Origin of the sequence: Embleya sp. NPDC005971, assembly GCF_040629175.1 — a bacterium.
Lineage (GTDB): Bacteria > Actinomycetota > Actinomycetes > Streptomycetales > Streptomycetaceae > Embleya.
In genome coordinates this window covers 18,302-209,888 of sequence record NZ_JBEXUX010000008.1, presented here as the reverse complement: position 1 = coordinate 209,888, position 191,587 = coordinate 18,302, and the positions used below count along the sequence as shown (strand labels likewise).

The following is a 191,587-nucleotide window of genomic DNA, read 5'->3' as shown; positions in this document are numbered from 1 at the left end:
CGCTCGCTACGGGGCACGAAGTCTTTGTTCTGCGGCTCCGCCGCTCTCCGCGCTGCGCGCGTCGATCACCGGGGTGGGGCTGGGTCGGGGGCGCTGACGCGCCGGGGGGTGGGCAGGGCGGGGGAGCGGTAGTTCGAAGAGAGTCAGACCGCAGGGCGGAACCGGGTCCACCTTGTCGAGGTGCGGGCTCGTCGAGGAAGCAATGGTGCGTTTGGCGGGCTCCGTACGGGCGGGGCCTGGTGATGACGGTGAGGCCAAAGCCTGTTCCTGTCCGGCGGATCATGGACGGATGCTCGGGGGCGATGTCGGTGGTGGGGCCTACGATCCGGGGATGCGAGCTTCAGGAACGTTCAAGGTTGCCGAGTTCACCCCGACTTCGTTGCCGAGTCCCGCGATCGAGACGGCGCTGCCCGTCGGTGTCGCCACCATGGAGAAGCAGTACGAAGGCGAGATCGCCGGCCGTTCTGCGACCCTGTTCACCGCCGCGTTCGACCAGTCCAGCGGGGCGGGGACGTATGTCGCCATGGAGTCCTTCGAGGGGACGCTCCACGGGCAGGCGGGCACCTTCAATTTCGCGCACTCCGCGACCACTGCGGGTGAAGGGAGATCGGACGAATTCTTCATTGTCGTCCCCGGCAGTGGAACGGCTGCGTTGGCTGGGATCACCGGGACCGGGGGCATCGGAGTCGACGCGGACGGCACCCACCGGATCTGGTTCGACTACGGCCTCGGGGAACGTCGGTAAAGCCATTGGCGCTGAGAACGATCATGGTCCGGTCGGCGTGAGCGTGCTGACACGGTTCTCGTACTCGCGGCGGGCCTTGCGCTGTGCCGGGACCGCGGGAACGCCGTGGCCGCCGTCGAGCGGCCGGCAGCGGGCGAGGAACCGGCGGTGCACGGCTGGGGCGGCGCCGACGCGCAGGGTGTAGCCCTGGCCACGCTTTACGGTCACCCCCTGATCGAGCGGATCCCGCTCGGCGGGCTCCGGATCGGCCGCACGGAGGAAGTCGGCGACGTTGCCCGGCATGTCGAGGGCGACCGGCAGTTCCGGCGCCGGGACGTCCTCCTCGACGGCGGCGTGGTCGGGCATGAGGTCGGCGACGGCCGTACGGATCGCGCCGCGGCTGACGCCGTGGTCGCGGGCGAGGGCGGCGATCGAGCGGCCCTCCGGGTAGGCGGTACGGACGCTCGCAGTCTTCGCGGCCGCCACGGCGGGCGCCCGCCCTTGTTGCCCTTGGCCGGCGGCGCGCAGGCCGTCGTAGGTCGGCTCCCGCTGGAGGTCGCGCCGGAGTTCGCCGGCGGCGGCGAGGGTCTGCACCATGAACTTCACCGTGGACAGGAGCTCGCCGGCGCGCGGGTGGCGGGCGGTGAGGTCCATCGCGGAGAACGCGCCGTCGTGGATGCGGAGCGCGAGGCGCTCGCGGTGGAGGACGTCGAGCACGCCGAGGATGTGCCCCGTGCCGCGAACGAGGCGGAACATCTCGGACTTCGGATCAGGCCGGTCGATCGGAGGTGTAGCGGGCGAGCATGGTCTCTACGGCCTGCTCGACGGCGTGGCGGATGTCGGAGGCTGCGGGGTTCCAGTCGGTCAGCAGCATGCGGGGCCACAGGACGTAGTTGCCGATCATCCCGAGGAACTGGTTGGCGGCGCTCTCGGCGTCCGGGACGTCGGCGTTACCGGCCTCGTGCTCCGACTCCAGGTAGTGCTGGACCGAGGTGAAGTAGGGCAGCTTGCCGAGCTGGAACTGCATCCGTCCCAGTTCGGGGAAGCGGGGCAGCTCGGCGATGACGATGCGGAACAGGGCTGTCATGCCGGGCCGGCCGATCAGGTCGGCGTAGCGGTGGCCGATGGAGGTCAGGCCGGAACGCAGGTCTCCGGCCTGAGGCCGTGCGACGGTGCCTCCGGCGTCACGCTGCCAGGACTCGGTGACGATGGCCTCGAAGAGGGCTGCCTTGGTGGGGAACTGCTTGAACAGGGTGGACTTCGAGACTGCCGCCCCTTCGGCGATGCGGGCGAGGGAAGTGCCGTCGTAACCGCGGTTCAGGAAGAGGTCCGTGGCTGCGGAGATGATCGCCTCACGCTTTTGCTGGGCGAGGCGGCGGTGATGCGCGGAGAGCTCTGCTGCCATGCGTTCAGTATGCCCTAGCTCCGAGGCGAGTCACTTGACTCGCCTCTTTTCGCCTGACTACGGTGCGGTGGAAAGGCCAGTCAAGCGACTCGCATCTGATTGCGCGCCCGCCGTCTCTCGGGTGCCGTGCGATGAGGGAGCAGCTGTGCTGACAGTCGACAGGATCGCCTTGGTGACCGGTGCGAACCGTGGCCTGGGTCGGAGTACGGCTCTTGCCCTGGCGGCGCGTGGGGTGCGGGTCGTGGTCACCCATCGCGGTGACGCGGCCGGGGCCGAGGAGACGGCGCAGCAAGTGCAAGCTGCGGGCGGGACTGCCGGAGTCGTGCGTCTCGACATCAGCGACGTCCCCTCCTTCGGAGCCTTCGCTTCCGAGCTGAGCGGACTGCTTGAGCGCTGGGGGGCTTCGCGGCTCGATATCGTGGTCAACAACGCGGGGGTGGGTGTCTTCGGCCCGCTGGAAGCTGTCACGGCCGACGACTTCGACACGGTGTTCGGCACGAACGTGCGGGGCACGTTCTTCCTCATCCAGTCGCTTGTGCCGCTGCTGGCGCAGGACGCCCACGTCATCAACGTCTCGTCGTCGTTGACTCGCCACACCAGTCCCGCGACCTCGGTCTACTCCGCCTCGAAGGCCGCCGTCGAGGCCCTGAGCCGCACTCTGGCGGCAGAACTCGGCCCCCGCGGCATCCGGGTCAACTCCATTGCCCCGGGGCCGACCGCCACCGACTTCAACGGCGGTGCCATGCGGGATGACGCCGAGATGCGCCGGGGTCTCGCCGGGCAGACCGCGCTCGGCCGCGTCGGCGATCCCGAGGAGATCGGCGACGCCATCGCCACGCTGGCGTCCGAGGGCCTGCGCTGGATGACCGCCCAGCGCATCGAGGTCTCCGGCGGTGCCCTCCTTTGACCACCCGGGCGAGCCTGTGCCGGGCCGCAGGCAACGACGGGCCGGATTCATTCCGCGCCGGTCTCGTCTTCATCCGGTTCCGACCGCGTCCGGGTCGCGGAGCGGGTGCGGGGCGCCGGCGGATGGGACGCTCGGGGTGAGGCTGTAGCGGCGAGCAGGTTCAGATCGCGGTGCTTGAGCGGGAGAGCCTGGCGACGTCCTCCTCCCGGAGCTCGTGGCCCTCGGCCTGGAGCTGGACGACAGCACGGGGTCACCGTGACCCGTGACGGCCAATGGGTGTGGCTCGACGGGCCGAACGGGCGGGAATCGTGCATGCCCTCATACGACGACACGCCCGACGAGTAACGGAGCGACCATGGATGGGCGGCGTCCGGCACGGAGAATCGCCGACACCGTGACCCGTCCGGTATCCGGATGGCGCAGCGCGGTTGCCCATACACCCCGGCACACCTTCGTGCCGGGGTGGAGGGAACCGACCGATGGGGACGGGTGGGCGGTACAGCGGGGGTACGACGACCCCGAAGCATGGGCGCGGACGCGGTGTAATCGGATCGCACGCTGGTGACTCGAATCGGTCCGCATCACGCCGATGACGCGAGCAAGGGCGCCGAGGTGACCGAGCGGTTCGCGACGTTGTCGTCAACGCTGCCGACTCCGGCCGTCAACATGTACCGGCACGCTCGCCTGTGTGAAGGTGCCGATCTGTTGCACGTCGGCGCCGGATCGGGGTACGGCACGGCGCTTGCCGCTTGCCGACTCGGCCCCCGGGCCCGGCTTGCGACTCGGGTCGGCTGGTGCGCCGCGCTCGCGACCTGGCCCGGCCCACGAGCCCCGCCCACCGCCTCGCCGCGCCGTGCCGCGCCCTCCGAGTCGGATCACCGCGACCGCCCGCCGTCATTCCCGCGTTCGTGGCAAGGATCCCGAACGGCCCACGTCTGCGAGCCACTTGGCCGAGGGCTTCGGCGTTCGGGTGAATGTCCGTCGGTCCACCGCGATCAGGCCGAAGGTGGGTCGATAGGAGCCCCATTCGTAGTTGTCCAGCAGGGTCCAGTGCAGGTAGCCGCGTACGTCGATGCCGTCGGCCAAGGCTGCGGCAAGGCCGGCCAGGGCGCCGGTGGTGTAGGCGATGCGGCGGGTGTCGTCGTCGGTGGCGATGCCGTTTTCGGTGACGATCAGCGGGACCGGGCCGACCACCGCTGCCGTGTGGCGTAGTGCCTCGCCCAGTGCTCGGGGGTAGAACTCCCAGCCGGTGAGCGTGCGTTCGGCGTCCTCGGCGGTGGGAATCGGGCCGTCCGGGCCGATTCGGGTGCGGGTGTACGACTGCACGCCGACCCAGTCGTCGTCGCGCGCCGCTTCCAGGAAGACGTCCTCGCGGGATCGACGGTACGCGGCGGCCACCGCCTCCGCGCCCGGGAGCGGCTGGTAGACCTGGTTGGCGACGGACCAACCGACCCGGATATCGGGCGAGATGGCTTTGATCGCGGCGCGGGCCCGATGGTGGGCCGAGATCAGGGCGTCGGTGGTGTCCGCGTCCGGTTCCGGGAGGCCGACGCTCGGCATCGCGTCCATCCCGAGTTGCCGGATCGCGCCGAAGATCGCTACCATGTTGGGCTCGTTGATGGTGCACACATGCCGGACGTCGGTTGCGATGATTGGCGCGATCGCCTCGACATAGCGGACGAACAGGTCCACCGCGCCGGCCGCAGTCCACCCGCCGCGCTCGGCGAACCAGCGCGGCACGGTGAAGTGGTTCAGCGTGATCAACGGGCGCAGGCCGCGTTCGATCGCACCGTCGACCATCCGGCGGTAGTGCGCGATCTCGGCCCGGGAGAACTCGCCCGGCGCGGGTTCGATCCGAGCCCATTCGATGCCGAAGCGGTAGTCGGTGAAGCCGAGTTCGGCCAGCAGATCGAGGTCTTCGGGCCAGCGGTGATAGCTGTCGGCGGCGTCGCCGCTGGGCTCCCCGATGTGGCCGTGGCCGCCGTGTTCCAGGGCCCACCAGTCACTGTTGACGTTGTTGCCCTCGATCTGGTGGGCGGCGGTCGAGGCGCCCCACAGGAAGCCGTCGGGCAGGGGTACGGGGGTGGCGGCGTCGTCGGCGTCGGTGCTCATCCTGGCGGGGCCTCTCTCGGCTCTGGAGGGGGTGAGCGCCACGATAATCCTTAAAACCTTGAGTGTCGAGGTTTTAAAGAAGGCCGCAGGTCCGGCATAGAGTGGTCGTCGTGAGTACCCGAGGCCCGCGGGGTCCCTACCGGAAGAGCGCGGACAAGCGGCAGCAGATCCTGGACGCCGCGCTCACCGCCTACGCCGAGGCCGGCAGCCGCAAGGTCACCGTCCGCGACATCGCCGAGCGGGTAGGCATGACCGACGCCGGTGTCGTACACCACTTCGGCGGCCGGGAAGCGCTGCTCACCGCGGTGCTGGCCGCGCGCGACGCGGCCGATGCGGCGACCTACGGCGATCTGGGCACGGCCTCGCCCGCAGACCTGCTGACCAACAACGCCCGCACCCCCGGCCTGGTCAAACTCTTCGTCGACCTGGCCGCGGCCGCCGCCGAACCCGAGCACCCGGCCCACGACTTCTTCACCGAGCGCTACACCCACCTGCGCACCCGCATCGCCGATTCCCTGGAGTCCTACACCCCCACCAGCCCGGGCCCGGCCGCCGACACCGACCCCGCCTGGACCGCCCGCATCCTCCTCGCCGCCGTCGACGGCCTCCAACTCCAATGGCTCCTCAACCCCGAAATCGACATGGCCGGCGACATCGAAACCCTCTGCGAGGTCCTCCTGGCCGCCCTCCCCGACCGGCAACCGGCCCCGGAGCGCTGACAACAGAGCCACTGGCACGGCGCCACCGACACAGCGCCACCGACGCGGCCGCACCACCCCGACGCCGGCATCCGTCCAGCAGCAGGCGGGCGGCCACGTGCGGCGATCGTGCCGACCAGGACCCGCCGTCGAAGCCACCGGCCCGGACGCCGATCGTCATCATTTCGACCACCGAACCCACCCACGCACCCAACCCACCTGCCACCCCCGCCCGTTCGACCGGAAGCACTACCACCGGCCGGACCGGCGACTCGTCCGACGGCCCAACCGGAGGTGCCGAGGCCGCACTTCGACCGACGGCCTACCGAACGCGCCGAAGCCGCATCACGCGACGGCCGTCCCCTCCAACTCGACCATCAGCGTCGGGATCGCCAACCGTGTCACCTCAAGCATCGTGCTCGTCGGCGCCACCGCGGCGGCGCCCAACCGCGACGCCAGCACGCCGTAGTGCCGGAAGAGCAGATCGACGTCCGTGGTGTAGACGTTGAGCCGGACGAGGTTCGCCAGCGACATGCCGGCCTCGCCGAGAACGGCCTCCAGATTGTCCAGACTCAGCGCCAACTGCGCTGCCATGTCACCGTCATGTTGCGGCTTTCCGTCACCGCTCATCGCGGTCTGGCCGGAGCAGTACAGGGTCCGGCTCTCCCCGGAGACGATCTCACCTTGGTTGAAGCCCAGTTCCACCGACCACGTCACCGGGTTGACTGCCGTTCGCTCCATTGCCCCATCAGCTCCATTCGATTCGTCGGAAGTACGCACGTCCGTCGGTTCGGAAACCACCGCCGTCGACGTCTTGTGGACGAGCCTGCCAACAAATCACGACACCTCCTGTCGTGTATTCCGATAAATTTCTTGCCATGCGCGCCGATCGTCTGGTCTCGCTGGTGTTGCTGCTGCGCCGGCACGGTCGCCTGACCGCCGCCGCGCTGGCCGATGAGTTGGAGGTGTCCACGCGCACCGTGCTGCGCGACATCGAGGCACTGTCCGCAGCCGGCGTTCCGGTCTACGCCGAACGCGGTCGGCACGGCGGGTTCGCCTTGTCGCCCGGCTTCCGGACCGAGCTGACCGGCCTGAATCACGACGAGGCCCTCGCCCTGCTGACCGCCGGATCGGCGCGCGGCGAGCAGGTGTTCGGCCTCGGCTCGGCACTCGCCTCGGCCATGCGCAAGGTGGTCGACGCGCTGCCCGAGGGGCATCGGGCCACCGCGAGCGACGCGGCCCAGCGATTTCTCGTCGACCCGGAGACCGACCTGCTCTCCCGCCGGCTGGTCACCGAGGAGGTGCCCGACACGACCATGATCGAGGTCCGGCGCGCGGTGCTCGCCGGACACCGGCTCCGCATCCACTACGCGGCTGCGAACCAGCCGCCCCAATGGCGCACGGTGGACCCGATCGGCCTGGTCACCGTACGCGACCGGGCCTACCTGCTGGCCACGAGATCCGGCGCGGACCGCACCTACCGGCTGTCCCGGATGTCGGCCGCCGAGGAACTCCCCGAACCGGCGCAGCGACCGAACCGGGTCGATCTGGACCGGGTCTGGCGCGAACGCTGCGCGCAGTTTTTGTCCGGCGACGACCAGGTCACCGCACTGGTACGGGTGAACCCGGAGCGACGGGAGGACCTGCTGAACACCGCGCTGGCCGTCCGCGCCGAGGAACCCGACGCGGACGGTTGGCTGCGGCTGGAGGTGACCTATCAGGATTCACGACACGCCGAATGGGCGCTGTGGCAACTCGCCACGGACGCGGAAGCCCTGACCCCGCAGTCGTTGCGCACCTCCCTGCGCGACCGGGCCGCCGCGATCGCCACCCGCTACGAGGTCTCGCCCTGAGCCACGAAGCACGGAAGCACCAAGCACCAAGCACCAAGCACCAAGCACCAAGCACCGGAGCTCCGAAGCCCAAGCGCCCAAGGCGCGCCAGGCGTTGGTACGGCGCAGCCCGGAGCACAACAGCAGCCGAACCCCGACGACGCCATCGAGGCGCGGGTGCCGTGCGGGTCAGCGGTAATAGCCCGCGACGACCTCCCGCACCTCTTCGAGCAGCGCCGGCCCGATTTCGGGCACGGCGGGCTGGTCGGGGGCCGGCCTGATGTCCAGGAGCTGCTCGGCGGACAGGGCGAACACCACACGGCGCAGTCCGGCCCGCCGGATGACCGCCGCGCACATCTCGCAGGGCTGGCAACTCGTGTACATCGTGGTCTCCGCCGCCGTGGCCGCGTCCAACTCTCGTGCGGCCCATCTGGCGAGCTTCAATTCCGGGTGTGCGGTCACGTCCCGGTCGGTGAGTGTCGTGTTGTGCGCCTCCGCCAAAATCGTTCCGTCCGGCGCCGCCAGCAGCGAACCGAAGGGCGGGTTTCCGCCCGCGCGGGCCTCGGCCGCGAGTTCGATGGCCTGCCGGAGGAGGGCGTGGTCGTCGGGCGTGGTCATGATTGCTCCGATCACGTGCGGGGGGTCTGGAACCGGGCGGCCACCTCGGCGAGTGCCTGCCAGGCCGCCTGTGGGTGGCGGGTCTCCCGGGGATCGCCGCCGTACGGGTCGAGGACGACGGTTTCGGCGCCCAGCAGCCGCAGTTGTTCGAGGTCGTCGACGATCTGGTCGATCGTGCCCTCTCCGGCGAGTCGTTGCGATCCCTCGACCGGCGCCGTGGTGGTTCGGAGCACGATCCGCGGGGCGAATCCGGGCACCGGGAGTGCTTCCTCGTCCGCGAGGGCCGCCAGCCTGCCCACGGCTTCGCGCAGCCAGGGCATGGTGCAGCGCAGCGGATGCCACGCGTCCCCGAGCCGTACGGCCCGACGCAGCCCCGCGTCGCTGTGCCCACCGACCCAGATCGGGATCGACCGGTTTCCGTAGTCGGCCGTGTCCGCCCAGGCCGCCCGAACGGCCTGCAAATGCTCGTCGGTCAGTCGGCCGCGTCGTTCGAACGGGACCCCGAGCGCGGCGAACTCCTGGCGCGCCCAGCCCACCCCGACGCCCAGGACGAACCGGCCGTCGCTGAGCTCGTTCAGGTTGGCCGCCATTCGGGCGGTGAGCAGCGGATGCCGGTAGGGCGCGATGAGGACCGTGGTGCCGAGCCGGATCCGGGTGGTGATGCCGGCCAGCCAGGACAGGGTGGTGAACGGCTCGTAGAAGGGGGCCGGATATTGCCGGGCGACGTCGGGCGTGACGGCGATGTGGTCCGAGACCATCAGTAGGTCGAAACCCAGGTCTTCCACGGTCCGGGCCCAGTTGCGCAGGACTCCCGGATCGGTGCCGGGGCCGAAATTGAGGACGTTGACTCCGATCTTCACGACATCGAGCCTAGCCGGCCGGGACGGGTGGCCAGAAGGGAATCCGGCCTGTTCAGACGCGGTTCGGCCGTGGATCCACCGGTAATCTCGGCGAATGACCGAGAATCTTGACGCGACCGACTGGGCGATCCTGGACGAGGTTCAGCGGGACGGCCGGATCGCCTATACGGAGCTGGCCCGGCGGGTGAATCTGAGCGCGTCGGCGACGACCGAGCGGGTGCGGCGGCTGGAGGCGGCCGGCGTGATCACCGGCTTTCGGGCGGAGGTGGATCTGGAGCGGACCGGCTACGCGGTGCTGGCCGTGGTCCGACTGAAGTATCCGGGCACCCGGCACGAGCCGCTGCGCCGACTGCTCGCGGAGCGCTCGGAGATTCTGGAGTGCCTGCGCACCACCGGGGACGACTGCTACGTACTGAAGGTGGCGGCCACGTCGATGTCCCACCTGGAGGAACTCGTCGACGCGTTGGCCCGGTTCGGGAGCACGACCACCAACCTCGTGCTCAGCCGGACACAGCCCTTCCGCGGCCCACGCGAGCCTCGCCCGCACCCGGTGGGATAACCGTCGCCACGACGCGGGCCCTGACCCACGACGCAAGCCCTGACCCACGACCCGGGCGCCACGCGCGTGGCCCGAGCGTCGGCCGGGTCGCCTGTGCGGTGTGGCCGGACGGGTTCCGGATAGGTTTCGGCCATGACTGCCTCAGCCCCCCGTCCGACGCCGAATCGGGGCTCCGGCGGCCGACCGCCCGCGGCGGGCGGCCCGCTCGCCCGGCGGCTGGCCCCCGCGGGGATCGCGCTGCCCATCCTGATCCTGGCCGGCACGTTGTGTGCCGTGGCCGCCGACATCGACCTGGGCGGCGCCCGCGCGCTCTGGATCCCGGCCGCGGCCGTCTGCGCGGCGATGGCCGCCGTCGCGTGGGCCGACATCCTGCGGGTCGTCCACCGCCGCCGCCCGACACCACGACCCACCCCGACCGCGACCGCACCGCAGGACACGCCCTGACCGCCCGGGCGAACGGGGCCCGGCGCCTCCGCCGTATCGATCGGCCGGTTCCGGGTGGCCCGTACCCGATGCGCCGGAAGGGCCCTATTCGGCCCGGTTCGTCGTCGTCGATTTGTGGGCGCGGTGGGTGGCCACGCGTACTCGGGTCGCGCAGCGGGTGGTGCAGTAGCGCTGGGGCGCGCGGCGGCCGGTGTCGATGAAGTAGTCGGCGCAGTCGGGAGCGGCGCATTGGCCCCAGGCGCAGCCGCCCCGTTCGCTGAGCCACAGGCCGAGTGCCAGGGCGGCGGTGGAGAGCAGCCAGTGCGCCGGATCGGCGGTCCGGGGCGCGCGGGCGTGCAGGGACCAGGGGCGGCCGGGCAGGCGGACCAGGTGGGGCTGTGCCGGGTAGCGGTCCAGGAGGTCGTTGATCGCCTCGGCGGCCCGGTCCTCGTCCCGGGTGGCCAGGATGCGGATCAGGTGGGCGGTGGCCTCGCACAGTTGCCGGGCGTCCGCTGCGGAGAGGGTGAACGCCGGGCCGCCGTGGCGCGTCAGCAGGGCCTGGAGGTCGGCCGGCCCGGTGTGCGTGTCGGCTTGCACGGTGTTGGCCAACTCGGCGATGAAGTGCAGCCCTCGGGGGTTGGCCTTGGCCAGGTTCTCGGTCATGGTCACGTCTTCGACTCTCGGGGCGGCCGGGGTGTCGGCTCGGGATCCGCGGCTCGGGTCCGTGGGTTGGGATTGTGGGTTGGGATTGTGGAGAGTACGCCCCCTCCCTCGTCGTGTGTGTCGAGGTCGGGAGTTCGGCGAACCGATGCCATCCGATGGTAACGTCGAAACATCAAGATGAACGTTACTCGATGCATCGGCCGCGTCCACCGCGCCGAGCAGCACGTCTGGAGCGCCGTGAATCCGACGAAGGCCGTACCGACGAAGGCCGTACCGACGACGACCGTTCCGGTGGCGACCGGACCGACCACGACCCCCGTCCTGATCGTCGGAGGCGGCCCCGTCGGCCTGACCCTCTCCGCCCTGCTGTCCGATCAAGGCGTCGATCACCTCCTCGTCGAAGCCCACCCGACCACCGCGCACCACCCGAAGGCCCGGGGGATCGCCGCCCGTTCGATGGAGATCCTGCGCCGCCTCGGGCTCGAAGCCGAGGTACGCCGAGCCGGCCTGCCCGCCTCGCAGGTCTTCTTCTATCGCGGCCGGGACCTGGTCGACCCCGATTTCGTGCGAACCGGCGTGGTCCCCGCGGATTCGCCCGACGCGCCGCAGCCGGAACGCACCCCCGCGCCCGGCCTGATCTGTTCGCAGGACGTGCTCGAACCGATCCTGCTCGGCCGGGCGCGGGCCGCGGCGGGGGAGGACCGGATCCGGTTCGGTACCCGGCTGGTCTCCTGCACCGACGAGGGCGATCACGTACGCGCCGTCCTGGTGGAGCGTGCCGGCGGTCGGCGGTACACCGTGTGTGCCGACTGGCTCGTCGGTTGTGACGGTGCGGGCAGTTCGGTGCGGGCCGGTGCGGGGATCGGGATGCAGGGCCCGACCGGCCTCGGCCACTTCCTCAGCGTGCGATTCGATGCCCCGCTCGGCGCGGTGGTGGCCGACCGGGCGAGCGCCTCGTACTTCCTCACCCCACCCGGGCGCGGCGGTTTCATGGCGGTCGACAACGACCGCCGATGGATCCACCAGTACCCCTTCGACCCCGAACAGGCGCGGGACGACGAGGACTTCACCGATCCGCGCCGCCTCGAAGAGCTGATCCGGGTCGCCGCCGGCATCGCCGATCTGGACGTGCGGGTGCGCGACACGATGGTCTGGCGGATGGACGCCCGCCTGGCCGACGCCTACCGCAGCGGCCGGATCCTGCTCGCGGGCGACGCGGCGCACGTGATCCCGCCGACCGGTGGGCACGGGATGAACACCGGGATCGGCGACGCGGACAACCTGGCCTGGAAGCTCGCCGCCGTGGTCGCCGGCCGCGCCACACCCGCGCTCCTGGACAGCTACCAGGCCGAACGCCGCGCGCCGGCCCGCGAGGTGATCGAACTGTCCCGGGCCAACGCCGCGGCCCGGTCCGGCTACCGCATCGACGACGAACTCCTGCTCGACGTCGTCTACCGCTCCACCGCCGTCGTCCCCGACCCCGACGACCCACACCGACCCGAGTCCTTCCTCGCCCACGGCCGCGCGCCCGTCGGCCCCGGCCACCGCCTCCCGCACACGCGCCTGATCGGGCCGCCGGGGATCACCTCGACCCTGGACCTGCTCGCACCGGCGCCCGGCTTCACCCTGATCATCGGCGCGGACGAGCCGGCCTGGCGACGACAGGCGGAGGTCGCCGAGGCGAGCGGGTCGACGGTCGTGGTGCGCGTCCTCGACGGAGGCCCGGTCCGGGAACGGGAGCCCGGCACCTTCCAGCGCGTCTGCGGCGTCCCGGCGACCGGCGCGGTCCTGGTCCGGCCCGACGGCCACCTCGCCTGGCGCGCACCGCACCCGCCCGCCGGCCCCGAACTGCTCGCCGTGCTCCGGCGCGTGTTGTCGGCTCCGACCCGCCCGACCCCACCGGGTGCCCACCCGCCCGCGCCGGACGACGACTCACGATCCAGAACTCACACCAATCCCGACTCGTAGGCCACGATGACCAGTTGCACCCGGTCCCGGGCGTCGAGTTTGGCCAGCAGGCGGGCCACGTGGCTCTTCGCCGTGGCCACGCTGATGTAGAGGTCGGTGGCGATCTCGCCATTGGATCTGCCGCGTGCGATCAGGGTCAGCACCTCGCGTTCGCGCTCGGTGATGCCGTCGAGCTCGCGGCTTCGCCGGGTGGGCGCGGGGGCCCGGTCGACGAACCCGGCGATCAGCCGGCGGGTGACGGCCGGCGCGATCAGCGCGTCGCCGGCCGCGACCACCCGGACCGCCGCGATGATGTCCTCCAGCACCATGTCCTTGACCAGGAACCCGCCCGCGCCGGCCCGCAACGCGCCGTAGACGTTCTCGTCCTCGTCGAACGTGGTCAGCACGACCACGCGCGTCGACGCCGATTCCGCCGTGATGATCCGGGTCGCCTCGATCCCGTCCATCACCGGCATCCGGATGTCCATCACCACCACGTCCGGATCGAGGTCGCGGGCCAGCCGCACCGCCTCGGCTCCGGTACCGGCCTCGCCCACCACGTCGATGTCCGCGATGTCGGCGATCAGCATGCGCAGGCCGGCGCGCACCACCGGCTGGTCGTCGGCCAGCACGACCCGGATCGTCATATCGGCAACCTCGCGGCGACCCGGAAGCCGCCCTCCGGCCGTGGCCCGGAGCTGAACCGCCCGTGCAACAGGCCGACCCGCTCGCGCATGCCGGCGATGCCGTAACCGCTCCCGGGCTGCCGGGTCGCCCGGCCGCCGCCGTCGTCGACGATCTCGATGGCCAACTCGTGCGTCCCGTAGTCCACGGAGACCCGACAGAGTCGCGCGTCCGCGTGGCGCAGCACGTTGGTCACCGACTCCTGGACGATCCGGTACGCGGACAACTCGACCTCGGTGGCCAGCGGGCGTCGTTTCCCCGACCACCGCACGTCGACCCGCACCCCGGCATCGGCCGTACTCGCCACCAGCCGCTCCAGATCCGCCAGGCCCGGTGCCGGCGCGAGAGATCGCAAATCGGGCCTCAGGCGCGTCTGTTCGTGCCCGTCCGCCGCCGACCCCCCGCCCGGATCCGGCTCCCGCAGCGCGCCGAGCAGATGCCGGAGCCCGGTCAGCGTCTCCCGACTCGTCGTCTCGATCACCCCCAGCGCCTCGCGCGCACCGTCCGGTTGGGTCGCGATCACCCGCTTCGCCGCACCCGCCCGGATCGCGATCGCGCCGATGTGGTGCGCGACCAGATCGTGCAACTCGCGGGCGATCCGCAGCCGTTCGGCCTGCACCGCCGAAATGGCCGCCTGCGCCCGCAACGCGTCGGCGTGGTCCTGCCGCAGCCGGATCCAACTGCCCAGGATCCAGCCGGCCGCGGCGGCCACCGCGAGCGTGGAGGAGGGGCCGGTGAGCACGGTGAAAGCCTTGCCGACGGGTACGAAGGCGGTCGCCATCAGGGCCCATCCGGTCAACACGCCGACCAGCGCCCCGGCCGCGACCCGACGGGTGCAGCCGACCGCGATGTGGAAGACCAGTACGTCCGCCGCCAGGAACAACGGCCACGAGCGCATCCCGAACGTCCGGGCCACGAACGCCTCGACCAGCAGCAGCCCGAGCACCGGCAGCGGCCGCCGCCCGGCCCAGCCGATCGGCAGCGCCAGCACCACCGCCAGGCCCACCAGCAGCCACCGCCCCGGACGCAGGAAGTGATCCGGCGCCAGGAACACCGGATGCAAGGGCTGCGGCATCGTGCCGTACACCAGCAGCGCGAACGCGGGCACCGCACACCGACTCAGCGTGGTCAGCGCACCGGGCGACAACCGGGACGGCGGGGCGGCAGGCTTCAGGGTTCGTTGCACCTCGCCGATGCTAGCCGGCACCCCCGCCGCCGGAATCAGCCCACGGGCTGCATCCCATGGGCGCAACCCCACCCGGGCCGTGGGCCGATGTGCGCACGCCCCGGCCACCGGCAGGCTCGACGGCGTGATCGAATTCCACGAATTGACCAAGCGCTACGGCCGCGGTGCCCCGGCCGTGGACCGCCTGACCTGCTCGGTGCGGCCCGGCCGGGTGACCGGCTTCCTGGGCCCCAACGGCGCCGGCAAGACCACCACGCTGCGGATGTTGCTCGGCCTGAACACTCCGACCGGCGGCACCGCGACCATCGACGGTCGAGCGTTTCGCACGTTCGGCACCGGACTGCGGCACGTGGGCGCGTTGTTGGACGCGAACGACGTGCACAAGGGCCGGACGGCGAACGCGCACCTGGCGGCCCTGGCCCGCAGCAACGCCCTGCCTCGGGGCCGGGTCCGGGAGGTGCTGGCCACGGTCGGCCTGAGCGCGGCCGGCGCGCGGCGGATCGGCGGCTTCTCGCTCGGCATGCGGCAGCGGTTGGGCATCGCCACCGCCCTGCTCGGCGACCCGCCGGTGCTGCTGTTCGACGAGCCGACCAACGGCCTGGATCCGGAGGGCATCCGCTGGGCCCGCGGGCTCTTTCGCGAATTGGCGGCCGAGGGCCGGACCGTACTGGTCTCCAGTCACTTGATGAGCGAGATGGAACACACCGCGGACCACCTCGTGGTGATCGGCGCGGGTCGGCTGATCGCCGACGAGTCCCTCGCCGACTTCGCCGCGCGCGCCGACGCCGGCGTCACCGTGCGCACCCCCGACCCGGAGGCCCTGGCCCGCGTGCTCACCGACGCCGGCGCGTCGGTACGCCGGATCGGCCCCGACACGCTCGCGGTGGCCGGACCGACCGCCGCCCGGGTCAACGAACTCGCGTTCACCCACCGGGTGATGGTCCACGAGGTCATGGCCCGCGGCGGGTCGTTGGAGGAGGCGTTCATGCAACTCACCGCCGAGAGCGTGCAATTTCGCGCCGCGAGTTCCGAAGGAGGCGCACGACGATGACCACCACCACACCCGCCGCGACCCCGTCCGCCACGGCCCCGGCCCGCCGGCGCGACCTGATCGCCGCCGAATGGCTCAAACTCCGCTCGCTGCGCTCGACCCCGATCGTGCTCGCCCTGCTGGTGCCGCTGTACGTCTACTTCGCCTACGACGCGGCATCGATCACCCACGACGCCTGGCCGACCCTGTCCGCCCGGCAGAGGCAGGACGTCGACCCGGGCCATGACGCCCTACCCTTCCCCAGATTCCTGCTGCTGATGGCCACCGCCGGCACGATCGGCGCGATGACGATCGCCGGCGAGCACGCGAGCGGACTGATCCGGACCACCTTCATCGCGGTGCCGGCCCGAGGTCGGGTCCTGCTCGCCAAGATGGTCGTACTGAGCGGCGTGCTGGCCCTGCTCGGCCTGATCATCGGCATCGGTGCCTGGGGTGCGACCTTCGTCGCCTACTCGGACCGGATCACCGGCTTCTCCTTCGGCACCCCGGGCGTCGTGCGCAGCATCGCGGGCACCACGGTGATGGTCCCGATGTGCGCACTGATCGGCATGGCGGCGGCCATGATCGTCCGCCACACCGCCGGAGTCGTGTTCGCGGTTGTGGTCTTCTTCCTGCTCGGCCCGGTGGCGATCAGGGGGCGGCTCCCGCTGCTCGATGCCGCATCGAGCGCACATCTGGTCAACGCCATGCCGGCGTACGCCTGGGGACGCCTGACCATCATGACCCAGGGACACATCGTGGAACGTATCCCCTCGATCGCGGCGGCCTGGACCGCGCTCGCCGGTTGGGCACTCGCCGCGATCCTCGTGCCGATGTTGCTCCGCCACCGGGACGTGTGATGCGACCCGCCCATCCCGACGCCGGTCCCCGCTTCGGTGACCTGTTCGCCGCCGAATGGCTCAAACTCCGCGGCCAACGCACGATGTTCCTCCCGCTGCTCCTGGCACCCCCGTTCGCCGCGGGCCTCACCTGGCCGACCTGCTCGCGGGTGCAGGTGATCGGCGCGCGCGGACGCGCCGACCTCGATCGACTGGGCGCCTCGTTCAACCACGGGATCTGGGGCGTGCTGATGATCGGCGCCGGCACGGTCGGCGCGCTGTTCCTCGTCGGCGAGTTCACCAGCGGCCTGATCCGCACCACGTTCGTCGCCGTCCCGGACCGGCGCCGGGTGCTGCTCGCCAAGGCGGCCGTCCTGACCACGGTCACCTCCGCCGTCGGGGTGCTCGCGGCGGCGGCCTCGTTCGGCACCGCGCAGGTCGTGTTGTCCGGCGAGGGCCTGGGCATGTCGATCGGCTCGCCCGGCGCGGCGCGCGGATTCGCGGCCGCGGCGTTGCTGTTGCCGGCATCCGCGCTGGTCGGCCTGGCCGTCGGCGCCCTCCTGCGCGGCCCCGTCGCCGCGTTGGGCACGGTCTTCGCGGTGTCGGTGCTGCTGCCCGAGTTCGTGCCCGCCGACGGCAATCCCGTTCTCGCCGAACTGCGCGGTGTGCTGCCGCGGATCGCCTGGACGACGCTGGTCGACGCGGACGCCGGCTCGTCGGCCCGAGCCTGGTCGGCGTTCGCCCTGTGGCCGGTCGCCGCGCTGCTCGCCGCCGCCGTCGTGCTCGGCCGGCGCGACGTCTGATCCACCGCCGCGCCCGCTTCGGCGCACGGCAAATCCGGTCGTGGGGACGGGAATCGGGGAACTGCGGAGCGTAACCGGTTGGGGACGGCGAGGTAAACGGGCCCGGATCGGGTGGAAAACCTTGACACGCTCTATTGGTCTGGACCACTTTGGCCTAGACCAATATGCGCGCAGGGCGGGCTGTCGCGCATGCAGCGGTACCACGTCCACCCACATCGCTTCTCCACGCACGGAGGCAGTAGTGGCACGCGTTTCGCATGTTCCGCGAGCGAAGTCCCCTCGCCGCGGACGCCCCACCCTCGCCGCCCTCGCGGCGTTCACCCTGGCCGGCGCCGGTCTGACCGTCGCCGTGGCCGGCAGCGCACAGGCCGCCGACAACCTGGTGAGCAATCCCGGCTTCGAGGACGGCCTTTCCGGATGGACCTGTTCGGCCGGCTCCGGCGCCGCGGTGAGCACCCCGGCGCATACCGGCACCGGCGCGCTCAAGGCCACCCCGGCGGGCGCCGACAACGCCCGATGCGCGCAGACCGTCACGGTGTTGCCGAACTCGGCCTACACGCTGAGTGCCTGGGTCCAGGGCAGCTACGTCTACCTGGGCGCGACCGGCACCGGCACCACCGACCCGTCCACCTGGACACCGGGCGCCGGAACGTATCAGCAACTCACCACCACGTTCCGCACCGGCCCCTCGACCACCTCGGTCACCGTCTACACACACGGCTGGTACGGCCAACCCGCCTACTACGCCGACGACATCACCCTCGCCGGCCCCGGCGGCAACACCCAGATCCCGGCCGTCCCGACCGGCCTGGCCGCCGGTGCGCCGACCGCCACGAGTGTCCCCCTCTCGTGGAACTCCGTCCCCGGCGCGACCGGTTACAACGTGTACCAGAACGGCACCAAGGTGCAGTCGGTCACCGGGACCAACGCGACCGTCACCGGCCTGACCGCGAACACCGCGTACGACTTCCAGGTCAGCGCGAGCAACTCGGCCGGCGAGTCGGCCAAGTCGGCGTCGGTTACCGCGACCACCACCGGCGGCGGCACCCAGATCCCGGCCACCCCCACCGGCCTGGCCGCCGGCACCCCGACCTCGTCGAGCGTGCCGCTGTCCTGGAACTCCGTTCCCGGCGCCACCGGTTACCACGTGTACCAGGACGGCACGAAGGTGCAGTCCGTGTCCGGGACGAGTGCGACGGCCGTCAACCTGACCGCGTCCACCTCCTACAACTTCCAGGTCAGCGCGAGCAACTCGGCGGGTGAGTCGGCCAAGTCGGCCGCGGTCACCGCGACCACCGGCACCGGTGGTGGCGGCGGCCAACTGCCCAAGCACGTGCTCACCGGCTACTGGCAGAACTTCAACAACGGCGCCACTATCCAGACCATCGCCCAGGTGCCCGCCGAGTACGACATCATCGCCGTCTCGTTCGCGGACGCCACGAGCACCCCCGGCGGCGTCTCGTTCACCCTGGACCCGGCGCTGAACTACTCCGAGGCGGCGTTCAAGGCCGACATCGCGGCCAAGAAGGCGGCCGGCAAGAAGGTGATCATCTCGGTCGGCGGCGAGAAGGGCACCGTCTCGGTCAACAGCTCCTCGTCGGCGAACAACTTCGCGAACACGCTGTACACGCTGATCCAGACCTACGGCTTCGACGGCGTGGACATCGACCTGGAAAACGGCATCAACTCCACCTACATGTCCCAGGCGCTGCGCTCGTTGTCCGGCAAGGTCGGCGCCGGCCTGGTGATCACCATGGCCCCGCAGACCCTGGACATGCAGTCCACCGGCACCGAGTACTTCAAGACCGCGCTGGCGATCAAGGACATCCTGACCGTCGTCAACACCCAGTACTACAACAGCGGCGCGATGCTCGGCTGTGACGGCAAGGTGTACAGCCAGGGCACGGTCGACTTCATGACCGGCCTGGCCTGCATCCAACTCGAAGGCGGCCTGGCCCCCTCGCAGGTCGGCCTCGGCCTGCCCGCCTCCCCGCGCGGCGCCGGATCCGGCTACGTCTCGCCGGGCGTGGTCAACAACGCGCTCGACTGCCTCGCCAAGGGCACCGGGTGCGGCACGTTCAAGCCGAGCAAGACCTACCCCGGCCTGCGCGGCGCGATGACCTGGTCGACCAACTGGGACGCCCTGAACGGCAACCAGTTCTCCAACACGGTCGGCCCGCACCTCGACACGCTCCCGTAGCGCGTCGCGCCCGGGCCGGACCACGCGACCGGCCCGGGCGCGGCCCCACCTTGCTCCGTTCCGTCCCGACCACGCGAGGAATCCCATGTCCGGATCCACCAGCGTTCGTCCCCCCAAACGGCTGCGCTCCCTCGTCGCCGCCGCAAGCACCGCCCTGTTGACCGCCGCGATGCTCACCGCCGCCGGCGGCACCGCCGATGCCGATGTCGCGGCCGCGGCCGAACTCGTGCAGAACGGCGGCTTCGAATCCGGTCTGACCGGCTGGACGTGCAGCGCCGGCAGCGGAGCCACCGTCAGCACCCCCGTACACGGCGGGACTTCGGCCCTGAAGGCGACCCCGGCCGGCAGCGACAACGCGCGCTGCACGCAGACGGTCACCGTGCTGCCCAACTCCGACTACGTGATCTCCGGCTGGCTGCGCGGCAGTTACGTCTACCTCGGCGCGACCGGCACCGGCACCACCGACCCCGCCACCTGGACCGGCTCCGCACCGGACTGGACCCGGCTGAGCACCACGTTCCGCACCGGCGCGAACACCACGTCGGTCACCCTGTATACGCACGGCTGGTACGGCACGGGCGCCTACCACGCCGACGACCTGTCGCTGACCGGCCCCGGCGGCACCCAGATCCCGGCCGCGCCCACCGGCCTGGCCGCCGGCGCGCCCACCGCCTCCAGTGTGCCGCTGTCCTGGAACGCGGTGCCCGGGGCGACCGGCTACAAGGTCTACCGCGACGGCGCGTTGGCCCAGACGGTCACCGGCACCGGCGCGACCGTCACCGGCCTGGCCCAGGGGACCACGTACAGCTTCCAGGTCACCGCGACCAACACCGCCGGCGAGTCGCCCAGGTCGGCCGCCGTGAGCGCGACCACCACGGGCGTCGTCGAAGTCCCGGCCACCCCCACCGGCCTCGCCGCCGGCACCCCGACCGCGACCACCGTGCCGCTGTCCTGGAACGCGGTGCCCGGGGCGACCGGCTACAAGGTCTACCGCGAGGGCGCGCCGGACCTGACGGTCACCGGGACCGGCACGACGGTGACCGGCCTGACCGCGTCCACCGCGTACAGCTTCCGGGTCAGCGCGACCAACTCGGCCGGCGAGTCGGCCAAGTCGGCGGCCGTCACCGCCACCACCGGCACCGACGGCGGAGGCGGCCAACTGCCCCCGCACGCCCTGGTCGGCTACCTGCACGCGAGCTTCGCCAACGGCGCGGGCTACACCAAGATGGCGGATGTGCCCGTGAGTTGGGACGTGATCAACCTGTCCTTCGGCGAGCCGACGTCGGTCACCTCCGGTGACATCCGGTTCGTGCGCTGCCCGGTCACCGAGTGCCCGAGCGTGGAGAGCGACGCCGACTTCAAGGCCGCCATCCGGGCCAAGCAGGCGGCCGGCAAGAAGGTGCTCATCTCGATCGGCGGCCAGAACGGCCAGGTGCAACTGTCCACCACCGCCGCCCGGGACAAGTTCGTGCAATCGGTCGGCGGGATCATCGACGAGTACGGACTCGACGGCCTGGACATCGACTTCGAGGGCCACTCGTTGTCGCTGAACACCGGTGACACCGACTTCAAGAACCCGACCACGCCGGTGATCGTCAACCTGATCTCGGCGGTCAAGACGCTCAAGGCCAAGTACGGCAGCCGGTTCGTGCTCACCATGGCACCCGAGACGTTCTTCGTGCAGATGGGCTACCAGTACTACGGCTCCGGCCAGTGGGGCGGCCAGGACCCGCGCTGCGGCTCCTACCTGCCGGTCATCTACGCGTTGCGCGACGACCTGACCCTGCTGCACGTCCAGGACTACAACTCCGGCTCGATCATGGGCCTGGACAACCAGTACCACAGCATGGGCGGCGCGGACTTCCACATCGCGATGACGGACATGCTGCTCACCGGCTTCCCGGTCGCGGGCAACACGAACAACGTGTTCCCGGCGCTGCGACCCGACCAGGTCGCGATCGGCATGCCGGCCTCGGTCCAGGCGGGCAACGGATGGGTGTCCACCACCGAGGTGAACAAGGCACTCGACTGCCTGACCAAGGGCAGCAACTGCGGCGGCTACACGCCGCACGGCGTGCGACCCACCCTGCGCGGACTGATGACCTGGTCGATCAACTGGGACCGCTTCAACAACCTGGAATTCTCCAAGAACTTCGACAACTACTTCGGTAGCTGAGCCGCTCGGCTGCCGCCGTCCCCCGGCAGCCGAGCCCCCGACGACCCCCGCCGCCGGACCCATGAGAGACCGGCGGCGGGCCGGTCACCCCCGGCGGTGACGCCCAACGGCCGTCGTGGCGGCCCCACTCAGGTGACGCGATGGCCGAACTCGGCTGACAGCGCGTCGAGTTCGGGAGCGCCGAACTCGTCTGCCAGGGCCTGGAAGGCGACCACCTTGTCGTCCCCGAAGCGCCGAATCTTCGCGGCGAACGTGTCCGGGCGCAGGAAACGCGGCGGGTTGGACTTGCTGTGGAACTTGTCCGCGTACATCACCAGACGTTCCTCGACCGACTCGGCGAGATAGTCGTCCACCGGGATCGGCAACTGCCGGCTCAGCACGTCGTCCCGGGTCAGCCCGACGCCGGTGTGACACGAGCAGAACCGGTGCAGCGACTCGGGCAGGCCCTCCTTGCGCAGGATCTCCACGCCGAGCAGTCCGTGCCGTACGTAGTTGGCGCCGTCCAGTCGGCCGTCCTCGTCGTAGAGCCGGTAGACCCCGATGTCGTGCAGCAGGCACCCGGCCCGGACCAGGTCCCGGTCCACGCCGGCGCCGGCGGGTCCGTCGAGCAACTGCTCGGCGATCCGCCAGACGATCCCGCAATGGGTGTGCACCTTTTCGAAGGCCGCTCGGGTCGGCGCGTACGCCCGGTGCAGTGCGGTGATCTCGGCGACCGTCGGAACGTGTGACATCCGGGGAGCTTAGCCGAGGGACCGTCTGGTTTGTCCGGATGGGCGGCGGATCAGCGTGGCGGGCGGCTTCGGCGATCGCCGGGCGCGGGTGGGACCGACGCCGTTGTGGCGCGGTGGGAAAGGTCCGGGAATGCGTGCTGTGCGCGCGTGAACGGGCCTTCACGCAGCGCGAGTTCGATGTCGGAGCGCCCCGACGGGTACCCTCGTGGTTGCCTGATGTTCGCCCGGTCGATCCTGCGGGGGCATCACGGGATCAGGCACCGTGGAGGGGCGACGGCCGGCGACGTGCCGGTGCCGGGCCGGCAGTGTCTGCCGATGGGGCGGACGCCGGCGGGTGCGGCATCGAGGGTCGGACGGGTCCGTCCGCGACCGACGGCCATCCCAGCGAACCAGGACACGCGATGACCCCGACCACGCTCGCAGGGCCCGCTCCCGCCGGGCGCACCGACCACCACACGTTCATCGCGATCGAGGGGCCGCCCGGCGCGGGTGGCGCCGCGCTCGCCGACACCCTCGGCACCGCGCTCGGCTGCACGCCGATCGCCGGGCGTGCCGAATCGATCCGCCTCGACGTCCGCGCCGGATACGGCCTCGGTCTGGCCGGGCTGCTCCGGGCCGACGAGCTGGTCAAACGACAGCGCTCGGCCGGGCCGGTGATCGTGCACACGTGGGCGGCCGGCGTCGCCGCCGACGGCGCGGTGATCTACCGGGCCGACGGAAGCAGGCTCAGCGCCCAGGTCGCCGAATACCGGGCCGTGCTGGAGGAGCCGACCGTCACGGTGCACCTGACCGCGTCGGCCCGCACACTGCGCGACCGACTGTCCGCGCAGCAGGTGCTCTCCGCCGACGACCGGGGCTGGCTGACCCGCCGCGGCGCGCTGGAGCGCATCGCCGAGGCCCATGTCGCGCTCGCGCTCGAAGCCGACCCGCGGCACGCGATCGTGGTGGACATCGACGGATGCGGAGCGCGGTCGGTGGCGGACGTCGTGTTCGCCGGACTGCACGCGCGCGAGATCGGCGTCGTGGACGCGGCGTAGGGTGCCGCGCATGAGCGGTGAGATGGGATTGCGCGAGCGCAAGCGGCAGCGGATGGCGGCGACGATCTCCGATGTCGCGATCGCCCTGTTCCTGGCGAAGGGCTTCGACCGGGTGTCGGTCGCCGAGGTCGCGGACGCCGCGGAGGTCTCCAAGCCGACGCTGTTCCGGTACTTCCCGACCAAGGAGGACCTGGTGCTGCACCGGTTCGCCGACCACCAGGACGAGGCCGGTCGGGTGGTGGCCGGTCGGCCCGAGGGCGTCTCGGCGCTGGCGGCGCTGCGCCTGAACTTCCTGGCCGGACTGGATCGGCACGATCCGGTCACCGGGCTCAGCGACCAGCCACAGGTGCTGGCCTTTCATCGGCTGCTGTACGGGACCCCGAGCCTGGTGGCCCGGCTGTACGCGTACACCGAACGCTCGGAGGAGGCACTGGCCGACGCGCTGGCCGCCGCGGCGCCCGCCGCGAACGCCGACCCGGAGGCGGCCGACGGGCCGGGCGTGGACCGGGACGCGGGCGCGGACGAGGACACGATGCAGGCCCGGTTGGCGGCCGGGCAGATCATCGCGGTGCAGCGCATCCTGGCCCGGGAGAACTGGCGGCGGATCGCGGCGGGCGAGCGCGCGGCGGCGCTGCATCCGGCGGCCCGGGCGACGGCGGAACGGGCGTTCGATCGACTGGCCGGGGGGTTGACCCGCTACACGAGCGTTACTCGGTAACATTTTTAACCGAGTTGCATTATCCTGGTCGGCATGACGCCACTCGATGCCGAACTCGGCCGGGAGCGCGCCTACCACGAGGTCTGCCGCGAGGCGATGGCCGCGATGGTCGCGGGCGCCACCGAACACGTGCGCACCGGCGCCGACGTCTCCGCCTCCGGCGCGGATGCCGAGGCGCTCGGATACACCCTGCGCAGCCACGCCCGTGAGATGGACGAACTCCCGGACACCCCACTGTTCTTCGGCCGCCTGGACTTCGTCGAAACGGAGGCGGCCGGCGAGCACCGCGGCGGTCGCTACCACATCGGCCGACGCCGGATCGGCACCGATCCGGCGGTCCCGCCGCTCGTGGTCGACTGGCGCGCACCGATCTCCCGGGCCTTCTACCGGGCCAGTGCCCGCGACCCGCAGGGCGTCGCGATCCGCCGCCGGTTCGGCTGGGCGCCGTGGAGCGACGGCGCCGCCGAGGACCTGACCGGCCTGGAGGACGAGCACCTCGCCGCGAGCCCCGGGCCGGATCCGGCCGACACCGGCGGCCCCGGGGCGATCCTGGCCGGCGAACTGCGCCGCCCCCGGGTCGGCCCGATGCGCGACATCGTCGCCACCATCCAGCCCGAACAGGACGACCTGGTCCGCCGCGACCCGACCGCCTCGATCTGCGTACAGGGCGCCCCCGGCACCGGCAAGACCGCCGTCGGCCTGCACCGCGCGGCCTACCTCCTCTACACCTACCCGCAGCGCATCCAGCGCGCCGGCCTGCTGATCGTCGGCCCCAACCGGGCCTTCCTGCGCTACATCTCCGAGGTGCTGCCCGCGCTCGGCGAGACCGGAATCCGGCAGACCACCATCGACGAGGAGGTCGGCCGGCAGGCCATCCGGGCCCACGACGAACCCGCCGCCGAGGTGGTCAAACACGACCCCCGGATGGCGACCGTGCTGCGCCGTGCGCTCTACGCCCGGGTCGTCGCCCCGATCGAGCCGGTCGCGGTGCCCGACGGCTCCTACCGGCGCCGGATCACCCTGGACGAACTGACCCGGATCGTCGAGGGGGTGCGCGCCGAGGATCCCCCGTACCAGGTCGGCCGGGACCGGATCCGAGCCCGCGCGGTGGCCCTGCTGCAACGCCAGGCCGAACGCAACTCCGGCCCGCCGACCGGTGCCTGGCTGCGTCGGATGGGCGGCTCGAAGGGCGTCGCCGGCTTCGTCGACCACTGCTGGCCCAGGGCGCACCCCGAGCAGGTTCTCGCCGAGTTGCTCACCGACCCGCACGCGTCGGCCGCCGTCGACGGCATCCTCACCGCCGACGAACAGCGGGCCATCCGGTGGACCCGGCCGCCGCGCTCGTGGCGCAGCGCCCGCTGGTCGGCCGCCGACCTGGTCCTGCTGGACGAGCTGGCCGGCCTGATCGAACGGCCGCCGACCTACGGTCACGTGGTGGTCGACGAGGCGCAGGACCTGTCCCCGATGCAGTGTCGTGCGCTGGCCCGGCGGATCGGCTCCGGCTCGGTGACCGTGCTCGGCGACCTGGCCCAGGGCACCACGCCCTGGTCCGCCCGCACCTGGCCCGAGCTGCTCACCCACCTGGGCCGACCCGAGGCCGAGGTGGCACCGTTGACCGTCGGCTTCCGGGTGCCCGCGGTGATCGTGGCGCTGGCGAACCGGCTGCTCGCGGGCCTGGACGTGGACGTGCCCGCGGCCCGGTCGTTGCGCGAGGACGGCGAGCTGAGCATCCGCGAGGTGGCCGACCCGATCGCCGCGGCGGTCGTGGCGGTGCGCGCCGCGCTGGAGCGGCCGGGCTCGATCGGGGTGATCGCGGACGACGCGCGGATCCCGGCGTTGGGCGCCGCGCTGGCCGCCGCCGACATCGCCACCACGACGGCGGAGGCGCCGGATCCGACCGGCGCGGTGCGGGTGACCGTCCTGCCCGCGACGCTGGCCAAGGGGCTGGAGTACGACCACGTGGTGGTGGTCGAACCGGCCGCGATCGTGGCCGCCGAGGCGCGCGGGGCGGGCCGCCTGTACGTGGTGCTGACCAGGGCGGTGTCCCGGCTGGACATCCTGCACGGCCTGCCGCTTCCGGCGCCGCTGCGGGAGGCGCCGGCCTGAGCGCGCTCGCCCGGGTCGGCACCACCCGTTCGCGGTAGCCGAGCGGGCGGCGTGCGCGCGGCGAACCTAACGTGTGGACAGGACCGCTGCCCGGACACGGCCGGTGGATCGACCCGGGAGGCACCATGACGGGCGCGAGACACGAGGTCCCGGTGATGATCGCCGGCGACTCGATCGGTCACGTCGGCAGCGGCGACCGGACCTGGCGATATCGCCTGTGGCGACACCTGCGCGCCCACGACGTGCGGCTGGACCTGGTCGGGTCCGACGACCCGCTCGGCGACATCGAGGCCGAGGTGGCCGAGCACCGACCGGACTACCTGCTGATCCTGCTCGGGGTCGACGACCTGCGGCCGAACATCGATCCGGCCCGGTTCGAGGAGAACCTGCGCGCGTTCATCTCCGACGCCCGCCGGGCCAACCCGCGTCTGCGGATCGTGCTCGGCCACGTGTTGCCCACCCATCAGGCGGGCCCGGACCCGGACTTCGCCGCCCGGGCGGCGGCCTTCAACGCGCGGATCGACGCCCTCGCGGCCGACCTGAACAGCGACGAGTCGCCGATCGTGGTGGCCACCACCGACGCCGAGTTCATCGCGGCCGACCACACCGGGGACGGCCTGCACCCGAACCCGGCCGGCGAGTACCGGATCGCGGCGGCGTTCGCCGACGTCCTCGCCGACCGTTTCCACCTCGGTGTGCACTACCCGCGCCCGTTCCCCAGGGTCTCGGACGCCTCGACGGATACGCCACCCCCGACGAATTGACGGCGACCCCAGGGCGGTTCGGCGCTATACCGGTGGGACGAGGGTGAAGTACCGGTCGGCGGTGTCGCGGTCGCCGGTGACGGTGAGCCGGTCCACCGGGAGGCGGCCCCACAGGAAGAGCGCCAAGTCCGATGCCGTACCGGCCAGTTCGACATCACCGCGCCCCTCGGCCGGGCCGAACCGGACCTCGTCGCCGACCAGACGCAGCGCCCAGTCGCCCGGTCCGTCGGTCTGCCGGAACCGCAGGTGCTCGCCGGACCCGGGCGGCGCCTGCCCCCGCTCGCGCCGGGCCGGGACCATCACCTCGAAGTGCTGGGCGATCGCGTCCGCCGCGAGTTCGGCGTGCACCGGAGCGGCGGCGCCGACCGCCTGCTCGGCGTCCCAGCGGTGCACGGCGGCCTCGATGGTCTGCATGCGCAGCCAGAAACCGACGCTCTGCTCGGCGGACCAGGTCCAGACCGTGCGCGCGGCCGGCGTGTGGGCGAACGCGTCGGCCAACTCGCCCGCCCCGGCGGCGAACCAGTCGACCAGGCCGGGCGGCAACGGCCCCGGGGTGGGCGTGGGACCGCCCGGGGTCGGCCAGCCGGTGCGGTCCTCGGGCAGGGCGTAGATCCCGATGTCGGTGACCGGCGGCGGCTCGGCGAGTGCGGCCACGACGACCCGGGCCACGAAGCGGTGCACGCCGCCGAGGTGCACCACCAGATCGCTCATCGTCCACTCCGGACAGGACGGCACGACGGGCGCCTCGGGAGCGTTCAGACCCCGCCGCGCGGCGGCCTCGAACGCACGAACCTCACGGCGGAAATGACTGATGTGATCCATGGATCGCATTATCGGCGAGCCGACACCCCTTTCGCCGCACCGCTCTCGCGGGTCCTCCGAAGACCTCCGGGGGGACGCGGCGCCCATCGACAGGTTGGAACGCATGGGCGGAATGCCGGAGATCGACCCTTGGTGCGTCACCTGCCACGCGCGTTCATCCGGATGGAGGCGTGGGCGAGGGGGGCGTGTACGTCGCCACCCGCGTCGGCTCGGAACGTCGCGGTTGGTCCCCGGCCCGGGCGACAAAACCCGGTCCGGCACCAATAGGCTTGCCGGCAACGGGAATCGACCATTCCATCAATCCACGGTTGGAGCCTTCATGGCAGACGACTCGCAAACGGCGGACAACGCTCCGGTCGAGCCGAACGACGACTGGCGACCGGTCGGCATCGACATCTCCACGCCCAGCATCGCGCGAGTCTACGACGCGGTACTCGGCGGCAAGGACAACTACCCGGTGGACCGCGCGATAGCCGAGGCGTCGCTGGCGATCGTCCCGGAGATCGGCGATGTCGGCCGGTACAACCGGGCGATACTCGGGCGCGGTGTGCGGTACATGGCCGAGCAGGGCATCCGCCAGTTCCTCGACCTCGGCTCCGGCCTGCCCACCGTGCAGAACACCCACCAGGTGGCCCAGGAGCACTCGCCCGAGGCCCGGGTGGTCTACGTGGACAAGGACCCGATCGTGCTCGCGCACGGCCGGGCGCTGCTCGCCGAGAACGACCGGACCACGGTGGTCACCGCAGACCTGCGCGACCCGGCCGAGATCCTGAACCACCCGGACGTACGGGCCCTGATCGACTTCGACCAGCCGATCGGCCTGATGCTGGTCGGCGTCGTGCACCACCTCAACGACGACGAGGGCCCCGAGCAGATCGTCGAGGCGTACAAGAAGGCGCTGCCGCCCGGCAGTTTCCTCTTCCTCACCCACTTCTGCGCGTCCAGCCCGGACGCGGTCGCGCTGGAGAAGGCGCTGCTCACCGACCTGGGTTCGGGGCGCTTCCGTACGATCGAGGAGATATCCGCGTACTTCGAGGGCCTGGAACCGGTCGAGCCGGGCGTGGTGTTCCTGCCGCAGTGGCGGCCGGAGGAGCCGGTCGAGGAGCCGCTGACCGTCGGTCAGAAGCTGATGGCCGGTGGCATCGCCCGCAAGCCGACGGCCTGACCCACCACACGTGATCGTCGCGGCGCGCGGCTCAGCGTGCCGCGGCGAGTTGTCGTTCGACGCGGGCGACGACCTCCTGGAGGTACAGCCCGCGGCGGACATCGCACACGTGCTCGCCCCCGTCGCGCACCAGGCTCGCGAACTCCGCGCGCAGCACCGCGAACGCGGCCCCGTCGATCGCGGTGGACAGGTCGAGCGCGGCGACCCCGGTCGCCCCGTAGACCTCCACGTCGTAGCGGTGGCCCGCCGCCGCGGCGCAACACAGCACCAGTTGGGACACCGCGCCGCCGGCGTGCACCAGTTGTACCGCCGTCCACCCGTCGCCGGGGGCATCGGCCCGCACCTCCACGACGTCGCCCAGCGCGACGCTCATCAGATCGAACGCGTGCGGCCCCACGTCGAGAATCGCCCCGCGAGCCTGTCGCCACGGCGACGCCGCGAACGGACCATCGAGGAAGGCGCCGGTGACGCAGGCCAGTCGCCCGCCGCGCCACCGGGTGTCGGCGCTCTCCAGGTGGGCCAGGAAGTCCCGTACCCGCGGCGCGTATCGAGCGCTCAACGCGACCATCGAGCCGACCCCGGTCTCGCCGATCACGTCGGCCAATCGACGGGCGCCGTCCAGGTCGTCCGCGATCGGCTTCTCCAGCAGCACCGCCTTGCCCGCCCGGGCCGCCCGCTCGGCCAGCGCGGGCTGCGCCTCGGGGGCGATCGCGAAGACCACCGCCTCGCACCGGTCGAGCAGTTCGTCGAACCGCGCGCACGCCTGGGCCCCATGGGTCTCGGCCAGTTCCCGGGCCGCCTCCGGGCGGCGCGCCCACACCGCGGCGAGCCGGGTCTCCGGCCCGTCCGCGAACACCGGCGCGTGCACCAGACTCGCCCATGGACCCGCCCCGACCAGTCCCACCGCGACCCGCTCGGCCATCGTCATCGCCTCCACCGTGCACACCACCCGACCCCGCCGAGCGAGCGTACCGGCGCGCCGAGCCCGCCCGGCCCGCGCCCCGCCGGCCCGCGGGCCCGCCGCCGTCGCTTGGACCGGCGGGGCCGCGCGGCCCTGGAGAGCTTGCGAGGACGCTGCTAGCTTCCGGCCGCATGAAGTTCTCCATGTCGCTGCCCGTGCTTCGCGACGCCGGCCACGCGCAGCCGTACCACCGCACTTTCGCGCTGGCCCGGATCGCCGAGGAGGCGGGTTTCGACACCGCCACCGTCGGCCACCACCACTTCATGCCGGGCAACATGAGCGATCCGCTCACGCTGCTGGCCGCCGTCGCCGCGCGCACCGAGACGCTGCGGGTGGGGACCGGCATCTTCCAACTCCCGGTGCACCACCCCGTGCGGGTCGCCGAACAGGTCGCCACGATCGACGAGATCTCCGGCGGCCGGGTCACCCTGGGCGTCGGGCTGGGCTGGTGGCCGCTGGAATACACCGTGCACGGATCCGACTTCCGCACCCGGGGCGCGCGGATGGAGGAGGCGCTGGAGATCCTCCGGCTGCTCTGGACCCGGGAGAACGTCGGCTACCGGGGCCGCTTCCACAACTTTCCCGAACTGACCGTGCACCCGCGCCCGGTTCAGGAGCGCATCCCGTTGTGGGTGGCGGGCGTCGCCGACGCCGCCGTCGAGCGCGCCGCGCGGCTGGGCGACGCGTGGTTGTGCGGTCCGGTGCAGTCGTTGGCCAAGGCCCGATCCTGCCTGGCGGTCTACCGGGCGGCCTGTGCGACGCACGCCCGGCGTCCGGACTGGGTGCTGCGCCGCTATGCGTGGCTGGGCAAGGATCGCCGCACGGTGGCCGAGGAGGTGCTGCCCGGATACGTCGGCGGCCTGCTCGAACACTGGCGCGAGTCGGCCGAGGACGCCGACGAGCGGGAGTTGTTCCGCCGCCTGGACGCGGGTGAACGGGTACCCGCCGAGGAGATCGCCCGCGACCGCCTGTTGTGGGGCGACCCCGAGGACGTGATCGCCCAGATCACCCGCTACCGCGACCGCACCGGCAGCGAGCACGTGCACGCCGCCTTCGGCGCGGGGCTGCCGGCCGGGGCGAGCCCGGTGTCCACGCGCGGCTCCTTCGATGAACTGGCCGCGATGATCCGGCTGTTCGGTGCCGAGGTGATCCCGGCGTTCCGCTGACCCGGGCCGCCGGCCCGAGTGTCGGTCGGGCCGGTCGCGGACATGGCGCGGGCCCCACCGCCGGTGGCGATGGGGCCCGCGCCCGGCGGTCGGTGCCGGGTGATCAGCGGTGGGCGATCAGTGCACGAGCACCGGAATCGCCATCTCGTCCGCGTCCTCGTCGTGCGAGGCGACCACCGTGCTGTCGCCGTGCCCGACGGTGATGAACGTGAAGGCGATCGCCGAGGCCAGGGCCAGGATGCCGACCGCCCACCAGATCGCGGTGGCGTAGCCGTGCACCATGGCCTGCATGCGCAGTTGCTCGGCGCCGGCCGAGGTCACCGCGTGCGAGGCCACGTAGGCGGTGGTCGCGCTGGCCGCGATGGTGTTCAGCAGCGCGGTGCCGATCGCGCCGCCGACCTGCTGCGACGTGTTGATCATCGCCGACGCGACACCCGCGTCGCGCGGCTGCACACCGTAGGTGGCCAGGCTCATCGCCGGCATGAACGAGGTGCCCATGCCCAGGCCGAGCAGGATCTGCGCGGGCAGGATCAGCCCGACGTAGGAGCTGTCCACCTCGATCCGGGTGAGCAGCAACATGCCGACCCCGGCGGTCAGGAAGCCCGGGCCCATCAGCAGCCGGGCCGGGACCCTGGTCATCAGCCGGGCGCCGATCTGGGTCGAGCCGGTGATCATGCCCGCGATCATCGGCAGGAACGCCAGGCCGGTCATCACCGGCGAGAAGTCCTTGACGATCTGGAGGTAGTAGGTCAGGAACAGGAACATGCCGAACATCGCGATGATGGCCAGGCCCAGCGAGAGGTAGATGCCGGCCCGGTTGCGCTCGGCGATCACCCGCAGCGGGAGCAGCGGCGCCTTGACCCGGCTCTCCACGAAGACGAACGACGCGAGCAGGACGGCGGCGGCCACGAACAGGCCCAGCGTGCTGCCGGCGGTCCAACCGTGGCTCTCGGCGCGGGTGAACGCGTAGACCAGGGTGCCCAGGCCGACCGAGGACAGCACCACGCCGGGGATGTCCAGCGGCGAACGGTTGCGGGTGCCGGCGGGCTCGCGGATGACCAGGACGGCACCGGCCGCGGCGACCGCGGCGAAGGGGATGTTGACGAAGAAGGTCCAGCGCCAGTTCATGTACTCGGTGAGCACGCCGCCCAGGATCAGGCCGACCGCGCCACCACCACCGGCGATCGCGCCGAAGATGCCGAACGCCTTGGCGCGTTCCTTGCCGTCGGTGAACATCACCGCGAGCAGGGACAGCGCGGACGGGGCGAGCAGCGCGCCGAACACACCCTGGAGGGCGCGGGCGCCGAGCAGCATGCCGGTGCTCGCGGCTATGCCGCCGAGCGCGGAGGCGGCGGCGAAGCCGACCAGACCGACGATGAAGGTCCGGCGTCGACCCCACAGGTCGGCGATCCGGCCGCCGAACAGCAGCAGCCCGCCGAACGCGAGGGCGTAGGCGGTGATCACCCATTGTCGGTTGCCGTCCGAGATGCCCAGGTCGGTCTGGGCGGACGGCAGCGCGATGTTCACGATGGTGCCGTCGAGCACGACCATGAGCTGGGCGAGGGCGATGAAGACGAGCGCTTTCCAGCGCCTGGGATCGGGCATGGCGGTCTGGGGCGGAGCGGTTGCAGACATGGGTGTACTCACTTTGGGGGTGCGTTGCGACGGCGGGCGTCGCAGGGGCGGACGGTGCCCCTCGCCCACGCCGAAGTGGCGAGGCGACGGTGACGAGTTCGTAGTCGTTACGCGGTCACGCGGTATTGCGGTGAAATCGGAAGTCGGTAGGGCGCGTCAGCGCCCGGAAGGCTGCCCCTCGGGCTCGTCGGCCAGGTGTTCCAGGTCCCGCATCGCCACGGTGGAGCCGGACAGCGGGGTGGGGTCGGATGTGCACAGACCGTCGAGCAGCACGTCGAGGTGACGGTGCACGAACCGGTCGTTCACCACGCAGCCGCCCATCCCGGGCAGCGGTCGGGTGAGTTGGGTGATCGCCATCAGGAGATCGCCCGAGCCGACGTCGACGCGCAGCCGGCCCTCGGCACGAGAACGCTCCATCAGCGTCTCGACCAGGTCCTCCAGCCGCGTCCGGGCGGAGATCAGCTCGGGGTGTTCCTTGTCCACGGTCGCGGACACGAGTGGGCACAGCGCCCCGATCCGCTCCCTCATCGCGCCGTGGGCGAAGCGCCGCAGGGCCGCGAAGGCCACCGGCTCCTCGGCCAGGGCCAGCTCGCCCTGCTCGGTGATCCGCTCCAGGACGGAGAGGATCACCCGGTGTGCGAGCTCGCCGCGGTCGGCGAAGTGGCGGTACAGGGTCGCGTTGCCGACTCCGGCACGGCGGGCGACCTCGTCGAACGGCACCTCGGCGCCGTGCTCGACGAACATCTCGCGCGCCGCGGCGATGATCCGCTCGCGATTGCGCCGGGCATCCGCACGAAGGCGCGGACCGCGGTCCTCGACAACGTCGGTGGCGGTGACGGTGGCGGTACTGCCCATGATCCGGCTCCTTCCTGTCGGTCCCGACCGATAACCGGGGAGTGATTCCCCGATTGTGATTCGCTCGGTTAAACGGACAGGAAGTCCCCGGATATTTCAATCATTGATGTGACATGGGTCACAGTCTCCGATGGCGACGGCCCGGTGTGTGATCGCCGTCGCGGCCGAGGGTGTCGGGGCGGGGCTGGAACGGTTCCGTACCCGGGCGCGTCCGTAGTAGGCGGGAGTCGCACCCGGCCCCCCGACCGCGGCTCGGCCCGCCGACCCGGAACCCGTCCGCGGTCGCGCGCGGCGGCCCGTCGGTCGCGAGAAAGCGGTTCGCCGGCCGTGACCCTGGGGGGTCTGCCACGACGTGGGGCGGCCGGCCACGACACAGGGGGACGATCCGTATCGGTATCGCCGAGCCCGGGCGCACTGCCCGGGACAACAGCGCGCGAGGTGGGGGAGGGCACGCGGCCGGTGGGACGGGGGCTGCGGAGAAAGGTGCACGTGGGGTGGCCGCCGGTGGGGTCGGCGTCCGCGAGATCGGTGTCCGCGACGAGGTGGACCCCGACGGCGGGGGTGTCGAGGGTGGGGACGTCGAGGCGGCCGAGGGGGCGCCGCCCGATGTGCCCTCGTCGCCGCGTCGGGGTCGGCTGCGGCGGCGGTGGCGGTCGTGGAGTCGGTGGCGGCGGGTCACCGTGATCGTGTTGTTATTGGTGAGTCTGCCGCTGGTGCCGGTCGGTGCCGCCGCGCTCGCGTTGCGGTTGGAGTACGCGGGCGATCCCTCGGATCAGGCCCGCAGTCGCGGCCGGGATGCGATCTGGCTGGGCCACGCGTGGGTGGACGGGCGCAAGGGCCCGGCCGAACTGGCGGTGCTGGCAAAGCGGTTGCGCGATACCGGCATCCACGACCTGTATGTGCACGCCGGTCCGCTGGAACACGACGGCACGCTGCCGGCGTCGGCGCATCCCGGGGCGCGGCAACTGGTGGAGGCGGTGCACCGCGAGTTGCCCGGTGTACGGGTGCAGGCGTGGCTCGGCGACATCGTCTCGCACGGCGGGCCCGGCCTGAACCTGACCCGTCCACAGGTGCGCGCGGCGATCACCGCGTCGGCCGCGCAGGTCCTGGACGCCGGCTTCGAGGGTGTGCACTTCGACCTGGAGCCGGTGTGGTCCGGCGACGAGGACTTCCTGACCGTGCTCACCGCCACCCACGAGATGACCCGGGCGCGCGGCGTCCCGCTCTCGGTCGCCGCCGCCCAGATCGACCCGCTGCCGTCGCTGCACAACGTGTTCCTGGCGTTGCGCGACCACCCCAAGTGGTGGTCGCAGCGCTACTTCGGCCAGGTCGCGCGCCGGGTCGACCAGATCGCGCTGATGTCCTACGACACCGCGATGCCGCTGGAGTCGTTGTACGGCGGCTACGTCGCGCAGCAGACCGGGCTCGCGCTGGAGGCGACCCCGGCCCGGGTCGACCTGCTGATGGGCCTGCCCGCCTACTACGCGAACTCGTGGGGCCACCACGGCTCGGCCGAGACGGTCGCGGCGGCGGTGCGTGGCATCCGGCTCGGCCTGACCCGAACCGACCTGCACCGACCGGCCTTCGGCGTCGCGTTGTACGTCGACTTCACCGCGACCGACACGGACTGGGCGTCCTACCGCCGCGACTGGTGCCGCCTGGACGAGTGAGCCGGGTCCCGGCAGGCCCGAACGCGGTGTCCGAATGCCGCCGGCACCGCGTTCCGGCCCCGCCCACGCTGGTGCCATGACCACCATCGCAAGCCCACCCGCCTTCGTCGTCCGAGCGATCCCCGCCGAGTTCCTCGACACGGTCCGCGCCGCCGGTACGGACGTCTCCGGCCACCCGGTCGAGCCGCGCGCGGCCGGCGGCGGCGAGCCGCTGCGCTGCTGCCTGCGCGACGCGGAACCGGGCGAGTCGCTGATCCTGTTCGGCTACGAACCCCCGCTGCCGGCAAGCCCGTACCGCGAGATCGGCGCGGTCTTCACACACGCCGAAGCCTGCCCCGGCCCGACCGACGACGGCTACCCGCCGCACTGGCGCGACCGCCCCCAGGTCTTCCGCGCCTACGACGCGCTGGGCCGCATCCACCCCACCTCGCGCGTCCACGACACCGACGCCCCCGAAGGGGCCCTCGCCGAAATCCTCGCCGACCCGGAGGTGGCCCGAATCCACAGCCGCAACATCACCTACGGCTGCTACATGTTCGCCATCACCCGCCCCACCCCGGACCACGACTGATCGTCGCCGGCTCCCCGCCCACCTCCGACGGTTGTCCGTCGGTGGGTGGGGAGGCGGTGATGCCGTTCAGGACGTAGGTCAGGCCGGTGGTGAAGGTGGTGTCCCAGTCGTTCTGCAGCATGTAGTCGTTGGCGCTCAGCGTCGGGTAGCGGTCGTTCAGGTCGTGCAGCCGGCGCTGGGCGGCCTCGCGGTCCTCGGCGGAGAGGGTGAAGCCGGCTCGGGCCACGGTCGCGCCCATCAGGTGGTTGTAGAGCGCCCAGGTGGCGGAGTTCAGGCGCCGGCCGGTGAAGCCCGCCCGGACCAGGGTCGCCTGCAGGAACTCCATCCGGGCCAACAGGTTCGGGCCCAGGGTCGGTCGCTGGAGCAGCGCGGCCGACCACGGGTGCCGCAGCATGGTCGCCCGCCAGTCCATGAGCAGGGCGACGATGTCGGCCTGCCACGCGTCGGGGTCCGGGGCAGGCGCCGGTAGCGGTGTCTCGGCGAAGATCGCGTCGAGCGCGAGGTCGACCACGTCGATCTTGGTGTCCACGTGCCAGTAGAGCGTGGTGACGCCCGACCCCAGCCGCTCGGCCAGACGCCGCATGGTCAGCCCGTCGATGCCCTCCGCGTCGAGCAGGGCCACCGCCTCGCCGACGATGCGTGCCCGGGTCAACGGGGGTTCCTCGCGCGCCGCCCGGGATTCGCGCAGCCACACGCTCTGCGCGCCCCCCGCGGCCTGGCCCTTGGCGTTGCCCTGCTTGCCCTTGATGACCCAACCTCCTTGCTCTTTCCGTGACGGCGAGCCTAGTATCCTGGCCTTGTCGAACGTTGTACCGGTACTAGTACGTTGTTCTAGAGGGGCGGAAACCAGCCGTGCATCAGCGGGAGTACGAGCAGGAACACGAACGGGAACACGAGCGCGCGCCCGACCCGGAGCGGGCCGAGGCGGTGGTCGATCCGGCGGTCGATCGTCGCCACGAGCAGCGGTGGTGGGCGCTGGCCGTGATCACCCTCGCCCAGCTCATGATCGTGCTGGACGGCACCATCGTGAACATCGCGCTGCCCTCGATGCAGCAGGATCTGCACCTGTCGGACGCCGACCGGCAGTGGGCGATCATCGCCTATGTGCTGGCCTTTGGCGGGTTATTGCTGCTCGGCGGCCGGGTCAGTGGGCTGCTCGGGCATCGCCGGACGTTCCGGATCGGCCTGATCGGGTTCGCCGCCGCCTCCGCGCTGGGTGGCGCGGCCGACGGTGCGGGCACGCTGTTCGGGGCCCGCGCGCTCCAGGGGGTATTCGCCGCGGCGATGGCGCCCGCCGCCATGTCGCTGCTGACCCTGACCTTCACCGACCCACGGGACCGCGGCAAGGCGTTCGGGGTGTTCGGGGCGATGGGCGCCGCCGGTTCGGGGGTCGGCCTGCTCGCGGGCGGGCTGCTCACCGAATACCTGGACTGGCGGTGGTGCCTGTGGGTCAACGTGCCGATCGCCGGAATCGCCCTGCTGGGCCTGCCGTTCGTCTACCGCGACCGTCCCTCGGCCGGGCCCGGTCGGCTGGACCTGCCGGGAGCGTTGCTGAGCGTGGCCGGCCTCGTGGCCCTGGTCTACGGCTTCAATCGCACCGAGCCACGCGGCTGGGACGACCCGTTGGTGCTCGTCCTGCTGCCCGGCGGGGTGTTGTTGCTCGGCCTGTTCGTGCTGGTGGAGACCAGGGTGCGCCACCCGCTGTTGCCGATGCGGGTGGTGGCGGACCGCGTTCGTGGTGGCGTCTACCTCACCAGCGCGTTGATGTTGGCGGCGCTGTTCGGCTGCTTCCTGTTCCTGAGCTACTACGCGCAGACCGTGCTGGGCTATTCACCCGTGCGGGCCGGGCTGATCATCATGGTGCTGGTCGCGGGCTCGCTGGTGGGGTCGATCCTGATCGCGGGCCGGCTGCTGGCCCGGGTGACCGCCAGGGTGTTGATGGTTCCCGGGCTGCTCGCGATGGCCGCCGGGTTGTTGCTCCTGTCCCGGTTGACGGCGGACAGCGCGCATGTACTGGTGCTGTATCTGGTGCCCGCGCAGATCCTGATCGGCCTGGGCCTGGGCGTCGTGCTCACCACCGCGACCAGCCTGGCCACCGCGGGGGTGGGCGCGGCCGACGCCGGAACCGCCGCGGCGACCTTCAACGCCGGACAGCAGGTGGGCGGCGCGCTCGGCACCGCGCTGTTCAACACCGTCGCCACCAGCGTCACCGCGACCTGGCTGCGCAACCACGAGGGTGCCCCGGACGCGGTCACGGCGGGCACCGTGCACGGATTCGGCGTGGCCCTGCTGGTGGCCGCCGGCATCATGCTCGGCGCGACGGTGGTCGCGGCCGTGCTGATCACCCCGCGCCCGACCGGGGACGCGCCGCCGTCCTGGTCCTGAGCGCACCCGGCCGGCCTCAGCCGCCCGGCACGGAACCGGGCGTCCGGGGGCCGTGCCGGGTGAGGCTGCCGGTGCGTTTGAGGGTGCGGATGATCGGCGCGGTCTCCACCGCGTCGATGCCCGGCAGGGCGCCGATGCGCTCGGCCAGGTAGGTGTACAGCGACTCGTCGTCCGGACACAGGACCGTGGCCAGCACGTTGGTACGGCCGGTGCCGGCCGCCGCGTAGGCCACTTCGGGGTGGCCGGCCAGGGCGGCGCCGGTGCCGGCCAGATGGGCGGGGCGTACCGACATCCACATCGCGGTGGTCGCCGGGTTGCCCAGGAGCCGTTCGTCGAGGTCCAGGACGAAGAACAGCGCCCCGGCCGTGCGCAGGTGGGTGATCCGGCGGCGCGCCGTCGACTCGTGGCAGCGGGCCTCGGCGGCCAGTGCGGCGTGCGAGGCCCGGCCGTCGCGGCTCAGCACGCCGAGCAGGACGTGGTCGAGGTCGGTCAACTCCAGCGGCGCCGCCCGGGCGTCGGGTGTCGGGTAGGCGGGGGCGAGCGCCGCCTGCTGTGCCGCGTCGAGCGGTTCCCGGCCCAGCACCACCGCCGGACCGTCCCACGTGCTCGGGCCGCCCTTGAACATCCGCAGCAGGCGGTGCGCGGTCATCGAGACCACCCGACGGCCGGCCGGGATCCGCTCCAGGAGCAGCGCGTCCCGGTCGTCGTCGCCGGCACCGGCCACGACCAGGTGGCAGATGATCTCGGTGCCGCCCGAGGCGAGCCGAACCCAACGGGTGTCCGACCGCTCGGCCAGTGCCCGGGCCAGACCCGGGGCCGCGCTCGGTACGCACTGGAGTCGCAGTACCCACACGCTCTGCCCGACCGGCCGGGGATTGAGCCGGCCCACCACACGCAGCCCGGCGCTCTCGCGCAGCCGGGTGTACCGGCGGGCGACCATCTGATCGGAGACGCCCAGTACCGAGGCGATCCGGCGCAACGGAGCCCGTCCGTCGATCTTCAGTGCATGCAGAAGCTGCAGATCGAGGTATTCCACACATCCGGAGTCTAGCTCCGGCGATATCCGGCATCCGCGCCCACACTCGTTGCCGCCGCCCCGGGCCGATTCGGATGCTCGTGGCCATGAGCGCATTCAAGGATCTTCGGCACTACATCGACCACCTGACCGAGCAGCTCGGTGCCGACGAGGTGCGTCGGGTCGACGGCGCGGACCGGGACACCGACATCGGCGGGATCACCGAGCTGATGGCGGAGCGCGAGGGACCCGCCCTGATGTTCGACAACATCCCCGGATTCCCGGCCGGGTTCCGGGTGTTCACCAACTTCATGGGTACGCCGGCGCGTACCGCGGTGGCCCTCGGTCTGCCGCCGGACACCGCGGGACTGGACATCGTGCGGGCCTGGAAGGACCTGGGCAGGCGACTGGAGCCGATCCCGCCGGTCGTGGTGGACACCGGTTCGGTACTGGAGAACGTGCTGGTCGGTGCGGACGTGGACCTCGGGATCTTCCCCGCGCCGCAATGGCACGACGCGGACGGTGGTCGCTACATCGGCACCGCGTGCATGGTGATCACCCGCGACCCGGACACCGGCTGGGTCAACATCGGCACCTACCGCGCATGTGTCCAGGGCCGGGACCGGCTGTCGTTGTGGATGCTGGGCAACCGGCACGCCCGGGCGATCGCGGAGAAGTACTGGGCGCGGGGCCGAACCTGTCCGATCGCGGTGGTGGTCGGCCAGGACCCGATCCTGTCCACCGCCGCGGCGATCGCGGCGCCGGCCGGGATGTCGGAATACGACCTGGCCGGCGGGTTGCGCGGACAGGGGGTCGAGGTGCTGCTCCCGCCCGGGAGCGAGCTGCCGGTGCCGGCGCACGCGGAGATCGTGATCGAGGGCGAACTGCCGCCGGTGGAAGAGGAATCGGCCCTGGAGGGTCCGTTCGGGGAGTGGACCGGCTACTACACCCACTCGGGACAGGAGACGGTGGTCCGGGTCACCCGGATCCTGCACCGGGACGACCCGATCATCCTGGGCGCCCCGCCGATGTTGCCGACCGTGCCGGCCGGCGACCAGGCGGTGCCGCTGTACTCGGCGTCGGTGACCTGGGATCACCTGGAAGCCTCGGGTGTGCAGAACATCAAGGGCGTGTGGGCCTATGCGCGGCAGTTGATGATGGTCGTCTCGATCGAGCAGACCGGCGCCGGCGACGCGATGCACGCCCTGTTCGCGGCCCTCGGGCGCAAGCGCACCGGTGGCATGGAGCGCTACTTCGTGGTGGTCGACGAGGACATCGACATCACCGACATCAACCACGTGTTGTGGGCGATGTTCACCCGGGTCGACCCGTCCGAGTCGATCCAGGTGCTGCGCGCGCCGACCACCGCCATCGACCCGCGGTTGTCCCCGGACAAGCGGGCGGCGGGCGACCTGTCGATGGGGGTGGTGCTGATCGACGCGTGCAAGCCGTTCGCGTGGAAGGACCACTACCCGGCGGCCAACCGCTTCGACGACGCGTCCCGCGAGGCGCTGCGCCGGCGCTGGGCGGGCGTACTGCCGCTGTAGCGCGGGGCCTGTGGTGCCGTGCCTGTGGTGTCGTGCCGTGCTTCGGGACGGGCTTGCCGGCCCCTCCCGTCCGCTGCGCCCCCTCCCGTCCCCCTGTCCGCTTCCCCCACCGCCGATCCGTCGGATCAGGAGATCGTCGTGCCGAACGCATCCCCCACCCGTTTCGTCGTCGGGGTCACCGGCGCCACCGGCGCGCCGATCGCCGTCCGCCTCCTGGAGGTGCTGCGCCGACTGCCGCACGTGCAGACCCATCTCGTGCTGAGCACCTGGGCCCGCTCCACGATCGAGGTGGAAACCCCCTACTCGGCTCGTGAGTTCGCCGAACTCGCGGATGTGACCCACAAGTTCGGCGAGTTGGGGGCGACCATCTCGTCCGGCTCGTATCCGGTGACCGGCATGGTGGTGGTCCCGTGCAGCATGAAGACGCTCGCGGCGATCCGGCACGGCTTCGCGGACAATCTGATCACCCGCGCGGCCGACGTCACACTCAAGGAGCGGCGTCCGCTGGTCCTGGTGCCGCGCGAGACGCCGCTGAGCGAGATCCACCTGGAGAACATGCTCGCGCTGGCCCGGATGGGCGCCCGGATCGTGCCGCCGATGCCCGCCTTCTACGATCGCCCGGGCAGCATCGAGGATCTGGTCGACCACGTCGTGATGCGTGTTCTCGATCAGCTCGGCCTGCCTTCGGCCGACGCGGACCTCGCCGAGCGCTGGCCGGGCCTGACCGAGGTGCGGGGCCGGGAATGAGCGGGCGGCGAGGGGCATGCGCCTCCCGCCGCCCACCCTTGGCGAGGGGTCTTCGGGGGTCAGCGGAAGACGCCGGTGTGGCCGAGCGAGTACCGGCCCGGCTGCGGATACACGCACAACCCGTGCGGGCCCACGCCGACCGGGATCCGGGCGAGCAGGTGCCCGTCGGTGGTGTCGATCGCGTATACCTCCGCGTCGTAGCGTCCGCTGAGCCACAACACCTTGCCGTCGGCGGAGACACCGCCCATGTCCGGGCTGCCGCCGCCGGGCAGGTGCCACTTGGCGGTCAGCGCGCCGGTGGCGAAGTCGAGTACCGAGATCGAGCCCTCGCCGCGGTTGGAGATGTACAGGCTCTTGGAGTCGCGGCTCGGGTACAGGCCGTGCGCGCCCTTGCCGGTGCGCAGTTTGGTCGGCTTGCCGAAGGTGTCGCCGTCGAGCACCCAGACGCCGTCGGACATCATGTCGGCGATGTACCAGGTCTTGCCGTCCGGGGAGATCTTGACGTCCTGCGGCATCGAGCCGGACAGCGGGATCTTCTGCTTGGCCAGCACCTTCATCTCGGCGGTGTCCACCTTGAGCAGCTCACCGGAGAACTCGCAGGAGACGATGAAGTACTTGCCGTCGGGCGAGAAGTCCGCGTGGTTGACCCCCGCGCACTCGCTGGGCACGGCCTTGACCACGGCCATCGTGTGCGCGTCGCGGAAGACCAACTGGCGGTCCATCGAGGCCATCACGACCGCGTACTTGCCGTCCGGCGTGAAGTAGAGGTTGTACGGGTCGTCCACCGGGACCGGCGTGCCGACCTTGCCGGTGGCCGGGTCCAGCGGGGTCAGCGTGTCGCCCAGGTCGTTGTTGACCCACAGGGTCTTCAGGTCCCAGGACGGCACCACGTGTTGTGGTTGGTGGCCGACCTTGATCGTCTCGATCACCTTGTAGGTGCTCGGGTCGATCACGCTGACCGTGTTCGACTCGGTGTTGGGCACGTACACCCGGGACGGGAAGTCCTTGACCACGTCCGAGAACATGCCGGGGCGGTCGGCGGCGTACAGATCGTGCGGGTCCAGTGGGGGCGGCATGCCCGGCAGCAGGTTCGCGGTTTCCGGCGCCGGAAGTGCGGCCGGGACGGGCGCGGGTTGCACGGGGGCGATCGAGGACGTGCTGGGGGAGGGCTTCGCCGTGCCGTCCGAAGAGGACGCGCACGCGGCGGACGCCACCAGGCAGCAGGCCACCAGGAACAGGGCGACCGGGCCGGGACGGCGACGGGTGGGGGAGGGATGAGTGGTCATCAGGTGACGAGCTCCGACATCGTGACCGCCCGCAGTCCGCGGGTCCGTAGGCCGTCGAGGATTGCGGGCAGCGCGGCTACGGTGCCCGGGTGTCCGAAGTGCAGGCTGACCACCGAGCCCGGCCGAACCCCGGTCAGCACGGTACGGCTGACGGCGGCGGCGCCGGGATCGGTGAAATCCAGGGAGTCCAGGTCGTAGCCCAGGCAGTGCGCGTATCCGGCGCGGCGGACCTGGGCGACGACGGTGGGCGTGCAGTCCTTGGCCTGTGAGGGCCGAAACCAGCGTCCGATCGAGCCGGTGAGGCGCTTGAGCCGGTCGGCGCAGTCGGTGATCTCGGCGTAGGTGCGATCGGCGGACATCGAGGAGATGTCGCCGTGATGCATGGTGTGGTTGCCCAGTTCGTGACCGCCGTCCAGGACCCGGCGCGCCATCTGCGGCTGTTCGTCGAGCCAGCTGCCCACCGCCAGGACCGTGCCGCGCGCGCCGGCCGCCTCCATCAGGCCCAGCATCGAGCCGGCGATCTCCGCACTGCCCTGACCGTGGAAGGTCAGCGCCACCTGGGGGCGATCACGGGGTCCGGAGGTGACCTGGAACGGCAGATCGGCGGGCAGCGGAGGCGGTTCGGGAACGGCGCCGACGGCCGGTGCCGAATCGGCGCCGACCGGCTTCGCCGTGGGTGCGGGCATGGACGCGTGCGGGGAATCCTCGCCACACGCGCTCGCGACCGCACCGACCGCACCCAGCGCGGCGGCCCGGGCGAGCTGCCGCAGCGCGCTGCGGCGATCCAGAGGCGTCACGCTGGCGACCTTACGCGCTGTGATCGTCCGGATGCGAAATGTGCACGTCGGATGGGGTACGTGTCGCGGTGTGGGGATGTGTCCCGGGCTCGGCGTGTCCCAGGGGTCGGCGCCTCGACTCAACCGGCCGTCGGCGGCACCGCCTCCGTGTACGCCCGTAGGATGGTCAGCGCCTCGACGGTCAGGCCCGGACGCGCCTCCGCCCGGACGGTCGGCGACCACTCGGCCCAGCGCAGCGGCCAACCGCCGTCGTCCTCCTGGGCGTCCGCCAGTGCGCGCAGGCCCGCCCGCAGTTCGGCGTCGGAGAACCAGCCCCGGGCCAGGCTGTCCGGGCGCCGCGCGAAGTCGTGCGGCAGGTGATACTCGCCCTCGGCGTAGCCCGGGGCCAGCCGGGCCCGTTCCGGATGCGCCGGGTCGAGCAGCACGAGCCGCTGCTCCCGGACCAGTTCGCCCAGTCGTTCGGCCCGACGGCGGGCCCAGGGCCGATCGGGGAGAGCGTCGAGGAAGGTGACTGCCGCCTCCACCTCGTACGGGTGGGTGGTGTGCAACTCCTCGACGGCGGTACGGCAATACTCCGTCGCCCGGGTCAACCACGGATGCTCGACGCCGGCGTGCAGGAGCGGGCCGACGATCCAGCCGGTCGGGATCAGGCCCGCGACCGGCGGATCCGGGACCACCAGCCACGGCGGGTGCGGGTAGTCGCGCAGGCTCGCCAGCGCCGGCGGCACCCCGCCCGCCTCGGTCGTCACGCCCGCCAGCCAGTCGCACAGCCGAGCCGACTCGGGGCCGCGCAGCGCTTCGGTCTCCGCCAGGATCGGCATCGCGGTACGCAACGTCGCCGGTTGGGGCAGCGGCCCTCGCACGTCCGGCTCCAGGCCGTAGGCGTAGCCGCCGTCCGAGGTCCGGTACGCGTGCAGCGCGTCGAGCACACCGGCACGTTCGTCCGCGGTGGGCCCGGGCGCCCGAGCCGTCTCGACCGGTGTGCCGAACAGGTATGCGAAGCGCCGCTGTTCCAGGACCCGCCCCGACGTCCACAGGAACCGCTCGGCCCGCTCGACCATGTCCTTCGTGATCCACGTCATGCCCGGACGCTAACGGGCGGATCGTCGCGGATCTTGAACGAATCGGACATCGGGCGTGCCGGATCGGCGATTTCGTGGCCGTTGCGTGTCGGGACCTGGGCCCGCCGATGACGGTTGGTGGAATTTGCCCGCGTGGGGGTTGGCCCGCGCCCCGCCGGCCGGCCACGGTGGGCGGGTCAGGCTCGACGACGCTCTTCGGGGGATGCTCGTGTTCGCTCGTTCCGGTAGCCATGCTCTGCGCCGATCCGTAGTCGCCGGCTCCGCCGCACTCGCCGTCTCGGTCCTGTTGGCCGGCCCGATCCCGGCCGCGCACGCCGCCGAGTCGGAGCGATCGGCGGGCTCGCACGGCACGTTCGGGGTGCACCGGGACGGCCGCCCGGTGGTGGTCCCGTTCCGGACCGGGCGCGACGGCGAGGCTCTGGTGACGCTCACGGTCGCCGCGCCGGGCATCGACTGGGGCACCCCGGGCCGGGAGTCGGCGGTGTTGCAACTGAGCGTCGACGGCCGACCCGCGGGCGACGTGGTGGTCTTCGGGTCCACGCCCACCGAGCGCAGCTTCGCGCTCGGCGCGTTGCGCAAGGGACGGCACCGGCTGACCCTGGGCTACGCGGCCGACCGGTCCTCGGCGGCCGGCTCGGTGGTGCGGGTCTCGCGGCTGCGTACCGAGACCATCGGCACCGGGGAGCGCGAGCACGCCGTGGCCGCGAACGCGCCGGTCCTGTACGGGCGGAGCATCCCCGGCGTGCCCGGCGGCGCGACCGGCCCGTTCCAGAACGCGATCTCCGACACCCCGGTGCTGGCCTGGTACCAGGAGGCCCCGGCGGCGACCGCCGGCAACCGGGTGCTGACCTACACGATCGTGTGGAGCAACGAGGACGGCGGCACCTCGACGCCGGCGCTGATGGCCCGCTGGGGCCGCACCACCGACATAGAGTGGGCCTACCGCGTCGAGGTGGACGCACGAGGCAGGGCGGTGCCGGGCACGGCCTACTTCCAATCGCCCGACCACGGCACGAAGTTGTTCGCCGGGCGCTACGAGGACGGCCATCCGCTGCTCCAGACCTGCACGTTGAACAACAACCTGTGCGACGTCGTGGACAATCCGATGCGATTCGCGCCGGCGGCGGTCGAGCGGCTGGTCGACCCGAAGAAGACCGCGCGCGAGGAGATGGTGGACCGTCACCCGTGGGTGTACCCGGTGATGACCGCCGAGGTACGCCGCGAGGGCCGGGTCGTGGCCGATCCGCCGGCCGACACCACCACGCTGATCGCCGACCCGCAGGACTACCTGTACGCGGTGATCCGCAAGACCACCTCGGCGCCGCCGCCCGGCGCGGCGGGCTGGAACGGTGTCGCGCTCGGTGTGCGGATCAAGGGCGATCCGACGCTGTACCGCTCGGACCGCGCGCGGGTGGACTGGTCGTTGCAGCGTGACGACCCGGCGGCGACCACGGTCCGACTCCCGCACGGGACGCGGGCGTCGGACATCGTCGAGGTGGTCGCGATTCGTACCGTGGCCGGGGTCGACCCCGGTTCCACGATCACGGTGAACGGGGTCAACCGGGCGTTTCTGCTGGGCGCGGACGACCGACCGGGGCGGGCAGTGCCGGTCCGTCCGAAGTCGGTCACGCTGAGCGCGGCGGCGCCGGAGGCGGTGCTGTACCGCCGGTGAACCGGTTGGCATCGGGCACCGGCCGGGCTTGATGAGGTGTTCTCAAGCCGCGGTCGGGAGTCGGGCGCCGGGCGGGCCGAAGTCGGCTCGCCCGGCGCCCGGCCGTCGGTGTTCCGCCGGTTGTCCGGGCCTTGGCCGCGGTTGCCCAACGGCCTTACCGGCAAGGCGTCTTCCGGTACCGGATGGGGTTTTGCCCCGCCGCTTCTTCGTCTCTTCTTCGCCTGCCCGCCACGAGCCGACCCCCCGCGCATCACGTCGCGCGGGTCAGGGTGTGGGCGTCGACGCTCGACCGTCGTCGACCGGAGCGAGAAGGAGACGTCCATGTCCGGATGGAAGACCGTCACGGCCGCGGTGTTGGCCGGGGCCGCCATCGTCGCCGCCCCGGGAACGGCCGCGGCGGCGGACCGCCACGGCGGCAACCAGCGCGGGTCCTTCGACCTCCAGGCACACCGCGGCGGTCTCGGGCTGACCGTGGAGAGCACGCTCGCGTCCTTCGCCAAGGGCCTGGACGTAGGCGTGTCCACCCTCGAACTCGACGTGCAGATCACCGAGGACGGCCGCGCCGTGGTCACCCACGACCGCAAGGTCGACGGGCGCAAGTGCGCCGACACCGCACCGGTGCGGGCCGGCGACCCGGAGTTCCCCTACGTCGGCAAGTACGTCAACACGCTCAGCCTGGCCCAGGTCCGCACGTTGGACTGCGGGTCGCGGCAGTTCCCCGGTTTCCCCACGCAGACCACCTCGCCCGGCGCCCGAATGCCGCTGCTCACCGAGGTGTTCGACCTGGTCCGGCGTCGGCACGCGCACGGCGTGAAGCTCAACGTGGAGACCAAGGTCGAGGCCGGCGCGCCCCAGGAGACCGCGCCGCGCGAGCAGTTCGTGCAGACGGTGGCGCGCGAGGTGCGCCGGGCCGGGCTGTTGCGCCAGGTCACCATCCAAAGCTTCGACTGGGGTGCGCTCAAGCGCATGCGCCAGGTCGAACCGCGCCTGCCGCTGGTCGCGTTGACCAACTACGACTTCCTTCAGGTCGGCAAGCCCGGCGCCTCGCCCTGGCTGGGCGGCCTGGACATCGACGACTTCGGCGGCGACCCGCTGCGCGCGATCGCCTCGTTCGGGGCCGGCACCTTCTCGCCCGTGCACGGTTTCCCGCAGAACGGCAAGGTGACCGATCCCGACTACCGTCCGTACGTGACCCGGGAGATGGTCGCCCGGGCGCACGCGCGGGGCATCAAGGTCGTGCCGTGGACCATCGACGACTCGGCGACCATGGCCAAGTTGATGGACGACGGCGTGGACGGCCTGATCACCGACTACCCGGACCGGTTGCGGGAGTTGCTGGCCGCGCGCGGACTGCCGCTGCCCAAGCGGTATCCGGCTCGCGGCTGATCGATCCGGCCGCACCGCGGGCCGGGCGCGGAAAGGGTCCGGGCGCGGAAAAGGGCCGGGCCCGTCGACACGTGGTCGACGGGCCCGGCCCTGGCTGCGGCTACTGCACGGCGGATGTCGCCGTGCGGTTACTGCCTGTTGACGCTCGGATCAGAGGTTGACGCCGTGCGCGCGCAGGTAGGTGACCGGGTTGATGCCGCTGCCGTAGTTCGGGGTGGTGCGGATCTCGAAGTGCAGGTGCGGGCCGGTCACGTTGCCGGTCGCGCCGGAGAGGCCGATCTGCTGACCGGTGCTCACCGTGGCACCGACGCGAACGCTGATGCTGGACAGGTGCGCGTACTGCGAGTACTTGCCGTCCGCGTGCTTGATGACGACCTCGTTGCCGTAGGCGCCACCGTTGCCGGCGCTGACCACGGTGCCCGAGGTGATCGCCTTCACCGAGGTGCCGGTGCCGACCACGAAGTCCTGGCCGGTGTGGCTGCCGCTGGACCACAGCTTGCCGCCGGTGCCGAACGCGGTGCCCAGCGAGCCGCTCACGGGAGCGACGTAGCCGGAGGCGTTGACCGAGGAGCTGCCGGCCTTGACCGAGGCACCCTTGGTCGCGACCGGGGCCTTCTCCTTGACCGTGGTCTTCGGAGCGACCTTCACCGACGCGGAGGGCTTGGCCTGCGACGTGGTCGTGGTCGTGGTCGTGGTCTCGGTCTTGGGCGCGGTCTTCGGCGCGACCTCGGCCTTGGCGGTGGCGGTGGTGGTGGCGGCCTTGGCCTTGCCGGACAGCTTGAGCTTCTGACCGATCTGGATGACGTCCGGGTTGCCACCGATCACGGCGCGGTTGTCGGCGTACAGCTTGTGCCAACCACCGGTGACGGCCTTGTCCGCGGCGATCTTGGACAGGGTGTCACCCTTGACCACGGAGTACGAGGAGGTGGTCGACGCGGCGGCCGGGACGACCTCGATCTTCGGGGCCGGGGCGGTGGTCGGCGCGGACTCGGCCGGCTTCTCGGCGGCCTTGGGGGCCACCGTGACCGAGGTCTTGGCCGAGCCGGCGGCCTTGGTGCTCGGCGAGACGGCGGGCTTGGCGCCGCCCTTGGTCAGACCCGCCGGGCCGGAGGTGTTCGGCCACGCGCCGGGGCCCTGCACGGCGAGGACCTTCTCCGCGATGGCGATCTGCTGGTCCTTGGTGGCCAGGTCGGCACGCGGGGCGTACTGCTGACCGCCGAACTCGTTCCAGGTGCTCTGGGTGAACTGCAGGCCACCGTAGAAACCGTTGCCGGTGTTGATGTGCCAGTTGCCCGAGCTCTCGCCCATGGCGACCTTGTCCCAGGTGGAGACGGAGGCGGCGTTGGCGGTCGCGAGACCGGTGATCAGCGGGGCGGCGACGATCGCGCCGGCCATTCCGAGGGTGAGCGCGAGACGCGTCTTCTTGGGCATACGGGCAGGGGTGTTGAACGACTGCACGAAGATTTTCCTTCTCCCACGCCTACGAAGTGAGCTGTCGGATTCGGGCTGGAGAGTCTCGCCCGGCCGTGTTCGGCCCTCGTGAGAGGGACGGGCACGGCTTCACCCCAAGCCGTCCGAATGGGCGTCTGCGTCACAGACGCCCGGGACGGCATTCCACTTGGTTCCCCCGCTCCTGCCTTTCGGGTTTCGTACCGTGGCCTCGCTCCGGCGGCAGGATTCGGCGAACCGGGAGACCATTTCGCCGAGCACCGGACCGGTGTGGCGAAGCACCAAGCTACGCACACCCCGACCGGGAACCAAACATCACGATTCGCCGAAACCGAAAAATCAGGACGTAAGCGTGGAATATCGGGACCTAAAGTCCCGGACGCGGTACGCATTGTGCCCGAGTTGCTCACGCTGAGCCGATAGGGGAATCACCATGGGTGAAATTCCGGAAAACTCGGTTCACGCTGCGTACGAGTTCCTGACCATCGGTATGCGTGATGTGACGTGCGTCATGCGCTCGATAGCGGAGTGTCCGAATTACCCCCATATATACGTCCCAATTTGCCTGCCGGCCCGGTCTCCGCCGGGGTTGTGACCGCCGGGAAGTGGTGCGCGTCTCGGGGCTTCACTTGGATTCGATCCGCCTCATGGGGACGACGCTCTCCGGCAGAGCCTGCTGTTTCGCTGCCCGGCCGGCGTCGTCGATACCGAGTACGTGGCGCGGGTGGGTCGAGATGGCCCGTTGCATCAGGGCGGCGCGTTCGGGGTTGTCGGCGGTGGTCTCCCGGGACCTCGTAGCGGGTGCCCGGTCGAGCGCGACCGGGAGCCGTATCGGCTCGGCGGTCCCGGCGACGGGACGCTCGCGGCACCGGGCGCGGCCGGTCCCGTTCGGGCCCGGCCCCGGTCACCCCCCGTATTCAGGCCCGCCAACCTCGTCGATCGGGTGGCTTGGGACGGAGGGGGTGGGGGCATGGGGGCGGGCATGGAACGATTCGAGATTGCCATCTTCCCGTTCAACGACCAGGACATGGCCGCCGACGCCCGGGGCCCGGCGGTGCGCTCGGCGGTGGTCGAGGCCACCGGCGAGGTCGGCGCATCGGGCCATCCGCGCTACGCGGGTGAGGGTGTGGTGGCCGACATCGACCCGAGGTCGCGCACGGTGGAGGCGATCACCATCGACGGCGCCGAGATCGAGGACGGGTGGAGCGTGCGGATCGTCCCGGCACCGGGCTGAGCCGATACCGACGAGGGCGGCCGTCGACACCGCGGACCCGCGGGTCGAACAGCCGCCCTCGACATCGTTTCCGGCCGACCCGGCGGGTCGGCGATCGGGCTCAGACCGCGGCGGACAGCGCCTCGAACTGCTCGTCGGACAGTCGGATTCGGGCCGCCTCGGTGTTCTCCTCCAGGTGCGCGACGCTGGAGGTGCCCGGGATCGGCAGCAAGACCGGGGAGCGGTGCAGCAGCCAGGCCAGCGCCAACTGTGAGGGCGCGGCGCCCTGTTCCTTGGCGACCTGCTCCAACGGACCGCCCGGCCGCGCGAGTTGGCCGGTGGCGATCGGGAACCACGGGATGAACGCGATGTTCTCGGCCGTCGCGTAGTCGAGCACGCTCTCCGACTTGCGGTCGGCCAGGTTGTACAGGTTCTGCACGGAGACGATCTCGACGATCTCCCGGGCCTGGCGCAACTGCTCCACGGTGACCTCGGACAGGCCGATGTGCCGGATCTTGCCCTCCTGCTGCAACGCGCCGAGTTCACCGAGCTGGTCCGCGAGCGGGACCTGCGGGTCGATCCGGTGCAGCTGGTAGAGGTCGATCCGCTCCAGGCCGAGGTGACGCAGGCTCAGTTCGGTCTGCTGGCGCAGGTATTCGGGCCGGCCCAGGGCGCGCCATTCGCCCGGTCCGGTGCGGGCGAAGCCGCCCTTGGTGGCGATCACCACGTCCTCGGCGTACGGGTGCAGCGCCTCACGGATGAGTTGTTCGTTGACGAACGGGCCGTACGAGTCGGCCGTATCGATCAGATTCACCCCCAGTTCGACGGCGCGGCGCAATACCCGGATCGCCTCTTGGCGGTCCTTTGGTTCGCCCCAGACACCGGTTCCGGTGAGTTGCATGGCGCCGTACCCGAGCCGGTGCACCGGCAGGTCGCTGCCGAGCGGGAAGACACCGGAGGCGTGGGCGGGGCCGGACGCGGACGAGACGGTCATCGGTTCTCCGTAGGGGTCGGGCGGCCCGGGCGGGCCGGACGGCGCGGACGAGGTCGAGGCCATTGTGCCCCCGGCCTCGGGCGTGGTCACCGGGATACGTCCCGCACGCGTGGTGCAGGTCCCCGGTGACGTGTCCATCCGCAGGATGACCAAGTTCGGGCGCGTACTTGTACACAACGACGCATTCGCGGCAGGGCGCTGCTCCCTAGTGTGTGCCACTCGTCGAGGCACTCGATCCACGGATGGAGCTGTTCATGGTCTGGCTCATACAGGACTATCGCGAGGAGGACCTCGCGGCGGTGGTGCACCTGATCGACACCACGACCGAACTCGGCCAGGAGTCGGTCTTCTCGCTGTCGGAGTGCATCAACGCGCTGACTTCGCGACAGCCGGCGGTGGTTGCCCGGCGGGACGGCGCGGTGGTCGGTGCGGCGCTGGCCACGGTCTCCGAGGGGCGGGCCTGGGTGATGCGGATCGCCATCTCGCCCCCCGCGCGCGGCCTGGGGCTGACCAGTACGCTGCTGCTCGCGCTGGAACGCCGGTTGGTCGAGGACCGGGTGCGCCGGATCGCCTACGTGCTGCCCGAGGAGGACTCGCGCGAGTTGGGGCTGCGCAACGCGGGCTACGAACGGCGGCCGGCGGTGGCCTACTTCGAGAAGGTCGAGCCGGTCGACGACCATGCGGCGGAAACCCTGGACCGGCTCGGCGGGCGGATGTTGCCGGGCGACCTGTGGTCGAAGGTGGCCGGCATGGAGGTGGAGAAGAACCTGATCGAGCGGCGGGTGGTGTTGCCACTGGCGGATCCCGAGCGGGCCTTCCGACACGGCGTCGAACCGCCCAGCGCGATCGCGTTGTTCGGTCCGCCCGGGACCGGCAAGACCACCTTCGCCCGGGCGATCGCCTCCCGTCTGGGTTGGCCGTTCGTGGAACTGCTGCCCTCGCGGCTGGCCGACGGCGGCAACCTGGCCGCCGCGCTGCGCGAGGCGTTCGGGCGGCTGGCCCGGCTGGAGCGGATCGTGGTGTTCATCGACGAGGTCGAGGAGATCGCGCCGGTCCGGCACGCCCGGCCCAGTGCCGGCCACGCGGTGACCAACGAACTGCTCAAGCTGATCCCGGCGTTCCGCGAACACGGCGATCGGCTGCTGGTGTGCGCGACCAACTCGGTGCGCTCGCTGGACCCGGCGTTCCTGCGGCCGGGGCGGTTCGACTACATCATCCCGGTGGGCACACCGGACGCGGACGCGCGGCGGGCGATGTGGACCCGGTACGCGTCGGCGCGCCCGGACGTGGACCTGGACGCGCTGGTGGCGGCGAGCGAGCTGCTCACCCCCGCCGACATCGGGCACGCGGCCCGGATCGCCGCCCAGGCGTCGTTCGAGCGCGACCTGTTCGACGAGTCCGCGAGCGGCGAGGGACCCGGCGCCCACACCCGCGACTACCTGGACGCGCTCGCCCAGTCCCGCCCCACGGTGACCGCGAGCATGGTCGAGCTGTTCGAGGAGGACATCACCACCCACGCCCGGGTGTGAGCCGATCGGGCGCCGCGCCGGCCGGGCCGCCTGGACCCGGGCGGCCCGGCGGCCGCGCCGACGGCTGCCCTTGACGTGTCCGGCTACGGGGTCGTACGTTCGTTCGCGTCGATTGAAACGTTTCATTTTCTTCTCGGTGGTGTCAGGAGAGTGCTTCCATGACAGACGACGCGATGGTGCGGGCCGCCTTGCGTGCTCAGCGGATCGAGACCCCCTCGTGGGCCTACGGCAACTCCGGCACCCGGTTCAAGGTCTTCGCCCAGCAGGGTGTGCCGCGCGATCCGTTCGAGAAGATCGCGGACGCCGCACAGGTGCACGCCTTCACCGGCGTGGCGCCGATCGTCTCGCTGCACATCCCGTGGGACCGGGTCGAGGACTACACGAAGCTGGCCGAACACGCCCGGGAGCACGGGGTGCGGATCGGCGCGATCAACGCCAACGTCTTCCAGGACGACGACTACATGCTCGGCAGCGTGACCAACCCCGACGCCCGGGTGCGCCGCAAGGCGATCGATCACCTGCTCGCGTGTGTGGACGTGCTGGATGCGACCGGCTCGCGGGACGTGAAGTTGTGGTTCTCGGACGGGACGAACTACCCGGGCCAGGGCGACATCGCCACCCGACAGGGGCACCTGGCCGAGGCGCTGGCCGAGGTGTACGCCCGGCTCGGTGCGGATCAGCGCATCCTGCTGGAGTACAAGCTCTTCGAGCCCGCGTTCTATCTGACCGACGTGCCGGACTGGGGTACCGCCTACGCGCACTGCCTCAAGCTCGGCCCCAAGGCCGTGGTGTGCGTGGACACCGGACACCACGCGCCGGGCACCAACATCGAGTTCATCGTGGCGTTCCTGCTGCGCGAGGGCCGACTCGGCGCGTTCGACTTCAACTCGCGCTTCTACGCGGACGACGACCTGATGGTGGGCGCGGCGGACCCGTTCCAACTGTTCCGGATCATGCACGAGGTGGTGCGTGGCGGTGGGCTCGACCCGGCCGAGGGGGTGAACTTCATGCTCGACCAGTGCCACAACATCGAGCCGAAGATCCCCGGCCAGATCCGTTCGGTGACCAACGTCCAGGAGGCCACCGCCAAGGCGCTTCTGGTGGACGCCGGCGCGCTGACCGATGCGCAGCAGGCCGGCGACGTACTCGGCGCGAATGCCGTGCTGATGGATGCCTACAACACCGATGTCCGGCCGCTGCTGCGGGAGTTGCGCGAGGAACAGGGGCTGGCGCCGGATCCGGTGGCGGCCTATCACGCGTCGGGCTACGCGGAGCGGATCCGGGCCGAGCGGGTCGGGGGCACGCAGGCCGGCTGGGGCGCCTGAGCCTTCCGGGTGCGGGTGCGGGTGCGGGGCGTGGGCGTGCCGGTGTTGCCGCCGCGTTGTATCGATGGTTCCGATTCACAAGGAGATTCGCCGATGTCCGGCACCTCGTCCGAGGTCGATCGTCTGCTGGAGCGTTCCCGTGCGCTGGGGGCGGATCCGCGTAACACCAACTATGCCGGGGGCAACACCTCCGCCAAGGGCGAGGGGACCGATCCGGTCACCGGCTCGACGGTGGAACTGATGTGGGTCAAGGGCTCCGGCGGCGACCTGGGCACGTTGACCGAGGACGGGCTCGCGGTGTTGCGGGTGGATCGGCTGCGTGCGCTGGCGGACAGGTATCCGGGGGATGAGCGCGAGGACGAGATGGTCGCCGCGTTCGACTTCTGCGCGCACGGCAAGGGCGGCGCGGCGCCGTCGATCGACACCGCGATGCACGGTCTGCTCGACGCCGCGCACGTGGACCACCTGCATCCCGACTCGGGCATCGCCCTCGCCACGGCCGCGGACGGGGAGAAGCTCACCGCCGAGTGCTTCGGCGACACCGTGGCGTGGGTGCCCTGGCGTCGACCCGGCTTCCGGCTCGGCCTGGACATCGCGGCCATCCGGGCGGCCAACCCGAACACGATCGGCTGCGTACTGGGTGGGCACGGGATCACCGCGTGGGGCGACACCAGCGCCGAGTGCGAACGCAACTCGCTGCACATCATCCGGACTGCGGAGAAGTTCGTCGCGGCGCGGTTCGACCCGGCTCGGCATCCGTTCGGCGAACTGCTGGCCGAGCCGCTGGCCGAGGAGCAACGCCGGGCCCGGGCAGCCGAGTTGGCTCCGGTGGTGCGGGGTCTTGCCTCCACCGATCAGGTGCGGGTCGGGCATTTCACGGACAGCGCGGAGGTGTTGGAGTTCCTTTCGCGGGCCGAGCACCCCAGGCTGGCGGCACTGGGTACCTCGTGCCCGGACCACTTCCTGCGTACCAAGGTCCGGCCGCTCGTGGTGGACCTGGCGGCCGACGCGCCGATCGAGGACGTGATCGCCCGACTGCGCGAACTGCACACGAACTACCGGTCGGAGTACGCCGCGTACTACGCGCGGCAGGCCGAGCCGGACTCCCCGGCCATGCGGGGTGCCGACCCGGCGGTGGTGTTGGTGCCGGGTGTGGGCATGTTCTCGTTCGGCAAGGACAAGCAGACCGCGCGGGTGGCGGGCGAGTTCTATGTCAACGCGATCAATGTGATGCGGGGCGCCGAGACGATCTCGACGTACGCGCCGATCGACGAGCGGGAGAAGTTCCGGATCGAGTACTGGGCGCTGGAGGAGGCCAAGTTGGCTCGGCAACCGGCGCCGCGTGCGTTGGCCGGGCGGGTGGCGTTGGTCACCGGCGCGGGGTCGGGCATCGGGAAGGCGATCGCCGGGCGGCTCGTCGCCGAGGGCGCGTGTGTGGTGGTCGCGGACCTGAACGCGGCGAGCGCGGCCGAGGTCGCCGAAGCGCTCGGTGGGCCGGATCGGGCGGTCGCGGTCACGGTCGACGTGACCTCCGAGGAGGGCATCCTGGCCGCGTTCGATGCGGCGGCGTTGGCCTTCGGCGGGGTGGACCTGGTGGTCAACAACGCGGGTCTGTCCATCTCCAAGCCGCTGTTGGAGACCACGGCGCGCGACTGGGACCTCCAGCACGACGTGATGGCGCGGGGGTCGTTCCTGGTCTCGCGGGAGGCGGCTCGGGCGATGATCGCGCAGGGGCGGGGCGGTGACATCGTCTACATCGCCTCCAAGAACGGGGTCTTCGCCGGGCCGAACAACGTCGCGTACGGGGCGACCAAGGCCGATCAGGCGCACCAGGTACGGCTGTTGGCGGCCGAGTTGGGGGCGCATGGGATCCGGGTCAACGGGGTCAATCCGGATGGGGTGGTGCGGGGGTCGGGGATCTTTGCGGGGGGATGGGGGGCGGAGCGGGCTGCGGTGTACGGGGTCGAGGAGGAGCAGCTCGGGGCGTTCTATGCGGGGCGGACGTTGTTGGGGCGGGAGGTGCTTCCGGAGCATGTGGCCAATGCGGTGTTCGCGCTTACGGGGGGTGAGTTGTCGCATACGACGGGGTTGCATGTTCCGGTCGATGCGGGGGTCGCGGCGGCGTTCCTGCGGTAGGCCCGCTGGGGGGCCTCGTGTGGGGTTTGGGTTGGGTTCGCCTCAAGCGCCGGCGAGGCTGTGTGGCCTCAAGCGCCGGCCGGGCTGGTTGCCCTCATGCGCCGGGCGGGCTGGTTCGCCTCAAGCGCCGGCGGGGCTGTGTGGCCTCATGCGCCGGCCGGGCTGTTTCGCCTCAAGCGCCGGCGGGGCTGGGTGGCCTCAAGCGCCGGCCGGGCTGTTTCGCCTCAAGCGCCGGCGGGGCTGTGTGGCCTCATGCGCCGGCCGGGCTGGTTGCCCTCAAGCGCCGGCGGGGCTGTGTGGCCTCAAGCGCCGGCCGGGCTGGTTGCCCTCAAGCGCCGGGCGGGCTGGTTCGCCTCAAACGCCGGCGCGGCTGAGTGGCCTCAAGCGCCGGCCGGGCTGACTTGCCTCGTGCGTTGGGTGGGTTGGTTGCCCTCGTGCGTTGGGCGGGTTGGGTTCGCCTCAAACGCCGGCGGGGCTGAGTGGCCTCAAGCGCCGGCCGGGCTGAATTGCCTCATGCGTCGGCCGGGCTGGTTTGCCTCGAATGCCGGCGGGGCTGGGTGGGTCGGGGGCTTCAAGTGGTGGCCGGGTTGCTTGGCTCGTGGGTTGGTGGGGGTGGGTTTGCCTTGAGTGTCGGGGGGGCTGGGGCGGTTGGGGTTTGGTTGGGTTGGGGTTTTTGGTGAGGAGGGGTTGGGGTGCGGGGATTTGTGGCTGTTGATTTGGGGGCGTCCAGTGGGCGGGTGCTGGCTGGGCGGGTGGGGGGTGGGGTGTTGACGGTGAGTGAGGCTCATCGGTTTGCGAATCGGCCGGTGCGGGTCGGTGGGACTTTGCATTGGGACGTGCTCGGGTTGTATGCGGGCGTGTTGGACGGGTTGCGGGCTGCGGGGCGGGTGGGGGGCTCGCCGGTGAGTGTGGGGATTGATTCCTGGGCGGTTGATTTCGGATTGTTGGATGCGGATGGGGTGCTGCTCGGGAATCCGGTGCATTATCGGGACGCGCGCACCGATGGGGTGTCGGAGCAGGTGTACGGCCGGATGGATGCGGCGGATCTGTATGCGAACACCGGGATCCAGCATGCGAGTTTCAATACGGTGCATCAGCTCGTTGCGGCGTCCGGCACACCGCAATTCGCGGCCGCTCGGCAGGCGTTGCTGATTCCGGATCTGATGTCGTACTGGCTGACCGGAGTGGCGGGCACCGAGGCCACCAATGCCTCCACCACCCAGTTGCTGGATCCCCGTTCGGGACGCTGGTCGAGTGCGGTGATGGACGCGCTCGGGCTCGATCCGGGGTTGTTCCCGCCGCTGCGGCTGCCCGGCGAGGCGGCGGGCGCGCTCACCGCGGAGGTGCTCGCCGAGACGGGGCTGCGCGGGCCCGTACGGGTCACCGCCGTCGGATCGCACGACACCGCGTCGGCGGTGGTCGGGGTACCGGCGGACGGCAGCCGGTTCGCGTACATCTCCAGTGGCACGTGGTCGCTGGTCGGGGTCGAACTCGACGCCCCGGTGCTCACCGAGGAGAGCCGTCGGGCCAACTTCACCAATGAGCTGGGCGTCGACGGCACCGTGCGCTACCTGCGCAACGTGATGGGGTTGTGGCTGCTCCAGGAGTGCATGCGGTACTGGGACCGGCTGGGCCGACCGCAGTCGCTGGAGCGGCTGCTCGACGAAGCGGCACAGGTACCGGCGCTGCGGTCACTGGTGGACGCCGCCGATCCCGCCTTCCTGGCGCCCGGCGACATGCCGGACCGGATCGCGGCGGCCTGTCGGCGGGCGGGCGAACCGGTGCCCGAGACGCCCGGCGAGATGGTGCGCTGCATCGTGGACAGCCTGGCGCTCGCCTACCGGGGCGCGGTGCTGGACGCGCAGCGGCTGGCGGCACACGCGGTCGACGTCGTGCACATCGTCGGCGGCGGGGCGCTGAACACGCTGCTGTGCCAGGTGACCTCGGACGCGTGCGGACTGCCGGTGGTGGCCGGGCCGACCGAGGCGGCGGCGCTGGGCAATCTGCTGATCCAGGCCCGGGCGGCCGGGAGCGTGACCGGCTCGCTGGCGGACCTGCGCCGGTTGTTGCGCGAGACCCAGCCGCTGCGCCGGTACGAGCCGTGCGGCGACGCGGGCGACTGGGCGCGAGCGGCGGATCGCCTGCCGGTGTGACCGGGGCGCCCGCACCGGCGGCGAACGGGCGCGGACGCCGAGCAGGGGCCGGCGGTGTGGCAACCGTTAGGCTGCCGTGATGGTTGCCGCCGGACCGTACCGGCCTGGAGAAGCGGATCGATCCCCGATGACGACGTCGAGCATCAAAGAGGTGGCCCGTCGGGCCGGCGTGTCGGTGGGCACGGTGTCCAACGTGCTCAACCACCCGGAGCGGGTCGCCGAGTCGACCCGGACCCGGGTGCTCGAAGCGGTGGAGTTGCTCGGCTTCGTACGCAACGACTCGGCCCGATCGCTGCGTTCGGGCATCGCGAACACCGTCGGTCTGATCGTTTTGGACGTGGCCAACCCGTTCTTCACGGATGTGGCGCGCGGCGTGGAGGACGTGTGCAACGAGAGCGGCTCGGTGGTCATCCTGTGCAACTCGGACGACTCCGGAGCCAAGCAGGATCGGTATCTGCGGGTGCTTCAGGAGCAGCGGGTGCGCGGCGTGTTGGTCACCCCCGCCCGGGACGCCGAGTTGCCGGTGGCGGAGTTGCGGGCGCGCGGGCTGGCCGTGGTGCTGCTCGATCGCACCGGCGACCGGGCCGACCTGTGCTCGGTCGCGGTGGACGACGTGGCGGGCGGGCGGATGGCCGGCGAGCATCTGGTCGCCGAGGGGCATCGCGAATTCGTGTTCGTCAGCGGCCCGCTGACCATCCGTCAGTGTGCCGATCGGCGACGCGGCATGCGGGCCGCGCTGCGCGACGCGGGACTGCGGCTGGGCACGTGCACCCGGGATGTGGTGGTGCCGGCGATGAACGCCCGCTCGGGCACCGAGGCCGCCGTCCGGCTGCTTGCCGACGGTCGGCTGCCGTCGGCGGTGTTCTGCGCGAACGACCTGCTGGCGATGGGGTTGATGCGCGAGTTGTCGCGTGCGGGGGTGCGGGTTCCGCAGGACGTCGCGGTGGTGGGCTACGACGACATCGAGTTCGCGGCGGCGTCGGCGGTGCCGCTGACCTCGGTGTGTCAGCCCACGTATCGGCTCGGGCGTACGGCCGCCGAACTGCTCTTCGAGGAGAGCGAGCAGCCGGAGTCGCACACCCATCGGCAGGTGGTGTTCCGGCCCGAGTTGGTCGTGCGCGAATCGACGACGGGCGGCGACGAGACCCGGTAGGGTCCCGCCGCCGCCCGCTGTGGCTCACGCGACTCGTGGTGCGCGTTCCGTGCGATCGGTGGTGCGTGTTCGGATCAGTAGGCGGTGGTGACCGACGTCCCGGCGAAGGTTTCCGTCGCCTGGAGGCCGATGTAGTGGTAACCCTCGGACGGTGCCGTGATGGTCAGCGACTCGGCGTTTCCGGCCGCGGTGGACTTGGCGGTGTAGGCGGTGTTCGTGGCCCACACGGCACTGTTGTAGTAGAGGTCGGCGTTGCCGGTACCGCCGGCGGTGGTGATGGTCAGCTTGGCGGTACCCGCGGGGATGTAGATGTAGAAGTAGAGCTTGTCGTTGCCGTCCTTGGTCGCCGACAGGTTGCTGCGCCGGCAGTTCTTGCCCAGCGCGCGGGTGTCGGGGTCGGTGCACTCGGTGCCGCCACCGCCGCCGATGGTGACGGTGTGCGTGACGTTCGCGGTGGCGCCCGCGTTGTCGGTGACGGTCAGCCGCACGGTGTGGCTGCCGGCCGCGAAGGTCTTGGTCGGGTTCGCCTCGGTCGAGGTGGTGCCGTCGCCGAAGTCCCAGGCCCGGGAGGCGATGGTGCCGTCCGGGTCGGTGGAGGTGTCGGTGAAGGCGACCGAGGTGCCGTTGACGGCGCTGGTGAACTCGGCCACCGGCGGACGGTTGCCGGGAGTGGTGCCGCCGCCGCACCCACCTGCCGCGCAGGCCGCGAGCCAGGTGTACCAGTCGCTGTCGTAGCGGCTGCCGATGGTGCTCGTCAGGAACGTGCGGGCGCCGGTCCAGTCGCCGGTCCGGTAGTAGCCCAGCAGTCGGGTGATGTCCGCGGGGTGCTTCTCCAGCATGTACCGCACTCCGAGGTAGCCCCAGCGGTAGATGCGGGTCGTGTCGTTGGAGTAGGTGGTGTCGAACACCGTGCTCAGGGCGTAGGTGCGCTTGCCCGCCTCGGTGATCGCCGCGTCGTAGGGCAGCTTGCGGTAGGAGTAGGAGACGTACTCCGCGAAGCCCTCGATCCACCAGATGGTGGGGGTGGTGACACCGGCGTCGAAGTCGCCGGCCATGTCGAAGCGGCCGTCGAGGTAGTGCGTGTACTCGTGGTTGAGGTTCCAGATCTCGAACGCGGGACGCGTCCACTCGGCCTCGTAGGCGATGAAGCGCGGCTGGTTGCCGGCCGCGCTCGGGTCGCCCTCCAGGTACATGCCGCCGTTGTTGGTGTCGATGCCGAAGATCGCACCGGCGTAGGTCTGGTAGTCGGTGCTGGAGTCGAAGACCACGACTTCGATCTTGGTGTTGTGGTCGTTGGCGACCGGGCCGTTGTCCGCGGCCACACTGTGGAAGTAGGCGTCCTGGTTGCGCAGGCTGGTGCACGCTTGGGTGAGGTTGGCCGAAGTCATCTCCTGCGCGCGGATCTTGATGCTGTCGCTGCAGGTGTAGTCGACGGTCAGTACGGCCGCGGTCAGCCGAGTGGCGAGATCGCAAGTGTCGTAATAGGCACACTGCGCCTTGTCGTAGTAGTCCGCGCCCGAGGCCAGTGCGACCCACAACGAGGCGGTCGGGCCGGTGATCGAGGTGGCCTGGAGGTGGGTGCGCACCATCGGGCGCACCCTGGTCTGCAGGGTCGGGTACTGGACGAAGCGCACCAGTTCGCGACCCGCGTTGGTGGTCAGGAAGGCCCGGTCGGTGCCGAGCAGGTCACGGTGTGCGGTCGCGAACGCGTCGACCGCGTCGATGACGCTCGGGTCGGCCTTGACGGTGCTGACGAACTCCGGGACCTGGTGGCCGCGGAACAGCACGGTGAAGACGTTGTTGACCGCGGTCTTCATCCACCAGGACGCGTCGTACGAGCTGTTGTAGCCCGCCAACAGGCGCTTGACCACGGACAGGTAGCGGGCGTTCTCCTCGGCGCTGTCGATCAGGGTGACCGCCTCGGCCAGCGTCTCGCCGTTGGCGTCGGTGACGTCGGAGGAGTGCGCGTTGGCAAAGAAGGTGTCCAGACCGGACCGGATGGCGGTCTGCAACGTGGGCCCGTAGGTGCCCACGGTGGACTGGTTGTACCAGTGCACGTAGTAGCCGGCCCGCAGGAAGAGCACGATCTGCGGGGCACCGGTGCTGCCGTTGCCCGGGTAGGCACCGGCCAGGTCGCGCAGGGCGTAGGCGACCGAAGTCATCTGCGCCTCACGGAAGATCGAGGAGGCGTCCGTCCCGGTCACCGTGAACAGCGTGTTGACGCAGTCGGTGGTCGACGCCTTGATCTGCTGGACGAGCGCGCTGCCGGTGCGACTGGCGAAGTCGGCGACCGTACAGGTCGCCGCCGCGGCGGTGCGTTGCCCGGCGGCCATCGACGGGCGGTTCGGGAGCACGGCCGCCGCCGGGTCGTCGTAGTCGCGCTTGGCGGTGGCCGACGCGGACGCGGACAGCGGTGGTTGCACGGGTACCGGCAGCGGTTTGCCCTGGGTGTGCGGGGTCTGGTCGGCCGGTGCGCTGGGGGCGGTGCCGGCCGACGGTCCGGCGGTGGAGGAGGAGTTGGGGGACGAGCCGGCGGTTGCCCGGGACGTGGACGTCGCCGCGGCCGGATCGGAGGGGGCGGCCGATCCGGGCTGGGTGAACAATCCGAAGCCCATGGCGAGGGAGATGCCTACCACCGCGATGCGGCGAAGTCCCTGTCGTGCCGATGTGGTTCGCAAAGACCGTCTCCTTGCGGGACGGAGGTCACGCCGATGCGTGCCTCCGGTTGAGGGGTGGTGCCACGGCATGAGCGGTTCGTCGCCGGTCCCGCTCCGGGGACTTCCGGGATCGGCGCGAGCGTGGTCCTGGTCGCTGCCTCACCGAAATCCCAACGGTGGCAAGGCAGTTGGTGCCACGGCAGACCGGAAGGGGAGCGTCCGGCCGACCGCGTGACATGTACCATGTCACAAATCACATTTTGCGTGAAGGCCTGTGGAAGAACGAGTGCGGCCAACGAAATGGCAGCCGTCGGTGGGGAGATCCCGATTCGAGCTGATCCCTACTGGTCTAGACCTTGATTATTGGTCCAGACCTTCATTACGCTCGCCCTACTGTGTGAGCCGGACATCCCGGCTCATTGTGGGGCGCAGGTTCTCCATCGGATCCCAATCCAGGAGCACCCATGGCCATCGGAACCGTGAGGCGCACCAAACGCACCGAACCAGGCAAGAGATTCATTGCGATCTGTGCCGCCCTGTTACTCCCGCTCGCCGCGATGGTCGGCCTCTCGGCCGCGCCCGCGCAGGCTGCCGCGGGCGCGACCGCAACGTTCGCCAAGACCTCCGACTGGGGCAGCGGCTTCCAGGCGGAATGGACGATCAAGAACACCGGTACCACCGCGATCACGAGTTGGACCGTCGAATGGGACTTCCCCACCGGCACCAACCTGGGTTCGTACTGGGACGCGCTCATCACCAAGTCCGGAACGCACATCACCGCGAAGAACCGTGAGTACAACGGCTCGCTCGCACCCGGGGCCAGTGCCAAGTTCGGCCTCCTCGGTTCCGGACCCGGCAGTCCGAGCAACTGCAAGGTCAACGGCGGTCCCTGTGACGGCGCACCGCCGGTGGACAACCCGCCGAGCGCACCGGGAACACCCACCGCCACGGCGACCACCGTCGACTCGATCTCGCTGAGTTGGCCGGCCGCCACCGACGACAAGGGCGTTCAGAACTACGACGTCTACCGGGGCAGCACGGTGGTCGGCACGGCCACCGGCACCGCGTACACCGACACCGGCCTGACCGCCGACACCGCATACACGTACAAGATCGTCGCCCGCGACACGATCGGCCAGACCGGGCCCGCGAGTTCGACGGCCACCCTGCGCACCAGGCCGACGGGCGGCACCGACAACCCACCGACGGCGCCGGGCACACCCCAGGCGAGCGCGGTCACCGACACCTCGCTGACGCTCAACTGGGCGGCGGCGACCGACGATCAGGGCGTCAAGAACTACGACGTCTACCGAGGCGCGACCAAACTCGCGACCGTGACCGGCACCACCTACGGGGACACCGGCCTGACGGCGAACACCACGTACACCTACACGGTGGTCGCCCGGGACACCATCGACCAGACCGGCCCGGCCAGTGCGCCGCTGACGGTCAAGACCACCGGCGGAGGCACCCCCGGCAACGACTACGCGCGGGTGGGCTATTTCGTGCAGTGGGGCATCTACGGCCGCGCCTACACGATGAAGTCGCTGGACACCTCCGGGGCGGCGGCCAAGCTGACGCACCTCAACTACGCCTTCTCCAACATCGATCCCACCAACCTGACCTGCCTCAACGGCGTCACCAGGGCCACCACTCCGGGACCGCAGGACCCCAACCAGGGTGACGGCGCGGGCGATTCGTGGGCCGACTACGAACGCTCGGTCGGTGCGGGCGAGTCCGTCAACGGAACCGCCGACACCTGGAACCAGCCGTTGGCCGGAAGCTACAACCAGCTTCTGCAACTCAAGGCCAAGTACCCGAAGTTGAAGACGCTGATCTCGATCGGCGGCTGGACGTACAGCAGGTACTTCTCGGACGCGGCCAAGACCGACGCGTCGCGGCAGAAGTTCGTGAAGTCCTGCGTGGACATGTACATCAAGGGCAACCTGCCGGTGACCAACGGACGCGGCGGCACCGGTGTCGCGGCGGGTGTCTTCGACGGGTTCGACATCGACTGGGAATGGCCCGGCTCCGAGGGTCACGCCGGCAACCACATCTCGACCGACGACAAGAACAACCTGACCCTGCTGATGGCCGAGTTCCGCAAGCAGATGGAAGCGCTGACCACGACCACCGGCAAGCACTACCTGCTCACCGCGTTCACCCCGGCGGACCCGGGCAAGATCGATGCGGGCTGGGACATCAGCACGCGGGACGGCACGCCCAGCGTGTTCGACTACATGGACTTCGCCAACGTCCAGGGCTACGACTTCCACGGCTCCGGCAGTGACAACAGTTGGGAACCCAACCGCACCGGCGACCAGGGCAACCTGTACGTCGACGCGGGGGACCCGTACCCGACCAAGTTCAGCGTGGAATCGACCGTCCAGTACTACCTGGACCAAGGCGTCGACCCACGCAAACTGGTGCTCGGGCTCGCGTTCTACGGACGTGGCTGGCAACAGGTCACGGACGGCGGGGCGCACGGCGAATGGCAGGCCGCCAACGGCGCCGCACCGGGCCAGTTCCCGGAGGAGTCCGGTACCAGGGGCTACGCCAACCTGATCGCGTCGGTACCGAACCTGACCGTCTACCACGACGAACAGTCGGTCTCGACCTACGGCTACACCGGCAACAACGGCCAATGGTGGACCTTCGACGACGCGTGGTCCATCGGTAAGAAGACGGCCTGGCTCCGCACCAAGAACCTCCTGGGCGCGATGCTCTGGGAGATGAGCGGGGACACCGGAGTGCTGATGACCGCGGTCGACAACGGGCTCAAGTAGCCCACCGGATCGGAAGGTCGGGAGTGCGGTGAGTGGCCGCCTCCCGACCTTCCTCATGCCCGGCCGCATGCCCAACCGCATGCGCGGCCGTCGTCGGTGACGGGGAGTGGCGGTGCCGGGCGCGCCCACTCCGGTAAATAGTAGCCATGTACATAGTCGTCATGTACTGTATTCATCAGTCGAGCAGCACCGAGAATCCTGAGGAGCAGTCATGACCGGCACCGCAACCGCCCCCACCCCCGTCCCCGCCAACGCCCGGGTCATCGCCCTGACGCACTACGCCGGACGGGCCCTCCTGGAAAGAGTGTTGGCCCGCCACGGCGCCACGTTCCACCAGAGCGTGACGCTCCGGGTCGTCGCGGTCGCGGGTGGGAGCATCGGCCGTGACGAGCTGGTCGCCGACGTCGTCGGTTCGCTGAAAGCCGACGAATCGCTCGTGCACGACGTGATCGGGGAACTGACGGCCGCCGAACTGTTGGAGGCGGACCCGGCGCAGGCGTCCCGGCTGCGACTGACCGACGCCGGGCGGGAGTTGTACGAGAACAGCGCCGCCGAGACCGCCCCGATCTCGGCCCGACTGTACGCCGACATCCCGGCCGAGGACCTGGCGGTCACGGGCCGGGTGCTGGCCCTGATCACCGAGCGGGCGAACGCCGCGTTGGCCGGCGCCTGAGGCCCCGTCCGTTGCGTTTCACCCGTCAAACCCCGCCGCCGCCCTCGCCCGTCGCCTCGTCGCGCAGGGCCCGCTTCAGGATCTTGCCGGTGGGCCCCAGCGGCAGTGCGTCGAGCGTGCGGATCACCCTCGGATACTTGTGCCGACCGAGGTGTTCACGCGCCCAGTCGATCAACTCCTCCGGTGTCGGGGCCCGGGTACCGGCCGGGGCGGGGCGCAGGACGACCGCGGCATGCACCTCCTCGCCGAGCGCCTCGTGCGCCGCGCCGTACACCGCGACCTGGGCGATCGCCGGGTGCCGGGCCAGGACTTCCTCGACCTCGCGGGGGTAGACGTTGTAGCCGCCGCGGATGACCAGGTCCTTCTTCCGGTCGACGATGGCAAGGAAACCGTCCTCGTCGACGACGCCGAGGTCGCCGGTCCGGAACCAGCCGTCCACGATCGCGGCGGCGGTGGCGGCCGGGTCGTCCAGGTAGCCGGCGAAGACGTTGTGGCCGCGGACCACGACCTCGCCGACCGTCCCCGTCGGCAGCAGGTCTATGCGTTCGTCCACGTCGGCGGCGGCGACGGCCACCTCCACACCGCGGATCGCATGCCCGACCGTGCCGGGTCGGCGGCCGAGCAGTCGTTGGTTGAAGGTCGCGGCCGGGGACGTCTCGGTCAGCCCGTATCCCTCGAACACGTGCGTGCCGAACGCCGCCTCGAACCGCTCCAGCACGGCGACCGGCAGGGCGGCGCCGCCGGATACCGCCAACCGCAGGCTCGGCATGGTTCGTTCGCCGGCCGCCTCGGTGAGCGCGTGGAACATGGTCGGCACACCCATGAAGACACTCACCCCCTCGCGGACGATCACGTCGACGGCGCCGGCCGCGTCGAAGCGCGGCATCAGTACGAGCGTGGCCCCGGCGCGCAGCGCGGCGTTCATCGCGCAGGTCTGGCCGTAGCTGTGGAACAGCGGCAGACAGCCCAACACCACGTCCCCCGGGCCGAGTTCGTGCAGGTCCTGGGCGCAGACGGTGGCGTTGAGCACGAGGTTCAGGTGGGTCAACCGGGCGCCCTTGGGGCGACCCGTGGTGCCGCTCGTGTACAGGATGGCCGCGATGTCGTCGGCCGTGGTCGGGTGGGCGGTGGTCAGCGGCTCGCCGCGGTGCTCGTGGTCGGCGCCCAGCGCCGCGATGCCGGCCGCGTCGGCGGCGGCCAGCGCGGTCGGCCACAACGCGCCGCCGCTGATCACGAGCACGGATCCGCTGTGTCGCAGGATGAATTCGACCTCCTCCGCGACCAACAGCGCGTGGATCGGTACGACCGAGGCACCGGCCGCGATGACCGCGTAGTACACGCGCGGGAACAGCGCGATGTTCGGCAACATGATCGCGACCCGATCACCCGGCTCGACGCCACGCTCGCGCAATGCCGCGGCGTAGCGCAGGACATCGGCCCACAACTGCCGGTAGCCGACCCGGATTTCGCCTTCGACGACGGCGACGCGGTCCGGGTGGCGCAGTGCGGAATCGCTCAAGAGGGCGGCCACACCGAGTTGTTGCTGCACAGGGCACTCCAGGGGTATGCGGCGGCGCCGGGCGCCGGACGGGGTTGCCGACCCGAACCGCCCCCGGCCGCACGAGGGCGCGGGGCGCGGGTCGTGCGGCCGGGACGGCGGGAGGGACAAGGCGGGAAGGAGGCTGGAGGGAGAACGTGCGATGGTGGAAGGAGCCGGAGCCGGGGAGCCGGAACCACGACCGACGACCGCGATCCGAGACCACGACCGGATGCCCCGGGCTACTTGCGCCTGTACTCCTTGTCCATGTTTGCGAGCACCGAGTTCACCGACGCCCGCCCCGTGAGCAGTTCCTGCACGCCGGCGAAGTGCGCCTGCTGGACCTGGGTGTTCGGCCAGTGCTGATCCGGCCACGGGCTCGTGTTGCCCTGGGCCGGCGCCTGCACGACGACGGCCTGCACGGGCGAGGGGGTGTACTCCACACCGGTCAGCAGCGGCGGCACATCCGCCGTCCTGGCGTAGGCGCTCATCACCTCGGGGCGGGCGAGGAAGTCCAGGAACCTGATCGCCGCGGCCTTGTGGCCGCTCCTCGCATGGACCGCCAGGCCGCTGCTCGGCGCGACCGGCACCCGGTTCTCCGCGACCACATCGGACGCGGGCAGCGGGAACGAGGCGATCTTCGTACCCGGCGCGGCCTTGGCCACCGAGTTCGCCGCCGACGTGGTCATCACGAAGCCGACCGACTTGCCCGCCAGGAACTGTCCGCTCGCCGCGGTCAGGCTGGTGCCGCCGGGGTCCGCGTCGAAGCATCCCCGGTCCTGCATCTCCCGGTACTTGGTGAACGCGCTCGCCCAGCCCGAGCCGGCGAAGGTCGCCTGACCGGCCGCCATTCTCGCGTCGAAGTCGGGCTGCGGGGTCCCGGGTCGCACTGATGCCGTCCCAGTCGGTCAGCGACAGGCTCGCGCCGCGCAGTGCCGGTACGACCGGGACCGCGAGGTGGACCGCGGCGGCGGGTACGACGAACCACCACGGCACGCGGCCGTTGCGGGGTCGGCGCGGCGGGGGTGTGCGGGTCGGGGCCGGCCGCACGACCGGTCTCGACGTGGTGTGCGGGGTGACGGTGGTCATGGTCGACCTCGATTCGTGCCCTGGCCGCGGGGTGCGACCGGCGCGGCGTCGACGAGGGCGCCCCCGGCGAGGGCGTCCAGGGCGGTGTCGAACGTGCCCGCGGGGTGGTCGGCGACGCTGCCGTCCGGGGCCACGAGCGTGACCGGCACCGGGGATTCGACGTGGACACGATTGCCGTCGACGTGCACGTGGACCAGCCCGTGCGGGGTGGGCACCGCGCCCCTGGCCCAGCTCAGGTCGCCGAGCCGGGGGGCCACGCGGACCGTGGCATAGCCGGGCTCGGCGGGGGTGACGCCCAGCGTGTACACGAGCAGATCGCGGCTGGGTGTGGCGGACCAGCCGTGGCAGTAGGTGCCGCCCTCCCAGGTCTCCCGCCACGCGGTGGGCCCGGTGGCCAGCAGCCGTGCCCAGTCGCGGTACAGCCCGGTGAGCGCGTCCGCGGCGCCCAGCCGGGCCAGTGCGTCGTGCACGACGTAGCGGAAGAAGGGCTGGGCGCCCACGACTTGCCGGTGCACGTCCCAGGTGACCGAGGGCGGGGAGAAGCGCTCGATCCGGTGGCCGGTCGGCGCGCCGTCCGCATCGCCGCCGTGCGCGGCGACCGGCGCCAGGGTGAACATGGCGTCCCGGGCGAGTAGGAACTCCCGTACCCGTTGTGTGCGTTCGGCCGGGACCAGGCCGGCGCAGACCGCGGCGGCGGTGGTGTGCTCGCTCATCGCGGGCTGTACCACGTCGTGGACCGCGTGGTCGCGGTAGCCGCCCCGCCGGGCATCCCAGAACACCTCGAAGCCCGCGCGCACCACGTCGTGCAGGCCGCGTGCCCACGCGGCCCGACCGGCGTCGCCGAGCCAGTGGGCCATCTCTGCGAAGTCGCCCAGGGCGCGTGCCCACAGCGCGTTCAGTGTTGCGCTGGTGCCCTCGACCTGCACCGGCGACCAGTCGATCAGCACCCATCCGGTCACGTCCCGGACCAGGCCGTCCGGGCCGAGGAAGGCGGTGAACCAGTCGAGCACTGCTTCGGCGGCGGGCATCAGGCGGGCCACCAGGGCGCGGTCGCCGGTGTGCCGGTAGAGGTTGTGCACCGAACGCACCCAGTGCAGCGACCAGTCCGGGATGGTGATCAGGTCCGGATCGCCGGCGTCGCCCGCGACCACCATCGGCAACAGGCCGTCCGCGCGCGGGGTCGCGGTGAGCAGTGGTGCGTGCCGGGCCAGGCTCCAGTCCGGGTTGTTGACCAGGTCGACCGACTGGTGCACGACCGCGTCGCCCGTCCAGGCCCGCTGTTCCCGGCTGGGGCAGTCGATGTAGGCGTCGTGTGCGGTCAGGTCCACGGTGCGCAGGCCCACCCGATGGATTTCCGTCAACAGCGGGTCCGAGCAGGCGAAGTACGGGCCGGCCGGACGCGGGCGCAGTCGTTCGGCGAGGGTCGGGGTGAGCCGGAGCGGGCCGGTGGCGCAGACCACGAGCACGATGTAGCGCCCGCCCGCCGGGTCGCCGAGTTCGAATCGTTCGCCGTCGCCGCCGCGTGTGGTGTATGCGAAGCACGCCGCGCTGGAGAGCGCCGCGGGGGTCGGCGACTCGCTGAGCGCGCCGAACAGCACGGTGCCGGGGGCGGCTTCGACGTCGATGCGCAGCGTGCCGCTGACCATTCGGCCGAGGTCGGCGATGACCAGTCGGCGGCCGGCGGGCAGTGCGAGCGAGGAGACCGCGGACGTCTCGTCCGGGTCGGCCGCGGTGTCGGGCCGGGCCTCGGGGCGGATCTCGCCGAGTGCGTCGGCCAGTGCGGTGTGAATGTCGGCGAAGCCGAGCGGGCCCTGGGGACGCGGGGCCGCGGTCAGCGCCGCGGTGGCGAAGGAGGCGGGTGTGCGGGTGGCCCCGCCCGGTTGCGGCAGCGGGTTGGGCAACAATGCGCCGTACGGCTCGGAGGGTGGCCGGGTGGCGCCCGCGCTGCCCACGTGCGAGGCGGGCAACACCGTTGCGGCAGGCCAGTGTTCGTCGTCGAAGTCGAGGCCGGTCCAGGCCGGGTCGAGCCGCCTGGCGTCCAGGATCTCGGGGATCTGCGGGGAGACCGTGGATTGCGGTGCGCACGGGGTCCAGGCGTCCGACTCCAGGCAGCGCCAGGACGCGTCGGTGGCGATCCAGGTGTCCCCGCCGACGCCGAACTCGGCGACCAGCGCGCCGCCGCCCAGGGTGTACGTGGTCGGGGAGGGTACCCACCATGCGGTGCGGTGGCCGTAGAAGCGCACCAGCACGGCGATCACGTTGCGTCCGGGGCGCAGCGCCGCGGCCGCGTCGCCGTGGTCGTAGTACAGCCGGCGGGTACCGTGTCGGATCGGGCCGCGGGTCAGTTCGACGCCGTTGACGTACAGCACGTGTCGGGAGTCGGAGCTGATCCGAAACGGTGCGTGCTCGGGTATCTCGGTCAACTCGAAGGTGCGCCGGAACAACACGCGGCGGTCGAATCGCTCGGGATCCAGCGATCCGTTCATCGGGTTCTCGTGCGGCGGCTCCCCCACCGCACCGTGTTCGGTCCAGAGCCACTGGCCCTGCCAACGACGGCCCACGAGTGTGTCTTGCATCGTGCGTGTCCTTCCGATTCTCGACCCTCGGCTCCCGGCACCCGATGCGGAACGCCCGGATCCCGAGTGGATCCCGAGCGGCGGGGACCCCCGCTGCCGCTCGGCGGACACACCCTAACTCCGTTTTTTACTAACCACTAGATAAAAATGATAGGATGCTGACTGTGACTGAGAGAACACGCGGAGACGACGAGGATCGTGCGCGGCCGTCCCGAGGAAGCCCCCAGCCCCGCCGCGGCCCGGGGCGCAGTGAGCGCGGCGCGCGACGGCGCGAGGAACTGGTGACCATCGCCGGCGAACTCTTCGCCCGCAGCGGCTTTCGCGGCACCGGCCTGGCCGAGGTCGCGGCCCGCGCCGGGATCACCCAGCCGGCGCTGCTCTACTACTTCGGCAGCAAGGAAGGACTGTTGCAGGCGGTGATCGAGCGACGGGGCGCGCAGAGCATCGAGTTCGCCCAGGAGTCGGTGGCCATCGGCGGCCTGCGGGCGATCCGGGAGTTGCCCGCCTCCGCACACCGCAATCAGCGCGAACCGGGTCTCGCGCGCCTGCTCGCGGTGCTGACCATGGAGAACCTGGACGCGGAGGATCCCGCCCACGAGTACTTCGTCGAGCGCTATCGACGACTGCGCGCGCTGATCGCCCGAATCATCACCGACGCCCAGGCCACCGGCGAGATCCGCGCCGAGATCGACCCGGCGCACAAGGCCGCGGAACTCCTGGCCACGATGGACGGTCTGCAGATGCAATGGCTGCTCGACCCGACGGAGGTCGACCTGGTCACCGCCATCGAGTCCTATGCCCTGACCCTGATCCGCGATCTGGCCGCCGACCCGTCGGTCCACGCGGCGGCCACGACCCGGGACACGACCGACGTCGAATAGTGCACGCGGCGGCCAGCCGGCGCAGCGCCCCCGGCGACTGCGGCCCGGGGCCGCGACCGCCCGGGAGGCGAGTTCGACGAACACCGACACACCCTCAGCCCTGTGCCGAGGTGTGCTCGGCCGGGTACCGGCGCAGCGTCACGACGGCCGCTTCGGCCCGGCGCCGCTCGGGTGGGTCGTCACCGAGCGGGTCCGTGCCGGTCTTCGGCGACGGTACGGAACACCTCGCCGCTGCGCTCGTATCGAGCCCGGGGCGAGGCGCGGTTGCCGAGCCACCCGCAACCTCGCGCCGCGTCGTGTTCGGCGGCGCGCGATCACCGGCTCGTGCCCCGGGGACAGGGGGCACGAGCCGGTCCGCGCAGCCGCGAGGTGGTCACTCGCCGGCGTACGCCCTGCGCAGCGCGGCGATGTCGAGCTTGCCCATCTTGAGCATCGCGGCGGTGGTCCGGGTCGCCTTCTCCGGGTCCGGGTCGCCGATCAGGTCGATCAGCTCGGTCGGCACGACCTGCCAGGACACGCCGTACTTGTCCTTGAGCCACCCGCAGGGCCCCTCCGACCCGCCCTCGGACAGCTTGGCCCAGTAGTAGTCCACCTCGTCCTGATCGGCGCACGGGATCTGGAACGAGATGGCCTCGTCGAAGGTGAACTGCGGGCCGCCGTTGACGCCGACGAAGCGCTGCCCGTTGATCTCGAACTCGACGGCGAGCACGGAGCCCGCCGGACCGGGACCGGCCTCGGTGTAGCGGCCGATCCGGCCCAGCTTGCCGTCCTCGAAGATGGACAGGTAGTGGTTCGCGGCCTCCTCGGCCTGACCGTCGAACCACAGACAGGTGGTGAATCCCTTGCCGGTCATCGTTACCTCCGGTACTCGGTGCGGGGTGACGTACACGAGTACCGACCTGTTTCGCGCGGCAAACTCATCGCGTTCCGGCCGACGGTTTCCCGACGGCCGCCCGCGCCTTCGGGTCAGCGCCTGCGGGCGGCCTCGACCACGTCGCGGATGCCGTCCGCCGAGGTCACCCGGCGGGCGTACTCCGGCTGCCGCAGCGCGCCGCCCATGTAGGGGAGCGGGTTGCGGTGCGTCGCGGTGCTCTCCAGAACCGCACCGGCCGCGAAGTGCACCTCGCGCACGCCGGTGGCGGCCAGCACCCGGTCGATGTTGCGGGCGGTGATGCCGCCGCCCGGCATGATCACGATCCGGCCCGCGGCCTGTTCGACCAGGCGCGCGATCAGCGGTGCGCCCTCCAGCACGCTGCTGTCCTGGCCGGAGGTGAGCACCCGGTCGACACCGAGTTCGATCAGCTGCTCCAGCGCGGCGTGCGGGTCGCGGGTCATGTCGAAGGCGCGGTGGAAGGTGACCGAACGATCGCCGGCCGCGGCCATCAGCTGCTCGATCACCGGCCGGTCCAGGTCGCCGTCCGCGGTCAGCGCGCCGATCACCACGCCGTGCGCGCCGGCCGCCCGGATCGCCTCGACGTCCCGACGCATCGCGGCGACCTCGTACTCGTCGTACACGAAGTCGCCGCCACGCGGACGCACGATGACATGGACCCGGATCGTGTCGACGGCGGCCAGGGTCGTCTCGATCAGGCCGAGGCTGGGCGTGATGCCGCCCTCGAACAGGTCCGCGCACAACTCGACCCGGTGCGCGCCCACCCGTTCGGCGGCAAGCGCGCCGGGGACGTCGTCGATGCAGATCTCGTAGGTCGGGGTGGTGTCGGGGCCGGCGGTGACGATCATGGCGTGTTTCTCCCGGTGAGCGAGGATGAGCGGATGAGCGGAGGGGGACGTCAGGTCGGCATGGCGGTCACCCGGACCTCGCCGACCGGCAGACCGCCGCCCGGCACCGGTACGGACGCCCACTCGTGCGCCGCGGCCGTGTCCACGCCGAGCGTGCGCAACGCGGCCAGCGCGAGCGCGGTGGTCGCGCGCGGGCTGCCGTCGATCACCTTGACCGCGACCGCGTGCCCGGCGGTCGTCGCGGCCACGAACACGCCCTCGGCGCCGCCCTTGACCACGACGCCGGGCAGCAGCCGCATCACCTCGGTGTTGGCCTGCCCGTCCCCGCCGACGTAGCGCGGGTGCTCGCGCATCGCGTCGGCCACCGTGCGCCCGGGACCGTCGGACGAGGTGGCCAGCGCGCGGACGCCGCGGGCCAGCCCGGTCAGGGTCATCGCGAACACCGGCGCGCCGCAGCCGTCCACGGCGGTGTGTACCGTCGATTCGCCCGCCGACTCCTCGATGCCCTCGCGGACCAGCACCTGGAGCGGGTGCGCCGGATCGAGGTAGCCGTCGGTGGGCCACCCGGCCGCGACACACGCGGCCAACATCGCGGCGTGTTTGCCGGAACAGTTCATCCGCTCCCGCGAGTTTGCCTCGCCGCGCCCGATCATCGCCCGGTAGGCCGCCTCGTCCTCCGGCCGACTCGGCGGACACCGCAGCGCGTTGCCGGTCAGGCCGGCCGCCGCGAGGATCTCGCCCACCGCGTGCACGTGGAAGTCCTGCCCGGTATGGCTGCCCGCCGCGATGGCCACATGTGCCCCGACCAACGGCGCACCCGCGCGCAGACAGGCCAGCGCCTGGAACGGCTTGGCCGAAGAGCGGGGTATCACCGGCTCGTTCGGGTCGCCGAGCTCGATCACGGGCCGCCCGTCCGGGGCCAGCGCGACCAGGCTGCCGAAGTGCCGACTCTCCACGAAGCCGGAGCGGACCACCTCGGCCAACTCGGCGTAGCGGGTGCTGGGTTCGGGGCGCACGGTGTCCTCCTGGCGCATCGGGTCCTCCGGGGCGGGGCATTCGCTCGGGTCGCCGAGCACGGGTGGTGCGGTCACGGGTGGTGCGGTCACGGTCGGCGCGGTCGTGCGCGGCCCGCTCACAGCCGGCCGTCCGCGCCCGCGCGAGCCCGCAGCAGGGTCCGCAGGTTGCGGCGGCCGGCGGGGCGGAAGCCCTGCCGGGCCTCCAGCGTGCGGGCCAGCTTGGACAACGACGCGTTGAGCACGATGTAGACGAGCGCGATGATGATGTAGGTCTGGATCAGCAGTCGGTTGTAGCTGGCCAACACCCGGCCGCTGTACAGCAGTTCGGAATAGCTGACGATGAAACCCAGCGAGGTGTCCTTGAGCAGGCCCACCGATTGGCTGACCAGCGACGGCAACAACCGGCGGATCGCCTGCGGCAGCACGATCAGCCGCATGGTCTGCGTGTCGGTCAGGCCGACGGCCAGGCCCGCTTCGCGCTGACCCCGGTCCAGGGACAGGATGCCGGCCCGGAAGATCTCCGCGAACACGGCGGCGGCGGACACCGACAAAGGCAACACCAGTTTCCAGAACAGCGGCAGGTCCACGCCGTAGTGCGGCAGTCCGAACAGGACCAGATAGACCAGCAGCAACACCGGAACGGTACGCATCACCTCGATGTACACGGTGGCCGGCCAACGCAGCGCACGACGCCGGGACAACCGCCCCAGGGCCAGTACGATGCCGCCGGCCACGGACAGCGCGGTGGCGACGGCCGCGGCGCGGATCGTGGCCCACAGGCCCTCCAGCAGATATCGCCACATCGGCCACGTGGTGTAGGGCCGCCACTTGTCCGCGTCGAGTTGGCCGTGGTCGGCGAACCGCCGTACGGCCAGGGCCAACAGCGCGGCCACTGTGACACCGGCCACGATGCCGGCGATGCGCATCCGGCGACGCGCGATCGGGCCGGGCTCGTCGAACAACACTCGGGACGCGCTCATCGCACGATCGCCACCTTCCGCTCGATCACGCCGGTGAGCAGGCCCGCGGCGGCGCAGATGACCATGTAGCCCAGGCCCGCGCCGACGAACACCGGGATCGGCTGCGCCTCCAGCAGGTTGACCCGGTTCGCGGCGGAGGTCAGTTCGACCACGCCCACCGCCGCGGCCAACGAGGTGTTCATGGTCAGCGCGATGAAGATGTTGCCGATCGGCTGGACCACGCCGCGCAGCGCCTGCGGCAGGATCACCAGACGCAGCGACTGGCCGAAAGTCAGTCCCAGGGCCCGGGCCGCCTCGGCCTGGCCGATGGAGACCGTGTTGATCCCGGAGCGCACCGCCTCGGCGATGTAGGCCGCCTCGTACAGCGCGATCACGATCACTGCGGTGGTGAACAGCGGGAAGATCACCCCGACTTCGGGCAGGCCGAAGACGAACAGCACGAGCAGGACCAGCAGCGGGGTGTTCTGGAAGGTCTCCACGTACACGGTGCCCACGCCGCGCAGGGCGGCGACGGGGGAGACCCGCAGGGCGGCCACCACGACGCCGATCAGCAGCGCGCCGGCGAACGACAACGCGGTGAGTTCGAGCGTGGTGGTGATGCCGTCGGTGAAGGCGGAGAGATGTCGCAGCACGACATCCATCGGCGATGGCCTTTCGGGAGAGGGCGGGAAGGGACGCGCGGGTGGGGGCGACTCGGGTCGAGCGCCGGGGCGGGAGGGCGTGGTGTGCGGCCCTCCCGCCCCGGGGATCAGGAGCCGGGCACGCCGCCGATCGCGGGCGGGGTCGGCGGGTTGCCCTCGACGACGGTGCCCAGCGTCTGCTTCCAGACCGACTGCCACGAGCCGTCCTGGCCGATCTTGCGCAGCCAGTCGTTGACGAACGTCTTGAACGCGGCGTCGTCGTGCCCGAGTCCGATGCCGTACGGATCGGCGGTGAACGGCTCGCCGACCACGGTGGTGTCCGGGTTCTGCTTGACGTCCGCGACCAGGAGCGCCTGGTCCTGGACGTAGGCGTCGCCGCGGCCCTGGCGCAGCGCGGTGACGCACTCCGGGTCGCTGCCGAAGGTGACCACCTTCGCGTCGGGGGCGACCTGCTTGATCGCGGCGATGGCGGGCGTGTTGGCGCCGGCGATCACGGTCTTGCCGTTCAGGTCGGCCGGCGTCTTGATGCCGCCCGCGCCCTTCTTGACCAGGATGGCCTGGCCGGACGAGTAGTACGGACCGGCGAAGGCGACCTGTTCGGCCCGCTTGGGGGTGATCGTGTAGGTCTGGAAGACCACGTCGACGGTGCCGTTCTGGAGCAGCGCCTCACGGGTCTCGGTGGCCGAACTGACGATCTTCACCTCGGGCTTGCCGATGATGTACTTGGCGAGCAACCGGCCCATCTCGGCGTCGAACCCGTCCGTCTTGCCGGATATCGGGTTGAGCTGCGACCACAGCGGCGCGTCCTGCGAGCCGCCGACGATCAGATAGCCGCGCGCCTTGATCTTGGCCATCGTGGAGTTGGGCAGGATCGCGCTGTCCGGGGCGACGTCGGCCTTCTTGGCGACGTCCTCGCCGGCCGGCTTGGCGCCGCCGGGCACGTCCGAGGAGGAGCCCCCGGAGCAGGCGGCCAGCGCGGTCAGGGACAGGGCCGCGAGCACCGCCGGGACGGCGGAGCGCAGGCGACGCGGGGTTGCGGCGGCGCGCGGGCGACGCAGGGGGAAGCCGGACATCGGGGCCTTCCTTCGCAGGTGAGGGTGTGGTGGGGACGGGACGAGGGGGTACGGCCCGGTGGGCGCCGGCGAGGTACCCGGGGTGTCAGTGACTGAGCACCTTGGACAGGAAGTCCCGGGCGCGGTCCGTGGTCGGAGCGGTGAAGAAGGTGTCGGGCGTGCCGACCTCGACGATCTGTCCGTCGGCCATGAAGACCACGCGGTCCGCGGCCCGGCGGGCGAAGCCCATCTCGTGCGTGACCACGACCATGGTCATGCCCTCGCGGGCCAGGTCGACCATCACGTCCAGGACCTCGTTGACCATCTCCGGGTCCAGCGCGCTGGTCGGTTCGTCGAAGAGCATCACCTTGGGCTGCATGGCCAGGGCCCGGGCGATCGCGGCACGCTGCTGCTGGCCGCCGGACAGTTGTGCCGGGTAGTGGTCCGCCTTGTCGGCGATGCCCACCCGGTCCAGCAACGCCCGGGCCTGCCGGTCCGCGTCGCTCGCGGACAGGCCCTTGACCCGGGTCGGTCCGAGCGTGACGTTCTGCAGCACGGTCTTGTGCGCGAACAGGTTGAACTGTTGGAAGACCATGCCCACTTCGGTGCGCAGCCGGGCCAATGCCCGACCCTCGGCGGGCAGTTCCTCCCCATCCAGTAGGACCACGCCCGAATCGACGTTTTCCAGCCGGTTCAGACAGCGGCACAGGGTCGATTTGCCCGCGCCGGAGGGGCCGATCAGCACGACCACCTCGCCGGCGGCGACGGTCAGGTCCACGTCGGTCAGCACGCGGACCGCCCCGAACGACTTGTTGATGGCGCGCGCCTCGACCATGGGCGTCAGTACGGCGGAAGAAGGCGACGCGGACTTCATCAACGCTCCATCTTTGTTCGGAATCGAAGTTTCATGTGACAGTAGAAGTTGAATTCGAAGGAAGTCAATGCCTTGCTGGTTATTACGGGGTGTGCTATTCCTGTCACTGCCGTACCGCAGCAGGTGTGCCTCGAACGGGAGTGGGACGTTGGCTGGAAGCGCGGGTGACCTGGTGCGACTGGTGGCCAAGGGGCACGGTCGATCCCGGGCGGAACTCGCCCGAATGAGCGGAATGGCCCCGTCGAGCGTCTCCCTGCGCGTGGAGGAGCTCATCGACGCCGGGCTGTTGCGCGAGGACGGCGAGGGCGCCTCCCGGGGCGGCCGGCGACCCCGGCAGTTGCGCCTGCACGAGAACGCGGGCGTGGTGGTGGCCGTGGACGTGGGCACCCACCACGTCCGGATGGCGGTCCTGGATCTGGGCGGCCGGGTGCTGCTGGAGCGTGAACTCCCCGGCGACATCGCCGAAGGCCCCGAGCGGGTGAGCGAACGGCTGGTCGAGCACCTTCGGATGACGCTCCGTCAGGCATCGGTGGAGCAACTGCCGCTGCTCGGCGTCGGCATCGGCATGCCGGGCCCGGTCGATCCGGGCGCGGCCAAGGTGGTCGCGCCGTCCCGGATGCCCGGCTGGAACGAGTACCCGATCGGCCGCCGGATGAGCGAACTGCTCGGCGTACGCGTGGTGGTGGAGAACGACGCCAACCTGATGGCGGTCGGCGAACACCGCTACGGCTGGCCGGATCGGGACAACCTGATGGCGGTCAAGGCCGGCACCGGGATCGGCTGCGGCATCATCGCGTCCGGGAAGCTGCACCGCGGGCGCGGCGCGGCCGGCGACATCAGCCACGTCCCGGTGCACGTCCCCGAACCGGTCACCTGCTCGTGCGGGCACTCCGACTGCCTGGAGGCGCACGCGAGCGGCGCGGCGCTGCAGCGCACGCTGCGCGCGCAGGGCATCGAGGTCTCCTCGTCGCGCCAACTGGTCGAACTGGTCAACGACGGCGTGCCCGAGGTGACCACGCTGGTCCGCAACGCGGGCCGGCTGGCCGGGCAGGTGCTCACCCCGCTGGTGAACTTCTTCAACCCCGACGTGCTCGTCCTGGGCGGCGGCCTCTCCGCCGCCGAGCCCTTCGTCGCCGCGGTACGCGGCGCGATCTACGAACGCTGCCTGCCGCTGGCCACCCGCGACCTGGAGATCGCCACCGCCGTGACCGGCCGGGACGCGTGCATGCTGGGTGCGGGCGCGCTGGTCCTGGACGAGGTGCTGGCCGGGGACTGGGTGGACGACGCCCTGTCCGCCCGCTGATCCGCGCCGGGTCCGAAGGAGGCGACCCCTACGCGCTGCCCACCCAGGACTCCGCCCCGAAGGTCACCTTGATCTCGGAGGCCAGGGTGCTCGCGTCGACCTTCGCGGCCAGCGCGTAGACGGTGGTCTTGTGCACGCCGCGCACGGTGAGGTGGACCGGGGAGTCGCCCGGGTGGGCGGCGAGGATTCGTTTGAGTTCGGCCACCGACTGCTCGGTGACCCGGTGGGCGGGCAGGGCCAGGCGCACCGGCGGTCGGCCGCCGTGTTCGGCGGAGGACACGTCCAGCACGGTCACCTCCCGACCGAAGACGTTCGGGGTTCCGTCCCGCTCCTCGATCCGGCCGGTGACCGAGACCACGTGGTCCTCGACCAGGGCGGGTCGGACGAGCCGGTAGACGGCGGGGAAGAACAGGACCTCGATGCCGGCGTCCCGGTCCTGGAGGTCGACGATGGCCCACACGTTGCCCTGTTTGGTCGTCTTGAGCTGCACCCCCGTGATCAGTCCGGACAGTCGCACCTCCCCGGAGCCGCGTTCGGAGCCGAGCAGTGCGGCGATCGAGCAGTCCCGCGCGGCGGCGAGGATGTGCTCGGCCCCGTCCAGCGGATGGGCCGAGACGTAGAGCCCGAGCATCTCGCGTTCGGTGGCCAGGAGTTGCCGGCGCGGCCACTCGGCGTCGTCGATCGGGAAGTCCAGGCCGAATGCGGGTTCGTCGCCCTCGCCCGCGCCCGCGTCGGCGAACAGATCGTCCTGGCCGAAGCTCGCCGCCTTCTTCGCCGGGACGAACGCGTCGATGGCCTCCTCGTGCACGGCGGCCAGGCCCTTGCGCGAATGCCCCAGCGAGTCGAACGTGCCGGCCTTGATCAGCGATTCCACGGCCCGTTTGTTCAGGGCGGGCAGGTCCGCCTTGCTCAGGAAGTCGGCGAAGGAGGTGAACCCGCCCCTCCTGCGCCGGGCGTCGACGATCGCCTCGATGACGTTGTCGCCGACGTTGCGCACCGACCGCAGCCCGAACCGCACATCGTCCCCGACGGCGGTGAACTCCGCGACGGACTCGTTGACATCGGGGGGCAGGACCCGTACGTCGTTCTTGCGGGCGTCGGCGAGGTAGACCGCCGCCTTGTCCTTGTCGTCGCCGACGGAGGTGAGCAGTGCGGCCATGTACTCGGCCGGGTGGTTGGCCTTGAGATAGGCGGTCCAATACGAGACCAGGCCGTAGCCGGCGGTGTGCGACTTGTTGAACGCGTAGCCGGAGAACGGGAGCATGACGTCCCACAGGGCCTTGATCGCCTCCTCGCCGAAGCCGTTCCCGCGCATGCCGTCGTGGAACTTGTCCCATTCCGCGGCGAGTACCTCCGGCTTCTTCTTGCCCATCGCGCGGCGCAACAGGTCGGCGCCGCCCAGCGTGTAGCCGGCCAACTCCCGGGCGATGGCCATGATCTGCTCCTGGTAGACGAGCAGATGGAAGGTGTTCCCGAGGATCGGCTCCAGCGCGTCGCGCAGTTCGGGATGGATCGGGGTGATCTCCTGGCGACCGGTCTTGCGATGCGCGTAGTTGGTGTGTGCGTTCGCCGCCATCGGGCCGGGACGGTACAGGGCGTTGACCGCGGCGATGTCCTCGAACCGGGTGGGCTCCATCTGCCGCAGCAGCACCCGCATGCCGCCGCCGTCCAGTTGGAAGACGCCGAACGTGTTGCCCTCGGCCAGCAGTCGATACGTCCGAGCGTCGTCCAGGGGGATCACCACGGTCGAGGCGTTGCCGTCCAGCGGATCGACGGTGGCCAGGTCGATGCCCCGGTTCTCCCGGATGTTCCGGATCGCCTGGTCGATGACGCCCAGGTTGCGCAGACCCAGGAAGTCCATCTTGATCAGGCCCATCGCCTCGCACGAGGGGTAGTCGAACCCGGTGATCCGCACGCCGTCCGAGGCGCGCATGTGCAGCGGGATGCGGTCGGTGAGCCTGGTCTTGGACAGGATCACCGCTGCGGCGTGCACCCCGGTGCCGCGGATCAGGCCCTCGACGCCGCGGGCGGTGTCCAGCACCCGCCGCACGTCCGGCTCCTCGTCGTACATGCGGCGCAGCTCGCCGGCCTCGGCCCAGCGCTCGTGGGCGGCGTCGAAGACGGCGGCCAGCGGGGCCGGTTTGCCGTTGTGGTCCGGCGGCAGGGCCTTGGTGATGCGCTCGCCGTGGGAGTACGGGTAGCCCAGGATGCGCGCCGAGTCCTTGATCGCGTTCTTGGCCTTGATCCGGCCGAACGTGTTCACCATGGCGGTGTACTCGTCGCCGTACTTCTCGGTCACGTAGCGCACCATGCGGTCGCGTTGGCGGTCGTCGAAGTCGAGGTCGACGTCGGGCGGGTTGACGCGCTCCGGGTTGAGGAACCGCTCGAACAGCAACCCGTGTTCCAGCGGGCACAGTTCGGTGATCCGCGTCGCGTAGGCCACGATGGAGCCGGTGGCCGAGCCGCGCCCGGGACCCAGCGGGATCCGGTTCTCCCGGGCGTGCCGGCAGATGTCGGCGACGACGAGGAAGTACGAGCTGAAGCCCATCGGACCGATCACCGACATCTCGGTCTCGAAGCGGTCCAGCACCCGCGCCGGGATCGGATCCCCGTAGCGCATCACCAGCCCCCGGCGAACCTCCCGACGCAGCCAGGACTCCTGGCTCTCGCCGGCGGGCACATCCGGGAAGTGCGGCATCTCGTCGACGTAGTCGAAGACGTCGTGGTATGACTCGACGCGTTCGGCGATCAACAGGGTGTTGTCGCAGGCTTCGGGCAACTCCGCGAACAAGGCGCGCATTTCGGCGGGGGACTTGAGGTAGTAGCCGGAGCCGTCGAAGCGGAACCGCTTGGGGTCGTTCTTGTCCTTGCCGACCCCGATGCACAGCAGGCTGTCGTGCGCGTCGGCCTGGTCCTCGGTGACGTAGTGCGCGTCGTTGGTGGCCAGCAGCGGGAGGTTCAACTCCTTGGCCAGACGCAGCAGTCCCTCGCGCACGTCGCGTTCGATGGCCAGGCCGTGGTCCATCAACTCCAGGAAGTAGTTCTCCGGGCCGAAGATCTCCCGGTACGCCGCGGCGGCGGCCTTCGCCTCGTCGTACTGGTGCAGCCGCAGTCGGGTCTGTACCTCGCCGGACGGGCAGCCGGTGGTGGCGATGATGCCCTCGGATCGCCGCGCGATCGACTCCCGGTCCATCCGGGGCTTGCCGGCCGGGAATTGGCCCTCGTAGCCGGCCTGGGTGCTCAGCCGGAACAGGTTGCGCAGTCCCCGGACGTCGCGCGCCCACATGGTCATGTGCGTGAAGCGACCACCGCCGGAGACGTCCTTGGAGCCCTCGCCGTCGTTGCCGACGGCGCGTCGACCACCGGGTCCCCAGAACTCCTGCTTGCGGGAGAACCGGGACGAGGGCGCCACGTACGCCTCGATGCCGATGATCGGCCGGACGCCGGCGAAGCCCCGCGCGACCCGGGCGAACTCGTAGGCGCCGAACATGTTGCCGTGGTCGCTCATGGCGATCGCGGGCATGCCCAGCCGGGCGACCTCGGCGAACATCGGTCCCAGCTTCTGGGCGCCGTCGAGCATCGAGTATTCGGTGTGATTGTGCAGGTGGACGAAGGAATCCGGCACGATTGAGTCATCTCCGAGGCGGGGAGGAGGCGCGCTTGATCAACCAAGCGTTGACCGGAGACATCAAATCGAGCATGACGTAATGGGATCAAACAACTATCTCGCCCACAATCCACAACGATCGGTTGTGCTTCTAGGATGACGGGCGTGGATATCGCCGCCGTACGCACCTTCGTCGCCGCCGTGGACGCGGGACGGTTCCAGTCGGCCGCGGCCCGACTGTCGATCTCCCAGCAGGCCGTCTCCAAGCGCATCGCCGCGCTGGAGCGGGACCTCGGTGTGCAGTTGTTCGTCCGGACCGCGCGCGGCGCGCAATTGACCATCGACGGGCAGGTGTTCCTGCCGCATGCCCGGACGCTGCTGCATGCCGAGGAGCAGGCCGCCGCGTCGGTGCGGCCGGGCCGGCGCGCGCTGCGGGTCGACGTGGTCGGGCGCCGGCTCGCCCCGGCCGGCCTGGTGCGCGACTTCCACCTCGCGCATCCGGAGATCGGGCTGGACGTGGTGACCCTGCCCGGCGCCGACGCGGCCGTGGACGCGGTACGGTCGGGCCTCATCGACGCGAGCATCCGGGCCGTCACCATGCCCGGTCGGCGGTTGCCCGACGGCGTCGAGGCGACCCCGGTCCTGGACGAGCCGCTGCGGCTGTTCGTCGGCCCCACCCACGAGTTCGCGACCGCCGCGACGGTGGCCACGGCCCGACTCGCCGGGCGCCGGATCTGGATGCCGGGCAACATCCGCGGCACCGAATGGACGGCCTACTACGACGAGTTCGCCGCCGCGTTCGGATTCACCGTGGACACGATCGGCCCCGACTTCGGCATCGAGGTACTCCTGGACACGATCGCCGAATCATCGACGCTGGCGACCTTCCTCACCGACCGCACGCCGCTCGTCTGGCCCGTCGGTCACGACCTGCGGCTCATCCCGCTGTGCGACCCGACCCCCGTCTACCCGCACTCGCTGCTGTGGCGCGCCGACAATCCGCACCCCGGGCTCACCGCCCTGCGCGAACACCTGGTCGCGTCGGCCCCCGAGCACCCCTACGGCCGAACGTGGGCGCCCGGCTGGGCCCGAACCCGCCGCGCCGCCTCGACCCTCCCCCCGGACGCTGATTCCGGCCGGTAGCCACACCCCGTCGGCGGGGTCGGTCGAGGTGCTGCCACGGCGCGATCGAGAGCGGCCCCGAGCGGTCGTGGTTCGACAGGAATCACGGGCGACGGATCCAAACGTCGCACAAACGCATCATTCGATTACAGGTTGTGGTGCAAGTCGTGGGGCGGGGTAGCTATCGAGGTGCTCGACGGGCAACTTCGGGACGTCGGCGTCTATCGGGAGCGAACAATGATCCGCGTTCTCTTGGTGCACGACACGGAACTGATGAGATCGGCGCTGACCGCGCTGCTCGATCGCGAGGAAGACATCGAGGTGGAGGCCGACAGTTGGGACGGCGCACCGAATCGGGCCCGGTGCCAACGTCCGCACGTCTGCGTGGTGGACGTGGACTGTCCCGGATCCGTGCAACTGCCGCGTCGCCCGGTCGATCCGGACTGCGCCCTGCTCGTCCTGGCCACCACGTCCCGGCCGGGCAGCCTGTGTCGGGCAGCCGAGGCCAAGGCCCTGGGCTTCGTGGACAAATGCGCGCGACCTCCGCAGTTACCGAGAGCGATCCGGTTGGTGGCCGCCGGTCGGCGCTATGTGGACGGGTCGCTGGCGCTCGACCTGCTGCGCGCCGCGAGCGCCCCGTTGACCCCGCGCGAGATACGGGTGCTGACGCTCGCCGCCGAGGGGGCGTCGGCTCCGGAGATAGCCCGCGACCTGCGGCTCAGCATCGGCACGGTACGCAACTACATGTCCGCGATCACCCGCAAGACCGGCGCCCGCAACCGGATCGACGCGATCCGGATCTCGCAGGACGCCGGCTGGGTGTAGCACCGGCCCGGTCGGATCCGGGCGACGCGCCGGAGCCCGGATCCCGACCCCCTCCCGATCCTCCTCAGATGCGTTCCGAGTGCCAGTCCCCCACCAGGTCCCGGTACAACGACGAGCGATCCAGGAGTTCCCGATGCGTTCCGCACACCGCGTGTACACCGTCCAGGACCAGCACCCGGTCCGCCCGTCGGGCCGAACTGATCCGATGGGCGACCACGATCAACGTCCCCGGCCGGTCCGCGAAGGCCCGTTCGGCGCGTCGTTCGGCGGCCGGATCCAGATGGCAGGTGGCCTCGTCCAACAGGACCAGCGGCGCCGGTGACAGGTGGGCCCGACCCAACGCGATCAACTGGCGCTCGCCCTGCGACAACGACGCCGGATCCACCGGCGCGTCGAGGCCGCCCAGTCGATCGATCAGCGGCCCCAGGCCCACCGCGTCCGTCGCCGCGGCCAGCGCCGCCGCGGACGCGCCGTCCGGGCACAGGTAGAGCAGGTTCTCCCGCACACTCGCGCCGAACACGTACGCCTGTTGCGGGATGAGCACCCGCTGCCGGGAGGGCTCGCCGCCGACCGGGCGGACCGGCCGGCCGTCCACGAGCACCTCGCCCCGGTCCGGCACGAGCACCCCCGCGACCAGGGCGGCCAGCGTCGACTTGCCGATGCCACTGGGGCCGACCACCACGAGGTGCTCGCCGGGTTCGACGGTCAGGTCCAGGTCGCGCACCACCGGCGCCGCGTTCGGGCCGTAGGCGAACGTCACCCGGCGCAGCCGCACCCGCGGCGGCCCACCGGTCGCACCGGCCGCGTCGGCCGGGCCGAGCGCGCCGGCACGCCGCCGCGCCGACGTCGGCCCCGAGGTGAGCCGATCCAGGACCACGAGCAGTCGGGTGCCCGCCGCGCCCAGTGCCTGCATCAACGTGTGCAGCGCCGGCAACAGTGCCTGGGTGAGGTAGGTCAGCGCGCCCAGCAACGCCCCCGCGGTCAGGCCCCGATCGAGCAACCACGGAGCGCTCACCAGCAGCAACAGGACCGGCAACTGCCCGGCCACCCCGAGCGCGATCGCCCGCGCGCCGGCCCACCGGGCCAACGACCGCGCCGCGCGCGCCTCGGCGTCGATCAACGCGTGCGTACGAGCCGCGACCGACTCGCCCGCGCCGCCCGCCAGCACGTCACGCAGGCCCGTCGCGACCATTCCGAGTTGCCCGGACAACGCCTCGTCGGCGTCCAGGAAGGCCCGCTGTCGGGCGGCCATCGGCAGCAACGTGGCCAGGAAGAGCGCCAGCCCGAGCACCAGCGGCGGCACCACCACGACCAGCAACTCCGGTGCCAGCGCGGCCAGTCCGAACAGCGCGCCGAGAGCGGTGAAGACGAACGAGCGGGCCACCAGGACCAGTCCGGCGAAGCTGTCCCGGGCGATCTCGCTCTGGTTGGTCAAACGCGAGACCACCGCGCTGTCCGCCGCGCGGGCCGGCGCGTCGATCGCCTCGGTGAGCGCGCGCGTCGCCACCCGCCGGACCAGCCCGTCGCGCAGCGGCTCGACCAGATCGGCCAGGCCGCGAAAGATCCCGCCGGTGGCCCACCCGCCGAAGACGATCGCCACCGCGGCAACGGCCAGCCAGGCCAACCCGATTCCGGCGCGCCCGGCCAGAAAGCCGTGATCGAGGGCCATCGCCACGCCGTAGCCGCCGAGGAAGGTCTGCGCCGACTCCAGCAGCGACCATCCCGCGAGCCGGACCAGGACCCGCCTGCGCCGGGCCAGGAAACGCCGGGCGAGCACCGGCACACGGGACTCGCTCACCGATCCTCCCCGGCGGCGCCCGGTCCGGCCCCGGCCGCCGACCCCTCGGCCGCGCCCGGATCGCCGAGATCCGCGAACACCGCCCGGTAGTCCGGCACATCCCACAACTCCCGGTGTGTGCCGAGCGCCCGCACCCGGCCGGCCTCCAGCCACACGACCCGGTCGGCCCGCGCCGCCGAGGAGGCCCGATGGGCGATCAACAACCGGGTGCCCGCGCGCACGTCGCGCACCAGCGCCCGGCCGACCCGCAGTTCGGTCACGCTATCCAGGCTGGAGGTGGCGTCGTCCAGGATGAGCAGTCGCCCGGCGTGCGCGAACGCCCGCGCCAGCCCGAGGCGTTGCAGTTCGCCCCCGGACAGCGGGGCACCGCTCAGCGGCGCCGCGTAGCCCTTCGGCAGCAGCCGGATGAAGCCGTCGGCGCCGGCCGCTTCGGCGGCGACCTCGACCTCGCCGGGGGAGGAGGCATACGGCCCGAAGCCGATCGCCTCGGCGATCGTGTCGCCGAACAGCGCCGGTCGCTCGAAGGCGTACCCGACCTCGCGCCGCCACCGCGTCGGATCGACCTCGGTCGCCGGCACCCCGTCCAACCACACCGTGCCCGCGTCCACGTCGGTCAGCCGTCCGGCGACCGCGGCCAGCGTGGACTTGCCCGCGCCCGAGTGCCCGACCACGGCCACGGTGCTGCCGCCCGGCACGATCAGGTGCACGTCGCGCAGCACCGCCGTGCCGTCCCGCACGACGGTGACCCCGCGCAATTCGAGCCGGCCCGGGCCGTGCGCCGGCAGCGGGTCGGTGCCCGAACGCATCGGGGGCACGGCCAACAACTCGGCGGTGCGGCGGGCGGCGGCGCGGCTGCGCACGAGGGCGTTGAGTTGCCCGACGCCGGCGCCCAGGCCGGCGGCCAACAGGGCGTAGCGCGAGGCGGCGAGCAGTTCGCCGACGGTCAGGTCGCCGTGGGTCAGCCGGATTCCACCGACGGCCAGCACGGCCGTGGTCAGCAGCGGCACCAGGATTCCGGCGCCCGCCATGGCCCGTCCGTAGACGTGCCACATCCGCCTGCCCTGGTTGCCCAGCTCGGGCAACGGCGCGAGGATCCGGTCGAGTTCGCGGGCCGAGCTGCCGGCGGCGGCGATCGTGCGGGAGCCGCCCAGGGCCTCGACGAGCCGGCCGGCGATGTCCGCCTGGACACGCTGGTAGCGGGCCACACTGTCCGAGGAGTCGCGCACGAAGGCGCGCAGCAGCCAGGCCAGCAGCGGCACACCCGCCAGGAACACCGCGAACAGCGGGAGGTCGATGACCGCGAGGGCGATCAGGCCGCCGAGCGGAACGAACAACGCGGCCAGGCCGGTTGCCACCGTGGCGGGAGCGGTGCTCGCCTCGGCGGCGTTGCCGGTGAGTCGGGTGACCAGGTCGCCGGGGGTGCCGCGCTCGGCGGCGCGGTGCGGGGCGAGCGACAACACGTGGTCGATGCCGAGGCGGCGCAGCCAGGCGGCGGTCCGGGCGGTGGTGATCCCGCTCAGGAGCGCCTCCGCCGCGTCGAAGACGACTTCGGCGACGATCAGGATCGCGCACAAGGCGACCGCGCGGCGTGCTCCGGCGGCGTTGTCGAGCAACAGGTCGAGCGCGTGGCCCAGGACGGCGGGCAGCGCGATCGCGACCGCGGCGGCGCCGACACTGCAGGCGAACAGGGCGGAGGTGCGGCCCGCGCTGTGCCGGAGGGCGCCGACCAGGAGCCGGCCGGGGCCGTCGGTGCCGTCGGCGGGCGCCGGTTCGGTGCGGGCGGCGGTCCGGCGGATGGCGGCCATGTGCTGCGATTCCTCGCCTCCGGGTGCGGGGTGGGTCCTGGGACGCGCGCTGAGGGCGTACTTTCGAGAGCAGCGGTCCCGGGCGGAATGCCGCCGCCCGGGACCGCGTCGCGCTTTTCACCTCGGAGTGGTCAACCCCGGGAGTGGATCGGTCAGTCGCAGATGAGCAGGCTCAGCCGGCTGTCGCCGCACACGAGCAGGCTCAGGCGGCTGCCGCCACCGTGGCCGCCGCCACCGAACTCGGGGGCCTCTTCGGTCTCCATCGCCTGCAGGTCGAGAAGTGCCATGGTGATCATTCCTCTCGGTAGTGGTACTCGATCGACGGGACATCGATCGCTTGGTGCGCCCGCCCGAAACCGCAGGCGGGTCTTGCTTCGATCCCCGTGAAGGGATCGGCTTCAGGGCCGCGAAGGCGGCGGGAGGAAGGGCAGTTGCACGGGTCGGTCGTGCAGGGCGCTGCCCAACGCGAGCAGGCAACCGGCGGTGCCGGTGCTGAGATCCATCGACAGCCGCATCATCTGCTCACCGGCGAAGGCGAGTCGGCCCCGGTAAGGGACCGCGCCCCAGGACAACGACTCGATCTGCCGAAGGATGTCGGCCGGTTCGGTCCCGGGCCCACCGGTGGTGGTGCGGCTCAGGTGCAGCACCATGCCCGCCGTGCCCCGGAACAGGCCGGGCTGGGCACAGAACCTGGCCTGCGCGGCGCGCACGATCTCGCCGCGGGCCTGCTCGAACTCGGCGTCGGGACGGTGCGCGAGGTAGTCGTCCAGGACCATGCCGATGCCTACGCTGCCCGCGCCCAGGTAGGGCATCGTGCGGCTGCCCTCGTCGACCTGGAGGGTGCCGCCGACCGCGATCACACAGCGGGCCAGGTCGGCCCGCAGCGCTTCGGCGGCGGCGTCCAACAGGCCCGGGTCGCCGAGTCGTTCGTACAGGCGCAGGTACAGCAGCGCGCCGCCGGTGGCGCCGTGCAACAAGCCGGCCCGGGCCGGTGCGGGACCGGTGCGGATCCGGTCCGCGAGCTGCTCGGCACACGCGAACGCATGGGTGTCCAGGGCGGATTCGCCGGTGGAGCCGGCCAGGTCGTGCAGGGCCAGGCCGAGACCGGCGAGGCCGCTGTGCAGATCCGGTCCCAGCATGCGCCGGTCCTGCGCGAGGATCGTGTCGACCAGATCCAGGGCCCGTTCCCGCCGACCGAGCCGGTCCAGCGTCCAGGCGACGCCGGACAGGCCGTCGTAGAAGCCGATCGGGTTCCCGGGCGGCGGGTTCTCGGTGGCGCGCAACAGCCATTCCTCGGCCGCCGGAAGCGGCTCGGCGTCGGTCTCGGCCAGCGCGTACAACACGCCCGCCGCTCCGTACCCGAAGCTCGCACCGCCGCCGGGCACGGCGAACTGGACGATGTCGCCCGGGAAACAACGATCGTCGCGGCCCGGTGTGGCGGACGCGTGGATCGCCCGGGCCATCGAGTCGCGGCTGTCCGGCCAGTCGTCCAAGGCGACCGGGAGGTAACCGTGGGTCGGCCGGGGGCGATCGGGGATCCTCGTCTGCGGATCCTGCTCGGGCCGGTGCCCGCGCAGGATCTCCTCGACCGCCGTGTCCAGCCAACCGGCCGGGATCGGGAACTGTTCGGCGGCGATGTCGGCCAGATGCCGGGCCTTGCCCCGATCCACGGCGAACAGGCTGGTCAGCGGCAGGAACAGGGCGATCCGCAGACACGCCAGGGCGTAGCGGTCCACCTCCGCGCCACGTCGGTCGCGCGGGGCGACGAAGCCGGGATGGGCGACCACCTGTCGGGCGTTGTCGTCGTCCACGGCGGCGGCCTCGAAATCGAGCAGCGTCACCGCGCTCTCGTCCTCGGACATCATGATGTTGAACAGGTGCAGGTCGTTGAAGACCACACCGCGAGCGTGGACCTGCGCGACCGCGTTCTCCACGAGGGTGTAGACCCGCATCGCCCACTGGGTGTACTCGACCAGTTGCTCGGGCGAGGGATCCGTCTCGATCAGCGGATGCCGGTGGGCGAAGAATGTGTTCAGCGGACTGCCCTGGATGAACTCCAGCACCAGGAAGCTGTGTTCGCCGAGGGTGAACCAGTCGTGCACCTCGGGGGTACAGCCGAGCCCGCTCAGTCGGCGCAGCGCGTCGCGCTCGCGCTCCAACCGGGTGACCGCGTCCGCGCCGTCCGCGGCGAGCCCGGCGTGCGGCCGGGCCTCCTTGAGCACGACCTGCTCGTCGGTGCGCAGATCCCGGCCGATGTAGACGCCGCCGCCGTTGGAGAAGTGCAGCGCACGCTCGATCTTGTACGGGAGTTCGCCGACGGTGGTCGCGGACCGGGCGGCCAGGTGCGGGGCCAGGAAGGCGGGCAGGTCGAGCCACGGCGGCAGCCGAAAGGTGGGTTCGCGGCGGTCGGGGACCAGGGTGCCGGTGTCGTCCGCGATCGCGGGACACGGTTCGCCGCGCTCGTTGTGGCAGTTGCGCTCGGTGAAGCTGCCGTACCGCAGGTGGACCGGTCCTTCGCCCCAGCGCAGGTCGCTGAGGATGTACGGGCCGGGTTCGCCGGCCAACAGCTCGGCCAGGTCGGTCGCGATGTTGCGACACTGCTCGTCGTCGGTGGGGTAGACGGTGACGAACTTCCCGCTGCCGGCCCGGTCGGCGTACTTGGCGTTGCGCGTGTGCAGCAGGTACCGGCTCGGTACGCACTTGAAGGCGATGCCGCGTGGGACGCAGTAGTCCCAGACGGCGGCGAGTATCCTCTCGGCGTTGCCCAGGCACGCGGAGACGTGGATCTTCCAGCCCTGGGCGGGCAGCGGGTACTCGGCCGGTCGGAAGGCGAGCCAGTCGGCGAAGTTGTGCCGCCGCCAGCCGTCCGGGAGTTCGCGGCGCGTGGTCCGGTAGGACGCCGCCGGACCGCTCTCGTCCGTGCGGAGCCGGTGCGGTGCGTCGTAGAACGTCCGATCGGCGTCGCAGTAGGCCGCGTACCCCTTGTTCATCGCACTCCCATTCCCGATGGCTGGTGCCGTGGAGAACGTTGCCGGCGAACAGGAGTGGACGGCAGTCGTATTCATCACGAAACGTCATGAGGAACGCACGGGTCCGCACGTGAAGAACTCACGTGCATGACAACCGAGTTACCGGTCGGGGCGGGATCGCCGCCGATGCGGGTGCCCGACGCGCGAGCGGCAACCACCGCGTACACCAGCGGTGTTGCCGATCCGGGAGCCGGGAGCCATGACCCAGGAGCCGGCCGCGAAGCGCGGTGGCTCAGGGCGCGGTGACGGTGAAGCGGACCGGGGTGCCGGGGACCGCCTGGGCGGCTTGGCCGAGGTGTTCCTCGGGGACCACGCCGATCACCGGGTAGCCGCCGGTGACCGGGTGGTCGGCCAGGAAGAGCACCGGTCGTCCGTCCGGGGGCACCTGCACCGCACCCAACACCATGCCCTCGCTGGGCAGTTCGTCGGTGCGTGCCCAGCTCAACGCGGGCCCGTCGGTACGCAGCCCGATCCGGTTGCTCGCCGAGGCCACCGTGTAGCGGGCGGCGCCGAGCGAGGCCGGGGCGCCGGGCGAGAACCAGTCCCGGCGCGGGCCGAGGACCAGCGGCAGCACGAGTTCGCTGGGTGGGCCCGGGCATCGGGACACGTCCGCGCCCGCCGGGGTGGGGCCGCTCGGCTCGCCCAGTGCCAACACGTCGCCGTCGGCCAGCGGCGCCGGCCCCAGCCCGGAGAGCAGGTCGGTGGAGCGGCTGCCCAGGACCGGTTCGACCGCCACGCCGCCGGCGAAGGCCAGGTAGCCGCGCAGACCGGCGGTGGCCGGGCCGACGTCGAGCACGGCGCCGGCCGGGATCCGGATCGCCGCGCCCCACGCCACCGGGCGGCCCTGCACCCGGACCGTGCAGGGTGCGCCGACCACCGCGGCCACGGTGGTCGAGCGCACCCGCACGGCGGTGCCGGTCAGAGTGGTCTCCAGGGTCGCCGCGTCCGGCGGATTGCCGACCAGGCGATTGGCCAGCCGGTGTGCGGGTTGGTCCAGTGCGCCGGAGCGGGGCACGCCCAGGTGCGCGAACCCGGCTCGGCCCAGGTCCTGCACGGTGGTCAGGGCGCCGGCCCGGACCACCTCGACGGCCCGCGTGTTCATCCCCCCTCCGGCACGAAGTGCACCCGCACGCCCGGGGCGAACAGTGCGGCGGGCTCCCGGGCGGCATCCCACAACACCGCGTCGGTGCTGCCGATCAGTTGCCAACCGCCGGGCGAGGAGCGCGGATACACGCCCGCGTACTCGCCGGCCAGCCCCACCGAGCCGACCGGTACGGCGGTGCGCGGGGTGGCCCGGCGGGCCAGGTGGTAGCGCTCGGGCAGCCCGGTGAGGTAGCCGAAGCCGGGCGCGAAGCCGCAGAAGGCGACCCGGAAGGTGACCGCGCCGATGATCTCCGGGACCCGCTCGACCGGCACCCGCCACAGCCCGGCCACCTCGACCAGATCCGGCCCGTCGTAGCGGACCGCGATCTCGATCCGCTCGCCCGCCTCGGCGGACAGCGGCGGGATGCGCCAACCGGGTACGTCGGCGGCCAGTGCGGCGGGATCCGCGAGCCCGTCCAACAGCACGGTGCGGGCCGCCGGAACGATTTCGCGCACCGTCGGCAGGGTTCCCGCGGCGCGGCGGCGCAGCAGTTCGGCGTGCAGCGCCTCGGCCCGGTCGGCCGTGTCCACCTCCAGGAGCAGCGCGTGTCGGCCCACCGGCAGGGCCCTCACGCGAACGGCTCCAGGGACACGTCGGCGGCCAGCAGCGCGCGGCGGACCCGCAGCGCCAGCTCGGCCGCGCCCGGGGTGTCGCCGTGCAGGCACAGCGACCGGGCCGAGACGGCGACCCGCTCTCCGGTGATGGCGACGACGGCGCCCTCACGCGCCATCGTCAACGAGCGGGACACGACCCGGTCGCCGTCGTGGACGACGGCCCCGGGTTCCCCGCGCGGCACCAGGGTGCCCTGCGCGGTGTATGCGCGGTCCGCGAACGCCTCGCGTACGCAAGGCAGTCCGGCGGACTCGGCGGCTTCGAGCAGGCGCGAGTCGGGCAGCCCGAGCACCGGCAGCGCACCGCCGGCCAGGAGCACACCGGCGACCACCGCGCCGGCCTGGTCCACGTCCCACACCGTGCGGTTGTACAGCGCGCCGTGCGGCTTGACATAGGCCACCCGGGCCCCGGCGGCACGCGCGAAGACCTCCAACGCGCCGATCTGGTACGCCACTTCGGCGGCCAGCTCGGCGGCCGGGACGTCCATCGCCCGGCGGCCGAAGCCGGCCAGGTCGCGGTAGGAGACCTGCGCGCCGATCCGCACGCCGCGCTCGGCGGCCAGGTCGCAGACCCGACGCATCGTGGCCGGGTCCCCGGCGTGGAATCCGCACGCGACGTTGGCGCTGGTCACCACGGACAGCAGCGCCTCGTCGTCGGTCAGCGTCCAGCGGCCGAAGCCCTCGCCCAGGTCGGCGTTGAGGTCGATCACGGTGGTGTTCATGCGCCGTCCATCCGCATCGCGGTGCAGATCATCTCGCACGCGTCGTCCAGGTAGCGCTCCAGGACCGCCGCGGCGCCCGCGGTGTCGCCGGCCCCGAGCAGGTCGACGATGCGCCGATTCAGGCGCAGGAACGGTTCGTGCAGCGCGCGGGCCGAGGGCATGGCCAGGAAGGCCAGCCGCAGCTCGGCGAGCAACCGGGTCATGTACTCGTCCAGCCGCGGGCTGCCCGCGAGGGCGACCAGGGCCCGGTGGAAGCGCAGGTCGGCGGTGCCGACCTCGGGCCAGTCGCCGGCGTCGGCCGCCGCCTCGCCGCCGGCCACCGCCGCGTGCAGTGCGGCGAGGTGCACGGGGCCGGCCGTGGCCGCGGCGCGCAGGCCGGTGCCCTCCAGGGCCCGACGGACCGCGTAGATGTCGTTCACGTCGTCGGGGTCGAGCGTGCGCACGAAGACGCCCCGGTTCATCTCGTGCACGACCAGGCGGCCGTCGACCAGCGTGCGAAACGCCTCGCGCAGCGTGTTGCGGGAGACTCCGAGGGCGGCGCCCAGGGCCTGTTCGGAGAGTCGGGTTCCCGGGGGCAGCGCACCCTCGGCGATGCGATCGCGCAGCACCTCGGCGACACGTTGTGCGGTGCCCGAACGCCCGAGCAGGTCGCGATCGGCGGCAAGGCGTCCGAGCGTGTCGTCGGCGGAAGGCCGGGCGAGGTCGACGTCTTGGCCCATGTGGGGTCCCCCAGAGTGCGACGAGCGGTGCGGGAGGAAGTAGATCAAGTTCCCGCACCGTTCACAAGGTCTTGTGGGATTGTTCAACAATAGCTTAGCCTCCTCGGCACCTCCTCGTCCCCCTGTTCGAGGACCCGAGCGTGGAAGGCTGCGCAATGATTGTGCTCCTCGGCGTCCTGCTGGTGATCGTAGGGTTCGCCACTCGACGCAACCCCCTGTTGGTGGTCGGTGTCTCCGGCGTGGCCACCGGCCTGCTCGGCGACCTGTCCCCGCGCGAAGTGCTCGCCGCCTTCGGCAACGGCTTCGCCTCCAGCCGGGGCGTGACGATCTTCGCGATCACCCTGCCGGTGATCGGGCTCCTGGAGCGCAACGGCCTTCAGGAGCAGGCCCGGACGCTGATCGCGCGATTCGGCAAACTCACCACCGGGCGTTTCCTGGTGTTGTACCTGGGTCTGCGTCAGCTCACCGCCGCCGTCGGCCTGGTCAGCCTGGGCGGACCGGCCCAGACGGTACGGCCGTTGGTGGTCCCGATGGCGGAGGGCGCCGCCGAGCGCAGCCACGGACCGCTCCCGGACAAGACCCGGGAGAAGATTCGTTCGCATGCCGCCGGCGCGGACAACGTCGGCCTGTTCTTCGGCGAGGACTGCTTCCTGGCGGTCGGTTCGATCCTGCTGATCACCGGCTTCGTGAACACCACGTACCACCAGCACATCGAGCCGCTGCACGTGGCGTTGTGGGCGATTCCCACCGCCGTCTTCGCGTTCCTCATCCACGGCGGCCGACTGCTGCGGCTGGACCGCACGTTGGCCCGCGAGTTCGCGGCGATCGCCGCCGCCGGACCGCCCGCCGAAACCGCCGCCGCATCCGTCGTCGCCGGTCCCGCCGCCGGCATCGTCGCCGAGGGGAAGCTCAAGTGATCAAGGTCGAGTGGTTCTTCTGGCTCGTCGGCGCCGTCTTCCTGGTGATGGCCGCGCAGATGCTCGTGGACCGCAGCAACCCCAAGCGGTTCGGCAGCGCCGCGTTCTGGGGCCTGCTCGGCGCGGGCTTCGTCTACAGCACCCGCGTCGTGGAGAAGACCTCCCCGGCCGAACCGCTGGGCGTGGCCGTGCTGGTGATGGTGTGTCTGGCCGGCTTCGGCTTCACCGGCAAGGGCACCGTGCACACCACCGGCCGCGAGCAGCGGGTGGCCATCGCCGCCCGACTCGGCAGCCGCCTCTTCATCCCCGCACTGACCATCCCGGTGGTGGCGATGGTGTGCGCGGTGCTCGTGAAGAAGTGGCACATCGGCTCCGAACCGGTCCTGCAAAAGGGCAGCGAGACCATCCTGGGACTGGGCGTCGGCGCGATCGTCGCGCTGGTGGTCGGCATGCTCGTGGTCCGCGAGAAGCGGATCAGCGTGCCGATCCACGAGGGCCGCTCGATGCTGGAGGCGATGGGCTGGGCGCTGCTGCTGCCGCAACTGCTGGCCACGCTCGGCTCGATCTTCCAGGTCTCGGGCGTGGGCAAGCAGGTCGGCGTGCTCACCTCGAAGGTGCTGCCGGACGGCAAGATCTACATCGCGGTGATCGTGTACTGCCTGGGCATGTTCCTGTTCACCATGATCATGGGCAACGCCTTCGCCGCGTTCCCGGTGATGACCGCGGCGATCGGCTGGCCGGTGCTGGTGGTCGAGGGCGGCGGCGATCCGGCGGTGGTGCTCGCACTGGGCATGCTCGCGGGCTTCTGCGGCACGCTGTGCACCCCGATGGCGGCCAACTTCAACATCGTGCCTGCGGCGCTGCTGGGGCTCAAGGACCAGTACGGGCCGATCAAGGCGCAACTGCCCACCGCCGGCGCGCTGCTCGTCGTCAACATCGGCATCATGTCGGCCTTCGCCTTCTGATCCCGCCGCGTCCCCTGTCCACCGCGTCCCAGGAGAGAACCACCATGACCCGCGTACTCGTCACCGGATTCGACACCTTCGCCGGCGAGGCCACCAACCCCTCCTGGGAGGCGGTACGCCTGCTCGCGGACGCGGCCGAACCGGGCCTGACGGTGACGGCGGTCAAACTCTCCTGTGTCTACGGGGTCGCGCTGGAGGAACTGCGGGCCGCCGTCGAGCGGGTCGACCCCGACCTGGTGTTGTGCGTGGGCCAGGCCGGCGGTCGGCCGGACGTGACCGTGGAGCGGGTCGCGATCAACGTCGACGACGCCCGGATCCCGGACAACGCCGGCCGGCAGCCGATCGACACACCGATCGTCGAGGCGGGCCCCGCCGCGTACTTCGCCACGCTGCCGGTCAAGGCGTGCGTCGCGGCGGCCCGCGCCGCCGGCGTGCCCGCGTCGGTGTCCCAGACGGCGGGCACCTTCGTCTGCAACCACGTCTTCTACGGCCTGATGCACCTGCTCGCCACCGAACGCCCCACCACCCGCGGCGGCTTCGTGCACGTCCCGTTCTCCTCCGACCAGGCCACCGACCGGGCGGTCCCCTCACTGCCACTGCCCACGATCGCCGCCGGCCTGCGCGCCGTCATGACCACCGCCGTCGCCCGCACCACCGACATCACCGCCCCGGGCGGCACCACCCACTGACCACCCGTCCGCCCGTCGACACGGGATGCGAGCCGACAGCGGTCGCCCGGGTTCGCGAACGGCCCGAGGCCCTCGATCGTGCAGGTACGGACGGCCGCGTGCGGAGCGAGTCGGCACGGGGATGGATACTGGTGCCCGGTCATCGTGCTCGCTGCCACGGGTGATGGCTCGGTGGGTGCGGGTCGACCGAGGACGGTCCCCGCCGGGCGTCCCGTATCGGGACGGGACCACCGGGCACCGGACGCGACCTCGATGCGCCCCGCCACCGCGGCTCGCGGTGCGCGCACCGGCCACGTCGTCGACGAGGGACCCACCATGAAGCGATACATCCTGACCGGCACGCCCGGTGCCGGCAAGACGACCGTGCTGCGCCTGTTGGCGCGGGCGGGGTACGCCGTCGTCGAGGAGGCGGCGACCGACGTCATCGCCCGAGGACAGGCCCGGGGCGAGCGCGAGCCGTGGACCGACGCGTCGTTCGTCGACCGGGTCGTCGCGCTGCAACGCGAACGGGAGCGGGAGGCCGGGACCCGGAGCGAGGACGTGTGCTTCTTCGACCGGTCGCCGATCTGCACCCACGCGCTGAGCGTCTACCTCGACCGGCCGATCTCGGCGGCGCTGTCCGCCGAACTCGACCGGATCGCCGAGGCCGGCACGTATCGACGTCGGGTGTTCTTCCTCCGGAACCTGGGCTTTTGCGAACCCACCGCCGCCCGCCGGATCGACTTCGCCCAGTCGTTGGAGTTCGAGCGCGTCCACGAGGAGAGCTACCGGGCCTTCGGCTACGACCTCGTCGACATCCCGGCCGCGACTGCGCACGAACGCGTCGCGACGATCCTGCGAACGCTTCGCGACTCCACCGACTGACCGCCGCGCCGGGCCCGGGATCGGGGTGGACGATCGAGGGTCACCCGTTCGGCAGTCCGCCGGTGGGTGGTGCGAACCGGGTGCGGATCCCGGGTGTCGTGCGGAAACTCGGGAGTGCCGGGGTGACACAGTGTAGCCAGTCGGCGTCGAGGCGGCATTTTCGGCATGCGGGGGGCTCTTCGCCCGGCTTACCTGGAAGTCGCGAGCACGGCTGTCCCAGTGGTAGGTCGCTACCGCGTCCGGGCTCGCCGGAGGTTGCATCATGCGTTCGATCACCAGGCTTGCGGGCACCGCGCTGCTCGGCGCGACGCTCGCGCTCGCCGTCCCCGCGGTCGCCCACGCCGCTCCGGCCCGCCCCCAGGTCAACCCGGCGGACTGTGCCAAAGCGGTCGCCGCCGCCGCGAAGGGGCAATTGCAGTACGACGCCGCGGTCGCGGACTTCGCCAAGGACGCCGCCGCCGCGGCCGGGCAGCCCGACAAGTCCCGGCAGGAACAGCTCGAACGCGCCAAGAACGAGATGGGCGCCGCCGCCTCGGCCGCCGCCGAGGCGTGCCCGGACGCCAGGGTCCTCGGCGGCGAGGGCGGGTCGGACAAGAGCCGGCCGGACGCCGAGCAGGCCGCGCACGGCAGCGCCGCCGGCGACCGGGACGAGTACGCCGAGGCACCCTCGGGCAGCATGCACACCGGCGCCGGCGGTACCTCCGGCAACGCCACCGCCGGCGGGATCGCGCTCGGCGTGGGCCTGTTCGCCGCCGGCGCGAGCCTGGTCGTGCGGCGTCGCCGACTGGGCGCGGGCCGCGGCTGAGCGCGTGCGAGCCGGCTCGGACCACCACGCTCCCGCACCGCTCGACCCCGATCGCGGCGGTGCGGGAATCGGGTGGAACACACCGACCGGGCAGGCGAGTTCCTACCCACCCAGGCGCGTCGGGCGCAGCACCCCTCAGGAGCAGCAGTGGATCCTTCGGCCCCGCCCGACGAAGGTCGCAAGCGCACCATGGGGCCGGTGGGCGCCGGGGTGGTGGCGATGTGCCTGGGCGCCGCGCTGATCGTCAACGGCACCGGGGCCGCCGATCCGCCGCCGCAGCCCGGCGAGGCCCGGGTCTATCCGGACCAGCCCCGCCCGGCGCCGGACGATCCGCCGCCGCTGGCCCCGTTGTCGGCCGCGGCGCCGGTCCGGGTGCGGATCCCGGCGATCTCGGTGGACGCACCGCTGACCGGCCTGGCCCTGGAGGACGGCGGCCGACTCGCGGCCCCGCCGGACGACGAGGACAACCTCGCGGGCTGGTACCGCAACGGCACCGCCCCCGGCGCGGGTGGCACCGCGATCGTGGCCGGACACGTGGACACCCCACAGGGCCCGGCGGTCTTCTACCACCTCGGCGAGCTGAGTCGGGGCAACACCGTCGAGGTGGATCGTGCCGACGGCGGCACGGCGATCTTCACCGTCGACGCGATCGAGGTCTACCGCGCCGAGCAGTTCCCGGACCGACGCGTCTACGGCGCCGCGAAGGGGGCGGAGTTGCGGTTGATCACCTGTGGCGCGGGCTTCGACCGGACCGAGCAGCGCTATCTGGGCAACGTCGTCGCGTTCGCACACCTGACCGGCCTGGTCGCGCCGCCGCGCGCGTCGTGAACACGCGTCGATGGCACGAAGCCCCGTCCGAGCCGGAGCCGGCGCGTGCGCCTTGGTCGAAACGCCGCCGCCCCGCCGGCCGGGTGGCCGTCGGGGCGGGCGAACAGCGGGACGGGGGAGGTCGGACGGTCGCGCCCGAGGCGACGGTCGGCCGATCGGCGTTCGCCATGGGAGCGCTCGGCGCGGCTGCGTCCGCCGTCGGATCCGCCGTCGTCGGCGCGTCCGACTTCGGGTCGCGGATCAGGATCAAGGCGAGAAGCCGATCGAATCCGCGTGGACCCGCCCTCGGCGGCAGCGCGAGCAACCGAGTCGGGAACAGATCGTCGCCGAGGCCGTGCGGCTGTTGGGTGAGGAAGGACTGGAGGCGCTGAGCATGCGGCGCCTGGGCACTCGCCTCGACGCGGGCGCCACCTCGCTCTATCGGCACGTGGCCAACAAGGCTTCGACTACGGTCTGCAACGCGTATTGGACGGTCTGGCGACCCGGCTGAGCTGAGGCGGGCCCTCGATCAGCACTGCCCGCGCACTGCTCTCGTTCGTCCGGCGTCGGACGCCGGGCTGATCCGCGCCCGCCGCTCGTGTCGACGGGTCGTCACCACCACCACGACCGCCACCGACAGGGCGCCCGCCGCATGGGCGAGCGCCAACGTCATCCGCTGGTGCACGAAGCCCATTTCCAGCTCGATCTGTTCGTCGGCGGGGGCGATCCACGGATCGCCCATGATGCCCAGCAGCCGGCTCATCGTGGTCGCGGCGAGCAGCACCACGGCCGTCGCGATCAGCGGGGTGGGGCCGATCGCGGTGCGCCGGGCCTCCCGGGTCCGGCGCGCCGGACTGCGCCGACCGCCCAATCCCGCCGAAGGGCCGTACCACTGCTCGCGGTTCCGGGACACGAGTATGGCCCAGCACAGGAAGAGCACGGGCATCGCCACGCTCGTGACCGCGAGTACCGTTACCGCCACGCCGGTTGCGCCGTTCCCGCGTGGCGCGAGCTGCGTGGTCGACCGCAGGGCCTCCCGCTCGGCCGGCTGGTCGATCCGTGAGGCCAGGTCGGCGTGCCAGTCGCGGTACACGACATAGGCGAACAGGTCCGCGACGACCATCGCCGCCGCCGCCGCCGTGGTCGCCGCGATGCCGGCGTGCCGGATCGACAACGGCGGAACGGAAGGCAGCCGAAGAGGTGGTAACCGAACCGCCGACTTCGACGCGCCGCCGGATCGATCGGACACCGTTGGTACCCCCGGTTCGGGAAATGTCGTGTGTGCCAAGCATCATGACGCGGCGTCGGCTCGTCGAGTGCGCGGGCCGCTTCGTGCGCGAAACGTCACCATCGCGCGACGCGACGGGAGGTGTGATATCCGCCGGCGGTTCGGGCGTTCGGATGCCATCATGCCGTCGGACGCTGCCGGGGCGCCGGGGTACGGGCATTCCGGTTCGACGACGAGAGGGGCGGGTGGCTGCCGTGACGATCCACTTCTACGGGGCCGACGAGGTGCCCTACGGCTGCTTCTCCAACTTCTCGCCGCACGGCTTCACCGTCGACGAGGTGTCCTGGCCGACCTCGGAACACTTCTTCCAGGCCCACAAGTTCGCCGGCACCCCGCATGCCGAGCGGATCCGGCGGGCGCCCACGGCCTTGCGCGCGGCGGAGTTGGGCCGGTTGCGGAGCGTGCCGCTGCGCCGGGACTGGGAGTGGGTCAAGGACGAGGTGATGCGGGGCGGGGTGTACGAGAAGTTCCGGCAGAATCCGCGGATCCGCGCGATCCTGCTCGGGACCGGGACGCAGCCGCTCGTGGAGAACACCACGACCGACCACTACTGGGGCCGCGGCAGCACCGGCACCGGGCGGAACATGCTCGGTCGGATCCTGGCCCGTACCAGGACCCGACTCGCGGCCGAGATCGAGGCCGAGACCCGGGCCGGGGGACACGAACGAGGCCGGGCACGGGGCTGATTGCCCCGGCCCGGCCTCGTTCGCGCAACGCGGTGGGCGTCAGTTGCCCCAGTGCGAGCCCTTGACGTCGACGAAGATCGGGTTGCTGTAGAACCAGATGTCGCGCCACGGGTCGCCGTCGTTGTTCGGGTGCTGGATCGGGCCGGCCGGGTCGACGCCGGCGCCGAACGGGCCCACGCCGTGCCGGTTTCCGTCGCTGCCCCGCAGCCGGACGTAGTACGGCTTGTTCCGGCGCGGCAGTTGCACCTTCAGCGTGTAGGTGCCGGTGCGGCCGGACACGTCGATGCGCTTGCTCACCCGGGTGTCCGGGGCCTGCCACGAGTCCGCGTCGCGGGACTTGCCGGTGACCGTGCCGGTGATCACGTCCACATGCGCGAGCTTGGGCACCTCGCCGTGGTAGTTGGGCCGACTGGCGGTGGTGACCCGGATGTAGAGGGTGGCGCCGCGATTGGCCGCCAACGGCAACCGGCCGCCCAGGGTGACCGGTTCGGTGTGGCCGTTGTCGGCGACCATCCACACGTCCAGGCCGTCCAGGAGCTGGCCGTGGTCCACCCACACCCGCCCGGCCCGGAGCCCGGCCATCACGTCGCGGTAGCCGAACCGTTCGACACCCACATGGGTGCGGCTGAACTGACCCGGCCAGAAGTCGCTGCCGGGCTGCGGAACCCCGGTGTCCACGGGCAGCGGCTTGGAGCCCAGGTCGTCGAAGCCCTTGCCGGGCGGGTAGGCGCCGTCCGCGTAGGTGTCGAACATGGTGCGGTGGTTGTCCGAGTTCGAGGTGACCGACCACATCCGGCCCTCGGCGAGCAGTGCGTCCCACATGCCGCCGACCGTCGCGGTCATCCAGTCGAAGCCGCCGTGCGTGCGGTAGGTCTCGGCCGGGTACCGCGGCCAGCTCTGCGCTGACGGGGCGTTCTGGTACTCGCCGCGCTGGAAGGTGCCCGGCCCCGACTGGCCCTCGCGGAACTTCACCCAGGCCGGGTCGGCGTTGGCCTGCGAGCCGGGCGCGCCCTCGAAGCCGAGGAAGATCGAGGGGTCCGCGTCGTGCCAGGCGCGCAGTTCGTGCGGCGAGACGATGCCCAACCGGCTGGGGTGGTTGGCCAGTACCAGGACGTCCTCGACGAAGCCCTCGCGCTTGCGCTGACCCAGCCAGCGGATCGCCTCCACCGCCTTGGCCTCGTTGGCGGCGGTGACCGGGTCGCCGGGGGCGCCCACGTCGAACTTGTTGAGCTTGGCGTCGAAGGTCAGCTCGAATCGGCGCAGCAACTCCACCTCGTTGCGGCCGGGCGCGACCATCACGGTGGCGTGCTCGGCGGCGGGGACGTACCACTCCAGGCCCTGGAAGATCAGTACCCGGGGGTTCTCCTGGCGGGCCTTGACGATCTCCGCGTGCTCGCGCTCCGCGCCGCCGGCGTTGGCGTGGCCGAAATTGGCGTGCTCGGTGTAGACGATCCAGTCCAGGCCGAACTGCCGACCCTGCGCCGCGGATTGCGCGAAGCCGTACTTCGCGTCGTGGCTGTAGACCGTGTGCACGTGGTGGTCGCCCACCAGGTAGACGAACTTGGCGGGCGGGCCGTCCTGGCCCGGTCGCGAACTCGCCTGCACCGCGTCGTCGGATTCGGCCGCGGCAGCCGTACCGGCACCCACCGCGCCGAGCGCCGACGCGCCGAGGAAGCCGGCTCCGAACAGGCCGGCTCGACCGATCAGGCCACGCCGGGACACGCCCTGCGCGTCGAGCCGATCCTCGGCCACCTCCGGGTCCGCCCACTCGGGCAACCGCGGAGCGAGGTGGTCGTCGGGTCGGTGCGAGTGGTCCTCGGTCGTCATGTGCGTTCCTCCGGTCGGGGGCGTCGGCGGATGCCGCCGCAGACGCTATGGGCCGTAGGTGGCGAATAGGCGACATCCGGCCACCGCGCACGTGACGGGCAGAATGATCTTGGGCTGTCCGGCTCGGCCGGCTTCGACCGGATTCCGCCGGTCAGCCGGTGTGCACCTGCGGATCGGGGACCTCGCGGGCGGACCGCTCCGGGCCCGGTGAGCGTGCTCCGCGCCGGCGCAGCAGCAGTTCGACCACGATCAGGTTGGGCACCCAGCACAGGAACGGGACGACTTTGTAGGCGCGGTCGAAGTCGGTTATCGGGACCAGCAGCACCAGCCACAGGCGCAGGGTCACCGCCGCGTAGGTGAACGCGAAGGCGCGCTGCATCCAACGCCGGTGTTCGGCGACCGCGCCGCGGCGGATGGTCCGCAGGCCCATCAGGGCGCAGGCCACCCACGACACCGCGAGCAGGCCGAAGCCGGCCGTGCCCACCGCGCCGGCCAGGTTCAGCGGCGCGAGTACCAGGCCGGCCGTGCCGCCGACCAGGATGCAGGCCAGCGTCACCCGACCGCAGATCCGGTGCAGCCGAGGCGATCGGCGCCGCACCCGGGAGGACAGTTGGCCCGGGGACAGCAGCAGGGCCAGTCCGGCGGCGACGATGTGGGCGTAGAAGAAGGCCCGGGCCCATAGTGGGCGATCCGCGTAGTTCGCGGCGATATCACCGTCGTCCGAGGCCAGTTCGGTCAGGGTGTTGGTCAGATAGGGGAGCGGCGCGAACACCGCGATGGCCAGGGCGCTCAGGGCCAACCACCAGACCCCGACCGTGCGTCGTCGGGTCGGGTCGTGTGTCACCACTGTCATCTCCGGGCGTCCTTTCCCGCGGGCCGGCACCGCGTTTTCCGGCTGCCGGCTCCGCTCCTGCGGTGGGTGTCCTGCGTTGCGGGTGTCGTGCGGTGTGTCTTGGGCGGGTGTCTCTCGCGCCGTGTGCCCCGTGCCGTGCGTCGCGTGCCGTGGGTTTCGCGCGGTGGGATCCGGCCGGTGCGTCTTGCGCGGTGGATCTCGCGCCGGGCGTGCGGCACCGCGTATCCCGCGTTGCGTGCCTGCAACGCTAGAAAACACGGGGTGTTCGGGTCACCCCTCGCAGCGGGGGGAATCGCCTCCCTCCTGCGAGGGAGACGCGCCTCCACCGAGGGGAGGTGGACCGGTGCGGCCGGTGCCGGTGCAGGATGGGGCATGCGTATTTCCGACGCCTGGCTGACCCTGGGATTCGTGGTCGCGGCGGCCTCGGTGACCCTGTTCGCGCCGGCCGGTCCGCCGTACCACGCGTTGGACGCGGTGGGTGTCGGGCTCGCCGTCGGGTCCGCGCTGTGCTTGCTCTGGCGCCGGGTGGCGCCGATCGCGGTGGTCTTCGCCACCTCGGCCTTCGTGGTGATCAACGCGGCGGCGGGCTACGCGACCACGGTGACCCAGTGGCCGGCCTGGATATCGCTGTTCACCCTGTTCTCGCTGCGGGGTGCGACCGCCCGGATCATCGGATCGACGCTGGAATTGGCGGCGGTGGCCGGATACGTCCTCCTCGATCGTGCGCCGGTCGGCGGTGCGGACGTGTTCGGCGTGACGGTGTGCTTCCTGCTGGCCACCGTCACCGGCGACGCGGCCCGCAGCCGACGGGCCGTCTCGATCGCCGAACACGCCCGGGTGCGGGCCGAGGAACGCACCGAACTGGCCCGCGAATTGCACGACGCGATCGGACACGCGGTGAACGTGATGGTGATGCAGGCGGGGGTCGGTCGGCGGGTGTTCGCCGACGATCCGTCTTTCGTGCGCGAGGCGTTGGGCAATATCGAGAGCGTCGGCCGCGAGGCGCTCGGCGAACTGGACCGCCTGGTACGGGTGTTGCACGCGGCCGAGCCGGTCACCGATCTGACCGGCCTGGTGGAACGGGTCCGGGCCGCGGGGCGGGAGTTGCGGCTGAACGCCGAGGAGGTCGAGGTGAGCGAGGGGGTCGCCCGGGCGCTGCACCGGATCGTGCAGGAGGCGCTGACCAACGCGCTGCGACACACCGAGACCGGTCGGATCGAGGTGGACCTGGTCCGGTCGGGCGGCACGGTGGTGCTGGAGATCGTCAACCAGGGCCGACATCTGCCGGTCGGCCCGCCCGGACGCGGCCTGGCCAACATGCGCGAGCGGGCCCGTCTGGTCGGTGGCGAGGTGGAGGCGGGGCCGATCCAGGCGGGCTTTCGGGTACGGGCGACGCTGCCGGCCGAGGCGCTCTCGTGATCCGGGTCCTGCTGGTCGACGACGACGCGTTGGTACGCAGCGGGTTGACCGCGCTGCTCCGGGCCGAGCCGGGCATCGAAGTCGTGGGCGAGGCGGCGAACGGGGTCGAGGCGGTGCGCGGCGCGCTCGAACATCGCCCCGACGTGGTGGTGATGGACATCCGGATGCCGGTCCGCGACGGGGTCTCCGCGACCCGGGATCTGCTGGCCGTTCCCGATCGCCCGCGAGTGCTGGTACTCACCACGTTCGACCTGGACGAGGTGGTGGACGACGCGATCACCGCCGGCGCGGACGGATTCCTGCTCAAGCGGGCCACGCCCGAGGAACTGGTCGCGGCGATTCGTACGGTCGCGGCGGGCGACGCGGTGGTGTCGCCGGCGGTGGCCCGCAGACTGTTCGCGTCGCACGCCGCGCGGGTGGGTCCGGACCACGCGCGAGCGGCCCGACTCACCGAGCGGGAGGCGGACGTGTTGCGGGCGATGGCGCTGGGCCTGTCGAACACCGAGATCGCCCGCACCCTGCACCTGTCGGTGGAGACGGTCAAGACGCACGTCAAACACGTGCTGGCCAAGCTGGACGTGCGCGACCGCACCCAGGCGGTGGTGTGGGCCTACCGGACCGGGTTCGCCTACCGAGGAGCACTCACCGTCCCGGAGTGAGCCGGGCAACACCCCTCGGGGGTGCGGGGTTCCGCATGACGAGCGGAACCCCGCACCCCGGCGGCGACTACGCGGTGCCCGCCTTGGCCAGGATCGCCGCGGCGACGTTCCCGGGCACTCGGGCGTACGAGTCGAACTTCATCGTGTAGCTCGCCCGCCCCGAGGTCCGCCCGCGCAGGTCGCCCACGTAGCCGAACATCTCGGCCAGCGGCACCAGCGCGGTGACGACCTTGGCGCCGGAGCGCTCGGTCATCGTGGCGACCTGTCCACGCCGGGCGTTGAGGTTGCCGATGACCTCACCGAGGTAGTCCTCGGGCGTGGTGACCTCGACCGCCATCGTCGGTTCGAGCAGCGCCGGCGCCGCCAGCCGCGCGGCCTCCTTGAAGGCCAGCGATCCGGCGATCCGGAAGGCCATCTCGGACGAGTCGACGTCGTGGAAGTCGCCGTCGAGCAGGGTGACCCGAAGGCCGGTGAGCGGATATCCGGCCAGTACACCGAACTCCATCGCGGCTCGGCAGCCCGCGTCCACCGACGGGATGTACTCCTTCGGGATGCGCCCGCCGGTGACCTTGTCGATGAACTCGTAGCCTTCTCCCTCCAGTGGTTCGATGGCGATCCGGACCTTGGCGTACTGGCCCTTGCCGCCGGTCTGCTTGCGATAGGTGTAGTCGTGTGCGGCCACCGACGCGCACACCGTCTCGCGGTAGGCGACCCGGGGCCGGCCGACGTCGGCCACGACGTCGAACTCCAGTCGCATGCGGTCCACCAGCACCTCCAGGTGCAGTTCGCCCATGCCCGAGACGATGGTCTGGCCGGTCTCCCGGTCGGTCTTGACCCGGAAGGACGGGTCCTCCTCGGCCAGGCGCTGGATCGCGACGCCCAGTTTCTCCCGGTCCGCGCGGGAACCGGGCTCGATCGCCACCTCCAGCACCGGTACCGGGAAGTCCATCGATTCCAGGATCACCGGGTGCGCCGGGTCGCACAGCGTCTCGCCGGTGGTGGTCTGCCGCAGCCCCATCACCGCGACGATGTCGCCGGCGCCCACCGACGCGATCTCCTCTCGTTTGTCGGCGTGCATCCGGTAGATCTTGCCGATTCGTTCCTTGCGGCCCTTGACCGGATTCTGCACCTGGTCGCCGGCGGTGAGCCGGCCCGAGTAGACCCGGACGAAGGTCAGCTTGCCCAGGTGCGGATCACTGGCGATCTTGAACGCCAGTGCCGCCAGCGGTTGTTCGTCCGACGGCCGGCGCTCGACATCGGTCCGCGCCGCGTCGACCGCGCGGCCCACGATCGCGGCCACGTCCAGCGGCGACGGCAGGTAGCGCGCGACGGCGTCGAGCAGTGGCTGAACTCCCTTGTTCTTGAAAGCGGTTCCACACAGGACCGGGGTGACGGTGCGACCTTCCTCGGAGCCCGAGGCGATGGTGATCCGGCGGATCGCGGCGTGCAACTGCGCCTCGGTGGGCTCCTCGCCCGCCAGGAACAGTTCCAACATCGCCTCGTCGTGTTCGGCCACGGTCTCCACGAGCCGAGCCCGCCAGGTGAGCGCGGTCGCCAGGTGCGCGGCCGGGATCTCGACGTCGTCGTAGGCGTCGCCGAGCGCACTCTCGGCGGGCCACACCAGGGCGCGCATGCGGACCAGGTCGACCACGCCGCGGAAGTCGGCCTCGGCACCGATCGGCAACTGCACGACCAGGGCCACCGCGCCCAGTCGTTCGCCGATCATCTCGACGCAACGATGGAACTCGGCGCCGGTGCGGTCGAGTTTGTTGACGAAGCAGATCCGGGGCACCCGGTAGCGGTCCGCCTGTCGCCACACGGTCTCGGACTGCGGCTCGACGCCGGCGACCCCGTCGAAGACGGTGACCGCGCCGTCGAGCACCCGCAGGCAACGCTCCACCTCGACGGTGAAGTCGACGTGGCCGGGGGTGTCGATGAGGTTGATCCGGTGACTCACCCCGTCCAGGGCCCAGTCGCAGGTGATCGCGGCGGAGGTGATGGTGATGCCGCGGTCGCGCTCCTGCGGCATCCAGTCCGTCGTGGTGGTGCCGTTGTGGACTTCGCCGATCCGGTGCGAGGCGCCCGTGTAGAACAGGATGCGCTCGGTCGTGGTGGTCTTGCCGGCGTCGATGTGGGCCATGATCCCGATGTTGCGGATGCCGGCGAGGTCGCGGGCGGTTGTGGTCATGACGGAGTCTTCTCTCCTGCTCGATGGGATGGCTGGTGACGAATCCGGGCAGCCGCCATCACTCCGCGACCCGACCGGGCGTGCTGCCTGAACGGCACGGAGGGGCAACGGATTTCATCGGACGGCGGCATGCCGGGGTGCGATGGCCGCCGGGACCGGTGCGCGCGACCGGACACACCCCATCGACCCATGGGCGGACCACACGCGTCGGTCGGCGACACCGACGGTGACGCCGCCGATCGGCGGGCGTGCGGGTGCGCCGGAACCGGCACGGCGCGAGGCGCGGCGCGGTCGGTCGGTCGGTCGAAGGAGGATCAGGGCGCGGGCGCGGGCCGAGCCCGGACGAACCGGGCTCGGCGCGGGGCGGCGGCCTTCGGGTCGACTCGGGGGCGGCTGGTCAACCGCGGGTCGGCGATCGGCGCGACATTTGTCGTCGCACCACTCACCGACGCCGGCTCAGCCGCGAGGCGACCCGGAGCAATCAGGCCAACGGCCCTTCCACGGCTCCCGATTCGTCGACGGATGCCCACTCTGCGGCCGGTCGCCGAACGCGAAGCGCGGCCCACCGATCCGCTCGCAGGTCACATCCATGTCCCCAAGGTAGATCAAGAACTCCCGCACGGTCACCTGCATTTCCCACACACCCGAACACACCCGTCCACCCCACCGACCCGCCCCGCGCCCACGCCGCATCCGCACCCGCGCTCACGCCCGCGCCCGCGCCGCGCCCGCCCCGCGCCCGCCCCGCGCCCACGCCGCGTCCGCGCCCTCGCCGCATCCACACCGCGCCCGCGGCCCCGTGCGCCACGAACGCGACCACGATCAACTGCCACAGCCGCAGTACGTCCAGGGCCCACGCGACCGGTACGGACGCGACCGCGACGGCTCGCAACACGTCCATCTCGGCCTGGGTGCCGCGCAGCGGCAGTCGCTGCACGATCACCCCGCCGGCAGCCCGATCAGGATCCACGCGGTGTACTGCGCGACGGTGATCAGACTGACCTGGAGGCTGCTCGCGTCCAGGCCCTGGAGCGCCACCAGTGGCAGCACGACCGTGGTCACCGCGTTGCCGACGTGGCTGATGGTCGAGGCGGTCCAAGAGCGCCGGAACGCGCCCGCCGAGGATGGGTGCCGGGTTGCTTCGTCACCCGTGCTCGTCGTCGTGTCGCTCATTCGCGTCCCCCGGGATGCCCGGCCCGTCGGGCGGCCCGGTCCGGGTCCGTCGGACCGACAAATGAGTAACCAATAGAAACTCACTATAGTGGGCAGGTCGAACCAGGCAAGGCGAGGGCACATGCGATACACGGATCTGGCGGATGCCGACTGCGCCATCACCCAGGCGCTCGGCATCGTCGGCGACTGGTGGACCCTGCTGCTGATCCGCGATGTCGCTGCGGGCGTGCACCAGTTCGGCGCGCTGCACGAGCAGGTCGGGATCAGTCGCAAGGTGCTGGCCCAACGGCTCAAGGCGCTGGTGGAGCATGGGGTGCTGGAAAAGCGGCTCTACCACCCGCACCCGCCGCGCTACGAGTACCACCTCACCGAATCCGGCCGCGGCCTGCTCCCCGTCCTGGTCGCCCTACAGAACTGGGGCGGGCAACACGTCCTGGGCGACGGCACACTCACCGCCACCGGCGAAGCCGACTCGGCCGAGGCCCGTCAGGCGCACGCCCTGGTCGGCACCCGGTTGCCCGCACTGACGCTGCGCACCGCCGCCGCCGAGCGCGTCGACCCGATCGCGGCCACCGCGTGGACGGTCCTGTACTGCTTCCCCGGCGCCTACGCACCCGGCCTCCAGGGTCACCCACCCGGCTGGGACGAGATCCCCGGCGCGCCCGGCTGCACGCTGGAATCGTGCACCTACCGCGACCGGCTGGGCGAATTCACCGACCGCGGCGCCACCGTGCTCGGCGTGAGCACCCAACGCCCGGACCAATTGGACTCGTTCGCCCGGCACGCGAACATCCCGTTCCCGCTGCTCTCGGACGCCGACCTGGAACTGACCGCGGCACTGCGGCTGCCCACCTTCCGGGCGGCGGGCGTGGATCGGCTCAAGCGGCTGACCCTGCTCCTGGACGACACCCGCACCATCCGCGGTGTGCTCTACCCACTGCCCGACCCGGCCGGCTCGGTGCAGGACGCGCTCACCCTGATCGACACCCGCGAACCCCGGGCAACCGGGCACGGACAACACGTCGATCGTTAGTACGTCGCGCGTCCACCCGCCGAAACCGCCGGTCCCGGTCCCATCCCGCCGGGGGCGCCGAGCGGCGTTTCCCCTACCCGGCGACCACCTCCGACCCGTTACGCGCGACCGACGCGCCGGCCCGCCGGGTTTTGCCCGATGGTGGTCGAGTTCGGTGAAATCGGCGTGTTCGAGGGCGGATGTGGGAAACAATGCGCCCGATGGCGGGTCCGCGACGACGCGGTGTGGGGTGGGCGAATGTGCGCCGGTCGGCCCGCCTCGGCGGCCACGACTGCGGGGGTGGGTGTGGAGGCAGAGCTGATGACATTGGCGGCATCGGGCGCGACCACGATGGTCGGACTGATGGTGTCGGAGTCCTGGGCGCAGGCCCGGACCCGGATCGCCGCCCTGTTCGGCCGTGGCGACCCGGCCCAGGGAGTCCTGATCGAACGCGAACTGGAGTCCTCCCAGCGCGAGTTGTCCGTGGCCCGGGAGGCCGGCGACGACCTGGTGATCGCCGACGTGGAGGCGGAATGGCGCACCCGGTTGCGCCGCCTGCTCCGTACCGATCCGGTTGCCGCCGCCGAACTGCGCGCGCTGCTCGACGAGTTGGCCCCACTCTTACCGGAGGAAGCAATGGGCACGGTGCACAACACGATCAGCGGCGGAACCCAACACGGCCCGGTCGTCCAGGGCCGGGACTTCTCCGGCCTGACCTTCGGCACACCCGGCACCGCGCCACCGCCGACCACCCCGACGCCGGACGACCCCGAACCGCGCCGCTGACCGCCGTCCGCGAGTCACGAGCCACCGTCCGTCCCCGGCCCGCCCGGGCAGTCCGGTGTCGCCCTACAGCCCCATCCGTGCCACCTGCACGGACAGTTCGGCGGCCGAGGACACCACCGCCGCCACGTAGTGCGACACCTGCTCGTCGGGCACCCGATGGGACAACGCGGCGATGCTGACGGCGGCCACCACGTCGCCGTCCTCACGGCGCACCGGAGCGCCGATGCCCAGCACGTCCGGGTCGAGTTCGCCGCGCGCCACCGCGTAACCCCGGGTCCGGATCTCCGCGAGTCGCGCCCGCAGCCGCTCGGGATCGGTCACGGTGGCGTCGGTGAAGCGGGGGAGCGGGTGGGCCAACAGCAGGTCGAGCTCGGCCGCGTCCGCCCAGGCCAGCAGGGTCAGCGCGGCGGCGCCGGCGTTGACCGGCAGCACCTGGCCGCGCTCGTAGGACAGCCGCAACGTGTGTACCGCCTCCTCACGTTCGAGGCAGACCACCGTGTCGCCGGCCCGACGGGTCAACAACACCGGCTGACCGACCGCACGGGCCAGCGTGCGCATCACCGGACGGGCCAGCTCGGACAGGCCGACCCCCTTGCGGGCCAGCCGGGCCAGGTCCAACACCCGGGGCCCGAGCCGGAATCCGGAGCCGCCGTCGTTCTCCTCCAGGAAGCCGTTGGCGGTCAGGCTCTGCAGATAGCGGTACGCGGTCGAGCGGGCGACGCCCAGGTGTTCGGCGACCTGGTTCGCGGACAGCGCGAGGCGGTCGTCGCCGAAGAGCAGGAGGATGTCCAGGGCGCGGTCCGCGGTCGAGTTGCGTCCGCGATATCCCTGGCCGTTTCCGGCTTCCCGAGGAGTGCTACCTGACATGCGGGAAACCTACCAGTTGTCACCGCGCGCTCCCGGCGCGCGTCGGGCGTGGGCGGACCGGGCTCACATCGAGGCCGGCAACAACTGCTCCGCCCAGATCGTCTTGCCGTCGCCCGTGTAGCGGGTGCCCCAGCGCTGGGTGAATTGGGCGACCAGGAACAGCCCGCGCCCACCCTCGTCCGAGGTGCGCGCGTGACGCAGCCGAGGGCTGGTGCTGGTGGCGTCGGAGACCTCGCAGATCAGCGTCGCGTCGCGGATCAGCCGCAACCGGATCGGCCCCGACGCGTAGCGGATCGCGTTGGTGACCAGTTCGCTGACCACCAACTCGGTGGTGAACGCGATGTCGTCCAGCCCCCACTCGGCGAGCTGCCGGCCGGCCAGGGTGCGGGCCTCGGCCACGATCGCCGGGTCGGCGGGCAACTCCCAGGACGCCACCTTCGAGGAGTCCAGGGTGCGGGTGCGGGCGATCAGCAGCGCCACGTCGTCCGGCGGCGGATTGTGCACCAGCGTGTCCAACACCGAGCGGCACAGCTCGTCCAGCGGCCGGTCCGGCTCGGCGAGCGCGGCGCGCAACCGGTCCATCCCGGTGTCCACGTCCCGATCACGCGTCTCGACCAGCCCGTCGGTATAGAGCACCAGCAGGCTGCCCTCGGGCAGTTCGAACTCGGCGGACTCGAACGGCAGGCCGCCCAGGCCCAGCGGCGGCCCGGCGGGCAGATCCAGGAACTCCACCGCGCCGCCGGGGCGGACCAGGGCCGGCGGCGGATGCCCGGCGCGGGCGAACGTGCACAACCGGCTGACCGGGTCGTACACCGCGTACAGGCAACTGGCGCCCAGCGCGGTGGTGTCCACACCGCCCTCGCCGGTGCCCTCCTCGTCGACGAAGCGGATGACCAGGTCGTCGAGATGGGCGAGCAACTCGTCCGGCGGCATGTCCAGGTCGGCCAGCGTGTGCACGGCCGCGCGCAGCCGGCCCATCGTCGCCGCGGCGTGCGTGCCGTGCCCGGCCACGTCGCCGACCACCAGCGCGACCCGGGCGCCGGACAGCGGGATCAGGTCGAACCAGTCGCCGCCGACCCCGGCCCGGTCATCGGCGGGCAGGTAGCGACTGGCCACCTCGACCGCGGTCTGCCGGGGCAACCCGTGCGGCAGCAGGCTGCGTTGCAGGGCCAGTGCGGCGGCGTGCTCGTGGGTGAAGCGGCGCGCGTTGTCGATGCACACCGCGGCGCGCGAGACGAACTCCTCGGCCAGGATCAGGTCGTCGCCCTCGAACGGGTCCGGGGTGTCGCGGCGGAAGAAGTGCGCCACGCCCAGGATCGTGCCGCGAGCCCGGATCGGGACGACCATCATCGAGTGCAGGCCCACCAGGCGGGTCCGGTCGGTGGACACCTTGTCCTGGGCCAGCCAGGGCAGGATCGCCGGGTCCAGGACCGGTTCCAGGACCGCCTTGCCGTCGACCAGGCAGCGGGCGCCGGGGGAGTTGGGGGCGACCGGGGCATGCTCGCCGATCCGGGCGATCGACTCGGCGGGGACACCTGCCACGTTGCTGTCCCGGCCCTCCCGGCCCTCACGTGCCGAGCGCTGCCCGAGTCGGATCAGCTCCGGGTTGTCCCGGCGGACCGGGCCGGGCGCGGGTTCGATCCCGCCGAGCACCGGTTCCAGCAGGTCGACCGCGACGAAGTCGGCCAGATCGGGGACCGCGACGTCGGCGAGTTCCTGCGCGGTGCGGGCGACGTCCAGGGTGGTGCCGATCCGCGCCCCGATGTCGCTCAGCAGCGCGAGCCGCTGCCGGGCCCGCCAGCGGTCGGTCACGTCGATGACGAGGTAGCACACGCCCGCCGGGGTGCCGGAGCTGTCGTCGAGCCGGAAGAACGAGGTGGAGTACGCGTGCACGTGGTCCGGGTCGCTCGCGGTGCGGCCCTGGTATTCGTGGTCGATCAGCGGGACCCCGGTCTCCAACACCTCGCGCATGCGCTTCTCGATGGTCTCGGCCGGCAGCCCGGGCAGCACCTCGCTCAGTCGTCGGCCGATGCGCAGCGCACGCGGGATTCCTCCATTGCGTTCGAGCTGGTCGTTCAGCCACACGCAGCGAAGTTCGCGGTCGACCACCGCCATGCCGACGGGTGCCCGGTTGAGCAGGTGGTCGAGCAGCGCCCGATCCGCGCCCCACGGCACGGCGGACCCGTCGGCCGCGCCGTCGTCGGCCCCGGGGGTGTTGGGTGTGCCCATCGAACCCTCCTGTTCCTCCTCATTCCATGGTCGCGCGTTTGCCGCTCAGTGCAGATCGGCTCCCGCGCCCGGCGTCGACCCGGCCGATCCCGGCGGAGCGGGCCGAGTCCCCGGTCGACGGGTCAGCATCAGGGCCACGTCGTCGGCCCGCTCGGTCAAGCGGCCCGCGTCGCGCAACATCCCGTCCGCCAACTCGGCCAGGCTCGCGTGCGGGGTCCGCGACAACGACGCGCGCATCCGGTCGATGCCCCAGTCCAGGTCGGCGCCGACATCCTCGACCAGGCCGTCGGTGTACAGCGCCAGGACCGAGCCGGGTTCCAGGACCAGTCGGGTCACCGGATACTCGGCGGCCGGGTCGACGCCGAGCAGGGTGCCGCCGGCCACGTCGAGCACCCGGGTGCGTCCGTCCGGGCCGCGCAACAGCGGCGGCGGGTGGCCCGCGCGAGCCGCCTCGACCACCCCGGTGGCCGGGTCCAGCTCGAGGTAGCAACAACTCGCGAACAGGCCCGGGTCCAGGTCGGCGAGCAGCCGGTTGGTGCACCGCACCACCTCGTCCGGCCGCTGCCCCCCGGTGGCGAACGCCCGGACGGCGCTCCGGAGTTGGCCCATGGTGCCGGCGGCGGCCACGCTGTGCCCCTCGACGTCGCCGATCACCAGGCCGACGCCGTGCCCGGTGTCGATCACGTCGTACCAGTCGCCGCCGATCTCCATGCCCTGGGTGCCGGGCAGGTAGCGGGCCACCACCTCCAGGTCGGGCAGGTTCGGCAGCCGGTGCGGGAGCAGGGCGTGTTGCAGGCCGCGGGCGAGGGTGAATTCCGCGTCGTAGAGCCGGGCCCGTTCCAGCGCCTGGGCGATCAGGCCGCTCAGCGCGGTCAGTACCGAGCGCTCCTCGGGGGTGAACGCGTGGTGCCGGTCGAAGCCGAGGATGCAACTGCCCACCGGTCGGTCCGAGGCGATCAGCGGCAGGAACGCCCACGCGGACATCTCGTCGAGCGGGATGCCCGGATACGCGCCGGCCAGTTCCTCGGGCGATTCGAAGAAGATCGGTACGCCGCGGGTGAGCGCCTCGACGCCGGGCAGCGAGGCGTCCAGCGGGGCACCCTCGAACCGGTCCAGGAATCCCTCGGGGTAGCCGGTCTGCAGGGCGAGGAAGAAGCGTTCGTCCCGGACGATGTAGATCGCCAGCTCCCGGCCGCCGAACGCGGGCAGGATCTGGTCGGCGACGACCTTGCACACCTCGCCGACCGAGACCGCCTCGGTGAGCGCCCCGGCCATCTGGAGCACGTGGTAGATCGCGCCGAGCCGGGGCGGCTCGGCCTCGATACGGTCGGCGCCGGCCGCCTCGGCCCGATCGTCGGCGCCGGGCGGCGCGCCCACCGGGACCACCTTGCCGGTCAGCCCGTACGGGTCGGGGTAGAGCGAGAAGGCCAGCCAGCGATCGCGTGGGGTGCGGGCCAGGAAGGAGCCGGGCTGCTGGGAGAGCATCGCCGCCCGGTAGCGGTCCTCGTAGGACGGGTCGGCCAGCCAGGGCAGGGCTTCCCAGGGGGTCCGGCCCAGCACGTCCTCCGGCCGCACGCCCAGCAGGTCCCCCAGATGGCGGCTGGCATAGGTGATCCGGCCGCCCGGGTCGAGCGCGAAGACGCCGTCGCGCAGTCGCTCCACCGCCTCCGCCGCGGCGGCCCCCGCGCCCAGGTCGAGCACCGCGCCCACCAGGTGCCGAGACTCGCCGGCGGCCTCCTGGTCGGGAACACGGCCCCACACCTCCAACGGCCGGCCCGCGCCGTCGGAGCCCGCCACCTGGAAGCGCCAGGCGAGCACCCGGCCGGTGGCCACGGCCTGCCGCGCGGCGTCGCGGAACTCGTGCCCACCGCCGGAGATCACCCGATCGGCCAGGGTCGTCGCGCGCTTGTCGAAGGTGGCCGGGTCGACGCCGAACAGCTCGCACAACTCCCGGTCCGCGTCGAAGGCGCCGGTGGCCACGTTCCAGTCGAACAGGCCCACCCGGACCAGCGGGAACGCGTTCGCGGGCAACAGGGTCACGGTGGGCGGGCCGTCGTAGTCGACGGCCGCGCCGCGGGCGATCCGTGCGCCGAGCGCGTTCCCCAGTCGTCGGCTCGCCGCACCCAGACTGCGCCGCCGCGAGGCGGGCAGGCCGCGTCCGGGGGAGGCGGGCCACATCACGCAGACCACACCGAACGTCTCGGTCCCGGCGCACACCGGCGCCGAGGCGGACGCGTAGGCGTAGGGCATGCCCAGGGCGAGCTGCGGGAAGCGCCGCATGGTGTCGCCGTCGTCGGCGAGGAAGACGGTGCGGCCGGTGCGATACGCCTCCGGGGCGGGCAATGCGCCGGTTACCGGGACTCGGCTCCACGGCGCGAGCAGGGAAAGCGCCAGTCCGGCGACCTTGGTCAGCACCAGGGAGCGCCGATCGGGTGAACGCAGATAGACCACGCCGGCGTAGGCGCCGGTGCCGCGTACCGCGCTGTCCAGGCAGGCGGAGCAGTCGGCCAGGAGTGTGTCGCGCTCCCGGTCGAGGTGGGCCTCGTCCGGCACCGAGTGAGGGGGTCCGGGTCCTGGCCCGGCCTCGGGCGTCCCACCGGTCATGGGCGCCGCCCGGGTCCGGACGACGGGCGTCTTCGTACCGCGCGGTGCGCCGGACGCTCCGCTGCTTGCGCGCACATATGTCACGGATTACGCCTGCCGGGATCCGATGTCAAACCGGCTGATTATGCGTGTATCAGGCATTTTGTCGTGACGGCCGGGCACACCGTCGCCGGGTGTGCCCACCATGCCTGCGCCGGGCCTGGCGGGCTGCGACATACGGGTGAAACCGGGGTGGCGCGGTGTGTGTCGCCGCAGTGTCGACGGCCGTGGCAGGCACCGTCGAAATGTCCCATCTTCAGGCGATGCAACCTGATCCGACCGCGTGTCCCGTCCTCTTCGTGGAGCCCATCGTGATGCCATCCCCGTGCCACCGTCCGTCCACCCGCGCCCGGCGGCCGATCGTCGCGGCGGTCGCGCTGGGTGTCGCCACGATCGCCGGCACCGGCCTGGCGCACGCGCTGCCGATGGCCCCGGGGGACAACGGCGACGTGAAGGTGCACCAGAGCACCACCTCGCCGACGGATCAGAGCAACGAGCCCAAGGTGTGCCTGTTCAACCTGGCGGCCTTCAACTTCGACACGCTCCAGTCGGTCACCTACACGATCGTCGCGCAGCCGGCGAACACCGAAGGCACCCTGCTGGGCGGCACCATCACCCTCGTGGACGGGAACGGTCACACGCCGAACCTGTCGTTGCCCAACGGGCAGTACAAGCTGGTATGGACCTTCGAGGGCGAGCACGGGGCCGGCAAGCAGAAGGTGTTCAAGGTCGACTGCCCCGCCGGCACCACCACAACCGGCGGTACTACCACCGGCAGCACCGGCGGCCGGCCGATGGGCAGTGTCAACGCCGGTGGCGGCGGCGGGGATTCGCACTTCGACGCGGGTGAGGTGACGGCCGGCGTGCTGGTCGCGGGCGCGGCGCTCGGTGGCTTCGGCCTCTACCTCGCGCGTCGTCGCCGTGCCACGGGCGATGGGTCGAACTGAGCCCGCGCCGGCGCAGCGCACGCGGCGCTCCGGCCCGGTCGCGGCCGGGGCGACCGCGTTGGCCGTCGCCGTCGGACTGTGGCTGGTCCAGCACGGTTCCGGGGACGGCACGGTCGAGCGGCCGCCGGCTCCGGACGCGGCTCGGGCGTCGGCCCACGCCCGGGTCCCCAACGACGCGGCGCACCGGGTGGACGCCGCGCCGCTGAAGGCGTCCACGCCCACCCGGATCAGGATCCCGGCGATCGGCGTCAACGCGCCGATGAGCGCGCTGGGCACCGGTCCGGACCATCGGCTGGCCACCCCGCCGGTGGGCAACAAGAACCTGGTCGGCTGGTACCGCGGCGGCGTCGACCCCGGCGCCCGGGGAAACGCGATCACCGTCGGCCACGCGGACACCCGCTCGGGCCCGGCCGTGTTCTTCAAGCTGGGCCTGCTCCGGGTGGGCGACCGGATCGAGGTGCAGCGGCGGGACCGTCGCACGGCGGTCTTCACGGTCGACGCGCTCCGGTCCTACGCCAAGGACGCCTTTCCCGACGACGTGGTCTACGGGTCGACCGAGGCCGCCGAGTTGCGGGTGATCACCTGTGGTGGTCGATACGACAAGCACACCGGATACGCCGCGAATGTTGTGGTCTTCGCGCATCTGACGGGCAGCCGGTAGGGCTGCTCGACCCGTCCGCGATCAACGACCCGCACCCGCCGTCGCGCGGGGCGGGATCGGCGCGGGGGTACACCCGGTGGTCCCGGATCCGGTTCGCACCGGATCCGGGCCGCCCGGGGGCGATCTTCGACACCCTGGTGCGGGCCGTCGCGCGCTGCGTGGCCTGCGGCCGGTTCGCGCCGACGGATCCGGACGACGCGGCCACCCACCTGAGTGCGCTGGTGCACGGGCCGGCCTGTCTCGAACTGCGCGGCGCGCCGGGCGAGGGGGAGCGGGCCGACCACCGGTGGCGGGTCGCGCCGGAGGCGGCCTGCCGGGGGCATCGCGCGGCACCCGTGTCGGGCTGACTCCGGGCCGGGCGGGGCCGGTTCGGGGCGACGCGGAAATCCGGTCGCCGTTGTCGGTGCGCTTGCCTACGCTCATGCCATACCACGCGACGACACCCCGGGGGAACCCTCATGAGCATGCCGAACTACACCCAGGACCCGCTGGTTCGCCTCGACCGCCACCGGATCGAGTTCATCACCTACCCCGGCGACCACGCCGCGCTCGGCTTCGTCGCCACGCGGGCGACCTGCTCGTGCGGCACCTGGGCCTCGAACCGGCCCTGGGAACGCGGCGATCACCTGCGCGCCTTCGCCCGGCACATGGGCGACGTCCAGGTCATCGCGCACACCGTGCCGGGCGCCTATGCGCAACTCGCGGTGGTCCCGCTGCGCTGCGTCGACGCCGAGCACGCCGCGGCCGTGGTCCGCGACTGGCCCGAGCCGCAGGACGCCGAGCACGGGCTGTTCCGGCGCGAGGAGACCGTGTTCATCGCCTACCGGGACGGCGAGTTTCCGTGCTCCGTCGCGGTCTGGGCGCACCTTCGAGGTCACGTGAGCGACGTATACGCCGGGCGTCTGCTGCGGGACGTGGCCTGATCGCCACCGTCGCCGTGCCCGGCGCGTTCATCGAGTCCCGCGGCTGCCGGGGCGCGTCCGCCCGCGCCCGGCCCGACGCGCCGCCGGGTCGGTGGATGCGGGTCAACCGCGGGCTCGCGGCGTTCGGTCGTGGCTGTCGTCGGCCGGCCGGAACGGGCCGTCCAAGGCCGCCCATTGCAGCAACATGATGGTCTTCGCGTCGGCGATGGAGCCGTCCCGGATCATCGCGAGCGCCTCGGTGAAGGGCAACTCCAGGGTGCTGATGTCCTCGCCCTCGGCGGCGATGCCACCACCCTCGCCGGTGGCGCTCCACGGGCCGTAGGGGGCGGCGTAGAAGTGCAGTCGCTCGGTGACCGAGCCGGGGCTCATGTAGACGTCGAAGACATGTTCGGGACAGCCGACCCGGTGCCCGGTCTCCTCGGCGGCCTCCCGCCGGATCGCCTCCTCGGGGCTGTCGCCGTCCAGCAGTCCGGCGGCCGTTTCCACGAGCATTCCGTCGGGGTGGCCGTTGACGTAGGCGGGCAGGCGGAACTGGCGGGTGAGCAACACCGTTCGGCGCTCGGTGTCGTAGAGCAGGATGGTGGCCCCGTCGCCCCGGTCGTAGTTCTCCCGCTGCTCGCGACTCCAATGCCCGTCGGCGTGCCGGTAGTCGAAGGTGGTCTTGCGCAGCACGTACCAGTCGCAGGACAACACCTCGACGTCGCGGATGCGCACCCCGGGGTTGCCGGTCAGGTCGCGGCCGAGGCGATCCAGGCCGATGCGGCCGCGGCGGTCGGGGAGGTCGATGCCCTCGGTCGTCGGGCGGCCGGTCGTCGGGCGGCCGGGGGGTGTGGTCGTCACGGTGGTTTGGCTCCTCGGATCGGGCGGCCGGGCGGTTCGGCGTCGGAGGGTGGGTCGGACCGGTCAGCCCAGGACGGTGCGCACACCGGCCTTGCGCAGGGCCGCCAACGTGTGCGGCCCGTTCGGATGGGTCGCGGCGTCGGCGGCGGCGTGGTCGGTGACGAAAGCGTCCACCGCGTCGAGCGCGGCGACTCGGCCGAAGGCGCGAACGCCCAGCTTGGTGGCGTCCGCGACCACGATCGTGCGGGTGCTGCGGGCGAGCCCGACCTGCTTGACGGCCGCGTCGTCCAGATCGAATTCCGACCAGCCGTGCTCGGCGTGCACGCCGCCGATGGACATCACGAAACAGTCGAAGGCCAGCGACTCCAGGGTGCGCAGGGCCAGCGGGCCGACCAGCGAGTGCTCGCCGGGACGCGAGCGTCCGCCGACGACGAGCAATTCGATCCGGGGTCGGTCGGCGAGCCGTGCCGCGGCCTGGAGGCTGAGCACCGCGACGGTCAGCGGCGCGCGGGCGGCCAGGTGGTCCGCGACGTGCACGGTGGTGGTGCCCGCGTCCAGCAGCACCCTTGAGCCCGGTTCGACCAGGCCCGCCACGGCCGCGCCGAGTCGGTCCTTGGTCGCCGCCTGCCACGGTTCGCGCGCGGCGAACCCGGCGCCGTCCTCGCGGGCGCGGGCGGGGATCGCGGCGCCGTGCACCCGGCGGACCAGGCCCTGGCGCTCCAGCGTGTCCAGGTCCCGGCGCACGGTCATCTCCGAGACGCCGAGGCGTCGGGCGAGTTCGGCGACCGGAATGCGCTCGGAGCCCTGCACGAGGCGCAGGGTCAGGTCCAGGCGGGCGGCGACATCCATGGGGCATTTCTAACACGTGAATGTGCGATTGAACATCCATGTGTTCGTTTCGGATGGTTGCGGCCCGATCAACGAGACGCCGCGATGTGGTGGGTCGCCCGGTTGGTGAAGGTGCCGGCGGGGCGGTCCGCGCTGCGGCCTGCCGCGCCGGTGGCGAGGGAGCGAGTCGGTCGACCGACATAGAAGGACGGCGGCAACCCCGGGCGGCTGCTGTCTATATTTGTTAGTGAGATGACTGACTCAGTGCAGAGGAAGAGCCGGCGCGGGGCCGATGCCGGGCCCGGCAAGCGCGAACGGCTGGTGACGGCGACCACGCGCGTGCTGCACCGGCAGGGGGTCGAGCGGACCACCCTGGCGGACATCGCGACCGAGGCCGACGTACCGGTGGGCAACGTCTACTACTACTTCCGGACCAAGGACCGACTCGTCGAGGCCGCCATCGACGACCACGAGCGGCAACTCCGCGAGCTGATCGCGGTGTTGGACGAACTGCCGACCCCGGGCGAGCGCCTGCGGGCGCTGGTGGGCGGTTGGGTGGAGCAGCGCGACCTCGCGGTGCGGTACGGCTGCCCGTTCGGCACGCTGGTGTCCGAGCTCGACAAGCGCGAGGACGACCTGGACCGGCACGCCGCCGAGGTGATGCGCCGGCTCCTGACCTGGGTCGAGGAACAGTTTTGCGCGATGGGCCACGACGCGGACGCGCGCGACCTCGCGCTCTCCCTGATCGGGGCCTATCAGGGCATGTCCCTGCTCACCAACACGCTCCGCGATCCGGACGTGATGGTCGGCCAGGGCCGGCGCCTCACCGCGTGGATCGACTCGTTGGCCGGAGGCTGATGCCGGCCGGCGAAAAAAGTTTCGGCGGGCTGTCGATTCGGCCGCTGCTCGTTCGTCGTCCTGATGTACGGCAACCCGCCGGACGAAGGAAACGACAGAACAGAGCAGGAGCCGGACCATGAAGTACATGTTGTTGATCCACAGCGGCACGATCGACGCGGACGGCGGCGCCGCCGAGTGCACCGTCGAGGACTGGGTGGCGTACGACAAGGAGGTCAAGGACGCCGGGATCTTCGTGTCCGGCGAGTCGCTCGCCGACATGGTCACCGCGACCACCGTCCGGGTCGATCCCACCGGGGATCGCACCGTGACGGACGGGCCGTTCGCCGAGACCCGCGAGGTGCTCGGCGGCTTCTACGTGATCGACGTGCCGGACCTGGACGTCGCGCTCGACTGGGCCGCGCGCTGTCCCGGCGCCCGGGGCAGCGGCGCGATCGTGGTGCGGCCGATCGCCGACTTCGCGGGCTGACCGGCATGGACGAGCGAGCCGCCGGTGCCGAGCCGCTCCCGGTCGCGGCCGGGGAGGGATCCGCCGACCGGGTCCGGGACGCGTCGGTGGACGCGTCCGTCGAGTCGGTGTTCCGGGAGGAACGGGGCCGGTTGCTCGCCTCCCTCGCGCGCCGCTTCGGCGATCTCGACCTGGCCGAGGAGGTCGCCTCCGAGGCGATCGAGGCGGCGCTGCTGCACTGGCCCGTCGACGGCGTGCCGGACCGGCCGGGCGCTTGGCTGTTGACCACGGCGCGCCGTCGGGCGGTCGACCGGTTGCGCCGGGACCGCACCTACGCCGCCCGGCTGGCCGTATTGCAGGTGGAGGCGGATCGGGCCGATCCGGCGCCGCCGGCCGACGCCGGCGACGATCTGCCCGACGAGCGGCTGCAACTGTTCTTCACGTGCGCCCATCCCGCGCTGCCCGCCGAGGACCGCGGCGCGCTGATGTTGCGCTGCCTCGCCGGGCTCGGCACCCCCGAGGTCGCCCGGGCGTACCTGGTGCCGACCGCGACGATGGCCCAGCGGATCGTCCGGGCGAAGAAGAAGATCCGCGAGGCGCGGATCCCGTTCCGGGTGCCCGGCGCGGACGAGTTGCCCGCGCGGCTGCCCGGGGTGCTCCAGGTGATCTATTCGATCTTCACCGAGGGCTACGCGGCCAGCTCCGGACCGCGGTTGCAGCGGCTCGACCTCGCCGAGGAGGCGATCCGGCTGGCCCGGATCCTGCGCCGGTTGTTGCCCGCCGAACGTGAACTCGCCGGGCTGCTCGCGTTGATGTTGTCGATCCACGCGCGGCGCGCGGCACGGACCGATCCCGACGGCGCGATCGTGCTGCTCGACGATCAGGACCGGGGCCGGTGGGACCGGGCGATGATCGAGGAGGGGCGCGCTCTGGTGGTCGCCGCGCTGACCGGCGGCCCACCGGGGCGGTACGGGGTGCAGGCCGCGATCGCCGCGCTGCACGACGAGGCCGCGAACGTCGCGACCACCGACTGGCCGCAGGTGGTGGCGCTGTACGACGTCCTGCTCGTGCTGACCCCGTCGCCGATCGTCGCGCTCAACCGGGCCGCGGCGGTGGCGATGCGGGACGGCCCGGAGGCGGGGCTGGCGCTGCTGGACGAACTGGCGGACGAGCCCAGGCTGCGCGGTTACCACCCCTTCCCGACCGCCCGGGCGGATCTGTTGGAGCGGCTCGGTCGGCGCGCCGAGGCGGCGGCGGCCTACCGCGAGGCGCTGGACCTGGCCGGGACCGAACCCGAACGGGCACATCTGCGACGCAGGTTGCGCGCGATCGGGGCGCCGGAAGCGGCTCTGGACCCGACCGACGAAGCGGGACGGCCGACGGCCGACCCGAGTACACCATCCGGGACTTGAGGAGAACCGACATGGACCGCGACCGGATCCTGGCGTGGGTACGAGCGGAACGACTGAGCCTCGCCGATCTGTTCGACGACCTCGACGAGCGGGAGTGGGCGACCCCCTCGCTCTGCGAGGCATGGACGATGCACGAATTGGCCGCGCATGTGACCACGTCGACGCGCACCACGTTGGCGGGCATGATCAAAGGTGCGATCCGGGCCCGGGGCGACTTCGAACGGTGGGGCGCCGACGAGGCTCGGGAACTGGCCGCCCGGTACACCCCGGCGGAACTCGTCGCGCAGATCCGGGAGACCGCGGGGTCGGCCCGCCGTGCGCCGCTGGCCGCGCCGTTGGACCCGCTTGTCGACGCGCTCGTGCACGGGCAGGACGTTGCGAGACCGCTCGGCCGCGAGCGGGCGATGCCCATCGAGCCGGCGCTCGCCGCCCTCGAACACGTGCTGCGCAGCCCGTTCTACGGCGCCCGCAAGCGTTTTCGGGGGATTCGGCTGGTGGCCACCGATGCGCGGTGGTCGGCGGGCCCGGGGCCGGACGAGGTCCGCGGTCCCACCGGCGACCTGCTCCTCCTGGCCACCGGCCGGCCGGCGGGCCTCGCCGCGTTGTCCGGGTCGGGCCGGGAGCGGGTCGCGGCGACGCTGCCGGGAGCGGCGCGGTAGGGGGTGGCCGTCGGGGGATCCGGCGGGTGGGGCCACTCGTCGGCGGCGCCGGGGAATCGGTGCTCGACGCGGTGGCCGGGGCGAGGCGGGTCGACGGCTACGACTCGGCGGGGTCGCGCGGGCCGGGTCGGGGCGGGCGGTATTGCTGGGCTCCCTTGCGGTCGCGGACGGCGACGCCCAGCCGGCGCAGCCCGTCCAGCGCGTCCTCGGCCGCGCCTGCCCGCTTGTCGCTCAGGGCCCGCTTGCGTGCACGCAGCAGGGTGTGGGCGGCCTCGTCCAGATCGGTGGTGCCGTCGATCCAGACGGAGAACTCCGCCTCGCGCGGGTCGGTACTGCCGCGCCACGGGTAGTCGAAGCGGGCGAAGGCGTCCCGCAGGTGCCCGGTGGGCAGGTCGCTCGCGCGGACCCGGGCCAGTTCGCTCTCGTTCGGGTCGAGGGCGACCAGGTCCCGGCCGTCGGTGAAGATCGTGGCGATCCGGTCCCGGGGTATGTGCAGCCCCGAGCCGTCCCGGTGGATCGCCAGGTGGTCCGCGGCCACGGTCAGGACCGGGCTCTCCTGGCGAGCGGCCACGGCCGCCCAGGCGCCGAGGCCCGCGCCGAGCACGGTGCCGATCGGTACGGCCCAGCGGGTCGGCAGTTTCGCGGCCAGTCGCAGCGGGCCGGGCGCGGAGCCGACCAGGTCGATCAACCAGTCCACGAACGGTGCGACCGCGAACCCGGCGCCGAGGCCGAGCAGCGTGGCGCCGACCCCGATCAGCCAGAGCCACACCGACGGCATCCGGACCGTGACCGTCCGGTCATCGGCCGTTGTGTTGCCCATGGGGTTCCCCTGTCTCGTTCGGCGCGGGTGCCAGGTAGCGCGCGACGGTACGGCGCAGTGCGGGTGTGGCGTCCCGATCGGGTGCGGCGCCCAGGTATACGGCGTCGACCACGGTCTGGATCCAGCCGGCCGCCTCGTTCGGGTCCAATGCCGGGTCGATCGTCCCGTCGGCGATGCCTCGGGCGATCAAGCCGGCCAGGCCGTCCCGGAGCACCGCCTCGGTCCGGGTGACCACGTCGACCAGCTCGGGATCCCGACCGACCTGGCGCAGCAGCTCCACGAGCAGGCCGGCCGCGCTCGGGTCGCGGGCGTCGGCGGCCAGCTCGGTGACGAGTTCGACGATCGCCTCGGTCGGGTGCTCGGCGCCGGCGAATCGGGCGACGCGTTCGTGGGACAGCGGCAGGTCCCGTTCGAACACGGCGCGGAACACGGCCCGCTTGTCCGGGAAGTAGTAGAAGACGCTCGCCGCGCTGAGCCCGGCGGCCCGGGCGATGTCCGCGACGGTCGTCGGCTCGAACCCCTGCTCCGCGAAGAGGCCGGCGGCGGCGAGCGTGATCGCTTCGCGCCGCTGGGCGGTGCGGTCGGGATCGACGGTGCGGGGCACTGCGGGCGGCCTCTCGATTCGATGACTGATCGGTCAATCGAAGAATAGCAGCCGGGTTCCGGCGGGGCGGGCGAACCGGGCGGTTCGGGCGGGCCATCGCGTCATCTGGTCATCGAGTCACGTCACCTGATCATCGGCCTCGACTTCGGCTTCGGCTTCGGCGTTGCTTTCGGGTTCGGGTTCGGGTTCGGTTTCGGCGAGGTAGTCCTCGTACACGCCCACCTTGTAGCCGATCAGGTCGAGGCACCGGTGGAGTTGGTCGATCTGGGCGGTTATCCGGGACCGGTGTTCGCGCAGGATGGCCAGGCGTTCGCGTTCGGTGCCATCGCCGGCGCGGGCCAGTTCGGTGTACTGCCGGATGGCGGGGATGGGCATGCCGGAGCCGCGCAGGATCACGCACATGTCGAGCCAGGCGATGTCGTGTTCGGCGTACACCCGGCGGCCGGCCCGGTTGCGGCGGACCGGATTGGCCAGGATGCCCTCGCGTTCGTAGAAGCGCAGGGTGTCGATGCTCAGGCCGGTGCGGGTGGCGACCTGGCCGATGGTCAGGTCCTCGGAGGTATCGGTCACGCGTCACAGGATGGGACTTGACCTGGAGTCGAGTCCAGCTCGTAGATTTCCGGTCGCCACACCCGTAAGCACCCAAGGAGCACGACCATGCGCTACCGCACTCTCGGCCGCACCGGCATCCGAGTCAGCGTGCAGGCCCTGGGCACGATGATGTTCGGGGCGGTCGGCAATCCCGACCACGACGACTGCGCCCGGATCGTGCACGCCGCGTTGGACCACGGGATCAACTTCGTCGACACGGCCGACATGTACTCGGCCGGCGAATCCGAGGAGATCGTCGGCAAGGCGCTCCGGGGCCGGCGCGACGACGTGATCCTGGCGACCAAGGTGCACTTCGCGATGGGGGAGGGGGTCAACCGGGGCGGCAACTCGCGGCGTTGGATCACCACGGCGGTCGAGGACAGCCTGCGGCGGCTGCGCACCGACCGGATCGACCTGTACCAGATCCATCGCCCGGACGAGTCGACCGACGTCGAGGAGACCCTTTCCGTACTGACCGACCTGGTGCGGCAGGGCAAGATCCGCGCGTTCGGCTGCTCGACCTTCCCGGCCGAGGACGTGGTCGAGGCCCATCACGTGGCCGAGCGTCGCGGCCTGCAACGCTTTCGCACCGAACAGCCGCCCTACTCGATCCTGGCCCGGGGCATCGAGGGCTCGTTGCTGCCGGTGTGCGAGCGCCTCGGCATGGGTGTGCTGACCTGGAGCCCGTTGGCGTCCGGGTTCCTCACCGGCAAGTACCGCAAGGGCGGCCCGATCGACCTGACCTCCGGTCGGGCCGGGCTCAACCCCGGGCGCTTCGACCCGGCCCTGCCGGTGAACGCGACCAAGCTCGACATCGTCGAGCAACTCGTCGCCCTGGCCGACGAGATCGGCTGCACGCTGCCCGAACTCGCGCTCGCCTTCCCGACCGCGCACCCGGCGGTGACCTCGGTCGTCATCGGGCCGCGCACGATGGACCAGTTGGCGGCGTCGGTGAAGGGCGCGACGCTCACCCTGGACGACGAGACGCTCGATCGCATCGACACGATCGTCGCGCCGGGTAGGAACGTCTACCACCCGGACGGCGCGTGGACCCACCCGGCCCTGGCCCGCACCGCGTTGCGCCGTCGCCCTCTCGCCGACCGTGCGGCCGGCTGAGGGCGCGCCGATCGGCGATGCCGGGACCGGCGACGGGAAGTCGGCCTTCGGCGGGAACTTCGCTCGGGTGGTGGCCGACTGAGTGTCCGGGTTCGCGTTCGCGGGCGCCTGTCGGTACTTGTGGGGAGCGAAACTGTGCGGGGCAGCAAGGTGGGTGGCGTGGCCGCCGCGGTGGTTTTGTTCGCGACGGCCTGTGGAGGCGGTTCGACGGACACGGAGGACGCCGCCTCGGGGGCGACCGCGGCCGCGACGAAGCCGGGCGGTGGCGCGTCGGGTTTCCCGGTGAAGGTGACGGACTGCGCCGGTGCCGAGACGACCTTCACCGAGGCGCCGCGGAAGGTGGTCACCAGCAACGCCTCCGGCCTGGAGATGTTGTTCTGGCTCGGCGCCGGCGACCGGGTGATCGGCACCGGCTTCCCGCCCGGCAAGGGCACCATGCCGGCGCAGTTCTCGGCACAGGCCGACCGGGTCCGGGTGCTCGGCGACATGGTGATCCCCAAGGAGCAGTTGCTCGGTTCGGGCGCCGACCTCTACCTCGACACCTTCGCCGACATGGGCGGCATGGGCGCGATGGGTGCGGGGCCCTCGCCCAAGGAGTTCGCCGCCGCCGGCATCAAGCACATCTACCTCAAGTCCACCGCCTGCGCGCGCAAACGCCCGGGCCCGCAACAGGACTTGGCCGAGGTCGAGGCCGACATCCGGGCCCTGGGCGCGGTCACCGGGACCTCCCCCAGGGCCGAACAACTCGTCGCCGGCATGGAGCAGACCCTCGGCTCGGTGCGCACCGCGCTCGCGGGTGTGCCGCAGGATCGGCGGCCGACGTACTTCTTCTTCGACTTCGACGCCGGTACCAAGCAGCCGATCGCGGTATGCGACAAACAGGTTGCCAACGCGGTGATCACCCAGGCCGGGGCACGCAACGTCTTCGCCGACTGCGCCGGCGACTTCAAGCCCGTCTCGTGGGAGGACGTGGTCGCCAGGAATCCGGACTGGATCCAGCTCGGTGTCCGGAACAAGGGCAGTGCCGAGGCCAACGCGAAGGCGTTCGACGACGCCGAACGATTCCTGCGCACGTTCGACGCGACCAAGGGCCTGAACGCGGTGCGGGACGGGAAGTTCGTCCGGATCGGCTCGGAGAGCACCACGATCGCCGGGGTCCGCAACGCCGAAACGGTGCAGCGGATCGCGAGCACGATCCACCCGGACCTGGTCCGACCCGCGCCGGCCGCAGGGTAGGGGCCGGTGGTTTCGGTATTCGAGCGTCGGATCCGACGCCGGGCCGAGCCGGCGCCGGTGGCTCCCACCGACGGTGACCGGGGTCGCCCGGCGCGCACCGGGTGGGTGGTCGTCGTCCTGGCCGTGCTCCTGGTCGTCGCGTTGACCTCGGCCGTGTCGTTGGGGTCGGTGGACATCCCGATCGGCGAAGTGTGGTCGGTGGTCGGGCGACGGCTGACCGGCGAGTCGCCCGAGCCCGGCACGCGCGACCTGATCGTCTGGCAACTCCGGCTGCCGCGAGCCCTGTTGGCCGCCGTCGTCGGCGCGGGACTGGGGCTGGTGGGCACCGCCGTCCAGGCGCTGGTGCGCAATCCGCTCGCCGACCCGTACCTGCTCGGCATCTCCTCCGGCGCCTCGCTCGGTGCGGTCGCGGTGATCGTGCTCGGGGCCGGCACCGGCGGGGTGCTCGGATACGGGCTGTCCGCCTCGGCGTTCGCCGGTGCGTTGGCGGCCTTCGCGTTGGTGTGGGCACTGGCTCGGCGCGGCGGCGGATTCTCCCCGCTGCGCCTGGTGCTGGCCGGGATCGGCGTGGGGCAATTCCTGTCCGGGTTCACCAGCTTCCTGGTGTTGCAGGCGGGCGACGAGCAGCAGACGCGCGGGGTGCTGTTCTGGCTGATGGGCAGCCTGAGCGGGGCCCAGTGGGAGCAACTGGCGCTGCCCACCGCCGCGGTGGCCCTCGGCCTGCTGGGTCTCCAGGCTCGGGCCCGGGCGCTCAACGCGCTGCTGATGGGCGACGAGACGGCGGCCGGACTGGGCGTGGACGTGGCCCGACTGCGCCGCGAACTGTTCGCGGTGACCAGCGTGTTGACCGGGGTGCTGGTCGCCGTTTCGGGAGCGATCGGCTTCGTCGGACTGATGGTGCCGCATGTCTGCCGGTTGTTGATCGGTGGCGATCATCGCCGACTGCTGCCGGTTTCGGCGTTGTTCGGCGCGGTGTTGCTGGTCGCGGTGGACACGCTGGCCCGCACGGCGGTCAGCACCCAGGAGTTGCCGATCGGCGTGGTCACCGCGGTGATCGGCGCGCCGGTGCTGCTGCTCCTGCTCGACCGACGGCTGGAGACGCGATGACGGGCGAGGGTGAACGGGAGGCCGCGGGCGAGAGCGCCGGGTTCGGTGGGCAGCGGAGCCGGATCACCGTGCAGGATCTGCACGTCACCCTCTCCGGCCGGGACATCCTGACCGGCGTCGGGTTGATCGCGGCCGGTGGTGAGATCACCGGGCTGGTCGGCCCCAACGGCAGCGGCAAGTCCACCCTGTTGCGCACGGTCTACCGGCACCTGAAGCCGCAGGCCGGGCGGGTCCTGCTCGGCGACCGGGACCTGCGGGCGATGACCCCCGCGGCGGCGGCCCGACACGTGGCGGCGTTGCCGCAGGAGCGGGAGAACGACTTCGACTTCACCGTGCGCGAGGTGGTCGCGATGGGCCGTACGCCGTACCAGAAGGCGTTCGCGGGCGACAGCGCCGCCGACCGGGCGGCCGTGTTGATCGCCCTGGTGCAGGCCGGGGTGGAGGCGCACCAGGGCCGACGGTTCGCCACGCTCTCCGGGGGCGAGCGGCAACGGGTGCTGCTGGCACGGGCGTTGGCGCAGGAGCCGGATGTGCTGGTGCTGGACGAGCCGACCAACCACCTCGACGTGCGGCATCAGGTCGAACTCCTGGCCCTGTTGCGGGCCCAGGAGCGGACCACGTTGATCGCGCTGCACGACCTCAACGCGGCGGCCTCGGTGTGCGATCGGCTGCACGTGCTGCACGAGGGTGCGCTGCGGGCATCCGGGACGCCGCGTGAGGTGCTCACCCCGGAACTGCTCGCCGAGGTGTTCGGTATCCGGGCCGTGGTTCTCGATCACCCGCTCACCGGGGATCCGCTGATCGCGGTCGACCATCGGACACCGGCGTTGCCGCCGGCCCCCCGGACCCCGGTCGGGATCAGGTCGGCACCGCCGGCGTCGGGATGACGTCGAGGCGGGTCGGGCCGTTGACCACCAGCGAGGGGATCGGCGGGGGTGGTTGCTCGGGGTGGGCGAGGGCCAACCGCGGGAGGCGGTCGAGCAGGGTGGACACCGCGATGCGCGTCTCCAGCCGGGCCAGATGTGCCCCGAGGCAGAAGTGCGGACCGTAGCCGAAGGCGAGGTGTGCCTTGTCGGCGCGGGTGGGATCGAACGTGTCGGGCGCGTCGGGGTGCACCGCCGGGTCCCGCCCGGCGGCGGCGAAGGCGATGATGATCGGGTCGCCGCGACGGATCAGCACCCCCTCGCCCAGCTCGATGTCCTCCACCGCATAGCGCAACGGCAGGTACATGACCGGGCCTTCGAGCCGCAGCGTCTCCTCGATCACGTCGCTCCAGTCCAGGAGGCCCTCCTGAAGCCGAGCCAACTGCTCCGGATGGGACAGCAGTTCGGACAGGACGCTGGTGATCAGGTTGACCGAGGTCTCGTAGCCGGCGCCGAGCATCAGGAAGAGCGAGTCGATGAGTTGCTGCTCCGAGGACTGCTCCTCCTCGGCGACCGGGGTGAGCAGGTCACTGGTCAGGTCGGCGCCCGGGTGCTCCCGCTTGTACTTCATCAACTCGACAAGTCGGGCCTGGAGTTCGTGCTGACGTGCGATCGCCTCGGCGACCTCGATCCCGGTGTCCAGGATCGCGTCGATCGCGGTGCCCAGCCCGGCGCGCAATCCGTCCGGTACCCCGAACAGATCGCAGATGACGGTCATCGTCAGCGGCAGCGACAGGGCCCGGCGCACGTCGACGCTTTCGCCGGGCGGTATCGCCGCCAGCGCGTCGACCAGGCGATCCGCGGTCGCCTGGACCTGCGGGCGCATCGAGTCCACCCGTCGGGGTGCGAAGGACGGCGCGACCCGGGCGCGCAGTCGGCGGTGTTCCGCGCCGTAGGTGTTCGCGAAGTTCTGTTGCAGTGCCACCGAGGCCAACGGCCAGCCTTCGGGCAGTTCGGCCAGTCCGGGCCAGTGCCGGCGGAAGTCGCGGGAGACCCGGGGGTCGGTGGTCAGTGTTTGGGCGACGTGGTACCGAGTGATCGACCAGGCCCGGACTCCTCCGGGGAGTTCGACCCAAACGGCCGGTCCCCGAGCGCGCAGCGCCGCCGCCTCGGCATGTCCGGCGCGGGCGGTGGGGTCGAGCACGGGGCATCGCTGAACGGGTTCCGTGGACATGCCGGGCTCCCTTCGAGGGGAACGTGCAAAGTGGTCGTCGTGCCACGAGGCGCATGGTGCAGTCGTGTTCGCGAAACCGCGTCCGACGCCTGCCGGCGTCGCATGTCCTTCCCTTCTACGCCTGGTTCCGCACCCTGACAACACCGCCGAGGCAGGCGGTCGTCCGGGGAGCGGTCGGTGCGCCCGAACGTGCCTCGTGCCGGGGGTGAAAGGCCGCCGCAAGCGATAGTTAAGGTCGCGCCGCTTTAATGGCTGGAGCCTCGTGGCGGAACCGGCGCCGTCGGGGGGATCGGCGCTGCCCGGAGTCCGGGTCGTCGCGTCGATCCACGGCTGGGGAAACGGGCTGGGGAAACGGGGAAGCCATGACGACCACTGCCACCACCGGACTTCCGGAGCAACGCGAGGTCGTATCGACGCGGGCGCAACCGCCGGGGTCGGCGTCGGCAGCGGACCCGGCCGACGCGCGCGATCCGCGACTACGGTTGGGTCGGCTGCTCGACGAGGACGGGGTGCGGGCCCTGCCGGGGGAGGATCCGGCGGGCGTCTACGCGGTGTCCGGTCGCATCGACGGCGTCCGGGTGATCGCGTACTGCACCGACGCGACGGTGATGGGCGGTGCGCTCGGCTGGGCCGGCGCCGAGCGCATCTCGCAGGCGGTGGACACCGCGGTGCGCGAGCGCTGCCCGGTGATCGGTCTGTGGCATTCCGGCGGCGCCAAGCTCGCCGACGGGGTGGAGTCGATGGACGGCGTGGGCCGGATGTTCGCGGCGATGACCCGTGCCTCGGGCCGGGTTCCGCAGATCTCGGTGGTGCTCGGGCCGGCCGCGGGCGCCGCGGCGTACGGTCCCGCGCTGACCGACATCGTGGTGATGGCGCCCGCCGGCCGGATGTTCGTGACCGGCCCGGACGTGGTGCGCAGCGTCACCGGCGAGGAGATCGACATGGCGGGCCTGGGCGGCCCGGAGGCACACGCCAGACAGTCGGGCGTGGCCCATGTGACCACCGGTTCCGAGCAGGAGGCGTACGTCCACGCGCGTCGACTGGCCGGCTTCTTCGCCCGGCCCGGCCGGTTCGACCCGGACGCCGCGCGCGGCCGTACCGAGGACCTGCGGGCGCTGCTGCCCGAGTCGGCGCGCCGCGCCTACGACGTCCGCCCGTTGGTGTACGCGATCGTGGACGGATCGGGTCCGGCGGACTTCGCGGAACTCCAGTCGCACTGGGCGCCGAACATCGTGGTCGGCCTCGGTCGGCTGGCCGGGCGCAGTATCGGCGTGATCGCCAACAACCCGCTGCGCAAGGGCGGTTGCCTGGACTCGTTGTCGGCGGAGAAGGCGTCGCGGTTCGTTCGCATGTGTGACGCCTTCGGGGTTCCGCTGGTGGTGCTCGTGGACGTGCCCGGCTATCTGCCCGGGGTGGGCCAGGAGTGGGGCGGGGTGATCCGGCGCGGTGCCAAGCTGCTGCACGCGTTCGCCGAGGCCGAGGTGCCCCGGGTCACTGTGGTCACCCGCAAGTCGTACGGCGGCGCCTACATCGCGATGAACTCCCGTTCCCTGGGCGCCACCGCCGTGTTCGCCTGGCCGGAGGCCGAGGTCGCGGTGATGGGCGCGGAGGCGGCGGTGGGCGTCCTGCACCGCAAGCGACTCGCCGCCGTGGACGGTGCGGCGCGCGAGGAACTCCTGGCCGGACTGGTCGCCGAGCACGAGCGCATCTCCGGCGGCGTCGGCCGGGCCCTGGACTTCGGTGTGGTGGACGCCGTGATCGAACCCGGGGACACCGTGGAGCGGGTCGTCGCGGCACTGTCCGGCGCACCGGCCGGCCGCGGTCGACACGGCAACATCCCCCTTTGAGCCATCCTTCCCCACCCGGTGGCGCCGTCCCCCCGTGCGGCGCCACCGGGTCCTTCCCGCCGGTGGGCGGGACCACGTCCGGCCGCCGCGTGCAGACCCGTTGCGGCCGGGGCCGAGCCCGGTCGCCGAGCGACCTCGGGGTCGGTCGAGGCGGGCCGATTGTCGCCGGGCCCGCGTTTCGGGCCGCCGGCGACACCGCCGTGCGCGCAGCGAGCGGGACCGTCCCCCGGCATCGTCCGGGGCCGATGTCGCGCCGGGCGCGGGGCGCCGGCGCCGGTCCTCGCGGTGGAACTCGGCCGGGGAGCGGTCCCTTCGGCCGCCGGCGCGTTCGACTCGTCGATCGCGGAGCAACGGCGCGAAGCCCGCGCCGCCGGCAACTCGGTGATTTCCGGAGCGCGTTGCTCGCCCGTGATCGGCGGCCGGTCGCGGGCGCGCCGCTCGGTGACGGGTGCGCGTGGCCGCGGGACCCCGGGTTCGCCGTCGTGACCGCACGGGACGCGGTCGCCGGGTTTCGACGGCATCGCGGTGTTCCGGGGCGCGACTTCGTGATCCTTCGGCGGGCCGTGCACGACGCGTTCGGGCCGGTCCCGACCTCGGCTCGGTGCCCTCGGCCGGCTTCGCCGCGGCGGTCCCGCGCCGTACGCCGGTGTTCCCGCGCGGGATTCGTGCCGGCCGGCGCAGACGAAAGGGCCGGTTCCTGAGGGGGAACCCTCGCCACACTTGTCGAGGCGGGTGCGACAAGGTGAGGGAATCGAATCCACGACCGTGGGGAGGCGCCCGAATGGCATCGACCGTCGACGCTGAAGGAGTTCGTGATGCGCGCACGTGATCTGGTGGCCGAGTATCCGATGGTCACCCTCGACAGCGACGCTCTGGACGCGGCCCGACTGGTAGCCGCGCAACGTCAGACCGGGGTACTGGTGCTGGATGCCGGCGGCGAACCGTTCGCGGTTCTACCCGCGTCGTCCCTGGTCGCCCTGTTGGCGAGCCGGGTGATCGATGATCCGGAGCCGGACGGGGTGTTCGACCAACCGTGTGTCTGCCGAACACACCGGGCCCTGGCCGGGCGTACCGTGCGCGACTGCCTGCGGCACGAGAAGACGCTGCCCTCGGTCGCCGACTCGGAGGACACCGTCCTGGAGATCGCCGCGTTGATGGCGCGCGATCGCAGTCGTCTGGTGGCGGTGATCGAGTATCCGAAGGGACGCGCGATCAGCGGAGCCGGACCGCGTGTGTTGGGTGTGATCACCGACTCCCGTCTGCTGGAGCAATTGCTCGGCAGGACCCGGTCGACCGACCCGAACGGGCGAAGCCCGTCGGCACCCACGACCTGATCGTGTGCCCGGCGGGGCGGGCGCCCCGCCGGGCCTCGGGGCGCAACGACGGCCGTACGGACGGCGGATGGGTCGACCCGGCCACGCCGGTTTCACGACGCCGGATCGTGCACGTCGCACGGAATGCACGTGGCGGGCGAGCGGGCGCCCGGGTCAGCACAGCGTCGGCACGGCGCCGCCCTCGACCCGGGTCGCCTCGACGCCGGGCAGGCCCCGGCACCACCGGGTGGTGATCTCGGCGAGCGTGTCCGCGTCGGGTGGGCCGGCGCCCAGGCCGATCGCGAGGTGTGTGCGCGATCCGGCTTCGAAGGTGCGGGGCCACACGTGGGCGTCGGTGACACCGGCCTCGTGCAGTGCGGTGAGCAGGGCGCGGACGCGGCCGCGCAGCCGGCCGGTGGTGGCGGCGAACTCGTCGGCGGGGGCCGGGAGCACGGTCAGCAACAACCAGGCCGCGTGGCGGCGGTGCAGCGGGGGTGGTTCGAGCAACGTCGGCCACGGATCGCCGTGTTCGGTCTGGATCGAGGGTGCGGCCGGGTCGATGGTCGCGGTCGAGGTGGTCGACTCCCAGGCGCGGTACAGCTCGTCGACCAGCAGGTCGCGTCCGCCGGGGGTGACCTGCGTGGTGCACGAGCGCACCGGGCGGGTCGGGGTCAGGATCGACACCGGCGCGCCGGCCGGCGAGTGCGGGCCTTTGGTGTCCTCGTGCAGGGACACCGGCTCGCGCCAGTCCCACGCGGCCCAGGTGGCGAAGAAGTGCGCCGACAGGTCGTCGCCGGCCAGACCTGCGGCCTCGCGCGTGGTCCGGGCGGCGAGTATCGACCAGGCCAGACCCGGCAGTCCGCCGAACGGCGCCGCGTCCAGGCCCCGGGCCCGCGCCCACGCCTTGACCCGTCGGGCCAGGTCTGCGAACCGTTCGTGGTCCGCGCCCACCGCGCGCCGGATCGCGTCCGCGTCGGTGATCGCGCTCAAGGTGATCGCGGCCGGCTCGGCCAACTCGGCGCGCCGGGCCGGGGCGTCGACCGGCTCGATGTCGCCGGTGGCCACCAGGGCCAGGTCCACGGCCGACCCGCCCACCCGCAACCGCAGTCCCGGCACGCGCGCCCCGATCACCGGCCGGACGGCGCTCGCCTCGGGCAGGGCCGCCGCGATGCGCTCGGCGAGGTCGGCGAGGTCGACGGTGTGGCCGGGCAGGGCCGCCACCAGGTCGATGTCGGCCTTTGGCAGCGCACACCCCATCCGCCGCGAGCCGACCGGCGACACGACGACGCCCTGGCCCAACGCCGCGGCAACGCACCGAGTGATCCGCCTCGTCCGGTCGTCCGGGTCCGGTCCGTCACCCGAAGGCGTCGGAGCCTCGCGGGCGGGTCCGACGTCGAGATCCGGCGGTACCGCGTCGGACGACCACCGCAGTTCGCCCGTGCCCAGGGTGATCGTGGCCCGCACCCGCATCGGCTCGTCGCCCCGGCGGGAGAGCAGCACCAACTCGCCCACGCGCGCCGACATCGGCTCCAGTCGGCTCGCGCACTCGGCGGCCACCCGCTGGGGGTCGGCGCTGCGGCCCAGGGTCAGGTGCGGGGTGAAGCCGTCCGCGCGGCCCGGGCAGCGTGGGAAGCGCGCCGCGAAGGCGTCCCGCAGCAGCGACCACGGCGATTCGTCGGCAGCCGCCGGATCGAGCCACACGGTGGCGTCCTCGCGGTGACCGAAGGTGTGTACGCCGTCCAGACGTGCGGTGAACGGCGCCACTGCGGCCGCCGCCGCCGAGAGCAGGGGCGCGGCCCGTTCGAAGTCGGCTTCCGGGACGAAGCCGAACAGCACGTTGACGTGCGGCGGCCAGCGGTCCACCTGCGGATCGTGCGTGTGACGGAGCCGCTGGAGCACGGGCCACAACCGTCGCGGTGGCAACCAGGCCAGCGCGGTGCGCGCGGTCGACGCGACGTCCAGGACATCGCCGGTCGGCGGGCCGGCCGGCACCAGGTCCGCCCGGACCCCGAAGTGGTCGGAGGCGTAGAGGCCGTCGGGCGTGGGCGCGTCCCCGTAGCGCACCGCCGCCTCCGCGCTCCACCCGCCGGTGCGCAGCAGAACCCGGTCCAGCCGGGCGGCGCGGCCGGTGCGCGAGCCGATCGCGGCCAGCGGATTGACGCCCGGATCGAAGGTGGGGGTGTCGTCGTCGGCGCCGTGCACTTGCGTCCACACATCCGCCAGGCCCAGCACGTCGGCCGGCCCGGTGGTGCCGTCGTTGAAGTCGCCGACCACCACCAGATCGCCCGGCACCCGGGCGAAACCGTCGGCCAGCGCGGCCAGTTCGACCCGGCGCCGGCCCGGACCGTTCTGCGCGTGGTCGCTGGTGAGGTGGGTGACCGCGACCACGAGCGGCTCGGCCGGGCCGGCGACGGTGATCGCGGCCACCGCCTTGTACCGGCCCAACGCATGCCGCCCGGACTCGCGCACCGGCAGCCTGCTCAGCAACAACAGCCCACTGTCCGGCACGTCCCGACCGTTCGGATCGGTGTCCATCGTGTACGCGGCGCGCACCCACGGCTCGGCCGCCAACAGCGCGACCAGGTCCGCCTCGACCTCCTGGAGCGCGATCACATCGGCGTCGGCCCTCGCGAGCGCGGCCAGCAACAGCGGTCGACGGCGCGCGGTTCGGATCCGGTCGGCGTCGTAGCGATCCCACAGCGTGTTCCAGGTCAGCACCCGGATCCGGGTGGTCGCCGGTGCGTCGATCCGGCCCCGGTCGGGCGTGCCCGCGGGTCGCCAGTCGGCGAGCACCGGGTCGAACGTGTGCGGTCGGCGCGCGGTGAAGAACGGCGTGGGCAACCGATGGGATTCCCGCACCCGGCCGGCGGCGCACGTGTCGATCCGGTCCACCCGGCCGGCTCGATCCCACACCACCTCGTCGTCCGCCTCGATCCGCAACACCCGATGCCAGGGAATCTCGCCGCCCGGCACGAACGCGGGCAGCGGGACACGCTTGGGCTCCGCGCCGCGCCGGTGGACCGCGAGTACGAACCGCGCGGGATCGAACCGGGGGTCCCAGCGCACCCGGTGGTAGATCTCCTCGCTCGTGCGCATCACGCGTCCTCCGCGTCCAGCGAGCCGGCGACGTCCTCGACCGTGCCGCCCGCGCCGATGTACCAGGTCCGGTGTGCCTGCCCGGGGTAGGGCGGTGCGAACCGCCGCTGTTGCGCGGCGCGTACGGTGGCCGGCACCGGGTGTTCGCGTACGGCGTTGCGTCGTTCCGACTCGTCCTCGCCGATCGGCAACACGGCGTGGGTGATCAGCGCGTCGCGGCCCTGGGCGACGGCGTGCACGGGAGCACGCTGCCGGGCGTTGAGCGAGGTGGCGTCCCACACCACCGTGCCGCCGGCCGCCAGTGCGGTGTCGAGTCGATGCAACGCCTCGCGCAGCACCTCGCCGTCGGCCGAGCGGTCCACCCGGGCGCCGCGCGCCGCGCGCAGGTCGTCCAGGCCGATCCGGTGGGCCACATCCGGCAGTTCGCGGGAGAAGGTGCTCTTCCCGCTGCCCGAGCAGCCGATCAGGTGGATCAGCCGAGGAAAGTCGCCGCGCCATCGGGTCCGCGCGACCTCGGGCGGCATCGACCAGCCCTTGGCGTGTGCCTCGCGCAGTTGCGCCCAGCAGCGGTCGGCCGTCGCCGAGTCCAGGTCGGCGAACGCCTCCCGGGCCCGGGCGCGCAGCGGCGCCAGCGGGGCCTCCCCGAACAGGTCCGCGTCCGCGGCGACCAGCGCCGACCACTCCACCTGCTCGCGTTCCTCGTCGGCTTCGGCGCCGGTACGCCCGACCAGTGCGGCGGCGGCCACCGCGTGCAGCACGCCCAGATCGGCGGCGACCGCCAACCGGGCCAGCCCACGCGGGCGTTCGTGATCGGGGAAGGGGCGGCGCAGGTGCCGGTGCAAGCCGACCAGGTCCGCGACGCGGCGCGCCAGCGGCAGGCCGAGGGCCGACCCGAGTCGGGGCAGCAGCGTCCCGCGATGCTCGGCGTGCAGCGCGGCGGCGAGCACCCCGGCCAACCGGGCGTCCCCGGTGCGGCCCAGCACGTCCAGCCGCGCGCCCGCGTCGGCGACCACGTCGGGCTCGGCGGCCCATCCTCCGCCCGGGCCCGGACCCGGGCCCAGCGCCGCGAACAGCGCGGACAGGTCCGCAGGAGCGCCCGAACGCACCGCCCACAGCGCCGCGTCGGGTCCCAGACCGTTCGCGACCACCTCGGCACGCATCCAGTGCGTGTCGGTCCGCACGTGCCCGCGCCGCACCCACTTGGCCACTCGCCGGCCGAAGTCCGCGCGCTCGAAGCCCTCGACCGAGCGGACCACGAAGCCCTCCCGGCGAGCGGGGTCGAGCCGGATCGCGCGCAGCGCCCGCTCGTCGAAAACTCCGCGCCACAACACCGGCGGCGTCGGCACGCCCAACCGGCGCAGGAAGCGGGTGCTCTCGTCCCAGTCCAGGCAACGATCGCCGGTCCAGACCGAGAATCCGTAGAACCAACTCGCCAGCGCGTCATAGCCGATCGAGTGCCGGGCGTACATGTTCTCGCCGCAGATCCGCCACCCGGGCGGGATCCGGGCGCCGATCCGGCCCTGCAGCGCCTTGACCCAGGTGCGCGACGGGTGGTGGGCGGAGTCGAGTGAGCGGGCGTGCAGTCCGTCCGGGTACAACGTGGTGTTCTCGCCGTCGAGCTTCTCGGTGACCACCACTTCGCGGCCGCGCAGTCCGGACAGGTCCGCGGCTCGCACGTCGTCGGCACCGGCTCCCGGCGACCACGGCACGTGCGGCGTGCGGGGATAGTGCGTACGCATCTCCACTCCCCGCTCGCCGGCCGGTGCTCCGGGCCCGATCGCGGGCCGACTCCCCGGTCACTGTAGGAGCCGACCGGGCACCGGGCCATCGAATATCGCCTGCCGAGCGGATGCCGCGCCGCCTTCGGGGCCTGTGACGGAGCCGGGTCGGGCGGGTGATTTGCATGGTGCCGACCGGTTACGACGTGCCGACCGAGCGGATCAGGGTTTCGCTCGCGTTGATCGCGGCGGCGGCGCTGCTGCCCTTGCGCTGGGCCATGACGGCGGCGACCACCAGTTGTGGCCGGCCGTCGATCAGGCGTTCGGCGGCGAAGACGAGGTTGCCGCCGGCCGGGGTGGTGAAGCCGGTCTTGCCCGCGAGTACCCCCTCGCGGCCGAGCAGGGTGTTGCTGTTGGCCTTGGTGACCTGCGTCGAGTCGGTGTAGCTGCGGACGCCGGCGACCGCGGCGAAGGCCGGGTCGCGCATCGCGACGGTGAACAGCCTGACCTGATCGGCCGCGGTGCTCACGGTGGCCCGGTCGAAGCCGCTGGGATCGGTGTAGGTGGTGTCGCGCATGCCCAGCTCCTTGGCGGTGCGGTTCATCCGGGCGACGAAGGTCGCCTCGTCGCCGTCCACCCAGCGGGCGATCTCGTGGGCGATGTTGCTCGCCGAGACGGCCATCAGCGCCTCCAGGGCCCGACGCTCGGTGAAGGGCTCGCCCGGTCGGACCGGGGTCAGGCTCTCGAACCGGCGCAGCCGCTCCGGGTACCGGTTGGCCTCCTCGGCCGAGACGGTGAACGTGGGCCCCGCCGCGCCGGCCGCGAGGGGCTTGCTCTTGAGGAACACGTAGGCGGTCATCACCTTGGCCAGGCTCGCGGTCGGCGTCGGCTTCGCGGCGCCGGAGGCGACCGGCTCCCGCGCCCCCTCCACCGTCACGGCCGCCTGGCCGTCCTTGGGCCAGGCGGGGGCGAGCGCGCCGAGTGTGTCGGGTCCGACCGAGACCGTGGACACCGACACCGGGGCGGTCCGGCCGGTCTCGCCCGCGCAGCCGGCGACGAGCGCCAGCAGCGCGGCTACGGTGAGCATGATCGGCTTCGACGATCGACGGCGGCGGGCGGGAAGCACAGTGTGTGTGGTCATGGCCTGACCATGGCGACCGAGGATGACCGCGATCGGCCCGCAAGAAGACCGTTCTGTCACAACCGGGCCGATCGTTTGCCCGAAGCGCGTTCGGGGCCGGCCGCTGATCGATACTGAGGCAATGGTTCGTGTGCTCCTGATCGAAGACGACCCCGCCGTGGCCGAGGGCCTGGCGATCGGCCTGCGCCGGCAAGGCCACGCCACCGAGGTGCGGCACACCGGCGAGGAGGGCCTCGCGGGAGTGGCCGGGTTCGCTCCCGACCTGGTGGTACTGGACCTGATGTTGCCCGGTATCGACGGCTTCGAGGTGTGCCGGCGCATCCGTCGGGTCGGCACCCTGCCGGTGATCATGCTCACCGCGCGCAACGACGACATGGACATCGTGCTGGGCCTGGAGGCGGGCGCCGACGACTACGTGGTCAAGCCGGTGCAGGCACGGGTCCTGGAGGCCCGGATCCGGGCGGTGTTGCGGCGCACCGAGTCGGCCGCCCCGGCCGGGCGCCGCGAGGTACACGGCGAGCTGACCCTGGATCGCACCGCGCTCACCGTGCTCAAGGCCGGCCGGCCGATCGCCCTCGCGCCCTCCGAACTGCGGTTGTTGCTCGCCCTGTCGGCCTCGCCGGGCCAGGTGTTCAGCCGGGGCCAGTTGTTGGAGTCGGTGTGGGAGCACCCCTATCTGGGGGACAGCCGACTGGTCGACGCGTGCGTCAAGCGCCTGCGGATCAAGATCGAGGAACCGGATCGGCCGGCCCGCTACATCCAGACCGTGCGCGGCTTCGGCTACCGGTTCGGCCCGCTGTGACCGGGCCGCTCGGCCGGCTGCGCGGGCTGCGTGGGTTGCGGGTGCGGCTGGCCTCGGCCTGCCTGCTCGTCGCCGCGTTCGCCGCGCTCGCCACCGCCGCGCTGACCTATCGGGAGGCGCGGACCGCGATGTTGCAACGCGCCCAGGACTCGGTGGTCGGGTCGGTGCGCGACCGGGTCGAGGCGGTCGCGCCGTCGGTGCCGTTCCCGCCGGACCGGGCCGCGCTGGAGCGGATCGTGGCGCTCGTGGACACGCGGGGCAACACCGACCACTGGATCGTCGCGGCCGCCTATCGGGACCAGTGGGTGACCAGCGACCGCATGCTGGGCCCCGACGCGGTGCCGGAGGCACTGCGCTATCACGTCACCGAGCGGGTCAACACCGCGTTCCAGCGGATCGACCGCAAGGGCGTGATCTGGCTCGCCGTCGGAGTGCCGATCACCTTCGCCAAACCGATGTGGGGAATTCCGTCCGGAGTATCGGTCTACGTGTTCACCCCGATGCGCGCGCAGATCGAGGAGGAGGCGGCGCTGGTCCGGGCCGCGCGCAACGGCGCGATCCCGGCGGTGTTGCTCGCCCTGGTCCTGGCACTCGTGGTGGCCGGTGGGGTGTTGCGCCCGGTCCGGGCCCTGCAACGGGCCACCCGCCGGCTCGCCCAGGGCCGCCTGGACACCCGACTGGAGGTCAAGGGCGGGGACGAACTCGCGGAACTGGCGAAGGACTTCAACCACACGGCGGCGGCCCTGGAACAGAACGAGGCGCGACTGCGCACGATGGAGGCCCGGGCCCGCGGCTTCGCGGCCGATGTCTCGCACGAATTGCGCACCCCGCTCGCGGCGATGGCCGCGGTGATCGACGTGCTGGACGAGGACGCCGCCGCGGAGCACCTGGATCCGGACACCGCCGCCGCACTGCGACTGGTCTCCGCCGAGACCGGCAAACTCACCCGACTGGTCGACGACCTGATGGAGATCTCGCGTTTCGACGCGGGCGCCGCCGCGCTGCATGTGGACGAATTCGACATGGCCGAGGCGGTCCGCCGCTGCCTGGCCGGCCGGGCCTGGTCCCAGGCGGTGATCACCGACCTGCCGGCGGGAATCCGGGCCGAGGTCGACCCCCGGCGTTTCGACGTGGTGGTGGCCAACCTGGTGGGCAACGCGCTGCGGCACGGCGCGCCGCCGGTCGAGGTGAGCCTGCGCAGCGAGCGGCGGGCGGACGGCCAGTGGATCGTGCTGCGGGTCGCCGACCGGGGCCCGGGCCTGGCCGCCGACACCCTGGACCGGGTCTTCGAGCGCTTCTTCAAGGCCGACTCGGCCCGGGCCCGCTCGGCGGGCAGCGGTCTGGGCATGGCGATCACGCTGGAGAACGTGCGACTGCACGACGGACGCATCCGGGCGGCGAACCGATCCGACGGGGGCGCGGTGTTCACCGTCGAACTGCCCCGGTATGCCCGGACCCGAATCGCGGAGGACGGATGAAGACGGCTCGCAACGGTGTCGTGGCAGGACGCACCGCGGCGGCCCGGTGTCGGCGCTCGCTCGCGGCGCTGGCGCTGCTCGGGGTCGGCGCCGGCTGCGGCATTCCCACCACCAGCGCGGTGGACGCCGGGATGCCCGCCGAGGGCATCGTCTCGCCCGCTCCGGCGGGGCAACCCGGCAGCCTGTACGTCTACCTGATCGTCGACCACCGCATCCGGCCCGCGCTGCGCACCTCGATCACCGGTGTCACCCCGCTGGCCGCGATCAATCTGCTGCTGGCGGGGCCGAGTTGGGAGGAGGCCCGGGCCCAGGTGACCAGCGCCGTCCCGGCGACCGCCGGCCCGGCGCGGGTGAGTCTCCAGGACGCCACCATCCGGATCGACCTCGCGGGTACCGCTCCGCTGACCGCGCTCGCCCTGGAGCAACTGGTGTGCACCGCCGCGATGTCGGCCAAGCGCGACGCGGCGACCGGGACGCAGCCGGCGGTTTCGGTGAGCACGCCCATCCAGCGGGTGGACAACCAGTTCTGCCCCAACCCGACCGTGAACTGAAGCCGCTCGGCCGCGGATCCGCGAACCGGCGGTCGAGGTCGACCGGGGGTGGAACGGCGGCCTCGGGCCGGGTAGGGGCCGTGGGCAGGGGATCGGCGATCCCGGCCGGGTAGGGGCCGCGGCCAGGGGAAAGGCGACCCCGGCCGGGTAGGGGCCGCAGACGGGGGAAAGGCGACCCCGGCCGGGTAGGGGCGGTAGTCAGGGGTTCCGTCGCCGATCCCGGATTCATACGCCGGCCGGGCCAACCGGTTGACCGCCGCGTGTTCGCGGCCGTGCCGTCGACCCGGCGATTCTCGGACGAATCGCGGGGTGTTGCCGACACCACCCGAGCAGTTCCGCACGGCCCGACGCGTGTTCGGGACGCAGCGCCGAAGGGAGCCACGACATGCACGTGTCGCACCGGGACGAGGTCGGCGAGTTCGCCGCGAACGCGGCGGCCCTGATCACCCGACATTGGGGCCGGGCCGGCGCCGCGCCCACCGGGGACCTGGACCGGCTGTGGGATGTGGGCGCCGTACACGGCTGGTTCGACCTGGGCGACAGTGACGCCCTGGCCGCCGCGATCGCCCTGGCCCGCGCGCTCGGGCGGGCCGCGTGCCCGCTGCCGGTGCTGGACGCGTTCGTCGCGGCCCGGTTGTTCGCCGCGAATACCGGCCTGGCCGGGGCGATCGGCGACGGGGGCATCCGGGTGGTGACCGCGTTGCCGGGCGGCCCGGGCGATGCCGACGCCGGTACCGACTGCCTGATCGAGGCCGGCGACGCGGCCACCCACGTGCTGCGACTGCCGTTCGCTGCCCGGGATCCGCCGGGGCACGCTGCGCATCGCGCCGACCGATCGGGCCGCGCGGGCGGATTTCGACCCGGCCGCGGTGCGGGTGCACGCCGTCCGGGCCGGCGCGGACGATCGAGGTGAATGGCTCCTCGCCGGCGACCCGCTGTGGTCCGCCGACGCGCATCGGGCCCGCTACGTGTGGCTGGTCGCGCGGACCGGTCCGGACCGGGAGCTAACACAGGCCGGCCTCACCGTGTTTCTGGTGCCGGTGGACACGCCGGGTGTCACCGTGCGCCCCCATCGATCCCCGGCGGGGGAGCGCGGTTGCACGGTGTTGCCGGACCGGGTCCGGGTCGCCGACACGGCCAGGATCGGTGCCGTGGGCGGTGGTTGGCCGGTGATCGTGGACACCTTCGCCGCCGAGCCGATCGCGGCCGGGGACGTCTCGGCGACCCTCACCGCGGCCTGGTCGACCTGATCGGGTTGTTGCGTGCGGGCCCCGAGGCCGCCTCTGCGGCGGGACCGCGCGGCTCGGCGGCGCGTGCCGGACCGACCGAACTGGCCGCGCGGGTCGAGGCGATCCGCCTGCCGGCGGTGGCGGCGGCGCTGCCCGCGCGGGGCATCGGCGACATCGCGGCCCGCCTGCACGGGCTCGCGGCCGGCGCGCTCGGCGGGGAACTTGCGGCGGATTTCGGCGTGTTGGTACGCGATCTGCTCGGACCGGCGGCGGCAGTGGGCGCGGGTGCGGCCGGGGGCGCCGGGGTGCCCGACATCGAGCGTGTACCGGGCTTTCCGGAACTCCCCAGCCTGCCGGGCCTGCCGGGCCGGACGGGCTCGGCCGGAGAGGTGATCCTCGGGCCGGGGCCGTGCGGGTCAGCGGCGGCTGCCTTCGGCGGTCCCGGCGACCTGCACCGCGGCCTGCTCGCCCGGGCATTGGGCCTGCCGGTGCGGGTCTGAGTCCGCCGCCACGAGCCCCGCCGTCCGGGGGCCGTCGGTGGCCCCAGGGCCGGCGCCGCGCGGCCCGGGAGTGGGGCGACACCAATCCGGGTGCGACCGCAGGTGGACGGGCAGTTGCCGGCGGTTCTTGATGTCGAGCTTGCGGTAGACCCGGGTCAGGTGCTGTTCGACGGTGCTCACCGTGATGAACAACTCCTCGGCGATGCCCCGGTTGCTGTATCCGGACGCGGCCAGTGCGGCGACCCGTCGCTCCGATTCGCTCAGATTCCCCGATTCGCCTCCCGGATACGCGCCGGCGCCGGCGGTGTTCGCCTCCCGCAGGTCGGCGTAGGCGTGCGCGATGGTGCGGGTGCGCGGCCGGGCGCCGCAGTCCCGGGTCAGGTGCCAGACCCGGGACTGCAGGGTGGCGGCGCGGACCGGCTCGGCCAGGGCCTGGTAGGACTCGGCCAGGGCCTCCAGAGTGCGGGCCAACTCCAAGGTGTCCTCGGACCGGCGCAGCGCCTCGACCGCCCGGCTCAGCAGCGCCGGGCGGTCGGCGATGTCGACGGTCATCGCGCGCAGGCGCAGCGTGGTGCCGCGAATCCGGCCGCCACCGGGGCCGCACAGCCGTAACTGCTCGGCCACCAGGTCGCGGGCGCGGTCCGTCTCGTCGAGCCGCAACAGGGCCTCGGCGGCGTCGGTCCGCCACGGGACGAAGAACGGCTGGTCGACTCCCCAGCCATGGGCGAGCCAGGCCACCTGGAGGAAATCGGCGAGCGCGGCCCGAACCCGGTCGGTGGCCAGCAGGAACCGGCCCCGGGCGCGCAGATAGGCTAGGCCGTGCAGGCCGGTGAACAGGTCCTTGCCGACCGGCTGGTTCACCTGCCGGGCGGCGGCCTCGAAATCGCCCATTTCGGTGTATATGCAGATCAGGCTCGCCAGCGGGCCGCCGAGGAACAGACTTCCGGCACGCTCGGGCAGTACCGCCATCGCCTGCCGCGCGTATTGTTCCGCGTCCGGCAACCGGCCCTGACGCAGCGCCGCTTGGGCACACGCCGAACCGAACAGGGCCTGCCAACCCGGGGCTTCGCGCCGGATCGATTCGGCGAGCAGGGCCTGGGCGTGTGCCTCCGCGCGGCTCGCCCGGTCCCGGTCGATCAACAGGTGCAGCGCCGAGACCAGCGGCGACACGGTCACGTCGGTCAATCCGGAGACCCGCAGCAGTCGTTCGGCGGCCTCGATGCCCTCGACGGGATCGGGTAACGGACCAGCCGATTGCGGGTGGTGCAGCCAGGGGAGCGGGAGATCCGATTCGAGCTGCTCGATCCACTCCGCCCGCGGGTCGCTCTGTTCCTTGAGCCGGCCCAGGACCCGACGGGCCGCGTCGAGCCGGCCGTGCGACAACAACTGGTGGGCCAGCGCCGTCATGCTCGACTCGGGCAGATCGCCGAGCGCCAGTGCGGTCAACGGCTCGCCCAGGCACCGTTGTTCGGCGGCATGCGGGTTGAGTCGTCCGGTGACCTCGGCGAGCCGCAGGTGCGTCTCGGCGCGGGCGGCGGGGTCGCGGCACTGTTCGGCGGCCAGTTCGAGGCAGGCGATCGCCCGGCGCGCCCGATCCCCGTCCAACGCTTCCTCGGCGGCCTCGCGCAGCACGTCCACCGCCCACGGCTCCGGTGCCTCGCGGGCGGCGAGCAGATGGTCGGCGATCCGGGCCGCCGGAGCGCCCTGTCGGCGCAGCACGGTGGCGGCGCGGCGGTGCAGGCCGCTGTGTTCGGTCGGATCCAGGCTGTCCAGCAGTGCGGCGCGGGCCGCGCGGCGCAGTCGGTCGCCCTCCAGCAGGCCGGCGCTCGACAGCGCGCCCAGGGCCTGGGCGGTGGCGAGCGCGGTGGTGTCGGCGAGCCGACGCAGTACCTCGGCCGACACGCCGACATCCAGCACGGCGGCGGCCTTGGCCACCCGCCACATCCCGGTGCCGCCGCGGCGCAGGCAGGCCAATACGGCCTGGCCGTACGGGCCACCGGGCGCCGGTTCCGCCGCCGCGCTCGTCGCGGAGCCCTGCTCGGCGATCAGCGCGCGCAGCAACAGTGGGTTGCCGCCGGTGAGTTCGTGGTACCGCTGGGTCCGGCGCGGGTCCGGGGCATCGGCAGCCGCAGCGAGCAGTTCGGCCACGCCGGTCGGGCTCAGCGGGGCCAGGTGGAGGTGCTCCAGCTCGGGTTGGCGCAGGAACTCGGTGGGCAACTGCGGGTCCGTCGGCGCGAAGTGGGGCGAGCGGGCGAGCAGTACGAGCACCCTGGCCCGGCCCGAGTGTCGGGCCAGGTGCAACAGACACCGTACCGAGGCGTCATCGGCGTGCTGGACGTCGTCCAGGGACAGCACCACCGGTCGCCGGAGCGCGACTTCGTGGATCGCGGTGGTGAATCGCCGGGCCGCGCGGGCGCCGTCCTCGTCCTCGACCAGCCGGTTCACGGCGAGGGCCAGGCGGGTCGGTACGCCCGGGCCGTCCAGGAACTGGCCCAGGATCGCCAGGGGCCGGGCCCGGGTCGCGGAACCGGCCGACCCGGCCGCCGACAGCGATATCGCGCCGCCGGCCGTCGCCTGCTCGGCGACCCAGCCGAGTATCTCGCTCTTGCCGCAACCCACGGCGCCATCGACCAGGACGATGCCGCCGCGCCCGGCGGCGCACTCCCGGAGCGCCGTGCGTAACCTGCCGATTTGCGGCCCTCGTTCGATGAACTCCATGGCCTTTGCGAGCCCCCAAGTGTCGCCCTGCACACGTTCTCCCACCGGTGCATGAAACCCCGGGCCCGCCGGCCTCGTCAACCATAGGTAACCGGCCATTGACCACCAGTGACAGCGGGAAGGTTGCACACGCAGACATCGGACCGGCTCTCCGGTCGCTGACGCGAGCCATTGCGCGCGAGTCTCGAACGGCGCGGGCGGTGGCTCTCGACGCAGCCCGGGGCCGTTTCCGGAAGTCGGCCGGGAGCGTGGCGTTCGCGCGGTCCGGGGTCGGGTCGACGTGCCCAACCGTGTCGCGACGGTAGTGGGTGTCACCGACACTCGGCGGCGTGCCACACGCAGGCGGTGGGGTGGTGATCTTCTAGGGTGAACCCGCACGGCGGTGGGCGTCGCGCGGATGTGGAGGACGGCGCGATGGACGTGGGCCGACGGGCGATGTTGGCAGCCGCGTTGGGCGGGCTGTTGGCGGGGTGTTCGGACGCGGGGAAGTCCGCCTCGCCGAGTACGACGTCACCACCGGCGCCGGCGGCGGCTCGTCCCGCGCCGGCGGAGTCGAGTCCGAAACCGTCCTCGGGTCCGCCGGCGGCCGTCGGTCCGACCCGAGCGGAGATCGTCGCCCGGTACGGTCGGCAGGTGCCCACGAGTTGGGGCCTGGAGGTGGCGGGGTCGTTGTCCCGACTGCCGACCACCGCGAAGGTGGCGGCGCTGACCTTCGACGCGTGCGGTGGCAAGGGTGGCAGCGAGTACGACCGGGAGCTGATCGACTTCCTGCGCGAACGGTCGGTCCCGGCCACCTTGTTCGTCAACTCCCGCTGGGTGGACGAGAACCTGCCCACACTTCGGCAACTGGCCGCCGATCCGCTTTTCGAGATCGCCAACCACGGCACCCGGCACCTGCCGCTGTCCGTCTCCGGCCGCGCCGCCTACGGCATTCCCGGCACCCGGGACGCGGGCGAGGTCTACGACGAGATCTCCGGCAACCGGGCCAAACTCACCGAATTGCTCGGACGGCCACCCCGGTTCTTCCGGTCCGGGACGGCCTACTGCGACGACGTCGCGGCGAGGATCGTCACCGACCTGGGCGAACGCTTCGCGAGCTTCCACGTCAACGCCGACGGCGGCGCCACCTTCACTCCCGAGCAGGTCCGCAAGGCGATGCGGGGAGTACGTCCGGGCTCGGTCGTGATCGGTCACCTGAACCATCCACGCGGTGGTACCGCTGCCGGCATCCGCCTGGCCGTACCCGAACTCCTCCAGCAGGGCTATACGTTCGTCCGTCTCTCGGACGCCGTGAAGTCCTGACCGACGGTGCCGGCGAGCGTCAGGAGATTTCCAACACCGGCGCCGCGGGCGCGGGAATCCCGGTACGGCCCAGAGTGCGTTCGTAGGCGTCCTTCCACACGCCGTTGGTGAACGCGGATCGCAAGGCTTCGTCGATCGCCCTGCGCAGGGGCGGATTGTCGATCGCCACGCCGATGCCGTACCGCTCGGCCGTCACCGCGGGGCCCACGAGTCTGAGCCGGCCGGGGTTGTTGGCCACGTAACCCTGAAGCAGGACCTGATCGGTGGTGACCGCGTCGACGTGCCCGCTCAGCAGATCCTGCACGCACGCCCCGTAGTTGTCCCGGGAGACCGCGATGGCCTTCGGGATGTCGTGTTGCAGCTTCGCCAGCGTGGTGGTGCCGGTGACCGAGCACACCTGGCGATCGGCCAGCGAGGAGTCGAATCCGGTCAGCACCCGGTCGTCGGTGCGGACCAGGACGCCCTGCCCGCTGACCAGATACGGCCCGGCGAACGCGATGACCTGCTTGCGCTGGTCGGTGATGGTCAACGTGCCGACGTAGTAGTCGATCACCTGCTGCTGGATGACCCGTAGCCGGTCCTGGGCGGGGATGGATTGGAAGCGGATCCGGTCCGGGCCGAAGCCGAGATGAGCCGCGACGACCTTGGCGATCTCGATGTCGAATCCCGAGTAGGCGCCCGTCACCCCGCCCTCGGAGAGCAGGTCCGTGGAATTGGAGGCGATACCCACGTTGAGGAAGCCGCGCTCCAGGAGGCGGCGTGATGCGTCCGGGAGGTCGGACGGTGGGATGGTCCCGGGTTGGGTGCCCGTCGAGGTGGGGCCCGTACCGGTGGGACCCGGTAACGGAGGTGAGCCGGAATTCTTGCCGGCGGGCGTCCGGTCCTTCGCCGTGTCGTGGTCGAACACCATGGGGCCGAAGGTCAGTCCGAGGCCGACGACCAGGGCGACGGCGAGGAGGACGGATACGACGCGCGCCGCCTTCATCGCCTCGCGGACCGGGAGCGGGAACACGCCGCCGGAGCCGGGCGGCGTTTCGTCGGATTCCTCGGGTCTCTCGGGCCTCTCGGGGGTCGGGCCGTCGGTGGGCACGGGCGGGCGGGAGGGTGGATCGGTCGGCCCCGCGCCGCCGGTGGTCGCCGGCTGCCCGGATCCGTCCCCCGACGTCGGTGCCGGCGGCGGGAGTTCGTCGGCCGTCGTCTCGGCCCGTCCGATCGCCCCCGACGCGTGGACCTGGGGCCGGGCCGAGCGGACCGCGAGCAGGGCGGCCAGCATCGCGCCCGCGTCCGGGTACCGGTCGGCGACCGGCTTGGCCATCGCCCTGGCGAGTAAATCGTCCACCTCGGACGGGAGTTCCGGCACCTCGGCGGACACGAGCGGCACCGCGGAGTGGATGTGCCGATACATCACGGCCGGCGAGTTGGCGGCGGGGTAGGGGACCCGGCCGGTCAACAGTTCGTAGAGCAGGCAGCCGACGGCGTACACGTCGCCGGCCGGACCGGCCTCGCCGCCCTGGATCACCTCGGGCGGCATGTACGCGACCGTCCCCAGCACCGAGCCGGTCGCGGTCAGCCGGCTCGAATCGCTGCCGGTGATCCGGGCGATCCCGAAGTCGGTGACCTTGAGCCCGCCGTCGACGCGCACCATCACGTTGGCCGGCTTGACGTCGCGGTGCACCACGCCGTGCCGATGCGCGTGGTCCAGTGCGGCCAGCACGGCGCGCCCGATCGGCAGCACCTCTTCGAGCGGTAACGACCCGCGCCCGGCCAGCAGTTGGGCGAGCGTGTGACCATCGATGAGTTCCATCACCAGGTAGGCGACCATGTCGCCGAAGTGATCGATCTCGTCCTGGTCGTGCACGATGACGATGCCGGGATGGTTCAGCGCGGCGGCGGCCCGGGCCTCGGTGAGGAACCGACGGCGGACCACCGGATCGTGCGCGAGTTCGGGCGCCAGCAACTTCACCGCGACATCGCGACCCAGCCGGGTGTCCCGCGCCCGGTGCACCAGGGCCATCCCGCCCCGACCCAGGAGCGGCCCCAATTCGTATCGCCCGATCCTGTCCACCGTTGCCCCCCGTCGCGCGGCCCCGACCGGCGGGCGTCCGACGCGTGACCATGGTGCCGGCCGAGGCGACGCCTCATGCGGGAGTCGGCAAAGGACGAGGGTTATCCCGATCCGGGTGGTGTGGACGCCTCCGTTTGCGGGGTGTGCCAGCGGTAGATGTATTCGGGGCGACCGGCACCGCCGTACCGCGGTTCGCGCGAGACCAGGCGGCGGGCGGACAGGTGGTCCAGATAGCGGCGGGCGGTCGGGCGGGAGACGCCGACCGCGTCGGCGATGTCGGCCGCGGAGGTCACCGCGCCGGTGCTCAGGTGCGCCACGATCGCCTCGAACGTGGCGGCGGCCAGGCCCTTGGGCAGCGGCGGCGCGTCGGAGGTGCGGCGCAGCGCGGCGAACGCCTGGTCGACCTCGCGCTGTCCGGTGGCGGTCGGCGCGGCTCCGGCCTCGCCGATCTGCCGGCGGTATTCCGCGTAGCCGTCCAGGCGTTCGCGGAACGCGGCGAACGAGAACGGCTTGAGCAGGTATTGCACGACTCCCAGCGACACCGCCGAGCGCACCAGCCGCAGGTCCCGGGCCGAGGTGACGGCGATGACATCGGCGTCGTGGCCCTGGCCGCGCATGGTTCGGCACAGGTCGAGGCCGTGCAGGTCCGGGAGGTAGAGGTCGAGCAGGACGAGGTCGACCGGTCGGGTGGACAGCAGGCGCAGCGCCTCGGTGCCGCTGCCGGTGACGCCGACCACCTCGAACTCCGGGACGCGGCCGGTGAAGACCGCGTGGGCCTCGGCCAGGACCGGGTCGTCCTCGACGACGAGGGTGCGGATCATGCTTCCTCCCCCGGGCGTTGGGCGGGCAGTGCGGGCCGGTCGGGCAGTGTGGGTTGTGCGGGCAGCGCGGGCAGGCGCACGGTGAACACCGCGCCGCCGGTGTCGCCGCGGGCGACGTCGACGGTGCCGGCGTGTCGGGCGACGGTGGCGCGCACCAGCGCCAGGCCCAGGCCGCGGTCCTGGGATCCGTAGGGCTCCTTGGTGCTCCAGCCGCGCTCGAACACCCGCGCGGCGAGCGGTTCGTCGATGCCCGGGCCGCTGTCCGCGACCCGAAGCAGCAGGCCGCCGTCGGCGGCGTCCGGGTCGGCACCGACGGTGACCCGCACGGTGCGCGGCGGCGGCGCCGACACGGCCGCGTCGATCGCGTTGTCGACCAGGTTGCCCAACACGGTGACCAGGTCGCGTGGTTCGAATCGGGAGGCGAACGCGTCGAGCGGGCCCGGCCCGTCGTGGTCGGTCGCCGGCCCACCGGTCACCGTCAGTTGCACACCGCGTTCGGCGGCCTGCGCGTGCTTACCGAACAGCAGTGCGGCCAGCGCGGGTTCGTGCACGGCGGCGGTAAGTTCGTCGGCCAGGTCCTGGGCGGCGGCCAGTTCGCCGGTGGCGAAGCGGATCGCCTCGGCTCCGCGCCCGAGTTCGATCAGCGCGACGATCGTGTGCAGTCGGTTGCCCGTCTCGTGCGCGGACGCCCGCAGCGCCTCGGCGAAGCCCTTGACCTGGTCGAGTTCGCCGACCAGGGCGCGCAGTTCGGTGTGGTCGCGGAAGGTGGCCACCATGCGATCGTCGCGGCCGGTGGGGCTGATGTTGACCGCGAGTGCGCGAGTGTTGCACAGGTGGATCTCGTCGGTGACGGTGCGACCGGCGGTGAGGGTGTCGGCCAGGGTGCCGTCCAGGCCCAACGTGCCCACATGCCGCCCCTCGGGCACGGGGGGAAGCGCGAGCAGCCGGACCGCCTCGTCGTTGGCCAACACCAGCAGGCCCGCCGAGTCCACCACGATCAGGCCCTCGCGAACGGCGTGCAGCACCGCGTCGTGGTGTTCGTACACCCGGCGCAGCTCGACCGGCCCCAGGCCCAGGGTCTGTCTGCGCAGTCGATGGTGCACCGCCATGCTCGCCGCGCAGGCCACCGCGAGGGCGGCGGCGGCGACCGCGAGGACCAGCGGGACGTCCTGGCCGACCAGGGCGTCGACGCGGTGGTTGGTGACGCCGACCGAGACCAGCGCGACCGGGCGGCCGGCCGGGCCGATCACCGGGACGACGGCACGCACCGAGGGGCCGAGCGAGCCGGTGTAGGTCTCGGTCGAGGTTCGTCCCTGGGCCGCGGCGTCGATGTGGCCCAGGAAGGTCCGGCCGATCCGAGTCGGGTCGGGGTGGGTGAAACGGGTGCCGTCGACGCTCATCACCACCACGAAGTCGACGCCGTTCTCCTTGCGGATCCGCTCCGCGATCGGCTGGAGCCGGGCGGTCGGGTCGGCGGCGGTCGCGGCCTCGGCGAGGCCGGGCGCGCGGGCCAGGGTGCGGGCCACGTCGAGCGCGCGCTCCCGGGCGGTCTGCTCGCCGGATCGGCGTACCGCGTGGACGGCGACGCCCGAGCCCGCCGCGACGAGCAGCAGGACGAGGGCGAGCTGCCACAGCAGCACCTGCCGAGCGATGCTCTGGTTGGCCATGCGCGAATTATCACTGGACGTCCGGGCCGTCTCGCAAGGCGACCGCTGCCGGTATTTCACTCGTTTTACGGCGATTCGTCAGCAATTTCGTCGTGCGCGTAATGCGCGTAAGCACCGTCGCGCTCCGTCGCCGCGCCAATCTACGTCCCGTAACGCGCTGTTTCGCCGATGTTTCCGCCGCCTGCCCGTCCGCCCGTCCGCCAGGGCGCGCGGCCCGGTGCCGCTCCGGTGTCGCAGCGTTCCCGTCCGCTCGACCCGACATCCCTCCGGGAGGCCCCAGATGTCCCAGGCCACCACGACCGACCCGGTCGCCGGCGCAGCCGACCCGCCCCCCACCGGTCCGCCGCCGCCTCAGCCGCCTGCGGCCCGTCGGCCCTGGTACACCCTGCTGTACGTATGGGTCCTGGTCGGCATCCTCGCCGGCATCGTGGTCGGCGCCGCGTGGCCGCACACCGGCGAACAGTTGCGCCCGCTGGGCGACACGTTCGTCAACGCGATCAAGATGATCATCACGCCGATCATCTTCGTGACCGTGGTGACCGGTATCGCGGGCGTCGACAGCCTGCGCGGTGCCGGTCGGATCGGCTGGAAGTCGCTGGTCTACTTCGAGGCACTGACCACCATCGCGCTGATCCTGGGCCTGGTCGTGATGAACGTGCTGCGCCCGGGCGACGGGGTGCACGCCGACGTCGGCTCGATGAAGGTCTCCGCGACCGCGCAGGGCTACATCGACAAGGGCGAGGCGCAGTCCTGGTGGCACTTCCTCACCGACCTGGTGCCCAGCAGCGTGGTCGGTGCCTTCGCTGACGGCGACGTGCTCCAGGTGTTGTTCTTCGCGGTGCTCTTCGGCATCGCGATCAAGCTGGTCGGGCGCCCGGCGGAAGGCATCGCGATCGGCGTGGAGCGGACCGGCCGGGTGTTGTTCGCGGTGCTGCGGATCGTGATGTACGCGGCGCCGGTCGGCGCGTTCGGCGCGATGGCGTTCACCGTCGGCAAGTACGGGCTCGACACGCTGACCAGCCTGGGCAAGTTGGTGGCGATCTTCTACGGGACGAGCCTGTTCTTCGTGGTGGTCGTGCTCGGCCTGGTGATGGCCGCGATCCGGCTGAACATCCTGCACCTGCTGCGGTACATGAAGGACGAGCTGCTGATCGTGCTGGGCACCTCCTCCAGCGAGAGCGTGTTGCCCCGGGTGATCACCAAGATGGAGAACCTGGGCGTGCCCCGGCAGGTGGCCGGGCTGACGGTGCCGAGCGGATACTCCTTCAACCTCGACGGGACCTGCATCTATCTGACCCTGGCCGCGCTGTACGTGGCGCAGGCCACCGACACACCGCTGTCCATGGGGCAACAACTGAGCCTGGTCGCGGTGCTGCTGCTGACCTCCAAGGGCGCGGCCGGGGTGACCGGATCCGGGTTCATCGTGCTGGCCGCGACGTTGTCCACGGTCGGGCACGTGCCGGTGGCCGGGATCATGCTGGTGTTCGGCATCGACAAGTTCATGAGCGAGTGCCGCGCGCTGACCAATGTGTGCGGAAACAGCGTGGCGAGTCTGGTGGTGGCCTCGTGGGAGGGCGTCCTGGACCGGGACCGGGCCCGCAAGGTCCTGGCCGGCGAACCGGTCGCGCCACTCGACGCCCTCGACCCGATCCCACCGGCCGCACCGGGCGGGCAGTCGACGACCGACGCACCGGGCGCGGTGTCGATCACCAAGGGGGCCCCGGTCGCGGCGGCGCACTGAGCGCGGCCGGACGGCCCGCCACCCGCGACCCGCCTTCGGCGTGGTCGCGGGTGGCCTGGTGGGTGCTGGGCATCGCCCGCTGTGGATCACAACCCGCAACGATTGATCCGGTCCGCCTCCTCCGGCGGTGCCGGGACGGTGCGGCTCGGCGGCGGCGGTGTGCCGTTCCGGGTCCAGGCGGCCAGCGCGTCGAAGGCCGTGGCGAAGCACGGGGACATCGACTGGATCACCTCGGGCATGGCCCGGTACAGGCCGTCCGCGTGGGTGCCGTTGGTGACCCGGTAGTAGCGGTGCAGGTCGCCGCGACCGGCGTCGTCGACCATCCTCGCGTACACGTCACCGCTCCTGGTGATCGGCAACAACGCGTCCAACGTGCCCTGGAGACTGATCAGCGGACGCTTGATCCGTCCGGTCGACGACAACCGTTCGATCGCTTTGTGCACGGCGGCCGGGCGATCGGCGTAGACGTAGTCGGTGTCGCAACCCTTGATCGTGTTCGCCGGGCAGAACGGCGTGCCGGCCTCCTTCGGGCCGTCGTACCCGGGGTCGAGCTCCTCGCGCATGGTGCGCTGGAGCGAGTCCCACAGGTTCTGATAGTGGAATCCCCAGATCGGCTCGGAGCCGACCGGGTAGCCGGCCGCGTGCATCTCCTCCAGGCCGCCCGGCACCCGGTCGCGGAACTTCGGGTAGGCGCGCAGCGCCGCCGGCGCCGTGTCCAGGATGTTCGGCGCGTCGGGCGTGAGCAGCAGGCCGTGCAATTCGACGCCGCCGGTGAACAGGCCCGGGTTGTTCTCCAATTGCCAGCGCACCAGGTAGCCGGCCGCGGAGGCGCCGGCCATGAACGTGGTCGCGGGCCGCCGACCGTAGTGCCGCGTGGCGACCTGCTTGGCGGCGACCGTCAACTGCGCCACCCGCTCGTGCCATTCGGCGATGGCATCGCCGGGACGCCGGCCGTCCCGGTAGATCCGCTCCCCGGTGTTGCCCTTGTCGGTGGCCGCGTAGGCGAAGCCTTGCGCGAGCACGTGGTCGGAGATCAGCCGGTCGTTGGCGTACTGCTCGCGCAGGCCGGGCGGGCCGGCCACGACCAGGCCGCCGTTCCAGTTCCTCGGCAGCCGGATCACGAACTGGCTGTCGTGGTTCCACCGGTGATTGGTGTTGGTGGTGGAGGTGTCCGGGAAGTAGCCGTCGAGTTGCACGCCCGGGACGCCCGACGGATCGACCGTGCCGGCCGTCTCCAGGCCGGCCCAGTCCTCCGGGTCGGTGTGTCCGGAGGCGACGGTGCCGGCCGTGGTCAGATCCGCCAGGCAGGCACCGATCACATGCTCCGCGCCGGGCACGCGCACTCGGCACGCCGACGCCGCGGCGATCGAATCGGACTCGGGTATCGCGCTCGCCGCCGTCGAGCCCAGCGTCGTGGCCAGCAGCAGCGCGGCGGCGACGGCCAGTGGGCGGGTGGTCTTCAGCAAGGAACTGCCCTTCGTGGGATGGGGTGGGGAGCCGGATTCGGCAGTGCCGAGACTAGGAAGGGCCGGGGAGCGGGCCACAGATGCCGACCGGCCACACCGCGATCGGTCTCCGCCCCGGGGTGTGCGGCGGCGCCGCCGAACGGCACATGACCTTCGGCCAAGGTTCGGCACGCCCCCGGCCGCACCGGTCCCGGGCGCTTCATCCGCGGGTATCGTTCGGCGCACCGCACCGGGGATCGAACAGGGGTACCAAGATGACCGCGTCGTCACCGCCGGCCCCGACCGCGGGGGTGTCCCGGCCGATGTCCTGGCTGCCGAGCACGGTCTACGCCGTCGTGTTGATCGGCGGACTCCACGGCGGCGTGATCGAGGCCGGCCCGATCCGGCCGCTGCGACTGGTCGGGTTCGCCGGGTGTCTGCTGCTCCTGGTCGCACTGGATCGCCGGGAGGTGTACCGCCACCCGGTCCGTACCCCGCCTCGACCGGCCGTGTTGTTGCTGATCGGCCGACTGGCGCTGTTCGCGGCGGCGGCCGGGCTCGACCGCTCCGGCGTGTCCCGGGCGCTGTTCGTCCTGGTGCCGATCACCGCCTACTTCGCCTTCGGCCGGCAGGTCGGCGTGGCGCTGAGCACGGTGTGCGTGGCGGTGATTCTGCTCGCCGACGTGCTGTGGGTGCCCGAGTGGTATCTGCGGACCGACATCGTCACCGACCTGCTGATGTCCGGCCTGGGCCTGGTGCTCGCCGTGGCGATGGCCTCGATCGCGGTGGGCGAGCAGGCGGGTCGGGTCCGGCTGGAGGACACGCTGCGCGAACTGCGCGACTCGCACGCGCGGTTGGCCGACTACGCGGCCCGGGTCGAGCGGCTTTCGGTGGCCCAGGAACGCAACCGGCTGGCCCGCGAGTTCCACGACGGCCTCGGCCACCATCTGACCGCGATCGCCATCCAGTTGGAGAAGGCATCGGCGTTTCGGGACCTGGACGCCCGCGTCGCCGAACGGGCACTCGCCGACGCACGCTGGTCGGCGAGCCGGGCACTGGACGAAGTCCGGGTGTCGGTACGGGCGCTGCGGGACGAGGGGGAACCGTTCTCGTTGTCCGCGGCGCTGGCGGACCTGGTTCGGCACGTCGAGGGCGGCCCCGCCCGGGTCACTCTGGACGTGGCCGGCGAGGAGCACGGTTACCACGTCGAATCGCTCACCGCGCTGTATCGCGCGGCGCAGGAGGGTCTGACCAACGCGCACCGGCACGCCGGCGCCGGGCACGTCGCGGTGTCCGCCCGCTACGGCGAACGCGAGGCACGACTGGTGGTCGCCGACGACGGGCGCGGCTTCGTCCCCGGCCCCGCCCTCGGCGATCGTGCGCTCGACAGCGCGGACGGCTTCGGCCTGCGGGCGATGCGCGAACGGGTCGACCTGCTCGGCGGCCGGGTCGAGGTCGACGCCGCACCCGGGCGGGGCACCGTGGTCACGGTCACGGTGCCGCGCGTACCGGCGCGTGCCGGGGCGTCGAGCCGGTGAGCGGACACGAGGAGGACCCGGTACGGGTGTTGGTGGTCGACGACCAGGAACTGGTGCGCGAGGGCATCGCCTCGCTGCTGGGCATCCAGCCCGGCATCACGGTGATCGGCGCGGTCCCGGACGGCCGCCAGGCGGTGGACATCGCGTGTGCCGAGCATCCGGACGTGATCCTGATGGACGTCCGGATGCCGGTGATGGACGGTGTCACCGCGGTCGCGCTGCTGAGCGAACGCGCGCCGCTGTGCCGGGTGATCATGCTGACCACGTTCGACGACGACCGGTACGTCTCGGAGGCGCTGCGGGCGGGTGCGATCGGCTACCTGCTCAAGAACCTGCCCTCGGCACAACTGGCCGCCGCGATCCGACTGGCCCGCGCCGGCGTCGCCCCACTCGACGCCTCGATCACCCGACGCCTGGCCGCGCCCCGGCCCGAGCGGCCGACCCCGCCGCGCGACCCGGACCCGGACCCGGACCCGAGCCCCGGTCCGGATCCGGGCCGCGAACTCGACGTGCTGACCGGGCGCGAGATCGAGGTGCTGCGACTGATCGCCACCGGGTCGACCAACCGCGAGATCGCCGGCCGCCTGTTCCTCAGCGAAGGCACCGTCAAGAACCACATCTCCCGGATCCTGTCCCGGCTGAACCTCCGCGACCGCACCCACGCGGCGATCTACGCCCGCGACCGCGGCCTGCTCTAGGAACCACTGACGAAAGCCGGCGACACCTCGAGGAACCGAAGGTCAAGGGGCGGATCGGCGCGCTGCCCGACCGACGGGACGTCAACCGCTGTCGAGCGCCGAGGGGCGCCGAGACCCCTCGCCACGAAACCCGCTAACCGCAGTTCATCGTCACGCTCGCGTAGAAGACATGGCCGCGGTACGGGTCGTCGAAGACCTCGAAGACCTGTGGCGCGTCGGCCGCTTCGCAGGAGTAGTGGCCGTCCGTGCGGGCCGACTCCCGGGCGTCCTCGACCGCGGCCCGAACCGCGATGTCGGCCGTCGGGCCCATGCCCCCGCCGCAGTACAGCGCCGTCCCGCTCGCCATCGCCGGCGCGCCGGCGGACAGCAGGGCGGCGACCAACCCGGCCACGAACAGTGCGCCCCGGGTCAGCCGCGTGGAAGTTGTCGCCATCGTCGATCCCCTCCTGATTCCGCAGGGCCCGGCGGTGGGCGGGGCCCTGGAGTCTCCGTCACCTACACGGCCGGCCGGCCGCACGGGTTCACCGGGCCGCCGTTCACCCGTCCGCGTCCGCCCACCGGTCCAGGATCGCCGCCGGGTCGTCGCCGCCGGGCGGTGGGATGTACCGCGCCCCGGGCGAGGCGTGTGCGGGGGGCGTGTAGGCGCCGCGATCGATCAGGCGGCGGATGTTGGCTCGATAGATCTCGTCCACGTCGGCATGGCCCGTCGGATCGTGGTCGAGCCACAGATTGGCCGGGTGCACGGGGCGGTCGTACATCCGGCGGAAGAGTTCGGTGCGCAGGTCCTTCAGCCAGTTGGAGTTGAGGTTCATCACCCGGAATCGGCGCAGCGCCTCGATGTCCACGATGCCGGCGACGAAACTGTTCGCGCCGGAGACCGTGTGTGCGATCACGGCGCCGAGGTGGTCGACGATGTGCGAGTGCCCACCGCCGATGTCGTACGGATGCCGGGCGTCGGGAGTCACGTACACCGGGCCGACGTTCGGGCAGACCATGTACAGGGAGTTGAAGTGCGCGTGGGCCCGGTTCTGCAAAAGCCACGTGCCGCCGGGGTCGGGGCCGGCCTGGGTCATCGGCACCGCCTCGCTGGGTCGGTACACCACCTCGGCCCCGCCCAGTGCCAACGCCCTTACCGCCTCCGGGTATTCGCCGTCGCTGCAGCAGATCGTGCCGATGTTGCCGATGTCCGGGGTGCGCAGGACGGGGTAGAAGGCGTCGATCCCGTCGCCGAACACCTCGACCCAGCGATCGTAGACGTCGTGCGGGGTGCACGAATGCTCGCGGCACCAGACGTGGTTCTTGGCGGCACGGTGCACGATCTCGCCGTCGGGGGAGATCACGAACAGCACGTTGAAGTAGCGGTCGGGGACGATCTCGGGCCAGCGCGCCTTGCACTGGACGACCAGGTAGGTGCCGTAGTGGCGGGCGAGGGCGGCGAGGCGGTCGGTCTCGGGGCCGGGGATGTCGATGAACAGGTCCCGGGCGGCCCGGACGTGCGGGAGGTCGAAGATCTCGTCGGTGAAGCCGGTGAGCGCGCCCTCGGCCAGCGCGATCAGCTTGACCGGCATGTTGATCCCGATGGTGGAGACGGCGGCGTGGATGGCGTCCTCGATCGTGTCGAGGTTGCGGGTGATGTGCCGGCGGGCGCCGATGCCGTGCACGATCGTCGACAGTCCGACGGCCAGGTAGGGCGCGATCGGTTCGGGCCCGCTCACGCGCCGCACCAGTCGATCGCCGCGAGCGCGTAGGTACGGGCCGCGCAGATGATCTCGTCGATCGCGCAACGTTCGTCGTAGGCGTGCGCCATGGCGAGTCGACCCGGTCCCAGGCCCACGGTCGCGATGCCGGCGCGGCAGAGCCAGGTGGAGTCGGTCGCGGAGGGGAACGCCTCGATGCCGGGCCGGGCCGCGTACGGACTGTCGTGTCCGGCCAGTTCGCGCGCGCCGGCCACGACGTTGCACAGCGGATGGGTCGGGTCCACGCGCGATCCGGGGTAGCACAGTTGCCAGGTGACCACCGGCGGATGCTCGCGCAGCCATGGGTCGGTGGCGGCGACGTGCGCGATGTGGCTCTCGATCTCCTCCCGGATCGTGTCCTGTTCCTCGGCCGGCGGGTGGAACACCGCGTAGACCATGCTCATTCGGTCCGGAATGAAGGCGCCGCTGCGGGAGTGTCGGGCGCCGCCGTCGAGGGCTCCGGGGGCGATGGTGAACTGTCCGGGTTCGAAGAGCGGGTCGAACTTCGTGATCGCCCAGTCGTGTTCGAGGCGCCGAAGGGCCTCGTGGATCACCAGTCCCCGGTCGATCGCGCTGACCGCGATCGGGTCCCGCGTGCCCTGCCCGCGCAACATGCGTCCGCGCATGGACGAGTGGGCGCTTTTGCCGACCACGTCGACCTGCATCACCAGCACGCCGGGGGTCGCGGCCATGACGGTCAACGGCTTTGCTGCGCCCGTGGGTTCGGCCACGATCGCGCCGTCGGCGGTGTAGCCGCGCGCGAGCACCGCGGAGGTGCCCATGTGGTGTTCGAGGTTCTCCTCGCCGACCACGGCCTGGAGGATCAGGTCGCCGCGCAGCCGCACCCCGGCCTCGCGCAGGGCGCGGGCCGCGAACGCCTGCGCGACCAGGCCGCTCTTCATGTCGGCCGAGCCGCGGCCGTGGATCCAGCCGTCCTCGATCGCCGCGTCGAACGGGTCGCCGGAGCGCCACGCGGCGGGGTCGCCGGGCGGGACGACGTCGACGTGACCGTTGAGGATCAACGAACGGCCGCCCCCGGTACCCCGGATCACCCCGACCGCGTTGTCCCGCCCGGGGTCGACCGCGAACACGTCGACCTCGGCGCCGGCGTCGGTGTACACACCGGCCAGCAGGCGCGAGACCGCGCCCTCGGCGCCGACCACGTCGGCGTAGTCCTCGCCGGGGAAGGTCGGCGTGACGCTCGGGATTCGAATGGCCGCGGCGAGGGTGGCCAGCAACTCGTCGCGCAGGTCGTCGATTCGGGCGAGCACCTGCTCGTGTGCGGTCATCGGCCGTTCTCCGTTTCGGGTTCGTCGCCGGCGTCCGCGAGGTCGCCGCTGTCGTGCACGGTGCGTCCGCCGAGGAGGGTGCGCAGCACCCGGGTACCCGGGAGGTCGTCGAGGTCGCAGCGTGCGGGGTCGCGGTCGACGATCGCGATGTCCGCGTGGTGGCCGGGTACCAGGGCGCCGATGTCCGGCCAGTCCAGCACCCGGGCGGCGCCGGTGGTCCACATCCGCAGTGCCTGGGCGCGGGTGAGGACCTGGTCGGGACCGGCGTTACGGTGCCCGGAGCCGGCGAACTCGTGTGTCTGGGCCAGTTTGATCTGCTCCCACGGGTTCTTCGGTCCCCAGTCGGTGCCGCCGCCGAGGTCCAGGCCCGCGTCGAGCAGTCGGCGCAGCGGGACGAGATCACGCCACACGTGCTCGCCCATGCGCTCCCCGTACATCCGGCCCTTGCCCCACGCGAAGCCGACCGACGTGGTGACCTGGAATCCGAGCGCGCGGTAGCGGCGGACCTGGTCGGGGGTGATCGTGATCGCGTGTTGCAGGATCCAGCGCCGATCACGGAAGTCGTGTTCGCGGACCACACGTTCGGCGATCGCCAGGAAGTCGTCGTGCTCGCGGAACGCGCCCAGGCACATGTTCGCGCGGATCCCGCGTTCGGCGCAGAACCGGACGAAGAGTTCCTCCTTCTCCAGGGACAGGAATCGAACTCCCCGGGTGGGCGAGCCGAACGGGCCGGTGTACGGCTCGTGGGTCGCGAAGTAGCCGGAGAAGCACGGGCCGCCCGGACTCATCGTGATGCCGTCGATCCGCAGGAACTCGTCGTCGCGCTCGGAGGGTTGTGCGGTCAGTCGCTCCAGACGGGCCCCGAATTCGGCCGTGCTCAGCGGCTCGAACGGGGTGAAGATGACCGACTCGATGTCGGGCGCGGCCAGGACCCGGAAGGTGAGCCGGCCCTGGGCGCGCAAGTGCCGGTATACCTCGATGTGTTCGGGTTCCATCGCGTGACCCTCGTACACCGTGGTCACCCCGTGCGCGGTGAACCGGGCCATCTCGTCGAGGGTGCCCTGCACGGCGCGGGCGGGGTCGAGCGGGGGCAGCTTGGTCAGGATCTGGGACCAGAACGGGTCGTACGTGTAGTAGTTGGTGACCGGCCCGCGCAGGATGCCGGTGAGTTCGCCGTTGTCGTCCTTGTCGATTTCGACGTCGCAGACCCGGTCGGGCAGGAAGGCGCTCAGCCCGACGGCGCGCAGTCCCGCGCTGTTGAACGCCACCACGTTCGGCATGCGCGGCGCCCAGGCCTGGATCAGCACCGGGTGGTCGGCGGTCGCCGCGTCCAGGGTGTGCCGGTCGGGCAGGCGCCGTTCGGCGAGGTCGGCCGACGAGCGCCGGACGAAGTAGTGCGGTTCCCCGACCGGCGTGCACATGATCCACTCGCCCGGGGGCGTGTGTGCCGCGTGCTCGCGGATCCGCGCCACGATGTCGGCGTGGTCGACGGCGTCGGTCAGGTCGACCAGGCCCGCCGCCAGGCCACCGAAGTGCAACACGTGCGGGTGGGTGTCGATCAGACCGGGCAGCACGGTCGCCCCGGCGACGTCCATCGTCCGCGCGCCCCGGCCGGCGAGGCTCGCCATGTCGCGGGCGCCGCCGGTGGCGAGCACCCGCCCCGCCTCCACCACCAGCGCCTCGGCGTCCGGCGCGGACGGATCGAGGGTCAGTACGTTGCCACCGGTGATGAGTGTCCTGGCCATCCGCTGCCTCCGCTCCGACCGGCGGGTCCGGTCATCGGGTGAAGGTAGGCGGGCAGGCGATGGGGCACATCGATCCAACGGTTGACACCCGACCTTGACCCCTCGGTTCGGGCGCGGTTAGGTTCGACCTGCCTCCCTTCGACCTCCTCGTGTCGATCTCCTCGGTCGGCCTCCTCGGTCGGCCTCTCCTCGACCCCTTCCCTCGGACGAAGCGGCGGCCCCCATGTACCCCAGCACCCCACGATCCACCGTCGGCCCGCACGGCGTCGCCGAGTTCAAGGCGCGGACGATGGACTTCCTGGCCGAGTCCGTCTCGGCGACCGGGATGGTCTTCTACTCCGTCGATCCGGGTCTGAACGCGGTCGGCCATGTCTTCCGGGGCATCCCGCCGGCGCGCAACGTCGGCTACCTGAGCCATTTCCATCTGCTCGATCCGTTCCACCCGAGGCGGTTCGACGCGTCGGACACCCCGCTGGCGACGCTGTTCGACCTGGGGGAACGGTTCGACGCGTCGGATTACTACCGGCACTTCATGCGTCCGCTGGGGATCCGCTACGAGGCCGAGTTGTACCTGCGGCACGACGGCCGGCTCGTGGGAGGTGTGTCGCTGTTGCGGGATGCGCGCGAGGGCGATTTCACCGCGCGCGAGCTGCGGTTTCTGCGCAAGGCGCACCCCTATCTCGAGTACGCGTTCGGCGCGTGGCAGCAGCCGGCGGTCGATCCGGCCCCCGAGGCGGCCTGGGAGCTGACCGCGCGCGAGGCCGAGGTCGTCGCCCTGCTGCTCGACGGTGCAACGAACGCGGAGATCGGCCGGGTGTTGTCGATCGGTGTGCCGACGGTCAAGAGTCACCTTCAGCACATCTTCGACAAGACGGGGCTGCGGTCCCGGGGCCGGCTCCTGGCCCACATGTTGCGGGACCGACCGGGAACGACGGATCGGGCGGGACGCTGACGGCGGGCGCGGGGACGGTGCCTAGCCGTGACCGGCGCAGTGGCGCAGGATCGCGGGGCGCAGGCGGGTGTGCTCGAAGTCGTCGTCGGGTGTGGCGAGTTGTTCGAGGACGAGGCCGTTGAGCAGAGTGAGCAGGTCGGCGGCGGCGGCCTCGGGCTCGGCCGCGCCCACCGCCGCCAACCGGACGGCCAGGGCCTCGCGTTGTACCGCCCCCCACTCCTCCAGGGCGGGGCGCAGCTCGGGTCGGCGGGCGACCTCCAGGAACAGCTCGAACCGGGCGATGCTCGCGTCCCGATCGCCGGCGACGGTGTCCGCCACGTAGTGGGCGAGCCGGGCGGCGAACTCCTGCGGGTCGGCGGTGGCCGACCGCCGCAACACGGCCCGGATCTCGTCGATCTGCCCGGCCGCGAGGCGGCGCAGGGCCTCGTCGAGCAGTTGCTCGCGGGTGCCGAAGTAGTAGCGGGCGGACCCGTGGGTGGTGCCCGCCTCGACCGCCACGGCGCGGTGCGTCACCGCCCGGGCGCCGTCTCGGGCGAGCAGCCGCACGGTGGCGTCGAGAAGGGCCTCGCGCCGCGCCGCGCCGCCGGCCGACCGGGGTGCTCGGACGGGAGTGGACATGGGGACCACCCTAGTTCCTCGACAACTTTTCTCCATTCGGAGAAAAGTGGTGCTACGGTCGTCGTGAGGAGACGTGAGGGGTGGCGTGGCCGTTCCGGAACCGGGCGGTGATCACCGCCCGGCAGTCGGATGCGATCGGGCGATCAGGAGGTACCGGGAGGAGTGGATGTCGTCGCGTCGTTCCCAGCGGATGCGAAGGCGGCGGAAGTCGTGCAGCCAGGAGAAGGTGCGTTCCACGACCAACGCACGCGTCCGAGGCCGGATCCGTGGGGTTGTCCCCGTCGGGCGATCATGGGTTCGGTTCCTCGTGCCCACACGAGGCGGCGGTATTTGTCGTGGTCGTGGTAACCCCGATCGCCGCGAGCAAAGGCATGACCCGAGTGACGTCGTTGCGGTTTCCGCCGGACAGGGCCTAGATCCCCGGCGAGACCGGAACCCCGCGCCCCGGCTGTCGTTTCGTGGGCAGGAACAGGACGGAGTTGACGTAGCGGCGGCTGAAGGGTGCCAAGGTGCGGCGCAGTAGGCCGCGTTCGGCCACGTGGGAGGTGCGTGCCTGGTGGCCGGCCAGGTCGAAGTCGGTCAGCGGCAGCCAGTGTCGACCGGGCAACACCCAGCCCCGGTAGTCCAGTCGGCCGAGGAAGTCGAGCACCGGCGCGGGCGACTGGATGCGGGCCTCCAACTCGATGAACAGCGCCGGACGATCCCGGCGCAGGGTGTCCTCGGCGCCCTGGAGCACCGCCGGTTCGCTGCCGTCCACGTCGATCTTGACGAAGGTGACATCGGTCAACCCGAGATCGTCCAGACGCACGCAGGGTACGTCCAGCGCCCGATCGTGGATCTGCCTGCGCACGAGCGAGGACACGCCCCGATCGCCCCGATCGCCCGGCGGCAACCACAGCGCGGTGGTGCCGGTGCCGCGATCGCCCGCCGCGGCGGCCACCACCCGTACGTTGGCCGGTGTGCGGGCGTCGAGCAACGCGGCCAGGTGCGGTACCGGCTCCACCGTCACCACCGAGTCCGCGCGTCCGGCCAGTCGCCGGGACCACGGCCCGTACCAACCGCCCACGTCGACGGCGGTGCCGCCGCGCGGGACGAAGTCGGCGATCCGCCGCAACTCCGGTTCGAAACGCGGGTACAGCACGTCGACGGCGGCGGTGACCAGTCTCGGGGAAACCCGGGGGGCGAGCCGGGCGGCCAGCGTCACGGGGCGATCCGGTGGGAGAGTCGGGCGTGTTCGTCGTCCGAGACCCGGACGCCGGAGGAGGGGAGGAGTTGTGGGATGCCGTCGAGGATCGGGTATCGGCGGTGCAGTCTCGGGTTGTACAAGGCGTCCTCCGGGAGAAGCAGGGTGAGTGGTCCCTTGTCCAGTGGGCAGGCCAGGATCCGGAGCAGCGGATCATCGGGTTCCATGTGGTGACTCCTTGGGCAGGGAAGCGACTTCCCCCGTGGTGCCGGTGACCCGAGGTCCTCGTGTCGGGGCAGCAGGAGCAGGACGAGCACGGCCAGCGCTCCGCCGAGCAGGCGCAGGGTCAGGCGCAGTCGGTCGTGCGGCAGTGCCTCGCCGAAGGCGAAGCTGCCCGGTACGGCGGTGAACAGGGCCGAAACCGTGGTGCATACCGGCACGATCAGCGACGCGCGGCAGCGCTGCAACGCGGTCTGCGACAACACCAGGCCGGCCGCGCCGATCCCGACGAGCAGGTACGGGTAGGGGGAACGGAGCAGGTCGACGGCGGTCGCGCCGGGGCCGGCCCCGCCGAGCCGGCCCGAGATGCCCTTGATCGCCAGCGAACTCACCCCGTACAGCAGGCCCATCGCGACGCCGTAGGCCACGCCGGTGGTGGGCGGGCGGCCGGGGTCGCGAGCGCGCCGCTCCGCGCCGAGGTAGAGCCACAGGCCGGCTGCGAGCGCGGGCAGGCAGACCACCAGGAACCGACCGAGCGGGGCCCGTTCGCCGACCGGGTCCGCGTCGCGCAACGAGGCGACGATCATCGCCAGTGCGGCGAGCACGGCCAGGACCCCGGCGCGTTCCCGACCGGAGGCCCGTTCGCCCAGGAGCGCCGAGGACAGCAGGAGCAGCAGTACCAGCCCGCCGACGAACAGGCCCTGGGCCGCGGCGATGGGCAGCGTGCGGTAGACGGCGAGTTGGGCGACGAAGCCGGCGGCCAGGGCGAACGAGCCGGCGAGCCATCGCGGGCTGCCCACGAGCAGGCGCACCAGCCGGAGCGGCCGGCCCGTCGACAGCGCCGGAAGGTCGGCCAACGCCCGTTTCTCCAGCACGAATCCGGTGCTGTAGAGCACATTGGCGAGCAGCGCCGCGGCGACTCCCCACCACACGGCTAGGCCCGCCGCGCGTGCACGAGCAGGATCGAGGCCAGCGAAGGGGTCAGGCACGCGGCCCGGTCCAGCGGCCCGAGTACCCTCGGCACGCCGTGGAACGGCGCCCCGGTCGTCCGGACCACCTCGAAGCCCGATGCGGTGAGGAAGTCGCGCAGGGCGCGGGCGGTGTACAGCCGCAGGTGGCCGACCACCCGGGCGCCCGGTCGGCCGTGGATGGCGCGCAGGCTGACCTCGGAGAAGATCGGTTGCACGCCCGCGAGCAGCAACGCGCGGTTGTACCAGGCGGCCAGGTTCGGCGTGGAGAGCATCAGGTGGCCACGGGGCTTGAGTATCCGGCGCAGTTCGTCCAGGGCCGAGTCCGGGTCCACGAGGTGTTCGAGCACCTCGCCGAACAGCACCGCGTCCACGCTCGCATCGGCCAACGGCAGCCCTCCGTCCGTGAGTTCGCCGCGAACCAGGTGCCGCATCCGGCTGCTCGCCCGGCGCAGCGCGTCCTGGGACCAGTCGATCCCGATCAGGGTGTGGCCGGGCAACAGCGGGCCCGTGATCGAGGCCGCCGAGCCGTCGCCGCAGCCGACGTCGACCACCAGGGCCGGGTCCGGGCCGAGGGCGCGAGCCAGCATCGCGGCCTGGCGCCGGCTGCGCTCGACGCCGGAGGCGACCGGCACCGTCGGATCCTCGTAGAACTCGCGCAGCCCGGTCGGTCGGGTGTCGGTCATTCCGGACCCCCTTCGCGGGCAACCGCCGGGTTCACGACCGGGGTTGCGAGCGGGCCCACCGCGGGAGCCACGACCGGTCCGGCGGCGAGTGCGGCGGCCGAGACGGTGTCGAGGTAGTCCGCGAAGAAGCCGTAGAGCCGCCGACCCGCCGCGTCGTCGAGCAGTGCGCGGGACCAGCGCAGTCCCACGTGCAGCCGGCCGGCGATGCCGGTCGTGGTGATGGTCAGGCCCCGGGGCATCCGGGTGGGTGCGGAGACCCAGACCGCGTCCGCCCGGCCCGCGTCGCCGAAGTCCAGCGGGTAGGGGATCCGGCCCAGGTTGCTGAGCAGCGTGGTGGAGGTCCACGGCCCGAACGCGCGGCCCAGGCCCCGAGTGATCGAGGCGCGCAGGTCGACCGGGAGGACCGGTGCGGTGAGCAGGGCCGCGCCGTGGCCGAGCGGGGGGCGTGGCGCGGCCCGGAGTTGCCTGGTCCGGCGGGCCGTGCGGCGGAGCAGGGCGACGATCGCCTCTGGGCTCGGTTCGTTCGCGTACTCGCGGGAGCCGAAGGCCACTTCGACCAGTCGGGTGCCGTTGCCGATCGGCATCTCGGCGCCGCGCGGGCGGTCGTCGACGGGCATGGTGATCCGGATCGGCCGGGTCGGCGCGGCGTGCAGCCGGTTCCAGCGGGCGATGGTCAGGCAGGTGGCCACCAGCAGGCGGTCGTTGACGGTGTGGTCGGCGCCGGGTGGACGCGGGTGGACCGGGAGTTCGCCGAGGACGACGCCGTTGCCCCGACGTCGCCGCGCGAGTGCGGCGGGGGCCGGTGCGACCCGGGCGGAGCGGGCCGGCGGTCGGCCGGGATCCAGGGCCGGCGATTGCGGACCGGCGGCGGCGTCGGGTGGGCCGGTGCGCTCCGGGACGGGCGTGGAGTCGGTTCCGCTGTACGACTCGGCGGCGGTGGCCAGGACGCGCAGGAACGAGGGGCCGTCGAGGGCGGTGTGATGGATCGTGCACAGCAGTACACAACCGCCGGACGTCGCGGAGGAGCGGATCACGTCCAGGCGCACCGGCGGGGACAGGGACAGCGGCGGTGTCTCGGCCAGGGCCCTCGCCCGGGCCCGGGCCAACGCGTCCGGTCCGGGCGGTGGGAAGCCGACCGGTTCGACGTCGGGGGCGGCGGTGAGTTCCCATTCGTAGCGCCGCCCGTACCACGGGCGCGGGGCCTCGCGGACCAGAACGCGCGCGTGTCGGCGCAGCGCGGTACGGAACGCGGCACGCAATCGGGCCGGATCCGGCTGCCCGGGCAGCCGGATCTCCATGTGCACCGCGATCGGCTCGCCGGGCCGCTGACCGTGCCGGGACATCTCGTCGACGAGCGGGAACGGGATCCGGGCGAGAGCCGGCCCGACCGGAAGCCCGGGCCGACTCGGGCGCGCTGCGGTCACGGCTGCCCGGCCCCCTTCCCGCCGGTCGGCGGCGCCGGCGACTGCGTCGCGCCGGTTGCGTGGTGGTCGGTTGGCGGTGCGGGCGCCTGCGCTGTGTCGGTCGCGTGGTGGGCGGTCGGAGGTGCGGGCGACTGCGTCGCGCCGGTCGCGTTCCCGTCGGGTGGCGGTGCGGTGTCGGTCGCGTGGTGGGGGGTCGGAGGTGCGGGCGACTGCGTCGCGCCGGTCGCGTTCCCGTCGGGTGGCGCTGTGGTGTCGGTCGCGAGGTGGTGGGTCGGCGGTACGGGCGCCTGCGCTGTGTCGGTCGCGTTCCCGTCGGGTGGCGGTGCCGGCGACTGCGCCGCGCCCGTCGCGTTTCCGCCCGATGGCGGCGTCGGCGCCTGCGCGGCGCCGGCTTCCCCGCCGCCGGGTGGCAGCGTGGGTAGCTGCGCCGTGTCGGCGTCCCGGTCCGGGTGGCTCGGCAACTGCGCCGTGTCGGCCTCCCGGTCCGACCGATCCCGGCCGGCCCCCGTGCCATCGCCGACCGGGACTCCGTCGGGCGGCGCCGACTCGGCCATCGACCCGGCCCCGGCCGCCTTTGGCCCGTCGGGCGACGGCGGCGCAGGAGGCCCAGGCGGCCCAGGCAGCGCAGCCGCCCCGGTCGTCCCCGCCGCCCCCGCCGGCGCAGCCCCCGTCCCCGCGTCCCGCGTACGTCCGTGCCGGCCCCCGCCCGCCGCGGTCCGCAGGCCCCCCGGCTCGCCCCCGCCCGTCGTCACCAGCGCAGCGCACAACGCGATCAACGCAAGCACCTGGGCGGCGGGCCCGAAAGCGCCCTGGCCGCCGACGACCGGCTCGTCCGCGCCGACCGCCGCCGCGATCCCGGCGCCGGCCATGGCCGCGAGTGCGATCGGTACCAGCAGCCGGTGGCGCAGGTGGGCGACCACCGCGAGCGCGGGCACCAGCAGCGCGACCGGTCCCGCCACGACGGCGATCACGACGGTGAGCGCGAGCACGCCCAGGATCCGGCCCGGCGCCGGCGGATCGGCGAGCGGCTCGTCGAGGCCCGTCGGATCCTGCTTCCGCCGCCGCACGAAGGCCAGGGCGAGCAGGGCGGCCAGGGCCACCGCGGCGCCGATCAGCCCGCCCCGGTAGATGTCGCCCGGTTCGTAGTCGAGCTCGACGGTGCCGGCCGCCCCGGCGGGCACCAGCCAGCCCTGTTGCCAGCCGTCGATGCGTACCGGACGCAGTTTCTTGCCGTTCAGGGTGGCCTTCCACCCCGAGTTGTGGTTCTCGTACATCTGCAGGTAGGTGGCCTCGCCCGCGCCCATCCGCACCGAGCGGTGGTCGCCGCTCCAGTCGGCGGCGTCGGCCGAGCGCGCCGACCGGCGGTCCGGGACCGGGAGTCGGCCTCGGGTCGCGGTCACGTCGGTGATCTGGAGCGGGCCCTGATTGCCCGCCTCGACCGTGTGCAGCCCCGGGCCCAGCGGCAGCGCGCCGCCGGCGGCCTCGGCGGCGCACAACCGCACCGACACGGGCCGCCGTTCGAGCAGATCGCGCACCGAGCCGGCGACGCTGGTGGTGTGCAGTACGCCGTCCACCGCCAACGCCGGCCCCTGCCCGCACGGCAGCGTGAAACCGAGCTTGGGATCCGGCGGGGGCGTGCGCAGGCCGGCCAGTGCCGGGACGTGGATCTCGCTGAGCCCGACCGGCAGTTGCAGCCGCTTGTCGGCGAGCGGATTGTGCACGGTCAGCGGTGCGGTCCGGGTGATCGTGATGGTGATCCGGTCGGTGTCGATCGGGCCGAAGCGGGCCAGTCCGTTCTCGTCGACGGTGGTGGTCACCGAGCCGTTGGGCGCAGTGATCCGTACCTCCTCCGGTCGGCTGGACAGCCCGCCCGCCGCGCCGAAGACGATTCGGTCGATGGTCTTGCGGTCGGGCCAACTCAGCTCGACCACCGGCCGATCCCCGGCGATCCAGGCCGTGGTCAGGTCGCCGTCCACGAGGTTGCGCGGACTGAGCGAACGACCCGTGCGGCCGGTCGACTCGGCGGTCACGGTGATCCGCCGCGCCTGTTCGGGCGCGGCGGCCACCAGCAGCCGGTCCAGTTCCGGTCCCGGCACCGCCACGGCGCGGATGTCGAAGGCGAAGTCGCCGGCCTGCGGCGTGGCGAACCGGCGGTGCAGCCCGTCCTCCGCCGCCACCGGCGAGAGCCCGCCGAGGTCGATGTCGCGGTGCAGCGAGTAGACCGAGGTCTGCGCGTCGTCCCGGTCCGCGTCGGCGGGCAGCCGCAGCAGCCGGGAGACCTGCACACCGGGGATGGCCACCTCGGCGAAGCCCGCGCCGGAAAGACCCGATCGGGCCGTCTGCGCGTCCAGGATGGTGACCTTGAGCCACTTGGCCGCTCCCGGCGGCGCCGGCACCGGTTGGGCGGTGCCCTCGGGCCGCAGCGTGCCCTCCCTGGCCCCACGATCGGTCTCGATCCGCACCCGGGTCGGCACGGCGCGCAGGCCGTCGCCGGCCAACGGGGTCAGCAGCAGCGACGCGGGGATGTCGGTCGGGGCGGTGAAACCGACCTTGAGCCACTGACCGGCCGGCTTGCCGGGGCTGCCCTCGGCCCACGCGGTCGCCGAGTCGCCGTCGAAGGCGTTCACCGGGTCGAACTGCGGCAGATGGAAGAGCCAGTTGCCGCTGCTGGACGCGCTCACCGACGTCGCCCCGCGCAGCTCGGCGGTGCTCTGATGTTCGGCACCGTCGATCGGCAGGATCTGCTTCGGTGGTGTGCCGGGGTTCTGCGTGCTGTCCGAGGGGTTTCGTTCGGTCGCGGTGTACGGATAGGACGTGTTGGAGTTGATCAGCCCGAAGCGGGTGTCCGCGCGGCGCAGCCCGTCGGCCACGAGCCGGGTGCCGGGCCGGTCGATACCCGGGTGGGCGTCGCCGGTGAGCACCGTGGGCCGATCGCGCAGCGTGGGGTCGACGGACAGTTGCAGCAGCGCCTCCGGGCCGCCGCTGAGCAGCGCCGTGTCGGCGACCGCGCGGCTGCCGACCCGGCCGGGGCGCGGGGTGTCCGGGCTCGGCTCGTAGATCTCGACGGCCTGCCGGCGGGTGAACAGGCCCTGCACCTGGACCGGGGTCTCCTCGGGGATCCGGCCGCCGGTGATCAGCGGCCCGAATCCGGTCACCCGGTGGTAGCCGGAGGACTCCAGGGTGCGGATGACGGTGGCCGGCTGCACGTAGCCGATCTGGTCCGGGTCGAGGTCGTTGCGCACCACCACCGTGTACAGCCCGGCCCGGGAGAGGAAGTCACGCAGCCCGGGCACCGCGCCGCCGGTGAGCAGCGCCTGCTCCACCGCGTCCGTCGCGCGCCGCACCCCGGGTGTGCCGAACGGGACGAAGTCCCGCTGCGCCCACGGCGATTCGGCGAGCGGGTCGAGCGGTTGGTCGATCGGGGAGCCCCACGTGTACAGCCCGTGGGCGGTCGCGGGGACCACCAGGGCCCGGGTGTCCGAGGAGTGTCGGTCCAGCCACTGGGCGGTCTGCCGCCAGTGGTCGGGCAGCTTTTCGAAGCTCCCCGGTTGCAGGATCGTGCCGTTGAGGTAGGGCCAGGCCAGGCCGGGCAGGATCAGCAGCGCGGCAAGCGCGGGCGCGAACCGGCGGGCCGGCCGGGGCAGCACCCGCTCGCGCTCGCCCGCGGTGCCCACCAGGTGGGTGAGCCCGAGCACCAGGGCCAGCGCCAGTCCCGGCTCGAACTTGTAGATGTTGCGGAACGGACGCAGCCACCCGTCCAGCCAGTCCCGGGCCGTGCCGTGGAACGGCGCGCCGAACGAACCGCCGTACCCGGCCAGCGCGATCAGCGCCACGACCAGCACGGTCAGCGTCAGCCAGCGGCGCTCCGGCAGGTCCCGTCGGGCCAGCCCGGCCAGGCCCAGCGCGGCGGCGAACGCCGAGCCCAGGATGGTGACCACCGCGGTCGCCACGGTCCAGCCGGCCGGCAACCACGGCTCACCGAAGTGCAGATAGGCGACCCAGTCGCCCGCGCCGCGCAGCAGTTCGGTCGCGGACATCGTGCTCGTGGTGGTCTCGGCCTGCTCGATGTACGGCAGGAAGTTCTCGCCGTAGATGCCGAGCAGCAGCAGCGGGACCACCCACCACGCGGTGGCCAACAGCACCCCGGGCACCCACCAGCCGATCAACGCCCACTTGCGCGGCCCGGCCGGACGGGTGAGCAGGTACAGCCCGACCGGCAACAGCGCGGCCAGCGTCGAGGCCGCGTTGACCCCGCCCATGAACGGGATCAGCAACGCCGAACGGGCGGCGGCGGTACGCGGGTTCAGCCGGGTCGAGGCCAACGGCAGGAGCACCCACGGCAACAGCGCCCCGGGCAACACCGCGGCCGAGGTGGACCCGATCACGATGGTGAAGGTCGGCCACAGCGCGTACGCCACCGCGCCGAGCAGCCGGCTGCGCGCGCTGCCCACCCGCAGCCGCTCGGCCAGCCGCAGTGCGCCCCAGAAGGCGGCGCTGACGATCAGCGAGAGCCACAGCCGTTCGGCGAGCCAGATCGGCAGGTGGAGCAGATCGGCCAGTGCGTAGTAGGGCAGGATCGGGAAGGCGTAGCCGATGTACTGGTCGGCGATGCCGCCGAAGCCGGCCCGGTCGTGCCACAGGTTGCCCAGGTCGCCGATGAACCGCCACGGGTCGGTGACCACGCCGAGCTTGGTCTCGAAGGTCGTCCGGCCCGGCGCCCGGACCAGGAACGCGACGAAGACGACCGCCCAGAACGCCGGCAACCAGGCCCGCCGGCGCGGCCGTTCGGCCGGTGGCTCGGCCGACGACACCTCGGTGGGCGGCCGGCCGGGCCGGGCCGGAGGGAGGGACAGGGTCGTATCGGTCACGAGTGCCTCCTGCGAAGCGCGCGCGGTGCCCGGGCGGCCGGGGTGCCGGCGGCGGGGGCGACGTACGCGTCGGGCGGCGCCGCCGTCCCGGGGGCCGCGGTCACGGGCAGCGCCGAAGAATGAGGAGCAGGTTCCAGGTGAGGACCTCGCGCAACCCGGGAACGCGGATGATCGCGCCGGGCGCGAAGGGCCAGTAGCGGGAGCGGGCCGAGACCAGCACGACGTCCGGACGGTCCCGGACGTGGCGCAGCGTGGGCCCGACGTGCACGGTGAACAGGTTCTCGCCCAGGGTGTGCTTGGCGGCCCGACCGGTGCGTCGCGCGTACCGGGCCCGGGCGCGTTCGGCACCCAGGTAGTGCCAGGGCGCCCACTCGTGACCGCCCCACGGGGAGTACCAGTTGGTGAAGGCGACGTAGATCAACCCGCCCGGGCGGGTGACCCGGACCAGTTCGCTCAGGAAGGTCTGCGGATCCTCGACGTGCTCCAGCACATTGGAGGAGAAACACACGTCGGCGACGCCGTCGGCCAGCGGCAACAGGTAGCCGTCGGCGAGCACCGCACCAAGGAGCGGTGCGCCGTGCCCGGCCAGTTCCCGCGCATCCGGTTCGAACAGGTAGCCGTGGGCGCCGCGTCGGCGGAACTCCCGGGTGAAGTGCCCACTGCCACCGCCCACATCCACCACCACTCGACCACGCAGCCGGACATGCCGCTCGACCTGGTCGGCGGCATCGCGGGCGAGCAGCCCGTAGCACCGATCCGGGTCGTGCCGCTCCTGCCGGAAGGCGCGAAAGAGCGCGATCGACCTGCGCAGCGACGGGTCCTTCATCCGGTCACCACCCGGCGTCGCGTCCGGTGACCGGGGCGGCTGCGGCCTCGGCGGCCACCGCTCGGAACTGCCGCACCGTGTCGGTCCAGCGAAACCGTGCGGCGCGCAGCCCGGCGGCGGCGCCCATCGCCGCGCAGCGCTCGGGACCGAGCGCCAACGTGCACCAGGCGGCGGCGAACGAACTCTCGCCCCGGGCCAGGACCCCGGTGACCCCGTCGTCGATCGAGTCGCGCAGTCCGGGGATGTCGAACCCGATGGCCGGCGTGTGCCGGGCCGCGGCCTCGGTCACCACCAGACCCCAGCCCTCGACCAACGAGGGATGCAGCAACAGCCAGGCCGAGCACAACAGTCGATGCTTCTCGGCCTCGGAGATCCGACCGGTGAACAGCACGCCGGGCCCGGTCAGCGCTTGCAGTCGCTCGCGTTCGGGACCGTCGCCGACGATCACCAGCCGGCCCCCGGTCACCGGCCGGACCCGCTCCCACAGGCGCAGGAGCAGGTCGATGCGCTTGTATTCGACCAACCGGCCCACCGCCACGAACAGCGGCTCCGGCGACTTGGCGGCTCTGGGCCCGGGTTCCTCCACGCCGTTGTGCACGACCCGGATCCGGTCCGGCGGCACCCCGATCGCGCGCAGCGCGGCGGCGGTCGACTCGGACACCGCGACGATCAGGTTGCCCCGATGCGCGCCGGCCAGTCCCCAGTGCTCCAGTCGCCGGCCCAGCCGTGCGGCGGGGCCCGGGAACCGCATTTCCCACAGGTCGGTATGCACGTGGTTGACCAGGCACACGGTCGGCCCGCGATGCCACAGCGGGCTCAGGTAGGGCATGCCGTTGCAGACCTCGACGAGCAGGTCGCAGCCGCCGACGCGGCGGTCGAGGGCCCGGTGGGCGCGCAGGTAGTGGTCGGTGTCGCCGCCGACCGAGAGCACCCGGTAGTCGCGGTCGGCGGACGGTCCGCCGCACAGCAGGGCCACCTGGTGGCCGTGCGCGGTGAGTCCGTGCGCCAGCCGATCGACCAGCAGTTCGGAGCCGCCCGCAGCCGGGTTGGCCAGGTCGCGGCGGGCCAGGAAGACGATTCGGCGCGGGTGCGGGGACGGTCGGGCACGGGGGTGCGCGGCGTGGGTCGGTACGGCTTCGGGGGGTGTCGCACGGAGCACCGGACGCAGCGCGGAAGGCACGTGCTGGGGCATGTCGGCTCCAACTCGTATCGAGCCTGGATCGGACGCGGATGGGTGCGTGGGAAGTGCGGGATGTGCGGGGTGAGTTCGTAGCTTTTCGCCACCGTGTGCGCGGCGGCTACTCACGCAGGTGACAACTTTGCCGCCGGGAAGTGCGACGAACCGTCAGTTCGGTGCCGGCCGACCGGAGTCGCCGCCACGCGCCGCGCTCGGGCGCAGCCGCGGCAACCGGCGCCGGCGGACCCGCGCCTTGCGATCGGCGGCCGGTTCGGCAACGGGGGTGCCGGGCCGCGGTCCGCGGATCACCGACAGCAGCCCGAGCGCGGTGAGTACGGTTCCCACACCCCCCGCGGCCAGCGGTGCGGTCTCCCCGACCAGCACCAGCCGGGCGTCGTCCCGCTTGGCCAAATCGACCTGCCGGCGCCGGGTTTCGGGGGTGAAGCGGATGTCGGAGCTGTCGAGCAACACCACCGAGGCCGTACTCGCGCCGGGTGCCCGCAGGGTCTTGCGCGGGGCGATCCGCGCGTCGATGACCCGACCGGTGCGCGGGTCGGCGACCAGTTCGATGCCGGCGTTCGCGTACCACTCCTCGGCGAGCACCTGCGGTTGTGCGACGCCGACCAGGGTGCCCGGGACCTGTCGACCGCCGACCCGGGTGTCCCGGACGGTGCCGGTGAAGCGATAGCCGCGATGCCCGCGCACCTCGACCGTGCCGCGATAGTCCAGCGGGACCTCGGCCCCCAAGGTCTCGTCCCACCAGCGGTAACGCCGCTTCTCCAGGTCGAACGGGAACTTCAGGAACGCCTCGCCCCGGATCGCCGGCGTCTCCCCGCAGCAGTGCACGGGGGCATTGGTACGCCGGTCGGTCACCCAGCGGGCCACCGTCCACTGGTAGGACCGCCGCGGGTCGTGCTCGGCCAGCGTGGCCGGGGTGTCGATCGTGGTCGACACGTCCCACACCGCCCGGCCGCTGCGCTCGGCCATCGCCACATCGCCCACCACCCGGCGGGTCACGGTCAGCGTCTCGCCGTGTACCGGCCGCAACGCGGTGGTGTCGAAATAGCTCCCGGTACCGGCGAACACCACCGTGTCGTCGATGTCGAGCGGCGTGCGCTTGGCCTGCGGCTCGACGTACCAGGCCAGCATCGCGGCCAGCACGAGCAGGAAGACTCCGGCTCCGAGCAGGGCCAGGGACAGAATCGGGGAACGAAACGAAATGGCGCGGCGCATCCGGCACTCCTGACGGCAAGGGGCCTGGGGGACGTGCACGTCTGTCTCAGGCCGGGAACCGTAGGCGCACCCTTGACGGAGTGTCAATACGCCTCGCACACTGTGTTCATTCAGAGCCGGTGCATGGGAATGGGCGGGGTGCCCTCCGATCGAGAGGCTCGTCGAAGCATGCACAGACTGCTCGCCGCCGGGTTGACCGTGATCCTCGCCGCCGCCCTCGCCGTCGGTGCCGCGTTCGGCATCGTCGCCGCGTTGCACAAGACCCCCGAACAACCCAATGTGCCACTCGTGTCCTTCCGCACCGATCCCACCGCGCCGAACCCGCAGCCCTGATGCCGGCCCCGCATGCCGGGAAACGTGTCCGGCCCCGGACCCACGCCGCCGGTGCGGGCATCGACCACCCGCCGCGGGGGAGAGGCACGGTGCGCACCGCGTGGCGGGACGTGCCCCGGCCGCAACTGCGCCGGTTCGCCGATCTGGCCATGGCCGAGATCGCAGACCTGGCACAGGGCATCCTGCGCGACATCCGGATCGAATTCCCCGCCCTGCCGCTGGTCCCGGACGAGTCGGGCGAACCGATGGCCCTGGTCGCCATCCGGCGCGCCCTGGCCGACTTCGTCGAGCACCTGCTCGCCACCGACGACCGGCAGCACGAACGCCTGGAACTGTTCGAACTGTTCGGCCGCGCCGAGGTGCTGCAAGGGCGCAGCCTGGACTCGTTACAGGCGGTCTACCGACTCGGCGTGCGACTCGCGTGGCGGCGGCTGGCCGAGATCGGCCAGCAGGTGGAGATCCCGCCGCCGGCGATGTACGAACTGGCCGAGGCGGGCTTCGAATACCTCGACGGCCTGGTCGCCCAGTCGGTGCACGGCTATGCCGAGGCCGCGGCCCGCCAGGTGGGCGAACGCCTGTGGGCGCAGAAGCGGTTGATCAAGTTGTTGCTCACCGAGTACGGCACCGAACCCGCGAGCGCGCTCGCCGAGCACGCCGCCCGGATCGGCTGGCCGCTGCCCGAACAGGTCGCCGTGGGAGTGCTGTTGCGGCCCGCGCCGGACGCGGTCGCGCCGGCGGTGGGCCGGGACGTGCTGTTGGACATGGAGTGCGAACGACCCCGGATGATCCTGCCCGATCCGGACGCGGCCGGCCGGCCCGAGTTGCTGCGCCGGGCGATGGCGGGTTGGTCCGGCGCGATCGGCCCGTCCGTGCCGCTGGCCGACGCGGCCAAGTCGCTGCACTGGGCCTGTACGGCGCTGCGCCTGATGGAGCGCGGGCAACTGCCGGACGGGCGGGTGATCCGCTGCACCGAGCACACCGAGGCACTGGTGTTGCTGCCGCCCGAGGAACTGATCGAGGACCTGGCCCGGCGCTGCCTGGCACCGCTGGACAACTGCCCGCCCGCGCACTCGCGCCGGTTGGCCGAGACGCTGCTGGCCTGGCTGGAGACGCGTGGCGGCGCACCGGAGATCGCCGCGCGGCTGGGAGTGCACGCGCAGACCGTGCGCTACCGGCTGCGCCGGATCCGGGAGTTGCTGGGCGACGAGATGGACGAACCGGATCGCCGCTTCGAGTTGGAACTGGTGCTTCGGGCCCGGCGGTTGCGCGACGACAAGGCGGCGGCGCAGCGGGACTGAGGGCGCGCTACGGCTGCGCGGGCGATGTCGAGCCGGTCGTCGACGTCGTCGGCGCCGTGCCGGTCGGGGCCTTCGTGGTCGGGGTCGGTGGGATCCACGGCGTCGGTGGCCCGGTCGGCGACCACTCCCACCCGTCCGGCGAGGTCCGGTCCGGGGACGCCGGTGGCGCGAACGGGCCGATGCGCCTGTTCATCAGGACCAGCATGACCACGACGAAGACCACGGTGACCACGGTCAGGGCCAGACCGATGGGATTGCGGACGTTGAACACGTAGGGGCTCGGTCCCCACCTGTTCCGTTTGAACACGGGTTCGTGGTCGCGCACGCCCGGCAGTCTATGCGGCGGCCTCCCCGGCCCGTTCGGGTCGGGACATCGGCCGGGGATTCGGGGCCGTGGGCTCATCCGCCCGGGACCACGGGAGGCGCAGGGTTGTCACGTGAACGAAGAACGGAAGCACCCCGTGGCAGCTCGCCGACCCACTGCCACCCACGGCATTCCCGGAAGGATCAGGACCATGTGCCGACACTCTCCCCCCTGTCCCGCCGCGTCGGCCACCGACCACCTCGCGGCGCACGTCGTACAGAGCCATCCCGAACAGGGCTGGAGCCTGCTGTGCAACGGCGTGGTGATCTTCGAGGACACCGGCGCGCTGCTGCCCGACGGCGCGATCGAGCCCCCGCATCGCGCGGGCCGGGCCCGGTCGATCCCGATGCAGGCGGCCCGGTAGCCGAGCGCCCGCCGCGCGGCACCGCAACCAGCCGTCACCCGCGGAGAACCGCATCCGGTTCTCCGCGGTTTCGCATCCACACGTTTCCCATTCACACGTTTCGCATCCACACCTTCGTATCCACACAAGGAGACCGCTCGTGAGCATCCTCTGCCGGCCCGCCGTGGCCGTCCCCGAGAACGTGATCACCATGGACGAGTCGCTGGAGATCGCCCGCCGACTGCACGCGGACAATCCCCGACTGCCGCTCGCGCTACGACTGATCGAGAACACCGGCGTGCGCAAACGACATCTCGTCCAGCCGATCGAGCGCACCCTGCGCCATCCCGGCTTCGAGGCCCGCAACCTCCTCTACCACGAGCAGGCCAAACTGCGGGTGCCCCCGGTGATCCGCCGGGCACTGGCCAACGCGGAACTGCGCGTACGCGACGTCGACCTGCTGATCTACGTCTCGTGCACCGGATTCGGCATGCCGTCGATGACCGCGTGGCTGATCAACGAGCTGGGCATGCGCCCCGATACCCGCCAACTGCCGATCGCCCAGCTCGGCTGCGCGGCCGGCGGCGCGGCGATCAACCGGGCCCACGACTTCTGTACCGCCCACCCCGGGCTCAACGCGCTGATCGTGTCCTGCGAGTTCTGCTCGCTGTGCTACCAGCCCGACGACGCCGACATCGGGTCGTTGCTCTCCGACGGCCTGTTCGGCGACGCGGTCGCGGCGGCGGTGGTGCGCGGCGCGGGCGGCACCGGCGTCCGGCTCGAACGCAACGGCTCCCACCTGATCCCACACACCCAGGACTGGATCTCCTACGCGGTCAAGGACACCGGATTCCACTTCCGCCTGGACAAGCGGGTGCCCACCACGATGGAGCCGCTGGCACCGGTCATCGAACAACTCGTCGCCCGCCACGCGTGGGACGCCTCGGCACTGGACTTCTACGTCGTGCACGCCGGCGGCCCGCGGATCCTGGACGACCTGAGCACATTCCTCGGCGTCGCCCCCGAGGCGTTCCGGCACAGCCGGGCCACCCTCACGGAATACGGGAACATCGCGAGCGCGGTGGTCTTCGACGCCCTGGACCGGTTGTTCGCGACGGGCGGACCGGCCGCCGGCGGACGCGGCATCGTGGCCGGCTTCGGCCCCGGGATCACCGCCGAGATGGCGGTCGGCACCTGGGTCGATTCCGGACCACCGGGCCGCGGCGATCGCCGGCCCGCGACCGAGGAGGTGTCGTCGTGGTCGACGGCCTGATCATTCCGCCCGGGGCGGGCCGGCGGCTGGTGACCGCCGCACAGGAGGTCACCTACAAGGTCACCGGAGCGCACGCCCGGCACACCTCGACCTTCGAGGTGGTGGTGCCGCCCGGCTTCGACGTCGGCGCACACGTGCACGCACGGGGCGAGGAGTTCTTCTACGTACTCGACGGCGAACTCGACGTACTCGCCTTCGAACCCCTGCACCGCACCGCCGACGATTGGCGGAACTGGCGCTCGGAGACCGGCCGGGGGCCGGTCCGCGCTGGCGCCGGGAGCTGCATGTTCGTGCCGCCCGGGTGCCCGCACGCGTTCGGCAACCCCACCACGAGACCGGCCAGGATGCTCTTCCAGTCCACACCCGCGCCCGACCACGAGCGCTACTTCGAGGAACTGATCGAGATCTTCGGGGCCGGGGAGCGGGTCGACTCGGAGCGCGTGGCCCGACTGCGGCGCAACTACGACATCCACCAGATCACGCCGCTGCGGCACGCGGCCCCGAGCGTCGCGCCGCGCGGGGAGCAGGAGAGACCGCGATGAACGCCACGCGCGGGCCGGCCGTCGACACGTCGCCGTCGGACTGGCTGAGGTGCCCGAGCTGCCACACCCTGGTGTACCGCAGACGCTTCGAGCGCGCCCATCGGGTGTGCCCCGGCTGCGGCGCGCACACCCCCCTGGACGCGGCCAGGCGGCTGGACGCGCTGCTCGACCCGGGCAGCGCCCGGCCGCTGACCCCGACCGCGACCGTGCACGACCCGCTGCGCTTCGAGGACCTCCAGCCGTATCCGGACCGATTGGCGGCCGCCCGCGCGGCGACCGGGCACGAGGACGCGGTCCGGGTGGCCCTCGGCACCTTGGCCGGGCATCCGGTGGTGCTGGCCGTGATGGACTTCGCCTTCATGGGCGGCAGCCTGGGCGTCGCGGCCGGGGAGGCGATCGGCACGGCCGCCGACGCCGCGCTGGCCGGACGGGTGCCGCTGATCGTGGTCACCTCGTCCGGCGGCGCCCGGATGCAGGAGGGCGCGCTGGCCCTGATGCAGATGGCCAAGACTTCGGCGGCGATGGCCGAACTGGACGAGGCCGGACTGCTCACCGTCACCGTCGTCGCCGACCCCACCTACGGCGGCGTGGCCGCCTCGTTCGCCACGCTGGCCGACGTGGTGGTGTGCGAACCGGGCGCGCGGATGGGCTTCGCCGGACCGCGCGTGATCGAGCAGACCATCGGCGAACGGCTGCCGGAGGGTTTCCAGCGGGCCGAGTTCCTGCTTCGGCACGGCCTGGTGGACGCCGTCCGCCCGCGCGGCGAGCTGCGCCGGACGCTCGCGGTTCTCCTGGCCGCGGCGCGCCGGCCCGCCGAGCCGGATCGCCCGGAGGCGACCGGGCCGACCCGGGCCGCCGGCGTGGGCGATGGGGCTGCGGCTCGGCCCGAGGCCGGGTCGGCCGGGTCGGTTGGGCCGATCGGGCGGCCCGCGCACGAGGTGGTGGCCGCCGCGCGGGATCCGCGACGCCCGACGACGCGTGACCATCTCGCTTACTGGATGGACGCGTTCGTCGAGTTGCGCGGTGACCGGGCGGGCGGCGACTGCCCGGCGATCGTGGGTGGTCTGGGCCTGGTGGAGGGCCGCGCGATGCTCGTGCTCGGGCACCAGAAGGGCCACACCACCGCCGATCTGGTCCGGGCCAACTTCGCGATGGCCTCGCCGGCCGGCTACCGCAAGGTGGTCCGGCTGGCCCGGCTGGCCGAGAAGATCGGCGTGCCCCTGGTGACCCTGATCGACACCCCGGGCGCACATCCGGGAATCGAGGCCGAGCAGCAGGGACAGGCCGGAGCGATCGCCGGATGCCTGCGCGTGCTCGCCGGGCTGCGGGTGCCCGTGGTGGCCGTGGTCACCGGCGAGGGCGGCAGTGGCGGCGCCCTCGCGCTCGGCGTCGCCGACCGGGTGCTGATCAGCGCGAACGCGCTGTACTCGGTGATCAGCCCGGAGGGCTGCGCGGCGATCCTGTGGAAGACCCGGGAGCAGAGCCCGGCGGCGGCCCGCGCGCTCGGTCTGGACGCCGGTTCGCTGCTCGAACTCGGGGTGGTGGACCGGGTGATCGCCGAACCCGAGGGCGGCGCGCAGGCCGATCCGCCCGCCGCGAGCCTCGCGCTGCGGGACGCGGTGTTGGAGACGGTGGCCGAACTCGCGAGCCTCGATCCGGCCGAGCGCGTCGCGTCGCGGCGACGGCGCTTCCGCGCCTTCGGGCTGCCTGCGGCGTCGGACGCGGCCGGCGCGGGGATCGGGACCGGCCGCGTCCGGGAGGACGGCGACGACTACCGGGACAGCGACGACTACGAGGAGGATTCGGCATGACCGCCGTCGACGACGAAGGCCGGGCGGCCACCCTGGCCGTCCTGCGCAACGCATTGGGCCGGGTGCTGCACGATGCCCCGCGACCGCCCACGAAGATCGTGGTGCGCTCCGGCGGGGAGAGCATCGAGGTCGCCTGGTCCGCCTTCCCGGGGCCACCGCCGATCGCTGCCGCGGCCTCGGCCGGCCCGGAGGTAGAACCCGCGCCCGCGCCGCAGCCGGCCGTGCCCTCGGGTCACCTGGTCCGCGCACCGCTGGTCGGCACGCTCTACCACGCGCCGGAACCGGGAGCGGCACCGTTCGTCGAGGTCGGCGACCGGGTCCGGGCCGGCCAACAGGTGGCCATCATCGAGGCGATGAAGCTGATGAACCCGATCGAGGCCGACCGGGACGGCCGGGTGACGGCGGTGCTGGTCGACAACGGGCAGGGCGTGGAGTACGACCAGCCGCTGTTCGAACTCGAACCCGTCGCCGGTTCCGGGCACGACCCCGCCTCCGGTGCCCCCTCCGACTCCGACTCCGACTCGGCGAGGTGAACCTCCGTGTTCGACACCGTACTGATCGCCAACCGGGGCGAGATCGCACTGCGCGTGGTGCGTACCTGCCGGGACATGGGCATCGCCACCGTGGTGGTGCACTCCGGCCCCGATCGCGACTCGGCCGCCGTACGCGCCGCCGACCACCACGTCAACATCGGCCCCGCGGACCCGCATCGCAGTTACCTCTACCCGCCGGCGGTGATCGAGGCGGCCCGCAAGACCGGCGCCCAGGCGATCCACCCCGGCTACGGCTTCCTGTCCGAGGACCCGGACTTCGCCACCATCTGCGCCGAGAACGGGATCGTCTTCGTCGGCCCCGCGCCCGAGGTGATGGCCCGGCTCGGGGACAAGTCGACGGCCCGGCGGATCATGGCGGACGCCGGGCTGCCGGTGTTGCCCGGATCGCGGGACCCGGTCGATACCGTCGACGAGGCCGCCGAGGTGGCCCGCGGCATCGGCTTTCCGTTGATCGTCAAGGCGGTCGCGGGCGGCGGCGGTCGGGGGATGGCGGTGGTGCCCGACGCCGGCGCGCTGTTGCCCACCTTCCGGGCGACCCGAGCCACGGCCCAGGCGGCCTTCGGCGACAACCGGGTCTACCTGGAGCGTTACCTGGCCGGTGCCCGGCACATCGAGATCCAGATCCTGGCCGACGGGCACGGGAATGTGGTCCATCTCGGCGAGCGGGACTGCTCGGTGCAGCGCCGACACCAAAAGCTCGTCGAGGAGTCCCCCGCACCATGCCTGCCCGCCGACCTGGCCGATCGGCTGGCCGCCCACGCGGTCGCCGGGGCCCGGGCGGCGGGTTATCGGGGCGCCGGCACCTTCGAGTTCCTGGTCCGCGGCGAGGAAGCGGCGTTCATCGAGGTCAACTCGCGAATCCAGGTCGAGCACCCGGTGACCGAGACGGTGACCGGGATCGACATCGTCCGCGAGCAACTGCTCGTCGCCGCCGGCCGACCACTGGACTTCGACCAGGACCGGGTGCGGCGCCGCGGCGCGTCGGTGGAGGTCCGGATCAACGCCGAGGACCCGGCCCGCGACTTCGCGCCGTGTCCCGGCACGCTCACCACCTTCGACGCGCCCGCCGGCCCGTTCGTCCGGGTGGACACGCACGCGTTCCCGGGATCCCAGGCCCGTCCGGAGTACGACTCGCTCCTGGCCAAGATCGTCACCTGGGGGCCGGATCGCGACCAGGCGCTGGCCCGGATGCGCCGCGCGTTGCGCGAACTGCGGGTCGAGGGCCCGGGTGTGCGCACCACCGCGCCGCTGCTCGCCGAGATCCTCGACGACCCGGACTTCCGCGCCGGGCGGCACGACACGACCCTGTTGGACCGCCGTACCGGTTCCTGACGAAAGGCCACTCATGTCCGTGCCCGGGACCGCTCCCGCGTCCCCTTCCCCCGCCCGCGTGTTGGCGATCTCCGGCTCGCTGCGCGCACAGTCCGCCAACACCCGACTGCTGGCCGCGCTGCCCGCGCTCGCGCCACCCGGCATGTGCTTCGACGTGTATCCGACGCTGGGTGAACTGCCGCTGTACAACGAGGACTTGGACGTACATCCGGAGCTGCCGGCGGTGCGCCGGTGGCGTACCGCGATCCATCGGGCGGACGGGTTGGTGATCGCCACCCCGGAGTACAACCACTCGATTCCCGGCGTGCTCAAGAACGCCGTCGACTGGGCCTCGCGCCCGCGCGGCGACGCGTCGTTGTCCGGGAAGGCCGTCGCCGTGATGGTGGTGACGGCCAGCCGACTGCACGGGTTTCGCGGGTTGACCGACACCGTGCGGATCCTGGCCGGTCTGGGCAATCTGGTCGTGCCGCACCCCGAGGTGGTGGTGGGTGGCGCCCCCGACGCGCTGACCGGCGAACCGGACGGATCGGTACGACCGGCGGACCCCCGGGTCGCCGCGCTGATCCGGGTGCAGTTGCAGGCCCTCTCCGACGTCATCGGCACCGGCGCGGCCACCGCCGCCCTGGTCGCACCGACCGGCCGGCAGCGCACGGGATGAATTCACGCCCACGCCGGCCGGCGTGCACCCGCGCCCGCCCCGGGCGTCCCGGGCACCGGGCACACGGCGCCGCCCCCGCCGTCGAGGACGGCGGGGGCGGCGGTTTGTTGTGTTCCTTCGGGTCGGCTCAGTCATCCGGCGGATCGTGCGTGTCCGGCTCGGCTGTTCGGCCCGAGCCATCGGCCTTATGCGGCGGATGACCGCTGCTCGCATCCGTTGCCTTCGCCGAATCGGACTCGTCCACGCTGGTGCACGGCGGATTCGGAAAGTGGCAGCCGAGCGGCTGGTCGGGCTTGTGCGACCCAGGCGGTGGTTCGCCGCCCTTCGGAAGTGGGCTCTTCGACATTTTGGATCTCCGTGTTGTGTGGGGGACAAGGTGATCAAGTCGATCACCGCTCCTCCACCTTCGCTCGCTGCGGGTCCCTCCGCATGTGGTCACGGTCCCGGGTCGGTCCCGGGTTGGTCCCGGGTATCGGTCCCGGCTCGTGGGATGACCGCGCGCACGACGGTGCCGTGTTCGTTGCCGCCCGCGGTGAAACTGCCGCCCAGTTCCTCGGCGCGTTCGGCCATCGAGGCCAGGCCGACACCCTCGGTCGCCGCGCCGCGTTCGCGCTCCGGGCTCCCGACGCCGTCGTCGATCACCTCCAGGACGACGCGGGTCTCGGTGACCACGACGTCGAGCGTGGCGTGGTGGGCCTGGGCGTGCCGGACGACGTTGGTCAGCGCCTCGCCGCAGATCCGGTAGATCGCCACCTCCACGGCCGCGGGCAGCGGCGGGGGCGGATCGGGATCGAAGGTGACCCGGATGTGCGGGTGGTTCCCATCGCCGCCGCCCAGCCGCGTCGCACATTCGCGCAGCGCCTCGGCCAGCCCGAGTCGGGCGAGTGCCGCGGGGGCGAGGCCGTCGGTGATCCGGCGCAGCTCGGTGATCGCCTCGCCGATGCTGCGCGAAGCGATGGCCAGGGTGCCCTCGGCCGGGGTGCCCGGCGGTACGCAGGCCCGCGCGGTGTCGACCTGGAGCCGGGTACCGGACAGCGCGGGGCCGAGGCCGTCGTGCAGGTCGTGCCGGAGTCGGCGGCGGGCTTCCTCGCGGGCCAGCACGATGCGTTCGCGGGTCTCCTGGAGTTCTTCGTACAGGCGCAACGAGGCGATGGCGGGCGCCGCCTGGTCGGCGAGGAAGCGCAGCACCTCCAGGTCCTGGCGGTCCAACGCGTCCTGTCCGGGGCGGGGCGGTGCGGAGAGCCGGCCGATCACGACACCCTCGTAGGTGAGCGGGAAGTCGACCTCGGCGGTGCCGGCGGTGCCGATCCGGGCGAGTTCGCGTTCGCCGTGCCGGGTGTCGACCACGACACCGGCGCCGGGCAGGCCGAGCGTGTACACGACCGTTCGACAGAGCAGGGCGGGTGCCGAGCCGGGGGCCGGTGCTCGGCTCAATTGTTCGGAGAGGTCGCGAACCACCTGGTAGGGCCGGGCCCGTTCGCCGTAGTAGAAGCGGTCGACGACGCGCATCGCCCATTGCACGGTCGGCCGCAGCAGGGCGCCGATCAGCAGCGCCCCGGCCGCTATCACCAGCGCGCCGGCGGTGCGCGCGCCGGGGAGCACGCCGGACAGCGCGACGGCGATCCCGAAGTAGCCGCCCATCAGCACCGCGGCCAGCGTGAAGGTGGCCAGAACCTTGCGCGTGGATCGGTCGAGGTGCCACTGCCGGTCCCGGGCGAAGGCGTACGCGAAGCACAGTTGCCAGACCAGCACGCCCGCGTAGAGAAGGAATTCATAGAGCAGGTCCGAGAGTTCGAGGTGGTAGCCGAGGAAGCTCACGGCCAGCCACAGCAGATAGGGCAGCAGCGGCACGAGCCGCATCGGGTGCGGCTTGGGCGAGCGCACCCAGCACACGGTCATCACGGCGAGGCTGGTCAGGATGACCAGCGGCGGAATCAGGTCCATCCGCGGGGTCAGCCACTCGTCCAGCCACCGCTGCGTGCCGGCCCAGGCGCCGTGTTGCAGGAAGCTGGGCAGTCCGTACCAGCCGGACCCGGAGTAGTCGTCGTACGCGTGCACGGCGCTCCACAGCGCGAGCAGCACGGCATAGATCCGGACGAATCGGGACTTCGGCAGGGTGCCGTTCGGGAGCCACAGCGGCAGCGCGTACATCCCGAACAGGAGCATCGTGTCGGCGATCAGCCACACGGTGATCGCCACGGTGGCCCCGGCGAATCCGGCGTCGGCGAACACCGCGGTGAACAGGACCGCGCTCGCCAGCGGATAGCACAGGCCGGTCCACAACAACAGCCAGCCCAGGCCGGCGGCGGATCGACGCGAGAGTACGAAGAGCCCGGACAGCGAGAAGGCGATGCCCTGGAGGGTGGCCACGCCGATCAGGGCGGGGCGCGGGGGCATCCTCGGGTCGTCGAGGTGGGTGAGCAGCAGGATCAGCGTGACCAGGCCGCCGACCAGGGAGGCGCCGCATACCGCGTAGGCGCGGTCGAGGCCGGAGCGTTGCCTTCGGTTGCCCATGGGCATCTGGCGCCTCCTCACGGACGTCGTCGAACGACGGCGCGGACGAGTCGAGCCGGGTGGGGCCGAACGACGCCGGGTGCTTCCGATGTGCAGGACCCGGAGGGGTACGGACAACTCAGGATGGTCGTCGCGGTGTCCCGTGCACACGAGGCAGCGGTCCCATCGAGGTCCCGACCGGGGCCCGGCCGATGCTCCGGGACGGGCTCGGGTCGGGCCCGTCGGCGCGGTGGCGCGCGGGGCGGCGGTCCGGATCAGTCGGCGCCCAGGCCGAAGTCGCGGGCGTGCGCCACCGCCTCCGCGCGGGTGGTGACGTGCAACTTCTCGAAGATGTGCGTGATGTGGTTGCGCACGGTCTTCTCGGCGAGGAACAGCCGGCGGGCGATGTTGCGGTTGTCCAGGCCCCGGGCGAGCAGGTCCAGCACCTCGCACTCGCGTTCGGTCAGCTCGGGGAACACCCGCTCGGACGCGCGGGGGCTGCCGCCGGCCAGCAACGCGGCGAGCCGGGGCACGGTCTGCGCACCGAAGACCGCGCCACCGGCCGCGACGGTACGCACCGCGTGCAGCACCTCGTCCCGGCCCGCGCCCTTGACCAGATAGCCACCGGCGCCGGCGCGTATCGCCGCGAGCAGGCTGCCGTCGTCGTCGGACATGGTCAACACCAGGACCGGCACGGTCGGCGTGTCGGCCGCGATCTTCCGGGTGGCCTCGATCCCGGACCCGTCCGGCAACGACAGATCCATCACCACCAGATCGGGCGCCTGCTCGGCAACCACTCCCGGCACCGCGGCGGCCGTCTCCACCTCGGCGACCACCACGATGTCCGCGGCACTCTCCAAAGCGGCCCGCAACCCCGCCCGAAACAACGGATGGTCGTCGACGATCACGACCCGCACAACCTCGAACCCACTCTCCCCAACCACGCGGTACATACTACGCGTGCGCACCCCGTCACTTTGCGCACATGCCCCGATCCACCCCCACGCCCCGCCACACCCCGCCGCAACGCGCGGCGCGCGGCACCACCACCGGCACGAGACTGCGGTGCGGGGGCCGCCGAAGGCGAGGGACGACACACCAAACCCGAGGCACCCACAACCCACTCGTCCCACTCGTCCCGCGCCTCCGCGCCTCCGCGCCTCCGCGCCTCCGCGCCTCCGCGCCTCCGCGCCTCCGCGCCTCCGCGCCTCCGCGCCTCCGCGCCTCCGCGCCTCCGCGCCTCCG

The 191,587-nt window shown here is 72.1% G+C and carries 160 protein-coding genes, 4 pseudogenes and 1 riboswitch; of the genes and pseudogenes, 83 read left to right on the top strand and 81 right to left on the bottom strand.

Annotated features, from left to right (window positions below; all coding sequences use genetic code 11):
- Positions 1 to 331 precede the first annotated feature (331 nt).
- Positions 332 to 745, top strand: a complete 414-nt coding sequence (locus ABZ374_RS10850; protein WP_360309246.1) for a DUF3224 domain-containing protein — start codon at positions 332 to 334, stop codon at positions 743 to 745.
- 21 nt (positions 746 to 766) lie between these two features.
- On the opposite strand, the gene ABZ374_RS10845 is transcribed toward ABZ374_RS10850, so the two are convergent.
- Both ABZ374_RS10845 and ABZ374_RS10840 read right to left on the bottom strand, forming a co-directional pair.
- The gene (locus ABZ374_RS10845) at positions 767 to 1,480 is read right to left on the bottom strand and encodes a hypothetical protein (protein ID WP_360309244.1); all 714 of its coding nucleotides are present in this window, start codon (positions 1,478 to 1,480) and stop codon (positions 767 to 769) included.
- 13 nt (positions 1,481 to 1,493) lie between these two features.
- Positions 1,494 to 2,129, bottom strand: a complete 636-nt coding sequence (locus ABZ374_RS10840; RefSeq protein WP_360309242.1) for a TetR/AcrR family transcriptional regulator — start codon at positions 2,127 to 2,129, stop codon at positions 1,494 to 1,496.
- Between the two features lie 148 nt (positions 2,130 to 2,277).
- On the opposite strand from ABZ374_RS10840, the gene ABZ374_RS10835 reads away from it, so the two are divergent.
- Complete coding sequence (locus ABZ374_RS10835; RefSeq protein WP_360309276.1) at positions 2,278 to 3,036, top strand: SDR family oxidoreductase; 759 nt, start codon at positions 2,278 to 2,280, stop codon at positions 3,034 to 3,036.
- Positions 3,037 to 3,930: 894 nt separating this feature from the next.
- Here ABZ374_RS10835 and ABZ374_RS10830 read toward each other — a convergent pair.
- Positions 3,931 to 5,148, bottom strand: coding sequence for a family 1 glycosylhydrolase (locus tag ABZ374_RS10830; RefSeq protein ID WP_360309240.1), 1,218 nt, complete (start codon positions 5,146 to 5,148; stop codon positions 3,931 to 3,933).
- Between the two features lie 110 nt (positions 5,149 to 5,258).
- On the opposite strand from ABZ374_RS10830, the gene ABZ374_RS10825 reads away from it, so the two are divergent.
- The gene (locus ABZ374_RS10825) at positions 5,259 to 5,867 is read left to right on the top strand and encodes a TetR/AcrR family transcriptional regulator (RefSeq protein WP_360309238.1); all 609 of its coding nucleotides are present in this window, start codon (positions 5,259 to 5,261) and stop codon (positions 5,865 to 5,867) included.
- Positions 5,868 to 6,191: 324 nt separating this feature from the next.
- Here ABZ374_RS10825 and ABZ374_RS10820 read toward each other — a convergent pair whose 3' ends face one another.
- On the bottom strand, positions 6,192 to 6,587 hold the full coding sequence (locus tag ABZ374_RS10820) for a RidA family protein (protein WP_360309236.1): 396 nt from the start codon (positions 6,585 to 6,587) through the stop codon (positions 6,192 to 6,194).
- A 137-nt stretch (positions 6,588 to 6,724) separates the two neighbouring features.
- Here ABZ374_RS10820 and ABZ374_RS10815 point away from each other — a divergent pair, with 137 nt between their 5' ends.
- Positions 6,725 to 7,699 carry a WYL domain-containing protein gene (locus ABZ374_RS10815; protein ID WP_360309234.1) on the top strand — a complete coding sequence of 325 codons (975 nt, stop codon included), beginning with the start codon at positions 6,725 to 6,727 and terminating at the stop codon, positions 7,697 to 7,699.
- Between the two features lie 168 nt (positions 7,700 to 7,867).
- Here the strand turns inward: ABZ374_RS10815 and ABZ374_RS10810 are convergent, their stop codons facing one another.
- Both ABZ374_RS10810 and ABZ374_RS10805 read right to left on the bottom strand, forming a co-directional pair.
- A complete protein-coding gene (locus ABZ374_RS10810; protein WP_360309232.1) occupies positions 7,868 to 8,296 on the bottom strand; it encodes a nucleoside deaminase in 429 nt (142 codons plus the stop codon).
- 11 nt (positions 8,297 to 8,307) lie between these two features.
- Positions 8,308 to 9,156: an LLM class flavin-dependent oxidoreductase gene (locus ABZ374_RS10805; protein WP_360309230.1), complete on the bottom strand. Its 849-nt coding sequence runs from the start codon at positions 9,154 to 9,156 to the stop codon at positions 8,308 to 8,310.
- Positions 9,157 to 9,250: 94 nt separating this feature from the next.
- Between ABZ374_RS10805 and ABZ374_RS10800 the strand changes: the two genes are divergently transcribed.
- Both ABZ374_RS10800 and ABZ374_RS10795 read left to right on the top strand, forming a co-directional pair.
- The gene (locus tag ABZ374_RS10800) at positions 9,251 to 9,715 is read left to right on the top strand and encodes an Lrp/AsnC family transcriptional regulator (protein ID WP_360309228.1); all 465 of its coding nucleotides are present in this window, start codon (positions 9,251 to 9,253) and stop codon (positions 9,713 to 9,715) included.
- A gap of 132 nt (positions 9,716 to 9,847) precedes the next feature.
- A complete protein-coding gene (locus ABZ374_RS10795) occupies positions 9,848 to 10,159 on the top strand; it encodes a hypothetical protein (RefSeq protein ID WP_360309226.1) in 312 nt (103 codons plus the stop codon).
- 84 nt (positions 10,160 to 10,243) lie between these two features.
- Here the strand turns inward: ABZ374_RS10795 and ABZ374_RS10790 are convergent, their stop codons facing one another.
- Complete coding sequence (locus tag ABZ374_RS10790; RefSeq protein WP_360309274.1) at positions 10,244 to 10,801, bottom strand: CGNR zinc finger domain-containing protein; 558 nt, start codon at positions 10,799 to 10,801, stop codon at positions 10,244 to 10,246.
- A 177-nt stretch (positions 10,802 to 10,978) separates the two neighbouring features.
- Between ABZ374_RS10790 and ABZ374_RS10785 the strand changes: the two genes are divergently transcribed.
- Positions 10,979 to 12,769, top strand: coding sequence for an FAD-dependent monooxygenase (locus ABZ374_RS10785; protein ID WP_360309224.1), 1,791 nt, complete (start codon positions 10,979 to 10,981; stop codon positions 12,767 to 12,769).
- Here the strand turns inward: ABZ374_RS10785 and ABZ374_RS10780 are convergent.
- Positions 12,748 to 13,395, bottom strand: coding sequence for a response regulator transcription factor (locus ABZ374_RS10780; RefSeq protein WP_360309222.1), 648 nt, complete (start codon positions 13,393 to 13,395; stop codon positions 12,748 to 12,750). The genes ABZ374_RS10785 and ABZ374_RS10780 overlap by 22 nt on opposite strands.
- Positions 13,392 to 14,618: a sensor histidine kinase gene (locus ABZ374_RS10775; RefSeq protein ID WP_360309220.1), complete on the bottom strand. Its 1,227-nt coding sequence runs from the start codon at positions 14,616 to 14,618 to the stop codon at positions 13,392 to 13,394. The genes ABZ374_RS10780 and ABZ374_RS10775 overlap by 4 nt, the downstream gene beginning before the upstream one ends.
- Before the next feature lie 124 nt (positions 14,619 to 14,742).
- Between ABZ374_RS10775 and ABZ374_RS10770 the strand changes: the two genes are divergently transcribed.
- The 5 genes from ABZ374_RS10770 to ABZ374_RS10750 all read left to right on the top strand — a co-directional run bounded on the left by ABZ374_RS10770 (position 14,743) and on the right by ABZ374_RS10750 (position 21,666).
- On the top strand, positions 14,743 to 15,669 hold the full coding sequence (locus ABZ374_RS10770; protein ID WP_360309218.1) for an ATP-binding cassette domain-containing protein: 927 nt from the start codon (positions 14,743 to 14,745) through the stop codon (positions 15,667 to 15,669).
- Entirely contained in the window at positions 15,666 to 16,508 is an 843-nt protein-coding gene (locus tag ABZ374_RS10765) for an ABC transporter permease (protein WP_360309216.1), read from the top strand. Before ABZ374_RS10770 ends, ABZ374_RS10765 begins: the two co-directional genes overlap by 4 nt.
- The gene (locus ABZ374_RS10760; RefSeq protein WP_360309214.1) at positions 16,508 to 17,290 is read left to right on the top strand and encodes an ABC transporter permease; all 783 of its coding nucleotides are present in this window, start codon (positions 16,508 to 16,510) and stop codon (positions 17,288 to 17,290) included. Before ABZ374_RS10765 ends, ABZ374_RS10760 begins: the two co-directional genes overlap by 1 nt.
- 241 nt (positions 17,291 to 17,531) lie before the next feature.
- Entirely contained in the window at positions 17,532 to 19,490 is a 1,959-nt protein-coding gene (locus ABZ374_RS10755) for a glycoside hydrolase family 18 protein (RefSeq protein ID WP_360309212.1), read from the top strand.
- Positions 19,491 to 19,575: 85 nt separating this feature from the next.
- Entirely contained in the window at positions 19,576 to 21,666 is a 2,091-nt protein-coding gene (locus tag ABZ374_RS10750) for a glycoside hydrolase family 18 protein (protein WP_360309210.1), read from the top strand.
- Between the two features lie 128 nt (positions 21,667 to 21,794).
- Here ABZ374_RS10750 and ABZ374_RS10745 read toward each other — a convergent pair whose 3' ends face one another.
- Complete coding sequence (locus ABZ374_RS10745) at positions 21,795 to 22,397, bottom strand: HDIG domain-containing metalloprotein (RefSeq protein ID WP_360309208.1); 603 nt, start codon at positions 22,395 to 22,397, stop codon at positions 21,795 to 21,797.
- 401 nt (positions 22,398 to 22,798) lie between these two features.
- Here ABZ374_RS10745 and ABZ374_RS10740 point away from each other — a divergent pair, with 401 nt between their 5' ends.
- From ABZ374_RS10740 to ABZ374_RS10725, 4 genes are all read left to right on the top strand, one after another.
- On the top strand, positions 22,799 to 23,434 hold the full coding sequence (locus ABZ374_RS10740) for a hypothetical protein (RefSeq protein WP_360309206.1): 636 nt from the start codon (positions 22,799 to 22,801) through the stop codon (positions 23,432 to 23,434).
- A 10-nt stretch (positions 23,435 to 23,444) separates the two neighbouring features.
- Entirely contained in the window at positions 23,445 to 24,152 is a 708-nt protein-coding gene (locus ABZ374_RS10735; protein WP_360309204.1) for a TetR family transcriptional regulator, read from the top strand.
- Positions 24,153 to 24,185: 33 nt separating this feature from the next.
- Positions 24,186 to 26,258 carry an AAA family ATPase gene (locus ABZ374_RS10730; RefSeq protein WP_360309202.1) on the top strand — a complete coding sequence of 691 codons (2,073 nt, stop codon included), beginning with the start codon at positions 24,186 to 24,188 and terminating at the stop codon, positions 26,256 to 26,258.
- Positions 26,259 to 26,383: 125 nt separating this feature from the next.
- Positions 26,384 to 27,022 carry a GDSL-type esterase/lipase family protein gene (locus ABZ374_RS10725; protein WP_360309200.1) on the top strand — a complete coding sequence of 213 codons (639 nt, stop codon included), beginning with the start codon at positions 26,384 to 26,386 and terminating at the stop codon, positions 27,020 to 27,022.
- Between the two features lie 24 nt (positions 27,023 to 27,046).
- Here the strand turns inward: ABZ374_RS10725 and ABZ374_RS10720 are convergent, their stop codons facing one another.
- Entirely contained in the window at positions 27,047 to 27,844 is a 798-nt protein-coding gene (locus ABZ374_RS10720; protein WP_360309198.1) for a maleylpyruvate isomerase family mycothiol-dependent enzyme, read from the bottom strand.
- Positions 27,845 to 28,163: 319 nt separating this feature from the next.
- Here ABZ374_RS10720 and ABZ374_RS10715 point away from each other — a divergent pair, with 319 nt between their 5' ends.
- Positions 28,164 to 29,009 (top strand): SAM-dependent methyltransferase, encoded by an 846-nt coding sequence (locus ABZ374_RS10715; protein ID WP_360309196.1) that lies wholly within the window; start codon positions 28,164 to 28,166, stop codon positions 29,007 to 29,009.
- 31 nt (positions 29,010 to 29,040) lie between these two features.
- On the opposite strand, the gene ABZ374_RS10710 is transcribed toward ABZ374_RS10715, so the two are convergent.
- Positions 29,041 to 29,937, bottom strand: a complete 897-nt coding sequence (locus ABZ374_RS10710) for a Gfo/Idh/MocA family oxidoreductase (protein ID WP_360309194.1) — start codon at positions 29,935 to 29,937, stop codon at positions 29,041 to 29,043.
- 164 nt (positions 29,938 to 30,101) lie between these two features.
- Between ABZ374_RS10710 and ABZ374_RS10705 the strand changes: the two genes are divergently transcribed.
- A complete protein-coding gene (locus tag ABZ374_RS10705) occupies positions 30,102 to 31,136 on the top strand; it encodes an LLM class flavin-dependent oxidoreductase (protein WP_360309192.1) in 1,035 nt (344 codons plus the stop codon).
- Between the two features lie 117 nt (positions 31,137 to 31,253).
- On the opposite strand, the gene ABZ374_RS10700 is transcribed toward ABZ374_RS10705, so the two are convergent.
- Together ABZ374_RS10700 and ABZ374_RS10695 are read right to left on the bottom strand one after the other, a co-directional pair.
- Complete coding sequence (locus ABZ374_RS10700; RefSeq protein ID WP_360309190.1) at positions 31,254 to 32,771, bottom strand: MFS transporter; 1,518 nt, start codon at positions 32,769 to 32,771, stop codon at positions 31,254 to 31,256.
- A gap of 156 nt (positions 32,772 to 32,927) precedes the next feature.
- Positions 32,928 to 33,626, bottom strand: a complete 699-nt coding sequence (locus ABZ374_RS10695) for a TetR/AcrR family transcriptional regulator (protein ID WP_360309188.1) — start codon at positions 33,624 to 33,626, stop codon at positions 32,928 to 32,930.
- 494 nt (positions 33,627 to 34,120) lie between these two features.
- Here ABZ374_RS10695 and ABZ374_RS10690 point away from each other — a divergent pair, with 494 nt between their 5' ends.
- Together ABZ374_RS10690 and ABZ374_RS10685 are read left to right on the top strand one after the other, a co-directional pair.
- Positions 34,121 to 35,296 carry a hypothetical protein gene (locus tag ABZ374_RS10690; RefSeq protein WP_360309186.1) on the top strand — a complete coding sequence of 392 codons (1,176 nt, stop codon included), beginning with the start codon at positions 34,121 to 34,123 and terminating at the stop codon, positions 35,294 to 35,296.
- A gap of 76 nt (positions 35,297 to 35,372) precedes the next feature.
- Positions 35,373 to 35,867 carry a DUF1203 domain-containing protein gene (locus ABZ374_RS10685; protein WP_360309184.1) on the top strand — a complete coding sequence of 165 codons (495 nt, stop codon included), beginning with the start codon at positions 35,373 to 35,375 and terminating at the stop codon, positions 35,865 to 35,867.
- Here the strand turns inward: ABZ374_RS10685 and ABZ374_RS10680 are convergent.
- A complete protein-coding gene (locus tag ABZ374_RS10680) occupies positions 35,839 to 36,519 on the bottom strand; it encodes a TetR/AcrR family transcriptional regulator C-terminal domain-containing protein (RefSeq protein WP_360309182.1) in 681 nt (226 codons plus the stop codon). The genes ABZ374_RS10685 and ABZ374_RS10680 overlap by 29 nt on opposite strands.
- A gap of 275 nt (positions 36,520 to 36,794) precedes the next feature.
- On the opposite strand from ABZ374_RS10680, the gene ABZ374_RS10675 reads away from it, so the two are divergent.
- A complete protein-coding gene (locus tag ABZ374_RS10675; protein ID WP_360309272.1) occupies positions 36,795 to 38,252 on the top strand; it encodes an MFS transporter in 1,458 nt (485 codons plus the stop codon).
- A gap of 16 nt (positions 38,253 to 38,268) precedes the next feature.
- Here the strand turns inward: ABZ374_RS10675 and ABZ374_RS10670 are convergent, their stop codons facing one another.
- Entirely contained in the window at positions 38,269 to 39,288 is a 1,020-nt protein-coding gene (locus ABZ374_RS10670) for an Lrp/AsnC family transcriptional regulator (RefSeq protein WP_360309180.1), read from the bottom strand.
- A gap of 86 nt (positions 39,289 to 39,374) precedes the next feature.
- Here ABZ374_RS10670 and ABZ374_RS10665 point away from each other — a divergent pair, with 86 nt between their 5' ends.
- Positions 39,375 to 40,814 (top strand): UbiD family decarboxylase, encoded by a 1,440-nt coding sequence (locus ABZ374_RS10665; RefSeq protein WP_360309178.1) that lies wholly within the window; start codon positions 39,375 to 39,377, stop codon positions 40,812 to 40,814.
- A gap of 138 nt (positions 40,815 to 40,952) precedes the next feature.
- Positions 40,953 to 41,561, top strand: a complete 609-nt coding sequence (locus ABZ374_RS10660) for a UbiX family flavin prenyltransferase (RefSeq protein WP_360309176.1) — start codon at positions 40,953 to 40,955, stop codon at positions 41,559 to 41,561.
- Between the two features lie 59 nt (positions 41,562 to 41,620).
- On the opposite strand, the gene ABZ374_RS10655 is transcribed toward ABZ374_RS10660, so the two are convergent.
- The 3 genes from ABZ374_RS10655 to ABZ374_RS10645 all read right to left on the bottom strand — a co-directional run bounded on the left by ABZ374_RS10655 (position 41,621) and on the right by ABZ374_RS10645 (position 44,726).
- Entirely contained in the window at positions 41,621 to 42,637 is a 1,017-nt protein-coding gene (locus ABZ374_RS10655; protein ID WP_360309270.1) for a YncE family protein, read from the bottom strand.
- 209 nt (positions 42,638 to 42,846) lie between these two features.
- Complete coding sequence (locus ABZ374_RS10650; RefSeq protein ID WP_360309174.1) at positions 42,847 to 43,644, bottom strand: polysaccharide deacetylase family protein; 798 nt, start codon at positions 43,642 to 43,644, stop codon at positions 42,847 to 42,849.
- Between the two features lie 119 nt (positions 43,645 to 43,763).
- Positions 43,764 to 44,726, bottom strand: a complete 963-nt coding sequence (locus ABZ374_RS10645; RefSeq protein WP_360309172.1) for a hypothetical protein — start codon at positions 44,724 to 44,726, stop codon at positions 43,764 to 43,766.
- A gap of 208 nt (positions 44,727 to 44,934) precedes the next feature.
- Between ABZ374_RS10645 and ABZ374_RS10640 the strand changes: the two genes are divergently transcribed.
- Both ABZ374_RS10640 and ABZ374_RS10635 read left to right on the top strand, forming a co-directional pair.
- Positions 44,935 to 46,398: a hypothetical protein gene (locus ABZ374_RS10640; RefSeq protein ID WP_360309170.1), complete on the top strand. Its 1,464-nt coding sequence runs from the start codon at positions 44,935 to 44,937 to the stop codon at positions 46,396 to 46,398.
- A 321-nt stretch (positions 46,399 to 46,719) separates the two neighbouring features.
- Positions 46,720 to 47,784 carry a glycerophosphodiester phosphodiesterase family protein gene (locus ABZ374_RS10635; RefSeq protein ID WP_360309168.1) on the top strand — a complete coding sequence of 355 codons (1,065 nt, stop codon included), beginning with the start codon at positions 46,720 to 46,722 and terminating at the stop codon, positions 47,782 to 47,784.
- Positions 47,785 to 47,934: 150 nt separating this feature from the next.
- Here the strand turns inward: ABZ374_RS10635 and ABZ374_RS10630 are convergent, their stop codons facing one another.
- Positions 47,935 to 49,215, bottom strand: coding sequence for a transglycosylase family protein (locus ABZ374_RS10630; protein WP_360309268.1), 1,281 nt, complete (start codon positions 49,213 to 49,215; stop codon positions 47,935 to 47,937).
- A 31-nt stretch (positions 49,216 to 49,246) separates the two neighbouring features.
- A riboswitch (cyclic di-AMP (ydaO/yuaA leader) is annotated at positions 49,247 to 49,478 on the bottom strand.
- 782 nt (positions 49,479 to 50,260) lie between these two features.
- Here ABZ374_RS10630 and ABZ374_RS10625 point away from each other — a divergent pair.
- Complete coding sequence (locus ABZ374_RS10625; protein ID WP_360309266.1) at positions 50,261 to 50,467, top strand: hypothetical protein; 207 nt, start codon at positions 50,261 to 50,263, stop codon at positions 50,465 to 50,467.
- A gap of 100 nt (positions 50,468 to 50,567) precedes the next feature.
- On the opposite strand, the gene ABZ374_RS10620 is transcribed toward ABZ374_RS10625, so the two are convergent.
- Positions 50,568 to 51,440 carry an aldo/keto reductase gene (locus ABZ374_RS10620; protein WP_360309166.1) on the bottom strand — a complete coding sequence of 291 codons (873 nt, stop codon included), beginning with the start codon at positions 51,438 to 51,440 and terminating at the stop codon, positions 50,568 to 50,570.
- 254 nt (positions 51,441 to 51,694) lie between these two features.
- On the opposite strand from ABZ374_RS10620, the gene ABZ374_RS10615 reads away from it, so the two are divergent.
- The 5 genes from ABZ374_RS10615 (at position 51,695) to ABZ374_RS10595 (ending at position 59,736) form a co-directional block, all read left to right on the top strand.
- Positions 51,695 to 52,969: an ATP-binding protein gene (locus ABZ374_RS10615; protein WP_360309164.1), complete on the top strand. Its 1,275-nt coding sequence runs from the start codon at positions 51,695 to 51,697 to the stop codon at positions 52,967 to 52,969.
- Positions 52,970 to 53,127: 158 nt separating this feature from the next.
- Positions 53,128 to 54,294, top strand: a complete 1,167-nt coding sequence (gene rhaI, locus ABZ374_RS10610) for an L-rhamnose isomerase (protein WP_360309162.1) — start codon at positions 53,128 to 53,130, stop codon at positions 54,292 to 54,294.
- A gap of 93 nt (positions 54,295 to 54,387) precedes the next feature.
- Complete coding sequence (locus ABZ374_RS10605; protein ID WP_360309160.1) at positions 54,388 to 56,430, top strand: bifunctional aldolase/short-chain dehydrogenase; 2,043 nt, start codon at positions 54,388 to 54,390, stop codon at positions 56,428 to 56,430.
- Between the two features lie 692 nt (positions 56,431 to 57,122).
- A complete protein-coding gene (locus ABZ374_RS10600; RefSeq protein WP_360309158.1) occupies positions 57,123 to 58,583 on the top strand; it encodes a rhamnulokinase family protein in 1,461 nt (486 codons plus the stop codon).
- A gap of 127 nt (positions 58,584 to 58,710) precedes the next feature.
- Positions 58,711 to 59,736 carry a LacI family DNA-binding transcriptional regulator gene (locus ABZ374_RS10595; protein WP_360309156.1) on the top strand — a complete coding sequence of 342 codons (1,026 nt, stop codon included), beginning with the start codon at positions 58,711 to 58,713 and terminating at the stop codon, positions 59,734 to 59,736.
- Between the two features lie 74 nt (positions 59,737 to 59,810).
- Here ABZ374_RS10595 and ABZ374_RS10590 read toward each other — a convergent pair whose 3' ends face one another.
- Positions 59,811 to 62,351 (bottom strand): collagenase, encoded by a 2,541-nt coding sequence (locus ABZ374_RS10590; protein ID WP_360309264.1) that lies wholly within the window; start codon positions 62,349 to 62,351, stop codon positions 59,811 to 59,813.
- A gap of 506 nt (positions 62,352 to 62,857) precedes the next feature.
- On the opposite strand from ABZ374_RS10590, the gene ABZ374_RS10585 reads away from it, so the two are divergent.
- Together ABZ374_RS10585 and ABZ374_RS10580 are read left to right on the top strand one after the other, a co-directional pair.
- Complete coding sequence (locus ABZ374_RS10585) at positions 62,858 to 65,179, top strand: glycoside hydrolase family 18 chitinase (RefSeq protein WP_360309154.1); 2,322 nt, start codon at positions 62,858 to 62,860, stop codon at positions 65,177 to 65,179.
- 211 nt (positions 65,180 to 65,390) lie between these two features.
- Complete coding sequence (locus ABZ374_RS10580) at positions 65,391 to 65,852, top strand: MarR family transcriptional regulator (RefSeq protein WP_360309152.1); 462 nt, start codon at positions 65,391 to 65,393, stop codon at positions 65,850 to 65,852.
- A gap of 25 nt (positions 65,853 to 65,877) precedes the next feature.
- Here ABZ374_RS10580 and ABZ374_RS10575 read toward each other — a convergent pair whose 3' ends face one another.
- The 3 genes from ABZ374_RS10575 to ABZ374_RS10565 form a co-directional block, all read right to left on the bottom strand.
- Complete coding sequence (locus ABZ374_RS10575; RefSeq protein ID WP_360309150.1) at positions 65,878 to 67,401, bottom strand: long-chain fatty acid--CoA ligase; 1,524 nt, start codon at positions 67,399 to 67,401, stop codon at positions 65,878 to 65,880.
- Between the two features lie 230 nt (positions 67,402 to 67,631).
- Positions 67,632 to 68,279, bottom strand: a complete 648-nt coding sequence (locus ABZ374_RS10570; RefSeq protein WP_360309148.1) for an extracellular solute-binding protein — start codon at positions 68,277 to 68,279, stop codon at positions 67,632 to 67,634.
- A gap of 195 nt (positions 68,280 to 68,474) precedes the next feature.
- Positions 68,475 to 71,054: an alpha-L-rhamnosidase C-terminal domain-containing protein gene (locus tag ABZ374_RS10565; protein WP_360309146.1), complete on the bottom strand. Its 2,580-nt coding sequence runs from the start codon at positions 71,052 to 71,054 to the stop codon at positions 68,475 to 68,477.
- Between the two features lie 164 nt (positions 71,055 to 71,218).
- Between ABZ374_RS10565 and ABZ374_RS10560 the strand changes: the two genes are divergently transcribed.
- Entirely contained in the window at positions 71,219 to 71,935 is a 717-nt protein-coding gene (locus ABZ374_RS10560; protein ID WP_360309144.1) for a TetR/AcrR family transcriptional regulator, read from the top strand.
- A gap of 373 nt (positions 71,936 to 72,308) precedes the next feature.
- Here the strand turns inward: ABZ374_RS10560 and ABZ374_RS10555 are convergent, their stop codons facing one another.
- The 7 genes from ABZ374_RS10555 to ABZ374_RS10525 form a co-directional block, all read right to left on the bottom strand.
- Positions 72,309 to 72,788: a VOC family protein gene (locus ABZ374_RS10555; RefSeq protein ID WP_360309142.1), complete on the bottom strand. Its 480-nt coding sequence runs from the start codon at positions 72,786 to 72,788 to the stop codon at positions 72,309 to 72,311.
- Between the two features lie 113 nt (positions 72,789 to 72,901).
- On the bottom strand, positions 72,902 to 73,675 hold the full coding sequence (locus tag ABZ374_RS10550; protein ID WP_360309140.1) for a copper homeostasis protein CutC: 774 nt from the start codon (positions 73,673 to 73,675) through the stop codon (positions 72,902 to 72,904).
- A gap of 50 nt (positions 73,676 to 73,725) precedes the next feature.
- Positions 73,726 to 74,766: an asparaginase gene (locus ABZ374_RS10545; protein ID WP_360309138.1), complete on the bottom strand. Its 1,041-nt coding sequence runs from the start codon at positions 74,764 to 74,766 to the stop codon at positions 73,726 to 73,728.
- 41 nt (positions 74,767 to 74,807) lie between these two features.
- Positions 74,808 to 75,671 (bottom strand): amino acid ABC transporter permease, encoded by an 864-nt coding sequence (locus tag ABZ374_RS10540; protein WP_360309136.1) that lies wholly within the window; start codon positions 75,669 to 75,671, stop codon positions 74,808 to 74,810.
- Positions 75,668 to 76,312, bottom strand: a complete 645-nt coding sequence (locus tag ABZ374_RS10535) for an amino acid ABC transporter permease (RefSeq protein WP_355543293.1) — start codon at positions 76,310 to 76,312, stop codon at positions 75,668 to 75,670. Before ABZ374_RS10535 ends, ABZ374_RS10540 begins: the two co-directional genes overlap by 4 nt.
- A gap of 107 nt (positions 76,313 to 76,419) precedes the next feature.
- Positions 76,420 to 77,385, bottom strand: coding sequence for a glutamate ABC transporter substrate-binding protein (locus ABZ374_RS10530; RefSeq protein ID WP_360309135.1), 966 nt, complete (start codon positions 77,383 to 77,385; stop codon positions 76,420 to 76,422).
- A gap of 85 nt (positions 77,386 to 77,470) precedes the next feature.
- Positions 77,471 to 78,238, bottom strand: a complete 768-nt coding sequence (locus ABZ374_RS10525) for an amino acid ABC transporter ATP-binding protein (RefSeq protein ID WP_360309133.1) — start codon at positions 78,236 to 78,238, stop codon at positions 77,471 to 77,473.
- A 148-nt stretch (positions 78,239 to 78,386) separates the two neighbouring features.
- Here ABZ374_RS10525 and ABZ374_RS10520 point away from each other — a divergent pair, with 148 nt between their 5' ends.
- Positions 78,387 to 79,541 (top strand): ROK family protein, encoded by a 1,155-nt coding sequence (locus ABZ374_RS10520; protein WP_360309131.1) that lies wholly within the window; start codon positions 78,387 to 78,389, stop codon positions 79,539 to 79,541.
- Positions 79,542 to 79,569: 28 nt separating this feature from the next.
- Here ABZ374_RS10520 and dnaE read toward each other — a convergent pair whose 3' ends face one another.
- On the bottom strand, positions 79,570 to 83,166 hold the full coding sequence (dnaE, locus tag ABZ374_RS10515) for a DNA polymerase III subunit alpha (protein WP_360309129.1): 3,597 nt from the start codon (positions 83,164 to 83,166) through the stop codon (positions 79,570 to 79,572).
- 147 nt (positions 83,167 to 83,313) lie between these two features.
- Here dnaE and ABZ374_RS10510 point away from each other — a divergent pair, with 147 nt between their 5' ends.
- A complete protein-coding gene (locus tag ABZ374_RS10510; protein ID WP_360309127.1) occupies positions 83,314 to 84,291 on the top strand; it encodes a LysR family transcriptional regulator in 978 nt (325 codons plus the stop codon).
- 216 nt (positions 84,292 to 84,507) lie between these two features.
- Positions 84,508 to 85,095 (top strand): response regulator transcription factor, encoded by a 588-nt coding sequence (locus ABZ374_RS10505; protein WP_360309125.1) that lies wholly within the window; start codon positions 84,508 to 84,510, stop codon positions 85,093 to 85,095.
- Between the two features lie 64 nt (positions 85,096 to 85,159).
- On the opposite strand, the gene ABZ374_RS10500 is transcribed toward ABZ374_RS10505, so the two are convergent.
- The 8 genes from ABZ374_RS10500 to ABZ374_RS10465 all read right to left on the bottom strand — a co-directional run bounded on the left by ABZ374_RS10500 (position 85,160) and on the right by ABZ374_RS10465 (position 94,923).
- Positions 85,160 to 86,893, bottom strand: coding sequence for an ABC transporter ATP-binding protein (locus ABZ374_RS10500; RefSeq protein WP_360309123.1), 1,734 nt, complete (start codon positions 86,891 to 86,893; stop codon positions 85,160 to 85,162).
- Entirely contained in the window at positions 86,890 to 88,698 is a 1,809-nt protein-coding gene (locus ABZ374_RS10495) for an ABC transporter ATP-binding protein (protein WP_360309121.1), read from the bottom strand. The genes ABZ374_RS10500 and ABZ374_RS10495 overlap by 4 nt, the downstream gene beginning before the upstream one ends.
- Before the next feature lie 152 nt (positions 88,699 to 88,850).
- Positions 88,851 to 88,985 carry a SapB/AmfS family lanthipeptide gene (locus tag ABZ374_RS10490; RefSeq protein WP_360309119.1) on the bottom strand — a complete coding sequence of 45 codons (135 nt, stop codon included), beginning with the start codon at positions 88,983 to 88,985 and terminating at the stop codon, positions 88,851 to 88,853.
- 111 nt (positions 88,986 to 89,096) lie between these two features.
- Complete coding sequence (gene lanKC / locus ABZ374_RS10485; protein ID WP_360309117.1) at positions 89,097 to 91,688, bottom strand: class III lanthionine synthetase LanKC; 2,592 nt, start codon at positions 91,686 to 91,688, stop codon at positions 89,097 to 89,099.
- 271 nt (positions 91,689 to 91,959) lie between these two features.
- Positions 91,960 to 92,829 (bottom strand): biotin-dependent carboxyltransferase family protein, encoded by an 870-nt coding sequence (locus ABZ374_RS10480; protein ID WP_360309115.1) that lies wholly within the window; start codon positions 92,827 to 92,829, stop codon positions 91,960 to 91,962.
- The gene (locus ABZ374_RS10475) at positions 92,826 to 93,443 is read right to left on the bottom strand and encodes a carboxyltransferase domain-containing protein (RefSeq protein WP_360309113.1); all 618 of its coding nucleotides are present in this window, start codon (positions 93,441 to 93,443) and stop codon (positions 92,826 to 92,828) included. Before ABZ374_RS10475 ends, ABZ374_RS10480 begins: the two co-directional genes overlap by 4 nt.
- Positions 93,440 to 94,204 (bottom strand): 5-oxoprolinase subunit PxpA, encoded by a 765-nt coding sequence (locus ABZ374_RS10470; RefSeq protein ID WP_360309111.1) that lies wholly within the window; start codon positions 94,202 to 94,204, stop codon positions 93,440 to 93,442. The genes ABZ374_RS10475 and ABZ374_RS10470 overlap by 4 nt, the downstream gene beginning before the upstream one ends.
- Positions 94,201 to 94,923, bottom strand: coding sequence for a GntR family transcriptional regulator (locus tag ABZ374_RS10465; protein ID WP_360309109.1), 723 nt, complete (start codon positions 94,921 to 94,923; stop codon positions 94,201 to 94,203). The genes ABZ374_RS10470 and ABZ374_RS10465 overlap by 4 nt, the downstream gene beginning before the upstream one ends.
- Positions 94,924 to 95,078: 155 nt before the next feature.
- Here ABZ374_RS10465 and ABZ374_RS10460 point away from each other — a divergent pair, with 155 nt between their 5' ends.
- The 7 genes and pseudogenes from ABZ374_RS10460 to ABZ374_RS10430 all read left to right on the top strand — a co-directional run.
- Complete coding sequence (locus tag ABZ374_RS10460; RefSeq protein ID WP_360309107.1) at positions 95,079 to 95,840, top strand: DUF969 domain-containing protein; 762 nt, start codon at positions 95,079 to 95,081, stop codon at positions 95,838 to 95,840.
- On the top strand, positions 95,837 to 96,805 hold the full coding sequence (locus ABZ374_RS10455; protein ID WP_360309105.1) for a DUF979 domain-containing protein: 969 nt from the start codon (positions 95,837 to 95,839) through the stop codon (positions 96,803 to 96,805). Before ABZ374_RS10460 ends, ABZ374_RS10455 begins: the two co-directional genes overlap by 4 nt.
- A 44-nt stretch (positions 96,806 to 96,849) precedes the next feature.
- On the top strand, positions 96,850 to 97,494 hold the full coding sequence (gene pcp / locus ABZ374_RS10450; protein WP_360309103.1) for a pyroglutamyl-peptidase I: 645 nt from the start codon (positions 96,850 to 96,852) through the stop codon (positions 97,492 to 97,494).
- Between the two features lie 315 nt (positions 97,495 to 97,809).
- Positions 97,810 to 98,358, top strand: a complete 549-nt coding sequence (locus ABZ374_RS10445; protein WP_360309101.1) for an AAA family ATPase — start codon at positions 97,810 to 97,812, stop codon at positions 98,356 to 98,358.
- 262 nt (positions 98,359 to 98,620) lie between these two features.
- Positions 98,621 to 99,163 (top strand): hypothetical protein, encoded by a 543-nt coding sequence (locus tag ABZ374_RS10440; RefSeq protein ID WP_360309099.1) that lies wholly within the window; start codon positions 98,621 to 98,623, stop codon positions 99,161 to 99,163.
- Positions 99,164 to 99,310: 147 nt separating this feature from the next.
- A complete protein-coding gene (locus ABZ374_RS10435) occupies positions 99,311 to 99,991 on the top strand; it encodes a class F sortase (RefSeq protein WP_360309097.1) in 681 nt (226 codons plus the stop codon).
- Positions 99,992 to 100,253: 262 nt separating this feature from the next.
- Positions 100,254 to 100,430, top strand: a pseudogene (locus ABZ374_RS10430) (helix-turn-helix domain-containing protein); the annotation flags it as partial.
- 69 nt (positions 100,431 to 100,499) lie between these two features.
- Here ABZ374_RS10430 and ABZ374_RS10425 read toward each other — a convergent pair.
- A complete protein-coding gene (locus ABZ374_RS10425; protein ID WP_360309095.1) occupies positions 100,500 to 101,144 on the bottom strand; it encodes a hypothetical protein in 645 nt (214 codons plus the stop codon).
- Between the two features lie 299 nt (positions 101,145 to 101,443).
- On the opposite strand from ABZ374_RS10425, the gene ABZ374_RS10420 reads away from it, so the two are divergent.
- Entirely contained in the window at positions 101,444 to 101,944 is a 501-nt protein-coding gene (locus tag ABZ374_RS10420; protein WP_360309093.1) for an NADAR family protein, read from the top strand.
- A gap of 39 nt (positions 101,945 to 101,983) precedes the next feature.
- On the opposite strand, the gene ABZ374_RS10415 is transcribed toward ABZ374_RS10420, so the two are convergent.
- Together ABZ374_RS10415 and ABZ374_RS10410 are read right to left on the bottom strand one after the other, a co-directional pair.
- Positions 101,984 to 103,771 carry a histidinol-phosphatase gene (locus ABZ374_RS10415; RefSeq protein WP_360309091.1) on the bottom strand — a complete coding sequence of 596 codons (1,788 nt, stop codon included), beginning with the start codon at positions 103,769 to 103,771 and terminating at the stop codon, positions 101,984 to 101,986.
- 151 nt (positions 103,772 to 103,922) lie between these two features.
- Positions 103,923 to 104,624, bottom strand: coding sequence for a DUF2306 domain-containing protein (locus ABZ374_RS10410; protein WP_360309089.1), 702 nt, complete (start codon positions 104,622 to 104,624; stop codon positions 103,923 to 103,925).
- A 372-nt stretch (positions 104,625 to 104,996) separates the two neighbouring features.
- Here ABZ374_RS10410 and ABZ374_RS10405 point away from each other — a divergent pair, with 372 nt between their 5' ends.
- Both ABZ374_RS10405 and ABZ374_RS10400 read left to right on the top strand, forming a co-directional pair.
- Complete coding sequence (locus ABZ374_RS10405; RefSeq protein ID WP_360309087.1) at positions 104,997 to 106,043, top strand: histidine kinase; 1,047 nt, start codon at positions 104,997 to 104,999, stop codon at positions 106,041 to 106,043.
- Positions 106,040 to 106,702 (top strand): response regulator transcription factor, encoded by a 663-nt coding sequence (locus ABZ374_RS10400; protein WP_360309085.1) that lies wholly within the window; start codon positions 106,040 to 106,042, stop codon positions 106,700 to 106,702. Before ABZ374_RS10405 ends, ABZ374_RS10400 begins: the two co-directional genes overlap by 4 nt.
- A 67-nt stretch (positions 106,703 to 106,769) precedes the next feature.
- On the opposite strand, the gene fusA is transcribed toward ABZ374_RS10400, so the two are convergent.
- Together fusA and ABZ374_RS10390 are read right to left on the bottom strand one after the other, a co-directional pair.
- On the bottom strand, positions 106,770 to 108,890 hold the full coding sequence (gene fusA / locus ABZ374_RS10395) for an elongation factor G (RefSeq protein WP_360309083.1): 2,121 nt from the start codon (positions 108,888 to 108,890) through the stop codon (positions 106,770 to 106,772).
- Between the two features lie 939 nt (positions 108,891 to 109,829).
- Positions 109,830 to 110,063 (bottom strand): hypothetical protein, encoded by a 234-nt coding sequence (locus tag ABZ374_RS10390; RefSeq protein ID WP_360309081.1) that lies wholly within the window; start codon positions 110,061 to 110,063, stop codon positions 109,830 to 109,832.
- A gap of 121 nt (positions 110,064 to 110,184) precedes the next feature.
- Between ABZ374_RS10390 and ABZ374_RS10385 the strand changes: the two genes are divergently transcribed.
- Positions 110,185 to 111,096, top strand: coding sequence for a winged helix-turn-helix transcriptional regulator (locus ABZ374_RS10385; RefSeq protein ID WP_360309079.1), 912 nt, complete (start codon positions 110,185 to 110,187; stop codon positions 111,094 to 111,096).
- A gap of 285 nt (positions 111,097 to 111,381) precedes the next feature.
- A complete protein-coding gene (locus ABZ374_RS10380; protein ID WP_360309262.1) occupies positions 111,382 to 111,861 on the top strand; it encodes a hypothetical protein in 480 nt (159 codons plus the stop codon).
- 63 nt (positions 111,862 to 111,924) lie between these two features.
- Here the strand turns inward: ABZ374_RS10380 and ABZ374_RS10375 are convergent, their stop codons facing one another.
- The 3 genes from ABZ374_RS10375 to ABZ374_RS10365 all read right to left on the bottom strand — a co-directional run bounded on the left by ABZ374_RS10375 (position 111,925) and on the right by ABZ374_RS10365 (position 117,510).
- Positions 111,925 to 112,728: an IclR family transcriptional regulator gene (locus ABZ374_RS10375; protein ID WP_360309077.1), complete on the bottom strand. Its 804-nt coding sequence runs from the start codon at positions 112,726 to 112,728 to the stop codon at positions 111,925 to 111,927.
- A 63-nt stretch (positions 112,729 to 112,791) separates the two neighbouring features.
- Complete coding sequence (locus ABZ374_RS10370; protein WP_360309075.1) at positions 112,792 to 114,957, bottom strand: SpoIIE family protein phosphatase; 2,166 nt, start codon at positions 114,955 to 114,957, stop codon at positions 112,792 to 112,794.
- Positions 114,958 to 115,002: 45 nt separating this feature from the next.
- On the bottom strand, positions 115,003 to 117,510 hold the full coding sequence (locus tag ABZ374_RS10365) for a SpoIIE family protein phosphatase (protein ID WP_360309073.1): 2,508 nt from the start codon (positions 117,508 to 117,510) through the stop codon (positions 115,003 to 115,005).
- 404 nt (positions 117,511 to 117,914) lie between these two features.
- On the opposite strand from ABZ374_RS10365, the gene ABZ374_RS10360 reads away from it, so the two are divergent.
- The 4 genes from ABZ374_RS10360 to ABZ374_RS10345 all read left to right on the top strand — a co-directional run bounded on the left by ABZ374_RS10360 (position 117,915) and on the right by ABZ374_RS10345 (position 120,131).
- Positions 117,915 to 118,547 carry a hypothetical protein gene (locus ABZ374_RS10360; RefSeq protein WP_360309260.1) on the top strand — a complete coding sequence of 211 codons (633 nt, stop codon included), beginning with the start codon at positions 117,915 to 117,917 and terminating at the stop codon, positions 118,545 to 118,547.
- Entirely contained in the window at positions 118,534 to 119,208 is a 675-nt protein-coding gene (locus ABZ374_RS10355) for a class F sortase (RefSeq protein ID WP_360309072.1), read from the top strand. The genes ABZ374_RS10360 and ABZ374_RS10355 overlap by 14 nt, the downstream gene beginning before the upstream one ends.
- A gap of 137 nt (positions 119,209 to 119,345) precedes the next feature.
- Positions 119,346 to 119,555, top strand: a complete 210-nt coding sequence (locus ABZ374_RS10350; protein ID WP_360309070.1) for a hypothetical protein — start codon at positions 119,346 to 119,348, stop codon at positions 119,553 to 119,555.
- A gap of 111 nt (positions 119,556 to 119,666) precedes the next feature.
- Complete coding sequence (locus ABZ374_RS10345) at positions 119,667 to 120,131, top strand: hypothetical protein (protein ID WP_360309068.1); 465 nt, start codon at positions 119,667 to 119,669, stop codon at positions 120,129 to 120,131.
- A gap of 102 nt (positions 120,132 to 120,233) precedes the next feature.
- Here ABZ374_RS10345 and ABZ374_RS10340 read toward each other — a convergent pair whose 3' ends face one another.
- Together ABZ374_RS10340 and ABZ374_RS10335 are read right to left on the bottom strand one after the other, a co-directional pair.
- A complete protein-coding gene (locus ABZ374_RS10340) occupies positions 120,234 to 120,971 on the bottom strand; it encodes an NUDIX domain-containing protein (protein WP_360309066.1) in 738 nt (245 codons plus the stop codon).
- Positions 120,972 to 121,034: 63 nt separating this feature from the next.
- Complete coding sequence (locus ABZ374_RS10335) at positions 121,035 to 121,820, bottom strand: DeoR/GlpR family DNA-binding transcription regulator (protein ID WP_360309064.1); 786 nt, start codon at positions 121,818 to 121,820, stop codon at positions 121,035 to 121,037.
- 231 nt (positions 121,821 to 122,051) lie between these two features.
- Between ABZ374_RS10335 and ABZ374_RS10330 the strand changes: the two genes are divergently transcribed.
- From ABZ374_RS10330 to ABZ374_RS10315, 4 genes are all read left to right on the top strand, one after another.
- The gene (locus tag ABZ374_RS10330; RefSeq protein ID WP_360309062.1) at positions 122,052 to 122,657 is read left to right on the top strand and encodes a TetR/AcrR family transcriptional regulator; all 606 of its coding nucleotides are present in this window, start codon (positions 122,052 to 122,054) and stop codon (positions 122,655 to 122,657) included.
- A gap of 118 nt (positions 122,658 to 122,775) precedes the next feature.
- Positions 122,776 to 123,126, top strand: coding sequence for a YciI family protein (locus tag ABZ374_RS10325; RefSeq protein WP_360309060.1), 351 nt, complete (start codon positions 122,776 to 122,778; stop codon positions 123,124 to 123,126).
- A gap of 5 nt (positions 123,127 to 123,131) precedes the next feature.
- Positions 123,132 to 124,517, top strand: a complete 1,386-nt coding sequence (locus tag ABZ374_RS10320; RefSeq protein ID WP_360309058.1) for a DUF6596 domain-containing protein — start codon at positions 123,132 to 123,134, stop codon at positions 124,515 to 124,517.
- An 11-nt stretch (positions 124,518 to 124,528) separates the two neighbouring features.
- Positions 124,529 to 125,176, top strand: a complete 648-nt coding sequence (locus ABZ374_RS10315; RefSeq protein WP_360309056.1) for a maleylpyruvate isomerase family mycothiol-dependent enzyme — start codon at positions 124,529 to 124,531, stop codon at positions 125,174 to 125,176.
- A 97-nt stretch (positions 125,177 to 125,273) separates the two neighbouring features.
- On the opposite strand, the gene ABZ374_RS10310 is transcribed toward ABZ374_RS10315, so the two are convergent.
- The 3 genes from ABZ374_RS10310 to ABZ374_RS10300 all read right to left on the bottom strand — a co-directional run bounded on the left by ABZ374_RS10310 (position 125,274) and on the right by ABZ374_RS10300 (position 127,170).
- Positions 125,274 to 125,996 carry a hypothetical protein gene (locus ABZ374_RS10310; protein ID WP_360309054.1) on the bottom strand — a complete coding sequence of 241 codons (723 nt, stop codon included), beginning with the start codon at positions 125,994 to 125,996 and terminating at the stop codon, positions 125,274 to 125,276.
- Entirely contained in the window at positions 125,974 to 126,600 is a 627-nt protein-coding gene (locus ABZ374_RS10305; RefSeq protein ID WP_360309052.1) for a TetR/AcrR family transcriptional regulator, read from the bottom strand. The genes ABZ374_RS10310 and ABZ374_RS10305 overlap by 23 nt, the downstream gene beginning before the upstream one ends.
- A gap of 117 nt (positions 126,601 to 126,717) precedes the next feature.
- Positions 126,718 to 127,170 (bottom strand): MerR family transcriptional regulator, encoded by a 453-nt coding sequence (locus ABZ374_RS10300; RefSeq protein ID WP_360309050.1) that lies wholly within the window; start codon positions 127,168 to 127,170, stop codon positions 126,718 to 126,720.
- 87 nt (positions 127,171 to 127,257) lie between these two features.
- Here ABZ374_RS10300 and ABZ374_RS10295 point away from each other — a divergent pair, with 87 nt between their 5' ends.
- From ABZ374_RS10295 to ABZ374_RS10280, 4 genes are all read left to right on the top strand, one after another.
- Positions 127,258 to 128,307 carry an aldo/keto reductase gene (locus tag ABZ374_RS10295; protein WP_360309048.1) on the top strand — a complete coding sequence of 350 codons (1,050 nt, stop codon included), beginning with the start codon at positions 127,258 to 127,260 and terminating at the stop codon, positions 128,305 to 128,307.
- 135 nt (positions 128,308 to 128,442) lie between these two features.
- Positions 128,443 to 129,543 carry an ABC transporter substrate-binding protein gene (locus tag ABZ374_RS10290; RefSeq protein ID WP_360309046.1) on the top strand — a complete coding sequence of 367 codons (1,101 nt, stop codon included), beginning with the start codon at positions 128,443 to 128,445 and terminating at the stop codon, positions 129,541 to 129,543.
- A gap of 57 nt (positions 129,544 to 129,600) precedes the next feature.
- Positions 129,601 to 130,650: an iron ABC transporter permease gene (locus tag ABZ374_RS10285; RefSeq protein ID WP_360309258.1), complete on the top strand. Its 1,050-nt coding sequence runs from the start codon at positions 129,601 to 129,603 to the stop codon at positions 130,648 to 130,650.
- The gene (locus ABZ374_RS10280; RefSeq protein ID WP_360309044.1) at positions 130,647 to 131,537 is read left to right on the top strand and encodes an ABC transporter ATP-binding protein; all 891 of its coding nucleotides are present in this window, start codon (positions 130,647 to 130,649) and stop codon (positions 131,535 to 131,537) included. The genes ABZ374_RS10285 and ABZ374_RS10280 overlap by 4 nt, the downstream gene beginning before the upstream one ends.
- Here ABZ374_RS10280 and ABZ374_RS10275 read toward each other — a convergent pair.
- Positions 131,509 to 132,747, bottom strand: a complete 1,239-nt coding sequence (locus ABZ374_RS10275) for a cytochrome P450 (RefSeq protein WP_360309042.1) — start codon at positions 132,745 to 132,747, stop codon at positions 131,509 to 131,511. The genes ABZ374_RS10280 and ABZ374_RS10275 overlap by 29 nt on opposite strands.
- 362 nt (positions 132,748 to 133,109) lie before the next feature.
- Here ABZ374_RS10275 and ABZ374_RS10270 point away from each other — a divergent pair, with 362 nt between their 5' ends.
- Together ABZ374_RS10270 and ABZ374_RS10265 are read left to right on the top strand one after the other, a co-directional pair.
- Positions 133,110 to 134,594 carry a carboxyl transferase domain-containing protein gene (locus tag ABZ374_RS10270; RefSeq protein ID WP_360309040.1) on the top strand — a complete coding sequence of 495 codons (1,485 nt, stop codon included), beginning with the start codon at positions 133,110 to 133,112 and terminating at the stop codon, positions 134,592 to 134,594.
- An 815-nt stretch (positions 134,595 to 135,409) separates the two neighbouring features.
- Positions 135,410 to 135,928, top strand: a complete 519-nt coding sequence (locus ABZ374_RS10265; protein WP_360309038.1) for a CBS domain-containing protein — start codon at positions 135,410 to 135,412, stop codon at positions 135,926 to 135,928.
- A 153-nt stretch (positions 135,929 to 136,081) separates the two neighbouring features.
- Here the strand turns inward: ABZ374_RS10265 and ABZ374_RS10260 are convergent, their stop codons facing one another.
- The 3 genes from ABZ374_RS10260 to ABZ374_RS10250 all read right to left on the bottom strand — a co-directional run bounded on the left by ABZ374_RS10260 (position 136,082) and on the right by ABZ374_RS10250 (position 141,862).
- Entirely contained in the window at positions 136,082 to 139,003 is a 2,922-nt protein-coding gene (locus ABZ374_RS10260) for a poly(A) polymerase (RefSeq protein ID WP_360309036.1), read from the bottom strand.
- Positions 139,003 to 140,742: an RNA ligase family protein gene (locus ABZ374_RS10255; protein ID WP_360309034.1), complete on the bottom strand. Its 1,740-nt coding sequence runs from the start codon at positions 140,740 to 140,742 to the stop codon at positions 139,003 to 139,005. Before ABZ374_RS10255 ends, ABZ374_RS10260 begins: the two co-directional genes overlap by 1 nt.
- 178 nt (positions 140,743 to 140,920) lie before the next feature.
- Positions 140,921 to 141,862, bottom strand: coding sequence for a D-alanyl-D-alanine carboxypeptidase (locus ABZ374_RS10250; RefSeq protein WP_360309032.1), 942 nt, complete (start codon positions 141,860 to 141,862; stop codon positions 140,921 to 140,923).
- 121 nt (positions 141,863 to 141,983) lie between these two features.
- On the opposite strand from ABZ374_RS10250, the gene ABZ374_RS10245 reads away from it, so the two are divergent.
- The 6 genes from ABZ374_RS10245 (at position 141,984) to ABZ374_RS10220 (ending at position 146,422) form a co-directional block, all read left to right on the top strand.
- Positions 141,984 to 142,664, top strand: a complete 681-nt coding sequence (locus tag ABZ374_RS10245; RefSeq protein WP_360309030.1) for a response regulator transcription factor — start codon at positions 141,984 to 141,986, stop codon at positions 142,662 to 142,664.
- Positions 142,661 to 144,142 (top strand): ATP-binding protein, encoded by a 1,482-nt coding sequence (locus tag ABZ374_RS10240; RefSeq protein ID WP_360309028.1) that lies wholly within the window; start codon positions 142,661 to 142,663, stop codon positions 144,140 to 144,142. Before ABZ374_RS10245 ends, ABZ374_RS10240 begins: the two co-directional genes overlap by 4 nt.
- The gene (locus ABZ374_RS10235; protein ID WP_360309026.1) at positions 144,139 to 144,693 is read left to right on the top strand and encodes a hypothetical protein; all 555 of its coding nucleotides are present in this window, start codon (positions 144,139 to 144,141) and stop codon (positions 144,691 to 144,693) included. Before ABZ374_RS10240 ends, ABZ374_RS10235 begins: the two co-directional genes overlap by 4 nt.
- A 385-nt stretch (positions 144,694 to 145,078) precedes the next feature.
- Positions 145,079 to 145,606, top strand: a complete 528-nt coding sequence (locus tag ABZ374_RS10230; RefSeq protein WP_360309024.1) for a hypothetical protein — start codon at positions 145,079 to 145,081, stop codon at positions 145,604 to 145,606.
- A complete protein-coding gene (locus tag ABZ374_RS10225) occupies positions 145,563 to 145,943 on the top strand; it encodes an acyl-CoA dehydrogenase family protein (RefSeq protein WP_360309022.1) in 381 nt (126 codons plus the stop codon). The genes ABZ374_RS10230 and ABZ374_RS10225 overlap by 44 nt, the downstream gene beginning before the upstream one ends.
- A gap of 8 nt (positions 145,944 to 145,951) precedes the next feature.
- Positions 145,952 to 146,422: a hypothetical protein gene (locus tag ABZ374_RS10220; RefSeq protein ID WP_360309020.1), complete on the top strand. Its 471-nt coding sequence runs from the start codon at positions 145,952 to 145,954 to the stop codon at positions 146,420 to 146,422.
- On the opposite strand, the gene ABZ374_RS10215 is transcribed toward ABZ374_RS10220, so the two are convergent.
- Complete coding sequence (locus ABZ374_RS10215) at positions 146,339 to 149,173, bottom strand: AAA family ATPase (protein ID WP_360309018.1); 2,835 nt, start codon at positions 149,171 to 149,173, stop codon at positions 146,339 to 146,341. The two genes, ABZ374_RS10220 and ABZ374_RS10215, sit on opposite strands and share 84 nt — an antisense overlap.
- A gap of 600 nt (positions 149,174 to 149,773) precedes the next feature.
- On the opposite strand from ABZ374_RS10215, the gene ABZ374_RS10210 reads away from it, so the two are divergent.
- Entirely contained in the window at positions 149,774 to 150,442 is a 669-nt protein-coding gene (locus ABZ374_RS10210; RefSeq protein WP_360309016.1) for a polysaccharide deacetylase family protein, read from the top strand.
- 19 nt (positions 150,443 to 150,461) lie between these two features.
- On the opposite strand, the gene ABZ374_RS10205 is transcribed toward ABZ374_RS10210, so the two are convergent.
- From ABZ374_RS10205 to ABZ374_RS10195, 3 genes are all read right to left on the bottom strand, one after another.
- Positions 150,462 to 152,507, bottom strand: a complete 2,046-nt coding sequence (locus ABZ374_RS10205; RefSeq protein ID WP_360309014.1) for a transporter substrate-binding domain-containing protein — start codon at positions 152,505 to 152,507, stop codon at positions 150,462 to 150,464.
- Positions 152,508 to 152,608: 101 nt separating this feature from the next.
- Positions 152,609 to 153,328, bottom strand: coding sequence for a response regulator (locus ABZ374_RS10200; RefSeq protein WP_360309012.1), 720 nt, complete (start codon positions 153,326 to 153,328; stop codon positions 152,609 to 152,611).
- Positions 153,325 to 154,995, bottom strand: coding sequence for a sensor histidine kinase (locus ABZ374_RS10195; RefSeq protein WP_360309010.1), 1,671 nt, complete (start codon positions 154,993 to 154,995; stop codon positions 153,325 to 153,327). Before ABZ374_RS10195 ends, ABZ374_RS10200 begins: the two co-directional genes overlap by 4 nt.
- Before the next feature lie 280 nt (positions 154,996 to 155,275).
- On the opposite strand from ABZ374_RS10195, the gene dctA reads away from it, so the two are divergent.
- A complete protein-coding gene (gene dctA, locus ABZ374_RS10190; RefSeq protein ID WP_360309008.1) occupies positions 155,276 to 156,736 on the top strand; it encodes a C4-dicarboxylate transporter DctA in 1,461 nt (486 codons plus the stop codon).
- A gap of 86 nt (positions 156,737 to 156,822) precedes the next feature.
- On the opposite strand, the gene ABZ374_RS10185 is transcribed toward dctA, so the two are convergent.
- A complete protein-coding gene (locus tag ABZ374_RS10185; RefSeq protein WP_360309006.1) occupies positions 156,823 to 158,202 on the bottom strand; it encodes a tannase/feruloyl esterase family alpha/beta hydrolase in 1,380 nt (459 codons plus the stop codon).
- A 254-nt stretch (positions 158,203 to 158,456) separates the two neighbouring features.
- Between ABZ374_RS10185 and ABZ374_RS10180 the strand changes: the two genes are divergently transcribed.
- Both ABZ374_RS10180 and ABZ374_RS10175 read left to right on the top strand, forming a co-directional pair.
- The gene (locus ABZ374_RS10180; RefSeq protein WP_360309004.1) at positions 158,457 to 159,719 is read left to right on the top strand and encodes a sensor histidine kinase; all 1,263 of its coding nucleotides are present in this window, start codon (positions 158,457 to 158,459) and stop codon (positions 159,717 to 159,719) included.
- Positions 159,716 to 160,417 (top strand): response regulator transcription factor, encoded by a 702-nt coding sequence (locus ABZ374_RS10175; protein ID WP_360309002.1) that lies wholly within the window; start codon positions 159,716 to 159,718, stop codon positions 160,415 to 160,417. The genes ABZ374_RS10180 and ABZ374_RS10175 overlap by 4 nt, the downstream gene beginning before the upstream one ends.
- Positions 160,418 to 160,550: 133 nt before the next feature.
- Here the strand turns inward: ABZ374_RS10175 and ABZ374_RS10170 are convergent, their stop codons facing one another.
- From ABZ374_RS10170 to ABZ374_RS10155, 4 genes are all read right to left on the bottom strand, one after another.
- Positions 160,551 to 160,850, bottom strand: a complete 300-nt coding sequence (locus ABZ374_RS10170; protein ID WP_360309000.1) for a hypothetical protein — start codon at positions 160,848 to 160,850, stop codon at positions 160,551 to 160,553.
- Between the two features lie 103 nt (positions 160,851 to 160,953).
- On the bottom strand, positions 160,954 to 162,132 hold the full coding sequence (locus ABZ374_RS10165) for a nitrilase-related carbon-nitrogen hydrolase (RefSeq protein ID WP_360308998.1): 1,179 nt from the start codon (positions 162,130 to 162,132) through the stop codon (positions 160,954 to 160,956).
- Positions 162,129 to 163,442, bottom strand: coding sequence for an ArgE/DapE family deacylase (locus ABZ374_RS10160; protein ID WP_360308997.1), 1,314 nt, complete (start codon positions 163,440 to 163,442; stop codon positions 162,129 to 162,131). The genes ABZ374_RS10165 and ABZ374_RS10160 overlap by 4 nt, the downstream gene beginning before the upstream one ends.
- On the bottom strand, positions 163,439 to 165,187 hold the full coding sequence (locus ABZ374_RS10155; RefSeq protein ID WP_360308995.1) for an amidohydrolase family protein: 1,749 nt from the start codon (positions 165,185 to 165,187) through the stop codon (positions 163,439 to 163,441). Before ABZ374_RS10155 ends, ABZ374_RS10160 begins: the two co-directional genes overlap by 4 nt.
- Before the next feature lie 223 nt (positions 165,188 to 165,410).
- Here ABZ374_RS10155 and ABZ374_RS10150 point away from each other — a divergent pair, with 223 nt between their 5' ends.
- Complete coding sequence (locus ABZ374_RS10150) at positions 165,411 to 166,139, top strand: helix-turn-helix transcriptional regulator (RefSeq protein ID WP_360308994.1); 729 nt, start codon at positions 165,411 to 165,413, stop codon at positions 166,137 to 166,139.
- A gap of 21 nt (positions 166,140 to 166,160) precedes the next feature.
- Here the strand turns inward: ABZ374_RS10150 and ABZ374_RS10145 are convergent, their stop codons facing one another.
- The 11 genes and pseudogenes from ABZ374_RS10145 to ABZ374_RS10095 form a co-directional block, all read right to left on the bottom strand.
- Positions 166,161 to 166,757, bottom strand: coding sequence for a TetR family transcriptional regulator (locus ABZ374_RS10145; protein ID WP_360308993.1), 597 nt, complete (start codon positions 166,755 to 166,757; stop codon positions 166,161 to 166,163).
- A gap of 111 nt (positions 166,758 to 166,868) precedes the next feature.
- Positions 166,869 to 167,196 (bottom strand): annotated as a pseudogene (locus ABZ374_RS10140) (transposase); the annotation flags it as partial.
- A 3-nt stretch (positions 167,197 to 167,199) separates the two neighbouring features.
- Positions 167,200 to 167,961 (bottom strand): annotated as a pseudogene (locus ABZ374_RS10135) (FkbM family methyltransferase); the annotation flags it as partial.
- Positions 167,958 to 168,167, bottom strand: a complete 210-nt coding sequence (locus ABZ374_RS10130; protein WP_360309256.1) for a Trm112 family protein — start codon at positions 168,165 to 168,167, stop codon at positions 167,958 to 167,960. The pseudogene ABZ374_RS10135 and the gene ABZ374_RS10130, both read right to left, overlap by 4 nt.
- Before the next feature lie 57 nt (positions 168,168 to 168,224).
- A pseudogene (locus tag ABZ374_RS10125) lies at positions 168,225 to 169,091 on the bottom strand (hypothetical protein); the annotation flags it as partial.
- A 2-nt stretch (positions 169,092 to 169,093) separates the two neighbouring features.
- Positions 169,094 to 169,813, bottom strand: a complete 720-nt coding sequence (locus ABZ374_RS10120; protein WP_360308992.1) for a methyltransferase domain-containing protein — start codon at positions 169,811 to 169,813, stop codon at positions 169,094 to 169,096.
- Positions 169,810 to 171,237: a condensation protein gene (locus ABZ374_RS10115; RefSeq protein WP_360308991.1), complete on the bottom strand. Its 1,428-nt coding sequence runs from the start codon at positions 171,235 to 171,237 to the stop codon at positions 169,810 to 169,812. Before ABZ374_RS10115 ends, ABZ374_RS10120 begins: the two co-directional genes overlap by 4 nt.
- Positions 171,234 to 176,048, bottom strand: coding sequence for an alpha-(1->3)-arabinofuranosyltransferase family protein (locus ABZ374_RS10110; protein ID WP_360309254.1), 4,815 nt, complete (start codon positions 176,046 to 176,048; stop codon positions 171,234 to 171,236). The genes ABZ374_RS10115 and ABZ374_RS10110 overlap by 4 nt, the downstream gene beginning before the upstream one ends.
- Before the next feature lie 157 nt (positions 176,049 to 176,205).
- The gene (locus tag ABZ374_RS10105; protein WP_360308989.1) at positions 176,206 to 176,931 is read right to left on the bottom strand and encodes a class I SAM-dependent methyltransferase; all 726 of its coding nucleotides are present in this window, start codon (positions 176,929 to 176,931) and stop codon (positions 176,206 to 176,208) included.
- 4 nt (positions 176,932 to 176,935) lie between these two features.
- A complete protein-coding gene (locus ABZ374_RS10100) occupies positions 176,936 to 178,123 on the bottom strand; it encodes a glycosyltransferase family 4 protein (protein ID WP_360308988.1) in 1,188 nt (395 codons plus the stop codon).
- Between the two features lie 153 nt (positions 178,124 to 178,276).
- Positions 178,277 to 179,341 (bottom strand): DUF3068 domain-containing protein, encoded by a 1,065-nt coding sequence (locus tag ABZ374_RS10095; protein ID WP_360308985.1) that lies wholly within the window; start codon positions 179,339 to 179,341, stop codon positions 178,277 to 178,279.
- A 168-nt stretch (positions 179,342 to 179,509) separates the two neighbouring features.
- On the opposite strand from ABZ374_RS10095, the gene ABZ374_RS10090 reads away from it, so the two are divergent.
- Positions 179,510 to 179,674 (top strand): hypothetical protein, encoded by a 165-nt coding sequence (locus tag ABZ374_RS10090; protein WP_360308982.1) that lies wholly within the window; start codon positions 179,510 to 179,512, stop codon positions 179,672 to 179,674.
- Positions 179,675 to 179,823: 149 nt separating this feature from the next.
- Positions 179,824 to 180,972, top strand: coding sequence for a helix-turn-helix domain-containing protein (locus ABZ374_RS10085; protein ID WP_360309252.1), 1,149 nt, complete (start codon positions 179,824 to 179,826; stop codon positions 180,970 to 180,972).
- Positions 180,973 to 180,979: 7 nt separating this feature from the next.
- On the opposite strand, the gene ABZ374_RS10080 is transcribed toward ABZ374_RS10085, so the two are convergent.
- Positions 180,980 to 181,297, bottom strand: a complete 318-nt coding sequence (locus ABZ374_RS10080; protein ID WP_360308979.1) for a hypothetical protein — start codon at positions 181,295 to 181,297, stop codon at positions 180,980 to 180,982.
- Between the two features lie 190 nt (positions 181,298 to 181,487).
- Between ABZ374_RS10080 and ABZ374_RS10075 the strand changes: the two genes are divergently transcribed.
- The 7 genes from ABZ374_RS10075 to ABZ374_RS10045 all read left to right on the top strand — a co-directional run bounded on the left by ABZ374_RS10075 (position 181,488) and on the right by ABZ374_RS10045 (position 187,849).
- A complete protein-coding gene (locus ABZ374_RS10075) occupies positions 181,488 to 181,700 on the top strand; it encodes a DUF5999 family protein (protein ID WP_360308977.1) in 213 nt (70 codons plus the stop codon).
- Positions 181,701 to 181,839: 139 nt separating this feature from the next.
- Positions 181,840 to 182,952 (top strand): type III polyketide synthase, encoded by a 1,113-nt coding sequence (locus ABZ374_RS10070; protein WP_360308974.1) that lies wholly within the window; start codon positions 181,840 to 181,842, stop codon positions 182,950 to 182,952.
- Complete coding sequence (locus ABZ374_RS10065; RefSeq protein WP_360308971.1) at positions 182,937 to 183,494, top strand: cupin domain-containing protein; 558 nt, start codon at positions 182,937 to 182,939, stop codon at positions 183,492 to 183,494. Before ABZ374_RS10070 ends, ABZ374_RS10065 begins: the two co-directional genes overlap by 16 nt.
- Entirely contained in the window at positions 183,491 to 185,305 is a 1,815-nt protein-coding gene (gene accD / locus ABZ374_RS10060) for an acetyl-CoA carboxylase, carboxyltransferase subunit beta (protein WP_360308968.1), read from the top strand. Before ABZ374_RS10065 ends, accD begins: the two co-directional genes overlap by 4 nt.
- On the top strand, positions 185,302 to 185,838 hold the full coding sequence (gene accB / locus ABZ374_RS10055) for an acetyl-CoA carboxylase biotin carboxyl carrier protein (protein WP_360308965.1): 537 nt from the start codon (positions 185,302 to 185,304) through the stop codon (positions 185,836 to 185,838). The genes accD and accB overlap by 4 nt, the downstream gene beginning before the upstream one ends.
- Before the next feature lie 6 nt (positions 185,839 to 185,844).
- Positions 185,845 to 187,191 (top strand): biotin carboxylase N-terminal domain-containing protein, encoded by a 1,347-nt coding sequence (locus ABZ374_RS10050; RefSeq protein WP_360308962.1) that lies wholly within the window; start codon positions 185,845 to 185,847, stop codon positions 187,189 to 187,191.
- A 13-nt stretch (positions 187,192 to 187,204) separates the two neighbouring features.
- The gene (locus ABZ374_RS10045; protein ID WP_360308959.1) at positions 187,205 to 187,849 is read left to right on the top strand and encodes an NAD(P)H-dependent oxidoreductase; all 645 of its coding nucleotides are present in this window, start codon (positions 187,205 to 187,207) and stop codon (positions 187,847 to 187,849) included.
- A 435-nt stretch (positions 187,850 to 188,284) separates the two neighbouring features.
- On the opposite strand, the gene ABZ374_RS10040 is transcribed toward ABZ374_RS10045, so the two are convergent.
- Both ABZ374_RS10040 and ABZ374_RS10035 read right to left on the bottom strand, forming a co-directional pair.
- Positions 188,285 to 190,369 carry an ATP-binding protein gene (locus tag ABZ374_RS10040; RefSeq protein WP_360308956.1) on the bottom strand — a complete coding sequence of 695 codons (2,085 nt, stop codon included), beginning with the start codon at positions 190,367 to 190,369 and terminating at the stop codon, positions 188,285 to 188,287.
- Positions 190,370 to 190,617: 248 nt separating this feature from the next.
- A complete protein-coding gene (locus tag ABZ374_RS10035; protein ID WP_360309250.1) occupies positions 190,618 to 191,259 on the bottom strand; it encodes a response regulator transcription factor in 642 nt (213 codons plus the stop codon).
- Positions 191,260 to 191,587: the final 328 nt, after the last annotated feature.

What these genes read in the sequence shown, in the direction of transcription:
- ABZ374_RS10440 (WP_360309099.1), top strand. Translation starts at nt 98,621, where the DNA reads ATGCGTTCGATCACCAGGCTTGCGGGCACCGCGCTGCTCGGCGCGACG.
- ABZ374_RS10145 (WP_360308993.1), bottom strand. Translation starts at nt 166,757, where the DNA reads ATGTCCACTCCCGTCCGAGCACCCCGGTCGGCCGGCGGCGCGGCGCGG.
- ABZ374_RS10345 (WP_360309068.1), top strand. Translation starts at nt 119,667, where the DNA reads ATGAGCATGCCGAACTACACCCAGGACCCGCTGGTTCGCCTCGACCGC.
- ABZ374_RS10550 (WP_360309140.1), bottom strand. Translation starts at nt 73,675, where the DNA reads ATGATCGTCACCGCCGGCCCCGACACCACCCCGACCTACGAGATCTGC.
- ABZ374_RS10465 (WP_360309109.1), bottom strand. Translation starts at nt 94,923, where the DNA reads ATGGGCCAAGACGTCGACCTCGCCCGGCCTTCCGCCGACGACACGCTC.
- ABZ374_RS10200 (WP_360309012.1), bottom strand. Translation starts at nt 153,328, where the DNA reads ATGATCCGCACCCTCGTCGTCGAGGACGACCCGGTCCTGGCCGAGGCC.
- ABZ374_RS10815 (WP_360309234.1), top strand. Translation starts at nt 6,725, where the DNA reads ATGCGCGCCGATCGTCTGGTCTCGCTGGTGTTGCTGCTGCGCCGGCAC.
- ABZ374_RS10730 (WP_360309202.1), top strand. Translation starts at nt 24,186, where the DNA reads ATGACGCCACTCGATGCCGAACTCGGCCGGGAGCGCGCCTACCACGAG.
- ABZ374_RS10385 (WP_360309079.1), top strand. Translation starts at nt 110,185, where the DNA reads ATGCGATACACGGATCTGGCGGATGCCGACTGCGCCATCACCCAGGCG.
- pcp (WP_360309103.1), top strand. Translation starts at nt 96,850, where the DNA reads ATGACCCGCGTACTCGTCACCGGATTCGACACCTTCGCCGGCGAGGCC.
- ABZ374_RS10725 (WP_360309200.1), top strand. Translation starts at nt 26,384, where the DNA reads ATGACGGGCGCGAGACACGAGGTCCCGGTGATGATCGCCGGCGACTCG.
- ABZ374_RS10040 (WP_360308956.1), bottom strand. Translation starts at nt 190,369, where the DNA reads ATGCCCATGGGCAACCGAAGGCAACGCTCCGGCCTCGACCGCGCCTAC.
- ABZ374_RS10845 (WP_360309244.1), bottom strand. Translation starts at nt 1,480, where the DNA reads ATGTTCCGCCTCGTTCGCGGCACGGGGCACATCCTCGGCGTGCTCGAC.
- ABZ374_RS10275 (WP_360309042.1), bottom strand. Translation starts at nt 132,747, where the DNA reads ATGTCCACGGAACCCGTTCAGCGATGCCCCGTGCTCGACCCCACCGCC.
- ABZ374_RS10155 (WP_360308995.1), bottom strand. Translation starts at nt 165,187, where the DNA reads ATGGCCAGGACACTCATCACCGGTGGCAACGTACTGACCCTCGATCCG.
- ABZ374_RS10085 (WP_360309252.1), top strand. Translation starts at nt 179,824, where the DNA reads ATGGCCGAGATCGCAGACCTGGCACAGGGCATCCTGCGCGACATCCGG.
- ABZ374_RS10120 (WP_360308992.1), bottom strand. Translation starts at nt 169,813, where the DNA reads ATGACCGACACCCGACCGACCGGGCTGCGCGAGTTCTACGAGGATCCG.
- ABZ374_RS10750 (WP_360309210.1), top strand. Translation starts at nt 19,576, where the DNA reads ATGTCCGGATCCACCAGCGTTCGTCCCCCCAAACGGCTGCGCTCCCTC.
- ABZ374_RS10330 (WP_360309062.1), top strand. Translation starts at nt 122,052, where the DNA reads ATGACTGACTCAGTGCAGAGGAAGAGCCGGCGCGGGGCCGATGCCGGG.
- ABZ374_RS10715 (WP_360309196.1), top strand. Translation starts at nt 28,164, where the DNA reads ATGGCAGACGACTCGCAAACGGCGGACAACGCTCCGGTCGAGCCGAAC.
- ABZ374_RS10315 (WP_360309056.1), top strand. Translation starts at nt 124,529, where the DNA reads ATGGACCGCGACCGGATCCTGGCGTGGGTACGAGCGGAACGACTGAGC.
- ABZ374_RS10045 (WP_360308959.1), top strand. Translation starts at nt 187,205, where the DNA reads ATGTCCGTGCCCGGGACCGCTCCCGCGTCCCCTTCCCCCGCCCGCGTG.
- ABZ374_RS10630 (WP_360309268.1), bottom strand. Translation starts at nt 49,215, where the DNA reads ATGCCCAAGAAGACGCGTCTCGCGCTCACCCTCGGAATGGCCGGCGCG.
- ABZ374_RS10615 (WP_360309164.1), top strand. Translation starts at nt 51,695, where the DNA reads ATGGTCTGGCTCATACAGGACTATCGCGAGGAGGACCTCGCGGCGGTG.
- ABZ374_RS10160 (WP_360308997.1), bottom strand. Translation starts at nt 163,442, where the DNA reads ATGACCGCACACGAGCAGGTGCTCGCCCGAATCGACGACCTGCGCGAC.
- ABZ374_RS10490 (WP_360309119.1), bottom strand. Translation starts at nt 88,985, where the DNA reads ATGGCACTTCTCGACCTGCAGGCGATGGAGACCGAAGAGGCCCCCGAG.
- ABZ374_RS10525 (WP_360309133.1), bottom strand. Translation starts at nt 78,238, where the DNA reads ATGAAGTCCGCGTCGCCTTCTTCCGCCGTACTGACGCCCATGGTCGAG.
- ABZ374_RS10565 (WP_360309146.1), bottom strand. Translation starts at nt 71,054, where the DNA reads ATGCAAGACACACTCGTGGGCCGTCGTTGGCAGGGCCAGTGGCTCTGG.
- ABZ374_RS10495 (WP_360309121.1), bottom strand. Translation starts at nt 88,698, where the DNA reads ATGGCCGCCATCCGCCGGACCGCCGCCCGCACCGAACCGGCGCCCGCC.
- ABZ374_RS10100 (WP_360308988.1), bottom strand. Translation starts at nt 178,123, where the DNA reads ATGCCCCAGCACGTGCCTTCCGCGCTGCGTCCGGTGCTCCGTGCGACA.
- ABZ374_RS10405 (WP_360309087.1), top strand. Translation starts at nt 104,997, where the DNA reads ATGCGTATTTCCGACGCCTGGCTGACCCTGGGATTCGTGGTCGCGGCG.
- ABZ374_RS10785 (WP_360309224.1), top strand. Translation starts at nt 10,979, where the DNA reads ATGAACGTTACTCGATGCATCGGCCGCGTCCACCGCGCCGAGCAGCAC.
- ABZ374_RS10700 (WP_360309190.1), bottom strand. Translation starts at nt 32,771, where the DNA reads ATGTCTGCAACCGCTCCGCCCCAGACCGCCATGCCCGATCCCAGGCGC.
- ABZ374_RS10195 (WP_360309010.1), bottom strand. Translation starts at nt 154,995, where the DNA reads ATGGCCAACCAGAGCATCGCTCGGCAGGTGCTGCTGTGGCAGCTCGCC.
- ABZ374_RS10325 (WP_360309060.1), top strand. Translation starts at nt 122,776, where the DNA reads ATGAAGTACATGTTGTTGATCCACAGCGGCACGATCGACGCGGACGGC.
- ABZ374_RS10810 (WP_360309232.1), bottom strand. Translation starts at nt 8,296, where the DNA reads ATGACCACGCCCGACGACCACGCCCTCCTCCGGCAGGCCATCGAACTC.
- ABZ374_RS10095 (WP_360308985.1), bottom strand. Translation starts at nt 179,341, where the DNA reads ATGCGCCGCGCCATTTCGTTTCGTTCCCCGATTCTGTCCCTGGCCCTG.
- ABZ374_RS10105 (WP_360308989.1), bottom strand. Translation starts at nt 176,931, where the DNA reads ATGAAGGACCCGTCGCTGCGCAGGTCGATCGCGCTCTTTCGCGCCTTC.
- ABZ374_RS10280 (WP_360309044.1), top strand. Translation starts at nt 130,647, where the DNA reads ATGACGGGCGAGGGTGAACGGGAGGCCGCGGGCGAGAGCGCCGGGTTC.
- ABZ374_RS10295 (WP_360309048.1), top strand. Translation starts at nt 127,258, where the DNA reads ATGCGCTACCGCACTCTCGGCCGCACCGGCATCCGAGTCAGCGTGCAG.
- ABZ374_RS10590 (WP_360309264.1), bottom strand. Translation starts at nt 62,351, where the DNA reads ATGGGCTTCGGATTGTTCACCCAGCCCGGATCGGCCGCCCCCTCCGAT.
- ABZ374_RS10840 (WP_360309242.1), bottom strand. Translation starts at nt 2,129, where the DNA reads ATGGCAGCAGAGCTCTCCGCGCATCACCGCCGCCTCGCCCAGCAAAAG.
- ABZ374_RS10370 (WP_360309075.1), bottom strand. Translation starts at nt 114,957, where the DNA reads ATGGGCACACCCAACACCCCCGGGGCCGACGACGGCGCGGCCGACGGG.
- ABZ374_RS10740 (WP_360309206.1), top strand. Translation starts at nt 22,799, where the DNA reads ATGACCCCGACCACGCTCGCAGGGCCCGCTCCCGCCGGGCGCACCGAC.
- ABZ374_RS10375 (WP_360309077.1), bottom strand. Translation starts at nt 112,728, where the DNA reads ATGTCAGGTAGCACTCCTCGGGAAGCCGGAAACGGCCAGGGATATCGC.
- ABZ374_RS10620 (WP_360309166.1), bottom strand. Translation starts at nt 51,440, where the DNA reads ATGACCGTCTCGTCCGCGTCCGGCCCCGCCCACGCCTCCGGTGTCTTC.
- ABZ374_RS10260 (WP_360309036.1), bottom strand. Translation starts at nt 139,003, where the DNA reads ATGCGCACGAGCGAGGAGATCTACCACCGGGTGCGCTGGGACCCCCGG.
- ABZ374_RS10710 (WP_360309194.1), bottom strand. Translation starts at nt 29,937, where the DNA reads ATGACGATGGCCGAGCGGGTCGCGGTGGGACTGGTCGGGGCGGGTCCA.
- ABZ374_RS10360 (WP_360309260.1), top strand. Translation starts at nt 117,915, where the DNA reads ATGCCATCCCCGTGCCACCGTCCGTCCACCCGCGCCCGGCGGCCGATC.
- ABZ374_RS10245 (WP_360309030.1), top strand. Translation starts at nt 141,984, where the DNA reads ATGGTTCGTGTGCTCCTGATCGAAGACGACCCCGCCGTGGCCGAGGGC.
- ABZ374_RS10645 (WP_360309172.1), bottom strand. Translation starts at nt 44,726, where the DNA reads ATGACGTGGATCACGAAGGACATGGTCGAGCGGGCCGAGCGGTTCCTG.
- ABZ374_RS10480 (WP_360309115.1), bottom strand. Translation starts at nt 92,829, where the DNA reads ATGAACACGCGGGCCGTCGAGGTGGTCCGGGCCGGCGCCCTGACCACC.
- ABZ374_RS10250 (WP_360309032.1), bottom strand. Translation starts at nt 141,862, where the DNA reads ATGACCACACACACTGTGCTTCCCGCCCGCCGCCGTCGATCGTCGAAG.
- ABZ374_RS10460 (WP_360309107.1), top strand. Translation starts at nt 95,079, where the DNA reads ATGATTGTGCTCCTCGGCGTCCTGCTGGTGATCGTAGGGTTCGCCACT.
- ABZ374_RS10635 (WP_360309168.1), top strand. Translation starts at nt 46,720, where the DNA reads ATGTCCGGATGGAAGACCGTCACGGCCGCGGTGTTGGCCGGGGCCGCC.
- ABZ374_RS10780 (WP_360309222.1), bottom strand. Translation starts at nt 13,395, where the DNA reads ATGACGATCCGGGTCGTGCTGGCCGACGACCAGCCGGTGGTGCGCGCC.
- ABZ374_RS10170 (WP_360309000.1), bottom strand. Translation starts at nt 160,850, where the DNA reads ATGGCGACAACTTCCACGCGGCTGACCCGGGGCGCACTGTTCGTGGCC.
- ABZ374_RS10310 (WP_360309054.1), bottom strand. Translation starts at nt 125,996, where the DNA reads ATGGGCAACACAACGGCCGATGACCGGACGGTCACGGTCCGGATGCCG.
- ABZ374_RS10580 (WP_360309152.1), top strand. Translation starts at nt 65,391, where the DNA reads ATGACCGGCACCGCAACCGCCCCCACCCCCGTCCCCGCCAACGCCCGG.
- accB (WP_360308965.1), top strand. Translation starts at nt 185,302, where the DNA reads ATGACCGCCGTCGACGACGAAGGCCGGGCGGCCACCCTGGCCGTCCTG.
- ABZ374_RS10800 (WP_360309228.1), top strand. Translation starts at nt 9,251, where the DNA reads ATGACCGAGAATCTTGACGCGACCGACTGGGCGATCCTGGACGAGGTT.
- ABZ374_RS10765 (WP_360309216.1), top strand. Translation starts at nt 15,666, where the DNA reads ATGACCACCACCACACCCGCCGCGACCCCGTCCGCCACGGCCCCGGCC.
- ABZ374_RS10505 (WP_360309125.1), top strand. Translation starts at nt 84,508, where the DNA reads ATGATCCGCGTTCTCTTGGTGCACGACACGGAACTGATGAGATCGGCG.
- accD (WP_360308968.1), top strand. Translation starts at nt 183,491, where the DNA reads ATGAACGCCACGCGCGGGCCGGCCGTCGACACGTCGCCGTCGGACTGG.
- ABZ374_RS10355 (WP_360309072.1), top strand. Translation starts at nt 118,534, where the DNA reads ATGGGTCGAACTGAGCCCGCGCCGGCGCAGCGCACGCGGCGCTCCGGC.
- lanKC (WP_360309117.1), bottom strand. Translation starts at nt 91,688, where the DNA reads ATGAACAAGGGGTACGCGGCCTACTGCGACGCCGATCGGACGTTCTAC.
- ABZ374_RS10235 (WP_360309026.1), top strand. Translation starts at nt 144,139, where the DNA reads ATGAAGACGGCTCGCAACGGTGTCGTGGCAGGACGCACCGCGGCGGCC.
- ABZ374_RS10470 (WP_360309111.1), bottom strand. Translation starts at nt 94,204, where the DNA reads ATGAACACCACCGTGATCGACCTCAACGCCGACCTGGGCGAGGGCTTC.
- ABZ374_RS10735 (WP_360309204.1), top strand. Translation starts at nt 23,445, where the DNA reads ATGAGCGGTGAGATGGGATTGCGCGAGCGCAAGCGGCAGCGGATGGCG.
- rhaI (WP_360309162.1), top strand. Translation starts at nt 53,128, where the DNA reads ATGACAGACGACGCGATGGTGCGGGCCGCCTTGCGTGCTCAGCGGATC.
- ABZ374_RS10665 (WP_360309178.1), top strand. Translation starts at nt 39,375, where the DNA reads ATGAGCGCATTCAAGGATCTTCGGCACTACATCGACCACCTGACCGAG.
- ABZ374_RS10685 (WP_360309184.1), top strand. Translation starts at nt 35,373, where the DNA reads ATGACCACCATCGCAAGCCCACCCGCCTTCGTCGTCCGAGCGATCCCC.
- ABZ374_RS10335 (WP_360309064.1), bottom strand. Translation starts at nt 121,820, where the DNA reads ATGGATGTCGCCGCCCGCCTGGACCTGACCCTGCGCCTCGTGCAGGGC.
- ABZ374_RS10445 (WP_360309101.1), top strand. Translation starts at nt 97,810, where the DNA reads ATGAAGCGATACATCCTGACCGGCACGCCCGGTGCCGGCAAGACGACC.
- ABZ374_RS10790 (WP_360309274.1), bottom strand. Translation starts at nt 10,801, where the DNA reads ATGACCGAGAACCTGGCCAAGGCCAACCCCCGAGGGCTGCACTTCATC.
- ABZ374_RS10625 (WP_360309266.1), top strand. Translation starts at nt 50,261, where the DNA reads ATGGCCGCCGACGCCCGGGGCCCGGCGGTGCGCTCGGCGGTGGTCGAG.
- ABZ374_RS10745 (WP_360309208.1), bottom strand. Translation starts at nt 22,397, where the DNA reads ATGTCACACGTTCCGACGGTCGCCGAGATCACCGCACTGCACCGGGCG.
- ABZ374_RS10695 (WP_360309188.1), bottom strand. Translation starts at nt 33,626, where the DNA reads ATGGGCAGTACCGCCACCGTCACCGCCACCGACGTTGTCGAGGACCGC.
- ABZ374_RS10795 (WP_360309226.1), top strand. Translation starts at nt 9,848, where the DNA reads ATGACTGCCTCAGCCCCCCGTCCGACGCCGAATCGGGGCTCCGGCGGC.
- ABZ374_RS10180 (WP_360309004.1), top strand. Translation starts at nt 158,457, where the DNA reads ATGACCGCGTCGTCACCGCCGGCCCCGACCGCGGGGGTGTCCCGGCCG.
- ABZ374_RS10850 (WP_360309246.1), top strand. Translation starts at nt 332, where the DNA reads ATGCGAGCTTCAGGAACGTTCAAGGTTGCCGAGTTCACCCCGACTTCG.
- ABZ374_RS10720 (WP_360309198.1), bottom strand. Translation starts at nt 27,844, where the DNA reads ATGGATCACATCAGTCATTTCCGCCGTGAGGTTCGTGCGTTCGAGGCC.
- ABZ374_RS10150 (WP_360308994.1), top strand. Translation starts at nt 165,411, where the DNA reads ATGTACCCCAGCACCCCACGATCCACCGTCGGCCCGCACGGCGTCGCC.
- ABZ374_RS10090 (WP_360308982.1), top strand. Translation starts at nt 179,510, where the DNA reads ATGCACAGACTGCTCGCCGCCGGGTTGACCGTGATCCTCGCCGCCGCC.
- ABZ374_RS10230 (WP_360309024.1), top strand. Translation starts at nt 145,079, where the DNA reads ATGCACGTGTCGCACCGGGACGAGGTCGGCGAGTTCGCCGCGAACGCG.
- ABZ374_RS10540 (WP_360309136.1), bottom strand. Translation starts at nt 75,671, where the DNA reads ATGAGCGCGTCCCGAGTGTTGTTCGACGAGCCCGGCCCGATCGCGCGT.
- ABZ374_RS10830 (WP_360309240.1), bottom strand. Translation starts at nt 5,148, where the DNA reads ATGAGCACCGACGCCGACGACGCCGCCACCCCCGTACCCCTGCCCGAC.
- ABZ374_RS10760 (WP_360309214.1), top strand. Translation starts at nt 16,508, where the DNA reads ATGCGACCCGCCCATCCCGACGCCGGTCCCCGCTTCGGTGACCTGTTC.
- ABZ374_RS10555 (WP_360309142.1), bottom strand. Translation starts at nt 72,788, where the DNA reads ATGACCGGCAAGGGATTCACCACCTGTCTGTGGTTCGACGGTCAGGCC.
- ABZ374_RS10595 (WP_360309156.1), top strand. Translation starts at nt 58,711, where the DNA reads ATGACGACGTCGAGCATCAAAGAGGTGGCCCGTCGGGCCGGCGTGTCG.
- ABZ374_RS10820 (WP_360309236.1), bottom strand. Translation starts at nt 6,587, where the DNA reads ATGGAGCGAACGGCAGTCAACCCGGTGACGTGGTCGGTGGAACTGGGC.
- ABZ374_RS10255 (WP_360309034.1), bottom strand. Translation starts at nt 140,742, where the DNA reads ATGCGTACGCACTATCCCCGCACGCCGCACGTGCCGTGGTCGCCGGGA.
- dctA (WP_360309008.1), top strand. Translation starts at nt 155,276, where the DNA reads ATGTCCCAGGCCACCACGACCGACCCGGTCGCCGGCGCAGCCGACCCG.
- ABZ374_RS10270 (WP_360309040.1), top strand. Translation starts at nt 133,110, where the DNA reads ATGACGACCACTGCCACCACCGGACTTCCGGAGCAACGCGAGGTCGTA.
- ABZ374_RS10530 (WP_360309135.1), bottom strand. Translation starts at nt 77,385, where the DNA reads ATGTCCGGCTTCCCCCTGCGTCGCCCGCGCGCCGCCGCAACCCCGCGT.
- ABZ374_RS10585 (WP_360309154.1), top strand. Translation starts at nt 62,858, where the DNA reads ATGGCCATCGGAACCGTGAGGCGCACCAAACGCACCGAACCAGGCAAG.
- ABZ374_RS10655 (WP_360309270.1), bottom strand. Translation starts at nt 42,637, where the DNA reads ATGCCGCCCCCACTGGACCCGCACGATCTGTACGCCGCCGACCGCCCC.
- ABZ374_RS10705 (WP_360309192.1), top strand. Translation starts at nt 30,102, where the DNA reads ATGAAGTTCTCCATGTCGCTGCCCGTGCTTCGCGACGCCGGCCACGCG.
- ABZ374_RS10390 (WP_360309081.1), bottom strand. Translation starts at nt 110,063, where the DNA reads ATGAGCGACACGACGACGAGCACGGGTGACGAAGCAACCCGGCACCCA.
- ABZ374_RS10075 (WP_360308977.1), top strand. Translation starts at nt 181,488, where the DNA reads ATGTGCCGACACTCTCCCCCCTGTCCCGCCGCGTCGGCCACCGACCAC.
- fusA (WP_360309083.1), bottom strand. Translation starts at nt 108,890, where the DNA reads ATGACCACAACCGCCCGCGACCTCGCCGGCATCCGCAACATCGGGATC.
- ABZ374_RS10605 (WP_360309160.1), top strand. Translation starts at nt 54,388, where the DNA reads ATGTCCGGCACCTCGTCCGAGGTCGATCGTCTGCTGGAGCGTTCCCGT.
- ABZ374_RS10410 (WP_360309089.1), bottom strand. Translation starts at nt 104,624, where the DNA reads ATGACAGTGGTGACACACGACCCGACCCGACGACGCACGGTCGGGGTC.
- ABZ374_RS10415 (WP_360309091.1), bottom strand. Translation starts at nt 103,771, where the DNA reads ATGACGACCGAGGACCACTCGCACCGACCCGACGACCACCTCGCTCCG.
- ABZ374_RS10265 (WP_360309038.1), top strand. Translation starts at nt 135,410, where the DNA reads ATGCGCGCACGTGATCTGGTGGCCGAGTATCCGATGGTCACCCTCGAC.
- ABZ374_RS10535 (WP_355543293.1), bottom strand. Translation starts at nt 76,312, where the DNA reads ATGGATGTCGTGCTGCGACATCTCTCCGCCTTCACCGACGGCATCACC.
- ABZ374_RS10130 (WP_360309256.1), bottom strand. Translation starts at nt 168,167, where the DNA reads ATGGAACCCGATGATCCGCTGCTCCGGATCCTGGCCTGCCCACTGGAC.
- ABZ374_RS10320 (WP_360309058.1), top strand. Translation starts at nt 123,132, where the DNA reads ATGGACGAGCGAGCCGCCGGTGCCGAGCCGCTCCCGGTCGCGGCCGGG.